The following is a 228681-nucleotide window of genomic DNA, read 5'->3' as shown; positions in this document are numbered from 1 at the left end:
GTCGGCGTGGGTGGAGGGGACGAAGGTCAGGTCGCGGGTGGCCAGGGCGGTGGAGCGCGAGTAGACGGTCTCGCGGACACCCGCGGTGAACAGGTCGAACGCGGCGGCCATGTCGCCACCGATGACCACGACCTCGGGGTTGAGCAGGTTGATCGCGATCGCCAGCACCTCGCCGAGCTGGCGCCCGGCCTCGCGCAGCAGACCCCGGGCGATCGCGTCGCCGGCCAGTGCGGCGGCGACGAGGTCGCGGATGTGGCCGGCGGAGACGCCCGAGTCGACCAGTCCTTGGGTCAGCGCCCAGCCCGCGGCGACCGTCTCCAGGCAGCCGGTCGCCCCGCAACGGCAGGGGCGCTCGCCGGCGGACTCGACCCGGGTGTGGCCGATCTCGCCGACGGCGCCGGCATGGCCGCGCAGGACCCTGCCATCGGCGATGACGGCCAGCCCGAGGCCGGTCGACGCCTTCACGACCAGCGCGTCGCGCGGGTGCAGCCCGCTCCCGAAGAGCTCGGCGGTGGCCAGCGCGTCGGTGTCGTTGACGAGCACCAACGGACCGTCGGTGAGCCGCTCGAAGTAGGGGGCGAGCGCGATGCCGTCCCAGCCCCGCATCACCGGTGAGTCGACCGAGACCAGGCGGACGGGGTCGACGACACCCGGCAGGCTCATCCCGACGCCGAGCACGGGCGGCTCGATGCCCTCGAGGAGCCGCTCCAGCCGATCGGTCACGTCGGGCATCAGGTCGTCAGCGGCGATGCCGACCTCGTGGTCACGGGTGTCGCCGGCGAGCTCGCGGCCATCGAGGTCGAAGACGGCGAGTTGGCTGCGGGAGCGCCCGATCGCGACCGCCAGGACGACGCCGGCGTCGGCGTTGAAGGTCAGTGAGCCCGGCGGCCGGCCACCGGTCGAGGCGAGCTCCTCGCCGGTGAGGATCAGCCCGGCGTCGACCAGGGCGGAGACCCGAGAGACCACGGCCGTACGCGACAGGCCGGTCGTCTTCTGCAGATCGCTGCGGGTCACGGCGCGTCCGGAGCGCACCAGATCGAGTACGTCGGCGGCGGTTGTCATCTCGGGCATGGGGTGAGCCTACGCTACTTATGTCTTCGGTGTACCAAAGATTTACTTGTATCGATCCAAAGATCGTGACATTGTGTGCCAAAGCACACAGCCTTTGGAGGACCCGTGACTGCCGTTTCCCCCACCGTCGCCGACGTCACCGCGCGTCTCATCGAGCGCTCTGCCGCCACCCGGGCGGACTACCTGGCCCGCATCGCGGCCGCCCGAGTCGCCGGGCCCGCCCGCGGCCGGCTCGCGTGCAGCAACCTGGCCCACGGTTTTGCGGCCTCCACCGCGCCGACGAAGGCCGAGCTCAAGGTGATCACCCCCGCGGCGAAGCCCAACGTCGCGATCGTGACCTCCTACAACGACATGCTCTCGGCCCACGCGCCCTACGAGACCTACCCGCCGCTCCTCAAGGCCGCGGTCATGCGGGCCGGCGGGCTGGCGCAGGTCGCCGGCGGCGTGCCCGCCATGTGCGACGGCATCACCCAGGGCCGCGACGGCATGCAGGTCTCCCTCTTCTCCCGCGACGTGATCGCGATGTCGGCCGGGATCGCCCTGTCGCACGACATGTTCGACGCCGCGCTGATGCTCGGTGTGTGCGACAAGATCGTGCCGGGTCTGATGATCGGCGCGCTCTCCTTCGGCCACCTGCCGACCGTCTTCGTGCCTGCCGGCCCGATGTCCTCCGGCCTCCCTAACAAGGAGAAGGCCCGCGTCCGCCAGCGGTACGCAGCGGGCGAGGCCACCCGCGAGGAGCTGCTCGAGGCCGAGGCCGCCAGCTACCACTCCCGCGGCACCTGCACCTTCTACGGCACCGCCAACTCCAACCAGCTGCTGATGGAGGTGCTCGGCCTGCACCTGCCTGGCTCCTCGTTCGCCTCGCCGGACACGCTGCTGCGCGCCGCGCTCAACCGCGCTGCCGCCGAGCGCGCCACCGAGCTGGCGCTCACCGGTGGTCCCGGTATCGGCGAGATGATCGACGAGAAGTCGATCATCAACGCCTGCGTCGCGCTGCTCGCCTCGGGTGGTTCGACCAACCACACGATGCACCTGGTCGCCATCGCCCGTGCCGCCGGGATCCAGCTGACCTGGGGCGACCTCTCCGACCTGTCGCCGGTCGTGCCGCTGCTCACCCGGATGTACCCCAACGGCTCAGCCGACGTGAACCACTTCCACGCCGCCGGCGGCGTGAGCTTCCTGGTCCGCACCCTGCTCGAGGCGGGGCTGCTCCACGAGGACGTCACCACGATCCTCGGCCCGGGGCTGTCGGCCTACACCCAGGAGTCACGGCTCACCCGCGACGGTGAGATCGAGCTGGTCGAGGGTGCGCCGGTCTCCGGCGACCTCGACGTGCTGCGCCCCGCCGACGACCCGTTCTCGCCCGACGGTGGCCTGCGGGTGCTGACCGGCGACCTCGGCACCGCGGTGATCAAGACCTCCGCCGTCGCGCCCGAGCACCGGGTGGTCTCCGCCCCGGCCGTGGTCTTCGACGACCAGGCCGACTTCCTCACCGCCTTCTCCGAGAAGCGCCTCGACGGCCGCGACTTCGTCGCGGTGATCCGCTACCAGGGTCCCGCGGCCAACGGCATGCCCGAGCTGCACAAGCTCACCCCGGCGCTCGGCGTGATGCAGGACCGTGGTCAGCACGTCGCCATCGTCACCGACGGCCGGATGTCCGGCGCGTCGGGGAAGGTGCCCGCCGCGATCCACCTCACGCCCGAGGCCGCGCTCGGCGGGCCGCTCGCCCGCGTGCAGGACGGCGACCTGATCACCGTCGACGCCGTCGCCGGCACCCTGAGCATCGGGGTCGACCCCGACGAGTTCGCGCACCGCCCGACCACCGGCCGGGCACCGCTCGACGCCGAATGGCGCGGCACCGGCCGCGAGCTCTTCAGCGCCTTCCGTGCCACCGTCGGCTCTGCCGACACCGGCGCCTCTGTTTTCCCCTTCGCTCAAATCCAGCAGAGCGCCGCATCGTCCCAGGAGAGCCCCGTCCATGTCTGACCTGAAGTCCACCGACCTGCTCGATCTCTCCCCGGTGATCCCGGTCGTCGTCGTCGACGCCGTCGACCAGGCGGTGCCGGTGGCCCGCGCCCTCGTCGAGGGTGGCGTGCCCGTGGTCGAGCTGACGCTGCGTACGCCGGTGGCGCTGGACGCCATCCGGGCCATCGCGGCCGAGGTGCCGGAGGTTCTGATCGGCGCCGGCACGGTGACGACGCCCCTGCTCGCCAAGGAGGCCGCCGCGGCCGGGGCCCAGTTCCTCGTCTCGCCGGGCGCGACCCCGACGCTGCTCGGCGCGATGCGCGACACCGGGCTGCCGTTCCTGCCCGGCACCGCCACCGTCTCCGAGGCCCTCGCGGTCCTCGAGACCGGCCACACCGCGATGAAGTTCTTCCCGGCCGAGGCCTCCGGCGGCGCCAAGTTCCTCGGTTCGCTGCCGTCGGTGCTCCCCGACGCCCGCTTCTGCCCCACCGGTGGCATCACGCTCGCCACCGCCCCGAGCTACCTCGGCCTGCGCAACGTCGGCTGCGTCGGCGGCTCCTGGCTCACCCCCGCCGACGCGCTCGCCTCCGGCGACTGGGACCGCGTCACCGCGCTCGCAGCCGCCACCGCCGCCCTTCGCTGACCCGGCGCTACTGTCCCGGAAAAACCCGCCGAGTCGGCGCAACTGTCCCGCCTGCTCGGGACTGACGCGCCGACTCGGCGGTTTCTAGCGGGACTGATGCGCCGGGTCGGCGGGCTAGCGGTAGAGCAGGTACTGGCGGCGGGTCGCGTCGAAGGCGGCCAGCTCGTCGCGCCAGGCCGCCTGGACCTCGTCGCCGGTGGCGCCGGCGTCGATCTGCGTACGCAGCCTCGTCGATCCGGTGAGCTTGTCGATCCAGAACGGGCGGGCGGTGTCCCATGAGTCCTGGCGCCAGGCGAACTCGGGGTAGAGGGCCTTCGCGGTGACCAGCATCTCGACCCCGGCACGGATGGGATCGAACCGGTCGCGGTCCTGGATCGTGACCTGCACACCTCCGCAGACCTGGCCGGCGAACTTGTTGACCGAGGGGTTGAAGTAGGCCTCCCGGAACGTCACGCCCGGCAGGTCGGCCTCCTCCAGCGCCGCGGCCCAGCGGTGGTCGACGAACGGCGCCCCGATCAGCTCGAACGGCTTGGTGGTGCCGCGTCCCTCGGAGAGGTTGGTGCCCTCGAACATGCAGGTCCCGGGGTAGGCCAGCGCGGTGTCGGGGGTCGGCATGTTGGGGCTCGGCAGGATGAAGTCGAGCCCGGTGTCGGCGTACAGCGTCGTCCTCCTCCATCCGGAGACCTGGACGATGTCGAGCTGGTCGAGCCGGGCGCCGGCATGCTCCTCGAGGAACTCGCCGTCGAAGAACCGGGCCAGCTCGCCGACCGACATCCCGTGCTGCTGAACGACCTCGCGGGCGCCGACGCCCGAGGTGTACGCCGCCGTCATCATCGGGCCGCGGGCGGTCCCGCCCACGGGGTTGGGCCGGTCGAGGACCACGAAGCGCTTGCCGGTCGCGACCGCCGCCTGCATCGCCGTCCACATCGTCCAGATGTAGGTGTAGAACCGGGACCCGACGTCCTGGATGTCGAAGACGACGGTCTCGACGTCGGCCGTCGTGAACAGCTCCCGCATCTTCGCCACGTTCGCGCCGTAGGCGTCGTAGACCGTAAGCCCGGTGCGCTCGTCGACGAACGTCCCCTCCGAGCCGCCCGCCTGGGCCGTGCCGCGGAAGCCGTGCTCCGGCCCGAACACCCCGGCGATGCTCACGGCGCCCGACTCGTGCATCTCGTCGACGATGTTGCGCAGGTTGCGCAGCACGCCGGTGGGGTTGGTGATGATGCCGACCCGTTCTCCGGACAGCACCGACCAGCCGTCGGCCGCGGCCCGGTCGGCGCCCGGCCGGACGGCCTCGCCGCGTCCGAGCGGCTCGACAGGCGGGCTCGCCGCGCTCGCCGAGCCGGTCGATCCAGTGAGAAGCGGAGTCGCCGCGGCGCCGGCCACGGCAGCGCCGAGCAGACGGCGCCGGTCGATCCTGGGGAGTTCAGTGCTCATGGGGCGCTCCTGTGCCGAGGGGGAGGATCACCTTGCAGGCTAGTCCTGAAGGCGTCGCGCGGCAGGCGATTCGACCGCTCGTCGCGGCAGATCGACCGTTCGTCGTCGTGCCGGTCGATTTGGGCTGGACACCGTCGGTGAATGTGACCAAGGTCACAGATCGCCCAACCCACTTCGACAGATCTCGGAGGTGACCCATGCCGTCCTCGTCCAAGGGCTCGTGGATCCTCGTCGGGGTCCTCCTGGTCGCGGCAGCAGCCCCGTCACTCGCGGTGCCGCTGTACGCGAAGGAGGACCCGACGCTCGCCGGATTCCCGTTCTACTTCTGGTTCCAGCTCGTCCTCATCCCCTGCTCGGTCCTGTTCACGACCGTCGCCTACTTCGTCGCCAAGGCCGCGTTCCGGCGTGACCGTGCCGCCGCCGGGCGCCCGTGGAAGGAGGGTGGCCAGTGAGCGCCGTAGCGGTCTCCGTCTTCGCCTTCCTCTTTCTGCTGGTCACGATCCTCGGCTTCTCCGCCGCGCGCTGGCGCCGGGCGAAGTCGATGGACAACCTCGACGAGTGGGGTCTGGGCGGCCGCGGGTTCGGTACGTTCGTGGCCTGGTTCCTCATCGGCGGCGACCTCTACACGGCCTACACCTTCATCGCGGTCCCCGCGACCCTGTTCGCCGGCGCCGCCGTCGGTTTCTTCGCGGTCCCTTACACGATCCTCGTCTACCCGATCATCTTCGCGTTCCTGCCGAAGCTGTGGTCGGTCTCGCACAAGCACGGGTACGTCACCCCGGCCGACTTCGTCACCGGCCGCTACGGGTCCAAGTCCCTCGGCCTCGCGGTCGCGCTCACCGGGCTGCTCGCCACGATGCCCTACATCGCCCTGCAGCTGGTCGGCATGGAGGTCGTGCTCGAGGTGATGGGCCTGCAGAGCGACTCCTCGAACTGGTTCATCCGTGACCTGCCGCTGTTCATCGCGTTCGCGGTGCTGGCTGCCTACACGTACTCCTCCGGGTTGCGGGCACCGGCACTGATCGCGTTCGTGAAGGACTCGCTGATCTACATCGTGATCATCGTGGCGATCATCTACATCCCGTCGCAGCTCGGTGGCTGGGGCAACATCTTCGAGACGGTGCAGACCAGCTTCGACACCTTCAACACCGAGAACGCGGACGCGATCGCCGCCGGCGACGCGGCGCCGAAGGCGCTCTTCCCGTCGCAGGCGGCCGGTCAGTGGGCCTACGCCTCGCTCGCCCTCGGTTCGGCGCTGGCGCTGTTCATGTACCCGCACTCGATCACCGGTGTCCTCTCCACGCGCAGCCGCAACGTGATCCGTCGCAACGCCTCGCTGCTGCCGGCGTACTCGTTCCTGCTGGGGCTCCTGGCGCTGCTCGGGTTCGTCGCCCTCGCGGCGGGGGTGATGGTCGGTGACCCGCCGAACCCGCAGCTCGCGATCCCGCAGCTCTTCGAGGATCAGTTCCCGGCGTGGTTCGCGGGCGTCGCGTACGCGGCGATCATCATCGGAGCCCTGGTGCCGGCGGCGATCATGTCGATCGCGGCCGCGAACCTGTGGACGCGCAACATCTACAAGGCCTACCTCAGGCCCGACGCGACCCCGCAGGACGAGGCCAAGCAGGCCAAGATCGTCTCCCTGATCGTGAAGTTCGGGGCGCTGCTCTTCGTGCTGGCGCTGTCGAAGTCGTACGCCATCAACCTGCAGCTGCTCGGTGGTGTCTGGATCCTGCAGACGCTGCCCGCGATCGTCGTCGGGCTCTACACCCGGTGGTTCCACCGCTGGGCGGTACTGGCCGGCTGGGCGGTCGGGATGGCGTACGGGACGTACGTCGCCTACGGCGTCTCCTCGCCCACGCAGGAGCACTTCGGTGGACCGTTGGCGCCGTTCCCCGGTACGGAGACGCCGATCTACATCGCCCTCACCGCATTCCTGCTGAACATCATCGTGGTCGTCGTCCTGACCCCGATCCTGAGGGCTCTCGACGTGCCTGACGGGGAGGACGCGACGGCGGCGTCGGACTACTCGGTCGACGCCGGTGACGAGGGTGTCGTCGACGAGCTGAGCTCGACCACGGAAGTGCGCTGAGCGATCCCGGGCAAAGTCCCGCAAACACGTCCCAGTGGCGTGTTTGCGGGACTTCTCTCATATTTCTGAAGTAACTGCAACGTTCATGCACGGAAGTACGTAACAAGTATCGAAAGGGTCTGATCCGGACCGATCTCGGGAGCGTCCATGTGGGGCAATGAGGCAGTGATGGCCTCGACGAGCAGTCGAGGCCGCGGTGTCAGCCGGGCCGTGCTGGCTCGCCACGCCCTGCCCGAGGCCGCGACCGAGCGTGATGATGAGCAACGGATCCATGCAGGCGATTGGGCGCCGGGGGGCGTCGTCTGTGTGGATCTACCACCGGGCGTGACAGTGGCAGATCCTCGGGACTGCCGATCCGTCCGGTCCGATGGGTGGAGCTACGAGCGCGACCAGGACTGCGCTCGCTCCGCCCGGCGGGACCCCGTCCGCGCCGCCGCGATCCCCGTGCGCTCGGGCGCCGGGTGTAGGCGCTGACGGGGTCCCGTATCCCCATGTCGTACAACTCAACTCAGGAGAACGCGATGAGCTCGAAGGTCCTCGGGGCACTTCGGAAGACTGTGGCGGCGACCCTCTTGGCCGGTGGTCTCGTGGCTGCCGGAGCCGGGGTCGCCTGCGCCGACTCGCAATCCGTCGGTCACGCTGACGGACGGGCCACGCCGATGGCCGCATCGAAGCCGATCAAGGCTCCGGATCAAGGTCCGGTCGGTCCGGTGACGGTCTCGGGAGAGCAGGCCGGGAGCGACGCAGCGGTGACGGTGACGACCGACGGGACGACGGTGGTGGTCAGCGGCCGTGCGCACCTCGAGTCTCCTGTCGACCAGGCCGGCGGAGGTGTCGTCCACCATGACAAGGACACCGGGCCGCTCCGTAGCGGGCGCGACGTCGGTCTCGGCACGGATCAGCTGGGGTTCGCCGGGGGAGTGACGGGCGACTCCTCGTCCGTCGATGCCGTCGGCACGGCGCGCGTCGGGGCGGAGAAGCACTACTACGTCCCGAACGGGTACTGAGCACCAGTTGTACTCAGTTGCGTCCATGAGACGCTCGGGGCCACCGGGAGATACCCGGTGGCCCCGTTCTGGTTTCACCGACCGGTGGTCGGTGTCTCCTGTTGGCGTGGATCTCGACCCGCTTCGCGGCTTCGCAGGCTCAGCCGCTGCGCTGGCGCCCTGCGGGCGCCTTACTCTCTCGCTCGGCGCGAACGGACGAGCAAGCTCGCCGATCGACCTCGCTCGGTCGTCACGCTCGATCCCTTCGCGTTCGGCCGGCGCAAGCGCCGTCCGAGCTCAGGCCTCCGTCTTGATCGCGGAGATGTCGAACTCGAGCTTGATCTTCTCGGAGACGAGCACGCCGCCGGTCTCGAGGGCGGCGTTGAAGGAGAGGCCCCAGTCGGTGCGGTTGATCGCGACGGCACCCTCGAAGCCGACGCGGGTGTTGCCGAACGGGTCCTTGGCGGAGCCGGTCTGCTCGAACGGGACGGTGACCGACTTGGTGTTGCCCTTGATGGTCAGGTCGCCGGTGATGTTCCAGGTCTCGCCGTCGAACTCGACCTCGGTCGACTCGAAGGTGATGTTGGGGTGGGCCTCGTTCTCGAAGAAGTCGCCCGAGAGCAGGTGGCCGTCGCGGTCGGCGTTGCCGGTGTCGACGGAGTCAGCCTTGATCGTGAGCGAGACCTTGGACTTGGCCGGCTCGGCGGTGTCGATCGTCGCGGTGCCCTCGAACTCCTTGAAGGAGCCGCGGACCGTGGTCACCATCGCGTGGCGGGCCGAGAAGCCCAGGCGGGTGTGGGCGACGTCGAGGGTGTAGTCACCCGAGATGTCGTCGATGGCGGCGGTCGGGGTGTCGAACTCGGTCGCGGCGGGGGCCGTGTCCTTCTTGCTGAAAATGCCCATGGCGGATGTGCTCCTGGAAGAATTGGTTGAAACTGCAAGCATCATAACGGGGGAATCTCTCCCAATGTTCCCGCTCTCGTGCGCGTTTCTGACGACGGCGGAAGATTGGTTGCAGTGACAACGCTATCCCTAAACGCGCGAGGCCCGCTCCCCTGTCGGGAGCGGGCCTCGGAAGCGTTGAGCGGTCGTCAGGCAGCGTGACGGGTGGTCGCGGGTGCACTGACTTCGACCCAGCGGGCCTCCATGTGCTTGCGGCCGCGGCGGTCGACGACAGGGAGCCAGCGAAGCTCGAGCTTGCCAGTCACTTTATTTCCGTTCATCAGACACCTCCTGTTCACCTTGTGTTCACCTAAGGTACCGCACCTCCACCGTGATGTCCAAGTAGTCCGCAAGATGGCCCGGCTTGCTCCACCTGGGGGCATCGGAATGCGCGATCGAGTGACCGCCTCCCCACTTGACGGCTAATCGCCAGTTTCTGCCCGAAATCGGGCAGAAACTTGATCGTTGTCGCCGAAGTGCCCCACAGTTGGTGGGGTGAGTGCCGAGCAACCCCTGATCGACCACCTGGTCGCGACCACCGGGCTCTCGTCCGCGGAGGCGGCGCGAGTGGTGGAGGACGTGGTGGCGTACTTCGACGAACCGGTCGAGACCTACGTACGCCGCCGGCATGCACAGCTGAAGACCTACGGCGCGAAGAACGACGCGATCTTCGCGCAGCTGGCCGAGGAACTTCGGGCGCGGGTCGTTGCCGCGCCGCGGCTGACCGAGCGGCAGCTGCGTCGGCTCATCTACGGATAGGACGGACAGGACACATGTGCGGAATCGTCGGCTACATCGGACCCCAGCAGGCCGCAGGCCTGCTCACCGAGGGGTTGGCGCGGCTCGAGCACCGCGGTTACGACTCGGCGGGCGTCGCGGTGCTGGGCAGCAGACTGCAGGTGGTGAAGAAGGCCGGGCGCGTACGCGACCTGGTCGATGCTCTCCCGAAGCGGTTCGCCGGCAAGGTCGGCATCGGGCACACCCGGTGGGCCACCCACGGCCCGGCCAACGACACCAACGCCCATCCGCACGTCTCCGCGGACGGTCGGGTGGCGGTCGTCCACAACGGGATCGTCGACAACGCCGCCTCGCTGCGGGAGCGCCTCACCGAGGCAGGAGTCGAGCTGGTCAGCGACACCGACACCGAGGTCTTCGCCCACCTCATCGAGTCCTCGGCCGCGGACACCTTGGAGGCCAAGGTCGTCGACGCGCTCTCCCAGGTGGAGGGCACCTGGGGGCTGGCCGTCGTGCACGCCGACTTCCCCGACCGGATGGTCGTGGCTCGCAACGGCTCGCCGCTGATCGTCGGTGTCGGCGACGGGGAGATGTACGTCGCCTCCGATCTGGCCGCGGTGGTGCGCCACACCACGACAGTGGCCCACCTGGACGACGGGGAGCTGGCGACCGTCACCGCGACCGGCTTCACGACCTTCCGCCAGGACCTCACGACGACCACCACCACAGCACGCGAGGTCGACGTGGACCCGTCGGCGTACGAGTACGGCGAGCTCGCCGACGAGCCGCGGATGTTCACCGAGATCCTCGAGCAGCCGTCCTCGGTCGAGCGCGCGCTCCGCGGGCGGCTCGACGAGCGGTTCGGCACCGCCCACCTCGGCGGGCTCAACCTCGATCCCCGCGAGCTGCGCGCGATCCGGCGGGTGAAGATCCTCGGCTGCGGCTCGGCCTACTACGTCGGACAGATGGGCGCGGGGCTGATCGAGGAGCTGGCCCGGATCCCCGCCGACGCCGAGGCGGCCTCGGAGTTCCGCTACCGCAACCCGATCATCGAGCCCGACACCCTCTACGTCGCCGTCTCCCAGTCCGGCGAGACCATCGACACCCTGCTCGCCGTCCAGGAGATCAAGCGCAAGGGCGGCCGGGTGCTGGGCGTCGTCAACGTGGTCGGCTCGGCGATCGCGCGGGCGGTCGACGGCGGCATCTACCTGCACGCCGGCCCGGAGATCGCGGTCGCCTCGACCAAGGCTCTGACCAACATGTACGTCGCGTTCTCGCTGCTGGCGCTCCAGCTCGGTCGGGTTCGCGACCTCTCCATCGCCGACGGTAAGCGGCTCATCGCCGGCCTGCAGGCACTGCCGTCCCAGATCGAGGAGATCCTCAAGAGCGAGTCCCACCTCGAGGAGGTCGCGTCGCGGCTGGCCGAGGCGGAGTCGATGTTCTTCGTCGGTCGCGTACGTGGCTACCCGGTCGCCCGCGAGGGCGCGCAGAAGCTGAAGGAGATCTCCTACCGGCACGCCGAGGCCTACCAGACCTCCGAGCTGAAGCACGGCCCGCTCGCGCTGATCTCGGAGTCCGTGCCGACGGTGGCGATCGTGCCTCAGGACGAGCTGACCGATCGCAACGTGGCCGCCTTGCACGAGATCAGCGCCCGCCGCGGACCGCTGGTCGTCGTCACCCATCCCGACGTCGACCTCGGCGAGCTCGACGCACTGCGGGTCGACGTACCGAAGAACGAGGTCGAGCTCGACCCGATCCTGCTGACCATCCCGCTCCAGCTGATCGCCTTCCATGCCGCCAAAGCCCTCGGTCACGACGTCGACAAGCCCCGCAATCTCGCAAAATCGGTAACCGTTGAGTAGCCAGGAGCGGTTCAATCGGCGCATGCGTCTGGCGGGTATCAATCTCCATCCGGTGAAGTCGACGGCGATCAGGCCGGTGCAGGAAGCGTACGTCGGCAGGGCCGGGCTCGTCGGGGACCGCGAGTGGATGGTCGTCGACGGTGAGGGGAGGCTCGTCTCGGCGCGGGAGGTCCGCGAGCTCTTCGCCGTCGTCGCCGACACCCCGGCGACGGGCGGGACCGCCGATCTGCGGCTGAGCGCGCCCGGGCACGAGGCGATCGAGCTGGCGCTCCCGAGCGAGGGCGTACGCGACGTCCAGATGTTCAACCGTCCGAAGATGCGTGTCCGCCCGGCCGGTCCGGAGGCCGACGCGTGGCTGCGCTGCGTCCTCGGCCGCGACGACCTGTCGCTGGTGTGGTGCCACGACCCGTTCCGGAGAGTGCTCGACTCCGGGGACGGGTTCACCGCCTCCGACCACGCCGCCTTCCAGGACGACTCTGCGGTCTCGCTGATCACCGACGCCTCGGTCGCCGCGATCGACGCCTGGAGCGAGGTGACGGTCACCGCGCAGCGGTTCCGGCCCAGTCTCCTGGTCGAGGGTGCCGAGGAGGCGTTCGCGGAGGACGGGTGGAAGGAGATCGGCATCGGACCGGTCCGGTTCCGGGTGGTCTCGGCGGTCCCGCGCTGCGTGATGACCACGATCGATCCGGTGACGCTGGAGAAGGGCAAGGACCCGCTGCGTACGCTCGCGGTCCATCGGAAGTGGGACGGCAAGGTCTGGGCGGCGGTGCACCTCGGCGTCGTCCATCCCGGTGAGATCGCGGTCGGCGACGAGGTCATCGTCTTCTGAGTGACGGGGACCACCGCGCCGAGGAATGTCGAGATCGTGCTATAAGGGCCTACCGTTGGATGGTGAGCACCGACGCTGATTCTGCCGTATCCACCACTCCCGCGACCGAGGAGCCGATCGTGGAGGCAGATCAGGGTCCGACCTTCGACTCACTCGGTCTGTCCGCGGGCGTCCTCGAGGCCGTGAAGGCCCTCGGCTACGAGACCCCGAGCGCCATCCAGGCCGCCACCATCCCCACCCTGCTCCAGGGCCGCGACGTCGTCGGCCTCGCGCAGACCGGCACCGGGAAGACCGCCGCGTTCGCGCTGCCGGTGCTCTCCAACCTCGACGTCTACCAGAACGCGCCGCAGGCGTTGGTGCTCGCCCCGACGCGTGAGCTCGCGCTGCAGGTGTGCGAGGCGTTCGAGCGCTACGCGTCCAACCTCGACGGCGTACGCATCCTGCCGGTCTACGGCGGCCAGGGCTACGGCCCGCAGCTGACCGCTCTGCGCCGCGGCGTCCACGTCGTCGTCGGCACGCCCGGCCGGATCATGGACCACCTGGAGAAGGGCACGCTGGACCTGTCCCAGCTGCGGTTCCTGGTGCTCGACGAGGCCGACGAGATGCTCAACATGGGCTTCGCGGAGGACGTCGAGACGATCCTCGCCGAGACCCCCGAGGACAAGCAGGTCGCGCTCTTCTCGGCGACCATGCCGGCCCAGATCCGCCGGTTGTCGAAGAAGTACCTGCGCGACGCTGAGGAGATCTCGGTCAAGGCGAAGACGCAGACCAACACCAACATCAGCCAGCGCTACCTGATGGTGTCCTACCCGCAGAAGGTCGACGCGCTCACCCGCATCCTCGAGGTCGAGAACTTCGAGGGCATGATCGTCTTCACGCGCACCAAGTCCGAGACCGAGTCGCTGGCCGAGAAGCTGCGCGCGCGTGGCTTCGCCGCGACCGCGATCAACGGCGACATCGCCCAGGCCCAGCGCGAGAAGACCGTCAACCAGCTCAAGGACGGCTCGCTCGACATCCTGGTCGCGACCGACGTCGCGGCCCGCGGTCTCGACGTCGAGCGGATCTCGCACGTCGTCAACTACGACCTGCCGACCGACGTCGAGGCCTACGTCCACCGCATCGGCCGCACCGGCCGTGCCGGCCGCACCGGTGACGCCATCTCGTTCGTCACCCCGCGCGAGCGGTGGCTGCTGCGCGCGATCGAGAAGCACACCAAGGCCCAGCCGGTGCAGATGCAGCTGCCCTCGGTCGACGAGGTCAACGCGACCCGCCTCTCCCGCTTCGACGACGGCATCACCGCCGCGCTCCAGGAGGGCGAGAAGATCGAGTTCTTCCGCGACGTGGTGCGCCACTACGTCGACGAGCACGACGTCCCCGAGGTCGACGTCGCCGCCGCTCTGGCGGCCGTCCTCCACGGCGAGGAGCCGCTGCTTCTCGAGCCGGAGCCCGAGAAGCCTGCCTACGAGGAGCGCCGGGGCCGTCGCGACCGCGACGACCGGGGCGGCGAGCGAGGCGGTGAGCGTCGGGAGACGTCGCGGTCGCGTGGCAACGGGCAGCCGCTGGCGACGTACAAGATCCAGGTGGGCAAGCGTCACCGCGTCGAGCCGCGCCAGATCGTCGGCGCCATCGCCAACGAGGGTGGCCTGCGCCGCGCCGACTTCGGCAACATCTCCATCCGCAACGACTTCTCGCTGGTCGAGCTCCCCGCCGACCTGGCCCCCGAGACCTGGAAGGCGCTCGAGTCGACCCGCATCTCCGGCAAGCTCATCGAGCTCTCCGAGGACTCCGGCGGCGGCCCCGTGCGTCGCTCGGGTGGTCGCTTCGACCGTAGCCAGGGGGGACCGCGTCGCGGTGCGCTCGACTCCGGCGACCGCCCCCGCAAGCCGCGGCAGAAGCGCAAGTTCGACTGACGTTGGATACCCGGTTAACCGGGTATCCCTGCACTTCTCAGGCAATGCAACGCCTGAGAAGTGCAGGCATTGCCTGAACACTGTGACGCAAGTGGCGTCAGGGACGCGCCGGCGAGCAAGCCCGAGCGTTGGCGGCACGCGTGTTTTCAGCAGGCGGCGAGGGTGCGCTGAGCTGAGAGGGCGACCAGCGCGAACGGCGCGGCCATGAAGGCGAGCGCACTGAGTGCCAGGATCACGGTGAGGCCGCCGGTCAGGACGAGCATGGTGAAACCGATGATCGGTACGACCATGGCGGTGGCCAGCGACCAGGATGCGGTGAGGCGGGCCGTACGTCGCCCCACCTGCAGCCAGCGCTGACCGATCGCGGTCACCGCCAGGGCGATGACCGCGCCGACGGCGCCTGCGGTGCCGACGTACCCGATGACGATGTCGAGCACGTGGAACAGGCCGCTGTCGGGGGCGGCCGAGTGGGCGCTCGCGCCGAGGTCGATCCCGCCGTCCCACAGGAACGCCTGCGGGATCATGACGAGGACGAGCAGGATGGCCGTACGCCGGGCGGCATCGATCGCGACGGTGTCGCGGAAGCCGGGAGCGACGTCGTCGACGGAACCGAAGTCGCGCAGCGCCAGAGCCTCGGCCTCGGCGGTGGTGTAGCCCGCCGCGGTGTAGGCGTCGGTCGCGTCCTCGAGATGGTCTCCGGCCTCACGCAGGAGGTCTCGCCGGGTCCAGCTCGGGCCGGGAATCGCGGCGCGCAGGTCCGCAAGGTAGACGTCGACGGCGCTCATGCGCCCATCTTCTGCCGCCGGCGGTGTCGGCCACATCAGGGAACTCCCTGAATGGATCGCCACCACTGTGGATTCGGCCCCCAGAATTGCCGACTCGGCCGACGTAAGTGCCGTCTCGGCGGGTCAGGCTTCGCCGAGTACGCCGGAGACGACCTTGGCGAAGGTGCGCCACTCCTGGCGGTGGGCGGCGAGGGCGTTGCGGCCGGCGGAGGAGAGTTCGTAGGTGCGGCGCTTGCGGCCGCCGACCTCGGACCAGGAGCTGTCGAGGTAGCCGGCCTTCTCCAGGCGACGTAGGGCCGGGTAGATCGTGCCGGTGGGGAGGTCGAGCTCGCCACCGCTGCGGGCGCTGAGGGCCTCGATGATCGCGTAGCCGTGAAGGGGCTGCTTCTCGACGACGGCCAGGATCAGCGAGTCGAGGTGGCCACGGAGGGCGTCGGCTTTCATGTAGACAGCCTACACAGTCCGTCGTACATTGTCTCCATACATGTTGTCTGTCTACAGGTAGCCAGGCAAACACCGACAAGGAGACATGATGACCATCCAGACGACCACGAGACCCGGTCCGCTGCGGCGGCTGGCGTCCTTCTCCCAACGCCACCACTGGACCGCGCTGCTGCTGTGGGTGGTGGTGCTCGTCGGCGTGACGGCCGCGGCGCAGAGCATCGGCGACGACTACCGCAACTCCTTCGACATCCCGGGCACGCAGTCGCAGGAGATGGCCGACCTGCAGGCGAAGCACGGCGGATCGGCCGGCGACGAGGTGCGCGCGGTCATTCACGACGAGCGCGGCTGGAACACCGACCAGCAGGCTGTCGACGACCTGCTCGCCGCGCTCGCCGACGTCCCGCACGTCGAGACCGTCGAGGCGGCCGACCCGCAGCGCGGGTCGGTGAGCGAGGACGGTACGACCGCGCTGGTCACCATCGTGATGGACGCCAAGCCCGGTGAGCTCCCGACCAGCGCCTACGAGCCGTTCCTCGAGATCGCGGACGAGGCCGCGACGGACGACCTCCAGATCGAGATGGCCGGCGACTCGATGCGGGAGGTGAACGAGAGCGAGGGCGGCAGCTCCGAGGGGATCGGCATGCTCGCCGCTCTGGTGATCATGCTGTTCATGTTCGGCTCGTTCCTGGCCGCGAGCCTGCCGCTGATCACCGCGATCTTCGCGGTCGGCACCACGTTCGGCGTGGTCACGCTGCTCTCCCACCTGACCACGATCCCGGACTACACCGCGCCGATGCTCATGATCGTGGGGCTCGGCGTCGGCATCGACTACGCGCTGCTGGTCTTCTCGCGCTACCGCAGTGAGCTGCTCCGCGGCGCCACCCGCGAGGACGCCACCTCGACCGCGATCGACACCGCCGGTCGCTCGGTCCTCTTCGCCGGAGTCAGTGTGATCCTGGCGCTCTGCGGCCTCTACGTGCTGCAGCTGACCTCGATCCAGGGTGTCGTGCTCGGCGTCGCGCTGACCGTCCTGATGACCATGATCGCCGCGGTCACCCTGCTCCCCTCCCTGCTGACGCTGTTCGGCAAGCGCCTGGAGAAGTCCGTACGCCGCCATGCCGCCCGGTCCCGTCGCGAGCCCGGTGAGCGCTGGCGTGCCTGGGCCTCAGGTGTCCAGCGGCACCCGTGGGCCGCGCTGCTCGTCTCGTTGGTCGCTCTCGGCGCGCTGGCGACTCCCGTCCTCGGCCTCCAGCTAGGTTTCGCCGACGCAGGCAACGACGACCCCTCCTCGACCACGCGGAAGGCGTACGACCTGGTCAGCGACAAGTTCGGTCCCGGTGCCAATGGTCCGCTGGTGGTCATGACCGAGGGCTCGCAGGGGCAGGCGGCCGCGGCGTACGAGAAGGTCCAGGGGTACGACGGTGTGGCCGCCGTGACGCCGCCGCAGCCGTCGGCCGACGGTGCGGTGTTCACCTCCATCGCCTTCCCGGAGACCGGCCCGCAGGACGCCGAGACCACCGAGCTGGTCAAGGACCTGCGCGAGGAGCTCGGTGACGACGTCCTCGTCGGCGGCTCGACCGCGGCGCTGATCGACTACTCCGACGCGGTCGGGAAGAAGCTGCCGCTCTTCATCGGGCTCGTGGTCGGTCTCTCCGCGCTGCTGCTGATGTGCGTCTTCCGCTCCGTCGCGGTGGCGATCAAGGCGGCCGTCCTCAACCTGATCTCGATCGGCGCCTCGATGGGGGCGATGACGTACGTCTTCCAGGAGGGGCTGCTCGGGGTCGAGCCCGGCCCGATCGAGGCGTTCCTGCCGGTGATGACGTTCGCGATCGTCTTCGGGCTCTCGATGGACTACGAGGTCTTCCTGATCTCGCGGATGCGCGAGGAGTGGCTGCGCAGCGGCGATGCGCAGGAGGCGGTCCGGGAAGGGCTGGCGCACACCGGTGGTGTCATCACCGCGGCCGGTGCGATCATGGTCGTGGTGTTCGGAGCCTTCTGGTTCAGTCCGGACCGGATGCTCCAGGAGATGGGCTTCGTGATGGCGGTTGCGGTGCTGCTCGACGCGGTCGTGGTGCGGTGCCTGGTGGTGCCCGCCGTGATGCGTATCCTCGGTGCCGGTGCGTGGTGGCTTCCGAGGTGGCTCGACCGGATCCTGCCGCGTCTCCAGAACGTCGAATGAACCCGGGTAAGCGGGTTCCGGACAGTTACTTGGACGTGAAACAAATTTCCTGCGGACGGACGTGAGGGCGCGTACAACCGAAGGGAAGGGCCGCACCCCCAGCGGTCCCCGGCTTTCGGGAGTTGCCATGAACGTGATCTTCCGCCTGTCCAAAGTCCGCCTCGCGGTCTCCCTCACCTCCATCGCCCTTCTCGGCGCCGGCCTCGCCGTCGCCCCCGGCTCCCCAGCCTCAGCGGCTGGGGAGCCGTACGTCGCGCTCGGCGACTCCTACTCCTCGGGAGTCGGCACGCGCAGCTACATCAACGACGGCAGCAACTGCATGCGGTCGACCCTGGCGTACCCGAGCCTGGTCGCCGCCGCGAAGAGCTACAGCCTCAACTTCCGCGCCTGCTCCGGCGCGGTCGTCGCCGACGTCACCAACAGCCAGCTCAGCGCGCTGTCCAGCTCGACCCGCTACGTGACCATCTCGGTCGGTGGCAACGACGCCGGCTTCGCCGACGTGATCACCGAGTGCGCGCTCCCGGCCTGGGCGAGCGACTGCGCAGGAGCGGTCGCGGGTGCGCAGAACTACATCCGCAACACGCTCCCGGGCAGCCTCGGAACCCTCTACTCGAGGATCCGATCGGCCGCGCCGAGCGCGAAGGTGGTGGTCGTGGGCTATCCGAAGCTGTTCATGGGCGAGGACTGCAACGCCTTCACCTGGTTCAGCCCGGAGGACGAAAGAATCCTGAACGACACCGCCGTGCTCCTGAACAACACGACCGCCTCGCGCGCGAGCGTCGCCGGGTTCACGTACGTCAACCCGATCAGCCGGTTCACCGGCCACGCGGTCTGCGACGACGTGGAGTGGATCAACGGGCTCTCCAACCCGATCGAGGAGTCCTACCACGCCAACGCGGCCGGCCACCGTGACGGCTACACGCCCCTGGTGAGCTCGCCGCTCACCGGAGCCACCCTCACCGCCGGCCCCGCGGTGCTCGCCGCTGCCGAGGCGACCGGTCCCGCACAGGCCGCCAAGCAGAGGAAGTACGCCGCGCTCGACCGCCACATCGAGCCGAAGGTGTTCCAGCCGCCGACGCGTGAGCGTCTGCAGAAGCTCGCCGACCAGCGCGGGGTCGACCTGGACGCCTGGCTGGCGACGCACTGATCGGACGGGTCGTGATGCCGAGCGTGGCCCATCGGCCACTCTCGGCTTCACAACCTCCGCGTTGGACGGGTGTAACCCAATCTTGGGGCCGAGGCTGATAGAACCGTTCCATGCGAGTCTCCCGGGGCATTGCGGCCCTTGCTGTCGCCTTACCGCTGCTTGCCGGCTGTGGTGGAGCCAAGGACCCCGGTCCGAGCATGTCGACCCTGACCACGGCCCTGAAGAGCGGCACGTTCACCGAGGTCGACTTCGTGGCCAAGACCGATCCCGCTGCCGTCGCGAGCGACTACCACGACCTCACCGGCAACCTGTTCGGGAAGCTCGGGGCGCCCGACGTGTCCGCGACCAAGCCCACCTTCACCGGCCACGGCACCGACAAGGCGAAGTCCACGCTCACCTGGGCGTGGGGTCTCCCGGGCGGCCGGTGGACCTACGAGTCGGAGGTCGAGCTCCGCAAGACCGGTGAGAACTGGGAGTTCGTCTGGGAGCCCACCGTCGTCGCGCCCACGCTCGCCGAAGGACGCAGCCTGCACGTCGAGACCGTCCCGCAGCAGCGTGGCGAGATCCTGAGCACGTCGGGCGAGACCCTCGTCGCCGACCGACCGGTCGTCACGGTGGGCATCGACAAGACGCTGATCGACCCGATCGCGGCGCCCGCTGCCGCCCGGGACGTCGCCGCGATCGTCGGCATCAACCCCAAGCGCTACGCCAAACGGGTCAGGGCAGCCGGGGACAAGGCGTTCGTCGAGGCGATCTCGATCCGCAAGGCGATGATGACGAAGTCCAAGGCTTCGAAGATCGGCCGGATCAAGGGCGCGGCGATGCTCAACCGGACCCTGCCGCTCGGCCCGACCAAGGAGTTCGCCTCGCCGGTCGTCGGCATCGTCGGCGAGGTGACGGCCGAGATGATGAAGAAGAAGCCCGGCACCTACCTCCCCGGTGACCTCGCCGGTCTCTCCGGACTGCAGGCCCGCTACGACGACCAGCTGCGCGGCAAGCCCGGGCTGCAGGTCTCGGTGCTCGGCGACGAGGGCGAGGTGCTCAAGAAGCTCTACAGCACCGATCCGGTCGACGGGAAGTCGCTGACCGTCACCCTCGACTCGCGGATGCAGAAGAGCGCCGAGAAGATCCTGAAGCAGGTCAAGCCCGAGAGCGCACTGGTCGCGATCCGGCCGAGCGACGGCGCCGTGCTGGTCGCCGCCAACGGCGCGGACAACAAGATGAACCTCGCCACCTACGGTCAGGCGGCACCGGGGTCGACCTTCAAGGCCGCGACCACGCTGGCGCTGCTGCGCAAGGGCCTCGACGCCGACAGCCGGGTCACCTGCCCCGCCAAGGCCACCGTCGACGGCAAGACGTTCAAGAACGACTCCTGGTACCCGAAGTCCGCGCTCGGGGAGATCACGCTCGCCCACGCCGTCGCCGAGTCCTGCAACACCGCCATGATCGGCGCGGCGAACGAGGTCGGCCACGCCGAGATCGCCTCGGCCGCCGCCTCCCTGGGCTTCGGCATCGACCGCGACGCCGGCTTCACCTCCTACTTCGGCCAGATCCCCGAGCCCGCGGGCGACACCGAGCACGCCGCCGACCTGATCGGACAGGGCAAGGTGCTCGCCTCGCCGCTCGTGATGGCCACCGTCATCGGGTCCATCCAGGCCGGTCACACCGTGGTCCCGAACCTCGTCCAGGGCCAGGCCGCCAAGCCGTCGGGCGTGGAGCCGTTGGCCGCCGACGAGGCCGCGGAGCTGCGTACGATCTTCCGGGGTGTGGTCACCGACGGCACCGGTCGCGGTCTGGCCGATGTGCCCGGCAAGCCGGTGATCGCCAAGACCGGCACGGCGGAGTTCGACCGCAACGGCAAACGGCTCACCCACACCTGGATGATCGCGGCACAGGGCGACCTCGCCGTCGCGGTCTACGTCGACGAGGGCGAGAACGGGGCGGCCACCTCGGGCCCGCTCGTGGAGGCGTTCCTGCGGATGGTCAACGAGCGCTGACCCGACCGAAATGCGTTGTGGCCCGGCCGTGAGGCCGGGCCACAATCGATTTCCCTCGGTGTCTCTCCACCGACGGGGGGAACAGTAGAGAGACTCAAGGGGCGAGCCTGGCGGCCTTTCGGCCGCGAGGCCCGGTCGAGGTTTGGAGTGCTCCCTCCCTACGTCGACGTGGATACATAACCAGACTTGTATCTGGCTGTCACGTTTATGCCCCTTTTCTACAGAGTTCTTGACCCAGTGTTGGCAAGCTGTGGGCCGATCACTGCTGGGCGCTGTCGGAGGGGATCTCCGCGATGCCGTTCTCGCTCGTCGTGGACGCGGCCTTGCGGAGCATCGACCCGAGGTCGACTCCGGTCGTCGTCTTGAGCATGTTGAGGGTCTGGACGACGTTGTCGTTGACCTGCTTCGGGATGGCGCCGGCACCCTCGGTGGAGAGCACGGTGAGGTTGTCGATGGCGCTGATCGGCGCGGCGACCTCCTTGGCGATCCGGGGCAGGACCTCGATCAGCATCTGCAGCACGGCGGCGTCGTTGTAGGACGCGAACGCCGCGGCGCGCTTGTCCATCGCCTCGGCCTCGGCCTGACCGACGGCCAGGGTGGCGGCAGCGCTCGCCTCGCCCTCGGCCCGGGTCGCCTCGGCACCGGCCAGACGCAGTGCCTTCTGCGCGTCACCGCGCTTGGCACCCTCGATGGCCTCGGCCTCGGCCAGCGCGGCACGACGGGCCTTCTCCGCCTCACCGGTGAGCCGGGCCTGCTCGGCGTCCGCCTCGGCCGCGGCGATGGTGGCCGCCTTGCGGGCCTCGGCGGCGGCGATCTCGGAGTTGCGGCGGCCCTCCGCCTCCTGCTCGACGCGGTAGCGCTCGGCGTCGGCGGGCTTGCGCACCTGGGTCTCGAGCTGGCGCTCGGTCAGCGCCGCCTGGCGTACGGCGACCTTCTCCTGCTCGGTGAGGATGGCCTGGTCGCGGTCGGCCTGGGCCAGCGGGCCGGCCGCGGCCGCGGTGGCGGCGGCCGCATCGGTCTCGGCCTTGATCTCGGCCTGCTTCAGGGCGAGCGCGCGCTGGGCGACCGCGATCTCCTCCTCCGCCTTGATCCGGGCCTGCTCGGCGGCTCGGCGAGCCTCGGCCTCGGCGATCGAGGCGGCCTGGGTGATGCGGGCGGCCTCGGGGCGACCCAGGTTGGTCAGGTAGGAGCCGTCGTCGGTGACGTCCTGGATCTGGAAGGTGTCCAGGATCAGGCCCTGACCGGTGAGCGACGACTCGGACTCGTCGGCGACCCGCTGCGCGAACGCGGCCCGGTCACGGATGATCTGCTCGACGGTGAGGCCACCGACGATCGACCGCAGCGCACCGGCGAGCACCTCCTGCGTGAACGGCTCGATCTCCTCCTGCTGGGAGAGGAACCGCTGCGCGGCCAGCCGGATCTGGTCGGCGTTGCCGCCCACCTTCACGATCGCGACTCCCTCGAGGTTGAGCTTGATGCCCTGACCCGAGACCGCGCCACGGATCTGCACCGAGATCCGGCGCGAGGAGAGGTCCATGACGGCCAGCTTCTGGACGAAGGGAACCACGAAGACACCGCCGCCGAGCACGACCTTCTGGCCCGACAGGTCGGTGGTGAGCTGACCGGTCTCCGGGTTGAGGACCGCCTTGCCCTTGCGGCCGGTGACGATGAAGGCCTGGTTGGGACCGGCGACCTTGTAGCGGCTGGTGACCAGCAGCAGGAGCAGGATGAAAAGTACGACAAGGCCGGCGATCGGCACCAGCAGTTCCATGGGGACCCCTTCAGGTCAGGAGGTGATCTCGCGCCACGTCGGCGCGACGGTGACTGCCGTCGGAGAGAGGACACCGGTCACGTGTACGGGGGTGCCGGGGGTGATGGCCGCGTCGAGGTCGGGAGCCTTGGCGTTGTAGGTCACCGTGTGGCCTCCGAGGGCGACCCGCACCACGCCGAACCCGCCGGCCGGGATCGTGGTGATCACCGCGGCGTCGAGCCCGACGGCGGCGTCGCCCGAAGGCGCCGCGTCGGTGTGCTCCTCCTTCAGCAGGCGGGTCAGCCACAGCGCGAACCAGGCGAAGAGCGCACCGCCCACGACTCCGATCCCGATGGCCGGGATCGTGCCGAGCGGGCCGACGGCGAGGGCGCCGCCGAACCCGAAGGCGGACACGAATCCGCCGATCGCGGCGGTCGAGAACCAGTCGGCATCGAGCGCGCCGCCGAGGAAGCCGTCGAGGAGATCGCCGATCACCAGCGACACCAGCAGGAGGCCCAGCCCGACGGCTCCGATGATCAGGAACGTCGTCACACAATCCTCCACACTGAGCAGCAGTCTATGGCGGACTGTATCCACCGACCTCCTGCTCTGTCCGCGCTTTTATCGGCCTAGTCGAAGCTCCAGAGAAGAAGCTCGGTCGGTACGCCGGCACTGACCGTGAACTCCGGCGGCAGGTCCTCGCCGGCGGTGATCTCGAAGGCGTCCCCGGCAGTCAGCGGCTCGGCCATCCCGCTGCGCAGCAGAGCGCCGGAAGCGATGTGGAGATGGCGGAGTCGAGCCTCCGGGAGGGTGATCTCGGCGGGGCCGTCGCTGCCGACGCGGCCGACCCGGAGCGACCCCGCGTCCAGGCGGACCGCCTCGACCCACTCGCCCTCGACCGGTGTGACGTCGTGGACGGCGTACGCCGGCTCGCCGGTGCTGCCGGTGACCCAGACCTGGATGAAGCGGGTGCCGGAGGCGGTGGCGAACTCGGAGTGGTCGACGCCGTCGCCGGTGGTGAACACGGCGACCTGGCCGGGGGACACCGTTCCGGTGGCGCCGGTCGAGTCGGTGTGGGTCACCTCGCCGGAGAGTGGCCAGGTGACGATCGTGACCCCGGCATGGTGGTGGTTCTCGAATCCCTCACCGTTGCGCAGCAGGTGCTCGTCGTAGGTCACGATCGGGCCGAAGCCGACCCTGCTGGGGTCGTAGTGGGGTCCGAAGGAGTAGGTGTGCCAGGTAATTTTTCCTGGCCTGAGGCCGGGTGGACGTTCCGTGAATCGGGCGGTTCCTCGGCGGATCTGGGCAGTCACAGTCATGATTGTGCCGTGGCGTTTCCCAAGTTCCCGACTGGCTTCGTGTTCGGCACTGCAGACGCCACCCGGCCGGGGGGCGAGCAGGATGTTGCGCTGCTCATGCGTCTCGGTGCGCCGGGATACCGGTTCGCGGTCTCCTGGCGTGAGCTCCAGCCGGGTGGGCGCGGTGTCTTCGATCCCGATGCCCGCGCTCGCTACGACCGCCTGGTCGACGAGCTGCTCGAGGCCGGCCTGCGCCCGTCGGCCACGCTCTACGCCGGCGAGCTGCCCGAGCCGCTGGCCGCCGACGGTGGCTGGCTCAACCGCGCCACCGTCGATGCCTTCGGTGAGTACGCCCAGACGGTCGCGGACCTGATCGGCGACCGGGTCCCAGAGTGGGTGCCGGTCCAGGATCCCAACGTGGCCGGCTACCTCGGCTACGGCCTCGGCACGATAGCGCCCGGTCGCCGCGCCGGCTGGGGTGTCGTCGCGGCGATGCACCACCTGCTCCTGGCTCACGGCCGCGGCGTGCAGGTGCTGCGCGCCGCCGGGGTCGCGTCCGTCGGGTGCGCCAACCACCACGAGCCGATCTGGCCGCTCTCCGAGGATCCCGCCGACGTCGGTGCCGCCAAGCTCATCGACCTGGCCTGGAACGCGGTGCCCCTCGAGGCGATGCTGCTGGGCCGCTACCCCCGTGACCTCGCCGGTCTCGCCGACGACGTCGTGATGCCGGGCGACATGGCCGTGATTCGCTCGCCCCTGGACTTCTACGGAGTCAACTTCTTCGCTCCGCAGCGCATCGGCGCCTCGGCCGAGGGTGACGAGATCCCGTTCCGGATGGTGCCGCTCGTCGGCTACCCCGCCACCGACACCGGCTGGGGCGTGGTGCCGACCGCCCTGCGGGAGTGGCTGATCATCACCCGATCCCGTTATCGCGCCGCGATGCCGCCGATCGTGGTGACCGAGTGCGGTGCTGCGTACGACGCTCCGGTGGTGGACGGCGAGGTCGACGACCAGGCCCGGATCGACTACCTCGAGGCCCACCTGGAGGCGGTCTCGGCCGCGATCGAGCGTGGCGTCGACGTCCGCGGCTTCTACGCCTACACCCTGCTCGACCGCGACGGCTGGGAGGCGCCGTTCACCGGCAAGGACTGGGAGGACGGCGTGGGCGGGAAATACGGGTTGGTGCACGTCGACGCCGCCGGGGTGCGTACGCCGAAGCGCTCCTTCGGGTGGTACGCCGAGATGGTCGCCGCCCACGCCGAAGGCGCGCCCACGGGCTAGAACGCCAGCTTCTCGCCGATCGCCCTGATCGCGTCCAGGTCGCCCGGGTGCGGCACCCAGGGGAGCGTGAGCGAGTCCTTGGACTTGTCGGTGTAGCGCGGGATCACGTGGAAGTGCAGGTGGAAAACCGTCTGCCACGCCGCCGGTCCGCAGTTGTTGAGTACGTTGACCCCGTCGGCCTGCAGCACGTCGACCGCCCGCCTCGCGACCGCCTGGGCGGCCTTCGCGGTCGAGGCGAAGACCACCGGGTCGGCCTCCAGGACGTCCTTGGTGTGCGTTTTCGGCACCACCACCGTGTGTCCAACGGCTGCGGGCGCGATGTCCATGAAGGCGTACGTCTCGTCGTCCTCGTAGACCTTCGTCGACGGGATGTTGCCCGCGACGATGTTGCAGAACAGGCAGTCGGGATCGCTCATGTGCCGAGGCTATCGGGTCACAGACCCGCGGCGACCTCGGTTCCCTGCTTGATCGCGCGCTTCGCGTCGAGCTCGGCCGCGACGTCGGCGCCACCGATCAGGTGCCAGTTTTCTTTTGCGCCCTTCCGGTCCGACTCGTCCTCTGGCCAGAGATTGCGCACCGACTCCTGGCCGGCGCAGAGGATCACGTGGTCGACCTCGAGCGTGTGCGGCTCGCCGTCGACGGCGTAGTGGAGCGTGACCGAGTCGTCGCCGGCCTCGATCTTGTCGTAGGTCGCCCCGCGGACCTGCTTGACGCCGTCCTGCTTGAGGTGGGCGCGGTGCGCCCAGCCGGAGGTCTTGCCGAGGCCGATGCCGATCGGGGTGGACTTGCGCTGGAGCAGGGTCACCTGGCGGGCGGGGGCCTCGAGGACGGGGGTGGTGAGGCCGCCGCGGAAGGTCGCCGGGTCACCGACGCCCCAGCGGGCCTTCCACTCGTCGAGCGTCTCGGGCTGGTGGGTCAGCCAGGCCGACACGTCGACGCCGATGCCGCCGGCGCCGATCACCGCGACCCGGCGGCCCGGGACGACCCGGCCGGCGAGCACGTCGGCGTACGTCACCACCCGGTCGTCCTCGGAGCCGGCGATCTGCGGGAGCCGCGGGGTGACGCCGGTGGAGACGATGACGTGGTCGAACGGCTCCAGGTCGGCGGTGGTGGCCTCGGTGTCGAGACGTACGTCGACGCCCAGCACCTCCAGGCGCCGGCCGAAGTAGCGCAGCGTGTCCTTGAAGTCCTCCTTGCCCGGCACCGCCATCGCGAGGCGGAACTGGCCACCGATCTGCGGGGACTTCTCGAACAGGGTCACGGCGAAGCCGCGCTCGGCGGCCGAGGTGGCGGCGGCGAGGCCGGCCGGACCGGCGCCGACGACGGCCACGGTCTGCTTGAGCTTGGTCGGGGAGAGCACCAGGGTCGTCTCGCGCGCGGCGCGCGGGTTGACCAGGCAGGAGGCCGCCTTGTTGGAGAAGGCGTGGTCCAGGCAGGCCTGGTTGCAGGCGATGCAGGTGTTGATCTCGTCGGTGCGGCCCTCGGCGGTCTTCTTGGCGAACTCCGGGTCGGCCAGCAGCGGGCGAGCCATCGAGACCAGGTCGGCCTTGCCCTCGGCGATCGCCGACTCGGCGAGCTCGGGGGTGTTGATCCGGTTGGAGGCGCAGACCGGGATGTCCACCTCGGCCTTCAACCGCGCGGTCATGTCCAGCCAGGCGCCGCGCGGGACCTGGGTGATGATCGTAGGAACCCGGGCCTCGTGCCAGCCGATGCCGGTGTTGAACACCGAGACGCCCGCGTCCTGGAGGGCGTAGGCGAGGTCGATCGTCTCCTCCCAGGTCTGGCCGTCCTCGACCAGGTCGAGGATCGAGAGCCGGAAGATGATCGGGAAGTCGTCACCGACCAGCTCCCGCGAGCGCCGCACGATCTCGACCGGGAACCGCATCCGGTTCGCCGCCGTGCCGCCCCAGCGGTCTTCGCGCTGGTTGGTCCGCTCGGCGAGGAACTGGTTGATCAGGTAGCCCTCCGACCCCATGATCTCCACGGCGTCGTAGCCGGCCTTCTTCGCCAGCGAGATGCTCTTGGCGAAGTCGGACACGGTCGCGTCGACGGCCTTGTCGGAGAGGGCGGCCGGCTTGAACGGGTTGATCGGCGCCTTGACGGCCGAGGCGCTGACCGAGAACGGCGTGTAGGCGTAGCGGCCCGCGTGCAGCACCTGCATCGCGATCGCGCCGCCCTCCTCGTGCACCGCGCTGGTCACCCGGCGGTGCTGGGCGGCGTGCAGCCGGGAGCTCATCTCGCTCGCGAACGGCTTGAGCCAGCCGCGCTTGTTGGGTGCGTAGCCGCCGGTGATGATCAGCCCGGTGCCGCCGCGTGCGCGCTCGGCGAAGTAGGCCGCCAGCTTGGGGATGTCCCACGCGTGGTCCTCGAGGCCGGTGTGCATCGACCCCATCACCACGCGGTTGCGCAGGGTGAGCGACCCGATCGTGAGCGGGGAGAGCAGGGATTCGTACGCCATGGACGTATGCTACTCATGAGTAATAAGAAGCGGCCAGTGCCCGTTCCATTTAGCATTCCGCACATGCGCACTCGCCTTACTCCCCTTCTCGTCGCTCCGCTCGCTCTCGCCGCCGTCCTGACCGCGTGCGGAAGCGAGGGCGACACCAGCGCCGAGGGCGGCGCTCCCGCCTCGTGCGAAGCCGCCGACCTGCCGCTCAAGCAGGACGGCAAGCTGACCATCGGCACCGACTCCCCGGCGTACGAGCCGTGGTTCTCGGGGGACGACCCGAGCAACGGCAAGGGCTTCGAGTCGGCGGTCGCCTATGCCGTCGCCGATCAGCTCGGGTTCGCGAAGGACGACGTCGTCTGGGTCAAGCAGGCGTTCAACACCTCCTACACGCCGGGCGAGAAGAAGTTCGACTTCGACATCAACCAGATCTCGATCACCCCCGAGCGGGCGGGTGTCGTCGACTTCTCGAAGGGCTACTACACGGCCTCGCAGGCGGTCGTGACGATGGAGGAGGACGCGGCCGAGGCGGCGTCGCTGGCCGATCTGAAGGGCCTCCAGCTCGGCGCCCAGACCGCGACCACGTCGCTCACCGCGATCCGCGAGGACGTGCAGCCGACCAAGGACCCGCTGGTCTTCGACACCAGTGACCAGGCCAAGCAGGCGCTGCTCAACGGCCAGGTCGACGCGCTCGTCTTCGACCTGCCCACGGCGTTCTACATCACCGCCGCCGAGATCGAGGGCAGCACGATCACCGGGCAGTTCGAGGGCAGCGAGAAGCCGGAAGAGTTCGGCCTGCTGACCGAGAAGGACAGCGGCCTGGCGCCGTGCCTCGACGAGGCCCTGACCGCGCTCGAGGAGGACGGCACCCTCGCCGCGCTCGAGAAGGAGTGGCTCTCCGACGTCGTCTCCGTGCCGGTCTTGAAGTGACCTGGGCGCCCAGCGAGCGGGAGCTCGAGAGGCAGGCCGTACGCCGGCGGCTGAAGCTCCAGCAGATCGTCGTCGCCACCGTGGTGACGGCCGTGGTGGCGGTCGGTCTGGGGCTGCTGGTGGTCTCCTCGCCGGGGTGGGACCGGGTCCGGGACTACTTCCTGAGCTGGTCGCACGCACGTGACTCGTTCGCGGCGATCGCCGAGGGGTTCTGGATCAACATCCGGATCTTCCTGGTCGCCGAGCCGTGCGTGCTCGTCCTCGGTGCGCTCGTCGCCATCGCCCGCCAGACCACCTCCCCTTGGTTGGCGCCGCTGCGACTCCTGGCGATCGGCTACACCGATCTGTTCCGCGGGGTGCCCTCGATCATGGTCGTGGTCATCTGCGGCATCGGGATCCCGGCGCTGGGCCTGGCCGGGGTGACCAGCTCGCTGTTCTGGTTGACCACGTTCGCCCTGGTGCTCTGCTACGGGGCCTACGTCGCGGAGGTCTTCCGTGCCGGCATCCTGGCGATCCATCCCACCCAGATCGCCTCGGCCGAGGCGCTGGCGCTGACCCGGGCCCAGACCATGCGCTTCGTGGTCCTCCCGCAGGCCGTACGCCGCGTCGTACCGCCGCTCATGAACGACCTCGTCTCGCTGCAGAAGGACACCGCGCTGATCTCGGCGGTGGGTGTCTTCGAGGCGCTGCGGGCGGCTCAGGACTATCAGGGCTACAACTTCAACGGCACCCCGCTGCTGGTCGCCGCGGCGTACTTCCTCGTCGTCGCGGTCCCGCTCACCCGGCTCACCGACTGGCTGATGCGGCGACAGATCGAGAAGGAGCAGGGTCGATGACGGCATCGATGTCGGGGCTGCTGGAGGCCCGGGGGCTGCGCAAGGCCTACCGAGGGAAGGTCGTGCTCGACGGTCTGGACCTGGTGGTGGCCGAGCACGACGTGGTCTGCCTGATCGGCGCCTCCGGGTCGGGGAAGTCGACCCTGCTGCGCTGCCTGAACCTGCTCGAGACGATCGACGACGGGGTCATCACCTTCGACGGCCGGGAGATCTCCGATCCGCTCGTCGACCCGCGCTCGGTGCGCCGTGAGATCGGGATGGTCTTCCAGGCGTACAACCTCTTCCCACATCTCTCGGTCCTCGACAACTGCACGCTGGCGCAGGTGCGCGTCCACGGCGTTCGTCCGGACGAGGCGGCCGACCGGGCCCGGGAGTTGCTGGCCCGGTTCGGTCTCGCCGACAAGGCCGACGCCCATCCCGACGCCTTGTCCGGAGGTCAGCAGCAGCGGGTCGCGCTGGTGCGGGCGATGTGCACCCGGCCGCGCCTGCTGCTCCTCGACGAGATCACCGCCGCCCTCGACCCCGAGCTCGTCGGTGAGGTGCTGGAGATCGTCCGGGCCGAGGCGGAGGCAGGCACGACCCTCGTCCTCGCCACCCACGAGATGTCCTTCGCCCGCGAGGTCGCCACCAAGGTCTGCTTCCTGGACGGCGGTCGGGTCTTGGAGCAGGGGCCGCCGGAGCAGCTCTTCGGAGACCCGGTCGAGGAGCGCACCCGCGCCTTCCTGGCTCGCGTCCGCTCCTGACCGCGGGGCGATATCCGTTCCTTTTACTAGACGATGACACCTTGTCATCGTCTAGTAAAAGGAACGGATCCGACCTTGCGGCGGCAGACCGAAGAGGCGGTTTCCACAGAGTTATCCACAGGATCTTGAATTCCGTCGCCCCCGACGGCCAGCCCTCCTACCGTCCCTGTGCATGGAGGTCACCACGCGCGAGGCGATACGTCGGATCTGTGAGCTGCACATGATCGGTAAGGTCGAGGCGAACCGGGTCCTGGTCGCCGGCCTGGCCGGCCCCGGGCAGAAGGTCGGCAGCGCGATCCTCTACGACGAGCGAAGGCTCGCTGCGCTGCTCGCCCGACCGCGCTGCACGGACAAGACACTGGACGCGGTTCGCCCGCTCATCGTCCGGCTCGGTCGCGATCGCAGGTTCGACCTCTCGAAGACCTGGGGGAGCAGGCCGAGGTGGTGCGAGGGAACTGGTACGTGCCGTTCTTCCTCGGCGCGATGCTCGACCGTTGGGGCTGCCTGGACGGCCGGCGCTTCCCGCTGGTCGCGACGTTGGCCAGCTGGGTGGTGTTCGGTGCCCAGGTCGTCGGCCACACCTACGACGACGGCCCGCCGCCGGCGGCGAACCGCAGCACACCGCCGCGTACGTTCCAGGTCGAACCGCCGGGCGACTGGTTCGAGCCGATGAAGGAGACCTGGCTGCCGCTCGAGCACGGGCCGACGGTGACGGTCTGGGGTGCGCCGACGACGAACGGCCCGCTGCACGAGGTCGACTGGCTCAGGGCCGATGCCGAGAAGCAGAAGACGCAGATCGAGTACGAGATGTGGCGACGCTCCGCCCCTGCCCTGCGCGACGTCGCACAGGTCGGCCTGACCGATACCGAGGCGATCCTCCAGGCCTGGAACCGGATTGCCCCGCCACGTCCGGAGACCGGACGGGACGGGGCAGCACCGGTGGTCGAACCTGTCGAGACCGCCTGAGAGGAATCAGACAGCCGGGACCGGGAAGGTCGGGTACTCGACACCCGAGATCGACTGCACGGTGCGGACGACCTGGCAGGAGTAGCCGAACTCGTTGTCGTACCAGACGTAGAGGATCGCGGAGTCGCCGTCGACGATGGTCGCGTTGCCGTCGATGATCGAGGCGGCGCGCGAGCCGATGAAGTCGGAGGAGACCGCGTCGCGGGCGGTGGTGAAGTCCACCTGGCGACGCAGCTCGCCGGTCAGCGAGGCCTCACGGAGGTAGTCGACGACCTCTTCCTTCGAGGTCTCACCCTTGAGCGAGAGCGACAGGATCGCGATCGAGACGTCCGGGGTGGGGATGCGGATCGAGTTGCCGGTGATCTTCGCCTTCAGGTCCGGGAGTGCCTTGGCGACGGCAGAGGCCGCACCGGTCTCGGTGAGCACCAGGTTGAGCGGTGCGGAACGACCCCGGCGGTCGGCCTTGTGGTAGTTGTCGAGCAGGTTCTGGTCGTTGGTGAACGAGTGCACCGTCTCGACGTGACCGCGCACGATCCCGAAGCGGTCCTCCATCAGCTTCAGCGGCGGCACGATCGCGTTGGTCGTGCACGACGCGCAGGAGATGACCTTCTCGTCGCCGGTGAGGGTCTGGTGGTTGACGCCGTGGACGATGTTGGGGACGTCGCCCTTGCCCGGCGCGGTCAGCAGGACCTTCTTGATGCCCGGGCGCAGGTGCTGGGAGAGGCCCTCGCGGTCGCGCCACTTGCCGGTGTTGTCGATCAGGATGGCGTCCTTGATGCCGTACGCCGTGTAGTCGACCGTCGTCGGGTCGTTGGAGTAGATGAACTGGATCGGGTTGCCGTTGGCGATGAGCACGCCGTTCTTCTCGTCCACCGTGATGGTGCCGGCGAACTGACCGTGGATCGAGTCGCGGCGCAGCAGCGAGGCGCGCTTGATGAGGTCGTCCTCCCCGCCCTTGCGGACGACGACGGCCTTCAGGCGCAGGCCGTGGCGCGACCCGGCCTTCTCGACGAGGAGCCGGGCGACGAGGCGGCCGATCCGGCCGAAGCCGTAGAGCACGACGTCCTGGCCGCCGTTGCGCTCGAGCTTGTTGTCGCCGGTGGCGCCGGCGAGCTTCTCGGCGACGAAGTCGTCGACGGAGAGGCCGCGCTCGTCCTCGGCGTACTGGACCGCGAGCAGGCCCAGGTCGACCTTCGACGGACCGAGGTCCAGCTTGGCGACCGCCTGGAGCAGCGGGAACGTGTCGGTGACCGAGAGCTCCTCGCCCTCGATCTGGCGCGCGAACCGGTGCGCCTTCAGGATCGAGATGTCGGACTTGCTCACCAGCGACCGGCTGTGGACCAGGATGGTGACATCCTTCTCGCGGTAGAGCTTGCCGATGATCGGGATCATCGTCTCCGCGAGCTCCTCGCGGTGCTGCCAGTCGTTGAAGGTCTCGTCGGTGTCGCTCACAGCTCAACTTTCGGTTGCTCGGGAAGGCCTGGATCGGGCGGGGGACACACCCGGCCAGGCTCGATTATCGGCATCCCCAGAGCCCCGGCCACCTTGATCGATCCAACCAAGAACCGGTGGTCGAGCCTGTCGAGACCACCCAAGGAGGCGCAGTCGACGCTGTCGGTCCGCAACGACAGAATGCTCAGGGAGTGGCGGTCGCCGTCGGCTCCTCGGCCGGATCCTCGGTCGGCTCGACCGTCGCGGTCTCGGTCGGCTCGGCCGTCGGGGTCTCGGTGGCCGGCTCGCTGGCCGGATCGCTCGGGGCCGTCGCGGTCGGCTCCGGCGTCTCGGACGGCGTCGTGTCGCCGCCGGTGTCCGTGCCGCTGCTCGGAGCGACTTCGCCCTTGTCCTCCGCGTCCTCGTTGTCGGGCCGCTCGGCGAACTCGGAATCGTCCCCGGTCTCCACGGAGCCGCCGACCGGTGTGGTCGGCGCGGTGCTGCTCTCGCCGGTGGTCGGCTCGGCGGAGGGGGACACCTCGCCGACCTTCGGTGCGTCGTCCTGGCCGGGCAGGAGGCCGGGGTTGGCGGCGACGGCCACGCCGGCCGAGATCAGGACGACCGCCGCGGCGGCGAGGCCGGCCGTCTTCCAGCGACGCCCGGAGGGCTGCTGGGGCTCGGCGAACGTGGGGGCCTGGGTGGGCAGGTCGGCGGTGTCGGTGGGGCTCACCGGAGGCCGCGGACCACGGGCGATCCCGCCTCCGGTGAACGCCTGCGGCGACGGCGCGCCGATGGTGGTCTCCTGCTCCGAGGTGGCCGGGGCCGGCAGCAGGGTCCAGTCGCCGTTGGTGGCGAGGATGTCCGCGGCGGAGGGGCGCGCGGCGGGCGCTTCGGCCAAGCACGCGGCGACGAGCGGACGCAGGTAGACCGGGCACAGGCTCAGGTTGGGCGACTCACCCGTGAGGAGGTGTCCCATCGAGCCGATCTCGCCGCTGAACGGCCAGCGCCCGGTGGCGGCGACGAAGGCGACCAGACCGAGCGCCCAGATGTCGACGGCGCTGGAGAAGGTGCCGGTCTGGACCTGCTCGGGCGCCTGATAGCCGTAGGTGCCGACCGCCTTGCCGGTCTGGGTCAGCGCGGTGCCGTCGACGGAGCGGGCGATGCCCATGTCGATCACGCACGGATCGGTGGCGCCGTAGAGGATGTTGCCCGGCTTGATGTCGCGGTGGACCAGCCCGACGCGATGCACCGCGGCGAGCGCCTCGGCGACCCCGGCCACCAACTGGCGTACGTCGATCTCGGTCAGACGCTGGCCGGAGCTGACCAGCTTGCTGAGCGGTGGGTCGGCGACGTACTGACTCGCCATCCAGGGCTGTGCGGCGTCGGGGTCGGCGTCGAGAACGCGTGCGGTGAACCGGCTCTCCACCTTCTTCGCGGCCTCGATCTCCCGCTCGAACCGCGCGCGGAACCCCGGGTCGGAGGTGAGCTCGGGAAGGATCGCCTTCACCGCTGCCTTCATGCCCGACGCGTCCTCACCCAGATAGACGACGCCCATGCCGCCGTGGCCGAGGCGGCCGGTGAGCGCGTACGGACCCATCTCGCGGGGATCGTTCGCGGTCAGCGGGCTGACCGAGCTGATCGGGAGGGACTGGGGGGACGTGGGGATTTCCCGAGACAACTTCTCTGCTCCTGTGCACCGGCGAGTGTGTCTCGGAGCGTATCGGACTCCGCGCCGCGATCAGGTCAGGCCGGGCGGAGGGTTCCAGACTCTGGATCCAGACTCTGGACCCGGACTCCGGAAGCGCGGATCCTGCGAGGATGGCCGTCATGACTGAGTCGACGGAGAAATCCACAGTGACACTGGGCCAGGGCACCGGCCCCCTTCGCGGGGTCAAGGTCGTCGAGCTGGCGGGGATCGGGCCGGGACCGCACGCCTGCACGATCCTCGCGGACATGGGTGCGGACGTGATCCGGGTCGACCGGCCGGGCGGCAACCTGCTCGGCGGTGGTGCCGGCGACCTGCTCACCCGCGGCCGCCCGAGCATCGCGCTCGACCTCAAGAACCCGGATGCCGTCGAGACCGTCCTGCGTCTGGTCGAGACCGCCGACGTGCTCATCGAGGGCCTGCGCCCGGGCGTGACCGACCGCCTCGGGCTGGGGCCCGACGCCTGTCTGGAGCGCAACCCGCGCCTCGTCTACGGCCGGATGACCGGCTGGGGTCAGGAGGGGCCGCTGGCCCAGTCCGCAGGCCACGACCTCACCTACATCGCCACCACCGGCGTGCTCAACGGCCTCGGCCAGGACCGCGCCCGACCGCACTTCCCGCTCAACCTGCTCGGTGACTTCGGTGGCGGATCGACCTACCTGGTCATGGGCATCCTCGCCGCGCTGGTCGAGGCCAGGACCACCGGCCAGGGACAGGTCGTCGACGCCGCGATCGTGGACGGCACCGCCCACCTCGCCACGATGATCTCCGGCATGCTCGCTTCGGGTGCCTGGCACGAGCAGCGGCAGAGCAACCTGCTCGACGGCGCGATGCCGTTCTACGCGCTCTACGACACCTCCGACGGCCGCCAGGTCGCGGTCGGCGCGCTGGAGGGCAAGTTCTTCGCCGAGCTGGTCACCCGGCTCGGGCTCGACGGGATCTGCCCGGGGCAGTACGAGATGGAGCGCTACGACGAGATGCGCGACCTCTTCGCCAAGACCTTCGCGTCGAAGACGATGGCCGAGTGGGCCGAGATGTTCGAGGGCACCGACGCCTGTGTCGCCCCCGTCCTCACCCCGACCGAGGCCGCTTCCCACCCGCACCTGCAGGCCCGCCAGACGTACGTCACCCACCACGGTGTCACCCAGCCGGCCCCCGCCCCGCGGTTCAGCCGCACCGCCTCCACCTTGGGCTCGGGACCCGCGGCCAGCGCCGGTCAGCACACCCGCGAGGCCCTCGCCGCGTGGGGCATCGACGACGCCGACGCGCTGATCGAGAAGGGCGCCGCGTTCCAAGACTGAGGACCGGACCGCGGAGCAGAAACAGAAACGGCGCGGCGTACGACCCGGAGGTCGTACGCCGCGCCGTTCTCAGTGGCGCGGTTCGGTTCAGTCCTTGTGGACCAGAGCGGCGGCGCGGCGACGCAGGACCACGACGAGCGCGGTGCCGGCGGCGGCAGCACCGGCGAGCATGGCCAGCAGCGGCCACATCGCGGGCACGGGGGAGTCGCTCTCACCGGCGAGACCGGCGTCGATGTTGGTCGGGACCTCGGAGTCGGTCACCGGCGCCTCGGAGGACTCGTCGGAAGCCGGCTCGGTCTCGTCAGAGGCCGGGGTGGACTCGGACGGCGACTCGGAGGGCTCCTCAGAAGGCGACTCGGACTCCATCGGCTCCGTCGGGGACGGGCTCGGCGTCGGGGACTGCGACGGCTCGTCGACCGGGCAGTTCTCGAACCAGAAGACCTTGGACTTGGTGTCGTTGCCCTGGCTGCCCGGGGTGTGGACGGTGACCTTCACGTGGAAGCCCTGCTCGGGGTGCGCTGTACCCGTCGAGTTGAGGGTGTAGGTCTCGCGGCCGTCGAGGCCGTCCTCGGTGCCGGCGCCGGACGCCTCGTCCTCGCCGACGAAGACCTCGAGGGGGCCGTCGACGGTGAGCTCACCGTCGAGGGTCGGCGCCTGCAGCTCGAAGGAGACCTTCGAGATGATGTCGTCGCCCTTGTCGAAGCCGTACCACTCGATGTCGAACGTGCAGTCCTGGTGGGGATCGTTCTCCGGAGTGGTGTCCGGCGCGTCGTCAGGGGCGAGGACCTTCTCGATCTTGACCGTGCCGTTGTTGCCGGCCGGGTCGTCGCCGGTGGCGAAAGCCGGGGCAGTTGCGAGCCCGGCGAGGGTGACGCCCGCGACAACCGCGCCGGCGCGTACGAAACTCAACACTGGAAAACCTTTCGAAGACCAATGACCGCACCGTGCGGTCCGCATGCAGCCTCAGCCACCGAAAGCGATGGGTGAGTGACCCCGAAATCGCTGTGGATGCTTCGCCGCCCCCACAGCTGCAGACGGCAGCGTAGTGATGCCGCGCACGCGCGTGGAAGTGGGGCACTCCAGTGTTACCGAGCCGTTCCTCAATCGCTGATCTTCTGATTTGCTTGCAAAAGTTTGCGGGACAGGGTGTCGCAAGCACGTACTCCCGGGTAACGTGACCCACATGCATGTCGACGTACTGATCATCGGTGCCGGCGTCTCCGGCATCGGAGCCGCCGCACAGCTCCGCGAGCGCCTCCCCGGGAAGACGCTCGCGATCCTCGAGCAGCGCGATGCCAGTGGCGGCACCTGGGACCTGTTCCGCTACCCGGGCATCCGTTCCGACTCGGACATGTTCACGTTCGCGTTCAAGTGGCGACCCTGGGAGAGCGCGCAGGCGCTGGCCGACGGGCACCAGATCCGCGACTACCTGCGCCAGACGGCGAAGGACTACGGCGTCGACAAGCTGATCCATTACGGCCACAAGGTGACCCGTGCGTCGTGGAGCAGCGAGGACAAGCAGTGGACCGTCTCCGTCGAGACCGCCGACGGTCCCTCCGAGATCACCGCCGAGTTCCTGTGGAACTGCACGGGCTACTACGACTACGCCAACGGCTACCAGCCGGAGTTCGCCGGTCTCGACGACTACGAGGGCACCTTCGTGCACCCGCAGCACTGGCCGGAGGACCTCGACTACGCCGGCAAGAAGGTCGTCATCATCGGCTCGGGCGCGACCGCGGTCACCCTGCTGCCCAACCTGGCCGGCGCCGGCAGCGACCGCGCCGAGAAGGTGACGATGCTGCAGCGCACCCCGACGTACATCCTCTCCCGCCCGGGTCAGGACGCGATCGCCTCGCTGCTGAAGACCGCGCCGTTCAAGCTGCTCGGCCGGCTTCCCTTCAAGCGCCTGCGTGAGACGGTCCGCCACGAGACGGTGCGCTGGGAGAACATCCTCCTCACCGTCGGCACCTACCAGCTGGCCCGCCGGGCGCCCGGCGTCGTCAAGAAGGTGATCCGCGACCAGTGGATCAACGGGCTCACCGCCCGCGGGGGCCGTCCCGGGATGACGAAGGACGAGGCGATCGCCTACGTCGACAAGCACTTCAACCCGCCCTACAACCCGTGGGACCAGCGCATCTGCTTCGTCCCCGACGGCGACATGATGAAGTCGATCCGTGAGGGGTACGCCGCAGTGGTGACCGACCGGATCAAGACCTTCGTGCCGAAGGGCATCGAGCTCGAGTCCGGCGAGACGCTCGAGGCCGACATCGTCATCTCCGCGACCGGGCTCAACCTCCGGCTCTTCGGCGGCCTCGACTACACGGTCGACGGCGAGCCGGTCAGCCTGCCCGACCAGATGGCCTACAAGGGCCTGATGATCACCGGGATGCCCAACTTCGCCTACACGATCGGCTACACCAACGCGTCGTGGACGCTCAAGGCCGACCTGGTCACCGACTACGTGATCCGGCTGCTCGACTTCATGGGGGAGAACGGCTACGACGTCGCCTCGGTCTCGCGGGACCCGAGCGTCGAGGAGCGGCCGTTCATGGACCTGGCCTCCGGCTACATCCAGCGCTCGCTGGAGCTCATGCCGAAGGCCGGCGACCGGGCGCCGTGGACCGCGAAGCAGAACTACCTCGTGGACATGAAGGCGCTCGGGGCCGACGTCGCCGACGGAGTCATCCGGTTCGCCTGAACCGGTTCCGGCACCGGGCCCGTGATTCGTGCCTGTGATTACTGTGACAGGCGTTCCGGGCCCGGTGTGAAGTACGTGGGACTACGATGGTCCCACCATGGATGGCAGGGCAGTTCGCTGGAAGCGTCACAACGATGACCGACGAAAGCGCATCGTCGACGCCGCGATCGGTCTGATCGAGACCGAGGGCGTCAACGTCAGCCTGCAGGCGATCGGCCAGGCCGCCGGGCTCTCCCGGTCCGTGGTCTACCGTCATTTCGCCGACCGTCGCGAGCTCGACCTCGCCATCCAGGCCGACATCCTCGCCGGTCTGTGGGCCAAGCTGTTCCCGGCGATGGAGCTGACCGGATCGATCCGGCAGATCATCTCCCGTACGGTCGGCGCCTACGTCAACTGGGCGCTCGAGCACCCACTCCTGCACCAGGTCGCCGACGTCGACACCGCGCCGAACGGCACCGGGCCGCTGCAGCAGGGCCTCGACCGGGTCGCGGAGCGGATCAAGGAGCTGATGCTGGCGGCGTTCGAGCTGGGCGGCGTGGAGATCTCCGAGATCGACAAGAAGGCCGTGGACCCGCTGATCTACGGCCTGATCGGGATGGTCTTCGGTGCCGTACGCCGCTGGGTCCATGTCGGCGAGGGCATTCCCGACGCCGAGCATCTGACCTCGGTCGTCACCGAGGCCGTCCTGGCGATGATCGACACCCGCGCAACGGCGTACGGGCTCTCGATCGACCACGACCAGCCGCTCGAGGACCTCTTCGGCTGACCGGTCCGGATCAGCCGGGCAGCGTCAGGTCCGCCGGCACCACGCGGGCCAGCGCGGCCCGGCACGCGATGATGCCCGGGGAGTCGGCGATGGCGGTGCGGGTAGCGGTGAAGACCGTACGCCGCGGCGACCCCGGCAGCTCGATGAGCCGCACCGCGGTGCGGTGGCGCACGCGCATCAGGTCGGAGAGCAGGGCGACCGCGTTGCCGGACTCGACCAGCGCGACGTGGGCCTCGACGTCGTCGGTCTCGTAGCGGACCTCGGGCTCGAAGCCCGCCCGCCGACACTGCTCCTCGATCCAGTGGCGTGACGCCGTGCCCGGCGGCTCCATCGCCCACGGGACGCAACCGGCTTCGGCGAGGGAGGTGATGTTGTCCCAGATCGCCCCGGAGCCGCGGGGTGGGAGGGCGAGCCGGAGCCGGTCGGTGGTGAGCGGCTGACGATCGAGGCCGTCGAAGTGCGGTGCGCCGTGGTCGGGGTAGTGCTCGGCGACCACCAGGTCGAGCTCGCGCAGGGCGAGGTCGTGGAGCGCCTGCTCGGGCGCGCGCTGGGACAGCATCACCCGCAGCCGCGGATGGCGCCGGGTCAGGTCGGCGAGCGCCTGTGGCATGTAGGCGAGGGCGACGGACTGGAAGACCGCGACCCGCACCGTGCCGGCGGTCTCGTCGCCGAGCGAGGTGACCGCGGCCTCGGCCGCCTCGAGCCGGGCCAGGATCTCGGTCGTGTGCTCGACGAGCACCTCGGCCGCAGCGGTGAGCTGGACCCGCCTTCCCGCCTTGGTGAGAAGGGGGACACCGACCTCTCGCTCGAGCTGGCCGAGCTGCTGGGAGACCGACGACGGGCTCTGGTGGAGGGCCTCGGCGACCTCGGCCAGCGTCCCGCGCGCGGCGAGCTCGGCGAGGAGTCGGAGGCGGCGGACGTCGAGCATGGCTTTCCCTCCTGTCGAAGCGGAGCCCGAGACAAATGGTTCAGTTTTCCTTACGAATAATCTCCACGAAACATCGCTTTATCTTACGTGACTCCGGTCGCATACTCGGCTCTATGACCACCAATGACGCGCTCATCGCCGAGGTAGACCACCTCGTCCGCGGCTGGCTGGCGAAGGCTTCGACCAAGCCGGCCGCCCCGGCCGCACAGCGCCTCGCCGACGTACTCAAGGACCCTGCCGGGCTCGACTTCACCGTCGGGTTCGTCGACCGGGTGATCCGCCCCGAGGACGTACGCGTGGCGGCGGCCAGCCTCCGCGAGCTGGCCGGCAACGTACCTTCGTTCCTGCCCTGGCACCTGAAGCTGGGCGTGAAGCTCGGCGCGCTGATGTCGCTGGTCGCGCCCTGGTTCGTCATCCCGGTGGCGCGCCGTGCGCTGCGGCAGATGGTGGGGCACCTGCTGATCGACGCCTCCGACGCGCGGCTCGGCAAGCAGATCGAGCGGATCCGCGAGCGCGGTGTCTCGCTGAACATCAACCTCCTCGGTGAGGCCGTCCTCGGCCAGAAGGAAGCCGACCGGCGCCTGGCCGGGATCCGCAAGCTGCTCGCGCGCGATGACGTCGACTACGTCTCGGTGAAGGTCTCCTCGCCGGTCGCGCCGCACGCGGTCTGGGCCTACGACGAGGCCGTCGAGCACGTCGTCGAGCGGCTCCTCCCGCTCTACACCTACGCCGCGAAGTCCTCTGCCGCCGGGACGAAGAAGTTCATCAACCTGGACATGGAGGAGTACCGCGACCTCGACATGACCATCGACGTCTTCACGCGGCTGCTCGACCGTCCCGAGCTCGCCGACCTGGAGGCGGGCATCGTCCTGCAGGCCTACCTGCCCGACGCGATGGCGGCGATGATGCGCCTCCAGGAGTGGTCGGCCGCTCGGCGCGCGCGTGGGGGCGCGCCGATCAAGGTGCGACTGGTCAAGGGCGCCAACCTCCCGATGGAGCACGTCGAGGCGTCGCTGCACGGCTGGCCGGTCGCGACCTGGTCGACCAAGCAGGACTCCGACACCAACTACAAGCGGGTCCTGTCCTGGGCGCTGACGCCCGAGCGGATGGCCAACGTGCGCCTCGGCGTCGCCGGCCACAACCTGTTCGACGTGGCGTACGCCTGGATCCTGGCTGGTCAGCGGCAGGTTCGTGACTCGGTCGAGTTCGAGATGCTGCTGGGCATGGCCGAGGGCCAGGCTGAGGCGGTCCGGGAGACCGTGGGTGGCCTGCTGCTCTACGTGCCGGTCGTGCACCCCAAGGACTTCGACGTCGCGATCGCCTACCTCGTGCGTCGCCTCGAGGAGGGCGCCAGCACCGAGAACTTCATGTCGGCGGTCTTCGACCTCAACTCATCCGAGGCGCTCTACAAGCGCGAGAAGGAGCGGTTCGTACGCTCCCTCGCGGCAGTCGACGACTCCGTTCCCCCGCCCAACCGGACCCAGGACCGGCGCGAGCCGGTGGCAGACGCGCCGGTGGCCCGGCCTTTCGAGAACACCCCGGACACCGACCCGCACCTGCCCGGCAACCGGGAGTGGGGCAAGGCGATCATCGCCCGGGTGGGCTCCTCGACGCTGGGTGACCAGCTCGTCGCCGACCACACCGTGACCTCGGTCGAGGCCGTGGAGTCGGTGCTCGAAGGTGCCGTCGGCGCCCAGGCCGACTGGGGCCGCAAGTCCGGTGCCGAGCGTGCCGCGGTGCTGCGGGCCGCAGCCGTCGAGGTCGAGCGACGCCGCGCCGAGTGGCTCGAGGTCGCTGCGTCGGAGTGTGGCAAGACGCTCGACCAGGGCGACCCCGAGGTCTCCGAGGCGATCGACTTCCTCAACTACTACGCGAGCCTGGCCGAGGAGCTCGACCTCGTGGACGGCGCGCGTCAGGTGCCCGTACGCCTCACCCTGGTCACCCCGCCGTGGAACTTCCCGCTCGCCATCCCGACCGGTGGTGTCGCGGCGGCGCTCGCGGCAGGATCGGCCGTCGTGATCAAGCCGGCCCCGCAGGCACAGCGCTGTGGCTCGGTGCTGGTCGAGACGCTGTGGGCCGCCGGGGTGCCGAAGGAGGTGCTGCGGCTGGTGCACGTGCCGGAGAACGAGGTCGGTCGCGCGCTGATCGCCTCGCCGCTGGTCGACCGTCTCATCCTCACCGGTGCGTTCGACACCGCCGAGCTCTTCCGCTCGTTCCGCTCGGACCTGCCGATGCTGGCCGAGACCTCTGGCAAGAACTCGCTGGTGGTCACGCCGGACGCCGACCTCGACCTCGCCGTCAAGGACCTCGTCTACTCGGCCTTCGGTCACGCCGGACAGAAGTGCTCGGCGGCGTCGCTGGGCATCCTGGTCGGCTCGGTCGCGACCTCGCGCCGCTTCCGCGACCAGCTCATCGACGCGGTGACCTCGCTTCGCGTTGGTTACCCGACCGACCCGACGGTGCAGGTGGGCCCGGTCATCGAGCCCGCCTCCGGCAAGCTGCTCAAGGCTCTGACGACGCTCGCCCCGGGTGAGTCCTGGCTGGTGAAGCCGCGCCAGCTCGACGACACCGGCCGGCTCTGGTCGCCGGGCGTGAAGACGGGTGTGAAGCGTGGCTCCGAGTTCCACCTGACCGAGTACTTCGGTCCCGTCCTCGGCCTGATCTCGGCCTCCTCGCTCGACGAGGCGATCGAGATCCAGAACCAGGTCGACTACGGGCTCACGGCGGGCATCCACAGTCTCGACCGGGCCGAGATCTCGCAGTGGCTCTCGTCGGTGGAAGCGGGCAACGTCTACGTCAACCGCGGCATCACCGGTGCGATCGTGCGCCGCCAGCCGTTCGGTGGCTGGAAGAAGTCGGCGGTCGGTGCCGGGACCAAGGCTGGCGGCCCCAACTACCTCGTCGGCCTCAGCGACTGGGTCTCCGCCCCGGCCACCGAGCTTGCGACGCCGTCCCCTGCCGTCCGGTCGCTCGTCGACTGGGCCGACCGGCTGCAGCTGGACGAGATCGAGATGCTCAAGCGTGGGGCCGGCTCGGACGCGGTCGCCTGGGAGCGCGAGTTCGGTGCTGCCCGGGACGTCTCGCGGCTGACCGCGGAGGTCAACGTGCTGCGCTACTCGCCGGTGCCGGTCACCATCCGCTACGAGGGTGGGCCGGTCGCTCACCTGCTGCGGGTCCTCGCCGCCGGTGTCGCCGCTGGCGCTCCGGTGACGGTCTCCGTCGCCGAGGCGCTCGACGACGAGACCGCCTCGCTGGTGCGCGCCACCGGTGTGACCTATGTCGTCGAGGACATGGCTGCGTGGGCGTCGATCCTCTCCGGTCCGTATGCGCCCAGCCGCGTACGTCTCCTGGGTGGGTCGCGGGAGGTCTTCGCCGAGGCGAGCCAGGGCCGGGTCGACATCGCCCTCTACGCCCAGCCCGTCGTCGAGGCCGGCCGGGTCGAGCTGCTCACCTTCCTGCACGAGCAGGCCGTCTCGGTCACCGCCCACCGCTTCGGCTCCCCGACGCCGCTGGTGGACAACCTCTTCTGACAGGCACCCTCGACGGGTCGACCATCGGTGGTCGACCCGTCGAGGTCTGCTCGCTCTCCTACAGTGGTGCAATGATTTCGATCGCGCGAACCATCGTGCGTCTCCTGATGGGCGTGGCGATGATGGGCGCGGGGGTGGCGCACCTGACCACCCAGCGACACGAGTTCCGAGCGCAGGTGCCCAGCTGGTTCCCGATCGACGAGGACCTGACCGTCCTCGGTTCGGGGGTCGTCGAGATCGGTCTCGGGCTGGCTTTCGTCGCTCTTCCGGCCAGGCGGCGGCTCGTCGGAGCGCTCCTCGCCGCGTTCTTCGTGGCGATCTTTCCCGGCAACATCGCGCAGTACGTGGAAGGGGTCGACGCGTTCGGTCTCGACACGGACACCAAGAGGTTGGTGCGGTTGCTCTTCCAGCCTGTGCTCGTTCTCTGGGCCCTGTTCGCCGGGGGCTGGATGAGGCGTTCTCGAGACGACTGAATCGCCTGCTTCTGACATGACTGCCGAGTCGGGCGCATCCGACCCCTCTCGCTCCGCGCTTCGCGCGGTCACTCCCTCGCTCGGCACGAGCGGACGAGCAAGCTCGCCGCTCGGCCTCGCTCCGGTCGTCTCGCTTCGCTTCGCGAGGCACGGGGTCAGATGCGCCGACTCGGCACGCCTGCTCGTCAGTGTGCTGCTGAGCGTGCCCCCGCCCACGTACGCAGGTAGGACTCCGACCCGCGGACGATGTCGTCGATCACGTCCTGGCCGCCGGTGAGGCGGAGGTCCTCGAGGTAGTCGGGGACCATCCCGTAGTGCGCGACGCCGTCGGTGTTGTAGTCCCAGATCCGCTGGCCGGTGACCTGGCGGTCGACCACGGAGTCACCGAGGATGCTCTGGAACGGGTAGCCCACCCGCGTCTTCGCCGGCCCCGGCGTGCCGCCGAAGCCGTTCATGTCGAAGCCGAACCCGATGCCCGCGCCGTAGCGGTCACGGACGGGAGCGGTGCGGGCGTACTCCGCCAGGAACTGGTCGGTGCTGTGGCCGTAGATCGTCGAGAAACCACCGAGGGCGTAGAGCCGGTCGAGGTAACGCTCGTCCATCCAGGAGTGGCTGGCGAGAGCGCCGGGGTAGTCGGTCTCCTCGAGGATGTCGAGGGTGCGGTCGGCTGCCTTGGCGCTCATGTGGTCGACCTCGACCATCATGCCGCGCTTGATCAGTCCGCGGAGGGCGTACTCACCCAGGGCGGAGAGGCCGTAGGGGTTGCACACCGTGCCTGACGGATAGATCGGCGGCTGCGGCAGCCAGGCGAACTCGGCCGGCCGGTCGACGAGGCGCGGATTGTTGTCGTGGGGCTGGCCGGGATCGCAGGCCTTCGGCGTCCAGAACGTCCCGGTGGTGAGGAACTGGCCGGCGTTGATCAGCAGCCCGGTGGTGCCCTTGTCGTAGCGGACCCCGCACAGCGCGTTGTCGAACTTGTGGCACAGGAACATCGACGACACCCCGAGCGACTTCAGCTCGTCGAGCCCGGCGTCGATGTTGGCCCGCGTGCACGAGGGCAGCCGCAGCTTCTGGGAGCAGCCGAACGGTTCGGAGGTCTCCACGCCGAGCACGACGGCGAGCTTGCCGTCCTCGATCACCTCGCGGGCCTGGCCGGCGTCGGTGACGATCCGGTACCAGCCGCGGCCCTCGCCGCCGTACTGCGCGTCGATGAAGGCCTGGGTGTCGTACGCGTCCTTGGCCTGCTTCCGCACCGCGGTCATCTCGTCGCAGGACTGGTGGGTGCCCGGGTTGATTGCGCACAGCGCCTTGTTGCTGGTCAGCTGCACCACGAGGATGCGCTGGCCGGCGCGCCAGGCACGCTCGACCCAGCGGTAGTACATCTGCTGGTGGGTCAGCGAGTCGTAGGCCGGCCAGTCCTTGAACGACGGCCAGCCGGTGGTGTCGTGGAATCCGAGCGGGCTGCCCGAGCGGGTCAGGTTCTCCAGCAGCGCGGTCTCACCCGCGATGCCATGGGAGGGGCAGTCCTTGAGCGCGTCCGCGATCCCGTTCGCCGACCACGCCTTCCCGCAGACCGCCGCGCCGCCGATCCCGTCCTGCATGAACATGTGGCTGTGGGCGTCGATCAGCCCGCGCACGGTGCCGTCCGGAGCGGTGCCTGTGAATGGCTCGCTGGTCACGTTGACCTCGGACTCCGGCGAGGGAAGCCGCCGCTCCACATCGTCACCGGAGGCGGGCGGACCCACCATCGCGACCGTCACCGCGAGGGCGATCACAGCAAGCAGGGACGTACGTCTGATGCGCATGTGGCCTCCCGATGACCAGCGGCGAGTACGGGTGTGGGTATCGCAACCTAGCAGTTGCTTGGGCTGCTTGGGGGCTTATCCGCGCAGGTCATCCGCTCTGACAGACTGGCGAGCATGACCATCGCGATCATCGGTGCAGGCAACATGGGCGGGGCCGTGCTGGCCGGGCTGCTCGAGGCGGGGCACTCCCCCCGGAGCGTCATCGTCGTCGAGGCGCGTGAGGAGCAGGCCGCCGCGCTCCGGGAGAAGCACGGCATCCGTACGCTGCCCGCCGCCGAGGCTGTCGCCGAGGCCGACGTCGTGGTGCTGGGCGTGAAGCCCTATGGCGTCGTGCCGGTGCTGGAGTCGATCGCGTCCGCGTTGCGAGAGGGCACCACGGTGGTCTCGTTGGCCGCCGGTGTGCCAACCTCGGCCATGGAGCCCGCCGTCCCCGACGGTGTCTCGGTCGTGCGGGTCATGCCCAACACCCCGGCGCTGGTCGGCGAGGGCATGTCTGCGGTCGCCGGCGGCGCCAAGGCGACGGCCGAAGCCGTCGCGACGGCCGCCGACCTGATGGGTGCCGTCGGCAAGGTCGTCACCGTCCCCGAGTCGCAGATCGACGCCGTCACCGCGATCAGCGGCTCCGGCCCGGCGTACGTCTTCCTCGTCGCCGAAGCCTGGATCGAGGCCGGTGTCCACCTGGGTCTGACCAGGGACGACGCCACCACGCTCGTCATCCAGACCCTGACCGGCTCCGCCAAGCTGCTCGAGAGCGGCACCCACCCCGCGGTCCTCCGTGAGCAGGTCACCTCCCCGGGCGGCACCACCGCCGCCGCCCTCGGCGCGCTCGAGAAGAACGGCCTGCGGGCGGCCTTCCTCGAGGCCACCCGCGCCGCCTACGTACGCAGCCAAGAGCTCTCCTGACGAGAAGTGGTCGATCTGGGCCCGAGGGGAGCGTCTCGGGCCCAGATCGACCACTTCTCGGATCGTTCGACGTCTGCTTGGGTCGAGACTGTCAAACATGCGGCTCTGGGCCCTCGTGTCGTCGATGCTCGACGCGGGCGAGGACCTGGAAGTCGCGGTTGCTGCGGGTCGCTCTGAAGGTCCCGACTCGCTCGAAGCCCAGGGATTCCACAGTTCGTAGCGCTCTGGCGTTGAACGACGCGACGGTGACTCTGAACCCTGCGGGCGCGAACCGGCTCCGACCGAACTCGAGACCTGCCGCGATGACGACCCGGCCAAGTCCCTGGCCCGTGAGCTCGGGGCGCATTCCGCCCCCGGTGTCGAGTGCGGACTCGTCGTAGTCCCATCCCGGCACCTGGCCATCGGGCCCGAAGGAGCGAAAGCCGATCAGGGTGTCGCCTGCGATGACGGAGTAGAAGCCGGCGTCCGGATCGACCAACTCGTCGGGACTCACGCCGACCATGTCGTACACGTCGTAAGGCGCCTGGTAGCGCCAGCCCGTGATGTCTTCGGCCTGCTCCAGCGTCATCGGGGCAAGACGGATGGCGTCCGGGTCGGTCGAGTGCGACACCTGGACAGACTCGCACACGGACCTGTCCGGCGCCGACGTCGAGCCAGGCCCGGTGAGGACCCGGCGCTGCCTCGGTCGACCCACTTGCTGAGCTCGCGAGCCGACCGATGTGACCTACAGCCCGAGGTGGCGGCTGATGATCAGCTTCTGCACCTCGGTGGTGCCGCCGTAGATGGTCTGGATGCGGCTGTCGATGAACGCCTTGGCGATCGGGTATTCCATCATGTAGCCGTAGCCGCCGTGGATCTGGACGCCCTGGTCGACGAACTTCTTCTGCAGCTCGGTGGTCCACCACTTCGCCATCGAGGCCAGGACGGTGTCGGCGGTGCCGGCGTTGAGCTGGGTGACGGCGTCGTTGAGGAACAGGCGGGCGAGGTAGGCCTCGGTGGCCATCTCGGCGAGGGTGAACGCGGTGTTCTGGAAGCGGCCGATCGGGCGGCCGAAGGCCTCGCGGGTGCGGGCGTAGTCGAGGGAGAGCTCGAGGACCTGCTCGACCGCGGCGACGGCGATCGAGGCGACCGAGATGCGCTCCTGCGGCAGCAGGGTCATCAGCGAGATGAAGCCGGAGCCCTCCTCGCCGAGGAGGTTCTCCTTCGGTACGACCACGTCGGTGAAGGAGAGCTCGGCGGTGTCCTGCGCCTTCATGCCGACCTTGTCGAGGTTGCGGCCGCGCTCGAAGCCCTCCATGCCGCGCTCGACCACGAGCAGCGAGATGCCGTGGGCGCCGGCCTCCGGGTTGGTCTTGGCGACCACGATGACGAGGTCGGCGTTGATGCCGTTGGAGATGAACGTCTTCGAGCCGTTGAGGAGGTAGTGGTCCCCCTTGTCGACCGCGGTGGTGCGTACGCCCTGGAGGTCTGAACCCGCGCCCGGCTCGGTCATCGCGACGGCGGTGATGATGTCGCCGGAGACGCAGCCCGGCAGCCACCGGGCCTTCTGCTCCGGCGTGCCGAGGTGGGAGATGTAGGGGACGATGATGTCGGTGTGGACGAAGAAGCCCGGGCCGCTGGCGCCGATCTTCGCCATCTCCTCGTGGAGGACCGAGTTGAACCGGAAGTCCTTGATGCCGGGCCCGCCGTACTCCTCGTCGACGTCGAAGCAGAGCAGCCCGGTGTCGCCGGCCTTCTTCCACAGCTCGCGGGGGACGATGCCGTCCTTCTCCCACTGGTCGTGGAAGGGCACGACCTCCTTCTCGAAGAACGCCTTCGCGGTGGCGCGGAAGTCCTCGTGCTCGGCTTCGTAGATGGTGGGCTTCTGGGGCATGACACTCCTCCGTAGACGTACCCGGTTAATGATGCCTCACCACTGTGACGCAGACCGCATTGTCGTGATGGGCGACGGAGCAACTGTGACAGTAACACTGGCGAAGTGGCAATGGTTTGGTCTACGGTCCCTGGCATGACCGAGACGACCGATGAGCTGATGACGATCGATGAGCTGTCGACCGCCACGGGGCTTTCGGTGCGCACCACGCGCTACTACGCGAGCCTCGGGTTGATCCCGGCACCGATCCGTCGCGGGCGGGTGGCCTACTACGGTCCCGAGCACCGTGCTCGGCTCGACCTGGTCAGGGCGCTCCAGGAGCACGGGTTCACGCTGCAGGCGATCGAGCGCTACCTTGCCCGGCTCCCCGCCGACATCACGCGTGAGGACCTCGCGATGCAGCGGGCGATGATCACCTCGTGGGCCACGGAGCCGACTGAGGACATCCAGGCGAGGATCGGGCGTGAGCTGATCGCGCTGGGGCTGCCGCGCGACGCCCTCGCGGCGGCGTACGCAGCGACATCACGTCTCATGGCCGAGCTCGCCGCCGAGCTCAACGTCATCCTGCGCGACCAGGTCGTCGATCCGTTCCGGCGCACCCACCACAGCCCCGAGGAGGCCAAGCACCTCGAGGAGGTGCTCCCGCGGCTGCGGCAGCTGACCACCGAGGCGATCGTGGTGAGCTTCCAGGACGCGGTGAACCGGACGATCTCCCGCAATCTGTCGTGAAGCTTTTGGGCAACACCCTGTTGACTGTGACAGTTTTAGTGTCACAATCGGCGCATGGCTGAAGCATTCATCTATGACCACCTGCGCACGCCGCGCGGGAAGGGTAAGAAGACCGGAGCGCTCCACGAGGTCAAGCCGATCGACCTGGTGGTCGGCCTGATCGATGAGGCTCGCAAGCGCAACCCCAACCTCGACCCGGCGCTGATCGACGACGTCGTGCTCGGCGTCGTCACTCCCGTCGGCGAGCAGGGCGGTGACATCGCCAAGACCGCCGCCATCAAGGCCGGTCTCCCCGAGACGACCGCGGGTGTACAGCTCAACCGCTTCTGCGCCTCCGGGCTGGAGGCCGTGAACCAGGCCGCCTCCCGCGTACGCGGCGGCTTCGAGGACCTCATCCTCGCTGGTGGCGTGGAGTCGATGAGCAAGGCGCCGATGGGCAGCGACGGCGGCGCCTGGGCGCAGGATCCCGACACCGCCCTCAAGACCGGCTTCGTGCCGCAGGGCATCGGCGCCGACCTGATCGCGACCCTGGAGGGCTTCAGCCGCGCGGACGTCGACCGCTACGCCGCCCAGTCGCACGCCCGGGCGGCCGCCGCCTGGGAGAACGGCTACTTCAAGGACGCCGTCATCCCGGTCGTGGACCAGAACGGCCTGACCGTGCTCGACCACGACGAGCTGATCCGCCCCGGCACCACCGCCGAGACGCTGGCCGGCCTCAAGCCGTCCTTCCTCCAGCAGGGCCAGGAGGCCGGCTTCGACGACGTCGCGCTGGCGAAGTACCACTGGGTCGAGAAGATCGACCACGTCCACCACGCCGGCAACTCCTCCGGCATCGTCGACGGCTCCGCGCTGATGCTGATCGGCTCCGAGGAGGCGGGCAAGGCCAACGGCCTCACCCCGCGCGCCCGGATCGTCTCGGCCGCCGTCTCCGGCGCCGATCCCACGATCATGCTCACCGGCCCGGCGCCGGCCTCGCGCAAGGCGCTGGCCAAGGCCGGCCTCACCGTCGACGACATCGACCTGTTCGAGATCAACGAGGCATTCGCCGCCGTCGCGATGCGGTTCATGAAGGACATGGGCATCGACGAGTCGATCACCAACGTCAACGGCGGCGCCATCGCCATGGGCCACCCGCTGGGCGCGACCGGTGCCATCATCCTCGGCACCCTGGTCGACGAGCTCGAGCGTCAGGGCAAGCAGCGCGGCCTCGCCACGCTGTGCGTCGGTGGCGGCATGGGTATCGCGACGATCGTCGAGCTGGTCTGAGCCGGGTGGATGTTCGGCTAGGTATGCAGCCGAACATCCACACCCCTAGCGGAGTTCCATGCGGGAAGTGACGGCTTCCCTGCATACCTAGACGAACATTCCGGCCCGAGCCGGCCCAAACGTGAGGAAGAACAAATGAGCGAGACCGCGGTCCGCTACGACAAGGACGCCGACGGCATCGTCACGCTGACCCTGGACGACCCGAACCAGTCGGCCAACACCATGAACGAGCTGTACAAGACCTCGATGGCGGAGGCCGTCGAGAAGCTGTACGCCGAGGCGGCCAGCGATGAGAACAGCGTCACCGGCGTCGTGATCGCTTCCGCGAAGAAGACCTTCTTCGCCGGTGGCGACCTCAAGAACATGATCCAGGTGCGGCCCGAGAACGGCGCCCAGGTCTTCGAGGAGGTCGAGTCGATCAAGGCCACCCTCCGCAAGCTGGAGACCTTCCCCAAGCCGGTCGTCGCGGCGATCAACGGCGCCGCCCTCGGTGGCGGTCTGGAGATCGCGCTGGCCTGTCAGCACCGGATCGCGCTGGACGCCCGCTACGACATCGGTCTGCCCGAGGTCTCCCTCGGCCTGCTGCCCGGTGGCGGCGGCGTCACCCGCGTCGTCCGCCTTCTCGGCATCATGACCGGCCTGATGGACGTCCTCGGCCAGGGCACGAAGTTCAAGCCCGCCGCTGCCCTCGAGAAGGGCCTGATCCACGAGCTGGTCTCCTCCCCCGATGAGCTCGTGCCCGCCGCGAAGGCGTGGATCAAGGCCAACCCCGACGAGATCGCGCAGCCGTGGGACAAGCCGGGCTACAAGATGCCCGGTGGCAAGCCGACCTCCCCGGCTCTCGCCGGTTTCCTGCCGGCGTTCCCGCCGATCCTGCGCAAGCAGCTCAAGCAGTCCGACATGCGTGCGCCGAAGGCGATCCTGTCGGCCGCCGTCGAGGGTGCGATGGTCGACTTCGACACCGCCACCCGGATCGAGTCGCGCTACTTCGTCTCGCTGGTCACCGGCCAGCAGTCGAAGAACATGATCCAGGCGTTCTTCTTCGACCTCGGCGCCATCGGCGCCGGCACGCTGCGTCCTGACGGCGTCGAGAAGTTCACCGCGACGAAGGTCGGCGTGCTCGGTGCCGGGATGATGGGTGCGGGCATCGCGTACTCCTTCGCCCGTGCGGGTGCGGAGGTCGTCCTCAAGGACGTCGCCATCGAGTCGGCCGAGAAGGGCAAGGCCTACACCGCCAAGCTCAACGAGAAGGCGGTCTCGCGCGGCAAGCTCTCCCAGGAGAAGGCTGACGAGATCCTCAACCGGATCACCCCGACGGTCGCCCCGGAGGACTTCGCCGGTGTCGACGTCGTCGTCGAGGCGGTCTTCGAGGACGTGTCGCTGAAGCAGAAGGTCTTCAACGAGATCGCCCCGTTCGTCAACAAGGACGCGGTGCTCTGCTCCAACACCTCGACGCTGCCGATCACCGAGCTCGCCAAGGGCATCGACCGCCCGGCCGACTTCATCGGCCTGCACTTCTTCTCGCCCGTCGACAAGATGCCGCTCGTCGAGATCATCAAGGGGTCCGAGACCAGCGACGTCGCGCTGGCCAAGGCCTACGACATCGTCCAGCAGATCAAGAAGACCCCGATCGTCGTCAACGACAGCCGTGGCTTCTACACCTCGCGCGTCATCGGCACGCAGATCCAGGAGGGCCTGGAGCTGCTCGCCGAGGGCTTCGCGCCCTACTCGCTCGAGCGCGCCGCGACCCAGGCCGGGTTCCCGGTCGGGCCGCTGCAGATCGCCGACGAGCTCAACCACGAGCTCATGGTCAAGATCGCTCGTACGACGCGGGAGGCTGCCGGCATCGAGGAACTGACCACCACGGAGAAGGTCCTCAACCCCCTCATCGAGGCGGGTCGCTCCGGCAAGCTCAAGGGTGCCGGCTTCTACGACTACGTCGACGGCAAGCGCACCTCGATCTGGGCCGACCTCGGGACCGTGTTCCCGGTCGCCGAGGAGCAGATCCCGATCCGGGACGCCGAGGAGCGGATGCTCTTCATCGAGGCCCTGGAGACGGCGAAGTGCTTCGAGGAAGGTGTCATCACCTCCGCCGCGCACGCCAACATCGGCTCCATCTTCGGCATCGGCTTCCCGCCGCAGACCGGTGGTGCGGCCCAGTTCATCACCGGCTACGAGGCCGCCGACGGCTCGATCGGCATCGAGGCGTTCCTGGCTCGTGCCGACGAGCTGGCCGAGAAGTACGGCGAGCGGTTCCGCCCCACGCAGTACCTCCGCGACCTCGCGGCGAAGGGTGAGGGCTTCCCCGCCTGACCAGTCCCGTCTGACCCATCTCCACAGTGATGTGGTGAACCGGCACGGATCCTGTGAAGGAACCGTGCCGGTTCGCCATTTGCGGGGCAGACGCGGTTCGTCCTGTGCGACTCTTTGCCTTCCGCAGAGGTCGAGGAGGACGTACGTGGCGATGCCGGGGAGCACCCACAGGCGCGAGGTCCGGATGGGGATCGCGGCCGTCGCGCTCGTCCTGCTGGTCGTGGTCGGGTGCACGGTCGCGGTGCTCTGGGTCCGGCCCGGTGTGTCGGCGGCCGGGACGAGAACGCCGGAGCCGGTGTCGAAGATCCTCGATATCTCCGACGAGTGGCGGTCCGTCCCCGGCGTACGCGACGTGCTGGCCGTCGACGAGTCCCGTCGCATCCCGGGGGAGGACTTCGGGGAGGCCGACCGTGAGGAGCACTCGGTCAGCGTCGAGGTGTCCCTGGAGGACGATCTGACGGGGGCCGAGGCGGCCGCGGCGAGCAAGGAGGTGCTCCGGCTGGTTCGCCCCGAGATCACCCGACTTGCGCCGGAGGCGGGGCCTGACCGGACCGGCGTCTCGTTCACGATGGGCCCGACCCGGATCACAGTGATCGAGCGTGGTCTGAACCCCGGTGAAGCCATCGGTGACGCGCTCGCCGATGCCGTCACGCTGCGAGAGGCCGGGGCGACGTCGGTGTCGTCGACCGTCGCCGACCCGCAGACGGGGCTTCCTGCCAAGGCTGACGTAGAGGCGCCGCAGGCCCGCCTGGCCGCACTGGCCGCGGTCGCCCGCGACCGGCAGCGCCCGGTGGATCTTCGTGGCGGTGATGCGTGGTACCGGTCGAACGAGGTGCCCGATCCGGCGGCGGTGAGGTTCGTGGTGGCTGCCTCCGAGCAGCCGTCGGTGACCTCGGCCCAGCTGGCTGCGCCGTACGAACCGTTGATCGTCCTGATCGAGGCCGCCGAGGGTGACCAGGTGATCAGCGACGTCAGCAGGTGGCTGACCGCCTACCAGGGCTATCCCGTGGGGTCGGGACAGCCGCTGGAGTACGTGGTCGAAGGGACGCGCGGCGGCAGGGTCGAGGGCTGGGTCGGAGGGAAGACCCCGGCGCCGACGACGATGCCGCCGTTCGGTGACGGTACGCCCTGGCCCATCGACCCAGCCGCGCCGCCGTGCCGGCCATCGGATCTCGAGGTCACGTTCGGCGGCCAGGACGCGGCTCTGGGATCGCGGCAGGCGTGGCTTCGGGCCCGCAACCTCGGCCGTAGAGCCTGTGCGATCGAGGGCGTACCCGATGTCGCGTTCCTGAACGCCGCCGGCGCTCGACAGACCGAGGTGATGGTCAAGCCGTACGAACCCTCGATGGTCCCCGAGCGCGTCGTCGTCCCTCCGGCGCAGTCGGTGATGGCAGTGATCGACTGGCAGGCGATGTCCACCGCGAACGACCCGGACGTGACGACCGAGCTGCTCGTGACCGCGATGCCCGGCAGCACGCCCACCACGCTCGGTGTCGCGGTAATCGACGGGCCGAGCGGTCTCGACATCCTCGACGGGGCCGAGGTGAGGATCAGCCCGTGGGCACAGGCCATCGACTGACATCTGCGGCGACGTAGGCGCTCGGACGAATGGGTGGCAGCGCCCATTCGGAATCGAGCCCGAGCCGAGAAGACTCGGGCCATGGGGGAGACGGCGACGGTTCTGGTGATCGCGGTGGTCGCGATCGGCCTCGTGGTGGCCTCGCTGCTGCGGCGGGCCCGCCGCAGCGAGTGCCTGGTGGTGACCCGGCACCGGCGGATCGTCCGGCTCGCCTCCGACTCGATGACCGTGGCGATCCCCGGCTTCCACGAGGTGCTCGAGTGGCTGACCGGACCGGATGGCCTCTACGGCACCTTGGAGGGCATCCGGATCGACGGCCTCGCGGCCGGCGTCGTGACCGAGGTGGTCATCGACGAGGTCGACCTGTTGCTGCATCCCGGCCGACTCGACGACGGCGACTGAGCGCGCCGTCGCCGGGTCGGATCCGGGTCAGCGGATGGTGCTGGTGGCCGCCGAGGTGGCGGTCTTGGTGTAGTAGCCGGCCTTGCGGCCGGTCACCCGGACGCGGATGCGGTCACCGCGGTCGACGGACCGGAGGCGGTACGTCTTCCCCGTCGCGCCCGAGATCGCGACGCCGTTGCGCAGCCACTGGTAGCTGAACGTGATCCCGGAGGGCTTCCAGGCGCCGGGGTAGGCGGTGAGCAGGTAGCCGACCCTGCGGGTGCCGCCGATCGTCGGCGTGGCCGCGGTGAGGTAGCCGGCCGCGATCCTCGCGGTCGCTGCGCTCGCCCTGACGCCTGGGTTGGCGGCCGGCCATGTCGAGGAGTACGCCGTCACTCGGACCCGGATCTCCTTGGTGTGGTCGGCGCCGGCGAGCTTGTAGGTCGACGCGGTGGCGCCCGAGATCGGGACCCCGTTCCTGAGCCACTGGTACTTCACCGACGTGGCCGTCGGGCTCCACGAGCCCTTCGTCGCGGTCAGGGTGTAGCCCACCCGCGGGGTGCCGCTGATCGTCGGCGGCGCCGTGCTCGCGATGGTCAGCGGGTTGCAGGTGTAGAGCTCGATCCCGTCGACGAACCAGCCGATGAACGAGCCGACGTTGTCGCCGCGTACGACCCACTGGAACTGGACGGTCTTGCCGGCAAACGCGGACAGGTCGACCCGAGAGCTCATCCAGCCGTTGGAGTCACCACCGAAGCCGGTCAGCGGCCGGGTGGGGCTGTTGAGCAGCAGCTTCTGCTTCGGGCCGTTCACCCAGGCCGTGGACGGGATGGCGGTCGCGACGCCGTTGACCAGTAACCGTGCCTCGCCGCCGTCGTAGTACTCGGGCGTGGGGTAGGCGGGGTCGCTGCCGGTGTACCACTCGAAGAGGTACCAATGGCTGAACCGGAGATAGGTCCGCTTCCCTGCCGGCACGTTGATCGCGGCCGTTGTCAGGCCGCTGGCCGTCGGGTCGCCGTACGTCTCCGGGTCGGGGTTCATGCCGAAGTCGGAGCCGTTGCCGTCGCGGTCGTTCGCGGGGATGCCCTGCGCCGCGTCGGGTGCCGGGTTCCACAGCACACCGCGGCTGAGCGACGGGGTCGCCACCGCGGCCTTGCCGGTGCTCCCGGCGGGGCAGGTGTTGGGCGCCTCCGCGGGACGGGTCGCGCCCGCCTTCGTGGGCGACTTGGCCAGCTCGGTCGCGTCGGTGGCGAGGTTGACCTGAGTGCAGTCGTTTGCGGTGAAGCCGGCGGTGCCGGCGGCCACCAGAGCCGAGCAGCCGTTGGCGAGGGTGCGGCGCAGGTCCGCGTACTGGCTTCCGGAGACGAGGTGCTGGATGGCGTAGAGGTAGAGCGTCGCGGTCTTCTGCAGGGTCGGGTCACCGGCGTCGATGCCGGTGATGGTGCGGCCGTTGAAGGTGCCGCCCTGGGAGATCAGGTACGCCGTCTTGTTGCCGACCCCGCTGTTCGTGTGCACCCCGCCGCCGTCGGCGTAGTAGCTGAGGTCGTCGGCCTCCCACAGCGAGCTGGTCATCCGGTCGGGCTGGTCGTGCACCGTCGGGTTGGCAAGATCGCGGATCGCGCCGAAGGAGGAGTCCTCGCCGAGGCGCCAGTCGGTCGGCGAGTCGCCGGGGGTGGCGTAGCGGTGGTCGACGATCTCGCCCATGATGTCGGCCATCGACTCGTTGATGGCGCCCGACTCGTACCAGTAGAAGAGGTTCGAGCTGCGCTCGATCACGCCGTGGGTCAGCTCGTGTCCGACGATGTCGTCGACCACCAGGCCCTGGCCGAGGTAGATCTGCTGACCGTTCCAGAAGGCGTTGTCCATCGGGCACGGCGGCGTGTAGCCCGGCTCCGTCGGCTCGCAGTAGCGGGTCGTGGCGGTGATCGCCTTGGCGGTGGCGCCGCTGGACCAGCCGATCTCCTCGGTCAGGTCCAGCCCGAGCGAGGCGTAGAGGTCCGAGGTCGCGCCGAGCATGTCGTACGCCTTGTCGACATCGGCGATGCCGGACGGTGCGTCGCCCTCGCGCCGCTTGACCGTCGAGCTCGTCTCGGCGCACCCGGTCGCCGCGGCACGGACGTTGGCGTTGTCGCAGACGCGGCGGTTGGCATGGGCGATCTCGTTGATGTGCATGAGTACGCGGCCGGTGCCGGCGTGAGCGAGCACGGTCTCACGGATGGTGGAGCCGTTGGTCACCGAGAACCGGAAGACGCTGGTCTCGCCGATCCGCGGCCCGCTGATCAGGTCGTCGTCGTAGAGCCAGGCGCCCTCGTCATTCACGGTGAGGCCGGTGGCTCCGTGATTGGCCTTGGCGACCACGGCCCTGGCCGCGTCCTCGGCCTTCGTGCGCACGGACTCGTCGGGCCCGGCGACATTCGTGGCTTCGGAGAGGTTGGTGGCCGCGGAGGTGAGGCCGCGGTCCCTGTCCAGCCCGACGACGACCTCGCCGCCGAGGACCGGGAGGCCCTCGACGTACTGCTCGAACCTGGTCACCGACCCGCCGCCGACGGCCTTGCTGGTCGACGCCTCGCGCAGGTCCTTCTTGTCGGTGCCCAGCGCCTCGGCGGCGCGGTCGAGGTGGGTCCGAGCCGCCTTGGCGGGCTTGACGGTGGCCCCCAGCGGGTCGACGGCCTCGGTCTTCGATCCGATGAAGTCGGCGATGCCGTCGGTGGTGCGATGGATGGTGAGTGGGACGTCGGCACGGTCCTGGTAGGTCGCGACCGGGTCGGGTTCGGCGGAGGCGGGCGGGGCCATCGGAATGACGCTCAGCCCGCCGAGGGCAAGTGCGGTCGCAGTCAGGGCGACGACGCGTCTACGAGCTGACACTTCGACTCCTTCGGGAGTGGGAGCGGCCCGGAGGAGTTTCACGGGCCGACAAAAGACCGCCGGCCCGAACCAGCGGCCAGCAGTCTCCCAGGCAGGCGCAGGTGCCGTCGCCCGTATTTTCGCGACTTGCGACCCGGTGCATACTCGGTATATACATACTCAGTAACTAGGGAGGTGATCGAGTGTCCGTGAAGCACGCACTGCTGGCGCTGCTGGAGAAGCCGCGCTACGGCTATGAGCTGCGCGCCGAGTTCGAGCAGCGCACCGGCGCCAGCTGGCCGCTGAACGTCGGGCAGGTCTATACGACCCTGTCGCGACTCGAGCGTGACGGCCTCGTCGAGGCCGGAGGGACCGACGCGGAGGGACGGTCCCTCTATCAGCTGACCGAGGCCGGCAAGGTCGAGGTCAAGGGGTGGTTCGACACCCCCGTGGAGCGTACGCAGCCACAGCGCGACGAGCTCGCGATCAAGCTCGCGGTCGCGGTCGCGGTGCCGAGCGTGGACGTCGGCAAGGTCGTCCAGCAGCAGCGCAACGCGACGATGCAGGCGCTCCAGGGGTACCGGCGCCAGTCGCGGTCCGGTGCGGGGGACGACCTCGCCGGAGGGCTGGTCCTCGACCGGCTCGTCTTCGCGGCCGAGGCCGAGATCCGCTGGCTCGACCACTGCGAGGCCCGGCTCCGCCGGGCGGCCGCGTCGAGCACCGCTCCGGAGCCCGTCGAAGGAGGGGACCGATGAATGCCGCACTCGCCCACGACCTGCGCCGCCTCAGCCACGACCAGGACCGCTGGCTCGCCGACGCCCGCGAGCGGCTGAGCCGCCGCACCCATGCAACGCCCGCCAGGCCGGGCACCACCACGACCAAGGAGTCCACCGATGAGTGAACCCGTCCTCCGGCTCACCGATGTGAGCCGCGTCCACGGCACCGGCGCTGCCGAGGTCCACGCCCTGCGCGGCGTCAGCCTTGCAGCGTACGCCGGTGAGCTGGTCGCCATCATGGGGCCGAGCGGCTCCGGGAAGTCGTCGCTGCTGACGATCGCCGGTGGCCTCGACTCGCCGACCTCTGGGTCGGTGACGGTCGACGGCCAGGACCTCGGCGAGGCCGGGATCAGCGGGCGCGCCAAGCTGCGGCGTACGTCGATCGGCTATGTGTTCCAGGACTTCAACCTGATCCCGGCCCTGACTGCCGCCGAGAACGTCGCGCTGCCCTTGGAGCTCGACGGCGCCGGTCGCCGCTCGGCGCGGTCGGCGGCGAGGACGGCCCTCGAGGAGGTCGGGCTCGACGGTTTCGCCGACCGGTTCCCCGACGAGATGTCGGGTGGCCAGCGGCAGCGGATCGCGATCGCCCGTGCGATCGTCGGTGAACGCCGCCTGATCCTGGCCGACGAGCCGACCGGGGCCCTCGACACCGAGACCGGCGAGGACATCCTCAAGCTGATCCGCGCGCGCTGCGACGCGGGTGCGGCCGGCGTGCTCGTGACCCACGAGCCGCGCTACGCCAGCTGGGCCGACCGGGTCATCTACGTGCGCGACGGGCTCGTCGTCGACGAGGCCGGCGAGACGCCGAGCACGGTGTTCGCTGACGAGGTGGAGGCATGAGCTCGGGTCTCGGCGGATGGCGCCTCGCGCTTCGTATCGGGCAGCGCGAGGCCTGGCGGGCGAAGTGGCGCAGCCTGCTGGTCGTCCTGATGATCGCGCTGCCGGTGGCGGGCGTGACCGCGGTCGCGGTGACGTACCAGACCTATGACGTCGACACCGTCGAAGGCCTCGATCGCCGCCTCGGCACCGCGGCCGCGGCCAGCATCGACGTCCAGGCGGCCGGCGCGGTCCGGCAGGGGATCGACCCCGAGAACGCGTCCGAGTGGCTCGAGGACTCCGATGCCGACCCGCTCGACGCGGCGGGCGTCAAGGCGGTCATCGGGGAGCGCCCGATGCTCGAGGTGATGGACCGGACCTTCGACGTACGCACGGACAAGGGGGTCACCTGGGTCAGCGGTCTGGAGACGGATCTGAACGACCCGCTCGCCGCCGGGCTGACGCGGCTGACCGAAGGCCGCCTGCCTCAGGGGCCGGACGAGGTCGTGGTCAACTCGACCCTTGCCTTCCGGGGACCCGGTATCGGCGAGGAGCTGCAGATCCCGAACGGCGACCTCGACGAGGTCCGCAAGGTCGTCGGCGTCGTCGAGTCGTCGACCGTACGCAACGACGCCTTCGTTGCCGGGCCCGACCTTCCGGTCGACTACGCCGGTGACCGCTCGACCTGGCTGGTCGGCGGCGCGCCGGTGACCTGGTCCGACATCGAGGACCTGAACGCGGCGGGCGCCTTCGTGCTCTCGCGCTCGGTCGTCCTGGACCCGTCGCCCGCCGCGCTCGCGGCCGACAAGGACATCCGTCCGCCGATGGGCGTCCCGGACCCCTCCGAGGTCGTGGTCATCGTCCTCATCGTGGTCATGGTGATCCTCGAGGTGGTCCTGTTGGCCGGGCCGGCGTTCGCGGTCGCGGCCCGGCGCCAGGCGCGTGACCTCGCGCTGATCGCGGCCTCGGGAGGGACCGCGCGCCAGTCGCGGCGCGTCCTGCTCGGGATGGCGATCGTCATCGGTGCGGTGGCGGCGGTCATCGGCGCCGTGCTCGGGGTCGGGCTGGCGCGGCTGCTCCAGCCGCTCGCCCAGGATCAGGTCTCGGCCTGGTTCGGCCCGTTCGAGGTGCCGTGGCTGCAGGTCCTGGCGGTCGCCGTCATCGGGTTCGCGGCCGCGATCTGCGCGGCGATCGTGCCGGCCTGGATCGCCTCGCGGCAGAACGTCGTCAGCGTGCTGGCCGGGCGGCGCTCCGAAAGCCTGCCCTCGCGCCGGTCGCCGCTCATCGGCCTCGTGCTGATCGCAGCCGGGATCGCAGCCGCGGCGTTCGGCACGCGGAACGCACTCAGCGGCATCCCGATCGCCTTCGGCGTGCTGCTCTGCGTGGCCGGGCTGTTGTTCATCCTGCCGGTCCTCGTCTCGCTGGCGGCTCGGTCGAGCGCCCGGATGCCGCTGGTCATCCGCTTCGCGACGCGCGACGCCGACCGGCACCGCACCCGGACGGTGCCTGCCGCCGGGGCGATCGCGGTGACGGTGGTCGGGGTGGTCACGCTCGGGATCGCGTTCAGCAGCGATCAGGAGCAGAACGAGGAGAGCTATCTGCCTGCCTTCGCGATCGGCGACGCCGTGGTGCATCCGCGACACAGCGAGACCGAGGACGAGACCGATGCCGACGAGTCGGCGGCGCGGTGGAAGAGCATCGCCGCGCAGGTCGAGAAGGCCATCCCCGGGGCGACGGCCACACCGACATCCAGCGCGGTGGTCGACGACGACGGACGCTATGTCGCCGTCGAGAGCGGCGACGGCGCGATGGTCTCGCTCGACACCACCTTGGGCGAGTTCGGCGACCTCATCGTCGCCGGCGCCGACGGGAGCCTCCCGCCGGTGGTGGCGCGATCGCTGTCCGAGCGTGACGCCGCCACCGCTGCCGAGACGCTGCGGTCCTCCGGAGCGGTGGTGTTCACCACCGACGACAAGCTGCTGTCCTCGCGATCCGCGCACCTGGTCGTCAGGGAGTGGTCGGAGGAGGACGGCGAGGACCGTGACGTCGCCACCGTCGAGGTGCCGGCGACCTATCTGGACGTGGGTGAGCGGGCCGCGCCTGCGTACGCGGTCGTGACGCCCGCGATGGCCGAGAAGCTCCGTGTCGAACCGCAGGTCACGGGCCTCTACGTCGAGAACGCCCGGCTCAGCGCCGAGGCCGAGACCGATCTCGACGAGGCCCTCGCCGCCGGCCAGTTCTCCACGACGATCCTGGTCGAGCGCGGCTATGTGGAGAGGGACTCCGTCGTGATCGTCTGGATCCTCCTGGTCACCCTGGGGTCCGTGCTGATGATCGGCGGCGCGCTGACCGCGACCCACCTCGCGATCAACGACGCCCGCCCAGACCTGGCGACCCTCTCGGCGGTCGGTGCCAGGACGCGTACGCGGCGCGGGGTCGCTGCCTCGTACGCCCTGGTCGTGGCGCTGCTCGGGGCGATTCCGGGCGCGCTGATCGGCTTCGTGCCCGGCATCGCGATCAGCTATCCGATCACCACCGAAGGCTGGCCGGAGCGTGACAGCGTCGCCGCGCACTACCTCGAGATCCCCTGGGATCTGGTCGGGATCGTGGTCGTCGGACTGCCGCTGCTGATCGCGCTCATCGTCGCGGTCACCACCCGCGGCCGGCTCCCGATGGTCGCCCGCGTCGAATAGGGACTTCTGGCGAGCCGAATCCTTAGTTGTGGGCGACGAAACTCGAGTTTCGTCGCCCACAACTACATTCTCGGCTCGCCACTTCTACCGACTCGGCGGGGCTTGTCAGGCCTGGCAGAGGCAGAAGGGGTGGCCGGCGGGGTCGAGGAAGACGCGGAAGGTCTTGCCGGGCTGGACCTCGTGCTTGGTGGCGCCGAGGGCGATGGTGGCCGCCTCGGCGGCGTCGAGGTCGTCGACCATGACGTCGAGGTGGGACTGCTGGGGTACGTCCTGCGAGGGCCACTTCGGCGCGCGGTAGTCCTCGACCGCCTGGAAGTTGAGGGCGCCGCCCTCGCCCCAGGCCTCGGCCCAGCTGCCGTCGTCGTCGACCTTGGTCTCCCAGTCGAACAGCTTTGCGTAGAAGGTGGCCAGGGCTGCCGGGTCGGGGCAGTCGATGACCCATTGCGGATTGCGTGCGATAGCCATGGACCCGACGTTAGGACCGGTTCCGGACGTTCTGCTTCCGCCTGTCGCGACGCCATCTCAGAAATATACAGTCAGGGTTGACTGTTTGTTTCTGGCACGGAAGAGTGCCTGTCTGTGAGCCAGGCCACCCGCGTACCCCAGGAGGAGCGCACCCGCGCGATGCGGGCGCGCCTCCTCGATGCCACCGTCGAGCTGCTGGCCGAGCGCGGCTTCGCCGGCACCTCGACGACGCTCGTCTCCCAGCGCGCCGGGGTCTCTCGCGGTGCGCAGCTGCACCACTTCCCGGCCAAGAACGACCTGGTCGTGGCGGCGGTCGAGCACATCACCGAAGCCCGCGGCGAGGCGCTGAAGGAGGCGGCCGGAGCGCTCCCGGAGGGCGGGCAGCGTACGCGGCACGTGCTCGCCATGCTCGCCGAGCAGGTCACCTCGCCGGTCTTCGCCGCGGCCCTGGAGCTGTGGGTGGCGGCACGCACCGACGAGCAGCTGGCTGCGGCGGTGGGTCCGCTCGAGCAGCGGATCGGTCGCGAGCTCCACCGGGCCACCGTCGAGCTGCTCGGCGTGGACGAGAAGAAGCCGGGGGTACGCGAGCTCGTGCAGGCCACGCTCGATCTCGTCCGCGGCCTGGCTCTGGCTGACACGATTACCGACGACGCCGCCCGACGCGAGCGGATCCTCGATCACTGGGCCGAGGTCCTGGAAAGAGAGCTGCGATGAGCCTGTTGGATCAACTTCTCGAGGACCTCTCCATGGAGGGGTTCGAGCTGCGCCAGGTGGTGGCGGGGCTGAGCGAGGCGGGCTGGCGCGAGCCGACCCCGGCCGAGGGCTGGGACGTCGCCGCCCAGATCGCCCACCTGGCCTGGACCGACGAGGCCGCGCTCGCCGCGACCGAGTGGGTGGCAGGTGACGCGACCGCCTGGGACGAGCTGGTCAATGAGGCCATCAAGAACCCCGAGGGCTACGTCGACGAGTCCGCCCTGGCGATGGCCGCGATGCCGGCGACGGAGCTGCTGCAGCACTGGGACGGCGTACGCGGCGAGCTCGCCGGGGCGCTCGCGAACGTCCCGGACGGGAAGAAGCTGCCCTGGTTCGGGCCGCCGATGTCGCCGGCCTCGATGGCGACCGCGCGGTTCATGGAGACCTGGGCCCACGGGCTGGACGTGCGCGAGGCGCTCGGCCACACCTACGAGCCCAGCGACCGCATCAAGCACGTCTGCCACCTCGGGACCCGCACCCGCGACTTCTCCTACGGCGTGCACGGCCTGACCCCGCCGAGCTCCCCGTTCCGGATCGAGCTGACCGCGCCGTCGGGCGAGCAGTGGGAGTGGGGCCCGGAGGATGCGGAACAGAGCGTCCGGGGCCCTGCGTACGACTTCGCGCGGTTGGTCACCCAGCGCATCCACCGTGACGACACCGCGCTCGAGGCGACAGGCGGCGACGCCGAGAAGTGGCTGACGATCGCCCAGGCCTTCGCCGGACCCACCGGGGGCGGGAGGCCCAAGAAATGATCACGATCGGCAACTGCTCCGGTTTCTACGGTGACCGGTTCTCGGCGATGCGCGACATGCTCGAGGGCGGTCGGCTCGACGTGCTCACCGGCGACTATCTCGCCGAGCTCACCATGCTCATCCTCGGCAAGGACACCCTCAAGGATCCGACGACGGGCTACGCCAAGACCTTCCTGCGTCAGGTCGCGGACTGCCTCGACCTCGCGCTGCAGCGCGACGTCAAGATCGTCTCCAACGCAGGCGGCCTCAACCCCGCCGGGCTCGCTGCCGCCATCGAAGCGCTCGGGACGAGCGCCAAGGTGGCCTATGTCGACGGCGACGACCTCCGCGGACGTCTCGACTCCCACCCCGACGCCCTGACCGCCAACGCGTACCTCGGTGCCTTCGGGATCGCGCATGCGCTCGACGCCGGTGCCGACATCGTCGTCACCGGCCGGGTGACCGACGCCAGCGTCGTCGTCGGGCCGGCGATCGCCCACCACAGCTGGAAGCGCGACTCCTACGACGAGCTGGCCGGCGCCGTGGTCGCTGGCCACGTGATCGAGTGCGGCACCCAGGCCACCGGCGGCAACTTCTCCGGGTTCCTGACCATGTCGCCGCAGGCCCGGGCGCGTCCGCTGGGGTTCCCGGTCGCAGAGATCGCCGTCGACGGCTCCTCGATCATCACCAAGCAGGACGAGACCGGCGGCACCGTCACGGTGGACACGGTCACCGCGCAGCTGCTCTACGAGATCCAGGGACCGCTCTACCTCGGTCCCGACGTCACCACCGACCTCACCTCGATCCGGCTCCAGGAGGTCGGCATCGATCGGGTCGCGATCACGGGAGTGACGGGCACCCCGCCACCGGCCACGCTCAAGGTTGCCGTGAACTCCCTCGGCGGCTACCGCAACTCCGCCGAGTTCGTGCTCACCGGTCCTGACATCGACGCCAAGGCCGCCTGGCTGCGCGACCAGCTCGACGCCGAGCTCCCGATAGGGCCCGACTACACGTGGTCGACCTACCGCATCCCCGCGCCCGACTCCCCGACCGAGGAGGGTGCCGCCTGCATCCTGCGGCTCAACGCCCGCGCCGCCGACGCCGACGCCGTCGGACGTGCGCTGACCGCCCCGGCCATCGAGCTGGCGCTGGCCTCCTACCCGGGCTTCCACGTCACCGCGCCGCCGGGACGGCCGTCTCCGTTCGGGATCTACAAGGCTGCGTACGTCCGGCGCGACCGCGCCCCCGAGACAGTCCATCTCCCCGACGGCTCGACCTACGAGGTTCCATCCCCCCTCGCTTATGCCGAGACGTCACGTACGTCGGCCGAGACGTCACGCGCGTCGGCCGAGGGGACCACTCGATCGACGGGAGCGACGCCTCGGCCGACGGGGGCGACCTCTCGGCGAGCGCTGGGCGAGCTGGTGTACGCACGGTCCGGGGACAAGGGTGGCGACGCCAACCTGGGGCTCTGGGTGCCGCAAGGGCGGCCGGAGGCGGCCGTCGAGTGGCTGCTCGACACGGTCACCCCGGAGTGGGTGCGGAAGCTGTTGCCAGAGGCCGAGGAGCTGACCATCGACATCACCCCGCTGCCGCACCTGCGTGGCGTGAACATCGTCATCCACGACCTCCTCGGGGAGGGCGTGGCCGCTTCGACGCGCTTCGACCCGCAGGCGAAAGGGCTGGGCGAGTGGGCCCGGAGCCGATTTGTCGACATTCCCGGGGAGCTTCTGTGAGCAACGACCTGTTCCAGCTGGGTGCCGAGTTCACCCGCCGCGAGATCTTCCCCGACCTGCAGGAGTGGGAGGACAACCAGGAGATCCCGCGGGAGGCCCACCTGGCTGCCGCCAAGCAGGGGCTGCTCGGGATCGGGTTCCCCGAGGAGGCCGGCGGCGAGGGCGGCGGTCTTGCCGACACCGTCGCGGTGACCGAGGGGATGATGTCCGAGGGCGCCTCGTCCGGCCTGCTCGCGGGCCTGTTCACCCACGGGATCGCGCTGCCGCACATCGCCAAGCACGGCTCGCCCCACCTCATCGAGACGTACGTGAAGCCGACCCTGGCCGGGGAGAAGATCGGCAGCCTCGCGATCACCGAGCCCGACGGCGGCTCCGACGTCTCCCACCTCCGCACGACCGCAACCCGCGACGGCGACGAGTTCGTCGTCAACGGCGCCAAGACATTCATCACCTCTGGCTGCCGCGCCGACTTCGTCACCACCGCGGTCCGCACCGGTGGCCCTGGGGCAGGCGGCATCAGCCTGCTCGTGATCGACAAGGACACCCCGGGCTTCACGGTCACGCGCAAGCTCGCCAAGATGGGCTGGCACTGCTCCGACACCGCGGAGCTCGCCTTCGAGGACGTACGCGTCCCCGCCGAGAACCTCGTCGGCGACGAGAACGCAGGGTTCATCTACATCGCCGAGGCGTTCGTGACCGAGCGGATCGCGCTGGCCGTGCAGGGCTACGGCACCGCCGCCCGCTGCCTGGCGCTCACCGCCGACTACGCGCGCCAGCGGCAGACCTTCGGGGAGCCGCTGATCAAGCGTCAGGTCGTACGCCACAAGCTCGTCGAGATGCACCGCCAGGTGGAGGTCGCCAAGGCCTACACCCACGCCGTGGTCGCGCGCTACGACCGCGAAGGGTCCACCCAGGCCACGATCGCCGAGGCGGCGCTGGCCAAGCAGACAGCGGTCGAGGCCTGCACCTGGGTCGTCGACCAGGCCGTCCAGCTTCACGGCGGGACGGGGTACATGCACGGGACCGAGGTCGAGCGGCACTACCGCGACGCCCGGATCCTGCCGATCGGAGGAGGAGCCACCGAAGTGATGACCGACCTGGCCGCCAAGCTGTTGGGACTGGACAGATGACCGGGAACAGAGAAGCCCTCCTCGAGAAGATCGAGGCCCTCGACGCCGAGCACGCCAAGGCGGCGGCCGGCGGCGGCGAGAAGTACGTCGCCCGCCACAAGGCCCGAGGCAAGCTCCTCGCCCGTGAGCGGATCGAGCTGCTGCTGGACGAGGGCAGTCCGTTCCTGGAGACCCAGCCGCTGATCGGCTGGGGCAGCGACTTCCCGGTCGGTGGCTCGATCATCACCGGCATCGGGGTGGTCGAGGGGGTCGAGTGCATGATCGTCGCCAACGACCCGACGGTGAAGGGCGGCGCGCTCAACCCCTACTCCCTCAAGCGCTCCTTCCGGGCGGCCGAGATCGCGGAGAAGAACGGTCTCCCGACGATCAACCTGACCGAGTCCGGCGGCGCCGACCTGCCCACCCAGAAGGACATCTTCATCCCGGGCGGCAAGGGCTTCCGCGACCTGACCCGGTCCTCCGCCCGCAAGCAGCCGACCATCTCGGTCGTCTTCGGCAACTCCACGGCCGGCGGTGCGTACGTCCCCGGCATGAGCGACTACGTGATCATGGTCAAGGAGGGCGCGAAGGTCTTCCTGGCCGGCCCGCCGCTGGTGAAGATGGCCACGGGTGAGGACACCGACGACGAGTCGCTGGGCGGTGCCGAGATGCACTCGCGCATCTCCGGCTCCTCCGACTTCCTCGCCGTCGACGAGCACGACGCGATCCGGCAGGCGCGCCGGGTGGTGGCCCGGCTCAACTGGCGCAAGCGGGGCCCGCAGCCGAAGGCGAGCTACGAGCCCGAGCTCGACCCCGACGGCCTCCTCGACCTGATCCCGACCGACCTCAAGGAGCCCTTCGACCCGCGTGAGGCGATCCTGCGGATCGTCGACGGGACCGGGCCCGACAACGAGGTGGCGTTCGACGAGTTCAAGCCGCTCTACGGATCGAGCCTCTGCGTCGGCTGGGCGCGGCTGCACGGCTACGAGATCGGCATCCTCGCCAACGCGCGCGGCGTGCTCATGTCGGAGGAGGCCCAGAAGGCGGCGCAGTTCATCCAGCTCGCCAACCAGAAGGACACCCCGCTGCTGTTCCTGCACAACACCACCGGCTACATGGTCGGCACGGAGTACGAGCAGGGCGGCATCATCAAGCACGGTGCGCTGATGATCAACGCGGTCTCCAACTCCACCGTCCCGCACCTGACCGTGATCATGGGGGCGTCTTACGGCGCGGGGAACTACGGCATGAACGGCCGTGCGTACGATCCCCGTTTCCTCTTCACCTGGCCCTCGGCCAAGTCCGCCGTGATGGGGCCGGCCCAGCTCGCCGGGGTGATGGAGATCGTCGCCCGCGAGTCCGCCGAGAAGAAGGGCGAGGTCTTCGACGCCGAGGGGTTCAAGGGCGTCAAGGAGATGGTCGAGGGGATGGTCGAGGAACAGTCGCTGCCGATGTTCCTCTCCGGCCTCGGCTACGACGACGGGGTCATCGACCCGCGCGACACCCGCACCGTCCTCGGCCTCTGCCTCTCCGCCATCGCCACCCGACCCATCGAAGGCGCCATGAACTTCGGCGTCTTCAGGATGTGAGTGCTGCCATGATCAACCGACTGCTCGTCGCCAACCGCGCCGAGATCGCCTCGCGCGTCTTCCGTACCGCCCGCAAGCTGGGCATCGAGACCGTCGCGATCCACTCCGACGCCGACGCAGACCTGCCGTTCGTGGCCGACGCGGACCATGCCGTACGCCTCCCCGGCAACGCGCCCACCGACACCTACCTCCGTGCCGACCTGGTCATCGAGGCGGCGAAGGTGGCCGGTGCCGACGCGATCCACCCGGGCTACGGGTTCCTGTCGGAGAACGCCGACTTCGCTCGTGCCGTCGAGGCGGCCGGGCTGGTCTGGATCGGCCCGGCTCCCGAGTCGATCGAGCAGATGGGCTCGAAGATCGAGGCCAAGAAGATCATGGCCTCCGCGGGGGTCCCGGTCCTGGAGGCACCGGCTTCCCCGGCCGAGTCCGACCTGCCGCTGCTGGTCAAGGCGTCTGCGGGCGGTGGTGGGCGCGGGATGCGGATCGTCCGGACGCTCGACGCGCTGTCCGCCGAGATCGCTGCCGCCGAGGCAGAGGCCGCCTCGGCGTTCGGCGACGGGACCGTCTTCGTCGAGCCGTACGTCGAGGCCGGCCGTCACGTCGAGGTCCAGGTCGTCGGCGACGGTGCCGGTAACGTCGCCGTCTTCGGTGAGCGCGACTGCTCGGTGCAGCGCCGCCACCAGAAGGTCGTCGAGGAGTCCCCGGCGCCGCTGCTGCCCGATGCCGTCCGGTCGGCGCTCCACGAAGCTGCCCGCAACGCGGCCGCGGCGATCGACTACCGCGGCGCGGGGACGGTCGAGTTCCTCTACGACGCTGCCTCGGAGCGGTTCTGGTTCCTGGAGATGAACACCCGGCTCCAGGTCGAGCACCCGGTGACCGAGCTGGTGCACGGCGTCGATCTGGTGGAGCTACAGATCGCGGTGGCCGAAGGCGTCCCGGGCGTCGTCTCGACAGGCTCGACCAGCGTGAACGGGCATGCGATCGAGGTGCGGCTCTACGCCGAGGACCCGTCGGCTGACTACCAGCCGCAGTCGGGGACGCTGACGAAGCTGGAGTTCGCCGGCGACGCCCGGATCGACGCCGGTTACACCTCCGGCTCGGAGGTCAGCACCTTCTACGACGCGATGCTGGCGAAGGTGATCGTGCACGCGCCCACGCGCGAGGCGGCGATCCGGCGGCTGGTCTCGGTGCTGCGTACGGCCAAGATCCACGGCCTGGTGACCAACCGGGAGCAGCTGATCGGGATCCTCGGCTCGGATGCGTTCCGCAGCGGCGAGGTCACCACCGCTCTGCTCGCGGAGGAATCCTTCCTTTCATCGGCTGAGGACCCGGGTGCCCCCGTGGCGGCGGCGGTCGCCCTGGCCGAGCGGACCCGTCGGCCGGGCGTCCCGATCGCCTGGCGAAACGTCGTCAACCAGCCCCAGCGGACGGTCTTCGAGGATGGTTCCGAGGACGGTCTGACCGTCGAGTGGTACGGCACCCGCGACGGCTACCGCATCGACGGCTTCGAGGTCATCGAGGCAGGTCAGAGCCGGGTCGCGCTCGAGAAGGACGGCCTGCGCACCACGTACGAGATCTCGATCGACGGTGACCATATCGACGTCGACTCTGCGTTCGGGCACACCGCGCTGCGGAAGCGGCCGAGGTTCACCGACCCGGCCACCCAGACGCAGCCCGGAAGCCTGCTGGCACCGATGCCGGGATCGGTCGTCGACGTCCTGGCCGAGGCCGGCAGCGACGTCACCGAGGGCCAGCCGCTGCTGGTCCTGGAGGCGATGAAGATGCAGCACACGGTGACCGCGCCCACCGACGGCGTACTCACCCAGATCAACGTCACACCAGGAACCCAGGTCGCCGCCGGCGAGGTGCTCGCGGTGGTCGAGCCTGTCGAGACCTCCCACAACGAAGGAGCAACCTCATGACTGCATTCACAGAGCCCGAGGAGCGGACCGCGCTGCGCGAGGCGGTGGCGAAGCTGGCCGGCAAGTACGGTCACGACTTCGTCGCCAAGCAGGCCCGTGAGGGCGGCAAGATGACCGAGATGTGGCTCGAGATGGGCCGCAACGGGTTCCTGGGCGTCAACATCGCCGAGGAGTACGGCGGCGGTGGCGGGGGCATGAGCGACCTCGCCGCGGTGCTCGAGGAGGCAGCGACCGCCGGCGCCCCGCTGCTGATGATGGTCGTCAGCCCGGCGATCTGCGGCAGCATCATCGGCCGCTGCGGCACCGACGAGCAGAAGAAGCGCTGGCTGCCCGCCATCGCGGACGGCAGCCTGCTGATGGCCTTCGGGATCACCGAGGCCGACGCCGGCTCCAACTCCCACAAGATCACCACCACCGCCAAGCGTGACGGCGACGAGTGGGTCCTGAACGGCCAGAAGACCTTCATCTCCGGCGTCGACGAGGCCGACTCGGTCCTCATCGTCGCCCGCACGGAGGACGCCAAGACCGGCAAGCTCAAGCCGGCTCTCTTCGTGGTCCCGACCGACTCGGAGGGCTTCACCAAGCAGGTCATCCCGATGGCCTGGGAGGCACCGGAGAAGCAGTTCACGCTCTTCATCGACGACGTACGTCTCCCTGCCGACGCCCTCGTCGGCGACGAGGACGGCGGCATCTGGCAGCTCTTCGCCGGTCTCAACCCCGAGCGGATCATGGGCGCCGCCCTCTCCTGCGGGATGGCGCGCTACGCCCTGGCGAAGGCGGTGGAGTACGCCGCCAACCGCTCGGTCTGGAAGGACGCCCCGATCGGCTCCCACCAGGGCATCGCGCACCCGCTGGCGAAGGTCAAGATCGAGCTGGAGCAGGCCCGCCTGCTGTGGCAGAAGGCCGCAGCCCTCTACGACGCCGGCGACGACGCCGGTGCCGGGGAGTACGCCAACATGGCCAAGTACGCCGCCGGCGAGGTCGCCTGCAACGCCACCGACGCCGCGGTCCACACCCACGGTGGCAACGGCCTGACGGTGGAGTACGGGCTGGCCAACCAGCTCGTCGCCGCCCGTCTGGGCCGCATCGCCCCGGTCAGCCGGGAGATGATCCTCAACTACATCGCGATGCACACCCTCGGTCTGCCCAAGTCCTACTGAGCCCGAGAACGAGTACAGGGCCGGTCGCGTGGGCGGATTCTAGGGGTCCTTGCAACACCTGATGACCTAAGTGGCTGTCAGTAGATCACGCAGACGCTCGGCTGGGGTATCCCAGTCGAGCGTTTTGCGTGGTCGGGCGTTGAGTTCCTGGGCGACGTGCTCGAGGTCTTCGGCCCCGTGGATGGATAGGTCGGTGCCCTTGGGAAAGTACTGACGTAGCAGGCCGTTGGTGTTCTCGTTCGACCCGCGCTGCCACGGCGAGTGGGGGTCGCAGAAGTAGACCGGTACGTTCGTGGCGACCGTGAACTGTTTGTGGGCGGCCATCTCGCAGCCTTGGTCCCAGGTCAACGAGCCACGCAGGTGGGCGGGAAGCGACCCGATCAACGGAACCAGCACGTCACGGACTTCCTCGGCGGTGTGCCCGCCCGGGAGGTGTCCGAGCATCACGTATCGGGTGCTGCGCTCGACCAGGGTCACGATCGCGGACTCGCTGCGGGTGCCGACGATCAGATCGCCTTCCCAATGACCGGGCACAGCACGGTCCTCGACCTCTGGTGGCCGCTCAGAGATCATCACCATCGGGTCGATGAACCGCGGTGTGCGCTGGTCGGGCTGCTTGCGTGGTTTGCGGCGGGTGCGGCCAGTCCGCAGCGCTGCGGCCACCTCGCGCCGTAGACCGCCACGGGCCTGGACGTAGATGGCTTGGTAGATCGTCTCGGCGCTCACACGCATGCTCTCGTCGTCGGGGAACTCTTTGACCAGAGCGTGGCAGATCTGCTCGGGCGACCAGTGCACCGCGAGCTTGCCGGTGACGAAATCGCGCAACCGACCGCCCGCAGCGAGCTTGCTGTGCTTCGGCCTGGCACGGTCTGTGGCCCAGCCCCGCTGAGCAGCGTAGGGACGGTAGACACCATCGACTGACCGGTTGTCCAGCTCCCGCTTGATCGTCGAGGCCGGCCGACCTAGCTGCCGCCCGATCTCGCGCAGCGAGGCCTTGTGCTGACGCAGGTCTGCGATCGTCTCGCGCTCTGCCAGTGTCAAGAACCGCGGATGCAGATCTGCTTCCAACACCGTCATCGCCGGCGCTCGCCGCGCATCCACGTGGGTGGTCATCCCCGTGTTGTAAACCACCCGACGCCCATCAGGACGAAGGCGCGAGCCGTTGCTCTTCCGGATCCCCTTGTCCCAGTCCTCAGCGGTCCGCTCGTGGATCCCAACCTGGGCAGCAGCTTCCCGCCGCCGAACCCCTGAGGAGCGAAGCCGGTCATACTCCGCACGCCCTGGATGCCCGCCCCTGCCGCCAGGCGTGCCCTGAGCACGCATCCCGGCCTTCCGCGCCCACGCATAGGCCGTGTTCCGGTTCATCCCGACCACACGCGCAGCCGCCGAGACACTGCCACCCTCACGATCCAGCGCCTCGAAGAACCGAACCTTCAACTCCGCAGACAACACGATCCCCGCAACTCCTGAAACTCAGGGTGTTGCGGGGATCGCTAGAGCCCGTCGTGAGCGACCGGCCCTGCTGCGTACGTCTGTGTCTACTTCTTCGGCTCGGTGACGACGATCGTGCTGAGGATCTTGTCGGCGAAGGTCTGGCGCTTCTCGTCCCACAGCGGCCACAGGTAGCCGATGTAGCAGGCGAGCTGGTCGAGGTAGTGGACGAAGAAGCGTCCGATCGAGAACCACGTCCCGAGGACCTGGCCGTCGGCCTCCTTGACCACCTTGATGCCGAGGACACCCTTGCCGATCGTGTAGCCGGTCTTGCCCTGCTTCAGTCCGTAGTTCCAGAACAGGAAGGCGAGACTCACCAGGAAGCCGATGAACATGAGGAGCCCGCCGATGGCCATGAGCGCCCCGTTGGGCTCGCCGGCTGGCGTGTACATGCCGGTGTTCGGGTCATACTCCGAGACGCCACCGGAGGCGGCGCCGCCGATGAGCAGGCCGTAGCCGATCCAGAACGGGATCATGGCCACCGCGCCGACGAGCCCGTCGATGATCGCGGCGCCGACGCGTGCACCCCAGGAGGCGTACGGCGGGGTCGGGGCGCCATAGCCGTAGCCGGCCGGGGCGGCGCCGTAGCCGGGTGCGGCAGGGGCGGCGCCGTAGCCGGGCGCGGCCGGAGCGGCGCCGTAGCCCGGCGCTGGCGGAGGCGGCGGAGCGCTGGGCTGACCGTAGGCCGGTGCGGGCGGCGGGGTCGGCGGCAGAGGCTGGCCGGACGGGTCCTGCGGGGCGCCAGGAGGCGGGCCGTAGTTAGACATGGGCCAGAGTATGGCCACATCTCAACGTAAATGTCAGCGCACACGCCTGAGCGGCGGGCCTAAGAGCGAGGCTCCACGAGGACCAGCGTGCCGACGATCTTGTCGGCGAAGGTCTGCCGCTTGTCGTCCCACAGCGGCCACAGGTAGCCGATCATGCAGAACGCGTCGAGGACGTGGAGCAGCTGTCGCACCAGCGCTACCGGGACGCCGGTCGTGGCCTCCGAGTCTCGTCGGACGAGCTTGATCCCGACGACACCCTTGCCGATGGTGTAGCCGGAGCGGCCCTGCTTGAGGACGTGGTTCCAGACCGCGAAAGCGAGGCCGCCGACCCAGCCGGCCAGGGTCACCAGAAGCCCGAACGCGGTGACGAAGAAGCCGGACTCCTGCGCCAGCCCACCACCCACGCCGGCGACCAGATAGAACGGCAACAGCAGGGCGGCGTCGATCAGGGCACCGCCCGCCCGACGGCTCCAGGTCGCGAGCGGCGGCCCGGTGGGGACGTACGACTGCTGCGCCCAGGGCGGGGCCTGGGGCTGCTCGCCCGGTCCACGAGCGGGGTCCTGCGGGGCGCCTGGTGGCGGCCCGGTCGGCGGGCCGAAGTTGGACATCTGGTGGGTCATCTCCTCGAGTGTGCTGACCTGCTGACCTGACCGACGTTCAATCTATCGGGTCAGGCAGGGGTTAGCCTGACGCTTATGGCTGGAGCGGCGAAGGCGATGGATCGGGCTCAGCGCCGGTTCCCGCCGGTCGCGTTCCCGATCGCCGTCGTCTACAAGTTCTACGAGGACCAGGGCAACAACCTCGCCGCGATCATCACCTACTACGCGTTCGTCGCGGTCTTCCCGATCCTGCTGCTCGCCTCCTCGATCCTCGGTTTCGTGCTGGAGGGCAACCCGGGCCTGCAGGAGGACGTGCTCGACACGGCGCTGGCGCAGTTCCCGATCATCGGCGACCAGCTCGGCCGCAAGGAGCTCACCGGGTCGACCGGCGCGATCATCGTCGGTGGTCTGGCTGCCCTCTACGGTGCGCTCGGCCTCGGCCTGTCGATGCAGAACGCCGTCAACACCGCCTGGTCGGTGCCGCGCAACAGCCGCCCCAACCCGATCCTGCTGAGGGTGCGATCGCTGTTCATGCTCGCGGCCGGCGGGCTGGCCATCCTCTCGGTCACCGGCTTGTCGCTGGTGCTGAGCCACACCGACTTCCTCGGGTTCAAGGCGGTCGACGTCGGCTACTGGCTGGTGATCCTCGGCACCGTCGCGATCGTCACCGGCATGCTGTGCGTCGTCTTCCGGATGGCCACCACCCGCGACCACTCGCTCGCACACGCACTCCCGGGGGCGTTCACGTTCGGCTTGCTGTGGCAGGTGCTGCAGTACTTCGGCGCCGAGTTCGTCCAGCACGTGCTCGCCGCCACCCGCGGCATGAACCAGACGTTCGCACTGGTCCTCGGTCTGGTCGCCTTTCTCTACATCGCGGCGCTGATGGTGGTGATCTCGATCGAGGTCAACGTCGTCTACTCGCGTCATCTGTGGCCGCGGGCACTGCTCACCCTCTTCACCGACGACGTCGAGCTGACCGAGGCCGACCGCCGCGCCTACGCGAGCTACGCCCTCATGCAGCGTCACAAGGGCTTCGAGACGGTCGCGGTCACCTTCGACGGCCCCGACGGCAACACCCACGAGATCGTCATGGACCCCTCCTGGCTACGCAAGACCGCCCGCCGGATCCGTCGTCGCGACGAGTTCAGCCGGCCTTTGCCGCCGACCACGCCACCGCCGCCGGTGCCACCGGGCAAGCTGCGTGCGGTGCCGCACCCCGACGAGGGCGAGCGGACGCGGCGTACGGGTCCTTAGGTCTTCTTCCGCAGCGGCACGAAGCGATACCAGCCGTGGCTGCTCAGGCGTGCGGTGCCGGTCTCGTTCCGTTCGACCAGCATCATCAGGCCGGCGACGGGGACCACCATCCGGCCGGGTGCGGCGAGCTGGTCCATCAGCTCGTTCGGCATCGCCTCGGCCTCGGCGGAGACGAGAATGCGATCGTACGCAGCCTCCTGGGGCCACCCGAGCACACCGGCTTTCGCCTTCTCGATCCGTGCCCACGGCTGGTGGGTGGCCGCCAGGTTCCGGCGGCCGAACCGGACCAGCGACGGCTCCAGCTCGACACCGACGACGCTCCCCTCGGGGCCGGTGAGATGGGCGAGCAGCGCGGTGGTCCAACCCGATCCGGAGCCGACGTCGAGCACCTTGTCACCCGGTGCGACCTGGAGGAGATACAGCATGTCGGCGACGGTCCGCGGCTGGGAGTTGGTCTGCCCGTGGCCGATCGGGAGCGGCTCGTCGAACCCCGCGAAGTCCCGCTCCTCGGGCGGGAGGAAACCCTCCCGGGGAATGGCGGAAAATGCATAGAGCACCCGGTCCACGTACCCCAGTCAAGCACGTATGGTCTGCCCCATGACTGAGTCGCCTGAAACCCCCGCTGAGCTCGTCCACCTCGACGTCGTCGACGGAGTCGCCACCATCACCCTCGACTCGCCGGCCAACCGCAACGCGCTCTCCCGCCAGCTGGTCACCGAGCTGTTCGAGGCCCTGCACGCGGCCGACAAGGACACCTCGGTCAAGGCGGTCGTGCTCCAGGCGACGGGCAGCGTCTTCTGCTCCGGCGCCGACCTCTCCGAGGCCGCGACGGTGCCGATGGAGGAGGGGACCCGCGGGATCGTACGTCTCCAGCGCACCATCGTCGCCCTGACCAAGCCCGTCGTGGCGAAGGTCCAGGGCCCCGTGCGCGCCGGCGGCCTCGGGCTGGTGGCCGCCGCCGACATCGCGATCGCCGCCGACACCGTCTCCTTCGCGCTCACCGAGGTCCGGCTGGGCCTTGCCCCCGCCGCGATCTCCCTCTCGATCCTGCCCCGGATCGACGCCCGCGCCGCCTCCCGCTACTTCCTCACCGGTGACAAGTTCGACGCCGCCGAGGCGGCCCGGATCGGCATCCTGACCGCCGCCGTCCCGGCCGAGTCGCTCGACGACGAGGTCGCCGCCATCACCTCCTCGCTCCTCGAAGGCTCCCCTCAGGGCCTGCGCGAGACCAAGCGCCTCATGGTCCGCGGACTGGTCGAGCACATCGACGCCGGCGGCGAGGAGATGGCCTCCCTCTCCGCCCGCCTCTTCGGCTCCGACGAGGCCCGCGAGGCGATGACCGCCTTCCTGACGCGGAAGCGGTAGTCGACTGGTGGCGTCCGTGCCCGCGTTACCCCACGTCGGGGTAGAGTTGTCTCCTTGCCGTGCGCCATGGGGGGCGCACGGCGGGTGTGGATCTTTGGTAACGGGGGAACATCCAGTTGAACGACAAGCTGGCTGAGCGCGAGATCGCTCAGGAGCAGAGGTTCGTAGATCGTGTCTACCTCCAGCTGGGGGAGTCGGCGCGCGCTGCGCAGGAGCTGGCCAAGGAGGGCCGCGACCGTGGCCGCCTGGGGCACGAGGGCGGGCTGGTCGAGCGCGACGCGTTCGCCTTCCAGGCGGCGCGACGGATCGCGCAGCTCGACGCTGCTCACGAGGGGCTGGTCTTCGGCCGCCTCGACCTCGACCCGGAGGTCGACCAGGAGCCGCGCTACGTCGGCCGCATCGGTCTGCGCGACGCCGAGCGCGACTCGCTGCTGATCGACTGGCGCGCGCCGGCGGCGGCGGTGTTCTACCAGGCCACCGCGGTCGAGCCGAGGTCGGTGATCCGGCGCCGGGTGCTCCGCTCCGAGGGGCAGAGCGTCATCGGTGTCGAGGACGAGCTGCTCGACGCCGAGGCTCTGGAACGCTCCGGCGCCGAGCTGCCGATCGTCGGCGAGGGCGCCCTCATCGCCCAGCTCAGCCGCGCCCGCGACCGCACGATGCACTCCATCGTCGCGACGATCCAGGCCGAGCAGGACAAGGCCATTCGGGCGCCCGGCAAGGGCGTCACGACCATCTCCGGCGGTCCGGGCGTGGGCAAGACCGTGGTGGCTCTCCACCGGGCCGCCTACCTGCTCTACACCGAGCGGCGGCGTTACGAGTCCGGCGGCGTGCTCATCGTCGGACCGTCGGGCGTCTTCATGCGCTACATCGAGCGCGTCCTGCCGAGCCTCGGTGAGACCGCGGTGGCACTGCGGTCGCTCGGTGAGGTCGTGGACGGCGTACGCGCGACCTGGCACAACGACCCCGCCGTCGCCGACGTCAAGGGCTCGGCTCGCATGGCCGAGGTGCTGCGCCGGGCCTCGCGCCAGCAGGCGCCGGGGTCCCCGCGCGAGTTCAAGGTCTTCTACCGCGACGACTCGCTACGGCTCGACGGCAAGCGGCTCGGTGAGCTGCGCCGGCAGCTGATGAGCCAGGGGCGCCGCAACCAGCAGCTGCGCCGCGTACCCCAGATGCTCCTCGACATCCTCTGGCGTCAGGTACGCGGCGAGCGCGGTCGTGAGCGGGGTCGCGAGGTCTTCAACGACGAGATGCTCGACAACCCCGCCTTCCTCGAGTTCGCCGCCGCCTGGTGGCCGGCGCTGGAGGCGCGCGAGGTCCTCGGCTGGCTGCGTGAGCCAGAGTTCCTGGCTCGCGTGTCGGAGGGGATCCTGACGTACGACGAGCAGCAGCTGCTCCTCAAGTCGTGGGCCGGGCGCGGTCTGACCGACGCGGACCTGGCCATCGAGGACATCCCGCTGCTCGACGAGCTCCGCTACGCGATCGGCGACATCCCCGAGCAGGTCGCCGACGAGCGCGACGCCGACCAGAGCGGCATCGACATCGCCGAGCTGATGACCGCCTCCGACCGCGAGTTCTCCTCGGGCCGGGGCTGGCGCCCGCCGACGTACCGGATCGACGACGACCCGTTCGCCCACATCCTCATCGACGAGGCCCAGGACCTCACTCCGATGCAGTGGCGGATGGTCGGTCGCCGGGGACGTACGGCCTCATGGACCATCGTCGGCGACCCCGCCCAGTCCTCGTGGCCGGTGGCGTCGGAGGCGGAGGAGGCGCGGGCCAAGGCGCTCGAGGGCAAGCCGGTCCACGCCTTCCACCTGTCCACGAACTACCGAAACTCGGCCGAGATCTACGCATTCGCCGCTGCGTACGCCGAGCGGGTCGGCCTCGACGCCGACCTGCCCACCGCGGTGCGCTCCACCGGCGTCGAGCCGCAGGTCGTCGAGCACGCGGTCGACCTGGAGAAGGCGACCCGGGAGGCGGTCGGCGAGATCGCCGCCCAGGTCGGTGGCACCGTCGGCATCGTGGTCCCGGTCGCGCGCCGTTCCGAGGTCAACTCGTGGCTGGCGTCGTGGTCGGAGTTCGCGGCCGACGCTCCTTCGGCTGCCGCCTCAGCCGCCGACCCGACCTCGGTGCCCTCCGGCGAGGACCGCATCGTCGTCCTCACCGGCCTGGACACCAAGGGCCTGGAGTTCGACGGCATCGTCGTGGTCAGCCCCGACGAGATCGAGCGCGAGTCCGCCACCGGCCGCGCCACCCTCTACGTCGTCCTCACCCGCGCCACCCAGCTCCTGACCACGGTCTCCTGAGCCCCGGCCGACTCGGCGCAACTGTCCCAAAACGATCGCCGAGTCGGCGCATCTGTCCCATGGCCTGGGGCAGATGCGCCGACTCGACAGTCAGATCCGAGACATTTGCGCCGGGTCGGCGGAGGGGTCAGCCGACGGAGGGCTTGGCGTCGGTGGTGACCTCGACGCCCTCGGCGAACTCGACGAGCTGCTCGTCGGTGAGGTGGATGCTGCTCCACATCTGGATGACGACGGTGAAGTCGCGGTAGGCGTACTTGAGCATCGTCGCGCCGTCGGGGGTCTTGACGAGGGTGGCGGGCTGGCCGTTGACGGTGGTGTCGGTGGCGCCCTCGGCGGGCGACGAGGCCGACTCGAGGGTCACCACGATCTTGTCCCGGAAGTCGCTGATGGTCGACGCGTCGTCGGGGCGGGCGACGGCGAGGACGTACTGGTCGGAGCCCTGCAGCACGAACCCCTCGGGCACTTTCGCCACGGTGTAGCCGGGCATCTGGGTGCCGTCGTAGTCGACGAGGCGTACGTTGTCGGCGGCCTGGGTGATCGGCGTGACCCTGTCGTCGGAGGTCAGGGCGATCCCGCCGAAGGCGCCGCCGACCGCGAGGGTCAGGGCGGCACCACCGAGGGCGGCGCGCTTGATCCGGCGCCGGGCGAGCGCCTGGTGGCCACGACGGAGGTCGGCGGTGGCATCGTCCGCCGAAGGGGCGGAGGGGGTCAGGCGGGCGAGGCGGTCGATCACGTCGTTCATCGGGAGTCTCCTGTCAGTTGGGTGGGGGTGAGCAGCGCGCGGAGCTTGTCCAGGCCGCGTGCCGTCTGGGACTTCACGGTTCCGGTCGAGCAGCTGAGTGCGTCGGCGACCTCGTCGACCGAGAGGTCGTGGACATGGCGGAGCACGACGGCCGCGCGCTGCCGGGGCGGGAGCTCGGCCAGTGCCGCGACCAGCTCGGGATCGACCATCGCCGGGTCCTCGACCGCGGTCTCGGGCAGCGACACCGCGCCGTGCTCCCGTCGGAAGAACGGGCGCCGGCGATGGTCGGTCAGGCAGTTGACCAGGGTGCGGCGAGCGTACGCAGCGGGCTGCTGCGACGCTCGCCCCCAGGCCAGGTAGACCTTGACCAGGGTCGACTGGACCAGGTCCTCGGCCAGGTGGGCGTCGCCGGCGGTCAGCAGCCGGGCGGTGCCGACGAGCTGCGCTCGGTGGCGGCGTACGAAGGCCTCGAATTCAGCGTCTTGGGAACGTCTCACGCTCTGTCAACGGATCGGGGGCATCGCGGGGTTGCACGAGGCCCACCATCCGAATCGAATGCGTCTGTCGCGCGCGCGACAATTAGGCTCATGTCCATGACGACCAACAGCCCTGCCAAGACCGCGATCGAGGAGATCACGGGGCACGAGGCGTGGGCGATCATCCGGCGCTCCTCGCGGGCGGGTGATCGGGACACGGTCGGCATGCTGGCAGGCACCCGGTCGGTGGTCGAGTCGCTGCTCGACGTACCGCTCGAGGAGGGCACCCCGGAGCCCGGCAAGGTGGCCGACCGGCTGCTCGCGGTGCCGTTCCGCCAGGTCAGCGAGCGAGGCTTCGAGGCCCACGACGACGGCACCCCGCTGGTGGTCGTCGACGTGGAGCGTGAGTGGGAGTTCTCGGTCGCCGAGGTGATCGAGGCCCTGCCCGACGTGCCGGTGGAGTTCACCGACCGCGGCGGGTTCGACGTGGACGACAACACCTACGCCGACCTGGTCAAGACCGTCATCGAGGACGAGATCGGCCAGGGCGAGGGCGCCAACTTCGTGATCGGTCGCCACTACCGCGCCCAGCTCGACGACTGGAACCACGACCGCGCGCTCACCGTGCTGCGTCGTCTGCTGGAGCGCGAGCGCGGGGCGTACTGGACCTACTGCTTCTTCACCGGCGACCGCTACCTCATCGGCGCCTCGCCCGAGCGCCACGTGAGCGTCCACGGCGGCGACGTCCGGATGAACCCGATCTCCGGCACCTTCCGGCTCCCGCGTGACCTCGAGGGAACGCCGGAGAAGATCGCGCACGACCTCAAGGGGCAGCTGACCGACTTCCTGACGGATCAGAAGGAGGTCTACGAGCTCTTCATGGTGGTCGACGAGGAGCTCAAGATGATGTGCGACATCTGCGACCAGGGCGGCCAGGTGCTCGGGCCGTTCCTGAAGCCGATGTCGCGGCTGATCCACACCGAATACCTGCTCGCCGGCCGCTCCGGGCGAGACCCGCGCGAGATCCTGCGCGACACGATGTACGCCGCCACCGTCACCGGCTCGCCGGTGGAGAACGCGTGCCGGCTGATCAAGAAGTACGAGCCGGAGGGCCGCGGCTACTACGGTGCCGCCCTCGCGCTGCTCGGCCGTGACGAGTCCGGCGCCCCGACGGTCGATTCGCCGATCGTGATCCGCACGGCGGACGTCTCCGTCGACGGCAGGCTGAAGGTCAGCGCCGGGGCGACACTGGTGCGCGACTCCGACCCGAAGTACGAGGTCGCCGAGACCCACGCCAAGGCCGGCGGGATCCTGTCGGCCTTCGGGCTGGTGCCGGCGGCGCCTGCTTTGGCACAGGATGTGTCTGAGCTGGTCAACGACGAGGATCTGCTGCTCACCCTGGCCGCCCGCAACCGCCGGCTGTCCTCGTTCTGGCTCACCGACCAGGCCGACGAGGAGCCCTCGGCCCACCTCGCCGGCAAGCACGCGGTGATCCTCGACGGCGAGGACGACTTCGTACGCATGCTGCGTCACGTCCTCCGGGTGCTCGGCATGACGTCGTCCGTGGTCCGCCACGAGGACTACGAGGACGGGGCTTTCGAAGGCGCCGATCTCGTCATCGTCGGCCCCGGGCCCGGTGACCCGCGCGACGGCTCCGACCCGAAGATGGGCAAGCTGCGCGCCGCCGTCGCGTCGCTGCTCGAGAGCGAGCAGCCGTTCCTGGCGGTCTGCCTCGGTCACCAGGCGCTGTGCCACCAGCTCGGGATAGGGCTGCACTACAAGGACATCGTCTTCCAGGGCACCCAGACGCGGGTCGGCCTCGGGTTCGGCGGGCGACCGCGCCGTGAGCGCGTCGGCTTCTACAACACCTTCGTGGGGCGCGTCGGGTCGGCGGAGCTGCCCGCAGGCGTGTCGGTGGATGCCGACCCCGAGACCGGCGACATCCACGCCATCTCCGGGCCGCACTACGCCGGCATCCAGTTCCATGCGGAGTCGGTCCTCACCGAGCGCGGCTACGACCTCATCCACGACGTGGTCAGCGACCTCCTCGCACAATGAGCGCACGCGTGGTGGTGATCGATCACCACGACTCCTACGTGTGGAGTCTCGTCCACATGATCGCGCAGGTCAGCGGTGAGATGCCGGACGTCGTCGAGCACGACGAGGTGAAGCTCGGCGACCTCGCCGGCTACACCCATGTGGTGCTCTCGCCCGGGCCCGGCCACCCTGCCGACCCGGCGGACTTCGCGGTCGGGCGTGACGTACTCGTGGCGGCGGGGCGGCCCGTCCTCGGCGTCTGCCTGGGCATGCAGGGTCTGGTCACCGCCTACGGCGGCGTCGTCGACCGGATCGAGCCCGCCCACGGTGAGGTCGCGCAGGTGACCCACGACGGTCGCGGGGTCTTCGCCGGCCTCCCCTCGCCACTCGAGGCGGTGCGCTACCACTCGCTCGCCGCCGTCTCCCTGCCCGATGTCCTCGAGGTCACGGCGCGTTCTGAGGACGGGGTCGTGATGGGCGTACGCCATCGTGAACTGCCGCTCGAGGGCGTGCAGTTCCATCCCGAGTCGGTGCTCTCCCAGCACGGCGCGGCGATGGTCGCGAACTTCCTGAACCGGCAGGTCTGAGGCAGCGGTGAGGCACCGGTGAGCGTCGAGGACCTCTTCGCCGAGGTGGCCGCCGCACACCCCCGCTGCGTCTGGCTCGACGGCGGCGGGGCGCGCGAGTGGTCCGGTACCCGGTCCCTGATCGGCTGGCTGGAGGACGACGACGTCTCGCTGACCTACTCCGCCGCGCGCCGTGAGGTGCTGCGCCACGCCGATGGCCGATCGGAGGTCGTCGGCGACGACATCTGGGAGGTCCTCGAACGCGAGGTCGGGCCCGGGGAGCAGTGGTTCGGCTACCTCGGCTACGCCTGCCGGCCCGATCTCCCCGCTGCTCCGTCGCGGGACGTACCGGACGCCGTCTGGATGCGGCCGTCGCACATCCGGCTCTTCGAGCACGAACTTCTCGGGCAATCCCTGCGCTTCTCAGGTGTTGCAATGCCTGAGAAGCGCAGCGATACCCGGTTGACCGGGTATTCCTCCCCGCCGTCCCCCGCCTACCGCGCCGCCTTCGCCCAGATCCAAGAAGCCCTCCGGGCCGGCGACACCTATGAGGCCAACCTGACCTACCGCACGACGGTCGAGGCCGAGGCCGACCCGGTGGAGACCTACCTGCGGCTCAGAAGCATCAACCCCGCCCCGTACGCAGGGTTCCTCCAGCACGACGTCGCCGGTCACAACGCGTGGTTGCTGAGCTCGAGCCCCGAGCGCTATGCGCTCATCGACGATGACCGCACGATCGAGACCAGGCCGATCAAGGGGACGACCCCACGAGGCGCCACGGCAGAACAGGACGCCGCCAACGCGGAGCTGCTGCGTACGGATCCCAAGCTGCGCAGCGAGAACCTGATGATCACCGATCTGCTCCGCAACGACCTCGCGATGGTGTGCGAGCCGGGGACGGTGGAGGTGCCCGGCCTGATGCAGGTGGAGTCCTACGAGACCGTGCACCAGCTCGTCACCACGGTCAGGGGACATCTCAGCGACGGGATCACCGCGATCGAGGCGTTGCGCAGGCTCTTCCCCGCTGGATCGATGACCGGTGCGCCCAAGCTGCGCACGATGGAGGTCATCGAGCGTGCCGAGCGCGACCTGGGCGGGCCGCGGGCGGCGTACGCCGGTGCGTTCGGCTGGATCTCCGGCGACGGACCGGCGGACCTGGGGGTGGTCATCCGCACCCTGACGACCCACGACGCCCGCACCTGGCGGATCGGGACGGGCGGGGGAATCACCGTCAAGTCCGACGTCGTCGAGGAGGCCGCCGAGGCGCGGTTGAAGGCCGACCGGGTGCGCGCTTCCCTCGGCAGATGATCAATCAGGTGAAAAGACGGCGACACGTTGAGACGGCGGCCGTTGTCTATTGGATCGTTCATAAAACGGGGACTACCGTGGACTCATCATGGCGACCATCGATGACAAAGCCCTGCCACATGTGATCGTGCTCTTCGGTGCGACGGGTGACCTGGCGCGCCGCAAACTCCTTCCTGGCCTGCTCAGACTCAACGAGGCCGGGCTGATGACGGACGCCCAGATCGTCGGCACCTCGCTGGAGGAGATGTCCGACGAGGACTTCGTCGCGTTCGCCCGCGAGGCGTGCGAGGAGTTCGGCAAGGGCGAGATCACCGACGCGCGGTGGGGGGCCTTCGGCGGGATGCTCTCCTACGTCTCGACCAAGGAGGGGCCGCACGCGCTCGCCGACGCGGTGAAGCTCGCCGAGAAGAAGCTGCAGGGGGTCGGCAGCGACGTACGCCGCCTCCACTACCTCAGCGTCCCGCCCAAGGCTGCCCAGGACGTGATCCGCCAGCTCGAGGAGGCCGACCTCGTCGAGCGCGCCCGGATCATCATGGAGAAGCCCTTCGGCACCGACCTCGAGTCGGCCAAGGAGCTCAACGCGAAGATCCACGAGGTCTTCACCGAGGAGCAGATCTTCCGGATCGACCACTTCCTCGGCAAGGAGGCCGCGCAGAACATCCTGGCCTTCCGCTTCGCCAACGGTCTCTTCGAGCCGATCTGGAACCGCAACTTCATCGACCACGTCCAGATCGACATCCCCGAGACGCTCGGCCTGGAGGGACGCACCGCCTTCTACGAGGGCACCGGCGCCTACCGCGACATGGTCGTCACTCACCTGATGCAGGTGCTGGCGTTCATGGCGATGGAGCCGCCGACGTCGCTGGCCCCCGACCCGATCGGCGAGGAGAAGAACAAGGTCTTCCGCTCGATCCAGCCGCTCGACCCGCGCAACGTGGTGCGTGGCCAATACTCGGGCTACCGCGGCAAGAACGAGGTCGCCGACGACTCCGACACCGAGACCTTCATCGCGATGAAGGTGATCATCGACAACTGGCGCTGGGCGGGTGTGCCGTTCTTCCTGCGCACCGGCAAGAAGCTGGCCGAGGGCGCGCGGATCATCTCGATCGCGTTCAAGGAGCCGCCGCTGACGATGTTCCCGGCCAACTCCGGCGCCGGCACCCAGGGCCCCGACCACCTCACCTTCGACCTCGCCGACCAGTCGAAGATGTCGCTGTCGTTCTACGGCAAGCGTCCCGGGCCCGGGATGAAGCTGGAGAAGCTCTCCATGCAGTTCGCCACCCAGGAGACGAGCTCCTCGACCGGTGTCCTGGAGGCGTACGAACGCCTCATCCACGACGCCATGCGCGGCGACCACACCCTCTTCACCACCGCCGAGGGCATCGAGACGCTCTGGGAGATCTCCCAGCCGCTCCTCGACAACCCGCCGCCGGTCCGCCTCTACGCGCCCGGCTCCTGGGGTCCCAACTCGATCCACCAGCTGATCGCCCCGCACGCCTGGCGCCTCCCCTTCGAGCGTTCCTGGCGCGAGACGAAGAAGCACTAGCCGGGAAGTCGCCCGCCTCGGCCGACGGGGCTGACGCCTCGGCTACGGGGCGTTGGCGCTGAGCTGCTCGAGCAGAGCCTGGGCGGCGCGGTCCATGGCGTCGCCGTCGTAAGGCTCCAGGTCGACGGAGTTGAAGCTCTGGATCAGGGCGCCGTTCTGGACGAAGCCGGTGACGGCGTACGAGCTGACTCCCTGCTGCTTGACCAGCCTGGCGTCGTCGGCGTCCCTGACCTCGGGTTCGCTGACCTTGCCCGACTGCACGTCCATGGTCTTCCACGCTTCCGCGAGGGTGCCCTTGAAGGGCAGGTAGTTCAGCTCGTACGCAGTCCCACCCGACTTCTCGGGAAGCAGTGCGCAGCGGGGTGCCGCCGAGGTGCCCTTCTCGACGCGGAGCTGGGCGCCGAGGGCCTTCTCGACGGGAGCGATGTCGAGCCCGTCGCACGGGTTGAACGTCTCCTTGGCGGAGTGATCAGACCCCGACGCGGAAGCCGATGCGGATGCCGAGGGGGCGGGATCCTCGGCTCCACAGGCAGCGAGGGAGAGCAGCGCCAGCAGACCGGGCGCCAGGACGGCGTACCTCAATGGTTCAGTCCTTCATCGTTCAACACAGCCGTGGGCGGTTCGGTCGGCCGGGGTGAGGCCGAGCCGGGCAGGCGCAGGGTCATCCGTGCGCCGCCGAACGGGGAACGGGCCGCGGAGACGGACCCGCCGCTGCGTTCGGCGACCTGTCGGACGATAGCGAGGCCGAGCCCCGATCCGGGCATCGAGCGGGCCTCGGTGGAGCGGTAGAACCGGTCGAAGACGTAGGGGATGTCGTCCTCGGCGATGCCCGGTCCCTCGTCGTCGACGTTGAGCACGCCGGCGTGGAGGGAGATGTGCACCGTGCCGGAGTCCGGGGACCACTTGGCGGCGTTGTCGAGCAGGTTGGTGACCGCCCGCTCCAGCGAGCTGGCGTCACCCATGACCCACCACGACGCCATCTCCTCGGTGAAGGTCACCGACGGTGCGCGCAGACGGACCCGGGAGAGCGCCCGGTCCACCACGTCGGAGAGGTCGACCGTCTCCAGCGTCGGCTCGGCAGGCTCGTCGCGGGCCAGCTCGACGAGGTCGCCGATCAGGTTGGTGAGCTCCTCGATCTGGGCGCGGATGTCCCCGAGCAGGTCGGCCCGCTGCTCGCCCGAGATCGAGGCGTCTGCCTGGGTGAGCAGCTCGACGTTGGTGCGGAGCGAGGTCAGCGGCGTACGCAGCTCGTGCGAGGCGTCCGCCACCAGTTGCCGCTGCCGGTCCCGGGAGGCGGAGACCGCGGACAGCATGCGGTTGAACGAGGTCGCCAGCCGGGCGATCTCGTCGTCGCCCTCGACCGGGAGCGGGGTGAGGTCCTCGGTGGTCGCGATCCGGTCGACCGAGGCCGTCAGCCGCCGCACCGGACGCAGTCCGCCCGCCGCGACCGCCCACCCGGCGAGCGCCGCCGCAACGACCCCCGCCGCGCCGAAGAAGAGCACGACAAAGCCGAGCCGCTTGTACATCGCCTTCTGTGGCTCCAGTGACTGTGCCAGCATCAGCGCCGTATCGCTGCCAGAGATCGGCACGGTCACAACCCGGAAGTCCCCGTCCCTCGTCGAGATGGTGCGCACCACCATCGGGACCTTCCTCGTGGCGACCTGCACCTCGGGCGCGCCGGGGCGGGGAAAGCTCTCCGTCGGAGACCAGTAGTCGTGATCACTCACCTCGGCGACCTGGATGTCACTGGCGTTGAGGACCCAGGTCGGCACGGTCTCCCCGGTGCGGGTGTTGCGGATCAGCAATGGGTTTTCTGCCGCGGCCGTCGCCCGGCTCAACAGCGACTCGTCCATGTTGGCCTGCAGCTGGATGCGTACGACGAAGTAGAGCCCGATCGCGATCATCGCGATCGACCCGGCGACAGCGAGGGTGGTCAACAGCGTCACCCGGCCCGCCAGGGAACCGCGGTAGCGAGAGCCGGTGGCCGTCATGCTCACGGCGCTGCTCACGGCTCCTTCAGCACGTAGCCGATGCCGCGTACGGTGTGGATCAGCCGGGCCTCACCCTCGGCCTCGGTCTTGCGCCGCAGGTAGCCGACGTAGACCTCCAGCGAGTTGGCCGTGGTCGGGAAGTCGTAGCCCCACACCTCTTCGAGGATGAAGGACCGGTCGAGTACGCGGCGGGGCCGGCGCAGGAACATCTCCAGGAGCGTGAACTCGGTGCGGGTGAGCTCGATGGCCCGATCGCCGCGGGTGACCTCGCGGGTCGTGGTGTTCATGGTGAGGTCGGCGAAGGACAGGGTCTCCTCGTCCTCCTCGCCGATCGGCGCGGCCCGGCGGAGCAGCGCACGCAGGCGGGCCAGCAGCTCCTCGAGCGCGAACGGCTTGGTGAGGTAGTCGTCGGCCCCAGCGTCGAGGCCGTCCACGCGGTCACCGACCGCGTCGCGGGCGGTCAGCACCAGGATGGGTACGTCGTTGCCCGCTGCCCGCAGCGCCTTGGTGGCCTCGATGCCGTCGAGACGCGGCATCATCACGTCCATCACGACGACGTCAGGGCCGTGGTTGGCGATCCCGGCGAGCGCCTCGGCGCCGTCGCCGGCCAGGGCGACCACGTAGCCGTTGAACTCCAGGGACCGGCGCAGGGACTCGCGCACGGCCTTGTCGTCGTCGACGACCAGCACGTGCGGCTTGTCACCGGCGGCGTCGCTCGGGGTGGCAGGGCTGTTCACACTCCTACCCTGCCACCCCTCGCTGAAGCGCCGCTGAGAGACAGCGCGTGTCTTCCTAAGCGTTCTCCTTGCGGAACGTGGAGATGCCCCACCAGACGGAGAGCACGAACAGGACCAGGGTCCAGCCGACACCCCAGCCGATGTCGGCGATCCCGAGGTCCCCGAAGAACGAGGCTCGCACCGCGTCGACGATGTGCTTGGTCGGGATGATGTCGGCCAGCGTCTCCAGCCACTGGGCACCGAAGCTCATCGGCAGGAAGATGCCCGAGAGGAGCAGGATCGGCATCAGCAGCATGTTGGTCACCGGCGCCATCACGTCCTCGCTCTTGACGAGCAGCGCGAACGCGTTGGAGGCGGCGGCCCCGGCGCCACCGATCAGCACCGTGATCGCGATGCCGACGAGGATGCCGATCGGCTTGAAGTCCATACCCATCACCAGGCCGAGGGCGACCAGGATGATCGCCTGGACCAGGATCTGCAGCAGGTCACGGTAGAGGCGCCCGAAGAGCAGCGCCCCGCGCGAGGCCGGGGTGACCCGCTCCGCCTCGATGACGCCCTCGCGCCACTCGCCGATGAGCGAGAACCCGGCGAACATCGCGCCGAAGACGCCGAGCTGGACGAGCATGCCGGGGACGAACCAGTTGTAGGCGTTGCCGCCGAGCTGCTCGATCAGCGGCTCGAGCAGCGGGCCGAACAGCACCAGGTAGAGGATCGGCTGCATCACTCCGATGAGCACCCAGGCCGGGTTGCGGAGGTTCATCCGCAGCTGCCGGTTGAAGACGACGAACGACTCCCGCAGGAAGCCGGACTTGAGGACGGGCTGCTGGAACTCGGTCATCACTTCGCCCCCGAATTCTGCTCAGCCTCTTCGGCCTCGGGTGCGCCTTCCTCGGCGTCGCGCAGCGAGCGCCCGGTCAGCGTCAGGAAGACATCGTCCAGGGTGGGACGGGCGACCTCGATCGACTCCAGCGAGACGCCATTGGACTCCAGGTCGCGCAGCAGGCCGGGGACGGCCTTCCCGGCCCGCGGCACCCGGCCGCTGACCAGCCGTTCGTCGACCTCGACGTTCTCCGAGATCGAGCCGAGCTTCTCGCGGGCGATCGCGACCTGCTCGTCGGTGGCGACCTCGAGGGAGACCAGGTCGCCGGAGACGGCCGCCTTGAGGTTCTCCGGGGTGTCGTTGGCGACGATACGGCCCTGGTCGATGACCATCACCCGGTCGGCGAGGGTGTCGGCCTCGTCCAGGTAGTGGGTGGTCAGGAAGACCGTCGCCCCGTGGTCCGTACGCAGCGAGGCGATGTGGTCCCACAGGTTGGCCCGCGCCTGCGGGTCGAGCCCGGTGGTGGGCTCGTCGAGGAAGACCAGCTTGGGGGCGTGGATCAACGCCATCGCGATGTCGAGTCGGCGCTTCTGGCCGCCGGACATGTTGCGCGGCTTGCGGCGCCACAGCCCGTCGAGCTGAAGCCTCTCGAAGAGCGCCTGCCCGTGGGCGACGGCGTCCTTCTTGGACATCCCGTAGAGCATCCCGTGGTCGACGACCTCGTCGCCCGCGTAGGCCCCGGAGAAGGTCGATCCGACCTGGGAGCAGTAGCCGATGCTCCGCCGGACGTCGACGGACTGCTTGGCCACGTCGAAGCCGGCCACCGTGGCGGTGCCGGACGTGGGCTTGAGGAGGGTGGTGAGGATGCGGAGGGTGGTGGTCTTGCCGGCGCCGTTGGGCCCCAGGAAGCCGACCACCTCGCCCTCTTCGACGTCGAGGTCTACCCCGTCGACCGCGACGACTTCTTTCTTCTGCTTGCCATGGCCGGAGGCGAAGGTGTGCCTCAGGCCGCGTGCGTGAATCATGTGTCACTCCCTTGTGCGTGCGAGTCCAGACAAGCACGGACGACGGACAACAATCACCCGATTTACCCGGGTATTCAAAGTTGAATAGCGCGAGTGTTCAATTTGAACCCGGGTTGTCAAACCGATTCCCCGGAAAGGGAGCCTCAGCCGCGCAGCATCTCCCGATAGCGCTTCCGGTCGGCGTCCATCTGCCAGCCCGGGTCGTCGTCGGCGGGGGTCCAGCCGGGAGCGTCGCCGGCGAAGAAGAGCTTGCCGCTGCGTACGTCATCCAGGACCTCCGCCAGCCACGACCGCTCGGAGCGGAGCTTGTCGATCTGGAGATGCAGCCCGGAGACGGTGTGGGGTGGTGCCATCCGCGCATTCACCCGGGCGGCGGCGTCGAGCTCCTTGATCGTGCGCTCGAGGTTCTTCAGGCGGACGCTCAGGTGCTGGACCACGGCCGGCCGCTCCAGCAGCGGCACCAGTGCGAAGGCGGCGTAGAAGGAGAGTCCGTTGTAGGCGTCGACGGCCTCCAGCGACCGGGTGATCAGACGCTCCAGCTCCGCCCGCCCGCTGGCGCTGATCTCGTAGACCGCGACCGTACGCCCGTTGTCCACCAGGTCGTGCCTGGTCAGATGGCCCTTGTCGGAGAGCGAGGTCAGTGCGTGGTAGATCGAGCCGGGGTTGATGTTGGCCCACTGGTCGACCTGCCACGACATCAGCTCGCGCCGGATCTGGTAGCCGTTGACGGGCTCGAACAGCGCCACCGCCCCCAGCAGCAGCATCCGTGTGTCGTCTCCGGCCATAGGGCGATTCTAGGGGTGGCACGACCGGCCTCAGCGGGACGTCAGCTGCCATAGATGGCCGTCGGGGTCCGCCACGACCGCGCGGTATTCGCCCCACGGGGCAGCTTCCGGCCCGAGTACGCCGCGGCCGAGAGCCGTCGCGGCCGCAAAGCGAGCCTCGACATCGTCGCGTGAACCGAGCTCGATGGTGATTAGGCACTGCTTCAGGTCGTCCGGGGAGGGCAGGGTCGCCGCGTGCATCGGCTCGTCCCCGAGCTGGCCGGTGACCCACTTGAACCCGCCGGTGGGGATCATCATCACCTCGCACGTCTCCGACAGGGTCGCGCGGAGCGGCTCGGGGACCCCGTCAGGAGCGAGCTCGCCGGGAGTCTCGAGGCCGAGGCCGTCACGGAGGAACACGTGGGACCGGGACCGGTCGCGGGTGGGCAAGGCGATCGTCGTACGCATCGGGATCTCCTCAGTGCCAACAGTGGTCGGAGTCGTGGTCATGCGGACTACGTTAAACATAGTTGATACTCTTGTGAAGAGAGTCAGGAGGATCGATGCCGAAGAAGCAGACGTACGCCGACCTGGGTGATGCCTGCGCGACCGCGCACGCGATGGACGTCATCGGGGACCGGTGGAGCATCGTGATCGCGCGCGAGCTGATGCTCGGCCCGCGCCGGTTCGCCGACCTGGCCTCGGCCGTCGTCGGGATCACGCCCGCGGTCCTCACTGCCAGGCTGAAGGCGCTGCGGGAGGCGGGCGTCGTCGAGCAGGCGCAGCTCGACGACCTCGGACAGACCCGCGTCTACCGGCTCACTGAATGGGGGCGGGGGCTGGAGGACGTGATGCGCTCCCTCGGCCGCTGGGCGCAGCGCTCGCCCGGCTTCCCGGTGCCGGAGGGGAGCATGACCCCCGACGGGGTGATCGTCGCGATGCGCACGATGGCGCCGTACGCCGCGACACCCGAGTGGGGCGACGGCCCGGTGAGGATCGCGATCGACCTGCACGACGAGCGGCGTCCCGCCGCAGGCGTACGCCACTACCGCCTGCACTGGGACAAGGACCGTTTCGAGCTGACCGAGGGCGCGACCGACACACCCGATGCCACCGTCTCCGGAGACTCCTCCGCCTGGGCGGGCGTGGTCTTCGCCGGTGAGCCGGTCGGGGCGATGGGCATCGAGGGGGACCGGCGCGCCGTGGAACGGGTCGCTGCGGCGTACGCGGCCATCGGGTAGGCCCGGGATTTCGCGGGCACGGCAGGACCTCTGGCACTGACGACGTGTAGCTCGGTCTCACTACGCTCGATGGGATCGAATGACTCGGAGAGGATCGACGTGACCCTGAACCTGACCTATGGGGACCTCGGAGACGCCTGCGCAGCAGCGCACGCACTGGACCTGATCGGCGACAGGTGGAGCCTCATCGTCGTGCGCGAGCTGATGTTCGGGCCGCGCACCGCGCGTGACCTGGAATCGTCCGTGATCGGGGTCAGCACGGACGAATTGAAGGACCGGCTGCAGTTCCTCGAGCACGCCGGCGTCGTGGTCGAGACCGAGCTCGGCTACATCACCAAGACGACGGCCTACGCCCTCACCCCGTGGGGACGCGAGCTCGAGACGATCCTCGGGGCGCTCGGACGCTGGGCCCACGGCTCGTCCCGCTTCCCGATCATGACCGCCGGGATGACGCCCAGCGGCGTGATGGTGGCGATGCGCACGATGGTGCCCGCCGGCAGCGCGACGACCCCGGAGCCGGTCAGCGTCGCCTGGGAGCTGACCGACGCACGCCGCCCCGACGCCGACCCGCAGCAGTTCCGGCTGGTCTGGAAGGGCAACGAGTTCGACCTCGCCGAGGGCACCCTCGAGGACGCCGACGTCACCGTCGCGGGCGACTCGACGGCCTGGACCGGGGTCGTGTTCATGGGCTTCCCCGTGGACGCCGCGATCGCCGAGGCCGGGCTCCGGGTCGAGGGCGACCGCGCCGCGCTGGACCGCGTGCTCGGGCTGTTCGCGAACACGCTCGCCGAGGCCAGCTGACCCTACGGGGTCGGCGAGACCGGATCGGCGCAGAAGGCGACCAGCTCGCCGCGGGCCTTGCCCTGCTCGATCAGCTGGCCCACCTCGAGGGTGACGTGCTTCAGCTCGCCGAGCGGGGAGCGGATGATGGCGCTCTCCCGCCGCCAGGGGGCGATCGTCGGCGGGGCCACGCAATGGTGCTGCTCGAGCATCGCGGCCAGCTCGGGCTGCTCCCGCTTCGCCAGCGACCGCGGCTCGGTCGGGGTGGTGATGGCCACCAGGCAGAAGGCCGCCAACGCCGTCAGCGCGCATACCTTCATGGCGACGACGACGAGCGTCAGAGGTCGCGTGGTGTCCGAGTGCACGACGTATCCAACGACTGATCGGTGTCGCGGTGACGGGTCGTTCCGACACTATGACGAAAGTCCCATCCGGACACCGGGAGCGGAGCCGGAGCAGAGTCGCTAGTGTCGCGTCATGCCTTCCCGTACGTCGTCCTGGTTCTCCTCGCCCGCCGAGGCCGTCACCCGTCTGGGAGACGTCGGCTACCTGGCGGACGCCTCGACGGCGTTGACGACCTATCTCGCGGGCGCGCTGGAGAAGCCGGTGCTCATCGAGGGGCCCGCCGGGGTGGGCAAGACCGAGCTGGCCAAGGCGATCACCCGGGCCACCGGCGCCGAGCTGGTCAGGCTGCAGTGCTACGAGGGCCTCGACGAGGCGCGGGCGCTCTACGAGTGGAACTACAAGAAGCAGCTCCTCCGCATCCAGGCCGCCGGTGACGGCCAGGCGTGGGAGGAGACCCACGACGACATCTTCTCCGAAGAGTTCCTGCTGACCCGGCCGCTGCTGACCGCGATCCGCCGCTCGGAACCCACTGTCCTGCTCATCGACGAGGTGGACAAGACCGACGTCGAGGTCGAGGGACTCCTGCTCGAGGTGCTCTCCGACTTCCAGGTGACCATCCCCGAGCTCGGCACGATGACCTCGACCCGTCGGCCGCTGGTCGTGCTCACCTCCAACGCCACCCGCGAGCTCTCCGAGGCGCTCAAGCGACGCTGCCTCTACCTCCACCTCGACTACCCCGACGCCGACCGGGAGCGCGAGATCGTGCTCTCCCAGGTGCCCGGGCTCGACGACAAGGTCGCCCGCCAGCTGGTCTCGGTGGTGGGCAGGCTGCGCGAGCTGGAGCTCAAGAAGTCGCCCTCGATCGCCGAGTCCGTCGACTGGGCGCGCACCCTGATCGCGCTCGAGATCACCGACCTCTCCGACAAGGCCGTCGCCGACACCCTCGGCGTCGTGCTCAAGCACTCCTCCGACGTCGATCGTGCGGTCCGAGAGCTGCGGTTGAAGCGGTGACCCTCCTCGACCGGCACATCGAGTTCCTCGAAGCTCTTCGGGGAGCAGGGCTGCCGGTGTCGCTCTCCGAGGGCCTGGACGCGGTCACCGCCCTCGGCCTGATCGGCTGGAACGACCGGACCCAGGTCAAGGAGGCGTACGCCGCGACCCTGGTCAAGCGCGCCAACCAGCGCGCCACCTTCGACGGCCTCTTCGAGCTCTACTTCCCGCGGATGGTCGGCTCGGGCACGTCGCCCTCGCTGACGGGCGAGGCCGAGGCCACCGGGGCGGTGAAGGACGGACCCGAGGCGCTCGCCGAGTTCACCGAGCGGCTGGCGGCGGCGCTGGAGGCCGACGACGCCGAGATGCTCCGCCAGCTGGCCGCCGAGGCGGTGGCACGCTTCGGTGCGATGCCCGGCCGCGGCCCGGGACTGAGCTCGTGGTCCTCCTACACCGCGCTGCGCCGGCTCTCCACCGACGAGCTGACCTCGCGGCTCATCGAGGGCCTCCAGCAGGGCGGCTGGACCGAGGAGGAGGCGGCGCGCGTCGGGAGCCGGCGCGTGAATCGGTTCAGCGGTCTCGTCGAGGCCGACGCCCGCCGGCGGATCGCGGAGGAGAAGGGCCCCGAGCAGATCGCCAAGATCGCCGTACGCCCGACGATCGAGAAGCTCGACTTCCTGCACGCGCGGCGGGCCGACCTGGAGGCGTTACGCCGCGAGATCTACCCCTTGGCACGCCGGCTGGCGACCAGGCTCACCCAGGAGCACCACGCTCGCCGGCGCGGAGCGGTGGACCTGCGGCGTACGCTGCGGTCCTCGATGTCCACCGGCGGCGTGCCCGTCGACCTGAGGTATCGGCCCAAGCGGCCGCACCGCACCGAGCTGGTGATCCTGTGCGACGTGTCCGGGTCGGTGTCCAACTTCGCGACGTTCACGCTGATGCTCGTCTTCGCGCTGCGCGAGCAGTTCGGCAAGGTGCGCGCGTTCACGTTCGTCGACGAGGTCCACGAGGTCACGTCCTACTTCCGTCCCGGTGCCGACCTGGTCGACACGATGACCGAGCTGACCAGGGCGACCGAGCACGCGGCCCGGATGGGGCGCACCAACTACGGCCGCGCCTTCTCCCTCTTCCAGGAGCGGCACGCCGACGCCCTCGGCCCGAAGTCGTCGCTGCTGATCCTCGGCGACGCCCGGTCCAACTACTCCGACCTCGCCGTCGGCTCGCTGCGCGCGATGGCCGAGTCGGCGCGGCACTCCTACTGGCTCAACCCCGAGGTCCGTACGCAGTGGGACACCGGTGACTCGGAGGCGACCCGCTACGGGTCGATCATCGAGATGCGGGAGTGTCGCAACCTCACCCAGCTCTCCGAGTTCGTCCACGACCTCGCCTGAGCGGGGCTTGACCGCTGTCGGGGACTGCCTTCTTCGTGGTCGGCGGCCCCAGTGTGGCCGGGAAGCAGTCGCTCCTCCGGAGGTAGTCGCTCGCGGTGAACGAAAATTCATTCACCTGGCGCTGGCCGTCGGGCCCCGGGAGGTGAATGAAAATTCGTTCGGGTCTCGCCGCGAATGAATTTTCATTCACCCACCCAACAAGACCCTGCTCGAACGAAAATTCATTCGCCTCTGCGCTACTGCAGCTTCAGGTCCAGCCCGTAGACGATCCGGTCAGCGACGCCTACGGAGTCGGTGATGCACACGACCCGGTCATCAGCGAGGAAGCGACGCCGGTCGGACAACACGGGTGTGCCGTCGGGGATCTGCAGGTCGAAGGTCTCCTGCGGTGTCGGCATCCGGGACTCGATGTCCATCGCGACCGTGGTGACCTTCACGCCGACCGTGGCCAGCAGGTCCTTGATCGGCGGCTGCGGCCAGTCGTCGGTCGGCGTGGCCAGCGGGGTGTCGATGACCAGCGGGTACGGGATGTAGGCCGTGGTGCGGTATTCGGCGGTGTCGCCGCTGATGAAGAACGTGTAGGTGGTGCTGAGCAGCTCGCTGCGCGGGTCGAGGTCGAAGGCCTCCCCGAGCTTCTCGCCGGCCGCGACGACCTCGTAGGAGTGCTCGACGGAGATGCCGTCGTCCGGGCCACGCGGCGGCTGGTGGTAGGCCGCGTCGGGCTTTGCCGGGTGGCTCGGGTCGGTGATCAGCATGCTCATCAGGTCGTAGCGGGTCTTGGTGGCGTCGCGTACGAAGACGCCTCGGCCCTGCTCGCTGGTGATGAGGCCTTCGTTGCGCAGCACCGCCAGGCCGCGCCGGATGGTGGCGCGGTCGTAAGGGAAGGTGTCCATCAGCTCGGGCTCGGTCGGGAGCCGCTCGCCGGGGAGATAGGTGCCGTCGTCGATCTGGGCCCGCAGATAGTCGGCCACGTGGAGGTATTTGGGCAGGCCGCGCGGACGGGGGTTGCTCATAGGAGAACACGTTACTGAGCCGTACAGATCCCGAATAGCCGCATAGCCCCACCCTTTCCGCCTTGACCCGTTGCAATGAGTGGACTTATGGTCGAAGTCGTCTCGGGGCGTTGGGCGCACGGCCCAGCTGTGAACCGGCGTCTCGGGGCACTCAACGACGAGAGCCATCGACATTCCTTGGGGGGAATTCGTGTTCGTAGACGACCGACTCAGCATGGGAACCAGCGGGAGGCCGCCGGTCCTGGCCAAAGACCCGTTGGTCTACCGGACCGACCGGGGCAGCTTCTGGCACCTTCGCTCGGCCAAGAAGAGCAACGGGTACGTCCTGACCATGTGCGGCCGCCGGCTGGGCACCTGGCACGTGCTGCCGCCGCGCCGGCTCAGCAAGGTCGCGCCCGACCAGGTGTGCGTCGGGTGCCTGCGCAAGACGCCTATCGGCGAGGTGAAGCGGCCGAGCGGGTCAGGCAACCTCGAGAAGGCTGAGGTCGGTGAGCCACTCGACCGGCGCGATGTCGTCGGTGTAGACCGTCCCACCACGAAGCCCCGGCTCGAGCCGGGAGGCGGAGTCGGTGAGGGCGCCGGCCAGGTCGGCGGGCTGCGACTCGGCGGTGGCGGTGAGGTTGGCGGCGGGATCCGCCTTCGGGTCGACCGTCGCGATCAGGTGGGTGTTGGTCGGGCCGGAGTCCGAACGCCAGACGGCCTCGCCGAACGAGGTCCGCAGCGTTGCGGTGAGGACCTTCTCCAGCGCTGTCGAGCCCTCCGGGTGGGCTGAGTTCACGACGAGCACGCCGCCCGGGTTGAGGTGGGCCTTCGCCAGCGCGAAGAACTCCTTCGTCGTCAGGTAGAAGGGGATGTAGGGCTGGTGGTAGGCGTCGACCATGATCGCGTCGTACTTCCGGGTCTGCTTCTGCAGCCACGGGCGGGCGTCGGCGGTGTGGAGGTGGAGGTTGGGCTGGTCCTGGAGGTCGAAGAGCTCCTGACCGACCTTGGTGACGTCCTCGTCGATCTCGACGGCGTCGACCCGGGTCTCGGGGGCGAAGTGACCGAACTGGCGCGCGGTCGTCCCGGCGGCCGAGCCCAGGATCGCCACCGACTTCGGGGCCTCCGCGCCGGCGTACGACAACGAGAGCATCTCGTCCCAGTAGGCGCCGGTGAGCCACTCGCCCTCGGTGTAGACCGAGTGCACCGCGTGGCCCTCGTTGAGCTCGAGGTAGCGGCTGCCGTCGTCGTACTCCACCACGCGGGCGTACTGGTACTCCGTCTCCTTCTCCCAGATCACCTCGCCGCCGTTGCTGGTCAGCGTCTTGATCGACCCGGTCGGGAAGGCGATCAGAGCGAGGATCGCCACCGGGACGACGGCGGCCGGCAGGCGCCGCTTGACCAGGTGCGGGATCGCGCAGACCGCCATGCAGAGAGCGAAGATCAGGAACGTACGCCGCGTCCCGACGACCGGGATGAGGAACAGCGAGGCGGCGAAGGTGCCGACCAGTGAGCCGACCGTCGAGATCGCGTAGAGGCGCCCGGCCGCGTGGCCGGCGTCCTCGACGGCCTCGACGCTCAGGCGGACCGCGTAGGGGCTGACGATGCCGAGCAGGAAGAGCGGGATGGCCAGCAGGACGCCGACCCCGACCAGCGAGCCGGCGAAGGTGGCGATGCTGAGCTGGTCGACCGCCTTGACCGCGAGCGGGAGGAACGGGTCGGCGATGAACGGCACCGCGGCCAGGAGGGCGGCGGCGACGAGCACGATCTTGGCGAGGCCGGAGGGGTGCGGGTTCCGGTCGGCGATCCGGCCGCCGACGGAGTAGCCGATCGCCAGCGCCACCAGCACCGTTGCGATCGTGTTGGCCCACACGATCGTCGAGTCACCGAACCACGGAGCGAGCAGTCGGGCCGCGGCCATCTCCGATCCCAGGGTGCCGGCACCGACGGTGAAGACGAGGAGCTCGAGCGCACGCGCACGCAGTTTCATGGAGGTGAACTTATCCGGCGACTCCAACGTCCGCACACGGACCCGGTTCAGGCGTACGTCGCGCCCTGATCCGGTCGAGCACAGCGGGCTGCCCGAGGAGGACGCCACCGAGCACCAGCGCCATCCCGAGGGCGCTCACCGGGGTGAGGTGCTCGCCCGCGAAGGCGAGGCCGATGAGGATGCCGGCGACCGGGTTGAGCAGGCCGACCAGCGACACCGCGGCCGCGGGCAGCCGGCGGGCGCCGCGGAACCAGACGGCGTAGGCGACGACCGTGCCGACGAGGCCGATGTAGGCGTAGCCGCCGACCGCCGGGAGATCGAGCGAGGGCGGTGGGCCCTCGACGAGGAGGGCGACGGGGGCGAGCACGAGGCCACCCAGGACGAGCTGCCAGGCGGTGAAGGTGAGCAGTCCGACCGGCGGCTGCCAGACCTTGACGAGGATGAAGCCGGTGGAGAAGACGGCCACCGAGGCGAAGGCGGCCAGGACGCCGACCAGGTCGAGGCTCGCGCCGCCGCGGAGTACCAGCAGGGCCACGCCGATCGCGCCGACGACGCCGGCGGCGAGCGAGCCCGTGCGTGGCCGCTCGCCGGCGAACGCCCAGGCCAGCAGCATCACCACGATCGGCGAGACCGCCGTCAGGGTCGCGGCGAGGCCGCCGGGGAGCCGGTAGGCCGCGACGAAGACGAGGGCGAAGAACGCCGCGAAGTTGAGCAGCCCGAGCGCGGCCGTGCGCCACCACCAGGAGCCGCGGAGCAGCCCCGGCCGGAGCGCCAGGAGCAACAGTCCGAAGGGGAGCGCCCGGACCACGGCACCGAACAGCGGACGGTCCGGCGGCAGGAACGTGGCCGTGACGAAGTAGCCCGATCCCCATGCCACGGGGGCGATCGCGGTCAGTGCGAGGGTGATCAATCTACTTTCCATGGAAGAGATAATATCTTCCACGTCAGATATATTCCAGTGTCATGGCAGACCACGTCTCAACCGTGATGGCGCAGTGGGAGCGCGAGCGTCCCGACCTCGACATCACCCCGCAGGCCGTCATCGCCCGGCTGCACCGCCTCGCGCTGCGACTCACCGACGAGCTCGTCGAGGTCTACGCACAGCACGGACTGGGCGAGGGGGAGTTCGACGTGCTCGCGACGCTGAGACGGCAAGGCGCTCCGTACGCCCTGACTCCGAAGGAGCTCGGCGAGCAGACGATGGTCTCCTCGGGAGCGGTCACCAAGCGGGTCGACCGCTGCCTGGCCCAGGGCTGGGTCAGCCGGGGCCGTCGTGACGAGGACGGTCGGGGGCGCCGGATCACGCTGACCGAGAGCGGGCGTGAGCTGATCGACGCGGCCTTCACCGACCACATCGCCAACGAGCACCGTCTGCTCGCCGTCTTCAGCGCCGCCGAACGGCGGTCGCTCGCCCGGCTGCTGGAGAAGTGGGCCGAGCAGACCGGGGCTTGAGCTTGCCCCAAGGGCAGACGCCAATCTGATGACACCGGTGACCTTCACCGGGGAGGATGGTGATCATGAGCGAGCGTCAGCGAGCGACCACAAGGCTCAGGCGACCGCTCTCGTATTCTGGCGCTTGCGCCACGGGAGCGGTCGCATGAGCGGGCTGGAGGGGCTGGTGAACATCGGCGACTTCGCCCGGGCGACCGGGCTGACGCCGAAGGCACTGAGGTTGTACGACGACCTGGGTCTGCTGCCGCCTGCGGAGGTGGACCCCCACTCGGGCTACCGCCGCTACACGTCTGACCAGGTAGGACTCGCCCGGCTGGTGGCGACGCTGCGCCTGGTCGGGATGCCGCTGGCCCGGATCCGGGAGATCCTCGACATGCCACCCGCCGCCGCTGCAGCGGAGGTCGAGAGGTACTGGCGGCAGGTCGAGGCCGACACGGCGACGCGGCGCACCATGGTCTCCATCCTCGTCCACGCGATGAGGAACGAGGCACAACCGATGACAACCACCACCGACAGACTGCACGCTGAGTTCGGCGTCAGCCACGAGCAGGGTGGCCGCGCCACCCAGCAGGACGCCATCCTGGTGACCCCCGAGCTGATCGCCGTCGCCGACGGTTTCGGGGACCGCGATGATCTCGCGGGTGCGGTCCTGACTGCGTACGCCGCGGGCGGGCTGTCCTCGGCGATCCAGGAGGTCTTCGCCGAGGTGCCGAAGTCGGGCACCACCCTGACCGCGATCGACCTGCACGGCTCCGTCGCGCGGATCACCCACATCGGCGACGCGCGGGTCTACCTCGTGCGGGACGGGGACGTACGCCAGGTCACCCATGACCACACGGTGGTCGCCGCCATGGTCGAGGCGGGCCAGCTGACTCTCGACGAGGCTCGTTCCCACGAGCACCGGGCGCTGCTCAACCGCGCCCTCGTGCCGGGAGTCGTCGCCGACGAGATCTCGCTCGACCTGCTGCCCGGCGACCGACTCGTGCTGAGCACCGACGGCGTCCACTCCTACGTGGACGACCTGGCCGCCCTGATCATCGCCGAGGCCGGTCCGCAGGAGGTCGCCGATGCGGTCGCGACCGCCGTGGTCGCTGCCGGGGAGCCGGACAACCACACCATCGTGGTTGCCGATCTGGCCTGACTTCTCTGGCATTCCCTGCACTTTTCTGGCATTGCAACGCCTGAGAAGTGCAGGGATACCCGGTTAACCGGGTATCCCGCGGCCTAGCCCCGCCGCCACCACCGACGTTTCGGCGGTGCAGACTCCTCACCCAGCTCGGCCGCAGCAGCGGCGAACGAGTCCCGAAGGGAGGGGTAGACCAGCTCGATCTCGGGGTGCTCGGCGAGGGTCTGGGCGATCCGGCGGGTGAGCCGCTTGCCGACGGTGGCGATGTGCCGGACGACGGCATCGACCTCGTCGTCGGTGAGCTGCTGCGGGTGGAACGGCTTCTGCGGCTTGGCCCGCAACAGCTCCCGCATGGGCTCGAGGGAGTCGATGTCGTAGCGCAGAGCCAGCGCGTGCAGCTCGTCGTCGGCGACCTTCCGAAGGCGTTCGTGATCCGCGGGCGGGATCAGGGTGTAGGTCGTCGGCCCGAGGGGACAGGACTGGAGGTGGATGTCGAGGCGCTCCTGGAGCTGCGGCCCGAGCGGGAGGACGTTGAGCGCCCGCTTGATCTCGAGAGCGTGCAGCGAGTAGGAGAGGTTGACCTTCCGCAAGGACAGGTCACCGAGCCCCGCGGTGTCGATCCCGGCGGTGTCGAGCAGGTCGGTGAGCAGGCTGTCGCCGACGAACAGCTCGGGAAGGTAGGGCCGGAGCACCAGCCGGGAGCGCACCGTCTCGGAGTCGAGCGCGCGGTAGAGGTGCTCGTGTCCCAGCCACCCGCCGTAGGCACCTGGCGACGGCTCGAACGGATCGACGTGCGAGAGCCGCTTGACCCGCTGGTTGTAGTCGGACTCCAGGAAGGCGAGGGGATCGCGGACGTACAGGACGAACCGCGCCTCCGGCGGCAGCAGCTCGGCGATCCCGGGCAGCTCGGGGAGGAACGCCTCGGAGGAGAGCAGCAGCGTGTGGCAGCCGCTCGCCTCGAACTCCTCGAGAGTCCCGGCGACCTCCCGGCGCGAGGCCACGAAGAGATGCCCGGAGCGTTCCATGAGCGCCCCGGCGTTGCCGGCGCTGACGCCGTTGGTGTCGACGCGGTGCTGGGGGTAGAAGATGCCGGACCGCGCGAGCTCGTCCGTATGGGTGCTGAAGAACGCCTGGACTGCGGAGGTGCCCGTCTTGGGGAGGCCGGCGTGGACGACGATGGACTTCACAGGGACCGATCCGGTAGGCGTCAGAGGGCCCACCGCGATCGGCCAGCCGGTGACGGGCACCGGTTCGCCGGGGATGGCGCAGAGGGCGAACTACACCGTATCGACTCAGATCCCTGTGGCAACCCCGCGTCGTCTAGCCGAGATATCCCAGACTGCGGATCCGCCCGATCTCCTCACGCAGCTCGCCGTGGCTGGCGTTGTCCGCCGCCCGCCCGCCGGCGATGTAGTGGCTCTCCTCCGCCGCGGTGCCGTCGTAGACGACCGTGAACCGGTGTCCGACACCCGCGTTGATGAGCCCGCCGAGCAGCGCGACGGGATCGGAACGATCCTCCAGTGACAGCACCCGGGTCGTCTCAGGGACCCTCGGCGCCGCCGCGCCCGGAGCGCCCACGGTGACCACCTGATCCACGACGTACGCAGCCCCGGCTGCCGCCGCGATCGCGGCCGCCGCGGTTCCTCCTGCCGCCGCGCCGACGAGCATCACGTGCGAGCCGGCCTCGACCGTCTTCTCGATGGTCCGCGAGGCGGTGGCGATGTAGTCGGAGAGGTCGCCGGAGACGAGCCGAAGCCGGCGGCTGCCGGTGTAGGGGCCCGGGAGATAGGCGATGTAGCGCCCGGGCGCGGTCTGCTGGACCGCGACACCGGACTCGGTGGCCTCGAGCGTGCGGATCAGCTCCTCGATGGTCGCCGGGGTGCCCGCGGTGACGTCGCCGCCGACGTGCGTTCCCTCCTCGGTCGCGGCCAGCGCCCCACCGACGTCACGCAGCGCGTGACCGGCGTCGGTCGTGAACGCGTCGATGCCCGCAGCGCGCCGCGCACCCGCGGCGGCCGCCGCAGCGTCGTCGCCGCGGGGGAAGTCGGCGGTGAGCAGCGAGCGCAGCTCGAGCGACTCGAGCAACCCACCGCCGGTGGCGATGTGGTCCATCAGCTCGGGGTGGCCCTGGGCGAGCTCGCCGAGGTAGGCGGTGACGCCTTCACGGTCGAGCGCGTCGGTCTCGATCAGGCCGGCGGAGAGCAGCGACCCGCCGAGCTCTACCTCGGGGGCGAGGTAGTCGAGCGCGTTGGCGGCGATGGCACCCAGCGAGCGGCGGGCCGCTGCCTGGAGCTCGTCGATCCAGCGGTAGGTCTGCACCGTCGCGCGCACCGAGACGGCGTCGGCGTCGAGCGCCTGCCCGAGGCCGAGGACACCACCCTTCTCGGAGACGGCGGCGCGGATCTCGTCCTCGGCCGGCTGCCAGGTCTTCGCGGAGAGCTCGGCCGAGTCGGTGACGTCATCGTCGGCAAGGATCGCGGACCCGAGCTCGGCCCACTCGCGCAGCTGCGCGCCGGCGTCGCCGATCGAGCTCGCCAGACCGAGAATCTGGGCGTACTTGTCCTCCGGTCCCGCCGTCGGCAGCGCCGGGTCGGCTGTGCCCTCCGGGACCGGGCCCAGACGGTTGGCCGGGTCGTTGGCTGCGTTGTTGGCTGCGTTGTTTCCGGGCTCGTTCATCGGGCCACCTCCGCGAGAACAGGGGCAAGGTCTGCGGCGAGCTCTGACGGCTCCACGCTGGTGATCAGCAGCGTCAGCTCTCCATCGAGCGACACCGTGCGCATCGAGCGCCAGCCGTCGTTGACCAGCGTCCAGGAGACGGTGCCGATCAAGGGACTTTCCGGGTCGGCGGTCGTCGCCACGACCGCGCGCAGTCGACCATGGGTCTCGTTGGAGAGGGCCTCGAGGGCGCTCGAGACGACGACGTCGCCCGCGGTCAGCACGGGCACCAGGTCGCCGCGTCCGGTGCGCAGCGCCTCGAAGACGGCATCGGCCGTCGCGAACGGGACCTCGAGCTGGTCGGGCACCGCCGAGGTCAGCCGGGCGGTGTCACCCGGCAGCGTCGCGGTGCGTCCGAGCTCGGCCGCCCAGGCCGCGGAGGGATACCAGGAGAGCTCGAAGACGAGCCCGTCCACGGTGGCGAGCGAGGCGGCCGCGTCGCCCTTCTGCCGGTGCCAGGCACGCCCCCGCAGACCGTCGACGACGACATCGAGGTCGATGACCACCTCGGGAGTCGCGAGGAGCCCCAGGGCACCGGCGATCCCGGAGTCGAGGGTGCCGTCGGCGTCGAGGAGGTCGCGTCGCTGCAGCGAGGCGCTGCCCTCACCGAAGCCGTCGACCGCGCGGGCCAGGGCCTCGGCCTCGGCTGCCGAGCGGGTACGTCCCAACCGGGCGTCGAGCCCCTCCTCGCGGTGCGTCGCGACCTCGAAGGGGAGCGGCGCCCCGATGGTCTCGCAGGCGTGGGTGAGCTCGGGAAGGGTCAGGCCCACCCGGCGGGGCACCCCTGCCCACGGCTCGGTCGGCGCCGCCGGCGCGGGTCCCAGGTCGATCGTCGTCATCGAAGGGTGACCTCCAGCCAGTCCTTGTGGCCCGGCTCAGGGGCCTCGAATCCGGTGAGCTTGCCGTCGGCGATCAGCGCCTCGGCGCGTGCTTCGGCCTCGGCGATCTGCTCCTTGAGCAGGTCGACCTGCTTGAGGTGATTGGCCAGGGTGTCGGCCGCCCGATCGTGCTGCTCGGCGGTGATGCGCAGCGCGGTGGCACGCTCCTTCATCCGCCCGCGGAGGGACTCGGCCGCACGACCGTGCCACGGCACGGCCTCGGCCTGGCTCACCAGCTTGTCGGCACTCGCGCGGATGTCGTCCGCCTGCTCACGCAGACGGTTCACCCGACGACGGATCACGTCGCTGTCGCCGTACATATCCCTCCTCAGACAGTTCTCTGAGATGGTCCTACCCCGCTGTGCGAGTTCTAAACGTAAAATCCTGAACTTTCTCAAAATCGCCAGCGACGCCTAGCGAAGGACGGTGGAGAGACGGTCGAGGCCCTGCTCGATCTCGGCGGCGGAGCCGGCGAAGGAGAGACGTACGAAGCGATGGCCGTCGACGGGATCGAAGTCGATCCCGGGAGCCATCGCGACACCGGTGCGGTCGAGGATCTGATGGCACCAGGCCATGGTGTCGTCGGTCCAGCGGCTGACGTCGGCGTAGACGTAGAACGCGCCGTCGGCCGGAGCCATCTCGGTGACGCCGAGCGAGCGGAGGCCGTCGAGGAGTACGCCGCGGTTGGCCGCGTAGCGGGTCACGTGGCCGTCGAGCTCGGCGTAGGCGTCCGGCGTGAACGCGGCCACGGCGGCATGCTGGGCGAGCGCCGGCGGACAGATGGTGAAGTTGCCGACCAGGACGTCGATCGCGCGCCGCAGATGGGCGGGAGCGAGCAGCCAGCCGATGCGCCAGCCCGTCATCGAGAAGTACTTGGAGAACGAGCCGAACACGACGGCGTCGCGCGAGGTCTCCCAGGCGCTGCGGCCGCGGCCGCCGTCGGTGGCGTACGTCAGGCCGTGGTAGATCTCGTCCGAGATCAGCTGGATCCCGGCCTCCTCGCAGTAGCGCGCCAGTCCGGCCAGCTCCTCGGGGAGCAGCATCGTGCCGGTCGGGTTGGCCGGGCTGGCCACCACCAGGCCCTTCAGCCCGACGCGCTCGTGCAGCTCCTGCACCTGCCCGACGGTCGGCTGGAACCGCTCGGCCGCACCCGTCGGGATCTCCACGACCTCGCAGCCGAGGGCCGCGAGCACGTTGCGATAGCAGGGGTAGGACGGCCGGGCCATCGCCACCTTGTCCCCGACGTCGAAGGCCGCCAGGAAGCTGGCCAGGAACCCGCCGCTGGCACCGGTCGTGACGATCACGTCCTCCGGGGAGACCTCGATCCCGTGCCAGGCCCGGTGATGCCCGGCGATCGCCTGCCGCAGCTCCAGGATCCCAATGGCCGGCGTGTAGCCCAGCGGGTCACCGCTCTGCAGGAGCCGCACCGCCTCGGCGGTGACCGCCTGGGGCGCCCCCGTCGACGGCTGTCCCGAGGTGAGCGAGATGAGATCGGCGTACGTCCGCTGCCTCTGCGCCGCCCGCTCGAGCATGTCCATCACGTGAAAAGGAGGCACGTTCGCGCGTTGGGCGACAGTCAGGCGGTCCATGGGAGCAAACATTAGGGCGTGGCTGAGGATGGCCCGGATGCCGCCGGGCAATTCTCGGACACGCCCTAAGATGCAGTCCCAGAGGTCGGAGGGGGGCCCGACGCAGATGAGCTTCGATGTCCATCAGCTCGACATGTTCGTGCTGATCGGCTCCCTGGTCACGCTCCTGGCGATCATGGCGGTCCGGGTCTCGACCAAGGCCGGCCTGCCGTCGCTGCTGATCTACCTGCTGATGGGTGTCCTGCTCGGTGAGTCGGTGCTCGGGATCCGCTTCGACGACGCGGCGGTCGCGCACGCGATCGGCTTCGGCGCGCTGGCGCTGATCCTGGCCGAAGGTGGTCTGACGACGTCCTGGAAGGACGTACGTCCCACCTTCGGTCTCGGCATGATGCTGGCCACGGTCGGAGTGGTGGTCTCGATCGGGATCGTCGCGGTGGGGGCGCACTATCTGCTCGGGCTTCCCTGGCAGCTGGCGTTCCTGCTGGGGGCGGTGACCTCGCCGACCGACGCGGCTGCGGTGTTCTCCGTGCTGCGCGTGGTGCCGCTGCCCAAGCGGCTGACCGGTGTCCTCGAGTCCGAGTCGGGGCTCAACGACGCCCCGACCGTGGTGATCGTGACGCTCATCGCCAGCGGTGCGATCGGGGAGAACCCTCCGGTCGTCGTGGCCGGGATCGTGGTCGGCGAGCTGCTGGTGGGCATCGTGATCGGTCTGATCGTCGGTTTCGGTGGTGCGTGGCTGATGCGCAGGGCTGCGCTGCCCTCGGCCGGTCTCTACCCGCTGGCCGTGCTGACCCTGGCCTTCCTCGCCTACGGCGGGTCGTCCTGGCTGCACGGGTCCGGGTTCGCGGCGATCTACGTGGCAGCGCTCGTGCTCGGCAACACCGACCTGCCCCACCGCGGTGCCACCAGGTCGTTCGCCGAGGGTGTCGCCTGGCTGGCGCAGATCGGGCTCTTCGTGATGCTCGGGCTGCTGCTCTCCCCGGGACGTATCGACCTGCGGACCATCGGCCTCGCCCTGGCCGCCGGGCTGATCCTGACCTTCATCGCGCGGCCCGCGTCCGTGCTGGTCAGCACGGTGGTGTCCCGGATGTCGTGGCGCGAGACGGTGTTCGTCTCCTGGGCCGGGCTGCGTGGGGCGGTGCCGGTCGTCCTCACCACCATCCCCCTGGCCGAGGGGGTCGACGGTGCCGAGGAGCTCTTCGACCTGGTCTTCGTGATGGTCGTCGTCTATACGCTGCTGACCGGGCCGACGCTGCCCTGGGTCGCTCGGGTGCTCGCCGTCGCCCGCCCCGACGACCCTCGATCCCTCGACCTCGATGTCGCGCCGCTGGAGCAGATCGCGGCAGACCTGATCCAGCTCCGGATCCCGCGCGAGTCGCGCCTCCATGGCGTCGAGGTCGGCGAGCTCCGGCTGCCCGCGGGATCGTCGGTGTCGCTGCTGATCCGCGACGGACAGACCATGGTGCCGGAGGGCACCACCGTGCTCCGCGCTCGCGACGTGGTCCTGGTCGTCGTGCCCCGCCACCAGCGGGAGAAGGCGGAGCGGCGCCTCGAGCTGGTCAGCCGGAAGGGCCGTCTGGCCGGGTGGCTGCGCTGAGGGCAGAGCCCTACTCGACCGGAGGGCTGCAGATCGTGGCGTCCGCCTTGGCGGTCACGGTCTTGTCGCCGCCGGTGACCTCCGGGAAGTTCTCGCCGGTGACGACCACGATGCCAGGGACGTCGGACTTCTTCTCCACGATCTTCGCGTCGCCGAGCCAGCTCGCGACGAGAGCGGCGGAGGGCGCGTCCTTGTCGGGCGTCCACACCTCGACGGTCCTCAGCTTGGTGCCGCTGGGGGCGTTGCCGGTCCGACCCTTGACGAAGCCCTCGTCGACGAGGTCCGTCATCGCCCGGGTGGCGAGCCCGGCCCGCGTGCTCGCGTTGAGCACGGTCACGACCACCTGCGAGGGGTAGACCTCCGAGCCCTTCTTGACCGGGGTGTCCACGCACGGCCCGACATCCACCTTCTGCGGGAAGGGTGCGGTCATCGCCTTCCATCCCCAGGCACCGGCCAGAGCGACCGCAGCCGCGAGGACGGCAAGGATGATGAACGTACGAAGTCCCGTGAGGGCCGAGTCGAGCATGGTGCCGAGCCTAACCGCTCGGCACCCGCTAGCCGAGCGTGTGCACGCGGGCGTGGAGCACGTTGCGCTGCTGGAGCGCCGCACGGAGCGCCCGGTGGAGCCCGTCCTCGAGATAGAGCTCGCCGTTCCACTCCACGACATGGGCGAAGAGGTCGCCGAAGAACGTCGAGTCCTCGTTGAGCAGAGCCACCAGCTGGAGGGTGTCCTTGGTGGTCACCAGCTCGTCGAGACGTACCGTCCGAGGAGGCAGCGCGGCCCACCCCTTGGTCGTCAGACCATGGTCAGGGTAGGGGCGAGAATCGCCGACACGCTTGAAGATCACCCTCGTGACTGTATCGCCCCGCAACCAAATACCAACATAGAGTCCTCGTCATGACGGATGCTGCTGCTCTCTCAGAAGCGGTCGGGCCCGGCTACCAATTCGAGGGTTCGGCCCTCGAGCTCGGGGGGCTGATGGCGGACGCTGAGACGTTGACGGAGACGCCGATCCGCATTCCTTTGGGGATGCTGAACAGGCATGGCCTGGTCGCCGGTGCGACCGGCACGGGAAAGACGAAGACCCTTCAGCTGCTGGCCGAGCAGCTCTCCGCGGCCGGGGTCCCGGTGTTCGCCGCCGACATCAAGGGCGACCTCTCCGGTCTGTCCGTCCCGGGCGAGTCGAGCGAGAAGCTGACCGCGCGGGCAGCCTCCGTCGGACAGGCCTGGCAGGCGCGCGGGTTCCCGGTCGAGTTCTTCGCGCTCGGCGGCGAGGGCACCGGCATCCCGGTCCGGGTCACCGTCGACGCCTTCGGCCCGACGCTCCTCTCCAAGGTGCTGGGCCTCAACGAGACCCAGGAGTCCTCGCTCGGACTCGTCTTCCACTACGCCGAGAAGACCGGCCTGAAGCTGGTCGGGCTCGACGACCTGCGGGCGGTGCTGCAGTGGCTGGTCTCGGATGAGGGCAAGGCCGATCTCAAGGATCTGGGCGGCCTCTCCTCCGCCACGACAGGGGTGATCCTGCGTACGCTCATCGCCTTCGCCGACCAGGGCGCGGACGAGTTCTTCGGTGAGCCGGCCTTCGCCGTCACGGATTTCGTACGCAACGAGGGTGAGGCCGGGATCATCTCGCTGCTCGAGCTGCCCAACCTGCAGGACCGGCCGGCGATCTTCTCGACCTTCCTGATGTGGTTGCTCGCCGAGCTCTTCCGGGCGCTTCCCGAGGTCGGTGACGCCGACAAGCCGAAGCTCGTCTTCTTCTTCGACGAGGCGCACCTGCTCTTCAACGACGCCTCCGACGCGTTCCTCGACCAGATCACCAACACGGTCCGGCTGATCCGGTCCAAGGGAGTCGGCGTCTTCTTCGTGACCCAGAAGCCGACCGACGTCCCCGAGGACGTGCTCGGGCAGCTGGGCTCGCGCATCCAGCACCAGCTGCGGGTCGCGACCCCCAACGACGCCAAGGCGCTCAAGGCCAGCGTCAACACGTATCCGACCTCGTCCTACGACGACCTCGGCGCGGTCATCCAGACGCTCGGCATCGGCGAGGCGATCGTGACCGTCATGAACGAGCGTGGCGCGCCGACGCCGGTCGCCTGGACCCGTCTGCGAGCACCCGAGTCGCTCATGGGTCCGGCGGAGGCCGCGGCGATGACGGCAGCCGTGGCGGCCTCGCCGCTGGCGGCGAAGTACTCCACGGCCGTCGAGGTCGAGTCCGCCGCCGACCAGCTCAAGGCGAAGACGGACGCCGCGGCGGCCGCACGGGCGGCCGAGGCCGAGGCGAAGGCGGCGAAGAAGGCCGCGCCGAAGAAGTCCTCGGGATCGCGCTCGCGGTCGCGGGACGACGACTCGATGATCGAGACGGTGGTGAAGTCGACCGCGTTCAAGCAGGCCGCGCGCACCGCCGCGAGGGAGCTCGTCAGGGGACTCTTCAAGCGCCGCTGAGCCACCTCGATATCTGATTGGCCCGGGCATGGGCAGACTCCTTATCGTCTGCTCATGCCCGACCTTCTCCTCCGGAACGTACGCATCGTTCCGCTCTCACCTCGGGCGGACGTGCCCGCCGGGGTGGTCGACGTCCTCGTCACCGACGGTCTCGTGTCGGCGGTCGGAGAAGACCTGCCCCGGCCCGATGGCGTCGAGGCGTACGACGCGGGTGGCCGCTGGCTGGTGCCGGGGCTGTGGGACGCCCACACCCACCTCGGTCAGTGGACGCTGCGGGCCAGCCGGCTGGACCTGCACGGCACCCGGTCACCGGCCGAGGCGCTCGCGCGGGTCGCCGCGGCGGCACGTGAGACCCAGCCGGGCGAGGCGATCGTCGGGATGGGTCACTCGGCCGGCACCTGGGACCGCTGGGGCACCGTCTCCGAGCTCGACTCCGTCACCGGCAGCATCCCCGCGATCCTGGTCAACCACGACTTCCATCACGCCTGGCTGAACACCGCGGCCCTCGACGCCCTGGAGCTTCCACGCCGCGAGGACATGGTGCAGGAGACGGAGTGGTACCAGGCCTATCCACGGGTCGCCGAGCTCTTCGAGACCAGCGGGAGCACTCCGGCCGCCTATCGCCGGATGCTGACCCGGACCGCCGCGCTCGGGGTGGTCGGGATGACCGACTTCGAGGTCGGTGTCCGGCTCGAGGACTGGCGGTGGCGCTGGGCCTACGGCTGCGACCTGCTGCGCGTCCGGGTCGCGACCTACGCCGACCAGCTCGACGAGGCGATCGCGTCGGGGTTCCGCACCGGGGACCCGCTGATCCCCGGCGAGGACCGGCTGACGATGGGACCGCTGAAGATCATCAGCGACGGCTCGCTGGGCACCCGAACGGCGTGGTGCTGCGACCCCTACGCCGCCGACCCGGACAGCTGCGGGGCGCCGAACCAGTCGCCCGAGGAGCTGACCGGGCTGCTGGGGAAGGCCCGCGCGGCCGGCCTCGAGGTGGCCACCCATGCGATCGGCGACCGGGCGGTGTCGGAGGCTCTGGCGGCGTACGCGGCGACGGGTGCGCGCGGGAGCATCGAGCACGCCCAGCTCGTACGTCGCGAGGATCTGCCGCTGATGGCTCGGCTCGGGATCACGGCCTCCGTGCAGCCGGCGCACATCCTCGATGATCGTGAGATGACCGAGGACGTCTGGCCGGGGAGGGAGGAGCGCTGTTTCGCGACCCGCTGGATGCTCGACGAGGGCGTGCGCATCGCGCTCGGATCGGATGCTCCGGTCGCGCCGCTCGACCCGTGGCTGGCGATCGCCTCGGCCGTCGGTCGCTCGCGAGACGGCAAGGAGCCGTGGCATCCGGAGCAGGCACTGACCGTCCAAGAGGCGCTGACGGCCTCGGTGGACGGCCAGACGACGGTTGCCCCCGGATCTCGCGGGGACCTGGCCTTGCTCGACGTCGACCCGCTCCAGGCCTCGGTCGGAGATCTGGCCGCTATCGCCCACGGCGGCGTCGTACTGACCGTTGTCGGCGGGCGGATCGTCCACCGCAGTCTCTAGACGCCCCCTCGAAAACCGCGAAGGCCCGGCCGTCCTTGGCCGGGCCTTACGCAACGGGATCGTGGATCCCCCCAATTCAGATGCCGGTCACGCGGACCAGCGAACCGAGTCGTCGACGAAGTCGGCGAACACGTGAACCCCGCGCAGGTCCTGTCGCTCGTCCATGAGCTTGGTCAGGGCGCTGGCGTGACGGAACTTGAGGCTGCGCTGCTTCGCGGCGCTGGTCGCCTCAGGCTCGATCGCGGTGAGTGTTTCCATCGAGGTCCCCCCTACAACGGATAGATGGTGTGCATCGTGGTTTGTCGTGCGCATCAAGCATCCCGCTCCCAAGTCGCGAGCAGGTTGTTTGAACGTTACAAGCCGGTTTCGGTAAAAGAAATGGCTGTCGATGCCTGTCGCGGTATCTGCCGAGCGATAGGGCCGAATCTCGCTAGACAAAGGCGACGGAGGATCAGTCCGAGGCAGTCTTGAGCGTGTCGACGGCCCGGCGGGCCTGCTCGAGGAGCCGCAGCGCCGCGCTTGCGTCGGGCAGGTTCGGCTCCGGGGACCAGAGCTGGTCGGCGTCGCGGACCGGGCCGGCGCCGTCGATGATCGGGTCGAGGTCGGTCACCAGCGCGCCCTTCGACGGGTCACCGGCGAGCGCCGCACGGATCGCGTCGCCGTCGATCGGGGACGCCGAGGCGATCAGGGTGGCGTTGCCGAACCTCGCTCCCGCGAGCGCGGACCCCTGCACGATCATCGCGACATGCTCGAAGACCGTACGCAGCGTCGCGAGCTCGCGACGGGTGAAGAGCAGCTCGGGGCCGGCGACGGAGTTCAGCACCAGCCGACCCTCCTCGCGCAGCGCACGGCGAGCGGCGGTCATGCACTCCTGCGAGGTGAACGCCGGCGGGATCCGGTTGCCGACGAAGATGTCGATGACGATGGCATCGTGGTCCGACCCCGGGTGGGCCTCGAGCCACGAGCGGGCGTCGGCCGTCTCCATCGTGATCCCCGCGGGCAGCGGAAACCGCGATCTGGTGAGCTCGACCAGGGCGGGCTCGAGCTCCACGATCGTCTGGGCGGTCGACGGCCACCGGTGAGCGACCGCCCGTGGCAGCGCCAGCAGGGCTCCGCCCAGGTGCGCGGCCGTCTGAGGCGCCCGGTCGCCGAGCGCCGCGAGCATCCACCGGATCGAGGCGAGCTTCGGCGGTTGTGCGGGATCACCGACGTGGGACTGCGCCACACCGTTGATCTCGATGACCCAGCCGTCCTCCTTGCGTACGAGATCGGCGGTGCTGCCGTCGGAGAAGACGATGCGCTCGGGGCTCCTGGATGGCCCGGAGGGTGTTGACATGCGTCGATCCTGCCAGACACCATCGCGCCCGAGCCGGGACATTCCGGTAGCCTTCTGGCGTTGTTGGGTCAGCGCCGAAAATACTCGGACATCGGGCGTGAGGAGTTCTTGCGGTGGAGATATGGGAGGTCGCCGAAAATGACGACCGGATCGAAGGTCTCACCGCCGACGGCAAACCGGACCCGGCCTACGCTGCCTCGCTCGGGCTGAAGGACGCGCCCCTGGGCCGTCGGGCGGTCGCCGCGGCCATCGACATCGCCTGTTATGTGGTCCTGCAGATCCCGTATCTGGTCTTCACGCTTCCGCTGCTGCTCAAGCTGGCCCAGGGCAAGTTCGGCTTCGCCCGGTTCCTGAGCCACCCCGACTTCATGCTGGCCGCGATCGCGGGCGGCGCGACCGTGCTGCTGACGCTGATCTTCGTCATCGTCCAGATCGTCTTCCACGGCCGTCGCGGCGTCACGCTCGGCAAGTCCATGGCCGGGATCCGGTCGGTCAACGTCAAGACGCTCGAGCGCCCCGGCGTCGGACGTGCGTTCCTCCGGGCCCTCGTGCTCTGGGGCTCCGGCATCGTCCCGATCGCCCCGATCGTCTTCCTCGCCTCGCCGCTGTTCGACAAGGAGAACCGTGGCCGCGGCTGGCACGACAAGGTCGCCGAGACCTGGATGGTCGACGTTCGCGAGGGCCTCGACCCCTACGACGAGAAGCGGATGCGTATCGCCCGCAAGACGGTCGCGGCCGCGCCCGTCGCGGAGCGGAAGTCCCTGCCCTCGCTCAGCACGCCCAACGACCACGACGCCGGCAGCTACCGTCCCGCGGGGCGAGTCAGCGCCGGCGTGCTCGGGGTGTCCCGTCCGAAGGCGAAGCGCGAGGAGCCCGGTGTCTCCCCGGGCGGTGCGCTCGCGACCCCGCCGTCGGGACCGGTGGCGCCGAAGCCGGTGACGCCGTCGATCCCGCCCTCCCGCGGTGTCGTGCCCAACCACGGTCAGGCAGTGCCCCCGCCGCCTCCGACCCCCACGCCGACGCCCCACCCGACTCCTCAGCCGATTCCGCCGACTCCTGCGCCGACCCCGACTCCTCAGCCGATTCCGCCGACTCCTGCGCCGACCCCGACTCCTGCGCCGACCCCCGCGCCGACCCCTGCGCCGACCCCTGCGCCGACCCCGACGCCGGCTCCGGCGTCCGCCACCGGCGGCCACCAGCCCGCGGCGCAGTCGCAGCCGCGCGGCATCATGCTCAAGGTCGACTCCGGCGAGCGGATCCCGGTGTCCGGCCTGGTGCTGGTCGGCCGCGACCCCGCCCTGACGGAGAACACGCTGGGGGCACGTACGGTCTCGATCATCGACGTGTCGGTCTCGAAGACCCACCTGTCGCTGCGTCCCAGCGGTGACGGGGTCGAGGTCACCGACCGAGGCTCGACCAACGGCACCGTGGTGATCCACGAAGGTGCCACCCGCCGGCTGAAGGCCTGGGAGCCGGTGCTCGCCCCCGTCGGCGCGATGATTCGCTTCGGCGACCGCTCGGCCCTGGTGCGCCGCGGGTGACGCGGCCCCGCCCGCACGATCTTGCTTCATGGTCTTTCAGACACGTTGACGAGGGGAACGAAGGATGAAGGTCAAGCTCACTCTGCACCGGCCTGGTGTGGCGCCGGCGGATGTGATCATCACAGCTGACTCCACGGCCACCGCAGGTGACGTCGCGCGGCACATCGCCGACGCCGACCCAGCGCGTTCGATCATCGCGGGTGAGCACGACGTCTTGACGTTGGCGGTCGCTCCGCCGACCGCCGACCGAATGGAACCGCTCCAGCACGACATCCCCATCGGCGAGGCACCGATCGGGTCCGGCTTCGCCGCAGCGGTGGTGAACCTGGGCCCGGACGCCGAGGCGACCGGCTCGCGGCGCAAGAGCGTCGGCGTGCTGCGCGCGATCGACGGTCCGGTCCGGGGACAGGCGTTTCCGCTGGTCACAGGCCACGCCTCGATCGGCCGTGGACCCGAGAACGAGATCGTGCTGGCCGACCCGATGGTCTCCAAGCGCCACGCCCGCATCGAGGTCGACCGCTCCGTGGAGCTGGTCGACCTCAACTCCGCCAACGGTGTCGTCGTCGACGGCACCCAGGTCTCCCGCGTACGTCTGGCGCCGGACACGCCCGTCGTGATCGGTAGCACCACGCTGGTCATGCAGCTATCCCAGGACTTCCTCGACACGGTCGAGGACCCGGTCCTCGAGCGCGGTGGCGGCCTGCTCTTCAACCGCAGCCCGCGGGTCGACGTCCGCTACCCGGGCACCGAGCACCCGCCGCCGTGGATGCCGACGGAGATGCAGAAGAAGCTCTTCCCGTGGTTCGTGCTGATCGCACCGATCATCATGGCGCTCTCGATCTACGCGATGACCGGCCGCGCGCGGGCGCTGCTCCTGGTCGTGATGACCCCGATGATGGCAGTCGGCAACTACATCAACCAGCACCGCCAGGCCGGCGCGAAGCAGGACCACGAGATCGAGCTCTTCGAGCGGCAGTTCGAGAAGCTCGAAGAGGTCTTCTACCGCAGCAAGCCCGAGGAGGAGCTGGCGCGCAACGAGGAGGTCCCCGCGGTCGCGGAGGTCTTCGAGCAGGCGATGCAGCTCGGTCCGCGGCTGTGGACCCGGCGCCCTGAGCACTGGAACTTCCTGGCCGTACGTCTCGGCACCACTCGCGCCCTCTCGCGCAATACGATCGCGGAGCGCGACACCCAGAACGGCCTGCCCGAGTTCATCGAGCGGATCGACCGGCTCAAGGAGCGCTACAAGTACGTCGACGACGTACCGCTGCTGGAGTCGCTGCCCGCCGTCGGCTCCGTGGGTGTCGCCGGGCCCGCCGGCCCCGCGGCCGACGCGATGCGCGGGATCGCGGTGCAGCTCTTCGGTCTGCACGCGCCCAACGAGGTCGTGACCGTCGCCTTCGCCGACCCCGACTGGGTCGAGGAGTTCGAGTGGCTCAAGTGGCTGCCGCACACCACCTCCGAGACCAACCGGTTCAAGGACATGCCGCTGGCCGACTCCGCGCCCACGGCCAACGCCCTGCTCAGCGCGCTGGAGGAATACATCATGCGCGCCGGGCGGACCGCGGAGCACCGCGGCCCGTTCCCGGAGAAGTGGAACCCGATGCAGTACGGCACCGACGTCGCTCGGGCCGGCGAGGAGACCAACGCGCGCGTGCAGGTCTCCATCATCGTCTTCGTCACCAACGACGCCCCGGTGGACCGTGCCCGGCTGGTCCAGGTGCTCGAGCGCGGAGCCGACGTCGGCGTACACGCTGTCTTCATGTCCTCCACCGTCGAGGCGCTGCCGGCGGTCTGCCGCAGCTACCTGGACGTCAGCGACGGCCTGGAGCGCGCCACCGTCGGCCTGGTCCGCAACGGCGACCTCTACGAGGGTGTCACCGTCGAAGGCGTCTCCAACGCCTACATGGACATGTTCGCCAAGCGGCTCGCGCCCGTCGTGGACGCCAGCACCGTCGTCCACGACTCCTCCGACCTCCCGAACTCGGTCGGCTTCCTGTCCCTGGTCGGCAACGAGGTCGCCGAAGACCCGCACTCCGTCGTCGAGCGCTGGGCGCAGAACAACTCCATCATCGACCGCTCCGACCGGCCCCGGCCGCGCCTGAAGAAGGCCGGGAACCTGCGCGCCATCATCGGCCAGGGAGCCTCGGACGCGATGACGCTGGACCTGCGTACGCAGGGCCCGCACGCCCTGGTCGGCGGCACCACCGGTGCCGGTAAGTCCGAGTTCCTGCAGGCGTGGGTGCTCGGCATCGCCTCGGCGCACTCGCCCGACCGGGTGACGTTCCTCTTCGTCGACTACAAGGGCGGCTCGGCCTTCGCCGACTGCATCGACCTGCCGCACTGTGTCGGTCTGGTGACCGACCTGAGCCCGCACCTCGTACGCCGCGCGCTGACCAGCCTCAAGGCCGAGCTGCACTACCGCGAGCACCTGTTCAACCGGAAGAAGGCCAAGGACCTCCTCGAGCTGGAAAAGCGCCAGGACCCGGAGTGCCCGCCCGCGTTGGTGCTGGTCATCGACGAGTTCGCCGCTCTGGCCGGCGAGGTGCCCGAGTTCGTCGACGGTGTCGTCGACATCGCCCAGCGAGGCCGCTCGCTCGGTATCCACCTGATCATGGCGACCCAGCGCCCGGCCGGTGTCATCAAGGACAACCTGCGGGCCAACACCAACCTCCGCGTCGCGCTGCGGATGGCCGACGAGACCGACTCCAAGGACGTCGTCGACGACCCGGTGGCGGCGTCGTTCCCGCCGTCCCTGCCTGGCCGCGGCATCGCGAAGACCGGTCCCGGTCGCCTGACGCCGTTCCAGTCCGCGTACGCCGGTGGTTGGACCCGCGAGGACGAGGTGGTCACCGCTGATGTGAAGGTCGCCGAGCTCAAGTTCGGTTCGATCACCGAGTGGGAGCCGGAGCGTCCGCCCGAGAGCGACTCGCACGACGAGGATCTGGGTCCCAACGACCAGAAGCGGATCGTGGCCACCCTGATCAAGGCCTCGGCCACCGCCGGCCTGATGACCCCGAGGCGTCCGTGGCTCGACGACCTGGCGCCCGTGGTCGACATGCGCGACCTGCCGCTGGAGGGCGACGGCCAGATCCTGCTGGGTCTCGCCGACATCCCGGAGCGTCAGCAGCAGAACGCGGTCTACTTCTCTCCCGACCGGGACGGCTCGCTGCTCATCTTCGGCTCGTCCGGTTCGGGCAAGTCGACGCTGCTCAAGACGATCGCGACCGCCGCCGGTGCCCGTCCGGAGCTCGGCACGGTGCAGGTCTACGGTCTCGACTTCGCCTCCGGCGCGCTGGGCGCGATCGAGCGTCTCCCGCACGTCGGCTCGATCATCGACGGCGACGACGCCGAGCGTCTGCAGCGGCTGATGCGCACGCTCGAGCGGGAGATGGACCGCCGCTCCGAACTGTTCTCCAAGGCCGCGGCCGCGAACCTCACCGAATACCGCGAGATCGCCGACGCCTCGATGCCGCGCATCCTGCTGCTGATCGACAACTACCCCGAGTTCAAGAAGGAGTGGGAGATCGCCGCCGGTCGCGCGCCGTTCTACCAGTCCTTCATGCGAGTCCTCGGTGAGGGCCGCCCGCTCGGCATCCACGCGGTGATCACCGCCGACCGGTCCGGGTCCGTCCCGACGGCCGTCTTCGCGAACATCCCGCGCCGTGTCGTCATGCGGCTCTCCGACCCGAGCCAGTACGTCCTGGTCGGAGCCCCCAAGGACGTACTCAACGAGCAGTCGGTGCCCGGCCGCGCCGTCGTCGACAAGGCCGAGGTCCAGCTGGCCGTGCTCGGTGGCACGACCAACGTGGCCGAGCAGACCAAGGCTCTCGACGAGCTCGTCAGTCAGCTGCGCGCCCAGGGTGTTCCCGAGGTCGGCGAGATCGGCGCCCTGCCGACGAAGATCTCCAGCCGGGCCATGCCGGCCCAGGCCAACGGGCAGCCCGTCTTCGGTATCGCCGACGACACCCTGTCCGCCCGCGGCTTCGACCCGATCGGCTCGTTCATCATCACCGGACCGCCGCAGTCGGGTAAGACGAACGCCCTCAAGGCGCTCGTCGAGTCCGTCGAGCGCTTCGACCCCGAGGTGAAGCTGTTCCACCTCGGCAGCCGTCGCGCCATGCTCGGCGACTTCCGTCCCTGGGTACGCAGCGCCACCCGTCCCGACGACGAGAAGGCGCTCGTCACCGAGCTCGCCGAGATCGTCGCCGACGAGTCCTTCCCCGGCCGCATCATGATCGTCGCCGAGGACATGACCCACCTGGCCGACGGTCCCGCCGACCGTCCGATGCGCGCCCTGCTGCAGGCCATCAACAACTCCGACCACCTCTTCATCGGCGACGCCGACGTCACTCGAGCCGGTGGCGGCTCGGGCGTCATGGGTGAGTGGAAGGCCGCTCGCCAGGGCATCGTGCTCAAGCCGGACACCTACGACGGCGACACGCTGTTCAAGGTTCCGTTCGGCAAGCTCAAGCGCACCGACTTCCCTGCGGGCCGCGGAATCTTCGTCCAGGCCGGGCGCACGGTGACCATGCAGATGCCTCTCGCGAGCGACTCCGAGGGCTCTGCGTGACGTCTGTATGAATCTCTGCATGAATCCGACAACGAATCCGTCTTTACCCTTCACAACCTCGTGAAAGGTGGCCTACGGTGGCCAGCGGCGTGCTGACGTGCGTCACCTCATGAAATCCCGGGAAAGGTAGTAACCGATGAGTGACTTCGGCGCAACGTACGACGAGATGACCGGCACCGCCGACAAGCTCGACCAGGGCAAGGACACGATCGAGTCCGCCCTCGATGAGTGCCAGGGCTACGTGGACGAGCTGGTTCAGGACGGGTTCAAGACGGAGAAGGCGTCGGGCAAGTTCCAGGACGGCTACCAGGAGATGACCACTGGCCTCAAGGAGGCCATTGCTGGCGTCGAGGACATGGCGCAGGCTCTGCGTGACATGGCCACGGCCATCCAGGACCTGGACTCGCAGCTCGCCGGCGGCTGAACCGCGGCGTTGGTCAAGATGGTGGGCCGGCATCTGTGGGCCCACCATCATCCGTTTCGGCCAGATGCCGCGGTGTCGACTCCCACGGATGCGCTGCTGCGATTCCCAAACAGGATCAGCAGAGACTTTACTTTCAGAGATGTTTAGAACTGGACGTAGCGGGTAGGAGTACCGCGACGACGTTGATCGCCCGAATCTCGGACCACCACGCTCGGGATGACGGTGTCGGCTCGTCGGGATCACGCTTCACGACCATGTGATGCGTGAGTGATGGTGACGAACGGCGCCGCAACGGGTGTCGTGTAATGAAAATTGCGGGAAAGGCAATGATCGATGAGTGACTTCGGGGCAACATACGACGAGATGACCGGCACCGCCGACAAGCTCGACCAGGGCAAGGACACGATCGAGTCCGCCCTCGATGAGTGCCAGGGCTACGTCGACGAGCTCGTCCAGGACGGGTTCAAGACCGAGAAGGCGTCGGGCAAGTTCCAGGACGGCTACACGGAGATGACCACGGGTCTGAAGGACGCCATTGCTGGTGTCGAGGACATGGCGCAGGCTCTGCGTGACATGGCCACGGCGATCCAGGACCTGGACAGCCAGCTCGCCGGCGGCTGAGTTACAACGCTTGCCAGATGGTGGGCTGGCGTCTGTCGGCCCACCATCTTCCATTCTCGGTCCCGCGCTACGGTGACGATCCCCGCTGGCGCGCTTCTGCAACCACGTGAAAGGTGCGTGTCATGGCGGACATTCTGATCAAGATCGCCGAACTCGAGACGGTCAAGAGATCGTTGGACTCGATCGTCGATGAGTTCGAGAACGCCACCGACAGTTCGGAGGACCTCGAGGCTGACATCGGCGATCCGTTCGACAGGAGTGAACTGCGCGACAAGGCGTGTGACTTCGAAGAGCGCTGGGACGACAAGCGCAACGACCTCAAAGACAGCTTGAAGAAGGTCAGTGAGCACATCAAAGGTGTTATCGATGGGATCGAGGATTGGGACAGCGAGACTGCCCTTCAGTTCCAGCCCAAGAAGTAGAACCTCTTAGTCTTCATTGCTCCTGACGGAAAGGAAAACTCATGTTCGGTGGAATGCCGGATTCCCCGAAGGGGCGCGAGATCAAGACGGTCGAGGGCTCGCCATCGGGGATCATTGCGCGTGGGACCAAGATCGAAGAGCTTGGCAAGAAGATGGACACCGCTGCAGACACGCTGCGGACCATCAAGGAAAACACCTTCGCCGGCGGTGAGCAACAGGGCAAGGCCATCGAGAAGCTCCAAGAAACCATTGGTGACTCCTACAAGGTTCTCGAGGAGGCCGCCGATCTCTACAAGCCGGTAGGTCCGGTGATCGTCAAGTACGGCGAGATGCTGGAGACCTACAAGCCGATCATCGACAGATCAGCCTCGACCTGCCGCGATCTCTGGGACACCTACGACGCTCTTCCGGGCGACAAGGACGACAGCATGACCGAGGATGACGGTGGCATCCTCGGCATCGGTGACACCGACAAGGAAGAGGCGGCCGAAAACAAGGCCAAGAAAGCAGCCTACGACGACTGGGAAGACGAGGCCGAGCGCTTCGACACCTGGTATGACGTGTGGGAGGACGGCTTCGATGAGGCCGTTAACGGCATCTCAGACGGACTCGCGGGTGCTATCGAAGATAGCACCTGGGACAACATCGGGGACTTCATCAACGCGGCCTATGAGGTTCTGACGTGGGCAGCCCTGATTATTGCGGTGGTCGCGATCTTCTGTACCGGCCTTGGCGCACTGGCCGCCATTCTCGCTCTGCTTGCGTTCGGTCTGTCCTGCATCAAGTTCGCCTACGGACAACAGAGTCTGGGCCAATTGGGCCTGGACGCGTTGGGCATCATTCCTGTCACAAAATTGAGCAATGTGACCAAGCTTGGGCACCTGATCAACATTGGTGCTCGAGAGGGCAGCAACGTCGGAAAGGCAGGATCCAAGGTTTGGGGTGCGATGGCCAAGGGGCCCATCGGGGATCTGACTAAGGCGGCTCGGGCTAAAGATGCCCTGGGAATCAGAAGCGGATCTGAAATGCTTGAGCAGTTGATCGGCAAAAACGCCAAAAACTTCCGCACCGACAACTTGAAGATGTACATCGGAAACTACCAGGGCCTGAAAGCGGGCCTGGGCGAATTCCGCAAAATAACAAACTTCGAGTTCCGAATGCAGCAAATTGGAACAACTCTCGGCACCGTCGGAAATGCCGGCAAGCTCACCCAGGGAACTGATCATTTCGACCCCATTCCGATCGACATTCCTGAGGTCAAGATTCCCGGTATGCCTGCATGGGTTAGCTTCTAGACCGTTTGACTGCGACAGAAATCCAGAGGTGCCGAAATGGCAAAGTGGACAGTAGAACTGGTTGAAGACCTTGATGTGCCGGGTTGGATCCCCGTCCCCGAAGGATTGACGCCACTTGAGCGTGAACAGTGGATTGCAAGTACTTCGGAGTCACTTGGGTACCTCATTGGTACACCGCGATGGGACGGAGAGACGTCAACGTCGGAGGATATTCGTGCACTCTTGCAGATGTCTCTCGATGAACGAGAGCGGTCCGACGCATACGCGATGTTTCAGGTATGGCCGGTTATGTCGGCCGCAGCAGTGACATGCCACTTGTACGTCGTGGAAACCGAGTCTCTACCGGATATTACGAAGTGGGGCGGAGTCCTCCACGCAGCCAACGCTGACCATATCGGTCCAGGCGTCCAGTTGTCCGCCCGCAATGAGTTGCTCTTCGACGGCGGAGTTGTCTTGCTGGAATCGGTGAATTACTTGTTCACTGATGGTGAGGTCTCTCTGTTGTTAGGCGTGGATGAGTGCATTCCGCAACTTGCCGCATCGGTCGTTCGCGGTCTGTCTATCCTCAAAGACCTCCTTCGAATGGTTCGTGAAGACGGAAAAGTCTTCGAGTCGGTCCTTCTGCCAGGCGCGCCGATCGACGAGTCTTGGCCGATCGTGGAAATCGGGGCGGCGCAGTGAATCTACGTGATGAGCTTGGCGTGCGTAAGTCTGTGGATTTCTCGATTCAACTTCCGCGTGGCTGGTCGCGCTTCGACATTGATGGAGGGCGCGACATCCTGCTCGCCGGAATGAAGAAGCGATTTATGGAAGGGCATCGGCCAGATCTTTACGCCGATGCCAAGGTGACGTTTGACAAGGCGTTCGAAGGAATGCGGGCCAATGGTGTCTTCGCGTTCTTCGCTCCGGCGGTTGATGATCCCGGCTCCACAATCATCCCAGCGTCGATCAATGCGTCAATTCGTACAGCATCGCCGGCGCAGCCCTTGGACAAACTGGTCCACGATGCAATCAAGAGGTTCGGCGCAAAACCGCTGTTTGGCGACCCTAGAACGATACGCTTCGAGCGTGAGCGGGTAGTCGATCTCGGCGGAGAATCGGTAGTGAATCACTCGCTGGTCTATCTCACTCCGGTTCCAGGCACGCAGCGGCGCGAGGCATTGCAACTCGTTGCGGGATTCGCGCGGACTCTGGATATCGAGGCGGATTCGCCTCCGATAGTCGCGACGCGGGTCTTACTGGATTCATGCGTTGCGACGCTCAGTTGGCCACGCTCGACGGTTTGACGTATTCTCAGCCCTTTGAACGACGGAAGGCTCCAAGTGCTATCTTCAAGAAAAGGTCCATCCGCTCGTGAGTGGGCAAAGACGGCCAACATCGGGACACCTGTGAAGTGGGGTGACCTCGAGCGGGAGATCATTTCGCTGAGACTTGTGCCGGAAGAAGGGGTGGGTAGGCCAAACCTGCTGCTAGGCCTGGTCATGATTCTGACGAGCCTAGTGCTTTCGGTGTTTTTTCTTTCTCCTGCACTCGGAGCAGTTTTCGTTGCTTGGGCAACCATGGTCGATTCCCGTGGGATGCAGGAAGGTCTCGTGACTCTTGCCATCTTCATGTTCGTTGTATCCATCGTGGTGACCGTAACGTCGATTCGTACGTGGTGGAGCACGCGGTCTCGTTCGACGGTGTCAATTCTGGGCGGGATAGTCGTGATCGTTTCCGTCGTCGCGACCTTTGCTGTTGGTTTGTCGTACGACGGTGAACTCCCTGGATCATGGCTCGAAGTGCTGGCCGCCGCCGCAGGATTCCTGGGGATCGCCACTGTCCTGCTGAACCTGGCGTCAAACCGGGCCAAGAGCAGCGAGGGTCCGAAGTCGGGCAGGGAGCAACGGCGCTACGATGCGGCGCGTGAAGAAGTTGTGGACGTTCTTGTCGAGCGCGGGCTTGTCGTTTTGACGCCGGATCAGCGGCGGAGGATGCAGCGGATGCGTGTCGGAACTTGGCACAAGTTTGACGCCCAAGGTCGCGTATAGATGACCTAAATGCCAATCATCGAATGGAGTCAGTATGGGGTCGGAACGAGGCAGAAGCGCTGAGATCGGCGCATCTGCCGATATGGTATTTCGTGCAGCTCTTGGTATTGCGCAGAATGATGAGATGTGCGAGGTCAAGGCTGCCCACAATGAGGGTCACGCGCTGATCCTGTGGCGGAGAACCAAGGCGCTCTCGTGGCCCAAGCTCATTATGATTCGCGCCGTCGAGAATGGCTCGGGATCATCGGTGAGCGTTGCGGTCCAGAGTCTTCCGGAGGGTGCTGGAGGCCTGATCGACGGCCGTCGCAACGCAAAGCTCGTCGACGAGTACATTCGTGGCATTCAGGATGTGTTGAGTGGTGCTATCAGTGCACCCGCGAGGGCGGTGGTGTCGCACTATGTTCGCGATGACGGCACGGAAGTTCCGTGGGATGACCCGGATGAGTTTCCGGGCTTCTGAGTCTTCTCCGAAGCCCCGTCGGATCTTACAGAATTGGGATCTCGTCGGTGGCGAGCCGCCGTGGCGCGCCGCATCTTCTTGTCGCGAGGGCGATGTGCACTGAGCGAATGTAGTCTGCCCTCGGTTCCGGCCGCTCGTGCCATCAGTTGTTGATGCATCGGTGAGTGTCAGGTACGCCCGCGATGGCGACCGCTGGCCGTGGCGGGGCGGATAGAACAAGAACTGCATATGAAGATGGCAACGAATCCGTTAATACGCTTCACAAGCCTGTGAGGCGTGGCCTACGGTGACCAGCGGCTGCCCAACGGGCACCGTGTAATGGAATCGCGGGAAAGGCAATGATCGATGAGTGACTTCGGGGCAACATACGACGAGATGACCGGCACCGCCGACAAGCTCGACCAGGGCAAGGACACCATTGAGTCCGCGCTGGACGAGTGCCAGGGTTACGTGGATGAGCTGGTTCAGGACGGGTTCAAGACGGAGAAGGCGTCCGGTAAGTTCCAGGACGGCTACACCGAGATGACCACGGGTCTGAAGGACGCCATCGCTGGTGTCGAGGACATGGCGCAGGCTCTGCGGGACATGGCGACCGCGATCCAGGACCTCGACTCGCAGCTCGCCGGCGGCTGAGTCACAGCGATCGTCAGGATGGTGGGCTCGCACCTGTGGGCCCACCATCTGCCCGTCTCGGGCGTCTCCGGCAGGTGCTGCGGTGTCGACTCCCGCCGCGCGATGCGACCTCTCAACCAGGTCAGCAGAAATCTTTACTTTCGAAGATGTTTAGAACTCGACGAAGTGGGTAGGACGACCGTGACGATGTCGAACACCCGGATCTCGGAGCATGTCCGTGAAGATGGTGTCGGCTCGTCGGGTCAGCTCGTCACGACCATGTGACGAGCTGGGTACGGTGACGAACGGCGCTGCCATGTGCCGTTCGACAGAATCGCGGGAAAGGCGATGATCGATGAGCGACTTCGGGGCAACATACGACGAGATGACCGGCACCGCCGACAAGCTCGACCAGGGCAAGGACACCATTGAGTCCGCGCTGGACGAGTGCCAGGGCTATGTGGACGAGTTGGTCCAGGATGGGTTCAAGACGGAGAAGGCGTCGGGCAAGTTCCAGGACGGCTACACCGAGATGACCACGGGTCTGAAGGACGCCATTGCTGGTGTCGAGGACATGGCGCAGGCTCTGCGCGACATGGCCACGGCGATCCAGGACCTGGACAGCCAGCTCGCCGGCGGCTGATCTATTCGCTTGGTTGGGTGGGGCGGAGCATGCGCGGTCGCCCCACCCGAGGCGACATTTCGGCACGTTGACCGGGCAGATGGCGGAAGATCGAAGGGAAGCTTGCGGTGGCGGACGTCAGGATCAAGATCGAGACACTCTCGAGGATCGCGACACAGCTGGACTCGATTGTCAGCGAGTTCGAGAATGCGACGAGCCAGTCGGAGGAGCTCGAGGCGGACATCGGCAATCCGTACGGCCGCGGCGACCTCCGGGACAAGGCACAGGACTTCGAGGAGCGCTGGGACGACAAGCGCGATGAGCTCAAGGACAGCCTGAAGGAGCTCCACGAGCACGTCAAAGGCGTGGTCGACGGGTTCGAGAACTGGGACAGCGAGACTGCCCTCCAGTTCCAGACCAAGTAGGACGTTCGACCCGCAGCGCGGTGGCTGCGGCGGGGCGGACGGTTCAGGACACTTGACGGGCTCGACGAAGGAGCACATGAGCCATGGATTCATCACCTAAGGGCAGAGAGATCAGGACTGTCGAGGGCAACCCCTCGGGCATCATCGAGCGCGGCGACGCCATCGAGCGTCTGGGCGAGATGATGAAGTCCTGTTACGAAGAGCTGAAGAAGATCTCGGAACACGATCTCGCCAACGGCGAGATGGACGGCAAGGCTGTCGAGAAGCTTCAGGACAAGATCGGCGACTCCTACAAGACCCTCGAAGAGGCCAGCGCGCTCTACACGCCGGTGGGCCCGATCATTGCGAAGTACGGCCAAGAGCTTCAACAGTGGCAGCCGTTGATCAGGTCACAGGTCGACACCTGCGAGGACCTGTGGGCCAAGTACGACGGCATGGAAGGTGCGCCGAACCATCTTCCGGGCGCTGGCCCGAAGGAAGGCAGCCCGGAGGCGCAGCAGGAGGAAGACGCTGCCGAGGCGAAGGAACAGGCCCGCAAGGACTGGGAGAACGCCGCCGAGACCTGGGACGGCTACTACGACTCCTGGGAAGACGCGTACGACGCTGCCGTCAGCGGCATCGGTAACGAGATGTCCGGGAAGATCGAGGACGGCTTCTGGGAGGTCCTCGACGACATCATCGCCGTCCTGGAGATCGTTGCAATGGTGCTCTTCGTGGCGAGCCTGTTCATCGCGGGACCGCTGGCGGCGATCGCGATGGCGGTGTCGGCTCTGGTGCTTCTTGCGAAGACCATCCAGTTCTGTGCCGGAAAGTGCTCAGCCTTGGACCTGACGCTAGCTGTTCTCGACGTCGTGCCGTTCGGCAAGTTCGGAAAGATGGCCGATGCGATCACTGATCTGGGCGCTGGCGCATCCAAGTTCGCCAAGTTCTCGGCTGGGTACAAGGCGGCGGGTGGCGTCGGGGACGCCGTCAAGTTCAAGGCCTTTCCGGACATCATGACCAGCCTTCACGCCGGTCTCGACGTCGGCGACTTCACGCGCATCAGCTCGTACAGCAGGATGTGGGCCGCTGGCCTCGACATCCAGGGAGCGTTGGCGAAGCAGACCAACTCCTTCTACAGCACTGTGAACACGATCCAGGATCTGCCCGACTCGGCCGGCGACATCTTCGCCTGAGCGATCGATCGACCATACTGACGTGCGCTGCTCGGAGCTTGTAATCAAATCGGAGGACGACCATGGTCGGAACGTGGCGAGCTGAAGGAATCTACCCACAACGCGAGTGGACATTTGTTCCCAGCGACCTGGGGCAGGGCGCCGACGCGTGGGTGTCGACCGAGTGCGCTCGTGTCCGGGAGTGGTTCGGCAGCAACGCGAGCCGGCAGTTCGACGAGGACGTACGCCGCATCCTGACGGATTCCCTCGCCAGCATCGGTGAGCCCGGCAGGCTGGTCACCATGCTTCACTGGCCGATGACGGTCCCGATCGCCAGCCGCGTCAGAGTAGTCCTTGCAGAGGCTGGCGACCTGGACGTCAAGGCCTGGGAGAAGTCGGGTTTCGACGTCGATGAGTGCATCGGTGCGGCGATGGGCCCCGGCATCAAGTGCGTCGCATCGCGGGACGAGACCGTCGACGGACAGGATCTGCACCTGTCCACAGCGGTCTATGCCTTCAGCGGCGAGACCGGTGGCGTGGGTCTGATCGTGGAGTCCGGTCTGCCGTTGGCCTTCCAGCTCACGATCACTCGGATGCCGGTCATTCTCTCAAGTCTTTCTCTCCTCGACCCGGACGGTCGTCCCTTCGAGGCCAGCCCGGTTCCGGGTCTCACACGAAACCACGTTGACGAATGGGAGCACCTTTCCAATGCCTAAGGCGGCAGCGATTGATCCGGGTAACTGGGCAACGGTGCACAGCAACTTCGATCGCTTCGACATCAACGAGCTGAATCGAGTCGTTCTCGACTACGGGCAGATCGAGCTGGAAGCAGCTGAGAGGAAGCGTCGCCGCTCGGGTGCGGCGAACCTTGCTGCGAAGTTGATGTTCTGGGTCGCGCTCATCGGTCTGGCCGGACCGCTGTTCTCCGTGGCGATCTTTGCCAGTGGCGGAGGTACTAGGAAACTCTCCGAGGACTTCTCGCCGGGCTTCGAGGTCCCGTGCGTCTACATCGGCTGCGCGCTCGGCTTCCTCGCCCTGCTCTACCACTTCGCGCCGTGGGTCCGGTCGACTCACCGGCAGTGGGACCGATCCCTGTTCGGGTTCTCGGTCTTCGTACTAGTCTCGACCGTCCTGCTTCTGGTCCTGATCTTCATGAGCGACGCGGATGCCTATCCGCGCGTTCCCCTCGTGATCGCACCGCTGTTGCTGCTGGTGTTCGGCATCGCGGTGATCGTCGCGGAGTTCCGGCTCTACTCGAAGGAGAAGCCGCCGGCGGTCGACGTCAACGCGTTGACGTCGGACGAGATCGACACGCTTCTCGCCTTGAGGCGTCAAGCACTGACCACGCTTCGCTCGCGTTCCATCGTTTCTTACGACGAATTCGATGCACTGGACCGTAGTCCTCTGACTGCTAGTGCTGACGGAAAGGCTTGAAATGTCCGGGAACAGTGCAAGTTCGTTGAGGGAGATGCTGGGCGCGCCCAAGGACCCGGAGTTCCACCTGAAGCTCCTCGATGGCTGGGAGCGCCACGTTCCGGACGCCTCCGACCGGGAAGCGATCGACGCCGAGATCAAGCGGCGCTGCATGGAGGCCAACCGGCCCGATCTGCACGCGCACCTTCGGATGCAGATGGATCAGGCGTTCTCGCTCATGAAGCAGCAGAACGTGATCGCCTACTTCGCGCCCACGGCGGCGCCGACCGGCGACGTCTACATCCCGGGTTCCATGTTCGCCACCATCCGGCGCGCGCCCAACGGCGAGAGCCTCGACGGCTATGTGACACACGCGATCCAGACGTACGACGCCAAGCCCCTCTTCGGCGACAAGCGATTCATCCGCTTCGAGCGCGAGTCGGCGAAGGATCTCCAGGGCGGCTCGATCGTGATGACCTCGATCGTGTACGTGACCCCGATCCCTGGGTCGAAGCACCGTCGCGGTCTTCAGCTCACGGCATCGGTCGCGCGTCCTGTGGAGATGTCGGCGACAGACCCGTTGTTCATCGGCTGGAAGACGGCGTTCGACGTGTGCGCCTCGTCGCTTCGCTGGTCGCCGCCGCGGGCATAGCTGCGAAACGTTGACAGGCTGTCGACGGCCGCAAGTGCGCTAGCGGATCTGGTCGGCCACCATCACCGCAGCGACGGCCAGACTTCCGATGACGAAGACCGCGCCGACGACGGTGAGGCTGCCGAACGCGATCGGGTAGAACCACCGCTCGAAGCTGTTCAGCGGCAGCTCGTTGTTGAACGGCCCCTTCGGGTCGTACATCACTTCGACGTCGTCCCCGGTCTTCATGTCCGGGGCAGCGCCCTCGCTGTGGCCGTAGTAGCTGCCGCCGGTCTCGGGAGCGGTGAACGTGTAGTTGACGTTGTATCTCGTGGTGCCGGGTCCACCACCGAGATTCACATTCCAAGCCCGGGTGATGCGCGCGGTCGTCCGGGCCCAGTCGCGACTGTTGAGGGCCCTTCGCCAAGCATCTCCGAAGTTGAGGTAGCCCGCCGCGCCGATCGCGATGCCGGCGATGACGCAGAAGGTCAGGCCGATGACGTCATCCAGTCCCATGCTCGCGATGTTCCTCTCTGCGCTAGGCCGAGATCAGGCCCAGGGAGGCGAGGACCAGGAAGATCCCGATGCCGCCGAAGACGATGTAGGTTGCGCCGTAGTTGATCACGCGTCCGACGACGGAGCCGCCGTAGACGGTGTCGCTCGAACTCGGCTCCTCGGGGTCGTAGATGACCTCGACGATGTCGCCGACCTTCGGGTTCGCCAGGTGTTCCACCTCGCCGATGTGCCGGATTCCGGCGGAGTCACGGTATTCGTAGCGTGCATGGACGGACGTCTCGGTCGAGGTCGTACCGGTGGCCGATGACGGGCGCTTCTTCTTCCAGACGTGGTGAATGGTCGCCTGCGTCCGGGGCCAAGTGGCCAGCCGTCGCCGGCGGCGTACGAGATGAATCGTCAGCCACGCCGGGAGGATCAGCATCGCGATACCGATCAGCAGGGCGGCGACGGCGCCAAAGCTCATGATTGCTCCACTTACCCGAGGTCGAGGGCTTCACCTTAGTCTGCGGCGACCGGCTGGGGCCGGGGCCGGGTCGCGGCAGGGGATCGCTACCCTGAGCCTCCCTTACTCATCTACAGACGGCGGGATGTGAACGGTGGCTCGGGGTTTGGCAGCGATGGCGATCGCCACGGCAGCAATGGTTTCTGGTTGTGCGGTCGGTCCGCCGTCGAAGGACTTCGCGACCGGCGACGCGGTCTTGGCGCTGCGGGTGAAGGAGGGCGGCGAGGACTCGAGCCATCTCGTGCTCGTCTCGGCAGAGGGGAAGGCGAGGTCGATCGAGCTCGACGAGGTCGAGGGTGCCGGAATTTCCTGGACGGAGCATGGGATCACGACCTCCGACCCGTCGCACGACTACGTGATCGATGAGGCCGGTCTGACTGCGAACGAGCGGACGAGCGGCGGCGACGAGCTCGAGACGCAGCAGGAGTGGTATCGCGTGCAGGTCGGCGCGGGAACGCTGGTCGGCTTCAGCCCCGAGGACGGGTCCAAGGACCCGTTCGTGACCTACATCGACGGAGACAGTGGCAAGGCGACGACGCGGGTGTCTCCGTACGGCCAGACGTCTACTGCCGCAGTGTGCGGGGACCGTGTCCTCTCCTCCGGAAGGGGCACCGACACCAAAGCCTTCGAGGACGACAGCGAGTCCATCCCGGAGAGCCAGTGGGACCGAGCCGCGCTGACGTCTGCGTACCCGCACGACGGCGCGGACATCCTGAGCGCCTTGGAGCCCTCGGCCTTCCCGGGCACCACATCCCCCTGTGTCGAGGGCATCGTCTACGAGGGGTGGGAGAGCGACGATGACAAGCACTTCATTCGCGTCTGGAACACCGCGAAGGGGACGCCCGCGGAGCAGGTTGCCGTCGACCACGAGATCGTCTATCCGGCGGACGACAACTCATCGCGCATCGGCGGACCGCATCGGGTGACGGTCTCGGACGGGCAGCTCTTCTGGGTCGTCGACCACAGGATGTGGAGCGCACCGTTGCCGACCACCGAGGCTGCGCCGATCCAGGCTCGCGAGGTCGGTTTCCTGGAGGGCTACGTCGGGATGGACGCCGAGGTGATGACGTACGCGTCGAATGCGGTCTACACGGTCGCCGATGACAGTGAGCTCCACGAGCGCAAGTGGTCCAGGTCCAGGCGCAGCGATCGCGTCTGGACGGAACTGACGGAGCTGACCCTGCTGCGTACGGATCTGGGCAGCTGGAAGTCGTCCGTGGCGCTCGACGTGGATCTGGAGGACGTCGACTTCCCGACCAAGGACGTCCAGGTCACCGCGCTGGCGATCAACCCGGAGTGGCTGGCCGAGAAGGGCGAGTGAAGCGGTGTTACGAAGGTCACCGCGCGACACGCCGAAGTAAAGAACGCCCGGCAACGGCTGGAGTTGCCAGGGTGACGCGTACCTCTCGATCTCGGGAACATTCACTGTTGAAAGGCTTCTTCATGCGTACTCGCACCACCGTCCGGACCTGCCGACTGGCCGCCGTGGGCCTCAGCCTCGGTCTCGCGCTCACGATGACCGCATGCGGTTCCGAGGACACCGACAGCGACGCGGACGCCGCGGTCGAGGTCGAGTCCAGCGCACCGGCATCCGAGTCTCCGTCAGCGGCGCCCGCGGGCGCCGAGACCGAGGTGAAGATCGGGAAGACGCTGAAGGACCCCGACATGGGTGACACGATCGAGGTCGTCTCGGCGGTCCGCGACTTCCCGTCGACGGAGGAGGCGGACCTCATCGCCGAGGGCGGCGAGGTGGTGCTGCTGCAGGTGAAGATCAAGCCCGGCACGGAGTACGGCGGCCGGATCTCCGAGGGGAACTTCGAGATCTCGTGGGACAACGGCGGTGATTTCGAGAGCTCCGACACCCGTCTGATGACCGAGGAGCTGACCGCCGCGAAGCGTACGCCGCTCGAGGACGTGCAGCGGCGCGACGGCGGTGAGCACACCGGCTGGATCGCCTTCCAGGTGGAGGAGAAGGCCGACACGTACCTCATCGAGTACGAGCGCGACGGCGCGAAGGTGATCGGCTCGGACAAGACCATCGCCGAGTTCACGGAGCAGGTGGAGATCCCCGCCTCGTGAGGTGACCGCAGCCCGTTCGGCGGAGACCGGCTATGTCGATGGCAGGTCTCCGCCGAGGCTCGTTAGGATCTGGGCGTCCGTTGTCTCGGAGAGGGGACTGAAGGTGCATCCTGGGGCACGTCGTCGCGTGGGGCTCGTTTCCGTTGCCAGCCTGGCGCTCGTCGCAACCGCCTGCTCGGGCGATCTGCCGGCGTCGGTCGAGGAGGGCACCGAGGTCGCCGTCGCGTGGCGAGGCTCCCTGACGAGCACCAACCCGGCGAGCGCCGGCAGCGTGACCGATGGAAACCTGGACATCGCATCGCTGACGCGCGGAGCGTTCGGCACCCTCATCGACGACACCGTCGAGATGGACGAGACGTTCGGCAAGGTCACGATGGAGGGCGAGAAGCAGGCCCGGGTGCGCTACGACCTGGCCGAGCCCACCTGGTCCGACGGGGTTCCGATCGACACGGCCGACCTGATGCTCGCCTGGGCGGCCACGTCCGGCTACTTCGGCACCGCCCAGGAAGGCAGCGACGGGACGGTCGACTTCGGCGCGGTGCCGACGGGCCTGACCAAGAGCGCCTACATCCCCGAGGTCGACGAGGGCGCGCGCGCCATCGAGGTCCCACTGGTGGTGCCGGTGGTCGACTGGCGTACGGCTCTGGACGTCGCCGTCCCGGCACACGTCGTCGGGCAGAAGGCGCTGAAGATCGAGGACCCGATCGAGGCCAAGGAGGTCGTCGAGACCGCGATCGAGGAGTCCGACACCGCGAAGCTGACCAAGATCGCGGAGGCGTGGAAGACCGCCTTCACGGTCGCCGAGGACGGCAAGGCGTCCGAGGAGGCGCTGCTGTCCAGCGGGCCCTACCGGATCGCGAAGATCACGGCCGGCGAGGCCGGCCAGGAGGTCGACCTCGAGGCCAACCCCGAATATGCGGGTGAGGCCAGGCCGACCTACGAGCAGGTACGCCTCACCCCAGCCAGCGCCGACGCGCTGGCCAGCCTCGGGGAGAAGGTCGACGTCGTCCAGGTCACCCCGACCAAGGGCAACCGGAAGCAGGTGCGCGACCTCGAGCGTCGCGACTACGGCGTCGAGACCGCCAACGACGGCACCATGTGGGCGCTGATCCTCCGCACCGACCGCGGCCTGTTCAAGCGCAAGGAGACCCGCACGTCCTATCTGCGGGCCGTGCCCCGGGGCGACATCGCCGAGGGCGGCGCGGGCGAGTGGGCCGAGGCGTACGAAGCCACCGACGTCGTGCTGTTCCCGCCGGGTGGCGAGGGCTACGAGATCGCGACCGAGGACTCCGGGTTCTCCACGAAGTTCAAGGCCTCGGAGGACGCGACGGCTCCCCGCGGTGCGAGGGTGTGCATCGCGTACGACAAGTCGAACGCCTTCGCCTCGGGCGCCTACGACACCATCGCCAACGTCGTCGACGACGAGGGCTGGTCCACCACCGACTGCGGTGTGTCCGGGGCCGACAAGGTGCTGTCCGGCAACAAGTGGGACGCCGTCCTCGCCAGGATCCCGATCCCGCAGACGCCGGAGGAGATCTCGGCGCAGTGGGGCAGCAAGGGCAGCCAGAACGCGACCGGCGGCGGGGACCGCGAACGCGACCGGCTCATCAGCGAGCTGGCCCGCACCGCCGATCCCTACGAGGCCCGCGACGTACGCGTCCAGATCGAGAAGACGCTGGTCGCGGACTCGATCGTGGTGCCGATCGTGATGAACCCGACCGTGACGGTGATCGACAAGAAGGTCGACAGCGTCCGCCCTCGGTCCGGGCAGGTCGCTCCGCTCGTCTCCACCATCGTCGAGTGGTCGCCGACCAAGAAGTAGACGACTTTTCGACTTTTTGAGTGGTTGGTTCCCGCGCCCCTTGCATAGGGTGCGGGCATGACGACGCTTCATCCCGGGGCAGTGTTCGGACACTACCGCCTGGACCGCATCCTCGGCGAAGGTGGAATGGGCGTCGTATACGACGCATTCGACACCAGGCTCGAGCGCCAGGTCGCGCTGAAGATGGTGCACGCCCATCTCGCCGACCGGCAGTTCATCGACATGTTCATCCGCGAGGGCCAGACCCTCGCTCAGATCAGGTCGCCCCACATCATCGCGATCTACGACATCGGCGAGCAGCAGGGCAGCCCGTTCATCGTCACCCAGTTCATCAAGGGTGGCGACCTGTCCGGCCTCGTACGTTCGAAGGGGCCGTTGGCTCCACACCTGGCGTGCCTGGTCAACGCGCAGGTCGCGGGGGCGCTCCACGACGCTCACCAGGTCGGGATCATCCACCAGGACGTGAAGCCGTCGAACGTGCTCGTGCGCAACCCGGCGAGCCCTCTCGACCCGTTCGCGTTCCTCTGCGACTTCGGGATCGCGACCTCCTCCTCCGACTCGCCCGCAGGCGGGATCACGGGCACGTGGAACTACCTGGCGCCGGAGTACATCCGCGACGAGCGCGACGCCCAGGGCCGCCCGATCACGCCGGAGCCCTCGCGAGACATCTACGCCGCCGGCTGCATGCTGTGGTTCTCGCTGACCGGCAAGATCCCGTACGCCGGTGAGGCCGTGCAGGTGGCGATGGCGCACCAGAACGCGCCGATCCCACAGTTCGTCGGCACCGACGAGTGGACTCGAGAAGCCAACCGGATCCTGCAGCTCTCGATGGCGAAGGACCGGCGCAACCGCTACCAGAGCGCCGCCGTGTTCAAGGACGACCTGCTGAAGCTGCGCGAGATCACCGCTCCGCCGCAGCTCCTGCCGGCGCCGTCCATGACCAACCCGAACCCCGTGCCGATCCTGGTCGCAGCGGTGCGGGCACCGTCCGAGAGCGAGGCCATCCTGATCGAGGAGGCCGCGCGGCCGTCCAGGATCACCCCGCTCCGGGTCGGGGCGGCGATGGTGGGCGTGGCCGCCCTCGGGGTCGGCGGAGCTCTGGCGATCACCCGGCCCTGGGTCGAGCACGGGCCCGAGCCCATCGTGCCGACCGTCAAGGGCGCTGCGTACGCGGACGTCAACGGCGACAAGTTCGGGGACGTGGTCACCAACGTCCAGAACCCCGACGGCAAGGGCGTCGACGTGGTCACCTGGAAGTCGGACGGCCGCACGCTGACGCCGTCGAAACCCGTCACGTACGACGACCCTGCCCTCCCCGAGGACAACGACGGTGGCGAGGTGTTCCCGCTCTGCGCCGACTTCACCGGCGATGGGAAGAACTCGTTCATCACCTTCGTGCGAAGCGAGAAGGGCTTCAACTTCCACGGTGACCTGGAGGGATCCCTCAAGGCGCCGGCGGGAGTCGTCGAGCAGGGCAAGAAGATGGCCGGGTCGACGTTCTACTACGACCTGGGCGTCGACGACTTCGACGGTGACGGTGTCGCCGACCTGTTCATGGCCACGACCTTCGGCAACCCGGACCCGGACCTCGACAGACAGGGCAGAACGGTCGGGGACGGCGCCATCTGGGTCTATCGCGGCACCGGGTCGGGGTTTGCGGAGCCGACACAGTTCGCGGCCTATCCGGCTGCCACCAGGGAGCAGGTCGTGGTGGGTGAGTTCACCGGTGACGAGAAGGCTGATCTGGTGGTGCTGAATCGAGCTGCAGGTGAGCCTGAGGACAAGACACTCACGACTGGAACCTCCGAACTGGACCTATATCAGGGAGACGGGGCCACCATCGCCGAGGCCAAGTCGTTCTCCTTCAAGCACAAGGGGATCAGCTCGATCCTCGCCGGGGACGTCGATGACGACGGCCGGGACGAGATCGTCGTCGCAGAGTCCGGCCGAGGCGAGGGGCAGACGATCACGATCGGGACCTTCAGCGACGACCTGGCCGAGTTCTCGATCGCCACTCGCGGAAAGCTTCCCAAGCCTCGCAACACCCTCAAGACCACCAGCAGGTATCCCGTGACTCTCGCTGACGTGAACGGGGACGGGCTGACCGACGTGATCGCGGCCTCCCAGGACACCAGCGACAGCCCCTACACGTTCTACGTGGCTTTGGCAGCGAAGGAAGGCTCGTTCCAGGGCCATGAGCTGGCGACATGGAAGTCGTCACCCGAAGACGTGCGTCGATACAACATCATGGGAGGAACCATCGGATGAGCGATTCCAACGGAATCCCCGACAACAACCCTCGCGGGCCCCAGCCTTCCTTCGAGCGCCCGGCCGTCGACGACCCCGACAAGACCACGATCCGGCCGCGGATCGCTCGACCCGACGGGCCTACCGGTACGCCGCCTCCGCCGCCCCCACCGCCGCCGACCCGGACGCCACCCCCGCCCCCTCCGCCTCCGGCGCAGACCCCGGCGCAGACCGCGACGCCGGTGCCTACGCAGGCGCCAGGACAGCCCACGCCACCCCCGCCCCCTGCGGCCCAGGACACCCCCGGGATGATCGGGCCCTACCGGCTCGAGCAGCAGGTGGCGTCCAACGACAACGCCGTCGTCCACAAGGCGACCGACACCCGGCTCAACCGAGCGGTCGCCATCAAGGTCCTCCTCGGGCGGAGCGCGCGCGACCCCGAGTTCGTATCGAGGTTCGACAAGCAGGCCACGCTGATGGCCAAGCTCGACTCTCCCCACATCATGGGCGTCTACACCAACGGCAGGACCAGCGACGGCGCTCCTTATCTGGTCTCCCAGTTCGCCGACGGCGGCGACCTCGGCTCGCTGCTGAAGGCTCGCGGCCGGCTGCCTGGGCCGATGGCCGCCGACATCTGTGCCCAGATCGCCGACGGCCTGGCGGCGATCCACTCGCCGGAGGTCGGGGTCGTGCACGGCGACGTGAAGCCGTCGAACATCTTGCTGCGGGACGGCAACACCCCGCCGTACGCGTACCTCTCCGACTTCGCGGCGGCGCGTGCTGACGACTCGGCCACGGCCCGGCCCGGTATCCACTCCGGTGCGTGGGACTACCTGGCGCCCGAGCGCGGCATGGGGGCGCCGGCGAGCCCGGCCAGCGACCTCTACTCGCTGGGCTGCCTGTTCTACGAGCTGGTCACCGGGGAGGTGCCCTTCACCGGGGCGAACGACGTCGAGACCGCGATGGCCCACAGCGCCCAGCCGATCCCCACGTTGCCCGGTCGGGACGACTTCACCCTGCAGGCCAACGACCTGCTCTCCGGTCAGGGCGGCCTGCTCACCAAGGACCCGGCCGCGCGGTCCAGCGATGCCGTTCGGGTCCGGGACCGGTTCGCGGCCATGGCGGGGCGTCAGATGGGGTTCGCCTCCGGGGCGACCGTCACGCTCAAGCGCGCCAAGACCAAGTGGTGGGTTGCCGCGGGGGCGGCAGCGGCGGTCTTCGTCGCAGGCGGCGCCGCGCTCGGGATCACCCTCACCACCACGGAGAACACCCCTGAGAAGCCCAAGCCCGCCGTAAGTGGAGACATCACCGGAGACCGGCTGGGCGACCTGGTTCTCGGTGCGCCCTTCGGTGACATCAACTACAACTGGGACACCAACGCCGCCACCCTGTTCGCCTCGACGGGCAAGGGTTTCAAGGCAGGCACCGGCAAGAACCTCAAGTTCGGCAACTTGCTCGGTGACCTGGATGCTGATGGTCGAGTCGATGTGGTTCAGGTCTCCGGCGTCGGGTCGACGTTCAGCGTCGATTCCAGCGCCAAGGACCAACCCGACGGTTCCATCCAGGTTCCTGCCTCGGGCAAACGCCTGGCGATGTTCTGCGCCGACTTCAACGGGGACGGCCGCGACGATGTCGCCATGACCTCGGTCGGCAACGGCACCAAGCTGCCCGCGGACGACGCCGAGCTCGGAAAGCTCGAGGACCTGAAGTTCCATGTCACGGTCACGCTGAGCAAGGCCGACAACACGTGGGCCAAGAGCGCCGACTGGTACACCGGTCCGTGGAAGGGCACCACGTTCGACATCAACTTCGAGGTCGCCGACCTCGATGGCGACAAGCGGGCCGACATCGTCATGGGCGCGAAGGAGGCCTCGCCGGCCGCCGCGGTTCTGCTGATGAGCCAAGGCTCAAAGCTCACCAAGACCGTACTCAAGGTGCCCGGACCGGACGGTGATCGGGTTGCCGGGTCGTCGAGCTTCGCCGACGTCACTGGTGATGGGAAGGACGAGATGATCACCCGAGAGATCGTGAACCAGAAGTGGGTCATCCGCGTCTACTCCTACGATCCGAAGGGCAAGAAGTTCGTCTCCGAGCCGTCGTGGGACCTCGACGACCCCGTCCGGAACGACGACGCGCTCAGCGGGTCTCAGATTTTCGCGGTCGCCGACGTCAACGGCGACGGCCGGGACGACCTGGTCAACCCGCTGCGTGCAGGTGACGGGGACTACGAATACCTCAACAAGGCCTCGGTCATGATCTCCGGCAAGGACGGGTTCACCGTCGAGACCTGGGAGATGCCCGGCGCCGACGAGTTCATGACCCACCCACCGTTGCGCAAGGCGTCCAACAACAACGGCACCGGAACGCTCTAGATCCCCCGCCCGCCGACGAGAACGGCCCGCGACCTGAATCAGGTCGCGGGCCGTTCTCGTCGGTCAAGGCGCACGAACTACACCGAGGACTCGCTCCACGCCAGCTGGACGACCTCGATACCGCGGTCGCGGGTGACCAGGCGGCCACGACCCGGGCGCGTCGGGACCGGCTTCAGGTTGCCGATGAGTGGACCCTCGTCGGGGTTGCCGGAGAGCAGCAGGCCGGGCATGGCCAGGTCGCGCATCGACTGGATGACCGACTCGTAGAGCGATCGCGAGGCTCCACCCGAGCGGCGGGCGATGATCACGTGCAGGCCGACGTCTCGTGCCTGAGCCATCAGCGGCTGCAGGGGTGCGACCGGCGACCCCTGCTGGGTGGCGACCAGGTCGTAGTCGTCGACCAGCAGGAACAGGTCCGCACCCGTCCACCAGGACCGGTTGCGCAGCTGCTCGGGCGTGACGTCCGGCCCCGGGATCCGCTTCGACAGGTAGTCCGCCAGATCGCTCAGAGCGGGGGTCGCCTGGGTGGCCGAGGTGAGGTAGCTGACCAGGTAGTCGTCCGGGATCTCGCCGAGCATCGAGCGCCGGTAGTCGACCACCGCGATCTGGGCCTCCTTCGGTGAATGCGTCCGCATGATCTCGCGGGCGATGTTGCGAAGCAGCGTCGACTTGCCGGACTGGCCATCGCCGAAGACGAGCAGGTGCGGTTCCGCGTCGGGGTTGAGGCCGACCGGAGCCAGCTCCTTCTCGTTGATGCCCAGGAGCAGCCGCTTGCCGGGGTTCTCCTCGGTGACCCCGGCCTGCTCCCGGATCCGCTCGATCGTGATCTGCTCCGGCAGCAGCCGCAGCTTCGGGCCGGCAGGACCCTGCCAGGCGGCGGAGATCCGGGAGATCAGGTCGTCCACGCCGTCGCCCAGCGTCGCCGCGGAGCCGTCGCCGTCCATCCGGGGCAGTGCGCTGAGGAAGTGGAGCTTCTCCTTCACGATGCCTCGACCCGGACGCCCGGTCGGGACCAGGGCGGCCAGCTTGCGGTCGAGCTCGGAGTCCATCGGGTCACCGAGACGCAGCTCGAGCTTGGTGCCGAAGACGTCGCGCATCGAGGAGCGGAACTCGGCCCACCGGCCGGCCGCGGCGACGATGTGGACACCGAAGGTCAGGCCACGCGGAGCGATCTCCTGGATGGCGTACTCCAGGTCGTCGAAGTCGGCGCGCAGCGTGCCCCAGCCGTCGATGACGAGGAAGACGTCGCCCCAGCCGTCGTCGGCCTGGCCGCGGGCGCGGCGGGTGCGGTAGGTCTCGATCGAGTCGATGCCCTGTGCCCGGAAGTAGGCCTCGCGGCGGTCGATGATGCCCGAGATCTCGGCCAGGACGCGGCGTACGACGTCCGGTTCGGAACGGGTGCCGACGCCGGAGACGTGCGGGAGCTTGGCCAGCGGTGCGAACGTACCGCCACCGAAGTCGAGCACGAAGAACTGGACCTCCTGCGGCGTCATCGTCAGCGACATCGAGGTGACGATGGTGCGGAGCGTGGTCGACTTACCGGTGCGGGGCGCACCGATGACCGCGACGTGACCGGCGGCGCCGCGCAGGTCCACGGTGAGCGTGTCACGCAGCTGCTCGCGAGGCTTGTCGACGATGCCGAGCGGCACCACCAGCCCGCCGAGCCGCTTCCAGGCCGGCGAGTGCAGGCCGAGCTCGGGCGAGGTGGTCAGGTCGGGCATCAGCGAGTCGAGCGTGTCGGGGATGTCGAGCGGCGGCAACCAGACCTGGTGGGCCGGCCTGCCGTGGCCGGTCATCCGGTCGACGGCGATGTCGAGCATCGACTTCTCGACGCCGTCCGCACCGACGACCGGGGCCGCCGGACGCTCTTCCTCCTCGACCGGCATCGCCAGCTGCTTCACCTCGGCGATCGAGAACGGGAAGATGCCCTGCAGCTTGCCGCCCTCGTCGCGCCGGATCCGGGACCCGGCGGCCGGCGGCCCGGAGACGTACGCAGCCCGGAACCGCTGCATCGACGTCGGGTCGGGCTTGAGGTAGCCGAGGCCGGGGACCGCCGGAAGCTCGTAGGCGTCCGGCACCCCGAGCACGGTCCGCGACTCCTGCGCGGAGAAAGTACGCAGGCCGACGCGGTAGGAGAGGTGCGAGTCGAGACCACGCAGCCGGCCCTCCTCGAGACGCTGCGAGGCGAGCAGCAGGTGGATGCCGAGGGATCGGCCCAGTCGACCGATCGCGACGAACAGGTCGATGAACTCGGGCTTGGCCGAGAGCATCTCGGAGAACTCGTCGACCACGATGAACAGCGACGGCAGCGGATCCATCGAGGGGTCCTGCGTACGGGCTTTCTCGTAGTCCTTCAGCGAGGAGAAGTTGCCGGCCTCGCGCAGCAGCTCCTGGCGGCGGGTCATCTCGCCGGAGAGCGCGTCCTGCATACGGTCGACCAGGGTGAGCTCGCCCTCGAGGTTGGTGATCACCGCGGAGACGTGCGGCATGCCCGCCATCCCGGCGAAGGTCGCACCACCCTTGAAGTCGACGAGCACCAGGTTGAGGACCTCTGGCGGGTGGGTGAGCACCAGACCGAGGACGAGGGTGCGGAGGAACTCGGACTTACCGGACCCGGTCGCGCCGATGACGAGACCGTGCGGACCCATGCCCTGCTGGGCCGACTCCTTGATGTCCATGTAGACCTGCTGGCCGGCCTCGCCGACACCGACCGGCACCCGCAGCCGGTCGCGGTTGGCGCGCGGACGCCAGGCGACGTCGGGGTCGAAGGAGCGTACGTCGCCCAGACCGAGCAGCGCCATGTAGTCCTTCGGCGCCGCGATCTCGGTGTCCTGCGGGGTCTCGGCGGCCGCATCGGAGCCCTCCGGAGCCACCGTGTAGAGAGCGGTCAGGCGGCGGGCGTAGGCCTCGGCGTCGGCCATGCTCATCTGGTCCACGCGGAGCCGGACCGGGTCCATGCGTACCCGGACCTGGTAACCGGGGACGGTGTTGTTCTCGTCGGGCTCCTCGTCGTCGATCAGGAACCGCACCCGGCTGGAGTCGAAGAGCTCGTCCCAGTGGGTCGGCAGGTCGATGACGGTGACGCCCTGGATGCCGTCGTCCGGCAGCACGTGGTTGCCCGGCGGGACCGAACCACCGTCGACGATGACGACGACCTGCGGCGAGGGGATCCGATCGTCGGTGCCCCAGCGGGCGCGCTCGCCGACCTCGGTGGGCAGCAGCGCGCCGAGGTCGTTGATGTTGGTGACCACCATGCGGCGCGGCCCGACGGCGTCGACCTCGCGGCCGCTCTGGGCGTGGGGGAGCCACTTGACCCAGTCCCACTCGGCCAGGTTGCGCTCGGACGTGAGCACGGCGACGATCAGTTGCTCCGGGGAGTGGAAGGCCGTCATCCCGCAGATCAGGGCCCGGGCGAGCGCTCGGGCCTGATCCTCGTTGCCGCAGATCTCCATCTTGTCGAAACCGCGCAGGTTGGTCGCCGCCGGCAGGTCGGGCTGGACCCGGTGGACGGTCAGCAGCCGGTGCAGGGCGCTCGCCGAGGCCGGGTCGACCTGGTCGATCGGGGTCTGCTGGGGCGGGACGAGAGTCAGGGCCAGGGGCTGGTGGGCGACGCCGTAGCGGACGTCCAGGTAGCGCTTGTGGGTGTTCGGGCGCTCCCACAGCCGGCTGCGCTCCTCGGCGATCGCCGGCAAGGAGGACGGCGCCGGGTAGTGCCAGGTCAGGGCCTTGCGTTGCTGCTCACCCGCCCTGCGGGCCGACTGCCGGACACCGGCCAGGTAGCGCAGGTAGTCGGTGCGCTGCCCACCGACCTGCTTCTGCTTCTGCTTCCGCTGGCGGTCGATCTGCACGAAGATGAAGCCGAGCGTCGCGAAGAGGAACATGCCCGCGGCCAAGTACTTCTGGATCGGAGCACCGCCACCGGTGCCGCCCGCGGGCTGCATCGTGGCGACCAGCACGATCGAACCGAGACTCCCGAGCATCGGGATGGCGTTCATGAGAACACCGCCGACACCCTCGCCCTCTTCGATAGCCGGCGGAGCGTTGAGTGCGAGTTCCCCCTCGGGGACCTCCGGCTCCTCGGTGCGGGTACCGCCGGCTGTCGCAGCGATAGTCACGTGTCCCCCTGAGACTGGTTCAGTGCCCCGCGGGCCCGGATGCCGCAGGTGGTCTGGATCTTAGAGTGCCCACACCCCGGCTACTACCCTTAACCGTGCCGGTCGGGTAAAACGGGCGGTGGAGCTTCCGATGTGGAACTCTGTCACAGGGTCATCACGCATCCGGGAGGTGTCATGCCCACTCAGACGGCCGATGCCGTTGAGCCGGCGCTCGCAGCAGGCGGCCTGGCGATCACGGTCCACGGCACCGCCGGAGTGGTCGACATCGTCGTTCCGTCAGATGCGCACGCCTCGGACCTGGCCCGGGAGTACGCGACCGCCGTCGGCCTTCCGGCGGCGCCGGTGCTGCGCGATCGGCGTGGTGAGGTGATCCAGCCGGACGCCTCGCTCGCCTCGCGCGGCATCACTTCGGGTGCCCTGCTCGCGGCCGACTCGCCGCCCACGCAGGCCTATGCGCGACGTGAGGTCGTCGAGACGGCGGAACCGATCCGCGCGGGCAGCTTCTCCTTCTACTGGGTCGGCCTGGCCACCCTCCTGGCGGTCGCGGCAGCGGGTTTCGGCGCCCAGGCCGACGGGTGGCAGCGGTTGGCGATCGCCGGCCTGCTCGCGCTCGGTGCCCTGGTCGGGATCATCCCCGCAGGACCGTACGCAGCCCGCCGGGCGATCGCAGCCCCGGCCTTCGCCGCGGGCGCCGCGTTCGTCATCACCGTCACGCCCGAACCGGAGACGCTGCCGCTGGCGGTCGGCGCGGCCGGGCTGGCCGCCGCGGTCGTGGCGACCGTCTCGCGCTCGCTGGTCGACACCGTCGATGCCGCCCTCAAGGTCTGGACCCTGACCGGCGCCACGGTCTTCGTGGTGACGGCGCTGTGCGCCCTGCTCGGCACGTCGCCGCAGGTGCCGTGGTCGATCCTGTTCGCCGCGGCCGCCCTTGCGGCGCGGATCGTCCCTTCGTACGCCGTCGACGTGCCGGACTCCTATCTCCTCGACGTCTCCAAGCTGTCGGTCACCGCCTGGTCGGCACGTGCCAAGACCACCTCCGGCAAGGCGACCGTCCCGTTCGACGAGGTCACCGAGGTGGCCGAGCGCGGCGCGCGCACGCTGGCGGCGGCCTCCTGGGCGATCCTCGGCGTCGTCGCGGTGAGCGGGCCGGGCCTGGTGGCGACCGCGACCGCCGACGTGGACCGGGTCGGCGCCTGGTTGATCATGCTGGCCGGTGCCTTCGTGATCCTGCTCTCGGCACGCAGCTACCGCTACTGGCTGCCTCGCGGCGTACTGCGGGTCGCTGGGGTTATTGCGCTGGCGGTCGGCGTACGGGCCTTCGTAGGGTGGGCCGACCCGGAGCTTGTCTCCTGGTTCGGTCTCGGGGCCGTGCTGATCGGGTTCGCCGTGATCATCGCGGCGATCGCGACCGGCCGGGGGTGGCGGTCGGCGAAGTGGGCGGCCCGGGCCGACTGGTCGGAGTCGCTGTGCGGCGCCGCCGTCATCGCATCGTTCGTGGTTTCCTCGGGGTTCTTCCGACACCTGTGGGAATCGGGTTTCAACGGCTAGACAGCAGGGCTGAAAAAAGTTCAGAGATTTGTGTTTAGAACTCCGGGGACGGGGTAAGAACACATTGTCCGGACCTCGGGGGAGCCCATCGGGAGCCGGGCTCCGACAGGTATCAAACCTAGGAAACCGGTTCCGCCGGTGGAAGGACAGCACCATGAGCAGTGAGATCAAGCAAGGGCAGGCGATCGAGTCCGCCGTCAAGTTCATCGAGGAGACGAAGGCCAAGCTGGAGAACATCAACTCCCGCACGGTCTCCGAGGCTCAGTCTGCTGGGTCCTCCGGGTGGAAGGGCGCTGGTGGCAACGCGTTCCAGCAGCTCATGAACACCTACAACGAGAAGGCTCGCGAGATCACCACGGCGCTCGACCAGCTCACCGCGGGGCTCACCAAGGCTCGCCAGCTGGGGTCCGACGCCGACCAGGATGTCGCGGGGCAGACCAGCGCCATCAGCAGCCAGGTCGAGGGCACCAAGTACTCGTTCTGACCCGACGCAACAGACTGAAAGGGAACTGTCATGGGCGAAGAGATTGTCGTTAACCACGGAGCCATGGGCTCGATCGTGGACGTGCTGCTCAAGGGCGTGAAGGAGATGGACGGCGCCCTCGACGAGCTCGAGAGGTACATCCTGAACCTCCAGGAGAACTTCACCGGTGAGGCGGCCAACGCCTACAACCAGGCTCAGGCCAAGTGGAACGGGACCATCCGTGAGCTGAGCGCCACGCTTGACCGCAGCAGCAAGTTCGTCAACGAGTCGCAGGCGCGGATGCACGAGGCTGACATGCGCGGTGCCGGCGGCTTCGGCGGCTGAGTTCTTCAGCACACAGACAACACGAGGGGACCGGTGCGGGGCACCGGTCCCCTCGTCGCTGGATTTATGGCAAAGTCAGCGCTGATGCTCGCCGGCTGACTCAGCTGGCGATGGTAGGGCGGAGATCTCGGGACATTCGGTCGGTTCGTCTCGGGCACAGGCACGACGCGAGGAGTTCGTGAAATGACGCAGGCGCAGGTGGCGCCCACTGGGCTGGTCCGGGTGACGGTCGCCTCCGGCACCCGTCGGATGGATCTGGTCCTGCCGGGTTCGGTGCCGGTGGCGGAGCTCGTGCCGGAGCTCGCGCGAAGCGTCGGGCTGCTCGACCCGCAGACGGCGTACGCCGGCTATCGCGTCGTGCTCGCTGACGGGCGCAAGCTCGCCGGCGACCTGGGCCTGATCCCGCAGGGCGTCGAGGACGGTGGCGTGCTCACCGTGAGCGCCGGGATCGACGACAAGCCGCCGCGGGTCTACGACGACGTGGTCGAGGCGATGACCGACGTCGTCGAGAGCGAGATGGCTCCTTGGAAACCCGAAGCAGGACGTCGTACGTCCCTGCTGGCCGCCGCACTGCTCCTGCTCCTCGGTGCCGGTGCGCTGTGGACCCAGGCGCCGTCGATGCTCGCCGGCGTCGCCGCCGCGGTGATCGGCATCGTCCTCGCCGGCGGCGCGATCGTGCTCTCCCGGCTCGAGGCGGAGAACGACGCCGCGATCGCCGCGGTGTGGATCGGTGAGGTCTACGGCGCGGTCGCCGGCTTCCTGATCGGTGCGGCTGCTCTCGGCCTCGACGGCGGCGTCGGGATGCCGCTGGCGTTCGCCGGAGCGGGCGCGATGCTCCTCTCCGCGATCGGTTTCCTCGGCCTGGGCGAGGCCCGGATGCTCGCGATGCCGGGTGCGCTCGTCGGCGGTGTGTTCCTGGTGGCCGGTCTGCTGCTGAGCGCGACCGGCTGGAAGGCCGGCGTCGTGCTCGGGATCGTGCTGGTCGTCGTGGTGCTGGCCGGGAGCTTCTTCCCGTGGCTCGCGCTGAGCACGACCAAGACCGACGTCCCGCAGCTCTACTCCGACGAGGACATCAACCTCGACCCTGACGAGATCCGGCAGGACCAGGTCCGCGTCGACGCCAAGGTCGCCCACGAGATCCTGGTCGCGATCTCGCTCTCCGTCGGTGTCCTGGTCGTGCTGACCGCGCCGTTCGTGGTGCGCCTCGGGCTCTTCGGCACGCTGCTGGCTCTGGCCGCGTGCGTCGTGCTGATGCTGCGCACCCGGCAGTACCGGACCGGGTCCGAGGTGCTTGTCGGGCTGGTCTCCGGGATCGCCGGCCTGCTCGCGATCGGCGCCGCGCTGCTGGTCTACCACGAGTCGTGGCGGCCGACGACCGCCGTCGTGCTGGCGGCCGCGGGTGGCGTACTCCTGGTGCTGACGCTCGTCCCCGACGTCGGGTCCATCCGGCGTGGCCGGCTGGCCGATGTCGCCGAGACGATCTGCCTGCTCGCGATGCTGCCGCTGATGGTGCTCGCCTCGGGCCTCTTCGGCGCCGCGGTGGCTGGTTTCTGATGGCCAGCAAGAAGGACCTCGTAGAAGCGCACGCCTTCAGCCGCCGCCGCCTCGTCTCCGCGTTCCTCTCCGGCGCCCCGGGTGGGCGTGAGGTGGAGCCGGCTCGACCGGGTCGCTCGGTCTTCGGCGGCGTCGTGCTCGCGGTGCTGCTCATCGCCGGCGGTGCCGTCGCCCACTTCCTCTCACCCAAGGCCGCGACCGGCTGGGCCGACGAGGACGGGCTGATCGTCACCAAGGGCGGCGCCCGCTACGTCGTCACCGGCCCGGACAACGCCAAGGAGCTGCACCCGGTCGTCAACCTTGCCAGCGCGCAGCTCATCCTCGGTCTCGACCTGGAGAAGAAGTCCAAGGTCATCGACCAGGAGGAGATCGACAAGGAGTTCCCCAAGGGCACGATCGGCCTCTCCGGCCCCAACGTCCCCGAGGAGCTGCCGCTGAAGTCCGACTTCATCAACACCGGCTGGACAGCGTGCACCGCGAACGGCGCAGGTACGTATCTGAACATCTCCGCGAAGCCGGACGTCAAGGCCGCCGCGGACACGGGCTTCATGGTGCAGACCGAAGAGGGCAACTACCTCATCGCGGAGCACGAGACCACCGACGGCTACACCCAGGCGTACAGCTACAAGATCGAAGGCGACTCGGAGACCTATGCCGACCGCACCTTCGACGGCCCGGTCTCGACGCCGACCGTTCCGCAGGCCTGGGTCAACCTCTTCCCGTCCGGCGCGCCGCTGTCCGGCAACTCCTTCGGAAGTGCCTTCACCAAGGTCGGTGGCACGGTCGAGGGTGAGGAATACCCGATCGGCACCAAGGCCAACTACCAGGCCAACAACTACCTGATGACCGAGTCCGGCTGGATTCGGCTGGACGAATTCGCCAGTGAGATCTATGACGTCGCCTTCGGCGGCAAGGGCAACCAGCAGTCGCTGAGCTCGCAGCCGAACATCAACGGCGAGCGGCTGGAGACCTCGTGGCCGGCCGCTACCCTCGAGCCCGGAACTGGCAGCGTCTGCGCCAAGCTGGAGACCGAGGACAAGACGACGGTACGCCTCGGTGTCGACCCGGGTGAGAGGGCCTGGCGGTCGTCGGAGCCTCCCGCGGCGACCGACTTCACCTCGGCCCGGGTCGACCCCGGCAAGGGCGCCTTCGTCTTCGCCGCCAACGGCGAGGAGCTCCAGAAGGAGAGCGCGACGCCCTACCTGATCGACGCCCGCGGCACCGCCAACACCCTCGACGGCAAGCTCACGGTCGAGCGGCTCGGCCTGTCGTACGACTCGGGCCCAATCGTGCCCGGCACGTGGCTGAGCCTGCTTCCGGCTGGCGCTGCGCTCTCGACCGAGATGGCGTTGTGCCCGCCGACCACCGGAGAGGTTCAGGAGAGCAAGTGCGTGGCGACCGAGTGACGCTGGTTCGCAGCGGCATCGCGCTCGCGGCCGCCGTCGGTGGGCTGGCTCTGCTCGGCGGCCCGAGCCCTGCGTACGCAGCGGAGGAACGAGCCGACTGCTCGGCCTACGCGCAGAACACCGGTGGCGGTGCCCCGCAGAAGGCGGAGACCAAGGCAGCGCCGGTGCCGGAGACGGTGGCTCCGTTCGCGATCATGCGGATCGGTGAAGCGCAGAAGGTGAGCAAACAGGGTCAGGGGATCCGTGTCGCGGTGGTCGACTCCGGTTACAGCGCCAAGGCGCAGGATTATCGCGGCACCGTCGCATCTGGTCTGATCACCGGGATCGCGCCCAAGGTGACGCTCAGCGACCACCCGGTCCTCAAGGTCGGCCAGGAGAAGTCGACGATCGACGCCAAGCGGATGGTCGCCGAGCTCAACTCGCTGGCCAAGGGCAACGCGAAGGGGCTGGTTGTCGACATCGGTCTGCCCGCGACAGAGGGCGCCGCGGGCCTGGAAACAGCGGTCGACACGCTCACCAAGAAGGGGGCCATCGTCGTGATGGCCGCCGACTGGTCCGGCATCGCCACAGGCACGGACCGAGACATGGCACCCAAGGTCTTCCCGAACACCAACGACTCCGTGGTGACGGTCAGCGCTTCCGGCACCTGGGCCTCCGACCCCGACTCCGCGGTGCTGCCCAACTCCAACACCGACGTCGCCGCGCCGACGTACGGGGCGGCGTCGAAGACGCTCTTCGGCCAGCCGTGCTGGGTCGACTCGATCTCCACCTCCTTCGCCTCCGCCGAGGTCTCGGCGGTGCTCGCGCTCATCTGGTCGACCAATCCGGGCTGGAGCGCCAGCCAGGTCATCGACCGCCTCTACAGCACCACGTCGGGCGTCGAGGGCCAGGGCAGCCGCTACTGGGGTGCCGGCGTGGTCAACGCGTACGACGCGCTCACCCGCCCCGCCGTCGAGGAGGCCGCCGAAGCGCCGGAGGTCGAGCAGGCCCCGATGGCACGGGAGAAGGTCGACCCGCTCGACGCCGTCCGCGACAACGCCGTCTGGTGGGGCATCGGAGGCGGGGGCGCGCTCGGACTTGCGCTGGTCTTGCGGCCGTTGTTCTCACGGCGCAAGGGCTCGATGTAGTTCCTCACAAGGCATCGTCGAACGCCTCGCGTGCGGCTTCCACCTCGGGCAGCGTCGTGGCAGACCAGTGGTAGAGCCGGTCGATGAGGTCCTGCAGGGTGCTGCCCAGCGGGGTGATGCGGTATTCCACCGCGAGCGGGCGAGTGCTCAGCACGACACGGGCGACCATGCCGTTGCGCTCGAGGCGCCGCAACGCGGTGGTGAGTGATTTCTGCGTCACTGCTGGGATCGCCTGACGCAGTTCGTTGAAGCGTCTCGGCCGCTCGCAGAGCGTGTCGAGCACCTGGAGCGACCACTTGTCGAGGAGCTGGTCGAGGAGCTCGCGATGCTCAGGGGTCAGGCGCAGCGGGCCAGGCGGGGTATCCGGCATGACACCTAGTCTCGTTGAAGTGTCCTGTGGATACCAAGTACACATGAGAAACCTTGACCATCGAAAGGAATCTCATCGTGTCCGTCGATCTGCTCACCCCCGAAGGCATGTTCCAGCCCGTGCCTTACCACCACGTCTCCGTGTCCACCGGGACACGTCACATCCATGTCGCCGGGCAGATCGCCCGGGACGAGCTCGGTCGCGGTGTGGCGCCCGGCGACCTCGCCGGTCAGCTCGCCCATGCCCTCCGCAACACCGCCCGTGGTCTGGCCGGCGCCGGTGCCACCTTCGCCGACGTCGTACGTCTCCGGTTCTTCGTCACCGACTGGAGCCCGGACAAGTACGACGCGTTCGTCGCGGGCCTCGAGAGCGTCGTCGACGAGCTCGACATCCCGCAGCCGCTGCCGCCGCTGTCGGCCATCGGCGTGGACTATCTGTTCGAGCCGGACGTGCTCGTCGAGGTCGAGGCGTACGCCGTCTTGGACTGAGCCGCCTGGAAAATGAAGAACGCCGATCCGGGGCTTGCGCTGTCCGGATCGGCGTTCTTGCAGGTCAACCGTGGTTTCCTGCTGGCGGATCTGGGGGGATTCGAACCCCCGAGGGCTATTAACCCAACACGGATTCCAGCCGTGCGCCATAGGCCACTAGGCGACAGATCCGTGAGGGATCGTACGCGGGTTGGGCAACTGAGAGGAAATCGGCGGAGGGTCGATGGGTGTGCTTTGGGATCGGCGCGGCGACTCGTCTAGACTCATCGGCAACCCCCCATGTGGCGACATCTTGTCGAACCTCCCCAGGGCCGGAAGGCAGCAAGGATAAGCGAGCTCTGTTGGGTACGTGGGGGGCCTTTTCTATTTCCTGACGTCACCCGCGAGCGGCGTCCTGGTCGCGGGTGATTCCGCGGATGATCGAGATCCACGTGCCACACGCGACCACCAGCGCGACAGCGGAGACCGCGTCGCGGCTGGTGACCAGCATCCCGCCGTCGTCTCTCATCGGGATCTGCGGCGCCCAGGTGGCGATCAGCCAGGCTGCCCACCAGAGGGTCGGACTCGGACGGGCCTCGCCCTTCGCGGTCGCGCGGCGTACGTCGTCGACGATCTGGAAGGGAAACCAGAGAGACACGATCGGGATCCACCACCCGAGCCACGTCCATGATCGGCTGCGCCGCATGGGGAACGCCGGATCGACCAGTTTCGCGAAGTCATAGCTTCGCAGGAGCCATAGGCTGCCCACCAGGTAGAGGGCGATCATGGTCACGATCGCAGCCAACGAGATCATCGTGAGTACGTCCCAAGCCCACGCTGCAGGGGCCGGGACGGAGAGAATCCCGACGGTGACCAGCCGAAGGGCCGTGAGGGCGACGGCCAGGACGATCGCAGCTTTCGCCAGACCACGCGGGACTGCCGGCAGGTGCTGGGGGAGAGGCTGGTTCGGTGACATCGACAGCGCGTCGTCGGCTCTGTTCATCGATCGTCCTTCCGGAATCGTCGGCGCCCAGAAGAGCGCCCGGTGCGAATGCTGGTCCCTCGGTGGAGGACTGCGCAGGCGTATGGGTCAGAACGACCCACTTTGCGGGTTCGTCCACGGCCGGGCCGCCCGGCGGCTACCGACTGTCGGTGGGGATCGTTAGGGTTCATGGGGTGGACGCACCGCTAGCTCTCTACCGCCGCTACCGGCCGGAGACGTTTGCCGAGGTCATCGGCCAGGATCACGTCACCGGACCGCTGCGCAATGCGCTGGCGGGCAACCGGGTCAACCATGCGTATCTCTTCTCGGGGCCGCGCGGCTGTGGCAAGACCACCTCGGCGCGGATCCTGGCGCGGGCGCTGAACTGCGAGAAGGCGCCGATCGCGGACCCGTGCGGGGAGTGCGAGTCGTGCCGTGATCTCGCGCGCGGTGGGCCAGGCAGCATCGACGTGATCGAGATCGACGCGGCGTCGCACGGTGGTGTGGACGACGCCCGTGACCTGCGGGAGAAGGCGTTCTTCGCGCCGGTGAAGAGCCGCTACAAGGTCTACATCATCGACGAGGCCCACATGGTCTCGACGCAGGGCTTCAACGCGCTGCTCAAGCTCGTCGAGGAGCCGCCGGAGCACCTGCGGTTCATCTTCGCGACGACCGAGCCGGAGAAGGTCATCCCGACGATCCGGTCGCGCACCCACCACTATCCGTTCCGTCTCTTCCCGCCGAAGCTGGTCTCCGACTACATCGCGACTCTGTGCGAGAAGGAGGGGATCAACGTTGCGCCGGCCGCGCTGCCGCTGGTCGCTCGTGCGGGCGCCGGATCGATGCGCGACAGCCTCTCGGTCATGGACCAGCTGCTCGGTGGTGCCGGGCCTGAGGGAGTGACGTACGAGCTGGCCGCCGGGCTGCTCGGCTACACCCCCGATGCGCTGCTGGACGAGGTCGTCGACGCCTTCGCCGCTCACGACGGCGCCGCGGTCTTCGGGGTGATCGACAAGATCATCGAGACCGGCCAGGACCCGCGGCGGTTCACCGAGGACCTGCTCCGGCGTCTGCGCGACCTGGTCATCGTCAAGGCGGTCCCGGACGCGCCTGCGACCGGTCTCATCGACGTCTCCGAGGACGGCGGCGAGCGCCTCGTCGCCCAGGCCGGACGCTTCGGGCCCCACGACCTCTCCCGGGCGGCCGACGCCGTGGCGACCGGCCTGACCGAGATGCGCGGCGCCACCGCGCCCCGACTCCTGCTCGAGCTGATCTGTGCCCGGGTGCTGCTGCCCGCGGCCGACGGCACCGACGGTCTGGCCGCCCGGCTGGACCGTCTGGAGAGGCGGATCGAGATCAGCGGTACGCCGACGGTGACCGCTCCTCCGGCGGCCGCCGCCCCGGCCCAGGACCGGCCGGTGCTCAAGCCGTCCGTCGGTGCGCCGGGGCACGAGACGACCGCTCCCGCGCCGCCGCAGCCTGAGCCCGTCCAGACGTACGCGCCGACTCCCGAGCCCGAGCCCGCTCCCGCTCCCGAGCCGATCGCGGAGAGGCCCCCGCAGCAGCAGGCTCCGGCGACACCACCCGCACCGCCCGCACCGGAGCCACCGAGCCAGCCCCAGCCGCCGGCACAGCCGGGTGGCATGGGCAACGTAGACATCCGCCGTCTGTGGGACGACGTGATCGCCCAGACCAAGGGCCTGCGCCGGGCGACCTGGTCCCTGGTGGGCCAGAACGCGCAGGTGGTCGACTTCCGCGACGGCGTGCTCACCCTTGGCTTCGCCTCGCCGGGGCTGCGTGACCGGTTCGCGACCGGCGGGCACGAGCCGATCCTCGGGCAGGCGCTGGTCAACGTGATCGGTATCCAACCGAAGATCGAGGCGATCGTCGCCGGGGGTGGCCAGGGCGCCCCGCAGCGGCAGGCCCCGCCGCAGCCGAGCCAGCCCCAGGAGCCCGCCCAGCCGCAGCAGCCGCCCGAGGCCTCCTGGAACGAACAGGCCCCGCCGCCCGACTGGGCCGCCGAGCCGCCCCCGCCCGACCAGCCGCCCGCCCCGCCGGAGCCGCCCGCGGCCCAGGCCGACCCGGGAGCGATCGCGCTCGCGCGCGAGGCGATCCGGCCGACGCGTGCGGCCGACTACGAGCCCCCCGTCGACGACACCGCGGCTCGCCTCGCCGAGGCCGACGCCGCGGTGAACCCCGACGACCAGGCCTACGACGGGCCGGCCGCGATGGGCGCCGAGGCGCTGCTCGCTCAGGAGCTGGGTGCAACGATGATCGAAGAGATTCCTCACAACTAGGACGGCACAGATGACGAACCCACTCGAAGGCCTCGGCGGCGAGGGCGGCTTCGACCTCAACGCGATCATGCAGCAGGCTCAGGCGCTGCAGAGCCAGATCGTCGACGCCCAGGAGAAGCTCGCCGAGACGATCGTCGACGGCACCGTCGCCGGTGGTGCGGTGACCGTCAAGCTCACCGGCACCGGCGAGCTGGTCGGCGTGGAGATCAAGCAGGGCGAGTTCGACGGCAGCAGCCCCGACGACCTCGAGGACCTCGGTGCCGTGATCGTCGCCGCCTACCGCGACGCGAAGGGCAAGGCCGACGCGCTCGCCGGCGAGGCGATGGGCCCGCTCGCGGGCGGCCTCGGCGGCGGTATGGGTGCTCCCGGCGGCAACGAGCCGCCGTTCAAGCTCGGCTTCTAGAAGGACAGGCAACAGCGTTGTACGAGGGTGTGGTCCAAGACCTCATCGACGAGCTGGGACGGCTCCCGGGCGTAGGCCCGAAGAGCGCCCAGCGGATCGCGTTCCATCTGCTCCAGGCTGACCCCGCCGACGTACATCGGCTGGCCTCGATCCTCAACGAGGTCAAGGCGAAGGTGAAGTTCTGCTCGGTCTGCTTCAACGTCTCCGAGGAGGAGACGTGCCGGATCTGTCGCGACCCGCGTCGCGAGCAGTCGGTGCTGTGCGTGGTCGAGGAATACAAGGACGTCGTCGCGATCGAGCGCACCAGGGAGTTCCGGGGTCGCTACCACGTGCTCGGTGGGGCGATCAGCCCGATCGACGGGATCGGTCCCGACCAGCTCCGCATCCGCGAGCTCGTCCAGCGGCTCAACGATCCCGGGATCACCGAGGTGATCCTCGCCACGGACCCCAACCTCGAGGGCGAGGCGACGGCGACGTACCTGACCCGTCAGCTGAGCCCGCTCGGGCTGAAGGTCACCCGTCTGGCCAGCGGTCTTCCGGTCGGTGGCGACCTGGAGTACGCCGACGAGGTCACTCTCGGGCGCGCGTTCGCCGGTCGCCGCGCGGCTGAGTAGTCCCTAAGAGCAGACTCTTTACCCTCGTCAGGCCGCGACTTCGGCGGTAGCCTGACGATTCAAGGGACCTCGGGAAAGGGGGCCGTCATGACGAACGACTTGACTGGCAAGGAGACGACCCGAGCGAGGTCGGGCGGCGAGCTTGCTCGTCCGTTCGCGCCGAGCGAGGGAGTGCCCGCGCGCAGCGCGGACTTCGCCACCAGCATCGCCGACTCGGTGGAGAGCTTCCTGCTCTCGGTGCGCGCGATCGCTGCCGACGGCGACGGCGGCAGCGCTGTCCCGATGCTGCTGCTGGAAGTGAGCCAGATCCTGCTGGCGGGCGCGCGACTGGGCGCCCAGCAGGACTTCGAGCCTCGTGAGGAGTTCCAGCCCGATGTGGGCATGGAGGCCGACGTCGACGAGCTCCGGATGGGGCTGGCCGAGATGTTCGGCGACATCGACACCTACAGCTTCGTCTTCGATCCTTACAGCCCCGACGTGGTCGACAGCCAGATCTCCGACGACGTCGCCAGCCTGGTGACCGATCTGGAGTACGGCCTGCGTCACTACCGTCTCGGCGACGTCGACGAGGCGCTGTGGTGGTGGCAGTTCAGCTACGTCAACAACTGGGGCAACCTGGCCGGCGCGGTGCTCAACGCACTGCTCACGGTGGTGGCTCACGACCGCCTCGACTCCGAGCCGTTCACCGGTGAGGACGAGGACCTGGCGGCCGCTGATGAGATGCTGGAGAAGACGGCCGCTACGGCAACGTAGACTCTCCCGGCGTGGGAATCGTCGTTCAGAAGTACGGTGGCAGCTCGGTCGCGGATGCTGCAGGCATCAAGCGCGTAGCTCAGCGAGTGGTCGCAACCAAAGAGCAGGGCCACGACGTCGTCGTGGCCGTGTCAGCGATGGGCGACACCACGGACGAGCTGATCGACCTGGCCAACAAGGTCTCGCCCGACGCCACCGCGCATGCGCGTGAGTTCGACATGCTGCTCACCTCCGGTGAGCGGCAGTCCATGGCGCTGCTCGCGATGGCGATCAACGACGTCGCGAACGAGCGCGGGCTGGCGTACGAGGCTCGGTCGTTCACCGGGTCGCAGGCCGGTCTGATCACCGACGCGCAGCACGGGCGCGCCAAGATCCTCAGCATCACCCCGGAGCGGATCCAGGCGGCGATCGCCGACGGTGCGATCGCGATCGTGGCCGGCTTCCAGGGCGTCTCCAAGGACACCAAGGACATCACCACGCTGGGCCGTGGCGGCACCGACACCACCGCGGTCGCGCTGGCGGTGGCGCTGAACGCCGACGTCTGCGAGATCTACACCGACGTCGACGGCGTGTTCACCGCCGACCCGCGGATCGTCCCGACCGCCCGCAAGCTCAGCGAGGTCGCCTTCGAGGAGATGCTCGAGCTGGCCGCCTCCGGTGCCAAGGTGCTCCACCTGCGCTCGGTGGAGTTCGCCCGGCGCCACAGCCTCCCGATCCACGTACGCTCCTCCTTCTCCACCCTCAACGGCACCGTCGTGAAGGGCAGCATCGACGCGGTCTCGCCGCGCGCCGACCACCAGCCGAGCGCGGACGCCGGCATGGAGGCGCCGATCGTCGCGGCCATCGCCTACGACCGCAGCCAGGCGAAGATCACCGTCGTCAACGCGCCCGACCAGGTGGGCGCCGCGGCGAAGGTCTTCGAGATCATCGCCGGGGTCGGCATCAACGTCGACATGGTGGTCCAGGACTCGTCGTCGGCGGCCGCGGAGCGCACCGACATCACCTTCACGCTCCCCCGTGACGACGCCGAGCGGGCCGGGAAGGCGCTGGAGCTGGCGCGTGAGGAGCTCGGCTTCGAGCGGGTGAGCACCGAGCCGCGGATGGGCAAGGTCTCCCTGATCGGCGCCGGGCTGCGTACGCAGCCGAAGAAGATCGCCGACTTCTTCTCCGCCATCGCGCAGGCCGGGGTCAACATCCAGATGATCTCCACCTCGGAGGTCCGGGTCTCGGTCGTCGTCGGGGACGACGAGGTCGACCGCGCGGTCCAGGCCGCGGCGGAGCGGTTCAGCGACGTGGCGGTCGGATCAGTCTCCTACGGCGCCGACGCCGATGGCGACACCCCCGAGATCGTCGGTGTGGCCCACGATCGTGGCGAAGCCAAGATCACCGTCGCCGGCGTCACCGACGAGCCCGGCGAGGCGGCCCGCATCTTCGACACCCTCGCCGACAACGGCATCAACATCGACATGATCGTGCAGAACGTGTCGGCCGAGGAGACGCGGCGTACGGACATCTCGTTCACGCTGCCGCGCGCCGACGTCAAGAAGGCGCGTGCCGCGCTCGGCGACATCCAGGCCGAGGTCGGCTTCGCCGACCCGGTCACCGACGAGCAGATCGGCAAGCTCTCGATCGTGGGTGCCGGGATGCGTACGCATCCGGGGATCACCGCGAAGTTCTTCGCCGCGCTCGCCGCCGAGGGAGTCCTGATCAGGATGGTCTCGACCTCGGAGATCCGCGTCTCGGTGCTCGTCAGCGCCGACGACCTCGACCGCGCAGTGCGCGCCACACACAGAGCATTCGGCCTCGACAGCGACGGAGAGGCCATCGTCTACGGAGGGACCGGCCGATGAGCGTCAACCTGGGAATCGTGGGAGCAACCGGGCAGGTGGGCGTCGCCGTACGCCAGATCCTGCTCGAGCGGAACTTCCCGCTCGGCGAGGTACGTTTCTTCGCCTCTGCACGCTCGGCGGGCAAGACCATCGAGTTCGGCGACCGTTCGGTCGTCGTCGAGGACGCCGCCACCGCCGACCCGTCGGGGCTCGACATCGCGATCTTCTCGGCCGGCGGCGCCACCTCGAAGGCGCTGGCCCCGAAGTTCGCCGAAGCCGGCGTGATCGTCATCGACAACTCCTCGGCCTGGCGCAAGGACCCGGCGATCCCGCTGGTCGTCTCCGAGGTCAACCCGTCCGCGATGGCCGGGGTGATCGAGGCCCGCCAGGGCATCATCGCCAACCCCAACTGCACCACGATGGCCGCGATGCCGGTGCTCAAGGCGCTCCACGACGAGGCCGGCCTCGAGCGTCTCGTCGTCTCCACGTACCAGGCGGTCTCCGGCTCCGGCGTCGCCGGTGTCGAGGAGCTCGTCAGCGGCATCGCCGCTGCCGGTGACAAGGCCCGTGAGCTCGCCTACGACGGGTCCGCGATCGCGTTCCCCGAACCGGACAAGTACGTCGAGACGATCGCCTACAACGTCCTTCCCTACGCCGGGTCGCTGGTCGAGGACGGCCGGGGCGAGACCGACGAGGAGCAGAAGCTCCGCAACGAGTCCCGCAAGATCCTCTCCCTGCCCGACCTGCGCGTCTCCGGCATCTGCGTCCGCGTCCCGGTCGTCACCGGCCACTCGCTCGCGGTCAACGCCGAGTTCTCCTCGCCGCTGACCCCCGAGCGTGCCACCGAGATCCTGGCGAACGCCCCGGGCGTCGAGCTCCGCGACGTACCCACGCCTCTCCACGCCGCCGGCAAGGACCCGTCCTACGTCGGCCGCATCCGTCAGGACGAGGGCGTCCCGGACAACCGCGGTCTCGCGCTGTTCATCTCCAACGACAACCTCCGCAAGGGCGCCGCGCTCAACACGGTCCAGATCGCCGAGCTGGTAGCCGCCGCCCTCTGACGAGACGTCAGGTACGTCGGTCGAGACGTCACTCCCGTCGGCCGAGCTGGCACCACGGTGCCAGTTCGGCCGACGTACGTGACGCATCGGCCGACGCGGGTGACGCCTCGGCCCGGGGTGGTCAGTCGATGTAGTTGGTGGTCACCCAGTAGGCGAGGGCGTACGCGCCGGCGGTGAGGATCACCACGATGATCACGCCCCAGGCGTGGTTGAAGAGGTCGGTGAGGAACAGCATCGAGAGTACGGCGACGAGGGCCGAGCCGAGGAAGCTGATCGTGAAGGGGGAGCGGGCGCTGGCCAGGCGGAGCAGGTAGCCGCCGAGGACGACCGCGAGGACGAAGACGCCGATCAGGACGATCGCGCCGGTGTCGCCGAGCGAGGAGGTGCCGCGGGTCCACTGGCTCACCATGCCGCTGAACCAGATCGCCAGAGCCATGAACGCGCCGACGATGGCGCCGACCATCACCGCCGCGGACAGGCCGGACGGGGTGCCGAGGTTGATGCGCCGCTGGATCGCTTCCATGGACTGCCGGGGTGCCTTGGGCTCACGAGGTGCCTTCGGCTCCTTGGCGGGCTTGGGTGGCTTCTCGGCCCTCTGCTTCGGTGCAGGCTTCGGGGTGGGCTTTGGTGTCGGCGCCTTCGCGGACTTCTCCGCAGGCGGCTCGGGAGCGATGACGGGTGGTGCCGTCTCCAGCACCTGAGTCTTCTCCGCGGAAGCCTTCTCGGGCTTGGTGCTCGCCGGCTTCGTGCCCCCGCGCTTCTTCTTGAAGCCGAACGACGGCGCGGCGAGCTTGTCGGCGGGGTCGTTGCTCATGAGGGGCAGTTTCGCATGTCGCGCGTCACATTTGAACTCAGGCGCGGGTCAGACGGATGACCGGGATCTCGCGGTCGGTCTTCTTCTCATAGCTCCCGAAGTTGGCAGCGGACGCGACGATCGTGGCCCAGGCCTGCGCCCGCTCCTCACCGTGGAGCTGCTCGGCGACCACCGGGATGGTCTCGCCGCCCATCTCGATCGTGACGCGGTCGGGGTTGGCTGCGAGGTTGTAGTACCACGCTGGGTTCCTCGCCCCGCCTCCGGCGGAGGCAACGACCAGCCAGGTGTCGTCGCCGCTGGGGAACCAGGCGAGTGGCGTCGAACGAGGTTCGCCGCTCTTCTTGCCGATCGTGGTGAGCACGAGCAACCGCATCCCGGCCATCGTGGCGTTGCTCTTGCGCGCCCGGCGCATCATCAGCTTGTTGCCCAGCTTCAGGAGCGGGTTGGCGGTGATCTGCCTGGCGCCGCGGGTGCCGTTGCGAGTGTCGAAGCTCATGGCGTCGACACTACTCGGTCAGAAATGAACTCAGGCTCGGAGATCTTGCGATCTCCGAGCCTGAACTCGATGTCGGGTTGACAGGATTTGAACCTGCGGCCCCCTCGTCCCGAACGAGGTGCGCTACCAAGCTGCGCTACAACCCGAATGCTGCACCGATGAACGGTCCAACGAGAAATGAGCATAGCCCAGAGACTGCCCCGACTCGTAATCGAGCCCTACCGTCGAGACGCCCCGCGCGGAGTGAGCGTCAGAAGGGTGGCCTCGGGGAGGCACGCGACGCGGATCCGCGTGTAGGGAGAGGTGCCGAGACCGGCCGATACGTGCAGCCAGGCCTGCCGGCCGCCGTGGGTGTGAGTGTGCAGGCCGCGCGCCCGGGCAGGGTCGAGATCGCAGTTGGTGGCCAGCGCCCGTCCGCCGGGGAGGCAGACCTGACCGCCGTGGGTGTGGCCGGCCAGGATGGCGTCGTAGCCGTCGGCGGTGAACTGGTCCAGGACTCGCAGGTAGGGCGCGTGCGCGACCCCGAGGCGTACGTCAGCGCTCGGGTCCGCGGGGCCGGCGACGGCGGACAGATCGTCGAGTCGCAGGTGAGGGTCGTCGACGCCGGCGAAGGCGAACTCGATGCCGTTCACGGTCAGCGACGAGCGGGTGTTGGTGAGGTCGAGCCAGCCCGACTTGGTGAAGGACGCGGACAGATCACGCCAGGGGAGCTCAGGGACGTTCGTCTGACGCTTGCCCTTGTCCGGAAGCAGGTAGCCGAACGGGTTGCGCAGCCGCGGCTCGTAGTAGTCGTTGGAGCCGTGCACGAAGACACCGGGCACGTCGAGCAGCGTGCCGAGGGCGTTGACGATCGCCGGGACCGCCCGCTGGTGGGCCAGGTTGTCGCCGGTGTCGATGACCAGGTCCGGCTTCAACGCCGCCAGCGAGGCGATCCAGTCGAGCTTCTTGTGCTGCGAGGGGACCACATGCATGTCGGAGAGATGCAGCACCCGCAGCGGGTCCGCTCCCTCGGGAAGCACCGGCAGTCTCACCTGGCGCAGCGTGTAGTGACGGGCCTCCCACAGGGCGTACGTCGTCAGGGCCACGCCGGTGGCGAGACCGGTGCCGAGGGTTGCGCCGATGACTGAGGCGAGCCGCATGGCTCAACCCTGCCACAATGGGTTCCATGAGCTCTTTGAAGGACCGACTTCGCACCGACCTGACCTCCGCGATGAAGGCCCGGGACAAGGACCGCGCCGGCACGCTGCGGATGGTCATGGCCGCGATCAGCGAGGCCGAGGTCGCCGGGAAGGAGGCCAAGGAGCTCACCGACGACGAGATCATCACGATCCTCACCCGCGAGGCCAAGAAGCGCCGCGAGGCAGCCACCGCCTTCGCCGAGGGCGGTCGCACCGAGCAGGCCGAGAAGGAGACCGCGGAGGCCGCGGTGATCACCGAGTACCTCCCCGCTCAGCTGAGCGCCGAGGAGATCTCCGACCTGGTCAGCAAGGCCATCGCCCAGACCGGTGCCGCCGAGGAGGGGATGCGCGCGATGGGCAAGGTGATGGGCATCCTGACCCCGCAGACCAAGGGCAAGGCCGACGGTGGTGCCGTCGCCGCGGAGGTGCGCAAGCAGCTCGCCTGAACGGCAGCACACAACGAGCGTGGCCCCCACCGGATCGGTGGGGGCCACGCTCGTCGTAGGGGTCAGCCGGTCGGCCACTCCCAGCCGAAGTCGGGTTCGTCCGAAGCCGCTCTCGGCTTCTGCCGCTCCTCGTCGGCCGGCGGCCTCGACTCCTCGGGCTGCTTTTTCTTCTTCTTCGGCTCGGGCTTCGGCTCCGGGCCGAGCGAGGTGTAGATCGTGACGGGCGAGCCCTCGGCGGCGTCTCCGGACGGAGTGGTGAAGGCGACCAGACCTCGGTCGTACTCGGAGTAGGCCTCCGGTCCCACCTGGACCTGGAAGCCGGCGTTCCTCAGCACCTTCGTCGCCTTCTCGACGGTCATGCCGCCGGTCCAGGGGACGTCGACGGTGCGGCCGGCGATCACGTTCGGGTCGGGCTCGTGGAAGTCCTCCCACTTCAGGTACTTGTCGATCACCTGCATCGCGCCGCCCCACATGGGTCCGGCCGTGGTCGAACCCGCCGCCTCGTAGACATAGTTGCCGCCGACGACCTGGCCGTTGAGGCTGAGCGGGGTGCCCTTCGAGTTGGCACCGGCGATCATCGAGGCGGTCGCGAGCCTCGGGGTGTAGCCCATCAGCCACACCGCCTTGTTGTCCTGCGTGGTGCCGGTCTTGCCCGCACTGGGGACCGACAGCGCCAGGTTCTGGCCGAAGCCGCCGGGCTCCATCACACCGCGGAGGATGTCGTTGACCGCGTCGGCGGTGCCCTTCGCCATCGCCTGCTGGCAGGTCGGCTTGTAGGTCTTGAGCACCTTGCCGTTGGCGTCGAGGATCTCGTTGACCGGCACCGAGTCGCAGTGCTTACCGCGAGCGCCGAACGTCGCGTACGCCTCGGCCATCTCCAGCGGGCTGACGTCGACGACGCCGAGGGTGAAGGTGGGCACGCGCTCCGCGCCGCCGCATCCGGTCTCGCTGGGCTTGCAGACGTGACCGTCGTCGTAGCTGACGCCGAACGGGGCGGTCAGCTTCACGCCCATCTTCTGGGCCATCTTGTAGGGCGTGCACATGCCGGTGAGCTGGAAGAGCTGGGCGTAGAAGGTGTTCACCGACTCCCGGGTGCCGGTGTAGGCGTCCTTGCTGCCCGAGGTCGTGGAGTTGTGGAAGGTGTGGGTGCCGACCCGGTTGCCGTCGCCGGGGCAGCCGGCGAACGTCGACTCGTTGAGCGTCAGCTCCTCGGGGGAGTTGATCTTCTGCTTGAGCGGGAAGCCCTGCTCGATGGCCGCGGCCAGGGTGAACGCCTTGAAGGTCGAGCCGGCCTGGAAGCCGTTGGAGTCGCCCGACTTCTCCTTCGGGACCAGATAGTTGAGGTAGGACTGGCCCTTCTTCTTGTTGTCACCCATCGGACGCGACTGCGCGAGCGCCCGGACCCGACCGGTGCCGGGCTCGACCATGGCGAGCGCGCCGATGGCCTGGTCGGTGGCGTCGACGTGGTCCTCGACCGACTCCTGCGCGGCGTCCTGGAAGCGCTGGTCGAGCGTGGTCTTGATGGTCAGACCGCCGGACTTGATCAGCGCCAGTCGGTCGGTCTCGTTCTCGCCGAAGGCCGGGTCCTTGAGCAGCCACTTGATCACGTAGTCGCAGAAGAACTCCGCCGAGGAGCCGAGGCAGCCGTTGCGCTGCTTCTGCACGTTGAGGCCGAGGCTGGCGTCCTTCAGCTTCTCGGCCTCGGGGCGGGAGACGACCTTGAGCGCGGCCATCCGGTCGATGACCACGTTGCGGCGGGCGATGGTGGCGTCGGGGTAGTTGGTCGGGTCGTAGCCGGTGGGGTTCTTCACCATCCCGGCCAGCATCGCCGACTGCTGCCAGTTGAGCTCGGAGGCGTTGACGTTGAAGTAGTGCTTGGCGGCCGCCTGGACGCCGTAGGCACCGTCACCGAAGTAGGCCGCGTTGAGGTAGCGCTCCAGGATCCAGTCCTTGGAGTGCTGCTCCTCCAGCGCGATCGCGTAGCGCAGCTCGCGGATCTTGCGGGCGGTCGACTTCTCGATGGCCGCCTTGCGCTCGGCCTCGGTCTTCGCGGAGTAGACCAGCGTCGTCTTCACCAGCTGCTGCGTGATCGAGGAGCCACCCTGGACCGAGTCGCTGGCCTGGTTGGTGATCAGCGCGCGCAGCGTGCCCTTCAGATCCATCGCGCCGTGCTGGTAGAAGCGGTAGTCCTCGATCGCCAGGAGCGCCTTCGTCATGTTGGACGAGATCTGGTCGAGCGGGCGGTAGACGCGGTTCTGGTCGTAGAGCGTCGTGATCAGGTTGCCCTTGCGGTCGACGATCTTGGTCGTCTGCGACATGTCGTCGACCTCGAAGGCCTTCGGCAGCGAGTCCATCTTCTCGGCGGTCTCCTTGGCCGCGATCCCGGCCACCCCGGCGAACGGGATGGCCAGACCTGCGGCGACGACCCCGAGGACGGCTGCTACCCCACACATGACGGCGAGATGCTTGAGCACGGTCTGCGGGCGCAGCGACGGCGAGGACATGCTGGTCATCGTAGGTGATCGCGGCTAATAGCACATGATTCGCAATCGGGGCCGGACAGGGAGGTCACAAACGGGTCCCGAGGGCCCTACTAGTCATTTCGGACTACGTACTTTGGGTAAGAAGGGTGTGTCACTCGACAGGTCAGGGTCCTTAACCTTTAGTCCGCACGGGCGCCCACGCCGTCAACTGGGGAGGGCGATGCGCTCCGACGAAGGGATGGCACACAATGTGGGTTGATGAATGGTCGCTACAGGCCGCTTGTCGTGAGAACGAGCCCGACGAGCTCTTCGTACGTGGCGCCGAGCAGAACAAGGCCAAGCTGGTCTGCTCCGGCTGCGTGGTCCGCACCGAGTGCCTGGCCGAGGCGCTCGACAACCAGATCGAGTGGGGTGTCTGGGGCGGCATGACCGAGCGCGAGCGTCGTGCGCTGCTCCGCCGCAGCCCCAACGCCTCGTGGCGCGCCGTGCTCGAGGCCGCACGCACCCGTGCCTCGGTGGAGTGATCACTCGTCCCCTACTCGAGTGGATCGCTGAAGATCTTGGTCTGAGCCAGGACGTACGTGACGTACGTCCTGGCTCGATCCCATTTCGAGGCTGCTCAGCCCTGGGCCAGCAACCGGCCGATCTCGCGGAGCCCGTCGAGATCGTGTACGTCACCGGGTAGCGCCGGCACCACGGCGGTCGGCACCTGCGGGTGGGCGACGGCGAAGCGCTCGCGCAGCTGATTCTGACGCTCGACCAGGAGCGCGCGGTCGGCGTGGAGCCGCAGCAACCCGGCGGTGAGCGGCGCGTCGGGGAGCCGCTCCGAGGCGGCGCCGGCCGCGGCGGCGGTGAGCGAGGCGTCGTCGGGCAACGTGGCCCGGTTGACGACGAGCCCCTGGAGCGGCATCCGGTCGCCGGAGAGTCGCTCGACGAAGTAGGCGGCCTCGCGCAGGGCGTCGGGCTCGGGCGCTGCGATGACGAGGAAGGCGGTCTCGTCGGCCTGGAGCAGTGCGTACGTCTCCTGTGCTCGTTGCCGGAAGCCACCGAAGACGGTGTCGAGCGCGGTCACGAAGGTCTGCAGGTCGGTGAGCATCTGCCCGCCGAGCACCTTCTTGAGCGCGTTGGTCACGATGCTGATCCCGGCCGACATCAGCCGGACCGGTCCCTTCGCAGGCGCCAGCATCAGGCGCAGGAACCGACCGTCGAGGAAGCTGGACAGCCGCTCGGGAGCGTCGAGGAAGTCCAGGGCGCTCCGGCTCGGGGGCGTGTCGACCACGATCAGGTCGTAGTCGCCGTTGCCGCCGTTGTGGGCGAAGGAGTCGCGGTAGAGCTGGCCGAGCTTCTCCATCGCCATGTATTCCTGCGTGCCCGCGAAGCTGGAGCTCAGCGCGATGTAGAACTGGTTGTTGAGGATCTGCTGGGCCTTCTCGGGGCTGGCCTGGGACTCGACCACCTCGTCGAAGGTGCGCTTCATGTCGAGCATCATCGCGTCGAGCCGGCCAGGTCCGACTCCAGGAACCGGGCGGGGCGTGTTGTCGAGCTGGGCGATGCCCATCGACTGGGCCAGGCGTCGCGCGGGGTCGATCGTCAGCACCACGACCTTGCGGCCGCGCTCGGCCGCCCGCAGCGCGAGCGCCGCCGAGGTGGTCGTCTTGCCCACGCCACCGCTGCCGCAGCAGACGATGATGTGGGTGTCGCGGTCGTCGAGCAGACGGTCGACCTCGAGGGTCTGGGTGTGCTCCGCCTGTGCGGCCAGCGGGCCTACGCGTGGGTGGGCGCTCATCGGGCGATCCCTCTCGTCACTTTCGTCACGGCGTACAGGCTTTTCCTGCACTTCTCGGGTGTTGCAATGCCTGAGAAGTGCAGGAATACCCGGTTAACCGGGGATCCCAACGTCATGCGAGCCCCTGATCCTTCAGCTCCGCAGCGAGCTCGTAGAGCCCGCCGATGTCGATCCCGCCCGCGACCCGGTTGAGCTCGTAGGTCGGGACACCGAGACCGGCGACGAGGTCACGCTGGGCGTCCTCGAGGGATCGGCGCTCGGCGTACTCCTTCGCCTCCGCGCTCAGGGCGGCGATCAGGGCCGGGTCGGGCTCGACCCCGGCGCGCTTGAGGTCCTCGGCGATGGTCTCGCCGTCGAGCGAGCCGGCGAGGGCGGCGGCGAGGGACTCGTCGGGGAGGTCACGGGGGCGCACCTGGTTGACGATGACGCCGCCGACCGGGAGCCCGGCGGCACGTAGCTCGCCGATGCCGTCGGCGGTCTCCTGGACCGGCATCTCCTCGAGCAGGGTGACCAGGTGGACCGCGGTCCGCCGGGAGCGGAACAGGGTCATCATCGTGTCGGCCTGGTTCTTGATCGGGCCGACCTTGGCCAGGCCCGCGACGGACTCGGAGACGTTCAGGAAGGTCGTGATCCGGCCGGTCGGGGGAGCGTCGAGCACGACGGCGTCGTAGGTCCGGGCGCCCTTGTTTCGGCTGTTGCGCTGGACGGCCTCGAAGAGCTTGCCGGTGAGGAGGACGTCCCTGACCCCGGGCGCGATCGTGGTGGCGAACTCGATCACGCCGAAGCGGTCGAGGGCACGGCCGGCCGGACCGAGCTTGTAGTACATCTTGAGGTATTCGAGGAGGGCCTCCTCGGGAGCGATGTGCAGGGCGTAGACGTTGCCCGGCTCGGCGTCGGCACCGGACCGGGAGCGCATCCGCAGCCCGGTCGCGATGCGGGTCTCGGCGTAGGGCAGCGGGTCGACGTCGAACATCCGCGCCACCCCCTGCCGGCCCTCGACCTCGCAGAGCAGGACGTTCTTGCCGTGGGAGGCCAGCCCGAGCGCCAGCGCGGCCGCCACCGTCGACTTGCCCGTGCCGCCCTTGCCGGTCACCACATGCAGCTGCACGTGGGGCCAGTCGGAACTCATAGGAGCGACTCTAACCGGGACGTGTCGTCAGGGGGTGATGTTGAGGTTCTCGACGATCTTGCTGCCGAGCGTGGTGTCGCCGGTGATCCTCACCTTGGCGGGGTCGGCGGAGGCGCGCCCGCTGGCCAGGAGGACGTAGGTCTCACGGTCGGTGGAGAGGGTGACGGTGGGGTCTGCCACCGGGTCGGTGACGGGGACTCCCTTGCCCTCACGGGTGACGGCGAAGGCGTACGGAGCGTGGCCCTCGACCTCGACGACGACCGTGCAGCCGGGTTCGGCACCGGCCTTCTTGGCGAGCACGAACCCGACGCCCTCGAGGAGGTAGTCGGCGGTGTGGAGGGCGCCGGGGGTGTCCAGGTTGCCCGGGCGGCCGGTCGCGCGGCGGATGTCCTGCTCGTGCAGCCAGACGTCGAGCGGCCGGTTGCGGAGCAGCTTGCCGTTGGTCCACCCGATCGCGCCGAAGACGCCGGGCGCGGGCGCCGCCGGGTCCTCGGGCGGGGAGGCGACCAGCTCCTCGTGGCGTACGGCGGAGTAGTGGCGGATCTCGTCGATGATGCTCGCCGGCTCGGCCTTGCGGCGGGTGAGCACGCCGATCTCGGTGAACTGGCCCATCGGCGACCTGATGTGGGCCGAGTCGGGGATCTCCGCCTCCTCGCGGGGCGCGCCTGCGGTCAGACCCTCGAGGTGCGCGACGTGGGAGGCGATGGCACGGACGTCCCAGCCGGGCAGGTCGGTGGGCTGGTCCCAGTCGGTCTCGGAGAGCTCCTCCAGGAGTGCGAGGAGATCCTGGATCGAGGACCACCAGGTGTCGACGTACGTCTTCAGCTGCTCAGTGGAAGTCACGAGCCCGACGGTAGTGGGTCAGCGCCTCGGTTGGAAGATCCAACCATGTCATCGGGAGGAGCGGCCGGAACCTCGCGAAGTAGGGTGCGGACATGACCAAGTGGGAATACCAGGTGGCGCCGGTCCTCAATCACGCAGCGGCGCAGATCCTCAACAACTTCGGTGCCGACGGGTGGGAGCTCGTCACCATCCTCGACAACGGCACGGGCAACTACGTCGGCTTCTTCAAGCGGGCGGTCTCGGAGTGACCGCCCCCGAGGAGGTACTCGCCGAGCTCGGACTGAGCGTTCCGGACGTGGTTCCGCCGGTGGCGGCCTACATCCCGGCCGTGCGCTCGGGCAACCACGTGTTCACCTCGGGCCAGCTCCCGATGAAGGACGGTGCGCTGCTCTCGGTCGGCAAGGTCGGCGGCGACGTGTCGGCCGAGGACGGCTACGCGGCGGCGCAGCAGTGCGCGCTCAACGCGCTGGCCGCGGTCAAGGCCGAGATCGGTGACCTCTCGCAGGTCAAGCGGGTCGTGAAGGTGCTGTGCTTCGTCGCCTCCACGCCCGACTTCACCGGCCAGCCGGGTGTCGCCAACGGTGCCTCGGAGCTGCTCGGCAAGGTCTTCGGCGATGCCGGCCGGCACGCGCGCTCGGCCGTCGGCGTGCCCGTTCTGCCGCTCGACGCTCCTGTCGAGGTGGAGATCGTCGTCGAGATCTGAGCCTGCGACTCGGCGAGCGTAGCGAGCCGAGCCGCAACGCGAAGAGGTCGAGCGAGCGCACGGCTGAGCTTGCGAAGCCGTGACCGCGGGTCGAGACCCAGCAAGTGGGACGGTATGACTCGGCCGGGCGTCGCTACAGTGACGAGCGTGCGCATCCCGATCCCTCCTGTCCGGCTTGGTGACGACATCGTGGCGCTGGCCGGGGAGTACGCCGAGGGCGTACGCACCCCGGTCGAGCCGCGTGACGCGGCGACGGTCCTGCTGCTGCGGCCGGGCTCGTCTTCGGGCCCCGAGGTCTACCTGCTCCGCCGTCAGCTGACAATGGGGTTCGCCGCCGGGATGGCCGTCTTCCCCGGCGGTGGCGTGGACGTACGCGACGCCGAGCTGCCCGACGCCTGCTGGGCCGGGCCGTCCGCCGGTGAGTGGGCGCGCCGGCTCGGGGTCGAGGAGTCCCGCGCGCGGGCGCTGGTCGCCGCGGCGGTGCGGGAGACGTTCGAGGAGTGCGGGGTCCTGCTCGCAGGCGCGTCGGCCGATGCCGTGGTCAGCGACGTCTCGGGAGCGGACTGGGAGGCGGATCGGGTCGCCCTGGAGTCGCGCTCGCTGTCGTTGACCGAGCTGCTGACCCGGCGCGGGCTGGTGCTGCGTACGGACCTGTTGGCGCCGTGGGCCGCCTGGACGACGCCGGTCTTCGAGCCGAAGCGCTTCGCGACCTGGTTCTTCGTCGCGCGACTGCCCGAGGGGCAGGTGACGCGCGACGTGTCGAGCGAGTCCTCCTCGGTGCACTGGCTCAGCGCCGCCGAGGCGGTCGACCAGGTCGAGGCCGGCGAGCTGGCAATGATGCCGCCGACCTATCTCAACTGCCTCGAGGTCGCCTCCATCGGCTCCGAGGACGACGTGCTCGCCGCCGCCGCGGAGCGCGAGCTGACCATGTTCACACCGGCCGTGACGGAGGTCGACGGCGGCCATGCCCTGTCGATGATGCCGCTGCACGCGTCGCTCGTCGCCGGAAGGGGACGCTCATGAGCGAGTCCTGGTCGGGTGGGACCTTCGGTGAGCGCGGGCAGTGCATCCTCGCGCCCAACCCCGGCCTCATGTCGCTCGACGGCACCAACACCTGGGTGCTGCGCGAGCCGGGAGCGCGCCGGTCGGTCGTGATCGATCCTGGTCCTCTCGACGAGGGACATCTCGATGCGGTCGCGGAGGCGGCCGGCGAGGTGGCGACGGTGCTGCTGACCCATCACCACTACGACCACTCCGAGGCAGCACGGGCCTTCGCCGAGCGGGTCGGGGCCGGCGTACGCGCTCTTGATCCTGAATACCGGCTCGGCACCGAGGGCCTCGGCGACGGTGACGTCATCGAGGTCGACGGTCTCGAGATCCGCGTCGTCGGCACGCCTGGCCACACTTCGGACTCGTTGTCGTTCTGGCTGCCGGGCGATGGGGCCGTGCTGACCGGAGACACGGTCCTCGGGCGCGGGACCACGGTCGTCGCCCACCCCGACGGCCAGCTCGGCGCCTATCTCGACTCGCTGGACCGGTTGCACGCGTTGGCGTCCGAGCACGGTGTCGGCAGCGTCTGGCCTGGTCACGGGCCGGTCATCGGGGACGCGCTCGGCGCGCTCGACTACTACATCGCCCACCGTCGTGAGCGCCTCGGCCAGGTCGAGGAGGCTCTCGTCGGTCTGGGGACCACCCCGACCGAGGCGGATCCGCGGGCGGTCGTCGAGATCGTGTACGCCGATGTCGACCAGGTCCTCTGGGGAGCGGCGGAGCTCTCGGTGAGGGCGCAATTGGCTTACCTCGCCGAGCGCTGAGGCCTACTCTTCGGCTCATGGCCACCCTGCCCGGAGTCGAGCTCCTGCTTCCCGATCCGCCGGCCTGGCGGGGTTGGCTGGAGGAGCATCATGCCGACACGTCCGCGGTCTGGCTGGTGCTGACCAAGAAGGGCGGCACGCTGACCACGTTGACCTGGCAGACCGCGCTCGACGAAGCGCTCTGCTTCGGCTGGATCGACGGTCAGGCCCGACGGCGGGACGAACAGTCGTCGTTCCAGCGGTTCACTCCGCGTGGGCCGAAGAGCCGCTGGTCACTGAGGAACGTCGAGCACATCGGCCGTCTCGAGTCCGAGGGCCGGATGACCGCCGCCGGACGGGCAGCGGTGGAGGCGGCGAAGGCGGATGGGCGGTGGGAGGCGGCGTACGCCGGCCCGGCCACCGCCGAGACCCCGCCCGACCTCCTCGCCGCGATCGCCGCGGTGCCCGAGGCGCAGGCCATGTACGACGTCCTCACCTCGCAGAACCGCTACGCCCTCTACCACCGCATCACCGCCCTGAAGACCGAGGCCGCCCGGGAGCGCAGGATCGAGGAGTACGTCGCCATGCTCGCGCGTCACGAGACGATCCATCCCCAGAAGCGCCGGCCTCAGCGCTGAGAACGAATCTGGGCGTTCAGAGTGCGTGCTCCGCAAGTGGAGGTCGCGAAGGCGACCTTCGAGCGGAGCGGGTCGTCGAGCGGCCTCCGCGCCGCGGAGTGCGTGCTCTGGACGCCCAGATCAGCGGGCGCGGCGGGCCATGCGCTCAATGTCCATGATGACCACGCTGCGCGGCTCGAGGCGGAGCCAGCCGCGGCTGGCGAAGTCGGCCAGGGCCTTGTTGACCGTCTCGCGGGAGGCGCCGACGAGCTGGGCGAGCTCCTCCTGGGTGAGGTCGTGGTGGACGTGGACGCCGTCGTCGGCGGTGCGGCCGAAGCGGTCGGCGAGGTCGAGCAGGGCCTTCGCGACCCGGCCGGGGACGTCGGAGAAGACGAGGTCGGCGACGACGTCGTTGGCCTTGCGGAGACGGCCGGCGAGCTGGGCGAGCAGGCCGCGGGCGACGACCGGGCGGCCCTCGAGCCACTTGAGGAGGTCCTCGTGCGACAGGCTGGCGAAGGCCGAGTCGGTGACCGCGGTGACGGTGGCCGAGCGGGGGCCCGGGTCGAAGAGCGAGAGCTCACCGAACATCTGGCCGGGGCCCATGATGGCGAGCAGGTTCTCGCGGCCGTCGGACGAGGTGCGGCCGAGCTTCACCTTGCCGTCGATCACGACGTACAGCTTGTCGCCGGAGTCACCCTCGTGAAAGAGCACCTCTCCGCGGCGGAGCTTCGACTCTGCCATCGAGGCGTGCAGGGCCGTCATCGACTCGTCATCGAGTGCGCTGAAGAGCGGTGCCTGACGGAGTACGTCGTTGTCCATTGCGGCCATTCCTCCTGGATTTTCCCCACATCCGCGGGTATTACACCGGGAATCCTATCTGTGGAACGTCTCACAGGTGCACATCCCCCACCGATAAGGCGCTGATAAGCCCAGAAAGTGCATGTGTGCGGCGGTATTTGTGCTAGCCGTCTGCTGGGCCGGATCGGGATTGTCGGTGCGGCCGCGTAGCCTTGCTGCGTGCCTGCCCAGAAGTTTGCGACTGAGACGCGCCTGGGTCTGGTGCGTCGCGCCCGTCGGATCGACCGCATCCTCGGTGAGACCTACCCGGATGCGAAGGCCGAGCTCGACTTCACCAATCCGTTCGAGTGCCTGGTCGTCACGGTGCTCAGCGCACAGACGACCGACAAGCGGGTGAACCTCGCCTCGCCCGCCCTGTTCGCGGCCTACCCGACCGCGAAGGAGATGGCCGCGGCGCCCCGGGAGCACCTGGAGCAGCTCGTCGGACCGCTCGGCTTCTTCCGCGCCAAGACCGAGGCGCTGCTGAAGCTGAGTGCGGTGCTGGTGGAGGAGTACGACGGGGAGGTGCCCTCCCGTCTGGAGCAGCTGGTCAAGCTGCCCGGCGTCGGGCGCAAGACCGCCAACGTGGTGCTCGGCAACGCCTTCGGCAAGCCGGGGATCACCGTCGACACACACTTCGGTCGGCTCTCGAGGCGTTTCGGCTGGACGACCGAGAAGGACCCGGTCAAGGTCGAGCACGAGGTCGGCGCGCTGTTCGAGAAGCGGGACTGGACGATGCTGTCCCACCACGTGATCTGGCACGGACGGCGGATCTGTCATGCCCAGAAGCCGGCCTGCGGTGCCTGCCCGGTGGCGCAGTTGTGCCCGGGGTACGGGGAGGGGCCGACGGACCCGGTCGCGGCCGCGAAGCTGGTCCGCACGGAGGGCCGCAACTGATGGTTCGTCGAGTTGGTGCGGCGGTGGCCGCTCTGCTGCTGGCGAGCCTTGCCGGTTGCGGCACCGAGTCCTCGGCCGGCGGCGGGCAGTCCGGCGCGCCGCTCGGCGACGGACCGTCCTCCTCGAAGGTCGACGTCGCCACCGACGACATGGTCGCGGCCAAGAAGGCATCCGACGTGGAGGAGTGCCGCCCCGGTTCTGCGAGCGACGGAGGTCTGCCGCCGATCGAGCTACCCTGCCTCGGCGGTGGCGAGTCGGTCGATCTCGCCTCTTTCCAAGGGCCCATGGTGATCAACCTCTTCCAGGGATTCTGTGCGCCCTGCAAGGAGGAGATGCCCGCGCTGCAGAGCTTCTACGAGACCTATGGCGACGAGGTGCCGGTGATCGGCATCGACGTCATGGACACCGTGCCCGGGGTCGCGCTCGAGGAGGCGATCTCGCGCGGGGTGACCTTCCCGATGTACGCCGATCCCGGCGGTGACCTGCAGGGCGGTCCGCTCACGGCGAGAGCGGTGCCGGCGACGTACGTCCTGTCCTCCTCGGGTGAGGTGGAGCTGCTGCAGATGGGCGGCATGACCAGCGCGACCCAGGTCAAGGAGCTCGTGGAGAAGAAGCTGGGGCTCACGCTGTGACCGCCAATGGGACACGGCCGGAGTGGTTCGACGAGATTATCGGCGCGGCCGAGCGGATCCAGGGCGAGGACATCTCGCAGTTCCTGCCGCCGGCGGACGGCAGCGCGCGGGAGTCCGCGGTGCTCATGCTCTTCGGTGAAGGTCCCGAGGGCCCGGATCTGCTGCTGACCGAGCGCTCGCACACGATGCGCTCGCACCCTGGTCAGGTGTCGTTCCCCGGTGGCCGGCTCGACCCGGGGGAGACCGCCGAGGAGGCCGCGCTCCGGGAGGCGTGGGAGGAGACCGGCCTCGACCCGACCGGTGTCGACGTCGTCGGTCGGCTTCCGGCGCTGTGGATCCCGTTCTCCAACCACGCGGTGGTGCCGATCATCGCGTGGTGGCGGGAGCCCTCGCCGGTGACGACGCGCTCGGTCGAGGAGGTGCACGCGGTCTATCGGGTGCCTTTGTCCGATCTCATGGATCCGGCCCATCGGATCCAGGTGGGCTCGCCGGGGCGCGGCGGATGGCTGATGCCCGCGTTCTTGATCGGACCGGAGAAGGATGTCATCCTCTGGGGCTTTACAGGTGGAATCATCAACCGCTTCTTCACCTATCTCGGGTGGATCTCGGAGATTCCGGACGCCCCGATCAAGGAGTTGCCCGAATACATGCTGCAGGGACGCGAACGGAATCGGCCGTGAACTTTCTTGATTGGATCCTGATCATCCTCGTCGGGGCCTACGCGCTCTCCGGCTACTGGCAGGGCTTCATCACCGGCGCCTTCGCGACCGGCGGGCTGCTGCTCGGTGGCTTCATCGGCATCTGGCTGGCGCCGAAGGTGCTGGGCAGCGCCGCGCCGTCGTTGTGGGTCTCGCTCGGTGCGCTGTTCGTCGTGATCGCCTGTGCGTCCATCGGCCAGGCGGTGCTGCAGTACGGCGGTGTCAGGGTGCGCGACGAGATCACCTGGCAGCCGGCTCGGATCGTCGATGCGCTCGGTGGTTCGCTGCTCAGCGCGGCTGCGGTGCTCGTGGTCGCCTGGGCGCTCGGCGTGGCGGTCTCGGGGGCTCAGATCAACGGGCTGACCCCGGCCGTTCGCGGGTCGGCGATCCTGGCCAAGGTCGACTCGATCATGCCGTCGCCCGCCGACCGCGCGCTGCGCGCGTTCAACGACGTCGTCGGCACCTCGTTCTTCCCGCGCTACCTGGAGCCGTTCGCCCGAGAGCGGATCGTCGAGGTCGGCCCGGGCCCCCGACGCATGCTCACCGATCCCGATGTCGTACGCGCCGGTGAGTCGGTCCTCAAGATCCGTGGCGCCAACGAGTGCGGCAAGGGCGTCGAGGGCACCGGCTTCGTCATCGGCCGCGGCTACCTGATGACCAATGCGCACGTGGTTGCCGGTGTCGACGACCCCAACGTGATCGTCGGCGACGGCGCCAACGACGCCAAGGTCGTCCACTACGACCCCGAGATCGACATCGCGGTCCTGAAGTTCAAGGGCGGCGGCAACCTCGACCGTCTCGAGTTCGACCGCACCGCCGCCGCTGAGGACCCGATCGCGGTCCTCGGCTATCCGCAGGACGGCCCCTTCGACGTACAGCCCGGCCGGATCCGCGCCGAGCAGCGCCTCCGCTCGCCCGACATCTACGGCGTCGGCACCGTCATCCGTGACGTCTACTCCGTACGCAGCCTCATCCGCCCCGGCAACTCCGGCGGCCCCATCGTCGACTCCGAGGGTGACGTCGTGGGCGTCGTCTTCGCCGCCTCGGTCACCGACTCCGAGACCGGCTACGCCCTCACCACCGACCAGGTCATCGACATCGCCCGCCAGGCTCGCACTCAGACCGCTGCTGTCGACACCGGAGCCTGCGCCGGCTGAACCCTCGCCCAGCCCGCCCCGCCGAGTCGGTAGAAACGGCGGGGCGAGTGGGGAGTTCTGGGCGTCGAATCTGTAGTTGTGGGCGACGAAACTCGAGTTTCGTCGCCCACAACTACAGATTCGGCACGCCACAACTGCGGACTCGGCGTTCGGTGGGGCCGGGTCAGAATCGTCGGGAGGAGTACGTCGGGATGAGCGCCTCCTTGATCTCGCGGAGCCACGCATCGAGGCGATCGCCGGTGAAGTCACCTCGACGCACGACGATGACGATCCAACCGTGGTCGACGAGCCAGCCCCGGCGTTCCTCGTCGTAGATCCGCTGGTCGGGGTTGTCGTGGTCCTCGCCGTCGTATTCGACGGCGACCTTGGCAAGTCGGTAGGCGAAGTCGAGTCGATAGGTCGGGATGCCGTCCACGTCGACCCAGACTTGCGTCTCGGGAAGCGGTAGGCCAGCGTCGCTGATCGCCAGCAACGTCCATGACTCCCGCTGGGACTCGACGTGGCGATTGAGGAGGGGAACGAGTTCACGGAGTTGGACGACGCCGCGTCGGCCCTTGAAGCGAGGGAGCTCCTGGTAGAGGCCAGATCGGGTGATGCCGTGCTCCTTGGCGAACTCGTTGAGAGCAGCCATTGCCTCGCGACGCTTCAGATTGCAGCCGAGATCGAGCGCGGTTCGCAGTGGGGTCGTGATCTTGACGCCGTTGATCGTCGTGATGTCCCGATCGAGGAGGTCGCGTGAGCGGCCATCGACCCCTTCGAGGCGTGTGGGCGCGTAGCCACGGCGGGCGCAGGCCTCGACCGCGGGGATCTGGGCCTGCTCACTGAGCGAGTAGGCGTTGATCCCGTGGATCCACGCGGCGGTGCGGTCGGACACGACGTGGTGGGGAGATACGACACGAGAGACCGCTGCTGCCCGTGTCTCCGCGGTGTCTTCCACGCCGGACGGTATGAAGACGCCGCGGAAGGGTCTGAGGACCTCGCCGCGCTCGACCGCAACGCGGAGGTCGTACCTCTTGATGGAGAGCTCGTTGAGCTCGCTGGCGGCAAACGGGCGCGCTGGCAGAGCCGAGGCAGCGCCGACAACTGACAGGTTCATGCGAGCCACTGTGCGCTCGTGGCGTACGAAATTCACTGCCGTTTCGGTCGGCTGTGGATAACTCCGCCGCGAAACCTGCCTGTGGACAGCGAATGGCCCGAATCAGCGCGCCACAACTACAGACTCGCTCGCCACAACTACAGACTCGGCCGCCAGAACTACCGTTTCGGCGGAGGGGGTCAGCGCTGGCCCTTGAGCGCCCGGGGGATCTCCTTGCCCTGGGCGATGGCCTTCTCGGGGGCCTTGACCTTCTTCACCTTGAGTACGCCGATGAATCCGAGCAACGCGGCCAGCAGCACGTAGAAGCCGAAGACGATGAGGAAGGACCAGTGCAGGCCCAGGCCGGCCCAGTGGATGAAGTAGGCCACCGAGACGGACAGCATGATCACGGCCAGGACGAGCAGGAACGCGGCGGCGGCGAAGAGGCCGATGCCGACGCCGGCATTGGTCACCGAGACCTTGAGCTCCTGCTTGGCGAGCGTGATCTCCTTGTTGACGAGCTCGGAGATGTCACGAGTGGCGTCGACGACGAGCTTCCCGATCGTCGGGTCCTCGCCGCCCGGGGACTTCACGATGTCGACTGCCATGGGAACCCTTCGCTGAACGTGTGTTGGGGAGCGCTCACGACCTTACCGGTCCCGACCCTGATCATCCTCGAACACGTCCGGCACGCCGTCCTTGTTGGCGTCGATCGTCTCCAGCTCGCCGATGCGGCGGTAGACCCGGTTGCGGGCTCGCAGCACGATAGTCGCGAGCAGAGCAGCGAGCACCGACCCGAACAGGACGCCCACCTTCATGTGGTCGTGTGCGGAGGGATCCGACCCGAAGGCCAGCTCTCCGATCAGCAGCGACACGGTGAACCCGATGCCGGCCAGCATCGCCATCCCGATCACGTCGGTCCAGGCAAGATCGTCGTCGAGCGAGGCCCGGGTGAACCGAGCCAGCAGCCAGGTCGACCCGGAGATGCCGACGGTCTTGCCGACGACCAGGCCGAGGATGATGCCGAGCGTGATCGGGTCGCGCAGCGCCCCGGTGATCCCCGACCAGCCACCCAACGAAACCCCGGCGGCGAAGAAGGCGAAGATCGGCACCGCGACGCCGGCGGAGATCGGCCGGACCAGGTGCTCGAAGTGCTCGGCGAGGCCTCGCTTGGCCTCCGGGTTGCGTGCGATCACCGGCACGGTGAAGCCGAGGAGCACACCGGCCACGGTGGCGTGGACGCCGCTGGCGTGCACGAGCGCCCAGGCGATCGCGGCGAGCGGAAGCAGCAGCCAGGGGTTGCGGATCCGACGCTGGACGAGTACCGCGAAGAGCCCGATCGGGACGAGCGCCAGCAGCAGGAAGCCGATGTGCAGCTCCGAGGTGAAGAAGACCGCGATGACGATGATGCCGAGCAGGTCGTCGACGACGGCGAGCGTCAGCAGGAACGTACGCAGCCCCGCCGGCAGGTGCGTCGAGATGACCGCCAGGATGGCGACCGCGAAGGCGATGTCGGTGGCCACCGGGGTCGCCCAGCCGGCCAGCGAGCCGCCGCCGATCAGGTTGACCGCCACGTAGACCAGGGCCGGCACCACCATGCCGCCGACGGCGGCCGCGATCGGCAGCGCGGCCCGCCGGGGGTCGCGGAGGTCGCCGGAGACGAACTCCCGCTTGAGCTCCAGGCCCGCGACGAAGAAGAAGATCGCCAGCAGCCCGTCGGCCGCCCAGGTGCCGATGGTCAGATCGAGGTGGAGAGCGTGCGGTCCGATGCGGTAGTCGCGGACGGCTTCGTACGCGTCCTGCAACGGGCTGTTCGCGAGGACGACCGCGATGATCGCGGCGACGATGAGGAGGATGCCGCCGGTCGTCTCGGCGCGCAGGATCTCGGCCGTACGTGACGTCTCCAGCCAGGAGCCACGGGTGAACAGTCGGTTGCGGGTGTCGGTCACGGGCGGCCCTCCAGAGGCTCAGGGGTCGATGAACTCACGCCGACCAGACTTCCCGGCACACCTGACGACGACCCTAGCAAGCGTTGTCGTCCGAGCTCGAAGGGTGATCAACCCGCGGCGCTCATGAAGGCGGTGACGGACACAAACCAAGGCAAATATAAGCAAAACTATGAAATTCAGCGTGAGTTGCTGCACAAATACCCCCACGTGCACGGCACCTCTTGCATAGTGAAGTCAGCCCTCGCCGAACGGTGGGGCCGCTCCGGTCGCGCCGAGGCCCGTCACAACCGGAGGAGAGTCGATCCGACCACGGTGGCGGGCACGGGGGAGCCAAGCAGTGCGCCGGGAGCCAGAGACAAGGCCGACCGGCTTGGGGTGAAGGCGTAGACGGAACACATCCAGCGCCCGGGCAACAGCAGCCCGAATCCGACAGGTAAACCTTCGCAGGCGTCGCTGCAACAGGGGAACCTCGAATGACCGGATCGTGTTTCCGGGCGCTTTCGCGCGTCCGCAGATCGATGACCCTCGGCCTTGCGACCGCCCTGGTGGTCGGTCTCGCGCTCGTCGCCGCACCCACCCAGTCCGCCACGGCCGCTTCACCGCCGGGCTCGAGTGCCCAGACCGGCGCCCAGACGAGCAGCCACACGAGCACTCAGACCACGAAGAAAAAGAAGAAGTCGCGCGGGCTGCGAGCGCTCCGCCGCGTCAAGAGCCAGGCCGGCGACCCGTACTCCTACGGCGGCAACGGCCCCCACTCCTACGACTGCTCGGGTCTGACCCAGTGGGTCTACAAGAAGCTCGGCTACAAGCTCCCGCACAGCTCGTCGGCACAGGTCAGCCACACCTTCAAGGTCAAGAAGCCGCGTAAGGGCGACCTGGTCTTCTTCTACGGCAGCGGCGGCGTCTACCACGTCGGCATCTACGCCGGGAAGCACGACGGGCGCCGCTGGATCTGGCACTCGCCCCGGTCCGGTGAGACGGTCAAGAAGGACCCGATCTGGACCGACAACCACTTCATCCGCCGGGTGAAGTACAAGAAGCACTAGTACGCAACGGCCCGGTGGTCTCGACAAGCTCGACCACCGGGCCTGGGCGTCCGCGACGCCCCGTTGCTGAGCGGGATCAGTCGTCGGTCGAGGTCGCCTGCCCCGCGGCGATGAGATCCATGATCGTCTGGTCGGCCAGCGTGGTCGTGTCGCCGACACCGCGACCCTCGGCGAGGTCGCGCAGCAGTCGCCGCATGATCTTCCCCGAGCGGGTCTTGGGCAGCTCCGGCACGATCATGATCTGCCGCGGCTTGGCGATCGGGCCGATCTCCTTGCGGACGTGGTCGGAGAGCTCCTTCTCGCAGTCCTCCGGCGACCCGTCGCGCAGGATGACGTACGCCACCACCGCCTGCCCCGTGTCAGGGTCGGTCGCACCGACGACCGCCGCCTCCGCGACGTAGGCGTGCGAGACCAGCGCCGACTCGATCTCGGTGGTGGAGAGCCGGTGCCCCGACACGTTCATCACGTCGTCGACGCGGCCCAGGACCCAGACGTCGCCGTCCTCGTCCTTCTTCGCGCCGTCGCCGGCGAAGTAGAACCCCTGGTCCTTGAAGCGCGACCAATAGGTGTCGACGTAGCGCTGGTCGTCCCCCCAGATCGTACGCAGCATCGACGGCCACGGCTGGGTGAGCACGAGGTAGCCCCCGGCACCGTCCGGCACGGAGACGCCGTTGTCGTCGACCACGTCGGCGCCCACACCCGGCAGGGCCTTCATCGCCGAGCCCGGCTTCCCAGCCGTCACCCCGGGGAGCGGCGAGATCATGATCGCGCCGGTCTCGGTCTGCCACCAGGTGTCCACCACCGGCACCTTCGAGCCGCCGATGACGTCGCGGTACCAGATGTAGGCCTCGGGGTTGATCGGCTCACCGACCGACCCGAGCAGGCGGACCGAGGAGAGGTCGCGGGCGTCGGGGATGGCGCGGCCCTGCTTCATGAAGGTCCGGATCGCGGTCGGCGCCGTGTAGAAGATGGTGACGCCGTACTCCTCGATGATCTGCCACCAGCGGCCCTTCTCCGGGAAGTCCGGGGTGCCCTCGTAGAGCACCTGGGTCGCGCCGTTGGCCAGCGGTCCGTAGACGATGTAGGAGTGGCCGGTGATCCAGCCGATGTCGGCGGTGCACCAGTAGACGTCGGTCTCGGGCTTGAGGTCGAAGACCTCCCAGTGGGTGAACGCCGCCTGGGTGAGGTAGCCGCCGGTGGTGTGCAGGATGCCCTTCGGCTTCCCGGTGGTGCCGGAGGTGTACATCACGAAGAGCGGGTGCTCGGCGTCGTGCGCCACCGGGGTGTGCTCGGTCGACGCGCCGTCGACGACGTCGGACCACCACTTGTCGACGGCGTCGTTCCACTCGACGTCCTGGCCGGTGCGGCGGACGACGACGACGTTCTCCACGATGCCGTCGTCGACCTTGCCCAGCGCCTCGTCGACGGCCGGCTTGAGCGCCGACGGCGCGCCGCGGCGGTAGCCGCCGTCGGAGGTGACCACGAGCTTAGCGTTGCAGTCGGTGATCCGGGCGGCCAGGGCCTCGGCCGAGAACCCACCGAAGATGACGGTGTGGATCGCGCCGATCCGCGCGCAGGCCAGCATCGCGAAGACGGCCTCGGGGATCATCGGCATGTAGATCGCGACCCGGTCGCCCTTCGACACTCCGAGCGCCTCGAAGGCGTTCGCGGCCCGCGAGACCTCGTCCTTGAGTTCGGCATAGGTGATGGTGCGCTTGTCGTCGGCCGGCTCGCCGACCCAGTGGATCGCGACCCGGTCGCCGAGGCCGGCCTCGACGTGGCGGTCGACGGCGTTGTACGCCACGTTGATCTCGCCGCCCTCGAACCACTTCGCGAACGGCGGGTTGTCCCAGTTGAGGACGCGATCGAACGGCTTGGCCCAGGTGAGCCGTTCCGCGGCGGCGGCCCAGAACGCGTCCCGGTCCTCCTCGGCGGCGGAGTAGGCGTCGGCCTTGACGTTGGCTGCGGCGGCGAGCTCGGCAGGGGGCTCGAACCGGCGCTTCTCGTGCAGCAGGTTGGACAGGGTCTCGTCGGTCACAGTGACTCCTACGTACGAAAAATGTGTGGCTCAAGCCACAGGGTAGTGCGGGGGAAAGAATGATGGCGGGCCGTCGTACAACTGCAGATGTACGACGGCCCGCCGCGGGAGATCAGTGCGTGATCGCCTTCTCCGAGCCGGCGCCGGTGAGGGCGCGGACCTCGAGCTCGACGTACCGCTCGGCGGTCTCCGGCTCCTTCGACGTCACCGTGCCCAGCCAGCCCAGGAAGAAGCCGAGCGGGATGGAGATGATGCCCGGGTTCTCCAGCGGGAACCAGGAGAAGTCCACGCCGAGCGGGAACAGCGAGGCGGAGATCGTCTCGCCGGTCACCGCGTCCACGGCCGTCTTGCCGGAGACGACCGGCGAGAAGAACACCAGACCGACGCAGGAGATCAGGCCGCCGTAGATCGACCAGGTCGCGCCGCGGGTGTTGAACCGCGCCCAGAACATGTTGTAGATGATTGCCGGCAGGTTCGCCGAGGCGGCGACCGCGAAGGCCAGCGCCACCAGGAACGCGATGTTCAGGGACTGCGCCGGGATGGCCAGCAGGATCGCGACCAGGCCGATGCCCGCCGCGGCCCAGCGCGAGACCTTCAGCTCCTCCTTCTCGGTGGCCTTGCCACGCTTGATCACCGAGTTGTAGATGTCGTGGGCGACGGAGACCGAGGAGGTCAGCGTCAGACCCGCGACCACGGCGAGGATCGTGGCGAAGGCGACCGCGGCGATGAGCGCCAGCAGCACGGCGCCCCCGACGGAGCCCTCACCGCCACCGACCTCCTGCGCGAGCAACGGCGCCGCCAGGTTTCCGGCCTTGTCCAGGGTGGTCGGGTCGACCAGCGCGGCCGCACCGAAGCCCAGGACCAGGGTGAACAGGTAGAAGACGCCGATCAGGCCGATCGCCCACAGCACCGACTTGCGGGCATCCGCCGAGGTCGGGACGGTGTAGAAGCGGATCAGGATGTGCGGCAGGCCGGCGGTGCCGAGCACCAGGGCGAGCCCGAGCGAGACGAAGTCCAGCTCGCTGGTGAAGCTGAGGCCGTACTTCAGACCCGGCTGCAGGAAGGCGTCGCCCTTGCCCGAGGCGTCGGCGGCGGAGCCGAGCAGCTCGGAGAGGTTGAAGCCGAACTGGGCGAGCACCAGGATGACGATCAGCGCCGAGCCGGTCATCAGCAGGACGGCCTTGACGATCTGGACCCAGGTGGTGCCCTTCATCCCGCCGACGGTGACGTAGAAGATCATCAGTGCGCCGACGAACAGGATCACGATGTTCTTGACCGCCTGGTCCTCGACGCCGAGCAGCAGGGCCACCAGGGCGCCGGCACCGACCATCTGGGCCAGCAGGTAGAAGATCGACACGACGACCGTGGAGGTCGCGGCCGCCAGTCGGACCGGGCGCTGCTTCATCCGGTACGCCAGCTGGTCCGCCATCGTGTAGCGACCGGAGTTGCGCAGCACCTCAGCGACCAGCAGCAGCGCCACCAGCCAGGCGACGAGGAAGCCGATCGAGTAGAGGAAACCGTCGTAGCCGGACAACGCGATGGCACCGGAGATCCCGAGGAACGAGGCGGCCGACATGTAGTCGCCGCCGATCGCGAGACCGTTCTGGAAGCCGGAGAAGCCGCGGCCACCGGCGTAGTAGTCGGCGGCGGTCTTCGTCTGCCGGCTCGCCCAGAAGGTGATGCCGATGGTGATCGCGACGACGGCCAGGAAGAGGACCGTGGTGAGGATCTGGCTACCGTCCATGTCAGGCCTCCCTCTTCTGGCTCTCGTATTCCTCGTCGAGCTTCCGAGCCAGCGGGTCGAGGTGCTTGTTGGAGTAGTTGGCGTAGAAGTACGCGATGCCGAACGTGGTCGCGAACTGCAGGAGTCCGAAGACCAGTGCGACGTTGATGTTGCCGACCAGCTTGGTGTTCATGAAGCCCTCCGCCCAGTTCGAGCAGACGACGTAGAGGAGGTACCAAGCCAGGAATGCCACCGTGGCCGGGAAGACGAACTTCCGGTACGCCGACCGCAGAGCGCGAAACTCCGCCGTGGCGTGCAGGCTGTCGTAGACCGGGTCGTGCCGGTGGGCTTGGTCGTGTGCTTCAGCGCTCACGGTTAACCCTTTCGTTGACGAGGCCGTCCATCGTGGGGGTGAAGGACGGGCGACGTGTGATCGCAGTCACATTAGGGCTCGCTCGCCCCGCTCGTCGCGGGGTAGCGCGCGGTCCCTCGGTGGGCGGCGCGGTCGCGCGACGAGCGGTCGATTTCGTACGTCGAATGGCGGTCTATCCGCGGCGGCCCCCGCCGCCGGACGTGCCGCCGCCGGTCTGGACCCCATCGCCCTCGGGTGGGTGGATGCACCCCGGACACGGGCTGCTGCTGTCGCTCAGATGGTGGTTCTGGCGGGCCAGGATCACGACCTCGTCCAGCTGCGGCGACTCTCCTGGCATGGTGAGACCGAGACCGTACGTCGCGTTGAACGTCCATACGTCCACGCCGGCGCGGATCGCGGCCCTCCGGGTCAGGTCGTAGGCGGCGTCGTAGAGAGCGGTGAGGTCGACGGAGGCCAGGCGGGCCACGTCGCGCACCGGACCTTCTTCGACCAGCCCGCCGAGGTACGCCTTGAGGATGTGGACGACCTCGTTGCGTCCGACGTCGGGGATGTCGAGGGCGCTGGCGATCGCGGCCGCGGCGGCGTCCGCGAACCGGCCGGCCCGCGCCTCTTGCTGTGATCTGGTCTGCTGGGCCGCGTCGAGCTCCGCCAACGCCTCGCTCACGTCCGGATCGCCAGGTAGCTCCGGCGCTCGTGCTGGCGACTCGTCGTGGACGCGGAGGGTCGCGGCCTGGAAACGGCCGAGCTGGCGGGCGATGCCTCGGGCGCTCTCCGAGACCGGCTGTCCCGCCTCGGTGGGCGCGGCCTCGTCGACGGCCTCGATGACCGGCCGGAGCTGATCCATGGCGCGACGGTTCGCGGTGACGTACTGGTGGATCTGGTGGTACGCCGCCTCCTCGCCCTCAGCGTGCCGGATGTGCCGGGTCTCGAGGGCGTAGCGCTCCTCGACCTGCCGCTTCCACGCTCCCTCGGAGACGGGCACCGCGGTGATGGTGAAGACCAGCGAGACCATCAGGCCGATGTTGATCCCGGCCAGCGTCCGCTTGCCGGTGTTGAGCATGCCGAACAGGGGCAGCCGGGACTCGGTGAAGCGTTGTGGCCACCGCAGCACGACGAAGCTGCCCACGGCGAGGGCGGTGTAGGCCGCCAGCCAGTACGCCCAGTGCACCGCGGTCCACGTCTGCATGCTCTCCAGCACGGCCCGGACCGCCGTGACCTGTGCCGGGTCGAGGCGGAGCAGATCGGCCGACCACACCAGCATGAGCGAGAGCAGCAGCCCGAGCTGGACCGACCAGACGATGTCCGCCGCCGCGCGCACCGTGAGCCGCTGGGCCGCGCGCATCGCTCGCCAGCCGCACCAGGAGAGCCACCCCATGATGAGGAAGAGCACGGGCGCGACGTACGTCGTCGAGAGCAGGTTGCCGAAGAAGATTTGCTCGCCGAGAAGGGTTGTGACGGCGACGCCGCCGAGGTGCGGGATCGCCAGCAGGGCGAGGGGTTCCGACTCGCCGAACCGCCGGTGGGCCAGAAACACGGACCAGGCTCCGAAGCCCGCGACCAGGGCAACGGGGAGGAAGCGGTCGGGCCACCACCAGAGCAGAGCGCCGATGAACGACACCCAGGCAACGGCGAGCGCGGCGACCCTGCCGAACCGTCGCTCCCGCCACCACCCGACCGCCGGCGCTATGGCGGCCGCGTCGATGGCCAGCAGCGCCACGCCGACCAGTACGCCCAGAAGGAGCCCGACGACGGCTCCGAGCAGCGTCAGGAGTACCGCTTGAGCCAGGTCAGCGACGCCGTCGACCTCTCGCCTCGCGACCGCGTGCCACGCGCCCAGTAGAACGCCGGCCGCGACCACGTACCCACTCAACCGGCCCGCGATGTCCGGGGCCTCGTCGTCGGCTTGCTCCACGGTATTCAAGACAGTTCGCCAGACTAGCGATGAAAACGCCGACATCGCCGGAGTTTCGAGCCGTTGCCTGCGTGGCCGGTGGTCACCGGGACGAACGAAAATTCGTTCGCTCTGTGATGGGTGAACGAATTTTCGTTCACCTGGCGGCGGGAGGGTATCGAGGCGGCCGTCTGCTCAGTGTCAGCGCTGCAGGGCGGGAGCGACGGCGGGCTCGATCGTCGGCTCGGGGGTGTGGAGGCGGACCAGCAACCGGGTCGTGTGGGCCGGTACGTGGGCCGCGGTGGCGAGGCTGACGACGATCATCACCGCGAAGGAGAGCGGGACGGCCCAGAGTGCCGGCTGGCTGAGCGCCACGTCAGCCCACGTGTCCGTACGCGACCCACTGATCGTGAACACCACGGCCGTCCCGGTCGTCACGAGGCCGGTGACCAGCCCGGTGGCGGCGCCGTAGGCGGTCAGCCGACGCCACCAGATGCCGAGCAGGAGCAGCGGGCAGAAGGTGGCGGCGGCGAGGGCGAAGGCGAGCGCGACGCCACGGGCGACACCGACGCTGGGGGTCAGCAGCGCGCCGGTGACGGGAACCAGGACCGCGACCAGGGAGGCGATCCGGAAGGCGGCGACGCCGCCGTAGCGGCTGCCCCGGCGGCGCAGCAGCGGCACGACGACGTCCTGGGAGAGCACGCCGGAGACGGCGATGGCCAGGCCCGAGGACGTCGACAGGAAGGCGGCGAAGGCGCCCGCGCAGACCAGCCCGGTCAGGGCGTCACCTGCCCAGCCGGAGAGCATCAGACGGGGGAGCTCGAGGACCAGGGTGTCGGCGGAGGCGGGGGAGGCTGCGTACACCCTTCCCAACAACCCGAGGATCGGCGGCAGCAGGTAGAAGACGCCGAGCAGTGCCAGCACGACCAGGGTGGTGCGGCGGGCGGCGCGGCCGTCGGGGTTGGTGTAGAAGCGGACGCCCACGTGCGGCAGGCCCATGGTGCCGAGGAAGGTCGCCGCGATCAGCGAGTAGGTCGCATAGAGCCCGGCGGAGCCGTCGGTGCCCATCGGCATCGACCAGGTCTGGCTGAGGTCGGTGGCACGGGGCGCGCCGTCGCTGCCCCAGACCGCGACCAGCACGCCGACCGGTACCAGCAGGGCGGTCAGCTTGAGCCAGTACTGGAAGGCCTGGACGAACGTGATCGAGCGCATCCCGCCGGAGAAGACGCTGACCAGCACCACGGTCCCGACCAGCACCGGTCCCACCCAGCGAGGCGCTCCGGCAACCAGCTCGAGGGTCAGCCCGGCGCCCTGCAGCTGCGGCAGCAGGTAGAGCCAACCGATGGTCACGACGAGCAGCGAGCAGAGCCTCCGCGCTCCGCGGGACGCGAGCCGCTCCTCGGCGAAGTCGGGCAGCGTGTACGCCCCTGACCTGCGCAGAGGTGCCGCGACCAGGGTCAGCAGCACCAGATAGCCGGCGGTCCAGCCGATCGGATACCAGAGCATCTCGGCGCCGGACGTGAAGACCAGCCCGGCGATGCCGAGGAAGGAGGCGGCGGAGAGATACTCCCCGCCGATGGCGCTCGCGTTGAGGCCGGGCCGCACCGACCGCGAGGCGACGTAGAAGTCGCTCGTGGTCCGGCTGAACCGCAGCCCCCAGGTGCCGATGGTCAGCGTCGCCAGGGTGACCAGGGTGACCGCGACGATCGCCGGGGCGGAGTCGAGGGTCATGGCGTCTCGTCGTCCGGCTTCAGGAGGTCGGCGTAGCTGGCCTCGTTGCGCTCCGCGCCGCGCAGGTACCAGCGGCCGAGGAGGAACAGGAACGGGTAGACCAGCACGCCGAGGAGCAGCCAGGGCAGCGGGATGCCGAACGGCGAGGTGTGGACCAGGCCCGGAGCCAGCCAGAACAGCAGCGGGAGCGAGCCGACGCCGAGGAAGAGCACGGCCAGGGTCCGAAGGGCGATCGAGAGCTGGGCACGCATCAGGGAGCCGAGGTAGACCTCGCCGAGGCGGGTGTCCTCGTCGACGTCGACCCGTCGGACGGCCGGGCGACGCCGGGGCGGGCCGGTGACGCGTACGCGTTGGGGTTCAGTCATCGGATCGGTTCATGAGCGTCGGGCGAGCAGGTCCTTGAGCTGGCGCGTGTGGCGGCGGCTGACCTGCAGCTCGGTGCCGCGGGACGCGCCGCCGACGACGACCGAGCAGCGCCCGGCCTCCGACCGCACCTCCGTCACGTGGGCGAGGTTGACGAGGAGGGAGCGGTGGATGCGTACGAACCGGGCGGATGCCCACTCCTGCTCCAGCTGCGTCAGCGGGACCCGCACCAGGTGGGAGGCGTCGGCGGTGTGCAGCCGGGCGTAGTCGCCCTGCGCCTCGACGTGGGTGATCTGGGAGCGCCACACGAAGCGGGTGACGCCGCCGAGCTCGACCGGGATCTGGATGTCGCCGCTCGGCTCCTCCTCCGGCATGCTGCCCATCAGCCGGGTGACGGTCTCGGCCAGCCGCTCCGCGCGCACCGGCTTGAGCACGTAGTCGACCGCGCGCAGGTCGAACGCCTCCAGCGCGTGCTCCTCGTGAGCGGTCACGAACACGACGGCCGGCGGCGTCTTGAAGCGCGCCAGCAGCCGGGCCAGCTCGAGCCCGTTCAGCCCCGGCATCTGGATGTCGAGGAACACCGCATCCACGCCCGACCCCTGCAGCTGCTGCAGCCCGTCGGTCGCGTTGAGGCACGTGCGCACCTCCGCCACCCGGGCGTCCTGCGTCAGCAGATAGGAGAGCTCGTCGGCCGCGGGCGGCTCGTCGTCGACGACCAGGATGCGGAGCCGGCCTCCCGGCGCTCCCTGTCTGGCGGCGAAGGCCTGCGTCGTACGGCCGTTCATGTGTGCACTCCTGGGGCGAACTTCGGGATTCTGAGGATGACCTTCGTGCCGGCGCCGTGGGCGGTCTCGACGACCAGGCCGTAGTCGTCGCCGTAGGCGTTGCGGAGCCGGGCGTCGACGTTGCCGAGCCCGACGGAGTCGGCGCCGCCGGCCAGCGCGTTGCGCACCTTCTCCGGGTCCTCGCCGGCGCCGTCGTCCTCGACCTCGATCACGCACTCGGTGCCGCTGTCGGCGGCCCGGATGGAGATGTGGCCGGTCTGCGCGTCGGCCAGGCCGTGGCGTACGGCATTCTCGACCAGCGGCTGCAGGCACAGGAACGGCACCGCGATGGGCAGCACCTCGGGCGCGACCGACAGCCGGACCGAGAGCCGCTCGCCGAACCGGGCCTGCTCCAGGAGCAGGTAGCGCTCCACGGAGCGGAGCTCCTCGGACAGCGTCGTGTATTCGCCGTGCGTCCGGAAGGAGTAGCGGGTGAAGTCGGCGAACTCGAGGAGCAGCTCGCGCGCACGCTCCGGATCCGTGCGTACGAAGCTGGCGATCGCGCCCAGCGAGTTGTAGATGAAGTGGGGGCTGATCTGAGCGCGGAGCGCGCGCACCTCGGCCTCCATCAGGCGCCGACGCGACGCGTCGAGCTCGGCGAGCTCGAGCTGCCCGGAGACCCAGGTCGCGACCTCGTCGGTGGCGCGGACCATCATCGCGGAGGTGTCCGGGGCGTAGGCCTGCAGCGTGCCGACCAGATGGTCGTCGACGACCAGCGGGCTGACCACGGCGGAGTGGATCGGGCAGCCGGCCTGGCCGCACTCGAGATCGACTCGGTCGTAGAACCGGGTCGCGCCGCGCTCGAGCGTGCCCTCGGCCAGCTTGGTCACGTGCTCCTGGTGATGGGTGCCGATGCCCTCCCAGGCGAGCAGGCCGTCGGTGTCGGTGATCGCGAGCGCGGGCGCGGCCAGGAGCGCCTGCAGGTGCGGGGCCGCGCGCTCGGCGCTGTCGACGGTCAGACCGCCACGCAAGGCCGGGCTGGCCAGCGATGCGTTGTGCAGGGTACGGAAGGTCGCCCGATCGGCTTCTGTGCCCAGGTGGGTTCGCTTCCAGGGCCGCATCCTCGCGCTTCCTCCTTGCTGGTGCTCGGTCGAGACCTCCAGTGTGACCGCGCCCACGTTATCTGTCACCCGAGCCGTTACGGGGGTGCGAGGTAGGTTTGGCGCATGCGACTGAGTCGAGTGATCCCGGGTCTGCTGGCCGCCGGTGTAGCGGGCGCGGGTGCCGCTTTCGTGATCGGCATGCGCAACAAGTCGCCCTGGCTCCAGGACCGCATCCGCGCCTTCTCGAAGCGGTTCGCCTCCGAGGCGCTGAAGACCGCCGGCGGGGAAGGTGTCACCAACGGCGTCGTCCTCCACGTGGGCCGTGCGAGCGGGCGGGAGTACGCCACCCCGATCACGCCGTTCCCGACCCCCGACGGCTTCGTCATCAACCTGCCCTACACCTCGAAGGTCGACTGGGCCCAGAACGTGCTGGCCGCCAACTCGGCCACGATCGTCCACGACGGCGTCGAACACCGCGTCACCGACCCGCGGGTCGTCCCCTACGCCGAGGTCGCGCCCCTGCTCCCCAAGGCCGCCGGCATCGTCCGCGCCGTCTTCGACATCCAGGAGTTCCTCCGCGTCACCAAGGTCGCCTGACCCTCACCGGCTACCGCTGGTGCCGGCGGCGGATGTGCTCCTGGTCCGCCAGATCTCGATCCTCCATGGCGATGACGTCGTTGTCCGCGCCGTCGACGCTCTCGACGAGCTCATCGAGCTTGAGCAGGATGGCCTTGGTCTGCCGGTTGGTCATGTGCTGGATGCTGAAGAGCACCAGCAGGCTGACCATGGAGGCAGTCGCGTAGACGAGGCTGTGCCACCACGAGGCGAACCCGGAGACGAGACCGGCGATCAGCAACCCCGCGACGACGATCATGCTGATCCCGCTGGCCCAGGCCGACCCGGCAACGCCGGCGAGGGCGTGGGCGGCGGCCGAGAACTGGTCGCGTACGTAGTGGTGGTCCTCAGGCTCGGGGCCCGTCATTCCGCGCTTTCCCGTTCCTCCAGACCGACCGCCTGGCGAAGCTCGTCGCGGTCGTCACGCAGCTCGGGGTGGTCACGGGCCAGCCTTTCCATCATGTCGGAGAGACCTCCGGCGATGGCGTTGAGCTTCTGCTGAACGGCGTCGTCCGCTCGCTTCTGGGTGTTCTGCAGGAGCGCCACCAGCAGGAACGTGATGATCGTCGTGGCGGTGTTGATGATCAGCTGCCAGGTGTCCACATCGGGCAGCACGAAGACGGACGGTGCCCAGATCACCACCAGCAGCACGCACATCATGAAGAACCACGCCCGCGACACGAAGTTGCTCGCGTGGGTGGCGAATCGGTCGAACACCCCGAGATGGTCTCCTACCTCTGACGGCATCTCGCCGCTGCTACGCCCGGAGTGGTGCTCACGCTCGCTCGTCGGCATCACTACCTCCTTCACCGACGTTCCCGGTACCCGATTCAGCGCTCCTCATACCCAAACGCCCCGGCCCGGTGTCGGAGGCGAGCGGTAGGTTGCGGAGCGTGGGATACGAGCTGAGCGGGCGGTTGGTGGTCGGGATCGCGTCGAGCGCGCTCTTCGACCTGACCGAGTCGGACGCCTACTTCCGCGAGCACGGCGAGGAGGCCTACCGCCGCTATCAGGACGAGCGCATCGACGAGCAGCTCCGGCCCGGCGTCGCGTTCCCGTTCATCAAGCGGCTGCTGAGCCTCAACGATCTGGCCGAGGACGCCGACGACGGTCTCGTCGAGGTGATCGTGGTCTCGCGCAACGACCCCAGCACCGGGCTGCGGGTGATGCGCTCGATCGAGCAGCACGGTCTGCCGATGACCCGCGCCGTCTTCACCCAGGGCCGCTCGCCGCATCCCTACATCGGCGCGCTCGGGATGTCGCTGTTCCTCAGCGGCAACCGTGACGACGTCATCGCGGCCAACCGCGAGGGTTTCCCGGCCGGTCACGTGCTGCCGTCGGCTGCGACGTACGACGAGACCGATCGCTCCGTCGTCGTCGCCTTCGACTTCGACGGCGTCCTCGCCGACGACGGCTCCGAGCGGATCTTCCGCGAGGAGGGCATCGAGGCCTACCGCACCTACGAGGCGAGCCGGAAGACCGAGCCGCTCGAGCCCGGGCCGCTGCAGCCGCTGCTGCGCGACCTCAACCTGATCCAGCAGATCGAGGAGCAGCGCCGTCTGGAGGATCCGAGCTACGAGCCACGGCTGCGGATCGCGCTGGTCACCGCCCGCGGCGCCCCGGCCCACGAACGCGCGATCCGGTCGCTGCAGTCCTGGGACGTCTACGTCAACGAGGCGTTCTTCCTCGGTGGAGTGGAGAAGAGGCGCGTGCTGGAGGTGCTGCGTCCGTTGATCTTCTTCGACGACCAGACGACCCATCTCGACGAGGCGGTCGGCTCGATCGCCGGGGTTCACATCCCCTACGGCGTGGCCAACGCCGACCACGTTCCTCCTGGTCAATAGCACGTTCACAGTTCGGCTACAGGACGTTCTCAACTGTGGGACAGGCCCGTCCCTGTGTCACCCTGGGGAAGTTGTACAGACTCTGTTCATGTAAGAAGTGCGAGGTGTTCACTCGATGACTTCGGCTATGTGTGCCAAGTGCACCGAAGACGAGGAGATCCGGGTTCTCGCGCGTTCGGCGGGGGGCCGCCGGCGGCTGATGTGCTGCAGGTGCGGACACGCGTGGGAGAGCGGTCGTTCCGGCCCCACCCGGAATGCTGGGCTGTCGGGCCTGTTCGGGGCTGCCTGAGACGCCGCCGGCGTACGTTTCACGGTGCCGTCGCCTGAGGTTCACCTCGGGCGGTCGCGCAGGTGTTGCGGAGTGGCTTGGGTAGAGGGTCGAGACCTGTCACGGGTTCCCCTACGAAGCTCCGAGGAGTACCAACCCATGTCCGCAACTCGACGCTCCCTGCTCACCGGAGGAGCCGCGGCCGGGGTCGGCCTGGCCGTCGCCGGCGCCGTTCCCGCCCTGGCCGAGGCGAAGCCCGCGCGGCCCGGCACCCCGGGACGCAAGCGCGCCCGCGAGCCGTTCCCGCCCCTCGTGGACGACCCCCAGGGGATCCTCGCGCTGGCCGAGGGGTTCTCGTACGCCATCATCACCTCCGCCGGTGAGACGACCCTGAAGTCGGGGGAGAAGACTCCGTCCAACCACGACGGGATGATGGTGCTCGGCGGCAAGCGGGGGCGCTACACGCTGATCCAGAACCACGAGATCGAGCCGGGCGAGGGCATTCCGGTCCCGCTGGTGCCCGGGACGGTCTACGACGCCGGCGCCCCCTCGGGCGGCTGCACCGTGATCACCACCGACGCGGGCGGCGCCAACCTCGGTGAGTTCGTCGCCATCTCCGGCACCTCGACCAACTGCGCCGGCGGCCCGACGCCGTGGGGGACCTGGCTGACCTGCGAGGAGACCGTCAACGACGCCGGCGAGGAGTGGGAGGGCGAGGACGGCAGCAAGGGCGTCTACGAGAAGGACCACGGCTACGTCTTCGAGGTCTGGGCCGACGGCTCGGCCGACCCGCGCCCGATCAAGGCGTTCGGTCGCTACGACCACGAGGCCCTCGCGATCGACAGGACCCGCACCAAGGTGTTCCTCTCCGAGGACGCCGACGAGCCCAACGGGCTCTTCTACCGCTGGACCGCTCCGGCCGGGGTCAGGCTCGGCCCGGGCGTGCTCACCTCGCTGGCCGATGATGCGGGCACCCTCGCCGCGATGCAGATCATCCTTCCCGACGGTTCCGTCCTGCCGGATGTCGCCTACCTGACCTCCGCGCAGATGGGCCAGCCCTTCCCGGTGACGTGGAAGACCGTCCCCGAGCGCGACGCCCAGGAGACGCCGTGCCGCGAGCAGTTCGCCGACGGCGAGGTCACCCGCGGGCGCAAGTTCGAGGGCGTGTGGGGCACCGACGAGGGCGTCTACGTGGTCAACTCCTACGCCTGGGAGGAGGGTGACATGCCCGCCGACGCCTCGCCGCACGACGGCATGGTCTGGTTCTACGACTACGAGGCCGAGACGATCCAGCTGGTGACGTACTTCCCGCACCAGACGCAGTCCGAGGACGATGCTCCGGCCCCGAAGTACGGCGACCTCACCTTCGACGGTCCCGACAACGTCACCGTCACCCCCTGGGGCTCGCTGGTGCTCGCCGAGGACGGCAGCGGCGCCTCGCACGTGCTCGGTGCATTCCCGGGCGGCCCGGCGTACGCCATCGCCCGCAACGACCTGAACGACTCCGAGTTCTGCGGCCCGTGCTTCTCGCCCGACGGCCGGGTCCTCTTCGTCAACATGCAGGACCCCGGCTACACCCTGGCCATCACCGGCCCGTGGGAGCGCTACCTCGGCTGAGGCTCCGCGGCTCAGCAGACCAAGACGTACGCGGCGGGCGGCTCGGGCCTCCCGCCGCGTACTTTTCCCGACGGGAGCCGGAAGTGAGGTTGTGAGGCTTGTGAGGTCGTGAGCGGAAGTTGACGGTCTCGCATGCGAGGGTTGGCGGCTGCTGAAACGTGGGCTGGTGATCGTGGGTGCTATCTCGCCGACTGCCGTTACCTGAGGAGCCCACCATGAGCCGTCGCTACTGGATCGACGACTGGCGTCCGGAGGACGCCACCTTCTGGGAAGAGACCGGGGCGAAGACCGCCCGCCGCAACCTGATCTGGTCGATCTTCGCCGAGCACCTCGGCTTCTCGGTCTGGCTGATCTGGTCGGTGTCCTCGGCCTTCCTGGTCGCCCAGGGCTTCGACTTCACCCCGAGCCAGCTGTTCTTCCTGATCGCGATCCCCAACCTGGTGGGATCGCTCCTGCGGGTGCCCTACACCCTCGCGGTGCCGAAGTTCGGCGGCCGCAACTGGACGATGATGTCGGCCGCGCTGCTGCTCGTGCCGACCCTCGGCTTCGCGTACGCCGTCACCCAGCCGTCCACCCCCTACTGGGCCTTCTGCCTGATCGCCGCCACTGCGGGTCTCGGCGGCGGCAACTTCGCCTCCTCGATGGCGAACATCAACTTCTTCTACCCGTCCGACAAGAAGGGTGCCGCGCTCGGCCTCAACGCCGCCGGCGGCAACCTCGGCGTCGCGCTCATCCAGTTCCTGCTGCCGGTCATCGTCGGTGGCGCCGGCATCTTCGGGCTGATCAAGGCCTCCGACGGCGGCATCCACCTCGAGCGGGCCGCCTTCGTCTACGCGGCGCTGGCCGTCATCGCGATCCTCGCGGCCTTCTTCTTCATGGACAACCTCAGCTCCGCGAAGTCGTCCACACGTGAGCAGCTCTCGGTCGTGAAGTCGAAGCAGACCTGGATCATGTCCTTCCTCTACATCGGCACCTTCGGCTCCTTCATCGGCTACTCCGCCGCCATGCCGCTGCTGATCAAGCTCAACTTCTGGGTGCCCGAGCCCGCTCCGCTCGGTACCGGCATCTACTTCGCCTACTTCGCCTTCCTCGGCGCCCTGATCGGCTCCGCGACCCGGCCGCTGGGTGGATGGCTGGCCGACCGCTGGGGCGGCGCGAAGGTGACGCTCGGCGCATTCATCGGGTTGGTCGTCTTCACCCTCGCGGTGCTCTGGACCCTGATGCAGCTCACCCCCAACCCGGAGGCCTCGCCCGCGATCGCACAGGCGAACCAGTCGTGGTTCCCGGTCTTCCTGGGCTTCTTCATGCTGGTCTTCGCCTCGACCGGCATCGGCAACGGGTCGACCTACAAGATGATCCCGGCGATCTTCCGCCGTGAGGCCGAGATGGCCACCACGCCGGGCACCGCCGATCGCGAGGCCGCTCTCGCCGGCGCGACCAAGAAGTCCTCCGCCGCGGTCGGCATCATCGGCGCCGTCGGCGCGGTCGGCGGCTTCCTCATCCCGATCGCCTTCAACAGCCCCTGGGTCACCAACCCCCTCGACGCCACCAAGTCGGCGTTCGTCGCCTTCACGATCTTCTACGCCATCTGCGCCCTGGTCACCTTCATGGTCTACCTGCGGCCGCAGCGTGCGCGGGTCGGTGAGCTGGCGGACGTGCGGATCTGAGCGTCGTCTCGGGTAAGTCGCCCCGGGTAACACGTCGTTCGTAGGTCTGGTCGCCCCATCTGAACGGGCGGGTGGTCCTACGAACAGCGTGTTACCCGGGGTCAGCCGCCCTCAGGCCAGCCCGATCGCCGCCTCCGCGGCGGCCAGGACCGGAGCGGTCACCTCGCGGCACCGTGCGGCTCCGGCGGCATAGACCTCCGTGACGTACGCCCGGTCCGCGGCGAGCTCGCGGTAGCGCTTCTGGATCGGCTCGAGCTCGGCGACGACGGCGTCGGTGACCGCCGCCTTGAGAGCGCCGTAGCCCGACAGCCCGGCAGCGGAACCGCCGCAGGCCTCGAGGATGTCGATCAGGTTGGTGACCCCCGGCCGCTCAGGGTCGCGGGAGACGTCCCCGGCCGAGTCGGTCACCGCACGGGCCACCTTGCGGCGTACGGCATCGGCGTCGTCCAGCAGGAAGATCGAGCCCGGGTGTGCGTCGCCGGCCGACTTCGACATCTTCCGCGTCGGGTCGGCGAGATCCATCACCCGCGCCCCGGAAGCAGGATGCACCGCCTGCGGGACCGCGAAGACCCGGCCGTACGTCGTGTTGAACCGCACCGCGATGTCCCGGGCGAGCTCGACGTGCTGACGCTGGTCGTCGCCGACCGGGACCTCAGTGGCGCCGTAGAGCAGGATGTCGGCGGCCATCAGCACCGGATAGGTGAACAGCGAGGCGCGCACCGACGCCCCGACGCGGCGGGACTTCTCCTTGAACTGGATCATCCGCCCCAGCTCACCGGTGTGCGCGACGCACTCCAGCAGATAGCTGAGCGACCGGTGCGCGGGGACGTGCGACTGAATGAACAACGTGGCCGGTTCGAGCCCGGAGGCGATCAGGAGGAGGGCCATCTCCTCCGTCCGCGTACGCAGCACCGACGGTTCGTGCGGCAGCGTCAGTGCGTGCAGGTCGGAGAGCCCGTAGAAGGCCGAGGAGTCGGCGGAGCCAGCCATCTCGACAGGCTCGATAGATCGCATCGGCCGTAGCGCGCCGAGCAGGTTGCCGAGGGTCAGTCGGCCGGAAGGAGTGATGAGGGAGAGTCGCTTGGTCATGATCGACCTTTCGGGTGTGAGGCCCACGGGTCAGCGACGATCGAACGAGAAAGGCCGCCCGTGGGCGGCCTGATGTGAGTGCTCGACAAGAGGTGGACCGCCTAGGAGGCGGACCACCACTGGGTGGAACGAATGCTGAACACGTCTCCAGTGTCGCACACCTCACGGATACCGTGTGGCCCATGACGACTCCGCCGACCACAGGGCCGAACACCTGCCAGGGGCACTCGACGGTCGTCTACGACGAGAGCCTGGCCGACTACGACTTCGGCCCGACCCACCCGATGGCGCCGATCCGGGTGGACCTGACCATGCGCCTGGCCGGCGAGCTCGGGGTGCTCGACCACCTGAAGGTCGTCGAAGCGCCGATGGGCACCCCGGAGCAGCTGCTCACCGTCCACGACGAGAGCTACATCGAGGCGGTCATCAAGGCCGGCCGGAGCGGCGACTCGGACCTCGCCCACGGCCTCGGCACGGAGGACGACCCGGTCTTCCCGCACATCCACGACGCCAGCGCCCACATCGTCGGCGCGAGCATCGAGGCCTGCCGCCAGGTCTTCTCCGGCGAGAGCCTGCACAGCGCCAACATCATGGGCGGCCTCCACCACGCGATGCGTGGACGCGCCGCCGGGTTCTGCATCTACAACGACGTCGCCGCCGGCATCCAGTGGCTCCTCGACCAGGGCGTGAAGAAGGTCGCCTACGTCGACGTGGACGTGCACCACGGGGACGGGGTCGAGCGAGCCTTCTGGAACGACCCGCGGGTCCTGACGATCTCCCTCCACGAGACCGGGCAGCTGCTCTTCCCCGGCACGGGCTTCGCCGAGGAGGTCGGCGGTCCGGAGGCCGAGGGGAGTGCCGTCAACGTGGCGCTGCCGCCGGGGACGGCCGACCACGGCTGGCTGCGCGCCTTCCATGCCGTCGTACCCGACCTGATCCGGGAGTTCCAGCCGGAGATCCTGGTGACCCAGCAGGGCTGCGACTCCCACACCGACGACCCGCTGGCCGACCTCGCCCTCAGCGTGGACGGCCAGCGAGCCGCGTACGTCGCGCTGCACGAGCTCGCCCACGAGGTGTGTGCGGGCAAGTGGGTGGCGTTCGGCGGCGGTGGTTATGCCGTGGTCGACGTCGTGCCACGCGCGTGGACCCACCTTCTTGCGCTAGTCTCGGGTAATCCCTTGGAGCCGACGCTCGACGTGCCAGGTGGCTGGCGCGAGCACGTGCAGACGCGCCTCGGGAGGGTCGCACCGTTGCGCATGACGGACGGGCGTGAGCCGGCCTACCGCGACTGGGGAAGCGGGTACGACCCCGGCACGTGGCTGGATCGGCAGGTCCACGCGACTCGCACAGCGGTGTTCCCGCTGCACGGGCTCGACCCGATGCCGTAGCCCGGTCGCCACGTTTCGACACGGTCGAGAAACCGCACTTCGTCGCGCCCAAATGCAACTCGACACGCCGGTGGTATGTGAGATTCTCAAGGGTGTCCCCTTCCCCATCAGTCACATCAGGCCCTATTCTCACTTTGGGATCGCGTTTTGGGACCAGCGGTGGGGAAGCCGCTGGCGTCGCGATCACTCGAGAGAGAACGGTGGAAGCAGATGGTTACTCCTTCTGGAGACATCTCTGACAGCAAGTTCCTGACCGTGGCCGAGGTTGCGTCGATGATGCGCGTCTCCAAGATGACGGTCTACCGGTTGGTTCACTCGGGCGAGCTGCCTGCGGTACGTGTCGGTCGTTCCTTCCGGGTTCGGGAGGACGACGCGAACGAATACCTCAAGAGCTCGTTCTACAACGCGGGCTAGTTGTCGGACCCCGCGCCCGGGCACGATGGGCGCGGGGGCAACACCCGTATCGCCGGGTCACCGATTCTCTCTGGGTGCCCTGCCTTCGTTAGTCTTACCCCCTAGGTCTGTTTGCCGCGCGCCGCGGTGAGTGGCCGCGTCGGCACCGGGCCGGCATTCTCTGCAACGATCGTGAAGGGTTCCCCGTGGGTTCTGTCATCAAGAAGCGTCGCAAGCGCATGGCCAAGAAGAAGCACCGCAAGCTGCTCAAGAAGACTCGCGTCCAGCGCCGCAAGCTCGGCAAGTGACGTACGTGGCGTAGGTGGCGGAACGCACCGGGCCCGGTCGGGTCCTCCTGGTCACCGGGGTCTCGCGTGACCTCGGGCGCCGTTTTGCGCGCGCTGCCGCCCGCCACCCGAACGTCGAGCGGGTGATCGGCGTCGATGTCGCCCCGCCCCGCGGGGACATCGGCAAGGTCGGATTCGTCCGAGCCGACATCCGCAACCCGGTGATCGCCAAGGTGATCGCCAAGGAGGAGGTCGACACCGTCGTCCACCTCAGCGTCATCGCGACCCCCGGCACCACCGGGGGTCGTTCGACGATGAAGGAGCTCAACGTCATCGGGACGATGCAGCTCCTCGCGGCGTGTCAGACCGCGCCGTCCCTGCGCCAGGTCGTGGTGAAGTCGACGACCCAGGTCTACGGGGCGAGCAGCCGCGACCCGGCGATGTTCACCGAGTCGATGGAGCCACGCCGCACCCCGTCCTCCGGCTACGCCCGCGACGTGGCGGACATCGAGTCCTACGTCCGCGGCTTCGCCCGTCGCCGCCCGGACATCGCCGTCACCGTGCTGCGCTGTGCCAACGTCCTCGGGCCGAGCGTGGTCAGCCCGATCGCGGCTCACTTCCGGCGCACGGTCGTGCCCAACGTGCTCGGCTTCGACCCGCGCCTGCAGTTCCTCCACGAGCAGGACCTCTACGGCGTCCTCGAGCATGCCGTACGCACCGGGGTCCCCGGGACGTTCAACGTCGCCGGCGACGGCGTGCTGACCCATTCCCAGGTCGCCCGACGACTGCAGCGGATGACCGTGCCGATCCCCGAGCCTCTCTTCGGCCTGGCGAGGTTCGGCGGTGGCGAGTATCCCGCCGAGCTGCGAGCGCTGCTGACCTACGGCCGCGGGGTCGACACCTCGCGGATGCGCTCCCTGCTGGGCTTCGAACCTCGATACACCACCGAGGAGACGGTCGTAGACTTTGCGAACAGTGTGATGCCGTCGGCGAATCGTGCCGATCGCGCACTGGCCGCCTTGGAGAGCCGACTGACAGGAGCGTCCGGTGACTGAGTCCGCCGCCCAGGGTTTCGTCGGCGCCACGACACGCGAGCGACACCCGCTGCGGGCGATCCCGGCGGCCGACTGGGCCGCGGCCCTGGAGAGCGCCGCCAAGGAGGTCTTCGGGGCCGAGTGGGAGGAGCAGCTGGCTCGGTTCATCGTGTTCCTCCGTCGCCGGATCTCGGGCGAATACTCGGTCGACGAGTACGGCTTCGACCGCGAGCTCACCCAACGCTTCCTGCTGGCGGTGCTGCGGCCCATCAAGGAGAAGTGGTTCCGGGTCGAGGTGCGCGGCATCGAGAACATCCCGGCCGACGGCGGCGCCCTGATCGTCTCGAACCACTCCGGCACGATCCCGATGGACGGCCTGATGACCATGGTCTCGATCCACGACGAGATCGGCCGCGACCTGCGCCCCCTCGGGGCCGACCTGGTCTTCCGGATGCCGATCGTCGGCAACATCGCCCGCAAGGCCGGCGCGACGCTGGCCTGCAGCGAGGACGCCGAGCGGATGCTGCGCAACGGCGAGCTCGTCGGCGTCTGGCCCGAGGGCTTCAAGGGCATCGGCAAGCCCTACAGCGAGCGCTACAAGCTGCAGCGCTTCGGCCGTGGCGGCTTCGTGTCCTCGGCACTGCGCACCGGCGTCCCGATCGTGCCGCTCTCCGTCGTCGGCGCCGAGGAGATCTACCCGCTCGTCGGCAACATCCCGGCCCTCGCCAAGGTCATCGGCGTCCCCTATCTGCCGATCACGCCGTTCTTCCCGCTTCTCGGGCCGCTGGGTCTCATCCCGCTCCCGTCGAAGTGGCTCATCGAGTTCGGCGAGCCGATCCGCACCGATGCGTACGACGCCTCGGAGGCCGACGACCCGATGCTGGTCTTCAACGTCACCGACCAGGTGCGCGAGACGATCCAGCAGACTCTCTACCGCCTGCTGGGCGAGCGCGCCTCCGTCTTCGGCTGACCCACCCAGGCCGAGGCGTCACCCCCGTCGGCCGAGTCGTCAGCGCCGTCGGCCGAGAGGTCAGCGGCGCCGACCGAGGCGGCAGACGTCTGCCAACTCGACCAGCGCCCGTGACGCCTCGGGGACTACGGGGTGAGGAGGCCGGTGGCGCCGGCGAGCACGTCGCCGACCAGGCCGGTGACGCCGGTGACCAGACCGGTGACGGGGTCCGTCACGGTGCCGGTGTCGGTGCCGGGCTCCTCGGACGGGCCGCCTTCCGAGGGCGTCGGAGTGGGCAGGATGCTGCCGTCGTCCTCCGGAGCCTCGGAGGGCTGGTCCTTGTCGTCGTCCTTCTCGTCCTTGGGGTCGGTCACCGAGCCGGGACCGATCTTGTCGGGATCGATGGAAGGCAGATCGAGGGCGTTGTCGTCCGGGCTGAGCGGCGGCAGCGCCTCGGCCTCGACGACGGTGTCGGCCGGAAGCAGCCCGTCGATCTCAGAGGTGAGGCTGGAGACCAGCGTCGCGGGGAGCTCGGTGATGCCACCCTCGCAGGTGGGGCAGAGCTGGGCGGCGGCCTGGTCGATCAGCACGAGCGTCTGGGCCGCGTCGGAGACGGCCGGCTCGGCACGTTCGGGGACCTGCGGGCTCAGCTCGGCCAGCTCCTCGACGCCATCGGCCGCGAACGTACGCAGCAGGGCGAGCGAGTCGTTGTCCTGGGACTTCTCGAAGTCGCTGATCAGCAGGTCGGAGCCGTGGGCGGCCTGTCGCGAGAAGGTCTCGAGCGTCGTGGTGACCCGCTCGGAGTCCGTCATCGGCGCGTCGGCGACCAGCGACTTGGCCTCGCGCAGGCGGGTGCCGGCGTCCTCGAGGATCCGGATGCCGCGGGCCTGGGTGCTGACCGTGAATCCGGCGGAGACGTTCTCGACGGCGCGCTTGACCGGGTAGAGCGAGTCGCCCGGAAGCGCGGTCTGCGAGGCGGCTGCAGCGCCTGCGGTGCCACCGACGATCGCCATCGCGGCGAGGGCGACGGCCAGCTTGCGCTGCCGGCGCGGCCTGCGTACGGACCCGACGGTGAGCTTGCGCTCGACCGTCTTCTCGACGCGCGGAGCCGGCACGAGCTCGGTGTCGGCGGCCTCCATGAGGCGCTCGCGGAGCGAGACGGAGAAGTCGCGGCGAGGCACGGCGGAGTCGCTGAGAGTGGAGAGCGACGAAGCGAAGGCTGCCAGATCGCGAAGCTCGTCGGCAGAATGCGAGGATCGCCGATCGGTCGCGGAGTGCGCCGCGACCATTCGGTCGAACTCGTCGGCGCGCTTTCGCGCCGGAAACGCCGGGCTCATCGGAGGGTTCCTACTCGGTATCGGCAGTGAGGGATTCGTCGAAACAGCTGTGCACAAGGCCCAGCCATGTCGGACAACGAGTCGCCCCGGCCGCGGGTTACGGCAACCGGTCGAGCATTCAAGGTGGTGCGGAACACAGTCATCAGCGGATCCCGTCAGGCATCTGCTTTGCGAGATTGCGGATCCCGCGTAGCTGGAGCTGTTTCACGGCTCCGTCGCTGCGTCCGAGGATAGCCGCTGTCTCGGCGATGGACAGCCCTTGGAGGAAACGCATGATGATGCAGTCGCGCTGCTCGTCGGGAAGCTTGGAGAGTGCGCCGAGCAGCATCTCGTTGGTGATCCCGGCCATCACGATCTTCTCGGGACCGTCGGCCGCGGAGTCGTGCAGACCCATGTCCTCCGTCGTCATCTCCAGGCGCGTACGTCCCGCCTTGAAGTGATCGGTGGCCAGGTTGCGGGCGATGGTCATCAGCCAGGCGCCGAAGTCCTTGCCCTGCCAGCGGAAGCCGGTCATCGAGCGCAGCGCCCGGAAGAAGGTCTCCGAGGTGAGGTCCTCGGCGACCTGGGTGGAACGGGTCCGGTAGAAGAGGAAGCGGTAGACCGCGCCGTGGTAGTGGTCGTAGAGAAGGCCGAACGCCTCCTTGTCGCCCTTGCGGGCGAGCTCGACCAGCGCGATCAGCCGGGTGCGGTCGGCCTCGCTCTCCTCCGAGGAGGCGGCGAGCTCGGTGTCGTCGTCGGGCTCGTTGTCGGAGCGCGGCTTCTCGTGCGTGCCGCCCGAGCCGCGACGCTCGGGCTCGGCGAACGGGCCGGTCGCACCGGCCACACCGGCGTAGGCGGGTTCGTAGCCCTCGTTCATCAGGAGCGCGACCGCAGCGCGCAGCGCATCCAAGCGACGATGGACGTCATTGGCGCGGCGCGACATGTGGGTCCCTCCCGAAGACTCCCCCTGAGCGAGCCCAACCTTACGGGTTAGGGCATCCCGATGTCAGGTCCCGAGCCGAAGTCGTGTCGGCGTGTGTTGGCAATTTCCCGACACGGGGGTGAATACCCGCCCGTGCATAAGGGTCGCCAACCGGCCGATCACTCCCGTCGTCCGCGCAGCGCGATCGCCACCGCGATCGCCCCTGTGGCCGCGCCGCCCAGGGCCGCGGTCACCACGCCGGCCCGGGCGGCCTTGCGCCCGGTGCGGTAGTCCCGGATCGGCCAGCTCTTCTCGCGGGCGTGGGCGCGCAGGCGCGCGTCCGGGTTGATCGCGCACGGATGCCCGACCAGCGAGAGCATCGGCAGATCGTTGTAGGAGTCGGAGTAGGCCGCGCAGCGAGACAGATCGAGGTTCTCACGTGCGGCGATCGCCTTGACGGCCTCCGCCTTGGCCGGCCCGTGCAGCATCTCGCCGACCAGCTCGCCGGTGTAGACGCCGTCCTCCGTGGCCGCCACCGTGCCGAGGGCGCCGGTGAGCCCGAGCCGCCGGGCGATGACCCGGGCGGCCTCGACCGGCGCGGCGGTCACCAGCCACACCCGCTGCCCCTGGTCGATGTGGGTCTGCGCGAGAGCCCGGGTGCCGGGCCAGATCCGGTGGGCCATGCCCTCGTCGAAGATCTCCTCCATGAGGCTCTCGACCTCTTCGGCGCGATGGCCGCGGATGAACGAGAGCGCCGACGAGCGCGCCGACTCCATGTGTGCCGGGTCCTCGACGCCGGCCACGCGGAAGTAGGCCTGTTTGTACGCGGCCGAGGCGATGTCCCGCGTACGGAAGAACTTGCGCCGGTACAGACCGCGGGCCAGGTGGAAGATCGTCGCGCCCTGCATGATCGTGTTGTCCACGTCGAAGAAGGCTGCCGCCGTCGGGTCTCCGCCTGCGGGGTAGAGCCAGGCTTCGATCTCCGCGGCCGCAGCCGATGCCTCGCCGGCGAGAGCCGAGCGGCGTTTGAGGTCTTTTCGCCGCAGCTCGGCGCGGCGGCGGTCGCTGGCGCTGCTCATTTCGCCAACAGTAGTGGTCCGGAGGCCCCAGCGGGACCCAGGTGCTGTTTCAGCATGTGGCGCCGAGCCATACGTCGTCCAGTGCGTGACCTGGCAAGGCGCCGCCCCGAAGGCATACCGGGCGTCTGTCGAGGGGTGGCAACGCCGCCAGGGTGCGTGCTGGGCGGCGTATGGCCGGCGCCTTCACATGCTGAAGCAGCGCCTGGTGCCAAGATGGTCGGATGGAACCGCGTGTGACCTTCTACACCCGTCAGGGCTGCCATCTGTGCGACGAGGCGAGGCTGGTCGTCGAGACGGTGGTCGGGGACGACTACACCGAGGTCGACATAGACGCCGACGAGGAGCTGCGCGAGCGCTTCACGAACGAGGTGCCGGTGACGTACGTCGACGGGAAGCAGCACGACTTCTGGCGTGTGTCCGAGGAGCGACTGAGGGCAGCGCTGGCGCGCTCCCCAGAATAACTGTCGATCGGCCCAATACCCTGAACAACCCCCCTCTGACAACTCCGCAAACACGTGTGCTAGCCGACGCTCTGCGAGTTTGTTCTCGCGGTCACAAAGTCCGTATGGTGGCTGAGCCGCAGGGCGATCCCGGGCTAAAAAGCCCCCGTCTGTGGCGCCGGCATTGAAAGAGCAGAGCGTGACGGCACGGAGTACGAATACGGGCGAGGGCAGCGGTGCCCACGACGCCCACCGGGACATCCCCGAGGCGACCGTCGCCCGGCTCCCGGTCTACCTCCGAGCGCTGACCTCGCTCGCAGAGCGCAACATCGCGTCCTGCTCCTCCGAGGAGCTCGCCACGGCCGCCGGGGTCAACTCGGCCAAGCTGCGCAAGGACCTCTCCTACCTGGGCTCCTACGGCACCCGTGGGGTCGGCTACGACGTCGACTACCTGAGCTACCAGATCGCCCGCGAGATCGGCGTCACCCACGACTGGCCGGTCATCATCGTCGGTATCGGAAACCTCGGTCAGGCGCTCGCCAACTTCTCCGGCTTCAGCAGCCGCGGCTTCCGCACCGTCGCCCTTCTGGACGCGGCAGAGCAGATGCAGGGCCGCACGGTCGCCGGGCTCGAGGTCCGGCCGTTCGCCGACCTGGCCGAGATCGTCGCGGCCGAGCAGGTCTCGATCGGCGTCATCTCGGTGCCTGCGACCGCGGCCCAGGACGTGGCCGACGCGATGGTCACGGCCGGCATCAGCAGCATCCTCAACTTCGCGCCCGCGGTGCTCAACGTGCCGCCGGGTGTCGACGTACGCAAGGTCGATCTCTCGATCGAGCTGCAGATCCTCGCGTATCACGAGTCGCGCAAGGCTGCAGAGGCGGACGAGACGGTGGACAATGGTTCCGAGGAAGGGATTACCGCATGAGTGTTCTGGTCGTCGGAATCTCCCACAACTCTGCGCCGGTCTCGCTGCTCGAGGCTGCGGCGGTGGACGCGGACGGTCTGCAGAAGCTCCTCACCGACGTGGCTGGTTGTGAACACGTCAGCGAGGCAGCGGTCATCGCGACCTGCAACCGCCTCGAGATCTACACCGAGGTCGAGCGCTTCCACGGCTCCGTCGAGGAGCTCTCCCGCCGCATCATCGAGGGCGCCGGCCAGACGCTCGAGACGATGCTGCCGCACCTCTACGTCCACTACGACGACGGCGCCGTCTCCCACCTGTTCAAGGTGGCCGCGGGGCTCGACTCGATGGCCGTGGGCGAGGGACAGATCCTCGGGCAGGCCCGTGCCGCTCTGCAGCTCGGCCAGGAGATGGGCACGGTCGGACCGGCGCTCAACAGCCTGTTCCAGCAGGCGCTCCGGGTCGGCAAGCGCTCGCGCGCGGAGACCGACATCGACCGGGCCGCACCCTCACTGGTGACGGCGTCGCTGGGCCGGGCGGCCCGAGCCGTGGGTGACGTACGCGGCAAGCGGGTCGCCGTCGTCGGCGCCGGTGCGATGGCCGGGCTGGCCACCGCCACCGTCTCCCGGATGGGGGCCGCGGACGTCGTCGTGGTCAACCGCACCACGGCCAACGCCGAGCGCCTCGCCAAGGAGTACGCCGCACGCGCGACGTCCCTCGACAAGCTGGCCGAGGAGATCGCGGCCGCCGACATCGTCATCACCTGCGCGGGCGCCAGCGGGCTGCTCGTCCCGGCCGACATGGTCGGCGACCGCAGCAGCCACCCGGTCGCGCTGATCGACCTCGCGCTGCCCCACGACATCGACCCCGCCGCGGCCTCGCTCCCGGGCGTGACCCTGATCGACCTGGCCGCCCTCGCCGACGAGCTGCACGCCTCGCCCGCCGGCAAGGAGGTGCTCGCGGTCCGCGACATCGTCACCCAGGAGGTCGCGGCCTTCCTGAGTGCCCGTCGCCAGTCCGCGGTCACGCCGACCGTCGTCGCGCTGCGGAGCATGGCCACCGGCGTCGTCGACGCCGAGATGGCCCGACTCGACGGTCGTCTCCCCGAGCTCGACTCGGCGACCCGCGCCGAGGTCCTCCGGACCGTACGCCGCGTGGCCGACAAGCTCCTCCACGAGCCGACCGTCCGGGTCAAGGAGCTCGCCAACGAGACCGGGGCGGTGTCCTACGCCGCGGCTCTCGCCGAGCTCTTCGCACTCGACCAGGACGCGGTCTCGGCCGTCACCCGGGCCGACGTCCCAGGAGACCACTCATGAGAACTCTTCGCCTCGGCACCCGCCGATCCCAGCTCGCCGTCACCCAGTCGACCCTCGTCGCGGAGATGCTCCGCGCCCAGGGCCACATCGTCGAGCTGGTCGAGATCGTCTCCGACGGCGATCGCACCCAGGCGTCGAACACCCCGCTGACCAGCGCGAACTCGACCGGCGTCTTCGTCAGTGCGCTGCGTGACGCGCTCCACGCCAAGGAGATCGACCTCGCGGTCCACTCGCTCAAGGACCTGCCGACCTACCCCGAAGAGGGCATCGAGCTGATCGCGATCCTGCCGCGCGAGGACCCGCGTGACGTGATCGTGGCCCGGGACGGCCTGACCCTCGGCGAGCTCCCGCCGGGCTCGCGGGTCGGCACCGGCTCGCCTCGACGCGTGGCCCAGATCAAGGCCCTCGGCCTCGGCCTGGAGCTCGCCGGCATCCGCGGCAACGTGGACACCCGCATCGGCAAGGTCCGCTCCGGGGAGTTCGACGCCGTCGTCCTCGCCCGTGCCGGCCTCGCCCGCATCGACCGCCTCGACGAGGTCACCGAGGTCCTCGACCCGATCCAGGTGCTGCCCGCGCCCGGTCAGGGGGCCCTGGCGGTCGAGTGCCGCGAGGGTGACGCCGACGCCGACGTACGCAAGATTCTGACCTCCCTCGACGACGCGCCCACCCGAGCTGCTGTCGAGGCGGAACGCGCGGTGCTCGCCACCCTCGAAGGTGGCTGTGCCGCGCCCATCGGGACCCTCGCCGACGTGGTGGAGGGTGAGGAAGGACCAGAGCTGTGGGTGCGGGCAGTGGCGCTCTCACTCGACGGCTCGCTCTCGGTTCGACTCTCCGCATCGGGGCCGCTCGACGACGCCGCAGGCGTCGGCCGCCGGCTCGCGGAGGAGATGCTCGCCGAGGGTGCAGCAGACCTGACCGACGATCCCGCGGACCCAGGCCAGGCTGTCATGGACACGGGCGGTTCCCCCCAGACCGCTCCCGAGCAGGACAAGGTGCACAACGCATGACCCGAGCAAAGACCACCGAGCAGACGGTCGAGCACAGCTCGACCACCCCACTGGGCTGGGTGTCCTTCGTCGGCAGCGGTCCCGGTGACCCTGAGCTGCTGACGGTACGGGCGATCGACCTGTTGAAGCAGGCCGATGTTGTCGTGACCGAGGCCCCCGAGCACGCATCATTGGTGCGCGGCGTACTCGGCATCCCCGAGCCGGTCGAGCCGGCCGAGGGTGAAGAGACCCCGGAACCGATCGGACCCGAGTTCATCGACGGCGGGTTCGGCGTGGACGGCCAGCCGCTGGCCAACGCCGCCCGTGCCAAGGCCGTCGTCAAGCAGGCGAAGCTGGGCAAGCGCGTCGTGCGCCTGATGACCGGCGACCCCTTCCTCTACGCCTCCGGCCCCGAGGAGGCGCAGTCCTGCGCCAAGGCGGGCATCGGCTTCGAGATCGTCCCCGGCGTCTCGTCGGTGTCGGCTGTTCCCGCCTACGCCGGCATCCCGCTGACGACCAAGGACCACCAAGAGGTCGCGGTCGTCACCTGCAACGAGAAGATCGACTGGAGCCAGTACGCGGACAACCGCACGCTCGTCCTCCTCTCCGGTGTCGGCATGATCGGTGACATCGCCAAGGAGCTCATCGCCGCGGGCCGTTCGGCCAAGACCCCGGTCGCGATCACCCGCGTCGGCACCACGACCGAGCAGGCGACGGTAGAGTCGACGTTGGAGAACATCGCCGTCGACGCTCGTGCCGCACGGATGGCGCCGCCGGCGATCGTGGTGATCGGCAAGGTGGTCAACTTGCGTGAGACGCTCTCGTGGTTCGAGACGAAGCCGCTCTTCGGCTGGCGCGTCCTGGTGCCGCGCACCAAGGAGCAGGCGCCGGCGCTGTCGCTGAAGCTGAAGGGCTTCGGCGCCGTGCCCGAGGAGGTCCCGACGATCTCCGTCGAGCCGCCGCGCAACCCGCAGCAGATGGACAAGGCCGTACGCGGCCTGGTCGAGGGCCGCTACAACTGGATCGCCTTCACCTCGATCAACGCGGTGCGTGCCGTGCGCGAGAAGTTCGACGAGTACGGCCTGGACTGCCGCGCCTTCTCCGGGCTGAAGATCGCCGCCGTCGGCGAGAAGACCGCGCAGGCGCTGGAGGCCTGGGGCCTGCGTCCCGACCTGGTGCCGCACACCGACAACCAGTCGGCCGCGGGTCTGCTCGAGGTGTGGCCGGAGTACGACGAGGACCTCGACCCGATCAACCGGGTCTTCCTCCCGCGCGCCGACATCGCCACCGAGAACCTCATCGCCGGCCTGGTCGACCTCGGCTGGGAGTGCGACGACGTGACCGCCTACCGCACCGTCCGGGCGGCCCCGCCGCCCGCGCCGACCCGCGACGCGATCAAGACGGGCAAGTTCGACGCGGTGGTCTTCACCTCCTCGTCCACGGTCCGCAACCTGGTCGGCATCGCGGGCAAGCCGCACACCTCCACGGTGATCGCGGCGATCGGTCCGGCCACCGCCAAGACCGCAGAGGAGCACGGCCTGCGCGTCGACGTGATGTCGCCGGAGCCGTCGATCGAAGCGCTCACCGAGGCGCTCGCCGCCTTCGGGGCCGCACGTCGTGCGTCGCTGGTCGAGCAGGGTCTGCCGGTCACCAAGCCGTCCGACCGACGCCCGGCCTCGCGCCGCCGTTCGCGTACGAGCTGAGGTTGCGTATGTTCGTCAAGGTATGCAGGCCAACCGTCACATCCCGTGCGGAACTCCGCCAGGGGAGTGGCTGTTCGGCTGCATACCTTGACGAACATCCACCCCACAACCAGGAGCACCGATGAGCATCGAGAAGCCCGTGATCCGTCCCCGCCGGCTGCGCCGCACGCCGATCATGCGCCGGATGGTCGCGGAGACGGCCGTACGTCCCGCCAACCTGGTCCTGCCCGCGTTCGTGCGCGAGGGGATCAGCGAGCCCGTTCCGGTCTCGACCATGCCGGGCGTGGTCCAGCACACTCGCGAGTCGCTGCGCAAGGCGGCGGCCGAGGCTGCGGCGGCCGGTATCGGCGGGATCATGCTCTTCGGCGTCCCGGAGACGAAGGACGCGGTCGGCTCGGGCGCACTGGACCCCGACGGCATCCTCAACGTGGCCATCGCCGACGTCGTCTCCGAGGTCGGCGACGCGCTCACGGTGATGAGCGACCTGTGCCTCGATGAGTTCACCGACCACGGCCACTGCGGTGTGCTGGCCGAGGACGGCTCCGTCGACAACGATGCGACCCTCGAGATCTACGCCCAGATGGCGATCGCCCACGCCGAGGCCGGCGTCGACATGGTCGGCCCGTCCGGGATGATGGACGGCCAGGTCGCGGTGACTCGCGACGTCCTCGACGGCGCCGGTCACACCGACGTCTCGATCCTCGCCTACTCCGCGAAGTACGCCTCCGCCTTCTACGGCCCCTTCCGTGAGGCGGTCGACTCCGCGCTCAAGGGCGACCGACGCACCTATCAGCAGGATCCGGCCAATGCGCTGGAGGGTGTCCGCGAGGCGCTTCTTGACGTGGCCGAGGGCGCCGATATCGTGATGGTCAAGCCCGGGCTCCCGTATCTCGACGTTCTCCAGCGAGTGCGTGAGTCTGTCGATGTTCCGGTGGCTGCCTACAACATCTCAGGAGAGTTCGCGATGTTGGAAGCCGCCGCCGCGAACGGCTGGATCGACCGCGAACCGGCGATCCTGGAGACACTCACCGCCTTCAAGAGGGCGGGCGCGGACGTCATTCTGACCTACTGGGCCACCGAAGCAGCTGGCTGGCTGCGAGGCTGACGTTCTCGCCTGACAGCCCGCCCAGCTCTGTGACGTGGAACATATCCGGAGAGTAGACTCGAGCCTGTGACCAATCGAGAGTTGGGCAGCCCCAAGCGCACCGGTCGGCCGCGCAACAGTGGACGCGATTCGGCGAATCCGCGCGAAGAGATCCTCAAAGAGGCATCCAGGCTCTTCACCGCTCAAGGGGTCGCCGCGACCACGATCAGTCAGATCGCCGAGTGCGTCGGACTGCGCCAGTCCTCGATGTACTACTACTACAAGTCCAAGGAGGAGATCCTCTCCGCCTTGATGGAGAAGAACCGCGAGTCGCTGACGCTCGCGGAGAAGCTTCTCGAGGAGGACGGCCCGGTCGCCTCGCGGCTCTACGCCTTCCTCTACACCGACGTGCGCCAGCTGTGCACCGCCCCGCTCGACTTCTACGAGCTGGAGGTGGCTGCGCTGGCTCAGCCGCAGGTCTTCGCGGGCTTCGAGGACGACGGCGACAAGCTCCGCGCCGCGGCCGCCCAGCTCCTCGAGCTGGGCGTCGACAGCGGTGAGCTGCGCCAGACCGATCCCGCAGCCACCGCACTGATGCTGCTCTCGCTCAACGAAGGCGCCCAGCACCGACTGTGGCACGGCCGCCGTGAGGACGAGAGGGCCCCTGGCGGCTCGGACGCCCTGGCCCAGTCGGTCGCCGACTACCACCTCAGCTCCCTGCTCGCCGACGCGTCCTCCCTGCCCGCGGTCCGTGAGGCCGGCCTGGACTTCGTCACCGAGTACGAGGACGACGAGCCCGCCGCCTGATCAGTCGTCGAGAACACGAAGGGCCCCGCCGTGACGACGGGCTCTAGCGATCCCCGCAACACCCTGAGTTTCAGGAGTTGCGGGGATCGTGTTGTCTGCGGAGTTGAAGGTTCGGTTCTTCGAGGCGCTGGATCGTGAGGGTGGCAGTGTCTCGGCGGCTGCGCGTGTGGTCGGGATGAACCGGAACACGGCCTATGCGTGGGCGCGGAAGGCCGGGATGCGTGCTCAGGGCACGCCTGGCGGCAGGGGCGGGCATCCAGGGCGTGCGGAGTATGACCGGCTTCGCTCCTCAGGGGTTCGGCGGCGGGAAGCTGCTGCCCAGGTTGGGATCCACGAGCGGACCGCTGAGGACTGGGACAAGGGGATCCGGAAGAGCAACGGCTCGCGCCTTCGTCCTGATGGGCGTCGGGTGGTTTACAACACGGGGATGACCACCCACGTGGATGCGCGGCGAGCGCCGGCGATGACGGTGTTGGAAGCAGATCTGCATCCGCGGTTCTTGACACTGGCAGAGCGCGAGACGATCGCAGACCTGCGTCAGCACAAGGCCTCGCTGCGCGAGATCGGGCGGCAGCTAGGTCGGCCGGCCTCGACGATCAAGCGGGAGCTGGACAACCGGTCAGTCGATGGTGTCTACCGTCCCTACGCTGCTCAGCGGGGCTGGGCCACAGACCGTGCCAGGCCGAAGCACAGCAAGCTCGCTGCGGGCGGTCGGTTGCGCGATTTCGTCACCGGCAAGCTCGCGGTGCACTGGTCGCCCGAGCAGATCTGCCACGCTCTGGTCAAAGAGTTCCCCGACGACGAGAGCATGCGTGTGAGCGCCGAGACGATCTACCAAGCCATCTACGTCCAGGCCCGTGGCGGTCTACGGCGCGAGGTGGCCGCAGCGCTGCGGACTGGCCGCACCCGCCGCAAACCACGCAAGCAGCCCGACCAGCGCACACCGCGGTTCATCGACCCGATGGTGATGATCTCTGAGCGGCCACCAGAGGTCGAGGACCGTGCTGTGCCCGGTCATTGGGAAGGCGATCTGATCGTCGGCACCCGCAGCGAGTCCGCGATCGTGACCCTGGTCGAGCGCAGCACCCGATACGTGATGCTCGGACACCTCCCGGGCGGGCACACCGCCGAGGAAGTCCGTGACGTGCTGGTTCCGTTGATCGGGTCGCTTCCCGCCCACCTGCGTGGCTCGTTGACCTGGGACCAAGGCTGCGAGATGGCCGCCCACAAACAGTTCACGGTCGCCACGAACGTACCGGTCTACTTCTGCGACCCCCACTCGCCGTGGCAGCGCGGGTCGAACGAGAACACCAACGGCCTGCTACGTCAGTACTTTCCCAAGGGCACCGACCTATCCATCCACGGGGCCGAAGACCTCGAGCACGTCGCCCAGGAACTCAACGCCCGACCACGCAAAACGCTCGACTGGGATACCCCAGCCGAGCGTCTGCGTGATCTACTGACAGCCACTTAGGTCATCAGGTGTTGCAAGGACCCCTAGAATCCGCCGACGGCGGGGCCCTTCGGCTGTCGGATCAGTTGCCGGTGAGCGCACCGAACAGGCTGCCGAGAATGCCCTTGAGGATCAGCGTGAGGACGTTGTTCACGGTTGCGTTGACCTGCTCGAGCGTCTTGCCGGCCATGGCATTCACGCACTGGATCAGCGCCTGGCCGGACTGGTTCGCGCTCAGGAGCGGGTACTTCGCCAACTCCCTCTGGCACGCGGCAAGGATCTGGCTGGGCGTCGCTACGACCGTCTCGACCGTGTTCTTCAGCGGCTCGGTCACCGCCTCTGCAGCACCGCCGGTGCTGCCGCCATCGCCCCCGGTGCCGCCCCCGGTGCCACCGCCGGTGCTCCCGCCGGGCGTCTCCCCGGACGGAGCCTCGCTGGACGGGCCGGACGGGGACTGCGAGGAGCCGCCGCGCGGGCCGGCCTGCTGGCCGCCTGCCTTCAGCTCGCGGCCCTTCTGCTTGGACGACTTGGGAGCCTCCATCCGCGGGATGGCGTAGTCGACCGGGACCGTGCTGTTCGGGATCGAGGTGAACTCACCGGAGCGGTAGGCCTCGGCGATACCGAGCACCGTCGTGACGTACGTCTGGCTGTGGTTGTAGCGGAAGACCGCGGCCCGCGCGCCCTGGTCGGTGGAGAGGTCGTCATCGCCGGAGCAGAGGTAGACGGCGCTGGCGAGGGCGGCGTCGTTGATGTCCTGGGGGTTGCGCTTGCCGTCACCGTCGGCGTCGACACCGACCATCGCCCAGGTGGAGGGGATGAACTGCATCGGGCCGACCGCGCGGTCGTAGCTGGTGTCACCGTCGTACTGCCCACCGTCGGTGTCGGTGATCTGGGAGACGTTGCCCTTGCCGTTGAGCGGCACTCCGTAGATGCCCGGGGTGGAGACGCCCTCGGCGGTGAGCCGGTTGTTGTTGGCGCGGCCGTGGTTGGACTCGACCCGGCCGATCGCAGCGATCAGCGGCCAGTCGATCCGGCAGGAGGCGTCCGCGGCGTTGATGACCGTCGCCGCACGCTGATAGGCGGCGAGCGCGGCGGACGGGATGCCGGCGGCGCTGGCCGTGCCCGGGAGCGACTTGTCGCCCTGGTTGGTCGAGGCGGACACGCTCGCCGGCGCCTCGATCGCCTCGGACGGCACCGAGGTGCCGTCGGGCAGGCTGAACGCGTCGTCGTATCTCGTCCCTGATGCGGTGGCACTCGACTGCGTCAGACCGGTGACGTTGACCGTCCAAGCCGCGCTCAGCAGCGCAAGCGGGACGAGCGCGGTCGCCTTCTGAAGGCGGTTGTAGCGCGTAGCGGACATCGAATCTCCCTCTCAATCCCCAGGGCCGAAGGTCCCAGGTCTTGCTCCCCAAATCGCAACGTTCTCAACGAACCGTCTCACGTCAAAGTTACGCTCGTCACGTTTTACTGGAACATTGCGTTCCAGTAACCGAGACGCTGATGAGACGCAGGTTGTTGCGACTCATGACGGAGAAACGACAGGCCGACCGTACGACATTTTGGTAACCGCTGTCTCTCGTTACGGAAACAGCGAAGTCAAAGCAAAGAAGCGCGGCCGGGGCGTTGGTACGTTCCGTGCGCTGCGCCGCCTCGGGACCGGCTCGCCCTTTCGTTTCTCTGGAGTCAGGAGTTCCCATGCGTCGCGCGTCGTCCCTCTTCGTCACCGGTCTCGGTGCGGCACTGGCCGCCGCATCCTTCGGCCCGGGGGCCGCGATCGCAGCGCCCCTCGATTCCGCTCCACTGGCGCCGGTCGTGTCCAGCCTCGACTTCCCCGAATGCAGCTCGGTGTGTCCCCACACCGGCAACCACGTAGGCGAGACGGGCACGTTCCAGCTCGAAGCCGCCACTGGCGACGTCGATGTGGATGCGTACCGATGGTCTGTCGCCGGCGCTGCCGAGGGTGAGCCGGCGGGGTGGAGTGAGCCCGTAGCGACCAAGGCCGGCAAGCCCCGCTCGATCGCGTTCACGCCGACCGCGTCCGGGCTCCGGACAGTGAGCTTTCAGGCCCACGACAAGGCAGATTCGTGGGGGTCCGTGGCGACCTATACCTTTTATGTGCCCCGCAACGCTCCCCAGGTGGCCTGGTCCTTCGATGACCCGAATGCCCCCGGTGCCAACACCGGCCAGGACCCCGCCGTCGGCGACCTGAACCTCGGAGGCGCGGCGACGTCGCCGCTCGGTCGCAACGACATCGGCCTGCGGTTCAACGCGGGAGAGCCTGCGACGGCGACGTCAGGGATCTCGACCGCCAACGACTTCACCGTCGCGCTGTGGGCGCACGTCGACGCCGCCGAGTCGATGACCCTCGTCTCGGCGACCTCGCCGGAGGGCAACGCGCTCGAGATCGGGTACGACGCGAGCACCCGCAGCTGGGTGGCCGGACGGCGCTCGGCGACGAGCGCCGAGCTCGCCTCGGTCGCGGGTAGCCAGGGCACCTGGACGCACCTCGCGGTCACGTATCGGGCCGCTGCCGACGAGCTCACGCTCTGGGTCGACGGGGTGGCGCGGTCCAGCGTGACGTACGCCTCGGAGGCCTGGGACAGCTCCAGCTGGACGCTGGGCTGCGGCGGCGCCTCGACCACCGGGACCGCTTGCGCGACGGCGATGGTGGATGAGGTCGGAATCTGGGACAACGCGGCGATCGGGTCTGTGATCGCCGAGCGGGTGGCTCTCCAGACCAGCGACGGCTACGCGACCAGCATGGCCGCCGAGTGGAACCTCGGCGTCAGCACCGACACCGTCGAGTCGGGCGTACTGACCGACCGCTCCTTCGGTGCCCGGCTTCAGGTCGAGGGCGCCGGGAGTCAGTACCTCTCGGACGGGGTCCTGTCGCTTCCGGGCCTGCCCGAGCAGAGCATCACTTCGAACCACCCGCTGACGGATTCGGCGGTGGCCTTCTCGGCCGCCGCGTCCGTACGTCTCACCGACCCGACGCGTCCAGCGGTCATCGCGCAGCAGGCGGGTGAGAGTGCGACCGCGTGGACGCTCGGCTATCGCGTCAAGAGCGACGGGACGGGCGGACAGTTCTACTTCCGCATCGCCGGCGGCGACAGGACGGACGCCGAGGTCGCCGAGGTTCGGGCCGACGTCTGGACCCCTGAGGACGTCAACGTCGTGATCGGTGTCTACAACGCAGAACGACGACAGATCGAGATCTACCTCAACGGACTCTCGCCGCAATTCGGCGACGGCAGCGCCGAGGGCGAGATGCCGGTGGCGTCCTTCACCACGCCGTGGACCGCCCGGGGCGGGTTCGAGGTCGGCAACGGGACGACGACAGCTGATCTCGCCGGGCCCGCCGCGCCGCTTGCCGGAGAGCTCGTCGGCGTATGGCAGTACGCGGGTGCCCTCAGCGCGAACGACATCTTCAACGCCGATCCTGGCTTGCCGCCGGGGGCTGCGGGCGCCGCCGGCTGAGGCCGAAAAATGGGGATTCGGGGGCCCCTCGGTGAGAATGACCCGGTGCCTCACGACATCTCACCCCTGTCCGCAGCGGCATCCGAAGCGCTCTTCGCCCGTGCGAAGGCGGTGACCCCGGGCGGCGTGAACTCGCCCGTGCGCGCCTTCAACGCGGTGGGTGGCACGCCGCGCTTCATCCGGGAGGCGAAGGGGGCGTGGCTGACCGACGTCGACGGGAACGAGTACGTCGACCTGATCTGCTCCTGGGGCCCCATGCTGCTGGGCCACGCCCATCCCGAGGTCCAGGCCGCCGTCCTGGAGGCGGTCACGCGCGGCACGTCCTACGGGACGCCGACGACCCCGGAGGTCGAGCTCGCGGAGGAGATCGTGAGCAGGGCGCCGGTCGAGAAGGTGCGGTTCGTCAGCAGCGGCACCGAGGCGACGATGTCGGCCATCCGGCTGGCACGAGGGTTCACCGGACGCGACGTGATCCTCAAGTTCGCCGGCAACTACCACGGCCACGTGGACTCGCTCCTCGCCAGCGCGGGCTCCGGGCTGGTCACCCACGCGATCCCGGGCACCCCGGGCGTGCCCGAGAGCAGCACCGAGCTCACGATCGTGCTGCCCTACAACGACCGGGCCGCGGTCACGGCGGCGTTCGAGGAACACGCAGGCCGGGTGGCCTGCGTGATCACCGAGGCCTCACCCGGCAACATGGGCGTCGTGCCGCCCGAGCCCGGTTTCAACGAGTTCCTCGCCACCACCTGCGCGAGCAACGGCGCCCTGTTCATCTCCGACGAGGTGATGACCGGGTTCCGGGCCAGCAAGCAGGGTCAGTGGGGCCTGGACGGCAAGAACGAGGGGTGGACGCCCGACCTGGTCACCTTCGGCAAGGTGATGGGCGGTGGGTTCCCGGCGGCGGCCTTCGGTGGCCGCGCCGACGTGATGGGCTCGCTCAGCCCCGACGGGCCGGTCTACCAGGCCGGCACGCTCTCCGGGAACCCGGTCGCGACCACCGCCGGCCTCACGACGCTGCGGCTGGCGACCGACGAGGTCTACGACCACATCGGGAAGGCCGCGGAGACCGTCAAGGAGGCGGTCGCGGAGACCTTCACCAAGGTCGGCCTCCCGCACGTCATCCAGTCCACCGGCACGATGTTCTCGGTGTTCTTCACCGACGAGCGGGTGCGCAACTTCGACGAGGCCAAGACCACCGACGAGGCGGCGTACAAGGCCTTCTTCCACGCCATGCTCGACCAGGGCGTCTACCTGCCGCCGAGCGCCTACGAGGCCTGGTTCCTGTCGTCCGCCCACGACGAGCGGGCGATCTCCCGGATCACGGAGGCGCTTCCGTACGCCGCCGAGGCTGCTGCAAAGGGACTGTTGTGAAAGGTGAAGGGATGAGTATCGAGACCACGGTTCACCTGCTGCGTCATGGTGAGGTGCACAACCCGGAGGGCATCCTCTATGGCCGCCGGCCCGGGTTCAACCTCTCCGAGCTCGGCCTGCAGATGGCCGAGCGGGTCGCCGACCGGATCGGCGGACAGGACATCACCCACGTGATCTCCAGCCCGCTCGAGCGCGCCCGGCAGACCGCCGGGCCGCTGGCGAAGGCGCTCGGTCTCGACATCTCGCTCGACGAGCGGGTGCTCGAGTCGGAGAACCTCTTCGTCGGCAAGAGCTTCAAGGACGGCAAGGGCCCGCTCAAGGACCCCAAGGTCTGGCCGAAGCTGCTCAACCCGTTCAAGCCGTCGTGGGGCGAGCCCTACCTGGAGATCGTGGCCCGGATGATGGCCGCGATCCACGACGCCCGCGACCTGGCCCGGGGCCACGAGGCGGTCATCGTCTCCCACCAGCTCCCGATCTGGACCACCCGGCTGCACATCGAGGGCCGCAGCTTCCTGCACGACCCGCGGCGCCGCCAGTGTGCGCTGTGCTCGCTGACCTCGCTGCACTTCGTCGACGACGAGTTCGTCGCGCTCTCCTACAGCGAGCCGGCCGGTGACATGCTGCCGGCGAAGGACAAGTACGCGCCGTTCTCGGCCGGCGACGCGGAAGATTAACGGGTCTCTCAGGTTTGTCAGGAAGAGTCCTGCGCGTGCGTATGAAGTTTGGTGGCCTCGTCCTCACCGTGGTGATGGTGGGGCTGCTGGCCGCATGCGGGCAGAACGGCACGAACGAAGCCGGCTACATCTCCGGCGACGGCCGCACCCAGGAGATCCCGGTCGCCGACCGCGGCGAGCCGGTCGAGCTGACCGGCGAGACCCTCGAGGGCAAGCCGTTCGACCTCGCCGACACCCGTGGCAAGGTCACGGTGCTCAACGTGTGGTGGACCGGCTGCGCGCCGTGCCGCAAGGAGATGCCGATGCTCCAGGCCGCCTATGAGGAGCTGGGTGACGAGGTCGCCTTCGTGGGGCTCAACACCCGCGACGCCTCGGCCGCCCAGGGGCTGGCGTTCGAGCGGCACTACGGCGTCGAGTACCCGTCGGTCTACTCGCCCGACGGTGCCGCCGTCCTCGCCCTGAAGGGGTCGCTGGCGCCCCGCGCCATCCCGGCCACCGCGATCCTCGACACCGAGGGGCGCGTGGCCGCGCTGATCCGCGGCGAGATCCCGTCGGCACGTACGCTCGACGAGCTCATCTCGACAGCGGGGAAGACGTCGTGACGGACTGGTTCGCGAGCACCGCCGGGAGCGGGTCGCTGATGCTGGCCATCCCGATCGCGCTGCTGGCCGGGTTTCTCTCGTTCGTCTCGCCGTGCACGCTGCCCATGCTGCCGGGCTATCTCTCCTATGCGACGGGCCTGTCCGGCACCGACCTCGCCTCCGGCGACGTACGCCGCGGCCGGATGCTGGCGGGGTCCCTGCTCTTCATGGCCGGATTCTCTTTGGTCTTCGTGCTGTTGGGGCTTGCCGCGGGCGGGATCGCCTTCAAGCTGGTCGCGTTCCAGGAGACCGGCACCAAGATCCTTGGTGTGCTCTCGATCATCATGGGGATCGCGTTCATGGGCTTCATCCCGCTGCTCCAGCGCGACGTGAAGTTCCACAAGGTGCCGGCCGTCGGGCTGGCCGCGGCGCCGCTGCTCGGCTTCCTCTTCGGGCTCGCGTGGACCCCGTGCACCGGGCCAACGCTCGGGGTCATCCTCACCCTCGCCTACGACCAAGGCACCGTCGCGCGCGGCGGTCTGCTGCTCGCGGTCTATGCCCTAGGGCTCGGCATCCCGTTCGTGCTCGTCGCTGTGATGTGGCGCCGGGCCACTGTCACGCTGGACTGGTTCCGCCGCCACACCCGCGCGATCACGATCATCGGCGGCGTCGTGATGATCCTGATCGGGATCGCCATGCTCACCGGCTGGTGGGACAACGGCATGCAATGGCTCCAGGTCCAGGTCGTGCAACGCTGGGAGGGCATCGCACTGTGAACGATATGCACCCTGCCCGGCGTGGCGCGCCCTCGTCTGGACTGAGTGGAGCGAGCGACGAAGGAGTGAGCGCAGCGAAGGAAGACGAGGGTTACGAGCGCCGCGCCCGTCGCGCGGAGCGCGACAATGTATACCGCCCGGGCGAGCTGAACGCTCGCGAGCTGGCGCGCTGGGGCTGGCGCCAGCTGACCTCGATGCGTACGGCACTGATCCTGCTTCTGCTGCTCGCGCTCGCGGCCGTGCCGGGGTCGCTGATCCCGCAGGACGGCGTCGACTCGCTCAAGGCCGACCAGTGGCGCGAGGCGCACACGACGCTGACGCCGATCTACGAGAAGCTCGGCCTCTTCAACGTGTACTCGACGCCGTGGTTCGCGGCCATCTACCTGCTGCTGATGGTCTCGCTCGTCGGCTGCATCATCCCGCGCTGCCTGGTCTACGCGAAGGCCATGCGCGCTCAGCCGCCGGCGACGCCGGCCAAGCTGACCCGGCTGCCCGACTCCGCCTCGTACGTCACCGATCAGGAGCCGGAGGAGGTCCTCGCCGCCGCGCGCAAGCAGCTCCGCGGCTACCGCCTCCGCAAGACCGAGTCGTCTTCCGGGGCAGACGGTGATTCCGTCTCGGCGGAGAAGGGCTATCTCCGCGAGGCCGGCAACCTGGTCTTCCACATGTCGCTGATCATCGTGCTGGTCGCGTTCGCGACCGGCAGCCTGTTCGGCTACAAGGGTGGCGTGATCGTGCTGGTGGGGGAGGAGTACGGCTTCGCCAACGAGCTCTCGCAGTACGACGACTTCAAGCCCGGCTCGCTCTTCGCCCCTGAGGACCTCGACGACTTCAGCTTCAAGATCGACGACTTCAAGGCGGAGTGGCTGACCACCGGCGCGGGTGCCGGGACCGCACGCGGGTTCAACTCGAAGATCCGCTACACGGCGGGCACGAGCGAGGAGAAGACCTACGACCTGAAGGTCAACCACCCGCTGACCATCGGCGGGACCGACGTCTTCCTGCTGGCCCACGGCTACGCGCCGGTGATCACGGTGCGCGACGGCGAGGGCAACGTCGCCTACTCCGGCCCGACGATCTTCCTCCCGCAGAGCCAGAACCTGCTCTCCTTCGGGGTCGTGAAGGCGCCGTACGCCTCGCCCGAGGAGCTCGGCTTCCAGGGGTTGTTCTACCCGTTCGAGGGCACGGTCGACGGGGAGCCGGTCAACCTGATGGGCGACATCGGCGACGGCTCGCACGCGATGCTCTCGCTGCAGGGTTTCCGCGGCGACCTCAACCTCGACGCCGGGCCGCAGTCGGTCTACGCGCTCGACACGTCCAAGGCCAACATGATGTCGCCCGACGAGTCGGGGAAGGCGTTCAACCTGCGCCTGGGCGAGACCGTCGAGCTGCCCGACGGGCTCGGTTCGGTCTCGTTCGACGACGTCCAGCAGTGGAACCGGGTGCAGATCTCGAAGTCGCCCGGCAAGGAGTGGGCGCTGCTCGGTGTCTCCCTCGCCCTGGTGGGTCTGCTCGGGTCGCTCTTCATCCGTCCGCGGCGAGTGTGGGTTCGCGCCCGCCGAGCCGATGGGGGCACACTGGTCGAGATCGCCGCCCTCGACCGCTCCGGCGGCGGGGACACCGCTGCCGTTGTCACCGACCTCGTCGAGGCACTACGAGGCGCGCGAACACAGGAGGAGAAGGATGTCTGACCACACCTGGGGCGTTCTCAGCAACCAGGCCATCACGGCCGCCGGGGTCGTCTACTTCCTGGCGCTGCTCTGCGCGCTGGTCGAGTGGTCGGCCTGGCAGTCGCGCGCCCGGGCTGCGGTCGCGGCGAAGGAGCTCGTCGGCGCCGGCGCTCCGGCGGACGAGACCGCTGCCGAGCCGAACGCTGCCGATGCCGTACGCGAGCAGCGGGCCGCCCTCTTCGGACGCCTCAGCCTGCTGCTGACCGGGATCGCGGTCGTGTGCCACTTCGGGGCGCTGGTCGCCCGCGGGATGGCCGCCGACCCGAACCGGGTGCCGTGGGGCAACATGTACGAGTTCACGATCTCGGGCTCGTTCGTGGTGGCGGCTGCGTACGTCGTCCTGCACCGGCGTCTGAAGCTGGCCTGGATGGCGCCGTGGGTGCTCGGGTTCACCGTCGTGGTGCTGATGCTGGCCGTCGTCGGGCTCTACGAGCCGGTCGCGCCGCTGACCGAGGCGCTCAACTCCTACTGGCTGGTCATCCACGTCATCGCCGCCATCATCGCCACCGGCGGGTTCACGCTGGGCGGCATCGCGGCGGTGGCGTACCTGCTGAAGTCGCGCTTCCCCGACGCCGCCCTGCTGGCGCGGGTGCCCGAGCTGGACGCCCTCGACCGGGTCTCCTACCGGATCCACGCGTTCGCGTTCCCGGTGTGGACCTTCGGCGTGCTGATCTCCGGGCCGATCTGGGCGCACGAGGCCTGGGGATCCTACTGGAACTGGGACCCCAAGGAGGTCTGGGCGTTCATCACCTGGGTCGTCTACGCGGGCTACCTGCACGCGCGCGCGACCGCCGGCTGGAAGGGCAAGAAGGCCGCGATCGTCGCGCTGATCGGCCTCGCCACGCTGTGGTTCAACTTCATCGGCATCAACTACTTCTCGTCCACCTCGCAGCATTCGTACGCAGCGCCCGCGGCCCCGGCTGTTGTCGAGCTCACTGAGGGAGCCTCACGATGAAAGAGTTCTGGATCTACACCGGCCTGCGGCTGCTGTCGCTGGTCGCCACCTTCGGCATCGTGGCGGGCATCTGGTCGCTCGTCGCGGGCGAGGTCGACATCTTCCTCTCGGTGATCGTGGCGTTCGTGATCAGCGGCGTACTCTCGTTCTTCGTGCTCGACCCGCAGCGGCGGGCCTTCGCCGAGAAGGTCGAGGCCAGGGCCGCGAAGGCGGTCGAGGCCGCCCGCGCCAAGGAGGACGCCGAGATCGACACCGCGGCCGACACCGAGGCCGACACCCCCTCGAACGGCGAAGGCGATAGCCACAAGGTCTCCTGACCTGGTAGATAACGGTCATGTCGATCGTTCACAAGGCCACGCTCACCCCGACGAAGAAAGAGATCTTCGGCGCCTGGCTCGCCACCCAGTCGTGGTGCGAGGGTGAACTGACCGGGACGATCGGCTCCTACCGGTTCGACGACCCGGCGGGAAGGGTCGGGATCGAGTGCGTGCTCCTCGAGGTCGGCGAGTCCGTCGTCCACCTCCCGGTCACCTACCGTGAGGCGCCGCTCGACGGCGCCGAGGACTTCCTGATGGCGACCACCGAACACTCGGCGCTCGGGACCCGCTACGTCTACGACGCCTGTGCCGACCCGGTGGCGGTCCACGTCCTGCTGGCCGCCGCGCTGACCGGGGCGACCCAGGAGCCGATGGACATCTACGACCAGGGCCGCCTGGTCGAGCGGCGCGACACCGTCGTCACCGCAGCCGGCACCGGCTCGTGGTCGCGCCACGCGGTGCCCCACTTCGACGGCGTCACCATCCGCTCCCACGGCGCCGAGTCGCGCGTCGAGGCCGGCAGCTACGTGGTTGTCGTGAAGAGAGTCGTCGACGGCTCCGACGCCGACGGCACGGAGTCGATCCAGGTCACCTGGCCGGACGGCGCCGGAGCGCTGGTCGGCGTACGTCACCGCTGACCCCACAGGCCGAGTCGGCTCGTTCCGACCAGAGCCCCCACCGAGTCGGCTCGTTCTGACCGAAACCCCGCCGAGTCGGCGCGTCAAGACGCGCTGACTCGGCGTTGTTGCAACAGGTCCGCCCTGTCTGTGAGCTGCCTGTGAAGAGTCAGATGTTCAACGGAGCCTCCCGTAAGTCACGAGTCGGAAACATCCTCGTCCTGCACTTGACGCATTCGGAGGTGAGGAGGCACATTGTCTCGATGTGAGCGTTCACATCTGTGATGTGACTCACCCGGGAACCGGCCTGTGCGCTGGTCTCCGGCACCCCCGACAGCGGCGCGTCGGCCTACCGGCGTGGCCGTAGATGAAATGGAGCAGGTTAGTGCGCAAGGTACTCACCACGATCACCGCGGCGGCGCTTGCGCTCGGCCTGGCGGCATGCGGTGGCGGCGACGGCGGCGAAGGCGGCGACAAGGGCACCGTCGGTGTAGCCATGCCGACCAAGTCCTCGGAGCGCTGGATCGCAGACGGCAACAACATCAAGAAGCAGCTCGAGGCCGAGGGCTACAAGGTCGACCTCCAGTACGCCGAGGACGACATCCCGACCCAGGTCTCCCAGGTCGAGAACATGGTCACCAAGGGCGTCGACGTCCTGGTGGTCGCGGCCATCGACGGCACCGCGCTCGGCGAGGTGCTCGAGACCGCGGAGTCGCAGGACATCCCGATCATCAGCTACGACCGCCTCATCCGCGACACCGAGGCCGTCGACTACTACTCGACCTTCGACAACTTCCAGGTCGGCGTGCAGCAGGCCACCTCGCTCGTCGAGGGCCTGAAGGCCAAGGGCAAGGGCCCCTACAACGTCGAGCTCTTCGGTGGTTCGCCCGACGACAACAACGCCACCTTCTTCTGGGACGGCGCCATGTCGGTGCTCGAGCCGCTGATCAAGTCCGGCGAGATCGTCATCCCCTCCGGTCAGACGGAGTTCGACCAGGCCGCGATCCTGCGCTGGGACCCCGCCACCGCGCAGAAGCGGATGGAGGACATCCTCACCAAGACGTACGCCTCGAAGAAGGTCCAGGGCGTGCTCTCGCCCTACGACGGCCTCTCGCTCGGCATCATCGCGGCTCTCAAAGGCAACGGTTACACCACCGCCGACCTCCCGGTCGTGACCGGTCAGGACGCCGAGGTGCAGTCGGTCAAGTCGATCAACGCCGGTGAGCAGTACTCCACGATCTTCAAGGACACCCGCGAGCTCGCGAAGGTGACCGTCGACATGATCGTCGCCGTCGGTGCGGGCGAGGAGCCCGAGGTCAACGACACCGAGACCTACGACAACGGCAAGAAGGTCGTTCCGTCCTACCTCCTCGACCCGGTCGTGGTCACCAAGGACGACGTCACCAAGGTGCTCGTCGACTCCGACTACTACACCGCCGACGAGATCAAGTAGCACCCCGTACGCGGCGTGGGCCCGGGTCCCTCCGGACCGGGCCCACGCCGGCCCCTGGCCAGATAGCAGGAACCACATGAGCTCACCGATCCTGGAGATGCGCGGCATCACCAAGGAGTTCCCCGGCGTCAAGGCGCTCTCCGACGTCAACCTCGTCGTCAACCGCGGCGACATCCACGCGATCTGCGGTGAGAACGGCGCCGGCAAGAGCACCCTGATGAAGGTGCTCAGCGGGGTCTACCCCCACGGCACCTACAGCGGCGACATCGTCTTCGAGGGCGAGACCGCGAAGTTCGCCAACATCCGGCAGAGCGAAGCCGCCGGCATCGTGATCATCCACCAGGAGCTCGCCCTCATCCCCGAGCTCTCGATCGCGGAGAACATCTTCCTCGGCAACGAGACCGCCAAGCGCGGCATCATCGACTGGGGCCGCGCCAACCGCGATGCGATCGACCTGCTCGCCCGGGTCGGCCTGCGGGAGAACCCGCTGACCCCGGTGAAGAACCTCGGCATCGGCAAGCAGCAGCTGGTCGAGATCGCCAAGGCGCTCTCGAAGGAGGTCAAGCTCCTCATCCTCGACGAGCCGACCGCCGCCCTCAACGACGACGACTCCCAGCATCTCCTCGCGCTCCTGGAGGGGCTGAAGGAGAAGGGGATCACCTCGATCATGATCAGCCACAAGCTGAACGAGATCGAGCAGATCGCCGACGAGATCACCATCATCCGCGACGGTCAGAGCATCGAGACCCTCTCGGTCGCCGCCGGCGGCGTGGACGAGGACCGGATCATCCGCGGAATGGTCGGCCGTGACCTGGAGAACCGCTTCCCCGACCACACCCCCACCATCGGGGACGTGCTCTTCGAGGTGCGCGACTGGACCGTCATGCACCCGCAGGACAGCCACCGCGAGGTCATCCGTCAGGCCAACCTGTCCGTGCGAGCCGGGGAGATCGTCGGCATCGCCGGGATGATGGGCGCGGGACGTACGGAGCTGGCGCGGTCGATCTTCGGCCGCTCCTACGGCTCCCGGACCTCCGGCTCGCTGGTGCTGGAGGGCAAGGAGCTGCACCTCAACACGGTCACCCAGGCGATCGAGGCCGGCATCGCGTACGTCTCGGAGGACCGCAAGGGCCTCGGGCTCAACCTCATCGACGACATCAAGACCTCGGTCACCGCGGCGGCGCTGAACAAGCTGCGGCGCGGGCTGGTCGTCGACGAGCACAAGGAGGTCGTGGTCGCCGAGGGCTACCGCAAGAACCTCAACATCAAGGCGCCGTCGATCACCGCCGGGGTCGGCAAGCTCTCCGGCGGCAACCAGCAGAAGGTGGTGCTGTCCAAGTGGATGTACACCGACCCGAAGCTGCTGATCCTCGACGAGCCGACCCGAGGCATCGACGTCGGTGCCAAGTACGAGATCTACGGGATCATCCAGGAGCTCGCCCGCAGCGGTCGCGGCGTACTAGTGATCTCCTCCGAGCTGCCCGAGCTGCTCGGTCTGTGTGATCGCATCTACACGCTCGCCGAGGGCGTGATCACCCATGAGTTCGACCGCTCAGAGGCCACCCAGGAGTCCCTGATGCGCTACATGACCGCGGACGCGAGGAAGTAACACCCGATGAATGCCCTGCTCAACACGCTGCGCGGGAACGTCCGCCAGTACGGGATGATCATCGCTCTGGCGGCGATCGTCATCCTCTTCCAGATCTCGACCGAGGGCGTGCTGCTCAAGCCGCTCAACGTCTCGAACCTGGTCGTCCAGAACGCCCAGATCCTGATCCTGGCCATCGGCATGGTGATCGTGATCGTGGCGCGCCACATCGACCTCTCGGTCGGCTCCGTGGCCGCCTTCGTGGGCGCCGCCTCGGCGATCATGATGACCCAGTACGACTTCCCGTGGTGGCTGGCCGTCTTCCTCGGCCTGCTGATCGGCACCGCGATCGGTGCCTGGCACGGCTTCTGGGTGGCGTACGTCGGGATCCCGGCGTTCATCGTCACGCTGGCCTCGATGCTGCTCTTCCGCGGTCTGACCCTGGTCGTCCTCAAGGGTGCGACCGTCGGTGGTCTGCCGGAGCAGTTCAAGGCGATCGGCAACGGCTTCCTGCCGGAGATCGGGCCGGACACCGGGTTCCACAACCTGACGCTTCTCATCGCTGTCGCCGCCGTCGCGGTGCTCATCGTGCTCGAGGTGCGGCGTCGGTCGGCTCAGGTCGCGTACAACTTCGACGTGCTGCCCTTCCCGCTCTTCGTGGTGAAGCTGGCGCTGCTGACGATCGTGATCATGTACTTCGCCTACCTGCTCGCCGACGCGCGCGGCCTGCCGATCGTCGGCCTGATCCTGGGCGGCCTGATCGTGGTCTACACGTTCATCATGAACAAGACCGTCTTCGGCCGGCACGTCTACGCGATCGGCGGCAACGTCGACGCGGCGACGATGTCCGGCGTCAACACCAAGCGGGTCGACTTCCTGGTCATGATGAACATGGGTCTGCTCTCGGGCCTCGCGGGCCTGGTCACGACCGCCCGTCTGACCGCGGCCAACCCCAAGGCCGGTGTTAACTTCGAGCTCGACGCGATCGCCGCCGCCTTCATCGGTGGTGCGGCCGTGACCGGCGGTGTCGGCACCGTCGTCGGCGCGATCATCGGTGGTCTCGTCATGGGTGTCCTCAACAACGGCATGTCGCTGCTCGGTGTCTCCATCGACTGGCAGCAGGCCATCAAGGGCCTCGTGCTCCTGCTCGCCGTCGCCTTCGACGTGTGGAACAAGCGCCGTACCGCCGGCTCCGGTGGCGCCGGTGCCGAGTCGGCCGAGCCCAGCGCACCGCCGCCCGACAAGCTGGCCGAGGAGATCGAGGCCATGGAGGCCGAGCTCAGCGTCGACTCCAACGACTCGCCGAAAACCTGATCCATCCCTCCCTCCCCCACCCCGCGACCCCTGCCTCCTCCCGGGCGGGGGTCGCTGGGTTTTCGCGGTCGGCGTGGGGTCGTGTAACACGCTGTTCGTAGGACTATCCGGTCGTTCTGATAGGGCGAGTAGTCCTACGAACGACGTGTTACATCCCCGCGGCCCCAGCAACGAGCCGTCGGTGTTGAATAGCGGGGTGGCAAACTCCGCTCAGTGGCTCCAGGGAGCCCGTCCTCGCACACTCCCCGCCGCGCTCGCGCCGGTCATCGCCGGCACAGGGGTGGCTGCGTACGCAGGTGAGTTGGTCTGGTGGAAGGCGCTGCTCGCCCTCGTCGTTGCCCTCGCGCTGCAAGTCGCGGTCAACTACGCCAACGACTACTCCGACGGGATCCGCGGGACCGACGACGAGCGCGTAGGGCCGCTGCGGCTCACCGGCTCGGGCGTCGCGGCGGCGTCCTCGGTCAAGCGAGCAGCGTTCATCGCCTTCGGCGTCGCCGCCGTGGCGGGGCTGGTGCTGGCGGTGACCTCAGCCTGGTGGCTGGTCGTGGTCGGCCTGGTCTGCATGATCGCCGCCTGGTACTACACCGGCGGCTCGCACCCCTACGGCTACGCCGGCCTCGGCGAGGTCATGGTCTTCGTCTTCTTCGGTCTCGTCGCGGTCGTCGGCACCACCTTCGTCCAGACGCAGACCTGGGAGTGGGGCGCGCTGTGGGCCGGCGTCGGCATCGGCGCCATCACCTCCGCCCTCCTCGTCGCCAACAACCTCCGCGACATCCCCGGTGACACCGAGTCCGGGAAGATCACCCTCGCCGTACGCCTCGGCGACGCGCGGACCCGCTGGCTCTACGTCGCCCTCGTGGCCGTCGCCGCCGTCTCGGTCGTGCTCGTGGCCCTGACGACGTCCTGGTGGGCGCTGCTCGGCCTCGGGTTCGTCGTGGTCGCCGCTCAGGGCGTCCGCACCGTCCTCGACCGCGCCAACCTCGGCCCGCGGCTCATCCCCGTCCTTCAGCAGACGGGGCTGGCCACGCTGGTATGGGGGCTGCTCGTCGGCGTACCTCTGCTGTTCGCCTGAGCGCCTTCTGGGCGGGGTGTAACACGCTGTTCGTGGCACTTTCCGGTCGTTCTGAACGGGCGGGTAGTCCTACGAACGACGTGTTACACCGTCGATGGCCGGGCTCAAGCCGCCTTCGGGCGACGTACGCGGAATCGTTCGAGGTCCGAGATGTCGGTGCCGAACGCTCGGCAGGTGGTCAG

General features: G+C 68.8%; 209 protein-coding genes, 2 tRNA genes, 1 other RNA gene and 1 pseudogene (2 of these 213 cut by a window edge). 134 read left to right on the top strand and 79 right to left on the bottom strand.

Translation table 11 applies throughout. The features are described from left to right. Positions 1-1071 carry the 5' portion of an ROK family transcriptional regulator gene (locus tag OG984_RS19695; protein WP_328527892.1) on the bottom strand. Its footprint begins 93 nt before the window's first position, so the window shows 1071 of its 1164 coding nt (coding positions 1-1071); its start codon is at positions 1069-1071; its stop codon lies off the left edge, out of view. A 105-nt stretch (positions 1072-1176) separates the two neighbouring features. Between OG984_RS19695 and edd the strand changes: the two genes are divergently transcribed. Both edd and eda read left to right on the top strand, forming a co-directional pair. Then, positions 1177-3060 carry a phosphogluconate dehydratase gene (edd, locus tag OG984_RS19690; protein WP_328527891.1) on the top strand — a complete coding sequence of 628 codons (1884 nt, stop codon included), beginning with the start codon at positions 1177-1179 and terminating at the stop codon, positions 3058-3060. Next, positions 3053-3682, top strand: coding sequence for a bifunctional 4-hydroxy-2-oxoglutarate aldolase/2-dehydro-3-deoxy-phosphogluconate aldolase (eda, locus tag OG984_RS19685; RefSeq protein WP_328527890.1), 630 nt, complete (start codon positions 3053-3055; stop codon positions 3680-3682). The genes edd and eda overlap by 8 nt, the downstream gene beginning before the upstream one ends. A 114-nt stretch (positions 3683-3796) precedes the next feature. Here the strand turns inward: eda and OG984_RS19680 are convergent, their stop codons facing one another. Continuing rightward, positions 3797-5119, bottom strand: coding sequence for an exo-beta-N-acetylmuramidase NamZ family protein (locus tag OG984_RS19680; RefSeq protein ID WP_328527889.1), 1323 nt, complete (start codon positions 5117-5119; stop codon positions 3797-3799). A 197-nt stretch (positions 5120-5316) separates the two neighbouring features. Between OG984_RS19680 and OG984_RS19675 the strand changes: the two genes are divergently transcribed. From OG984_RS19675 to OG984_RS19665, 3 genes are all read left to right on the top strand, one after another. Beyond that, positions 5317-5571 carry a DUF3311 domain-containing protein gene (locus OG984_RS19675; RefSeq protein ID WP_328527888.1) on the top strand — a complete coding sequence of 85 codons (255 nt, stop codon included), beginning with the start codon at positions 5317-5319 and terminating at the stop codon, positions 5569-5571. Beyond that, positions 5568-7208: a monocarboxylate uptake permease MctP gene (gene mctP, locus OG984_RS19670; RefSeq protein ID WP_328527887.1), complete on the top strand. Its 1641-nt coding sequence runs from the start codon at positions 5568-5570 to the stop codon at positions 7206-7208. Before OG984_RS19675 ends, mctP begins: the two co-directional genes overlap by 4 nt. Before the next feature lie 521 nt (positions 7209-7729). Beyond that, positions 7730-8215: a hypothetical protein gene (locus OG984_RS19665; RefSeq protein ID WP_328527886.1), complete on the top strand. Its 486-nt coding sequence runs from the start codon at positions 7730-7732 to the stop codon at positions 8213-8215. Positions 8216-8491: 276 nt separating this feature from the next. Here OG984_RS19665 and OG984_RS19660 read toward each other — a convergent pair whose 3' ends face one another. After that, a complete protein-coding gene (locus OG984_RS19660) occupies positions 8492-9097 on the bottom strand; it encodes a YceI family protein (protein WP_328527885.1) in 606 nt (201 codons plus the stop codon). Between the two features lie 534 nt (positions 9098-9631). Between OG984_RS19660 and OG984_RS19655 the strand changes: the two genes are divergently transcribed. From OG984_RS19655 to OG984_RS19640, 4 genes are read left to right on the top strand one after another with little or no spacing between them, the layout of a single operon-like run. After that, a complete protein-coding gene (locus OG984_RS19655; RefSeq protein ID WP_328527884.1) occupies positions 9632-9895 on the top strand; it encodes a hypothetical protein in 264 nt (87 codons plus the stop codon). Positions 9896-9909: 14 nt separating this feature from the next. Next, complete coding sequence (gene glmS, locus OG984_RS19650) at positions 9910-11733, top strand: glutamine--fructose-6-phosphate transaminase (isomerizing) (RefSeq protein ID WP_328527883.1); 1824 nt, start codon at positions 9910-9912, stop codon at positions 11731-11733. 22 nt (positions 11734-11755) lie between these two features. Further along, positions 11756-12562, top strand: coding sequence for an MOSC domain-containing protein (locus OG984_RS19645; protein ID WP_328527882.1), 807 nt, complete (start codon positions 11756-11758; stop codon positions 12560-12562). A 59-nt stretch (positions 12563-12621) separates the two neighbouring features. Next, positions 12622-14472 (top strand): DEAD/DEAH box helicase, encoded by a 1851-nt coding sequence (locus tag OG984_RS19640; RefSeq protein ID WP_328527881.1) that lies wholly within the window; start codon positions 12622-12624, stop codon positions 14470-14472. Positions 14473-14618: 146 nt separating this feature from the next. Here the strand turns inward: OG984_RS19640 and OG984_RS19635 are convergent, their stop codons facing one another. Both OG984_RS19635 and OG984_RS19630 read right to left on the bottom strand, forming a co-directional pair. Then, complete coding sequence (locus OG984_RS19635) at positions 14619-15257, bottom strand: permease prefix domain 1-containing protein (RefSeq protein ID WP_328527880.1); 639 nt, start codon at positions 15255-15257, stop codon at positions 14619-14621. 123 nt (positions 15258-15380) lie between these two features. Further along, the gene (locus OG984_RS19630) at positions 15381-15701 is read right to left on the bottom strand and encodes a PadR family transcriptional regulator (RefSeq protein ID WP_008356007.1); all 321 of its coding nucleotides are present in this window, start codon (positions 15699-15701) and stop codon (positions 15381-15383) included. Between the two features lie 88 nt (positions 15702-15789). On the opposite strand from OG984_RS19630, the gene OG984_RS19625 reads away from it, so the two are divergent. The 3 genes from OG984_RS19625 (at position 15790) to OG984_RS19615 (ending at position 21024) form a co-directional block, all read left to right on the top strand. Beyond that, a complete protein-coding gene (locus tag OG984_RS19625; RefSeq protein WP_328527879.1) occupies positions 15790-17880 on the top strand; it encodes an MMPL family transporter in 2091 nt (696 codons plus the stop codon). 127 nt (positions 17881-18007) lie between these two features. Further along, on the top strand, positions 18008-19027 hold the full coding sequence (locus tag OG984_RS19620; protein ID WP_328527878.1) for an SGNH/GDSL hydrolase family protein: 1020 nt from the start codon (positions 18008-18010) through the stop codon (positions 19025-19027). Between the two features lie 197 nt (positions 19028-19224). Beyond that, positions 19225-21024 (top strand): penicillin-binding transpeptidase domain-containing protein, encoded by a 1800-nt coding sequence (locus tag OG984_RS19615; RefSeq protein ID WP_328527877.1) that lies wholly within the window; start codon positions 19225-19227, stop codon positions 21022-21024. A 259-nt stretch (positions 21025-21283) separates the two neighbouring features. Here the strand turns inward: OG984_RS19615 and OG984_RS19610 are convergent, their stop codons facing one another. From OG984_RS19610 to OG984_RS19600, 3 genes are all read right to left on the bottom strand, one after another. After that, positions 21284-22795: a flotillin family protein gene (locus OG984_RS19610; RefSeq protein ID WP_328527876.1), complete on the bottom strand. Its 1512-nt coding sequence runs from the start codon at positions 22793-22795 to the stop codon at positions 21284-21286. 15 nt (positions 22796-22810) lie between these two features. Then, entirely contained in the window at positions 22811-23326 is a 516-nt protein-coding gene (locus OG984_RS19605; RefSeq protein ID WP_328527875.1) for a hypothetical protein, read from the bottom strand. A 77-nt stretch (positions 23327-23403) separates the two neighbouring features. Then, positions 23404-24087, bottom strand: coding sequence for a pirin family protein (locus OG984_RS19600; RefSeq protein WP_328527874.1), 684 nt, complete (start codon positions 24085-24087; stop codon positions 23404-23406). Positions 24088-24102: 15 nt separating this feature from the next. On the opposite strand from OG984_RS19600, the gene OG984_RS19595 reads away from it, so the two are divergent. Next, the gene (locus OG984_RS19595; RefSeq protein WP_328527873.1) at positions 24103-25353 is read left to right on the top strand and encodes a glycoside hydrolase family 1 protein; all 1251 of its coding nucleotides are present in this window, start codon (positions 24103-24105) and stop codon (positions 25351-25353) included. Here the strand turns inward: OG984_RS19595 and OG984_RS19590 are convergent. After that, on the bottom strand, positions 25350-25769 hold the full coding sequence (locus OG984_RS19590; RefSeq protein ID WP_328527872.1) for an HIT family protein: 420 nt from the start codon (positions 25767-25769) through the stop codon (positions 25350-25352). The two genes, OG984_RS19595 and OG984_RS19590, sit on opposite strands and share 4 nt — an antisense overlap. 17 nt (positions 25770-25786) lie before the next feature. Beyond that, positions 25787-27811: an NADPH-dependent 2,4-dienoyl-CoA reductase gene (locus tag OG984_RS19585; protein WP_328527871.1), complete on the bottom strand. Its 2025-nt coding sequence runs from the start codon at positions 27809-27811 to the stop codon at positions 25787-25789. A gap of 63 nt (positions 27812-27874) precedes the next feature. On the opposite strand from OG984_RS19585, the gene OG984_RS19580 reads away from it, so the two are divergent. From OG984_RS19580 to OG984_RS19565, 4 genes are all read left to right on the top strand, one after another. Next, positions 27875-28729, top strand: coding sequence for an ABC transporter substrate-binding protein (locus OG984_RS19580; protein WP_328527870.1), 855 nt, complete (start codon positions 27875-27877; stop codon positions 28727-28729). After that, positions 28726-29565 carry an amino acid ABC transporter permease gene (locus OG984_RS19575; protein ID WP_328527869.1) on the top strand — a complete coding sequence of 280 codons (840 nt, stop codon included), beginning with the start codon at positions 28726-28728 and terminating at the stop codon, positions 29563-29565. The genes OG984_RS19580 and OG984_RS19575 overlap by 4 nt, the downstream gene beginning before the upstream one ends. Beyond that, the gene (locus OG984_RS19570) at positions 29562-30308 is read left to right on the top strand and encodes an amino acid ABC transporter ATP-binding protein (RefSeq protein ID WP_442940908.1); all 747 of its coding nucleotides are present in this window, start codon (positions 29562-29564) and stop codon (positions 30306-30308) included. Before OG984_RS19575 ends, OG984_RS19570 begins: the two co-directional genes overlap by 4 nt. A 441-nt stretch (positions 30309-30749) precedes the next feature. Next, positions 30750-31274, top strand: a complete 525-nt coding sequence (locus tag OG984_RS19565) for a hypothetical protein (protein WP_328527868.1) — start codon at positions 30750-30752, stop codon at positions 31272-31274. Positions 31275-31280: 6 nt separating this feature from the next. Here OG984_RS19565 and OG984_RS19560 read toward each other — a convergent pair whose 3' ends face one another. Further along, entirely contained in the window at positions 31281-32726 is a 1446-nt protein-coding gene (locus tag OG984_RS19560; RefSeq protein ID WP_328527867.1) for a glyceraldehyde-3-phosphate dehydrogenase, read from the bottom strand. 184 nt (positions 32727-32910) lie between these two features. Further along, on the bottom strand, positions 32911-34383 hold the full coding sequence (locus OG984_RS19555; RefSeq protein ID WP_328527866.1) for a protein kinase domain-containing protein: 1473 nt from the start codon (positions 34381-34383) through the stop codon (positions 32911-32913). A 149-nt stretch (positions 34384-34532) separates the two neighbouring features. On the opposite strand from OG984_RS19555, the gene OG984_RS19550 reads away from it, so the two are divergent. Next, positions 34533-35711 carry a CaiB/BaiF CoA transferase family protein gene (locus tag OG984_RS19550; RefSeq protein WP_328527865.1) on the top strand — a complete coding sequence of 393 codons (1179 nt, stop codon included), beginning with the start codon at positions 34533-34535 and terminating at the stop codon, positions 35709-35711. A gap of 87 nt (positions 35712-35798) precedes the next feature. Here OG984_RS19550 and OG984_RS19545 read toward each other — a convergent pair whose 3' ends face one another. Continuing rightward, complete coding sequence (locus OG984_RS19545) at positions 35799-36620, bottom strand: hypothetical protein (protein ID WP_328527864.1); 822 nt, start codon at positions 36618-36620, stop codon at positions 35799-35801. Between the two features lie 274 nt (positions 36621-36894). Between OG984_RS19545 and OG984_RS19540 the strand changes: the two genes are divergently transcribed. Then, the gene (locus OG984_RS19540) at positions 36895-38409 is read left to right on the top strand and encodes a flavin-containing monooxygenase (RefSeq protein WP_328527863.1); all 1515 of its coding nucleotides are present in this window, start codon (positions 36895-36897) and stop codon (positions 38407-38409) included. Positions 38410-38506: 97 nt separating this feature from the next. Then, positions 38507-39175, top strand: a complete 669-nt coding sequence (locus OG984_RS19535) for a TetR/AcrR family transcriptional regulator (protein WP_328527862.1) — start codon at positions 38507-38509, stop codon at positions 39173-39175. Positions 39176-39185: 10 nt separating this feature from the next. Here OG984_RS19535 and OG984_RS19530 read toward each other — a convergent pair whose 3' ends face one another. Next, the gene (locus tag OG984_RS19530; protein ID WP_328527861.1) at positions 39186-40103 is read right to left on the bottom strand and encodes a LysR family transcriptional regulator; all 918 of its coding nucleotides are present in this window, start codon (positions 40101-40103) and stop codon (positions 39186-39188) included. 113 nt (positions 40104-40216) lie between these two features. On the opposite strand from OG984_RS19530, the gene OG984_RS19525 reads away from it, so the two are divergent. Together OG984_RS19525 and OG984_RS19520 are read left to right on the top strand one after the other, a co-directional pair. Then, positions 40217-43633, top strand: coding sequence for a bifunctional proline dehydrogenase/L-glutamate gamma-semialdehyde dehydrogenase (locus OG984_RS19525; RefSeq protein ID WP_328527860.1), 3417 nt, complete (start codon positions 40217-40219; stop codon positions 43631-43633). A 71-nt stretch (positions 43634-43704) separates the two neighbouring features. Beyond that, positions 43705-44106, top strand: a complete 402-nt coding sequence (locus tag OG984_RS19520; protein ID WP_328527859.1) for a DoxX family protein — start codon at positions 43705-43707, stop codon at positions 44104-44106. 185 nt (positions 44107-44291) lie between these two features. Here OG984_RS19520 and OG984_RS19515 read toward each other — a convergent pair whose 3' ends face one another. Next, entirely contained in the window at positions 44292-45911 is a 1620-nt protein-coding gene (locus OG984_RS19515; RefSeq protein ID WP_328527858.1) for a Coagulation factor 5/8 type domain-containing protein, read from the bottom strand. Between the two features lie 54 nt (positions 45912-45965). Here OG984_RS19515 and proC point away from each other — a divergent pair, with 54 nt between their 5' ends. Further along, entirely contained in the window at positions 45966-46814 is an 849-nt protein-coding gene (gene proC, locus OG984_RS19510) for a pyrroline-5-carboxylate reductase (RefSeq protein ID WP_442940907.1), read from the top strand. 91 nt (positions 46815-46905) lie between these two features. Here proC and OG984_RS19505 read toward each other — a convergent pair whose 3' ends face one another. Continuing rightward, positions 46906-47424: a GNAT family N-acetyltransferase gene (locus OG984_RS19505; protein WP_328527857.1), complete on the bottom strand. Its 519-nt coding sequence runs from the start codon at positions 47422-47424 to the stop codon at positions 46906-46908. A gap of 114 nt (positions 47425-47538) precedes the next feature. Continuing rightward, on the bottom strand, positions 47539-48687 hold the full coding sequence (locus tag OG984_RS19500; protein ID WP_008356058.1) for an acyl-CoA dehydrogenase family protein: 1149 nt from the start codon (positions 48685-48687) through the stop codon (positions 47539-47541). A 135-nt stretch (positions 48688-48822) separates the two neighbouring features. On the opposite strand from OG984_RS19500, the gene OG984_RS19495 reads away from it, so the two are divergent. From OG984_RS19495 to OG984_RS19475, 5 genes are all read left to right on the top strand, one after another. Then, complete coding sequence (locus OG984_RS19495; protein ID WP_040754673.1) at positions 48823-49416, top strand: MerR family transcriptional regulator; 594 nt, start codon at positions 48823-48825, stop codon at positions 49414-49416. Between the two features lie 54 nt (positions 49417-49470). After that, positions 49471-50682 (top strand): acetyl-CoA C-acetyltransferase, encoded by a 1212-nt coding sequence (locus OG984_RS19490; protein WP_008356061.1) that lies wholly within the window; start codon positions 49471-49473, stop codon positions 50680-50682. A 135-nt stretch (positions 50683-50817) separates the two neighbouring features. Beyond that, positions 50818-52995 carry a 3-hydroxyacyl-CoA dehydrogenase NAD-binding domain-containing protein gene (locus OG984_RS19485; protein WP_328527856.1) on the top strand — a complete coding sequence of 726 codons (2178 nt, stop codon included), beginning with the start codon at positions 50818-50820 and terminating at the stop codon, positions 52993-52995. Positions 52996-53146: 151 nt separating this feature from the next. Further along, positions 53147-54574 (top strand): DUF4232 domain-containing protein, encoded by a 1428-nt coding sequence (locus OG984_RS19480; RefSeq protein WP_328532374.1) that lies wholly within the window; start codon positions 53147-53149, stop codon positions 54572-54574. Between the two features lie 81 nt (positions 54575-54655). Further along, positions 54656-54976 (top strand): hypothetical protein, encoded by a 321-nt coding sequence (locus OG984_RS19475; protein WP_328527855.1) that lies wholly within the window; start codon positions 54656-54658, stop codon positions 54974-54976. 27 nt (positions 54977-55003) lie between these two features. On the opposite strand, the gene OG984_RS19470 is transcribed toward OG984_RS19475, so the two are convergent. After that, positions 55004-57820 (bottom strand): M4 family metallopeptidase, encoded by a 2817-nt coding sequence (locus tag OG984_RS19470; protein ID WP_328527854.1) that lies wholly within the window; start codon positions 57818-57820, stop codon positions 55004-55006. Positions 57821-58002: 182 nt separating this feature from the next. Here OG984_RS19470 and OG984_RS19465 point away from each other — a divergent pair, with 182 nt between their 5' ends. The 4 genes from OG984_RS19465 to OG984_RS19450 are packed head-to-tail and all read left to right on the top strand — an operon-like array spanning position 58003 to position 62084. Next, positions 58003-58554, top strand: coding sequence for a PadR family transcriptional regulator (locus tag OG984_RS19465; protein ID WP_040754676.1), 552 nt, complete (start codon positions 58003-58005; stop codon positions 58552-58554). Further along, the gene (locus tag OG984_RS19460; RefSeq protein WP_328527853.1) at positions 58551-58700 is read left to right on the top strand and encodes a hypothetical protein; all 150 of its coding nucleotides are present in this window, start codon (positions 58551-58553) and stop codon (positions 58698-58700) included. Before OG984_RS19465 ends, OG984_RS19460 begins: the two co-directional genes overlap by 4 nt. Then, positions 58693-59415, top strand: a complete 723-nt coding sequence (locus OG984_RS19455; protein WP_008356071.1) for an ABC transporter ATP-binding protein — start codon at positions 58693-58695, stop codon at positions 59413-59415. The genes OG984_RS19460 and OG984_RS19455 overlap by 8 nt, the downstream gene beginning before the upstream one ends. Continuing rightward, entirely contained in the window at positions 59412-62084 is a 2673-nt protein-coding gene (locus OG984_RS19450; RefSeq protein ID WP_328527852.1) for an ABC transporter permease, read from the top strand. Before OG984_RS19455 ends, OG984_RS19450 begins: the two co-directional genes overlap by 4 nt. A 105-nt stretch (positions 62085-62189) precedes the next feature. On the opposite strand, the gene OG984_RS19445 is transcribed toward OG984_RS19450, so the two are convergent. Next, positions 62190-62549, bottom strand: coding sequence for a VOC family protein (locus OG984_RS19445; protein ID WP_328527851.1), 360 nt, complete (start codon positions 62547-62549; stop codon positions 62190-62192). A 114-nt stretch (positions 62550-62663) separates the two neighbouring features. Here OG984_RS19445 and OG984_RS19440 point away from each other — a divergent pair, with 114 nt between their 5' ends. The 7 genes from OG984_RS19440 to OG984_RS19410 are packed head-to-tail and all read left to right on the top strand — an operon-like array spanning position 62664 to position 71549. Continuing rightward, positions 62664-63263: a TetR/AcrR family transcriptional regulator gene (locus OG984_RS19440; protein ID WP_328527850.1), complete on the top strand. Its 600-nt coding sequence runs from the start codon at positions 62664-62666 to the stop codon at positions 63261-63263. Continuing rightward, on the top strand, positions 63260-64054 hold the full coding sequence (locus tag OG984_RS19435; protein WP_328527849.1) for a TIGR03084 family metal-binding protein: 795 nt from the start codon (positions 63260-63262) through the stop codon (positions 64052-64054). Before OG984_RS19440 ends, OG984_RS19435 begins: the two co-directional genes overlap by 4 nt. Beyond that, complete coding sequence (locus tag OG984_RS19430; RefSeq protein WP_328527848.1) at positions 64051-65769, top strand: acyclic terpene utilization AtuA family protein; 1719 nt, start codon at positions 64051-64053, stop codon at positions 65767-65769. The genes OG984_RS19435 and OG984_RS19430 overlap by 4 nt, the downstream gene beginning before the upstream one ends. Next, positions 65766-66899, top strand: coding sequence for an acyl-CoA dehydrogenase family protein (locus OG984_RS19425; protein WP_328527847.1), 1134 nt, complete (start codon positions 65766-65768; stop codon positions 66897-66899). Before OG984_RS19430 ends, OG984_RS19425 begins: the two co-directional genes overlap by 4 nt. Then, a complete protein-coding gene (locus OG984_RS19420) occupies positions 66896-68467 on the top strand; it encodes an acyl-CoA carboxylase subunit beta (protein ID WP_328527846.1) in 1572 nt (523 codons plus the stop codon). The genes OG984_RS19425 and OG984_RS19420 overlap by 4 nt, the downstream gene beginning before the upstream one ends. An 8-nt stretch (positions 68468-68475) precedes the next feature. After that, a complete protein-coding gene (locus OG984_RS19415) occupies positions 68476-70389 on the top strand; it encodes an acetyl/propionyl/methylcrotonyl-CoA carboxylase subunit alpha (RefSeq protein ID WP_328527845.1) in 1914 nt (637 codons plus the stop codon). Then, a complete protein-coding gene (locus OG984_RS19410; protein ID WP_328527844.1) occupies positions 70386-71549 on the top strand; it encodes an acyl-CoA dehydrogenase family protein in 1164 nt (387 codons plus the stop codon). Before OG984_RS19415 ends, OG984_RS19410 begins: the two co-directional genes overlap by 4 nt. A gap of 66 nt (positions 71550-71615) precedes the next feature. Here OG984_RS19410 and OG984_RS19405 read toward each other — a convergent pair whose 3' ends face one another. The 3 genes from OG984_RS19405 to OG984_RS19395 form a co-directional block, all read right to left on the bottom strand. After that, complete coding sequence (locus OG984_RS19405) at positions 71616-72872, bottom strand: IS30 family transposase (RefSeq protein ID WP_442940997.1); 1257 nt, start codon at positions 72870-72872, stop codon at positions 71616-71618. Positions 72873-73087: 215 nt separating this feature from the next. Continuing rightward, entirely contained in the window at positions 73088-73807 is a 720-nt protein-coding gene (locus tag OG984_RS19400; RefSeq protein ID WP_328527843.1) for an RDD family protein, read from the bottom strand. Between the two features lie 59 nt (positions 73808-73866). Further along, positions 73867-74427, bottom strand: a complete 561-nt coding sequence (locus tag OG984_RS19395) for an RDD family protein (RefSeq protein ID WP_328527842.1) — start codon at positions 74425-74427, stop codon at positions 73867-73869. Between the two features lie 75 nt (positions 74428-74502). Here OG984_RS19395 and OG984_RS19390 point away from each other — a divergent pair, with 75 nt between their 5' ends. Beyond that, positions 74503-75660 (top strand): YihY/virulence factor BrkB family protein, encoded by a 1158-nt coding sequence (locus OG984_RS19390; RefSeq protein ID WP_328527841.1) that lies wholly within the window; start codon positions 74503-74505, stop codon positions 75658-75660. On the opposite strand, the gene OG984_RS19385 is transcribed toward OG984_RS19390, so the two are convergent. Beyond that, positions 75657-76226 (bottom strand): protein-L-isoaspartate O-methyltransferase family protein, encoded by a 570-nt coding sequence (locus OG984_RS19385; RefSeq protein WP_328527840.1) that lies wholly within the window; start codon positions 76224-76226, stop codon positions 75657-75659. The genes OG984_RS19390 and OG984_RS19385 overlap by 4 nt on opposite strands. 31 nt (positions 76227-76257) lie before the next feature. On the opposite strand from OG984_RS19385, the gene OG984_RS19380 reads away from it, so the two are divergent. Further along, positions 76258-77025: an enoyl-CoA hydratase family protein gene (locus tag OG984_RS19380; protein ID WP_328527839.1), complete on the top strand. Its 768-nt coding sequence runs from the start codon at positions 76258-76260 to the stop codon at positions 77023-77025. Between the two features lie 116 nt (positions 77026-77141). Next, positions 77142-79331: a HelD family protein gene (locus tag OG984_RS19375; protein WP_328527838.1), complete on the top strand. Its 2190-nt coding sequence runs from the start codon at positions 77142-77144 to the stop codon at positions 79329-79331. A 127-nt stretch (positions 79332-79458) separates the two neighbouring features. Here the strand turns inward: OG984_RS19375 and OG984_RS19370 are convergent, their stop codons facing one another. Further along, on the bottom strand, positions 79459-80073 hold the full coding sequence (locus tag OG984_RS19370; RefSeq protein ID WP_328527837.1) for a hypothetical protein: 615 nt from the start codon (positions 80071-80073) through the stop codon (positions 79459-79461). Next, entirely contained in the window at positions 80070-80570 is a 501-nt protein-coding gene (locus tag OG984_RS19365; protein WP_328527836.1) for a SigE family RNA polymerase sigma factor, read from the bottom strand. The genes OG984_RS19370 and OG984_RS19365 overlap by 4 nt, the downstream gene beginning before the upstream one ends. Positions 80571-80666: 96 nt before the next feature. Between OG984_RS19365 and OG984_RS19360 the strand changes: the two genes are divergently transcribed. The 4 genes from OG984_RS19360 (at position 80667) to zwf (ending at position 86006) form a co-directional block, all read left to right on the top strand. Beyond that, positions 80667-82607, top strand: coding sequence for an anthranilate synthase family protein (locus OG984_RS19360; RefSeq protein WP_328527835.1), 1941 nt, complete (start codon positions 80667-80669; stop codon positions 82605-82607). After that, a complete protein-coding gene (locus tag OG984_RS19355) occupies positions 82604-83173 on the top strand; it encodes an anthranilate synthase component II (protein ID WP_328527834.1) in 570 nt (189 codons plus the stop codon). Before OG984_RS19360 ends, OG984_RS19355 begins: the two co-directional genes overlap by 4 nt. A gap of 18 nt (positions 83174-83191) precedes the next feature. Further along, positions 83192-84460, top strand: coding sequence for an anthranilate synthase component I family protein (locus OG984_RS19350; RefSeq protein ID WP_328527833.1), 1269 nt, complete (start codon positions 83192-83194; stop codon positions 84458-84460). Positions 84461-84548: 88 nt separating this feature from the next. Continuing rightward, positions 84549-86006, top strand: coding sequence for a glucose-6-phosphate dehydrogenase (gene zwf, locus OG984_RS19345; RefSeq protein ID WP_328527832.1), 1458 nt, complete (start codon positions 84549-84551; stop codon positions 86004-86006). A gap of 42 nt (positions 86007-86048) precedes the next feature. Here zwf and OG984_RS19340 read toward each other — a convergent pair whose 3' ends face one another. The 7 genes from OG984_RS19340 to OG984_RS19310 form a co-directional block, all read right to left on the bottom strand. Continuing rightward, complete coding sequence (locus tag OG984_RS19340) at positions 86049-86588, bottom strand: hypothetical protein (RefSeq protein WP_328527831.1); 540 nt, start codon at positions 86586-86588, stop codon at positions 86049-86051. Continuing rightward, positions 86585-88015, bottom strand: coding sequence for a HAMP domain-containing sensor histidine kinase (locus OG984_RS19335; RefSeq protein ID WP_328527830.1), 1431 nt, complete (start codon positions 88013-88015; stop codon positions 86585-86587). The genes OG984_RS19340 and OG984_RS19335 overlap by 4 nt, the downstream gene beginning before the upstream one ends. Continuing rightward, positions 88012-88734 carry a response regulator transcription factor gene (locus OG984_RS19330; protein ID WP_328527829.1) on the bottom strand — a complete coding sequence of 241 codons (723 nt, stop codon included), beginning with the start codon at positions 88732-88734 and terminating at the stop codon, positions 88012-88014. Before OG984_RS19330 ends, OG984_RS19335 begins: the two co-directional genes overlap by 4 nt. A gap of 55 nt (positions 88735-88789) precedes the next feature. After that, positions 88790-89572: an ABC transporter permease gene (locus OG984_RS19325; protein WP_328527828.1), complete on the bottom strand. Its 783-nt coding sequence runs from the start codon at positions 89570-89572 to the stop codon at positions 88790-88792. After that, complete coding sequence (locus OG984_RS19320; RefSeq protein ID WP_328527827.1) at positions 89572-90579, bottom strand: ATP-binding cassette domain-containing protein; 1008 nt, start codon at positions 90577-90579, stop codon at positions 89572-89574. Before OG984_RS19320 ends, OG984_RS19325 begins: the two co-directional genes overlap by 1 nt. A gap of 143 nt (positions 90580-90722) precedes the next feature. Beyond that, positions 90723-91364 (bottom strand): PadR family transcriptional regulator, encoded by a 642-nt coding sequence (locus OG984_RS19315; protein WP_328527826.1) that lies wholly within the window; start codon positions 91362-91364, stop codon positions 90723-90725. Positions 91365-91394: 30 nt separating this feature from the next. Then, positions 91395-91853, bottom strand: a complete 459-nt coding sequence (locus tag OG984_RS19310) for a VOC family protein (protein ID WP_328527825.1) — start codon at positions 91851-91853, stop codon at positions 91395-91397. A 53-nt stretch (positions 91854-91906) separates the two neighbouring features. Between OG984_RS19310 and OG984_RS19305 the strand changes: the two genes are divergently transcribed. Next, positions 91907-92584 carry a winged helix-turn-helix transcriptional regulator gene (locus OG984_RS19305; RefSeq protein ID WP_328527824.1) on the top strand — a complete coding sequence of 226 codons (678 nt, stop codon included), beginning with the start codon at positions 91907-91909 and terminating at the stop codon, positions 92582-92584. A 99-nt stretch (positions 92585-92683) separates the two neighbouring features. Next, positions 92684-93385, top strand: coding sequence for a winged helix-turn-helix transcriptional regulator (locus OG984_RS19300; protein WP_328527823.1), 702 nt, complete (start codon positions 92684-92686; stop codon positions 93383-93385). Positions 93386-93387: 2 nt separating this feature from the next. Here the strand turns inward: OG984_RS19300 and OG984_RS19295 are convergent, their stop codons facing one another. Next, positions 93388-93729, bottom strand: coding sequence for a hypothetical protein (locus OG984_RS19295; RefSeq protein WP_328527822.1), 342 nt, complete (start codon positions 93727-93729; stop codon positions 93388-93390). Positions 93730-93841: 112 nt separating this feature from the next. On the opposite strand from OG984_RS19295, the gene OG984_RS19290 reads away from it, so the two are divergent. Together OG984_RS19290 and OG984_RS19285 are read left to right on the top strand one after the other, a co-directional pair. Continuing rightward, positions 93842-94720: an AAA family ATPase gene (locus OG984_RS19290; RefSeq protein WP_328527821.1), complete on the top strand. Its 879-nt coding sequence runs from the start codon at positions 93842-93844 to the stop codon at positions 94718-94720. Next, entirely contained in the window at positions 94717-96090 is a 1374-nt protein-coding gene (locus OG984_RS19285; protein WP_328527820.1) for a vWA domain-containing protein, read from the top strand. The genes OG984_RS19290 and OG984_RS19285 overlap by 4 nt, the downstream gene beginning before the upstream one ends. A 236-nt stretch (positions 96091-96326) precedes the next feature. Here the strand turns inward: OG984_RS19285 and OG984_RS19280 are convergent, their stop codons facing one another. The 3 genes from OG984_RS19280 to OG984_RS19270 all read right to left on the bottom strand — a co-directional run bounded on the left by OG984_RS19280 (position 96327) and on the right by OG984_RS19270 (position 99994). After that, positions 96327-97103, bottom strand: coding sequence for a GntR family transcriptional regulator (locus OG984_RS19280; RefSeq protein ID WP_328527819.1), 777 nt, complete (start codon positions 97101-97103; stop codon positions 96327-96329). A gap of 460 nt (positions 97104-97563) precedes the next feature. Next, complete coding sequence (locus tag OG984_RS19275; protein ID WP_328527818.1) at positions 97564-99072, bottom strand: spermidine synthase; 1509 nt, start codon at positions 99070-99072, stop codon at positions 97564-97566. Between the two features lie 10 nt (positions 99073-99082). After that, positions 99083-99994, bottom strand: coding sequence for a DMT family transporter (locus OG984_RS19270; RefSeq protein WP_328527817.1), 912 nt, complete (start codon positions 99992-99994; stop codon positions 99083-99085). 41 nt (positions 99995-100035) lie between these two features. On the opposite strand from OG984_RS19270, the gene OG984_RS19265 reads away from it, so the two are divergent. Both OG984_RS19265 and OG984_RS19260 read left to right on the top strand, forming a co-directional pair. Beyond that, positions 100036-100524, top strand: coding sequence for a MarR family winged helix-turn-helix transcriptional regulator (locus OG984_RS19265; protein WP_328527816.1), 489 nt, complete (start codon positions 100036-100038; stop codon positions 100522-100524). Positions 100525-100669: 145 nt separating this feature from the next. Next, complete coding sequence (locus tag OG984_RS19260) at positions 100670-101665, top strand: MerR family transcriptional regulator (protein ID WP_328527815.1); 996 nt, start codon at positions 100670-100672, stop codon at positions 101663-101665. An 83-nt stretch (positions 101666-101748) separates the two neighbouring features. On the opposite strand, the gene OG984_RS19255 is transcribed toward OG984_RS19260, so the two are convergent. From OG984_RS19255 to OG984_RS19235, 5 genes are all read right to left on the bottom strand, one after another. Then, positions 101749-102837: a hypothetical protein gene (locus OG984_RS19255; RefSeq protein WP_328527814.1), complete on the bottom strand. Its 1089-nt coding sequence runs from the start codon at positions 102835-102837 to the stop codon at positions 101749-101751. Between the two features lie 133 nt (positions 102838-102970). After that, a complete protein-coding gene (locus tag OG984_RS19250; RefSeq protein WP_328527813.1) occupies positions 102971-104326 on the bottom strand; it encodes a hypothetical protein in 1356 nt (451 codons plus the stop codon). Next, a complete protein-coding gene (locus OG984_RS19245) occupies positions 104323-105204 on the bottom strand; it encodes a hypothetical protein (protein WP_328527812.1) in 882 nt (293 codons plus the stop codon). Before OG984_RS19245 ends, OG984_RS19250 begins: the two co-directional genes overlap by 4 nt. Further along, positions 105201-105563, bottom strand: a complete 363-nt coding sequence (locus OG984_RS19240) for a hypothetical protein (RefSeq protein ID WP_328527811.1) — start codon at positions 105561-105563, stop codon at positions 105201-105203. The genes OG984_RS19245 and OG984_RS19240 overlap by 4 nt, the downstream gene beginning before the upstream one ends. Before the next feature lie 93 nt (positions 105564-105656). Then, positions 105657-106832, bottom strand: coding sequence for an aminotransferase class I/II-fold pyridoxal phosphate-dependent enzyme (locus tag OG984_RS19235; RefSeq protein ID WP_328527810.1), 1176 nt, complete (start codon positions 106830-106832; stop codon positions 105657-105659). A 106-nt stretch (positions 106833-106938) separates the two neighbouring features. Between OG984_RS19235 and OG984_RS19230 the strand changes: the two genes are divergently transcribed. After that, a complete protein-coding gene (locus tag OG984_RS19230; RefSeq protein WP_328527809.1) occupies positions 106939-108429 on the top strand; it encodes a potassium/proton antiporter in 1491 nt (496 codons plus the stop codon). A gap of 10 nt (positions 108430-108439) precedes the next feature. Here the strand turns inward: OG984_RS19230 and OG984_RS19225 are convergent, their stop codons facing one another. Further along, positions 108440-108955: a LytR C-terminal domain-containing protein gene (locus OG984_RS19225; protein ID WP_328527808.1), complete on the bottom strand. Its 516-nt coding sequence runs from the start codon at positions 108953-108955 to the stop codon at positions 108440-108442. A gap of 28 nt (positions 108956-108983) precedes the next feature. Then, the gene (locus tag OG984_RS19220) at positions 108984-109277 is read right to left on the bottom strand and encodes a type II toxin-antitoxin system VapB family antitoxin (protein WP_008356154.1); all 294 of its coding nucleotides are present in this window, start codon (positions 109275-109277) and stop codon (positions 108984-108986) included. 50 nt (positions 109278-109327) lie between these two features. On the opposite strand from OG984_RS19220, the gene OG984_RS19215 reads away from it, so the two are divergent. After that, positions 109328-110875 carry a helicase HerA-like domain-containing protein gene (locus tag OG984_RS19215; protein WP_328527807.1) on the top strand — a complete coding sequence of 516 codons (1548 nt, stop codon included), beginning with the start codon at positions 109328-109330 and terminating at the stop codon, positions 110873-110875. A gap of 54 nt (positions 110876-110929) precedes the next feature. Beyond that, complete coding sequence (locus OG984_RS19210) at positions 110930-112423, top strand: amidohydrolase (protein ID WP_328527806.1); 1494 nt, start codon at positions 110930-110932, stop codon at positions 112421-112423. Between the two features lie 87 nt (positions 112424-112510). Here the strand turns inward: OG984_RS19210 and OG984_RS19205 are convergent, their stop codons facing one another. Next, entirely contained in the window at positions 112511-112681 is a 171-nt protein-coding gene (locus OG984_RS19205; RefSeq protein ID WP_328527805.1) for a hypothetical protein, read from the bottom strand. Positions 112682-112874: 193 nt separating this feature from the next. Beyond that, on the bottom strand, positions 112875-113759 hold the full coding sequence (locus OG984_RS19200) for a spermidine synthase (protein ID WP_328527804.1): 885 nt from the start codon (positions 113757-113759) through the stop codon (positions 112875-112877). A gap of 113 nt (positions 113760-113872) precedes the next feature. Here OG984_RS19200 and OG984_RS19195 point away from each other — a divergent pair, with 113 nt between their 5' ends. The 17 genes from OG984_RS19195 (at position 113873) to OG984_RS19115 (ending at position 130000) form a co-directional block, all read left to right on the top strand. Further along, positions 113873-115300 (top strand): RDD family protein, encoded by a 1428-nt coding sequence (locus OG984_RS19195; RefSeq protein WP_328527803.1) that lies wholly within the window; start codon positions 113873-113875, stop codon positions 115298-115300. Between the two features lie 64 nt (positions 115301-115364). Beyond that, the gene (locus OG984_RS19190) at positions 115365-119870 is read left to right on the top strand and encodes an FtsK/SpoIIIE domain-containing protein (protein WP_328527802.1); all 4506 of its coding nucleotides are present in this window, start codon (positions 115365-115367) and stop codon (positions 119868-119870) included. Between the two features lie 136 nt (positions 119871-120006). Further along, positions 120007-120294: a WXG100 family type VII secretion target gene (locus OG984_RS19185; protein WP_328527801.1), complete on the top strand. Its 288-nt coding sequence runs from the start codon at positions 120007-120009 to the stop codon at positions 120292-120294. 333 nt (positions 120295-120627) lie between these two features. After that, positions 120628-120915: a WXG100 family type VII secretion target gene (locus OG984_RS19180; protein WP_008356172.1), complete on the top strand. Its 288-nt coding sequence runs from the start codon at positions 120628-120630 to the stop codon at positions 120913-120915. A 122-nt stretch (positions 120916-121037) separates the two neighbouring features. After that, entirely contained in the window at positions 121038-121337 is a 300-nt protein-coding gene (locus tag OG984_RS19175; protein ID WP_045548176.1) for a hypothetical protein, read from the top strand. 41 nt (positions 121338-121378) lie between these two features. Next, entirely contained in the window at positions 121379-122632 is a 1254-nt protein-coding gene (locus OG984_RS19170; RefSeq protein WP_328527800.1) for a hypothetical protein, read from the top strand. A 36-nt stretch (positions 122633-122668) separates the two neighbouring features. Then, positions 122669-123313, top strand: a complete 645-nt coding sequence (locus tag OG984_RS19165) for a hypothetical protein (protein ID WP_328527799.1) — start codon at positions 122669-122671, stop codon at positions 123311-123313. Between the two features lie 20 nt (positions 123314-123333). Then, positions 123334-123918, top strand: coding sequence for a protein TPRXL (locus OG984_RS19160; protein WP_328527798.1), 585 nt, complete (start codon positions 123334-123336; stop codon positions 123916-123918). A gap of 15 nt (positions 123919-123933) precedes the next feature. Beyond that, complete coding sequence (locus tag OG984_RS19155) at positions 123934-124662, top strand: hypothetical protein (protein ID WP_328527797.1); 729 nt, start codon at positions 123934-123936, stop codon at positions 124660-124662. Between the two features lie 124 nt (positions 124663-124786). Further along, complete coding sequence (locus tag OG984_RS19150; RefSeq protein WP_328527796.1) at positions 124787-125122, top strand: hypothetical protein; 336 nt, start codon at positions 124787-124789, stop codon at positions 125120-125122. Between the two features lie 345 nt (positions 125123-125467). Further along, a complete protein-coding gene (locus OG984_RS19145; protein ID WP_008356172.1) occupies positions 125468-125755 on the top strand; it encodes a WXG100 family type VII secretion target in 288 nt (95 codons plus the stop codon). 334 nt (positions 125756-126089) lie between these two features. Continuing rightward, positions 126090-126377, top strand: a complete 288-nt coding sequence (locus OG984_RS19140) for a WXG100 family type VII secretion target (RefSeq protein WP_008356172.1) — start codon at positions 126090-126092, stop codon at positions 126375-126377. A gap of 107 nt (positions 126378-126484) precedes the next feature. After that, complete coding sequence (locus OG984_RS19135; RefSeq protein ID WP_328527795.1) at positions 126485-126781, top strand: flagellar protein FlgN; 297 nt, start codon at positions 126485-126487, stop codon at positions 126779-126781. A gap of 83 nt (positions 126782-126864) precedes the next feature. Next, complete coding sequence (locus OG984_RS19130) at positions 126865-127956, top strand: hypothetical protein (RefSeq protein WP_328527794.1); 1092 nt, start codon at positions 126865-126867, stop codon at positions 127954-127956. 62 nt (positions 127957-128018) lie between these two features. Next, positions 128019-128651, top strand: coding sequence for a hypothetical protein (locus OG984_RS19125; RefSeq protein WP_328527793.1), 633 nt, complete (start codon positions 128019-128021; stop codon positions 128649-128651). Further along, on the top strand, positions 128644-129369 hold the full coding sequence (locus OG984_RS19120) for a hypothetical protein (protein WP_328527792.1): 726 nt from the start codon (positions 128644-128646) through the stop codon (positions 129367-129369). The genes OG984_RS19125 and OG984_RS19120 overlap by 8 nt, the downstream gene beginning before the upstream one ends. Positions 129370-129403: 34 nt before the next feature. Beyond that, positions 129404-130000 (top strand): protein TPRXL, encoded by a 597-nt coding sequence (locus tag OG984_RS19115; RefSeq protein WP_328532373.1) that lies wholly within the window; start codon positions 129404-129406, stop codon positions 129998-130000. A 39-nt stretch (positions 130001-130039) separates the two neighbouring features. On the opposite strand, the gene OG984_RS19110 is transcribed toward OG984_RS19115, so the two are convergent. After that, complete coding sequence (locus tag OG984_RS19110; RefSeq protein WP_328527791.1) at positions 130040-130495, bottom strand: DUF3592 domain-containing protein; 456 nt, start codon at positions 130493-130495, stop codon at positions 130040-130042. Positions 130496-130517: 22 nt separating this feature from the next. After that, on the bottom strand, positions 130518-130958 hold the full coding sequence (locus tag OG984_RS19105) for a DUF3592 domain-containing protein (protein WP_328527790.1): 441 nt from the start codon (positions 130956-130958) through the stop codon (positions 130518-130520). A gap of 154 nt (positions 130959-131112) precedes the next feature. On the opposite strand from OG984_RS19105, the gene OG984_RS19100 reads away from it, so the two are divergent. The 5 genes from OG984_RS19100 (at position 131113) to OG984_RS19080 (ending at position 139517) form a co-directional block, all read left to right on the top strand. Continuing rightward, positions 131113-132318 carry a hypothetical protein gene (locus OG984_RS19100; protein ID WP_328527789.1) on the top strand — a complete coding sequence of 402 codons (1206 nt, stop codon included), beginning with the start codon at positions 131113-131115 and terminating at the stop codon, positions 132316-132318. 122 nt (positions 132319-132440) lie between these two features. Beyond that, the gene (locus tag OG984_RS19095; RefSeq protein ID WP_328527788.1) at positions 132441-133076 is read left to right on the top strand and encodes a transcriptional regulator; all 636 of its coding nucleotides are present in this window, start codon (positions 132441-132443) and stop codon (positions 133074-133076) included. A 127-nt stretch (positions 133077-133203) separates the two neighbouring features. Then, complete coding sequence (locus tag OG984_RS19090; RefSeq protein WP_328527787.1) at positions 133204-134898, top strand: ABC transporter substrate-binding protein; 1695 nt, start codon at positions 133204-133206, stop codon at positions 134896-134898. A 57-nt stretch (positions 134899-134955) separates the two neighbouring features. Beyond that, the gene (locus OG984_RS19085; protein ID WP_328527786.1) at positions 134956-137166 is read left to right on the top strand and encodes a protein kinase domain-containing protein; all 2211 of its coding nucleotides are present in this window, start codon (positions 134956-134958) and stop codon (positions 137164-137166) included. Next, a complete protein-coding gene (locus OG984_RS19080) occupies positions 137163-139517 on the top strand; it encodes a protein kinase domain-containing protein (RefSeq protein ID WP_328527785.1) in 2355 nt (784 codons plus the stop codon). The genes OG984_RS19085 and OG984_RS19080 overlap by 4 nt, the downstream gene beginning before the upstream one ends. Before the next feature lie 77 nt (positions 139518-139594). On the opposite strand, the gene eccCa is transcribed toward OG984_RS19080, so the two are convergent. Continuing rightward, the gene (eccCa, locus tag OG984_RS19075; protein WP_328527784.1) at positions 139595-143632 is read right to left on the bottom strand and encodes a type VII secretion protein EccCa; all 4038 of its coding nucleotides are present in this window, start codon (positions 143630-143632) and stop codon (positions 139595-139597) included. Between the two features lie 174 nt (positions 143633-143806). On the opposite strand from eccCa, the gene OG984_RS19070 reads away from it, so the two are divergent. The 6 genes from OG984_RS19070 to OG984_RS19045 all read left to right on the top strand — a co-directional run bounded on the left by OG984_RS19070 (position 143807) and on the right by OG984_RS19045 (position 150075). Then, positions 143807-145180 (top strand): hypothetical protein, encoded by a 1374-nt coding sequence (locus tag OG984_RS19070; RefSeq protein WP_328527783.1) that lies wholly within the window; start codon positions 143807-143809, stop codon positions 145178-145180. Positions 145181-145334: 154 nt separating this feature from the next. After that, positions 145335-145664: a WXG100 family type VII secretion target gene (locus OG984_RS19065; protein WP_008356211.1), complete on the top strand. Its 330-nt coding sequence runs from the start codon at positions 145335-145337 to the stop codon at positions 145662-145664. 30 nt (positions 145665-145694) lie between these two features. Continuing rightward, positions 145695-145988, top strand: a complete 294-nt coding sequence (locus tag OG984_RS19060) for a WXG100 family type VII secretion target (RefSeq protein ID WP_008356212.1) — start codon at positions 145695-145697, stop codon at positions 145986-145988. 183 nt (positions 145989-146171) lie between these two features. Next, on the top strand, positions 146172-147542 hold the full coding sequence (eccD, locus tag OG984_RS19055; RefSeq protein ID WP_328527782.1) for a type VII secretion integral membrane protein EccD: 1371 nt from the start codon (positions 146172-146174) through the stop codon (positions 147540-147542). Continuing rightward, positions 147542-148948, top strand: coding sequence for a type VII secretion protein EccB (locus OG984_RS19050; protein ID WP_328527781.1), 1407 nt, complete (start codon positions 147542-147544; stop codon positions 148946-148948). The genes eccD and OG984_RS19050 overlap by 1 nt, the downstream gene beginning before the upstream one ends. After that, positions 148930-150075, top strand: a complete 1146-nt coding sequence (locus tag OG984_RS19045) for a S8/S53 family peptidase (RefSeq protein WP_328527780.1) — start codon at positions 148930-148932, stop codon at positions 150073-150075. Before OG984_RS19050 ends, OG984_RS19045 begins: the two co-directional genes overlap by 19 nt. A gap of 4 nt (positions 150076-150079) precedes the next feature. Here OG984_RS19045 and OG984_RS19040 read toward each other — a convergent pair whose 3' ends face one another. Next, positions 150080-150445: a winged helix-turn-helix transcriptional regulator gene (locus tag OG984_RS19040; RefSeq protein WP_328527779.1), complete on the bottom strand. Its 366-nt coding sequence runs from the start codon at positions 150443-150445 to the stop codon at positions 150080-150082. A 77-nt stretch (positions 150446-150522) separates the two neighbouring features. Between OG984_RS19040 and OG984_RS19035 the strand changes: the two genes are divergently transcribed. Beyond that, entirely contained in the window at positions 150523-150933 is a 411-nt protein-coding gene (locus tag OG984_RS19035) for a RidA family protein (RefSeq protein WP_328527778.1), read from the top strand. 82 nt (positions 150934-151015) lie between these two features. On the opposite strand, the gene OG984_RS19030 is transcribed toward OG984_RS19035, so the two are convergent. Then, positions 151016-151104 (bottom strand) — tRNA-Ser (locus tag OG984_RS19030). 100 nt (positions 151105-151204) lie between these two features. On the opposite strand from OG984_RS19030, the gene ffs reads away from it, so the two are divergent. After that, positions 151205-151295, top strand: an RNA gene (gene ffs / locus OG984_RS19025) — signal recognition particle sRNA small type. Positions 151296-151309: 14 nt separating this feature from the next. Here the strand turns inward: ffs and OG984_RS19020 are convergent. Beyond that, positions 151310-151915, bottom strand: a complete 606-nt coding sequence (locus tag OG984_RS19020) for a DUF4328 domain-containing protein (protein WP_328527777.1) — start codon at positions 151913-151915, stop codon at positions 151310-151312. A 143-nt stretch (positions 151916-152058) separates the two neighbouring features. On the opposite strand from OG984_RS19020, the gene OG984_RS19015 reads away from it, so the two are divergent. From OG984_RS19015 to OG984_RS18990, 7 genes and pseudogenes are all read left to right on the top strand, one after another. After that, positions 152059-154191 (top strand): DNA polymerase III subunit gamma and tau, encoded by a 2133-nt coding sequence (locus OG984_RS19015; protein ID WP_442941014.1) that lies wholly within the window; start codon positions 152059-152061, stop codon positions 154189-154191. A gap of 10 nt (positions 154192-154201) precedes the next feature. Then, positions 154202-154594, top strand: coding sequence for a YbaB/EbfC family nucleoid-associated protein (locus tag OG984_RS19010; protein ID WP_008356226.1), 393 nt, complete (start codon positions 154202-154204; stop codon positions 154592-154594). A gap of 17 nt (positions 154595-154611) precedes the next feature. After that, complete coding sequence (recR, locus tag OG984_RS19005; RefSeq protein ID WP_008356228.1) at positions 154612-155208, top strand: recombination mediator RecR; 597 nt, start codon at positions 154612-154614, stop codon at positions 155206-155208. A gap of 87 nt (positions 155209-155295) precedes the next feature. Next, a complete protein-coding gene (locus OG984_RS19000) occupies positions 155296-155961 on the top strand; it encodes a DUF5063 domain-containing protein (protein ID WP_328527775.1) in 666 nt (221 codons plus the stop codon). A gap of 11 nt (positions 155962-155972) precedes the next feature. Then, a pseudogene (locus OG984_RS18995) lies at positions 155973-157325 on the top strand (aspartate kinase); the annotation flags it as partial. After that, positions 157317-157811, top strand: coding sequence for an ACT domain-containing protein (locus OG984_RS29540; RefSeq protein WP_378907276.1), 495 nt, complete (start codon positions 157317-157319; stop codon positions 157809-157811). The pseudogene OG984_RS18995 and the gene OG984_RS29540, both read left to right, overlap by 9 nt. Then, positions 157808-158851, top strand: a complete 1044-nt coding sequence (locus tag OG984_RS18990) for an aspartate-semialdehyde dehydrogenase (RefSeq protein ID WP_328527773.1) — start codon at positions 157808-157810, stop codon at positions 158849-158851. The genes OG984_RS29540 and OG984_RS18990 overlap by 4 nt, the downstream gene beginning before the upstream one ends. 121 nt (positions 158852-158972) lie before the next feature. Here the strand turns inward: OG984_RS18990 and OG984_RS18985 are convergent, their stop codons facing one another. The 4 genes from OG984_RS18985 to OG984_RS18970 all read right to left on the bottom strand — a co-directional run bounded on the left by OG984_RS18985 (position 158973) and on the right by OG984_RS18970 (position 161300). Further along, positions 158973-159665 carry a hypothetical protein gene (locus OG984_RS18985; protein WP_328527772.1) on the bottom strand — a complete coding sequence of 231 codons (693 nt, stop codon included), beginning with the start codon at positions 159663-159665 and terminating at the stop codon, positions 158973-158975. A gap of 37 nt (positions 159666-159702) precedes the next feature. After that, on the bottom strand, positions 159703-160161 hold the full coding sequence (locus OG984_RS18980; protein ID WP_328527771.1) for a nitroreductase/quinone reductase family protein: 459 nt from the start codon (positions 160159-160161) through the stop codon (positions 159703-159705). Between the two features lie 72 nt (positions 160162-160233). Further along, positions 160234-160307: transfer RNA gene (locus OG984_RS18975), tRNA-Pro, on the bottom strand. A 72-nt stretch (positions 160308-160379) separates the two neighbouring features. After that, positions 160380-161300: a metallophosphoesterase gene (locus OG984_RS18970; protein ID WP_328527770.1), complete on the bottom strand. Its 921-nt coding sequence runs from the start codon at positions 161298-161300 to the stop codon at positions 160380-160382. A gap of 26 nt (positions 161301-161326) precedes the next feature. Here OG984_RS18970 and OG984_RS18965 point away from each other — a divergent pair, with 26 nt between their 5' ends. Further along, positions 161327-161785, top strand: a complete 459-nt coding sequence (locus OG984_RS18965; protein ID WP_328527769.1) for a GatB/YqeY domain-containing protein — start codon at positions 161327-161329, stop codon at positions 161783-161785. Positions 161786-161847: 62 nt separating this feature from the next. Here the strand turns inward: OG984_RS18965 and OG984_RS18960 are convergent, their stop codons facing one another. After that, positions 161848-164289: a penicillin-binding protein gene (locus tag OG984_RS18960; protein ID WP_328527768.1), complete on the bottom strand. Its 2442-nt coding sequence runs from the start codon at positions 164287-164289 to the stop codon at positions 161848-161850. Positions 164290-164516: 227 nt separating this feature from the next. On the opposite strand from OG984_RS18960, the gene OG984_RS18955 reads away from it, so the two are divergent. Further along, a complete protein-coding gene (locus OG984_RS18955; RefSeq protein WP_328527767.1) occupies positions 164517-164792 on the top strand; it encodes a WhiB family transcriptional regulator in 276 nt (91 codons plus the stop codon). Positions 164793-164887: 95 nt separating this feature from the next. Here OG984_RS18955 and OG984_RS18950 read toward each other — a convergent pair whose 3' ends face one another. The 3 genes from OG984_RS18950 to OG984_RS18940 all read right to left on the bottom strand — a co-directional run bounded on the left by OG984_RS18950 (position 164888) and on the right by OG984_RS18940 (position 168026). After that, on the bottom strand, positions 164888-166054 hold the full coding sequence (locus tag OG984_RS18950; RefSeq protein ID WP_328527766.1) for an ArsA family ATPase: 1167 nt from the start codon (positions 166052-166054) through the stop codon (positions 164888-164890). A gap of 112 nt (positions 166055-166166) precedes the next feature. Further along, positions 166167-167183 (bottom strand): ArsA-related P-loop ATPase, encoded by a 1017-nt coding sequence (locus OG984_RS18945; protein ID WP_328527765.1) that lies wholly within the window; start codon positions 167181-167183, stop codon positions 166167-166169. Positions 167184-167210: 27 nt separating this feature from the next. Beyond that, entirely contained in the window at positions 167211-168026 is an 816-nt protein-coding gene (locus OG984_RS18940; protein ID WP_328527764.1) for a maleylpyruvate isomerase family mycothiol-dependent enzyme, read from the bottom strand. Positions 168027-168118: 92 nt separating this feature from the next. Between OG984_RS18940 and OG984_RS18935 the strand changes: the two genes are divergently transcribed. From OG984_RS18935 to OG984_RS18915, 5 genes are all read left to right on the top strand, one after another. Continuing rightward, entirely contained in the window at positions 168119-168274 is a 156-nt protein-coding gene (locus OG984_RS18935) for a DUF4177 domain-containing protein (RefSeq protein WP_008356256.1), read from the top strand. After that, entirely contained in the window at positions 168271-168729 is a 459-nt protein-coding gene (locus OG984_RS18930; RefSeq protein ID WP_328527763.1) for a RidA family protein, read from the top strand. Before OG984_RS18935 ends, OG984_RS18930 begins: the two co-directional genes overlap by 4 nt. A gap of 147 nt (positions 168730-168876) precedes the next feature. Further along, complete coding sequence (locus OG984_RS18925; protein ID WP_328527762.1) at positions 168877-169752, top strand: NUDIX hydrolase; 876 nt, start codon at positions 168877-168879, stop codon at positions 169750-169752. Next, on the top strand, positions 169749-170543 hold the full coding sequence (locus tag OG984_RS18920; RefSeq protein ID WP_328527761.1) for an MBL fold metallo-hydrolase: 795 nt from the start codon (positions 169749-169751) through the stop codon (positions 170541-170543). The genes OG984_RS18925 and OG984_RS18920 overlap by 4 nt, the downstream gene beginning before the upstream one ends. Before the next feature lie 17 nt (positions 170544-170560). Further along, positions 170561-171160, top strand: coding sequence for a YdeI/OmpD-associated family protein (locus OG984_RS18915; RefSeq protein ID WP_328527760.1), 600 nt, complete (start codon positions 170561-170563; stop codon positions 171158-171160). A 120-nt stretch (positions 171161-171280) separates the two neighbouring features. On the opposite strand, the gene OG984_RS18910 is transcribed toward OG984_RS18915, so the two are convergent. Then, positions 171281-171958, bottom strand: a complete 678-nt coding sequence (locus tag OG984_RS18910; protein ID WP_008356269.1) for a Crp/Fnr family transcriptional regulator — start codon at positions 171956-171958, stop codon at positions 171281-171283. 198 nt (positions 171959-172156) lie between these two features. On the opposite strand from OG984_RS18910, the gene nth reads away from it, so the two are divergent. Genes nth through OG984_RS18890 form a run of 4 tightly spaced genes read left to right on the top strand, consistent with a single transcriptional unit; the run spans position 172157 to position 175360 of the window. Next, positions 172157-172873: an endonuclease III gene (gene nth / locus OG984_RS18905; RefSeq protein WP_328527759.1), complete on the top strand. Its 717-nt coding sequence runs from the start codon at positions 172157-172159 to the stop codon at positions 172871-172873. Then, on the top strand, positions 172873-173505 hold the full coding sequence (locus OG984_RS18900; RefSeq protein ID WP_328527758.1) for a TlpA family protein disulfide reductase: 633 nt from the start codon (positions 172873-172875) through the stop codon (positions 173503-173505). The genes nth and OG984_RS18900 overlap by 1 nt, the downstream gene beginning before the upstream one ends. Further along, positions 173502-174185 (top strand): NUDIX hydrolase, encoded by a 684-nt coding sequence (locus OG984_RS18895; protein ID WP_328527757.1) that lies wholly within the window; start codon positions 173502-173504, stop codon positions 174183-174185. Before OG984_RS18900 ends, OG984_RS18895 begins: the two co-directional genes overlap by 4 nt. Continuing rightward, complete coding sequence (locus tag OG984_RS18890) at positions 174182-175360, top strand: MarP family serine protease (RefSeq protein ID WP_328527756.1); 1179 nt, start codon at positions 174182-174184, stop codon at positions 175358-175360. The genes OG984_RS18895 and OG984_RS18890 overlap by 4 nt, the downstream gene beginning before the upstream one ends. Positions 175361-175523: 163 nt before the next feature. Here OG984_RS18890 and OG984_RS18885 read toward each other — a convergent pair whose 3' ends face one another. From OG984_RS18885 to nhaA, 3 genes are all read right to left on the bottom strand, one after another. Beyond that, on the bottom strand, positions 175524-176456 hold the full coding sequence (locus OG984_RS18885; protein WP_328527755.1) for a DUF559 domain-containing protein: 933 nt from the start codon (positions 176454-176456) through the stop codon (positions 175524-175526). 179 nt (positions 176457-176635) lie between these two features. After that, positions 176636-177043: a phage holin family protein gene (locus OG984_RS18880; RefSeq protein ID WP_008356285.1), complete on the bottom strand. Its 408-nt coding sequence runs from the start codon at positions 177041-177043 to the stop codon at positions 176636-176638. A 42-nt stretch (positions 177044-177085) separates the two neighbouring features. Further along, positions 177086-178384: a Na+/H+ antiporter NhaA gene (nhaA, locus tag OG984_RS18875; protein ID WP_328527754.1), complete on the bottom strand. Its 1299-nt coding sequence runs from the start codon at positions 178382-178384 to the stop codon at positions 177086-177088. Between the two features lie 518 nt (positions 178385-178902). On the opposite strand from nhaA, the gene OG984_RS18870 reads away from it, so the two are divergent. Further along, the gene (locus OG984_RS18870) at positions 178903-179430 is read left to right on the top strand and encodes a C40 family peptidase (protein ID WP_328527753.1); all 528 of its coding nucleotides are present in this window, start codon (positions 178903-178905) and stop codon (positions 179428-179430) included. A gap of 76 nt (positions 179431-179506) precedes the next feature. Here the strand turns inward: OG984_RS18870 and acs are convergent, their stop codons facing one another. The 8 genes from acs to OG984_RS18830 all read right to left on the bottom strand — a co-directional run bounded on the left by acs (position 179507) and on the right by OG984_RS18830 (position 189434). Then, positions 179507-181468, bottom strand: coding sequence for an acetate--CoA ligase (gene acs, locus OG984_RS18865; protein ID WP_328527752.1), 1962 nt, complete (start codon positions 181466-181468; stop codon positions 179507-179509). Positions 181469-181580: 112 nt separating this feature from the next. Next, complete coding sequence (locus tag OG984_RS18860; protein WP_328527751.1) at positions 181581-183212, bottom strand: solute symporter family protein; 1632 nt, start codon at positions 183210-183212, stop codon at positions 181581-181583. Between the two features lies 1 nt (position 183213). Next, entirely contained in the window at positions 183214-183564 is a 351-nt protein-coding gene (locus OG984_RS18855) for a DUF485 domain-containing protein (protein WP_328527750.1), read from the bottom strand. A 172-nt stretch (positions 183565-183736) separates the two neighbouring features. Continuing rightward, positions 183737-185476, bottom strand: a complete 1740-nt coding sequence (locus tag OG984_RS18850; protein WP_328527749.1) for a hypothetical protein — start codon at positions 185474-185476, stop codon at positions 183737-183739. 180 nt (positions 185477-185656) lie between these two features. Beyond that, positions 185657-187186: a sodium/solute symporter gene (locus OG984_RS18845; RefSeq protein ID WP_328527748.1), complete on the bottom strand. Its 1530-nt coding sequence runs from the start codon at positions 187184-187186 to the stop codon at positions 185657-185659. Continuing rightward, on the bottom strand, positions 187183-187551 hold the full coding sequence (locus tag OG984_RS18840; protein ID WP_328527747.1) for a hypothetical protein: 369 nt from the start codon (positions 187549-187551) through the stop codon (positions 187183-187185). Before OG984_RS18840 ends, OG984_RS18845 begins: the two co-directional genes overlap by 4 nt. A 9-nt stretch (positions 187552-187560) precedes the next feature. Beyond that, positions 187561-188334, bottom strand: coding sequence for a LytR/AlgR family response regulator transcription factor (locus OG984_RS18835; RefSeq protein ID WP_008356300.1), 774 nt, complete (start codon positions 188332-188334; stop codon positions 187561-187563). Continuing rightward, complete coding sequence (locus tag OG984_RS18830; RefSeq protein ID WP_328527746.1) at positions 188331-189434, bottom strand: sensor histidine kinase; 1104 nt, start codon at positions 189432-189434, stop codon at positions 188331-188333. The genes OG984_RS18835 and OG984_RS18830 overlap by 4 nt, the downstream gene beginning before the upstream one ends. Positions 189435-189539: 105 nt before the next feature. On the opposite strand from OG984_RS18830, the gene OG984_RS18825 reads away from it, so the two are divergent. Continuing rightward, on the top strand, positions 189540-190013 hold the full coding sequence (locus OG984_RS18825; RefSeq protein WP_328527745.1) for a hypothetical protein: 474 nt from the start codon (positions 189540-189542) through the stop codon (positions 190011-190013). 10 nt (positions 190014-190023) lie between these two features. On the opposite strand, the gene OG984_RS18820 is transcribed toward OG984_RS18825, so the two are convergent. Continuing rightward, positions 190024-190398 carry a low affinity iron permease family protein gene (locus tag OG984_RS18820; RefSeq protein WP_328527744.1) on the bottom strand — a complete coding sequence of 125 codons (375 nt, stop codon included), beginning with the start codon at positions 190396-190398 and terminating at the stop codon, positions 190024-190026. Further along, positions 190395-190826: a low affinity iron permease family protein gene (locus tag OG984_RS18815; protein WP_328527743.1), complete on the bottom strand. Its 432-nt coding sequence runs from the start codon at positions 190824-190826 to the stop codon at positions 190395-190397. Before OG984_RS18815 ends, OG984_RS18820 begins: the two co-directional genes overlap by 4 nt. Before the next feature lie 98 nt (positions 190827-190924). Between OG984_RS18815 and OG984_RS18810 the strand changes: the two genes are divergently transcribed. The 3 genes from OG984_RS18810 (at position 190925) to OG984_RS18800 (ending at position 195427) form a co-directional block, all read left to right on the top strand. Then, positions 190925-191875 carry a 5'-nucleotidase gene (locus tag OG984_RS18810; protein ID WP_328527742.1) on the top strand — a complete coding sequence of 317 codons (951 nt, stop codon included), beginning with the start codon at positions 190925-190927 and terminating at the stop codon, positions 191873-191875. Between the two features lie 427 nt (positions 191876-192302). Then, a complete protein-coding gene (locus OG984_RS18805; RefSeq protein ID WP_328527741.1) occupies positions 192303-193760 on the top strand; it encodes an alkaline phosphatase PhoX in 1458 nt (485 codons plus the stop codon). A 215-nt stretch (positions 193761-193975) separates the two neighbouring features. Continuing rightward, the gene (locus OG984_RS18800; RefSeq protein ID WP_328527740.1) at positions 193976-195427 is read left to right on the top strand and encodes an MFS transporter; all 1452 of its coding nucleotides are present in this window, start codon (positions 193976-193978) and stop codon (positions 195425-195427) included. A gap of 111 nt (positions 195428-195538) precedes the next feature. Here the strand turns inward: OG984_RS18800 and trpS are convergent, their stop codons facing one another. Continuing rightward, positions 195539-196516 (bottom strand): tryptophan--tRNA ligase, encoded by a 978-nt coding sequence (trpS, locus tag OG984_RS18795; protein WP_328527739.1) that lies wholly within the window; start codon positions 196514-196516, stop codon positions 195539-195541. Positions 196517-196698: 182 nt separating this feature from the next. Here trpS and OG984_RS18790 point away from each other — a divergent pair, with 182 nt between their 5' ends. The 5 genes from OG984_RS18790 to OG984_RS18770 all read left to right on the top strand — a co-directional run bounded on the left by OG984_RS18790 (position 196699) and on the right by OG984_RS18770 (position 200588). Next, on the top strand, positions 196699-197904 hold the full coding sequence (locus OG984_RS18790) for an acetoin utilization protein AcuC (RefSeq protein ID WP_328527738.1): 1206 nt from the start codon (positions 196699-196701) through the stop codon (positions 197902-197904). A gap of 210 nt (positions 197905-198114) precedes the next feature. Further along, complete coding sequence (locus OG984_RS18785) at positions 198115-198318, top strand: helix-turn-helix domain-containing protein (protein ID WP_008356311.1); 204 nt, start codon at positions 198115-198117, stop codon at positions 198316-198318. 185 nt (positions 198319-198503) lie between these two features. Then, positions 198504-198605 carry a 30S ribosomal protein bS22 gene (locus OG984_RS18780; RefSeq protein ID WP_008356322.1) on the top strand — a complete coding sequence of 34 codons (102 nt, stop codon included), beginning with the start codon at positions 198504-198506 and terminating at the stop codon, positions 198603-198605. A gap of 14 nt (positions 198606-198619) precedes the next feature. Continuing rightward, the gene (locus tag OG984_RS18775) at positions 198620-199639 is read left to right on the top strand and encodes an NAD-dependent epimerase/dehydratase family protein (protein WP_328527737.1); all 1020 of its coding nucleotides are present in this window, start codon (positions 198620-198622) and stop codon (positions 199637-199639) included. Beyond that, entirely contained in the window at positions 199632-200588 is a 957-nt protein-coding gene (locus tag OG984_RS18770) for a lysophospholipid acyltransferase family protein (protein ID WP_328527736.1), read from the top strand. The genes OG984_RS18775 and OG984_RS18770 overlap by 8 nt, the downstream gene beginning before the upstream one ends. A 125-nt stretch (positions 200589-200713) precedes the next feature. Here OG984_RS18770 and OG984_RS18765 read toward each other — a convergent pair whose 3' ends face one another. From OG984_RS18765 to OG984_RS18755, 3 genes are all read right to left on the bottom strand, one after another. Then, positions 200714-201904, bottom strand: a complete 1191-nt coding sequence (locus OG984_RS18765) for a DUF5667 domain-containing protein (protein ID WP_328527735.1) — start codon at positions 201902-201904, stop codon at positions 200714-200716. A 142-nt stretch (positions 201905-202046) separates the two neighbouring features. Next, positions 202047-202793 carry a sigma-70 family RNA polymerase sigma factor gene (locus OG984_RS18760; RefSeq protein WP_328527734.1) on the bottom strand — a complete coding sequence of 249 codons (747 nt, stop codon included), beginning with the start codon at positions 202791-202793 and terminating at the stop codon, positions 202047-202049. Between the two features lie 191 nt (positions 202794-202984). Beyond that, positions 202985-203884, bottom strand: a complete 900-nt coding sequence (locus OG984_RS18755; RefSeq protein WP_328527733.1) for an HAD family hydrolase — start codon at positions 203882-203884, stop codon at positions 202985-202987. Positions 203885-204105: 221 nt separating this feature from the next. Between OG984_RS18755 and OG984_RS18750 the strand changes: the two genes are divergently transcribed. The 8 genes from OG984_RS18750 (at position 204106) to OG984_RS18715 (ending at position 212595) form a co-directional block, all read left to right on the top strand. Further along, the gene (locus tag OG984_RS18750; protein WP_328527732.1) at positions 204106-204345 is read left to right on the top strand and encodes a glutaredoxin family protein; all 240 of its coding nucleotides are present in this window, start codon (positions 204106-204108) and stop codon (positions 204343-204345) included. A gap of 178 nt (positions 204346-204523) precedes the next feature. Beyond that, positions 204524-205249, top strand: a complete 726-nt coding sequence (locus OG984_RS18745) for a redox-sensing transcriptional repressor Rex (protein WP_328527731.1) — start codon at positions 204524-204526, stop codon at positions 205247-205249. Then, a complete protein-coding gene (locus OG984_RS18740; RefSeq protein WP_328527730.1) occupies positions 205246-206541 on the top strand; it encodes a glutamyl-tRNA reductase in 1296 nt (431 codons plus the stop codon). The genes OG984_RS18745 and OG984_RS18740 overlap by 4 nt, the downstream gene beginning before the upstream one ends. Then, positions 206538-207548, top strand: a complete 1011-nt coding sequence (hemC, locus tag OG984_RS18735; protein WP_328527729.1) for a hydroxymethylbilane synthase — start codon at positions 206538-206540, stop codon at positions 207546-207548. The genes OG984_RS18740 and hemC overlap by 4 nt, the downstream gene beginning before the upstream one ends. Next, positions 207545-209230: a uroporphyrinogen-III synthase gene (locus OG984_RS18730; protein WP_328527728.1), complete on the top strand. Its 1686-nt coding sequence runs from the start codon at positions 207545-207547 to the stop codon at positions 209228-209230. Before hemC ends, OG984_RS18730 begins: the two co-directional genes overlap by 4 nt. Positions 209231-209351: 121 nt before the next feature. Then, positions 209352-210335, top strand: a complete 984-nt coding sequence (hemB, locus tag OG984_RS18725) for a porphobilinogen synthase (RefSeq protein WP_328527727.1) — start codon at positions 209352-209354, stop codon at positions 210333-210335. A 66-nt stretch (positions 210336-210401) separates the two neighbouring features. Then, positions 210402-211121, top strand: a complete 720-nt coding sequence (locus OG984_RS18720; protein WP_328527726.1) for a TetR/AcrR family transcriptional regulator — start codon at positions 210402-210404, stop codon at positions 211119-211121. Between the two features lie 217 nt (positions 211122-211338). Further along, the gene (locus OG984_RS18715) at positions 211339-212595 is read left to right on the top strand and encodes an IS30 family transposase (protein WP_442940997.1); all 1257 of its coding nucleotides are present in this window, start codon (positions 211339-211341) and stop codon (positions 212593-212595) included. A 61-nt stretch (positions 212596-212656) separates the two neighbouring features. On the opposite strand, the gene OG984_RS18710 is transcribed toward OG984_RS18715, so the two are convergent. After that, positions 212657-213934: a lytic transglycosylase domain-containing protein gene (locus OG984_RS18710; protein ID WP_328527725.1), complete on the bottom strand. Its 1278-nt coding sequence runs from the start codon at positions 213932-213934 to the stop codon at positions 212657-212659. Between the two features lie 335 nt (positions 213935-214269). Between OG984_RS18710 and OG984_RS18705 the strand changes: the two genes are divergently transcribed. The 13 genes from OG984_RS18705 (at position 214270) to OG984_RS18645 (ending at position 228499) form a co-directional block, all read left to right on the top strand. After that, positions 214270-216051, top strand: a complete 1782-nt coding sequence (locus OG984_RS18705) for a LamG-like jellyroll fold domain-containing protein (protein WP_328527724.1) — start codon at positions 214270-214272, stop codon at positions 216049-216051. 45 nt (positions 216052-216096) lie between these two features. Beyond that, positions 216097-217422 carry a glutamate-1-semialdehyde 2,1-aminomutase gene (gene hemL / locus OG984_RS18700; RefSeq protein ID WP_328527723.1) on the top strand — a complete coding sequence of 442 codons (1326 nt, stop codon included), beginning with the start codon at positions 216097-216099 and terminating at the stop codon, positions 217420-217422. A gap of 11 nt (positions 217423-217433) precedes the next feature. After that, positions 217434-218096 (top strand): histidine phosphatase family protein, encoded by a 663-nt coding sequence (locus tag OG984_RS18695; RefSeq protein ID WP_328527722.1) that lies wholly within the window; start codon positions 217434-217436, stop codon positions 218094-218096. 41 nt (positions 218097-218137) lie between these two features. Further along, a complete protein-coding gene (locus OG984_RS18690) occupies positions 218138-218698 on the top strand; it encodes a TlpA family protein disulfide reductase (protein WP_328532372.1) in 561 nt (186 codons plus the stop codon). Next, positions 218695-219453, top strand: a complete 759-nt coding sequence (locus OG984_RS18685) for a cytochrome c biogenesis CcdA family protein (RefSeq protein WP_328527721.1) — start codon at positions 218695-218697, stop codon at positions 219451-219453. The genes OG984_RS18690 and OG984_RS18685 overlap by 4 nt, the downstream gene beginning before the upstream one ends. A 65-nt stretch (positions 219454-219518) precedes the next feature. After that, complete coding sequence (resB, locus tag OG984_RS18680) at positions 219519-221144, top strand: cytochrome c biogenesis protein ResB (protein ID WP_328527720.1); 1626 nt, start codon at positions 219519-219521, stop codon at positions 221142-221144. Beyond that, the gene (gene ccsB / locus OG984_RS18675; protein WP_328527719.1) at positions 221137-222138 is read left to right on the top strand and encodes a c-type cytochrome biogenesis protein CcsB; all 1002 of its coding nucleotides are present in this window, start codon (positions 221137-221139) and stop codon (positions 222136-222138) included. The genes resB and ccsB overlap by 8 nt, the downstream gene beginning before the upstream one ends. Continuing rightward, positions 222135-222455, top strand: coding sequence for a DUF4229 domain-containing protein (locus tag OG984_RS18670; RefSeq protein ID WP_328527718.1), 321 nt, complete (start codon positions 222135-222137; stop codon positions 222453-222455). The genes ccsB and OG984_RS18670 overlap by 4 nt, the downstream gene beginning before the upstream one ends. 17 nt (positions 222456-222472) lie before the next feature. Then, complete coding sequence (locus OG984_RS18665) at positions 222473-223093, top strand: maltokinase N-terminal cap-like domain-containing protein (protein ID WP_328527717.1); 621 nt, start codon at positions 222473-222475, stop codon at positions 223091-223093. Between the two features lie 364 nt (positions 223094-223457). Beyond that, positions 223458-224525 (top strand): multiple monosaccharide ABC transporter substrate-binding protein, encoded by a 1068-nt coding sequence (gene chvE, locus OG984_RS18660; protein ID WP_328527716.1) that lies wholly within the window; start codon positions 223458-223460, stop codon positions 224523-224525. A 76-nt stretch (positions 224526-224601) separates the two neighbouring features. After that, complete coding sequence (gene mmsA, locus OG984_RS18655) at positions 224602-226134, top strand: multiple monosaccharide ABC transporter ATP-binding protein (RefSeq protein ID WP_328527715.1); 1533 nt, start codon at positions 224602-224604, stop codon at positions 226132-226134. A 6-nt stretch (positions 226135-226140) separates the two neighbouring features. Beyond that, on the top strand, positions 226141-227427 hold the full coding sequence (gene mmsB / locus OG984_RS18650) for a multiple monosaccharide ABC transporter permease (protein WP_328527714.1): 1287 nt from the start codon (positions 226141-226143) through the stop codon (positions 227425-227427). A 196-nt stretch (positions 227428-227623) separates the two neighbouring features. Further along, entirely contained in the window at positions 227624-228499 is an 876-nt protein-coding gene (locus OG984_RS18645) for a 1,4-dihydroxy-2-naphthoate polyprenyltransferase (protein ID WP_328527713.1), read from the top strand. 104 nt (positions 228500-228603) lie between these two features. Here the strand turns inward: OG984_RS18645 and OG984_RS18640 are convergent, their stop codons facing one another. Beyond that, a protein-coding gene (locus OG984_RS18640; RefSeq protein ID WP_328527712.1) for a hypothetical protein crosses the window boundary here: on the bottom strand, positions 228604-228681 show its 3' portion. It continues 75 nt past the right edge of the window; the window shows 78 of its 153 coding nt (coding positions 76-153); its start codon lies beyond the right edge, outside the window; it ends in the stop codon at positions 228604-228606.

Source organism: Nocardioides sp. NBC_00368 (genome assembly GCF_036090055.1).
GTDB lineage: Bacteria > Actinomycetota > Actinomycetes > Propionibacteriales > Nocardioidaceae > Nocardioides.
This window is presented reverse-complemented; position numbering and strand designations above follow the sequence as displayed.

Excerpts from the sequence above, each read along its gene's own strand:
- eda (WP_328527890.1), top strand. The coding sequence starts at position 3,053 with ATGTCTGACCTGAAGTCCACCGACCTGCTCGATCTCTCCCCGGTGATC.
- OG984_RS19680 (WP_328527889.1), bottom strand. The coding sequence starts at position 5,119 with ATGAGCACTGAACTCCCCAGGATCGACCGGCGCCGTCTGCTCGGCGCT.
- OG984_RS19675 (WP_328527888.1), top strand. The coding sequence starts at position 5,317 with ATGCCGTCCTCGTCCAAGGGCTCGTGGATCCTCGTCGGGGTCCTCCTG.
- OG984_RS19665 (WP_328527886.1), top strand. The coding sequence starts at position 7,730 with ATGAGCTCGAAGGTCCTCGGGGCACTTCGGAAGACTGTGGCGGCGACC.
- OG984_RS19660 (WP_328527885.1), bottom strand. The coding sequence starts at position 9,097 with ATGGGCATTTTCAGCAAGAAGGACACGGCCCCCGCCGCGACCGAGTTC.
- glmS (WP_328527883.1), top strand. The coding sequence starts at position 9,910 with ATGTGCGGAATCGTCGGCTACATCGGACCCCAGCAGGCCGCAGGCCTG.
- OG984_RS19645 (WP_328527882.1), top strand. The coding sequence starts at position 11,756 with ATGCGTCTGGCGGGTATCAATCTCCATCCGGTGAAGTCGACGGCGATC.
- OG984_RS19640 (WP_328527881.1), top strand. The coding sequence starts at position 12,622 with ATGGTGAGCACCGACGCTGATTCTGCCGTATCCACCACTCCCGCGACC.
- OG984_RS19635 (WP_328527880.1), bottom strand. The coding sequence starts at position 15,257 with ATGAGCGCCGTCGACGTCTACCTTGCGGACCTGCGCGCCGCGATTCCC.
- OG984_RS19630 (WP_008356007.1), bottom strand. The coding sequence starts at position 15,701 with ATGAAAGCCGACGCCCTCCGTGGCCACCTCGACTCGCTGATCCTGGCC.
- OG984_RS19625 (WP_328527879.1), top strand. The coding sequence starts at position 15,790 with ATGACCATCCAGACGACCACGAGACCCGGTCCGCTGCGGCGGCTGGCG.
- OG984_RS19620 (WP_328527878.1), top strand. The coding sequence starts at position 18,008 with ATGAACGTGATCTTCCGCCTGTCCAAAGTCCGCCTCGCGGTCTCCCTC.
- OG984_RS19615 (WP_328527877.1), top strand. The coding sequence starts at position 19,225 with ATGTCGACCCTGACCACGGCCCTGAAGAGCGGCACGTTCACCGAGGTC.
- OG984_RS19610 (WP_328527876.1), bottom strand. The coding sequence starts at position 22,795 with ATGGAACTGCTGGTGCCGATCGCCGGCCTTGTCGTACTTTTCATCCTG.
- OG984_RS19590 (WP_328527872.1), bottom strand. The coding sequence starts at position 25,769 with ATGAGCGATCCCGACTGCCTGTTCTGCAACATCGTCGCGGGCAACATC.
- OG984_RS19585 (WP_328527871.1), bottom strand. The coding sequence starts at position 27,811 with ATGGCGTACGAATCCCTGCTCTCCCCGCTCACGATCGGGTCGCTCACC.
- OG984_RS19580 (WP_328527870.1), top strand. The coding sequence starts at position 27,875 with ATGCGCACTCGCCTTACTCCCCTTCTCGTCGCTCCGCTCGCTCTCGCC.
- OG984_RS19570 (WP_442940908.1), top strand. The coding sequence starts at position 29,562 with ATGACGGCATCGATGTCGGGGCTGCTGGAGGCCCGGGGGCTGCGCAAG.
- OG984_RS19550 (WP_328527865.1), top strand. The coding sequence starts at position 34,533 with ATGACTGAGTCGACGGAGAAATCCACAGTGACACTGGGCCAGGGCACC.
- OG984_RS19540 (WP_328527863.1), top strand. The coding sequence starts at position 36,895 with ATGCATGTCGACGTACTGATCATCGGTGCCGGCGTCTCCGGCATCGGA.
- OG984_RS19535 (WP_328527862.1), top strand. The coding sequence starts at position 38,507 with ATGGATGGCAGGGCAGTTCGCTGGAAGCGTCACAACGATGACCGACGA.
- OG984_RS19530 (WP_328527861.1), bottom strand. The coding sequence starts at position 40,103 with ATGCTCGACGTCCGCCGCCTCCGACTCCTCGCCGAGCTCGCCGCGCGC.
- OG984_RS19525 (WP_328527860.1), top strand. The coding sequence starts at position 40,217 with ATGACCACCAATGACGCGCTCATCGCCGAGGTAGACCACCTCGTCCGC.
- OG984_RS19520 (WP_328527859.1), top strand. The coding sequence starts at position 43,705 with ATGATTTCGATCGCGCGAACCATCGTGCGTCTCCTGATGGGCGTGGCG.
- OG984_RS19515 (WP_328527858.1), bottom strand. The coding sequence starts at position 45,911 with ATGCGCATCAGACGTACGTCCCTGCTTGCTGTGATCGCCCTCGCGGTG.
- OG984_RS19500 (WP_008356058.1), bottom strand. The coding sequence starts at position 48,687 with ATGCCCCAGAAGCCCACCATCTACGAAGCCGAGCACGAGGACTTCCGC.
- OG984_RS19495 (WP_040754673.1), top strand. The coding sequence starts at position 48,823 with ATGACCGAGACGACCGATGAGCTGATGACGATCGATGAGCTGTCGACC.
- OG984_RS19490 (WP_008356061.1), top strand. The coding sequence starts at position 49,471 with ATGGCTGAAGCATTCATCTATGACCACCTGCGCACGCCGCGCGGGAAG.
- OG984_RS19485 (WP_328527856.1), top strand. The coding sequence starts at position 50,818 with ATGAGCGAGACCGCGGTCCGCTACGACAAGGACGCCGACGGCATCGTC.
- OG984_RS19480 (WP_328532374.1), top strand. The coding sequence starts at position 53,147 with ATGCCGGGGAGCACCCACAGGCGCGAGGTCCGGATGGGGATCGCGGCC.
- OG984_RS19475 (WP_328527855.1), top strand. The coding sequence starts at position 54,656 with ATGGGGGAGACGGCGACGGTTCTGGTGATCGCGGTGGTCGCGATCGGC.
- OG984_RS19460 (WP_328527853.1), top strand. The coding sequence starts at position 58,551 with ATGAATGCCGCACTCGCCCACGACCTGCGCCGCCTCAGCCACGACCAG.
- OG984_RS19455 (WP_008356071.1), top strand. The coding sequence starts at position 58,693 with ATGAGTGAACCCGTCCTCCGGCTCACCGATGTGAGCCGCGTCCACGGC.
- OG984_RS19450 (WP_328527852.1), top strand. The coding sequence starts at position 59,412 with ATGAGCTCGGGTCTCGGCGGATGGCGCCTCGCGCTTCGTATCGGGCAG.
- OG984_RS19445 (WP_328527851.1), bottom strand. The coding sequence starts at position 62,549 with ATGGCTATCGCACGCAATCCGCAATGGGTCATCGACTGCCCCGACCCG.
- OG984_RS19435 (WP_328527849.1), top strand. The coding sequence starts at position 63,260 with ATGAGCCTGTTGGATCAACTTCTCGAGGACCTCTCCATGGAGGGGTTC.
- OG984_RS19430 (WP_328527848.1), top strand. The coding sequence starts at position 64,051 with ATGATCACGATCGGCAACTGCTCCGGTTTCTACGGTGACCGGTTCTCG.
- OG984_RS19420 (WP_328527846.1), top strand. The coding sequence starts at position 66,896 with ATGACCGGGAACAGAGAAGCCCTCCTCGAGAAGATCGAGGCCCTCGAC.
- OG984_RS19415 (WP_328527845.1), top strand. The coding sequence starts at position 68,476 with ATGATCAACCGACTGCTCGTCGCCAACCGCGCCGAGATCGCCTCGCGC.
- OG984_RS19410 (WP_328527844.1), top strand. The coding sequence starts at position 70,386 with ATGACTGCATTCACAGAGCCCGAGGAGCGGACCGCGCTGCGCGAGGCG.
- OG984_RS19405 (WP_442940997.1), bottom strand. The coding sequence starts at position 72,872 with ATGCGTGCTCAGGGCACGCCTGGCGGCAGGGGCGGGCATCCAGGGCGT.
- OG984_RS19400 (WP_328527843.1), bottom strand. The coding sequence starts at position 73,807 with ATGTCTAACTACGGCCCGCCTCCTGGCGCCCCGCAGGACCCGTCCGGC.
- OG984_RS19395 (WP_328527842.1), bottom strand. The coding sequence starts at position 74,427 with ATGACCCACCAGATGTCCAACTTCGGCCCGCCGACCGGGCCGCCACCA.
- OG984_RS19390 (WP_328527841.1), top strand. The coding sequence starts at position 74,503 with ATGGCTGGAGCGGCGAAGGCGATGGATCGGGCTCAGCGCCGGTTCCCG.
- OG984_RS19380 (WP_328527839.1), top strand. The coding sequence starts at position 76,258 with ATGACTGAGTCGCCTGAAACCCCCGCTGAGCTCGTCCACCTCGACGTC.
- OG984_RS19370 (WP_328527837.1), bottom strand. The coding sequence starts at position 80,073 with ATGAACGACGTGATCGACCGCCTCGCCCGCCTGACCCCCTCCGCCCCT.
- OG984_RS19360 (WP_328527835.1), top strand. The coding sequence starts at position 80,667 with ATGACGACCAACAGCCCTGCCAAGACCGCGATCGAGGAGATCACGGGG.
- OG984_RS19355 (WP_328527834.1), top strand. The coding sequence starts at position 82,604 with ATGAGCGCACGCGTGGTGGTGATCGATCACCACGACTCCTACGTGTGG.
- zwf (WP_328527832.1), top strand. The coding sequence starts at position 84,549 with ATGGCGACCATCGATGACAAAGCCCTGCCACATGTGATCGTGCTCTTC.
- OG984_RS19325 (WP_328527828.1), bottom strand. The coding sequence starts at position 89,572 with ATGACCGAGTTCCAGCAGCCCGTCCTCAAGTCCGGCTTCCTGCGGGAG.
- OG984_RS19320 (WP_328527827.1), bottom strand. The coding sequence starts at position 90,579 with ATGATTCACGCACGCGGCCTGAGGCACACCTTCGCCTCCGGCCATGGC.
- OG984_RS19315 (WP_328527826.1), bottom strand. The coding sequence starts at position 91,364 with ATGGCCGGAGACGACACACGGATGCTGCTGCTGGGGGCGGTGGCGCTG.
- OG984_RS19310 (WP_328527825.1), bottom strand. The coding sequence starts at position 91,853 with ATGACCACGACTCCGACCACTGTTGGCACTGAGGAGATCCCGATGCGT.
- OG984_RS19305 (WP_328527824.1), top strand. The coding sequence starts at position 91,907 with ATGCCGAAGAAGCAGACGTACGCCGACCTGGGTGATGCCTGCGCGACC.
- OG984_RS19290 (WP_328527821.1), top strand. The coding sequence starts at position 93,842 with ATGCCTTCCCGTACGTCGTCCTGGTTCTCCTCGCCCGCCGAGGCCGTC.
- OG984_RS19280 (WP_328527819.1), bottom strand. The coding sequence starts at position 97,103 with ATGAGCAACCCCCGTCCGCGCGGCCTGCCCAAATACCTCCACGTGGCC.
- OG984_RS19275 (WP_328527818.1), bottom strand. The coding sequence starts at position 99,072 with ATGAAACTGCGTGCGCGTGCGCTCGAGCTCCTCGTCTTCACCGTCGGT.
- OG984_RS19270 (WP_328527817.1), bottom strand. The coding sequence starts at position 99,994 with ATGGAAAGTAGATTGATCACCCTCGCACTGACCGCGATCGCCCCCGTG.
- OG984_RS19265 (WP_328527816.1), top strand. The coding sequence starts at position 100,036 with ATGGCAGACCACGTCTCAACCGTGATGGCGCAGTGGGAGCGCGAGCGT.
- OG984_RS19260 (WP_328527815.1), top strand. The coding sequence starts at position 100,670 with ATGAGCGGGCTGGAGGGGCTGGTGAACATCGGCGACTTCGCCCGGGCG.
- OG984_RS19250 (WP_328527813.1), bottom strand. The coding sequence starts at position 104,326 with ATGAACGAGCCCGGAAACAACGCAGCCAACAACGCAGCCAACGACCCG.
- OG984_RS19245 (WP_328527812.1), bottom strand. The coding sequence starts at position 105,204 with ATGACGACGATCGACCTGGGACCCGCGCCGGCGGCGCCGACCGAGCCG.
- OG984_RS19240 (WP_328527811.1), bottom strand. The coding sequence starts at position 105,563 with ATGTACGGCGACAGCGACGTGATCCGTCGTCGGGTGAACCGTCTGCGT.
- OG984_RS19235 (WP_328527810.1), bottom strand. The coding sequence starts at position 106,832 with ATGGACCGCCTGACTGTCGCCCAACGCGCGAACGTGCCTCCTTTTCAC.
- OG984_RS19230 (WP_328527809.1), top strand. The coding sequence starts at position 106,939 with ATGAGCTTCGATGTCCATCAGCTCGACATGTTCGTGCTGATCGGCTCC.
- OG984_RS19225 (WP_328527808.1), bottom strand. The coding sequence starts at position 108,955 with ATGCTCGACTCGGCCCTCACGGGACTTCGTACGTTCATCATCCTTGCC.
- OG984_RS19215 (WP_328527807.1), top strand. The coding sequence starts at position 109,328 with ATGACGGATGCTGCTGCTCTCTCAGAAGCGGTCGGGCCCGGCTACCAA.
- OG984_RS19210 (WP_328527806.1), top strand. The coding sequence starts at position 110,930 with ATGCCCGACCTTCTCCTCCGGAACGTACGCATCGTTCCGCTCTCACCT.
- OG984_RS19205 (WP_328527805.1), bottom strand. The coding sequence starts at position 112,681 with ATGGAAACACTCACCGCGATCGAGCCTGAGGCGACCAGCGCCGCGAAG.
- OG984_RS19200 (WP_328527804.1), bottom strand. The coding sequence starts at position 113,759 with ATGTCAACACCCTCCGGGCCATCCAGGAGCCCCGAGCGCATCGTCTTC.
- OG984_RS19190 (WP_328527802.1), top strand. The coding sequence starts at position 115,365 with ATGAAGGTCAAGCTCACTCTGCACCGGCCTGGTGTGGCGCCGGCGGAT.
- OG984_RS19185 (WP_328527801.1), top strand. The coding sequence starts at position 120,007 with ATGAGTGACTTCGGCGCAACGTACGACGAGATGACCGGCACCGCCGAC.
- OG984_RS19180 (WP_008356172.1), top strand. The coding sequence starts at position 120,628 with ATGAGTGACTTCGGGGCAACATACGACGAGATGACCGGCACCGCCGAC.
- OG984_RS19175 (WP_045548176.1), top strand. The coding sequence starts at position 121,038 with ATGGCGGACATTCTGATCAAGATCGCCGAACTCGAGACGGTCAAGAGA.
- OG984_RS19170 (WP_328527800.1), top strand. The coding sequence starts at position 121,379 with ATGTTCGGTGGAATGCCGGATTCCCCGAAGGGGCGCGAGATCAAGACG.
- OG984_RS19165 (WP_328527799.1), top strand. The coding sequence starts at position 122,669 with ATGGCAAAGTGGACAGTAGAACTGGTTGAAGACCTTGATGTGCCGGGT.
- OG984_RS19150 (WP_328527796.1), top strand. The coding sequence starts at position 124,787 with ATGTGCGAGGTCAAGGCTGCCCACAATGAGGGTCACGCGCTGATCCTG.
- OG984_RS19145 (WP_008356172.1), top strand. The coding sequence starts at position 125,468 with ATGAGTGACTTCGGGGCAACATACGACGAGATGACCGGCACCGCCGAC.
- OG984_RS19140 (WP_008356172.1), top strand. The coding sequence starts at position 126,090 with ATGAGCGACTTCGGGGCAACATACGACGAGATGACCGGCACCGCCGAC.
- OG984_RS19130 (WP_328527794.1), top strand. The coding sequence starts at position 126,865 with ATGGATTCATCACCTAAGGGCAGAGAGATCAGGACTGTCGAGGGCAAC.
- OG984_RS19125 (WP_328527793.1), top strand. The coding sequence starts at position 128,019 with ATGGTCGGAACGTGGCGAGCTGAAGGAATCTACCCACAACGCGAGTGG.
- OG984_RS19120 (WP_328527792.1), top strand. The coding sequence starts at position 128,644 with ATGCCTAAGGCGGCAGCGATTGATCCGGGTAACTGGGCAACGGTGCAC.
- OG984_RS19115 (WP_328532373.1), top strand. The coding sequence starts at position 129,404 with ATGCTGGGCGCGCCCAAGGACCCGGAGTTCCACCTGAAGCTCCTCGAT.
- OG984_RS19110 (WP_328527791.1), bottom strand. The coding sequence starts at position 130,495 with ATGGGACTGGATGACGTCATCGGCCTGACCTTCTGCGTCATCGCCGGC.
- OG984_RS19105 (WP_328527790.1), bottom strand. The coding sequence starts at position 130,958 with ATGAGCTTTGGCGCCGTCGCCGCCCTGCTGATCGGTATCGCGATGCTG.
- OG984_RS19100 (WP_328527789.1), top strand. The coding sequence starts at position 131,113 with ATGGCGATCGCCACGGCAGCAATGGTTTCTGGTTGTGCGGTCGGTCCG.
- OG984_RS19095 (WP_328527788.1), top strand. The coding sequence starts at position 132,441 with ATGCGTACTCGCACCACCGTCCGGACCTGCCGACTGGCCGCCGTGGGC.
- OG984_RS19085 (WP_328527786.1), top strand. The coding sequence starts at position 134,956 with ATGACGACGCTTCATCCCGGGGCAGTGTTCGGACACTACCGCCTGGAC.
- OG984_RS19080 (WP_328527785.1), top strand. The coding sequence starts at position 137,163 with ATGAGCGATTCCAACGGAATCCCCGACAACAACCCTCGCGGGCCCCAG.
- OG984_RS19070 (WP_328527783.1), top strand. The coding sequence starts at position 143,807 with ATGCCCACTCAGACGGCCGATGCCGTTGAGCCGGCGCTCGCAGCAGGC.
- OG984_RS19065 (WP_008356211.1), top strand. The coding sequence starts at position 145,335 with ATGAGCAGTGAGATCAAGCAAGGGCAGGCGATCGAGTCCGCCGTCAAG.
- OG984_RS19060 (WP_008356212.1), top strand. The coding sequence starts at position 145,695 with ATGGGCGAAGAGATTGTCGTTAACCACGGAGCCATGGGCTCGATCGTG.
- eccD (WP_328527782.1), top strand. The coding sequence starts at position 146,172 with ATGACGCAGGCGCAGGTGGCGCCCACTGGGCTGGTCCGGGTGACGGTC.
- OG984_RS19050 (WP_328527781.1), top strand. The coding sequence starts at position 147,542 with ATGGCCAGCAAGAAGGACCTCGTAGAAGCGCACGCCTTCAGCCGCCGC.
- OG984_RS19040 (WP_328527779.1), bottom strand. The coding sequence starts at position 150,445 with ATGCCGGATACCCCGCCTGGCCCGCTGCGCCTGACCCCTGAGCATCGC.
- OG984_RS19020 (WP_328527777.1), bottom strand. The coding sequence starts at position 151,915 with ATGAACAGAGCCGACGACGCGCTGTCGATGTCACCGAACCAGCCTCTC.
- OG984_RS19010 (WP_008356226.1), top strand. The coding sequence starts at position 154,202 with ATGACGAACCCACTCGAAGGCCTCGGCGGCGAGGGCGGCTTCGACCTC.
- OG984_RS19000 (WP_328527775.1), top strand. The coding sequence starts at position 155,296 with ATGACGAACGACTTGACTGGCAAGGAGACGACCCGAGCGAGGTCGGGC.
- OG984_RS18990 (WP_328527773.1), top strand. The coding sequence starts at position 157,808 with ATGAGCGTCAACCTGGGAATCGTGGGAGCAACCGGGCAGGTGGGCGTC.
- OG984_RS18985 (WP_328527772.1), bottom strand. The coding sequence starts at position 159,665 with ATGAGCAACGACCCCGCCGACAAGCTCGCCGCGCCGTCGTTCGGCTTC.
- OG984_RS18980 (WP_328527771.1), bottom strand. The coding sequence starts at position 160,161 with ATGAGCTTCGACACTCGCAACGGCACCCGCGGCGCCAGGCAGATCACC.
- OG984_RS18970 (WP_328527770.1), bottom strand. The coding sequence starts at position 161,300 with ATGCGGCTCGCCTCAGTCATCGGCGCAACCCTCGGCACCGGTCTCGCC.
- OG984_RS18965 (WP_328527769.1), top strand. The coding sequence starts at position 161,327 with ATGAGCTCTTTGAAGGACCGACTTCGCACCGACCTGACCTCCGCGATG.
- OG984_RS18960 (WP_328527768.1), bottom strand. The coding sequence starts at position 164,289 with ATGTCCTCGCCGTCGCTGCGCCCGCAGACCGTGCTCAAGCATCTCGCC.
- OG984_RS18955 (WP_328527767.1), top strand. The coding sequence starts at position 164,517 with ATGTGGGTTGATGAATGGTCGCTACAGGCCGCTTGTCGTGAGAACGAG.
- OG984_RS18950 (WP_328527766.1), bottom strand. The coding sequence starts at position 166,054 with ATGAGCGCCCACCCACGCGTAGGCCCGCTGGCCGCACAGGCGGAGCAC.
- OG984_RS18945 (WP_328527765.1), bottom strand. The coding sequence starts at position 167,183 with ATGAGTTCCGACTGGCCCCACGTGCAGCTGCATGTGGTGACCGGCAAG.
- OG984_RS18935 (WP_008356256.1), top strand. The coding sequence starts at position 168,119 with ATGACCAAGTGGGAATACCAGGTGGCGCCGGTCCTCAATCACGCAGCG.
- OG984_RS18920 (WP_328527761.1), top strand. The coding sequence starts at position 169,749 with ATGAGCGAGTCCTGGTCGGGTGGGACCTTCGGTGAGCGCGGGCAGTGC.
- OG984_RS18915 (WP_328527760.1), top strand. The coding sequence starts at position 170,561 with ATGGCCACCCTGCCCGGAGTCGAGCTCCTGCTTCCCGATCCGCCGGCC.
- OG984_RS18910 (WP_008356269.1), bottom strand. The coding sequence starts at position 171,958 with ATGGACAACGACGTACTCCGTCAGGCACCGCTCTTCAGCGCACTCGAT.
- OG984_RS18900 (WP_328527758.1), top strand. The coding sequence starts at position 172,873 with ATGGTTCGTCGAGTTGGTGCGGCGGTGGCCGCTCTGCTGCTGGCGAGC.
- OG984_RS18885 (WP_328527755.1), bottom strand. The coding sequence starts at position 176,456 with ATGAACCTGTCAGTTGTCGGCGCTGCCTCGGCTCTGCCAGCGCGCCCG.
- OG984_RS18880 (WP_008356285.1), bottom strand. The coding sequence starts at position 177,043 with ATGGCAGTCGACATCGTGAAGTCCCCGGGCGGCGAGGACCCGACGATC.
- OG984_RS18870 (WP_328527753.1), top strand. The coding sequence starts at position 178,903 with ATGACCCTCGGCCTTGCGACCGCCCTGGTGGTCGGTCTCGCGCTCGTC.
- OG984_RS18860 (WP_328527751.1), bottom strand. The coding sequence starts at position 183,212 with ATGGACGGTAGCCAGATCCTCACCACGGTCCTCTTCCTGGCCGTCGTC.
- OG984_RS18845 (WP_328527748.1), bottom strand. The coding sequence starts at position 187,186 with ATGACCCTCGACTCCGCCCCGGCGATCGTCGCGGTCACCCTGGTCACC.
- OG984_RS18840 (WP_328527747.1), bottom strand. The coding sequence starts at position 187,551 with ATGACTGAACCCCAACGCGTACGCGTCACCGGCCCGCCCCGGCGTCGC.
- OG984_RS18835 (WP_008356300.1), bottom strand. The coding sequence starts at position 188,334 with ATGAACGGCCGTACGACGCAGGCCTTCGCCGCCAGACAGGGAGCGCCG.
- OG984_RS18830 (WP_328527746.1), bottom strand. The coding sequence starts at position 189,434 with ATGCGGCCCTGGAAGCGAACCCACCTGGGCACAGAAGCCGATCGGGCG.
- OG984_RS18825 (WP_328527745.1), top strand. The coding sequence starts at position 189,540 with ATGCGACTGAGTCGAGTGATCCCGGGTCTGCTGGCCGCCGGTGTAGCG.
- OG984_RS18820 (WP_328527744.1), bottom strand. The coding sequence starts at position 190,398 with ATGACGGGCCCCGAGCCTGAGGACCACCACTACGTACGCGACCAGTTC.
- OG984_RS18815 (WP_328527743.1), bottom strand. The coding sequence starts at position 190,826 with ATGCCGACGAGCGAGCGTGAGCACCACTCCGGGCGTAGCAGCGGCGAG.
- OG984_RS18805 (WP_328527741.1), top strand. The coding sequence starts at position 192,303 with ATGTCCGCAACTCGACGCTCCCTGCTCACCGGAGGAGCCGCGGCCGGG.
- OG984_RS18800 (WP_328527740.1), top strand. The coding sequence starts at position 193,976 with ATGAGCCGTCGCTACTGGATCGACGACTGGCGTCCGGAGGACGCCACC.
- trpS (WP_328527739.1), bottom strand. The coding sequence starts at position 196,516 with ATGACCAAGCGACTCTCCCTCATCACTCCTTCCGGCCGACTGACCCTC.
- OG984_RS18790 (WP_328527738.1), top strand. The coding sequence starts at position 196,699 with ATGACGACTCCGCCGACCACAGGGCCGAACACCTGCCAGGGGCACTCG.
- OG984_RS18785 (WP_008356311.1), top strand. The coding sequence starts at position 198,115 with ATGGTTACTCCTTCTGGAGACATCTCTGACAGCAAGTTCCTGACCGTG.
- OG984_RS18765 (WP_328527735.1), bottom strand. The coding sequence starts at position 201,904 with ATGAGCCCGGCGTTTCCGGCGCGAAAGCGCGCCGACGAGTTCGACCGA.
- OG984_RS18755 (WP_328527733.1), bottom strand. The coding sequence starts at position 203,884 with ATGAGCAGCGCCAGCGACCGCCGCCGCGCCGAGCTGCGGCGAAAAGAC.
- OG984_RS18750 (WP_328527732.1), top strand. The coding sequence starts at position 204,106 with ATGGAACCGCGTGTGACCTTCTACACCCGTCAGGGCTGCCATCTGTGC.
- OG984_RS18740 (WP_328527730.1), top strand. The coding sequence starts at position 205,246 with ATGAGTGTTCTGGTCGTCGGAATCTCCCACAACTCTGCGCCGGTCTCG.
- hemC (WP_328527729.1), top strand. The coding sequence starts at position 206,538 with ATGAGAACTCTTCGCCTCGGCACCCGCCGATCCCAGCTCGCCGTCACC.
- OG984_RS18730 (WP_328527728.1), top strand. The coding sequence starts at position 207,545 with ATGACCCGAGCAAAGACCACCGAGCAGACGGTCGAGCACAGCTCGACC.
- hemB (WP_328527727.1), top strand. The coding sequence starts at position 209,352 with ATGAGCATCGAGAAGCCCGTGATCCGTCCCCGCCGGCTGCGCCGCACG.
- OG984_RS18715 (WP_442940997.1), top strand. The coding sequence starts at position 211,339 with ATGCGTGCTCAGGGCACGCCTGGCGGCAGGGGCGGGCATCCAGGGCGT.
- OG984_RS18710 (WP_328527725.1), bottom strand. The coding sequence starts at position 213,934 with ATGTCCGCTACGCGCTACAACCGCCTTCAGAAGGCGACCGCGCTCGTC.
- OG984_RS18705 (WP_328527724.1), top strand. The coding sequence starts at position 214,270 with ATGCGTCGCGCGTCGTCCCTCTTCGTCACCGGTCTCGGTGCGGCACTG.
- OG984_RS18695 (WP_328527722.1), top strand. The coding sequence starts at position 217,434 with ATGAGTATCGAGACCACGGTTCACCTGCTGCGTCATGGTGAGGTGCAC.
- OG984_RS18690 (WP_328532372.1), top strand. The coding sequence starts at position 218,138 with ATGAAGTTTGGTGGCCTCGTCCTCACCGTGGTGATGGTGGGGCTGCTG.
- ccsB (WP_328527719.1), top strand. The coding sequence starts at position 221,137 with ATGTCTGACCACACCTGGGGCGTTCTCAGCAACCAGGCCATCACGGCC.
- OG984_RS18670 (WP_328527718.1), top strand. The coding sequence starts at position 222,135 with ATGAAAGAGTTCTGGATCTACACCGGCCTGCGGCTGCTGTCGCTGGTC.
- OG984_RS18665 (WP_328527717.1), top strand. The coding sequence starts at position 222,473 with ATGTCGATCGTTCACAAGGCCACGCTCACCCCGACGAAGAAAGAGATC.
- mmsA (WP_328527715.1), top strand. The coding sequence starts at position 224,602 with ATGAGCTCACCGATCCTGGAGATGCGCGGCATCACCAAGGAGTTCCCC.
- mmsB (WP_328527714.1), top strand. The coding sequence starts at position 226,141 with ATGAATGCCCTGCTCAACACGCTGCGCGGGAACGTCCGCCAGTACGGG.